Consider the following 230038-nt stretch of genomic DNA (forward strand, 5'->3'; position numbering starts at 1 on the left):
CGAGCAGTTGGGGTGGGGGCGCCTCATCATGCAGACGCACCGGCCAGCCATGCCCGGTGTCTTCGCGTCGTTTGACGCGAAGCTGCTCGGGCGAGGCCAGCCAGCGCTCCCACTGCTCGGCCAACAGATCGCCCAGCACAGGCGCCACCACCTCGTCCTCCTCGCCGTGCCACAGGTACACCCTTAGCTGGCTGAGCGCCTCCCGCGGGCCTACCTGCTGGGCCGACTCGTAGCGGCGGCGGCGATTTTCCAGCCTATCCAGTGACGGCTCGCCATCTGCTGTCGTCAGGCAATGATTGAGCGCCCGGCTTAGCGAGCCCTCCGCGCAGCCCCAGGGGCCGGCTGCCAGCACCCCCACCGCAGCAAAACGCTCGGGAAACGCCACCGCCAGCTGGGTGGCCATGTAGCCACCGGACGAAACGCCCACCACGCTGGCGCCATCCTTCCCAGCGTCCAGCGACGGCAGCGTCTCGGGAGCGCCCAGGGTTTGCGTCGCTGCCAACGTACTGCCCATGAGCAGCAGCCCACAGGCTAGATGACGCGGGGAGACGCCCATGCGTTACTCAACGTCCAGCAGGTCAACGCGGAAGGTCAGCACTTCGTTGGGGCCAATCGGCCCCTGACCGCTTTCGCCGTAAGCCAGGTCAGCGGGGATATACAGCATCCAGCTATCACCGACGCTCATTGCCTGCAAGGCTTCCTGCCAGCCTTCGATAACCTGGTTGACCTGAAAACTCACCGACTCGCCGCGCTCGAAGGAGCTGTCAAACACGGTGCCGTCCAGCAGCGTACCTTCGTAATTGACCTCGACCGTATCCTGGGGGCCGGGGGACTCACCGTCGCCCGCCTCGAGCACTTCGTACTGCAGGCCTGATTCCATGACCGTCACGTCGTCGCGCTCGGCATTGTCAGCGAGGAAAGCTTCGCCTGCCTGACGGTTGGCTTCAGCGGCCTCAGCGGCTTCCGCTTCCCGGGCCGCCATGGACTGCTCCTGGAAGGTCATCAGCGCTTCACTCATTTGCGCGTCATCCAGCGCCAGGTCATTGCCTTCAAACACGTCGCGCATGCCGTCGGTAAAGGTATCGATATCCAGGTTTTCGATATCGGCCTGCATGCTCTCACCCAGGGTGACACCGAGGCTATACGCCAGCCGCTCCTCTTCGGTTTCCGGGGCGGCGGCCGCCAAGGGAGCAACCAGCAGTAAACTCACCAGCGCCGTTGAGGAAATCGCTACTTTCATAAAACACCTTTTATTCAGGGTGCAACGCACCGTAATGAGAACCGTCAAAAGAGTAACACCCGCCGCCCCGGGCTGCATCTGCCAGGACGACGGGTGTGATTCACCCGCGACATTGGTTGAGCGGCGCGGCTTACACCACCAGCGTCGGGCAGTGCGCCGCGCCCGCCACCCGCTGGGAAACGCTGCCCAGCAGCAGGTTCTTGTCACCGTTAGTGCCCTGGGCACCGATCACGACCAGGTCACACTCGCGTTTGCGGGCAAAGCGAACGATGGTGCGCGAGGGCCTGCCGCCTTTGACAAAGGCCCGCACGCGCCCGCCATCGGCACCCATTTCAATGGCGCGAGACTTGGCATGCACGGCGATTTCCGTGGCGTACTCTTTCAGCGCATCGTCGGGGATATCCAGCCTGTTGGGCCGCACCATCGACAGCGACGCCTCCAGCAGACTGTGGTGCTTGAACACGCACAAAAGGTAAAGCTCGGAGCCGGTCAACATCTGCAGCCCCACTGCCTTTTCAAGCGCTTTCAAGGCCCCTTTGGAGCCATCCACCGGAACTAAAATGCGATTGAACATGGGCGTTCTCCTTGTGCCGAGTTAGCCGAAAGCTACGTCGCGCAGGAACAGGGCGATCTGCGGGAACATGATCAGCAGCACGGCCGCCAGGATCAGCATGAAGATAAACGGCGGGGTACCCTTGATGACGTCCCAGTAGGGGCGCTTGAAAATGGCAATGGCGGTGAAGATATCGCACCCGAAGGGTGGTGTCGCCGAGCCAATGGCCACCTGCAGGGTAATCAGGATCCCGACCAGCACCGGGTCAAGCCCGGTGGACGCAATCGCCGGCGCGAAGATAGGCGTCAGTACCAGAATGACCACGATCGGGTCGACAAACATGCAGGCCACGAAGAAGGCGATACAGATCGCAATCAGCACGCCGGTGGGGCCTGCTTCATTGACCCCTACCGCTTCCAGAATCGCCTGGGGAATCTGCGCGAACGAGATGATCCACGAGAAACTGTTGCCCACGGCCACCAGAATGAACACAACGGCGGTAATCAAGCCGGTGGACTTGGCGATGGCGTAAATATCGTTGACCTTGAGCGAGCGAAACACCAGAAACTCGAGAAAAACGGCGTAAAGCACGCAGGCCGCTGCCGCTTCCGTGGGGCTGAAGATACCGCCATAGATGCCACCGACGATAATCACCGGGAAGCCCAGCGGCCAGAGCGCCATGCGCACGGCCCTGCCCCGTTCCCCCCAAGTCGCTTTAGGCTCGGTCGGGACGTTTTTCACCGTTGCATAAATCATGCTGTAGGCGGCAAACATCATCAGTATCATCAAGCCAGGCCCGATACCGGCAATAAACAGCTCGCCGATAGACGTGCCTGAAATCACCCCGTAGATGATCATGCCGATACTGGGCGGGATCAAAAAGGCGATATCGCTGGAGTTGATAATCAACGCCAGGGTAAACGAGTCCGAGTACCCGGCTTTCAGCATGCGCGGACGCAGCGGCGAGCCAACCGCCACCACGGTGGCCTGAGTCGACCCGGATACGGCACCAAACAGCGTACATGACGCCGCCGTGCTGACGGCCAGGCCGCCTTTCACGTGGCCAATGAACGACATCACCATGTCGATCAGGCGGCTGGCCGATTGACCTCGCGTCATGATATCCGCCGCCAGGATAAACATGGGTACCGCGATCAGCGAGGCCGGACGGATACCCGCCATCATCTGCTGAATCAGCGTTTCCATCTGCCCAAACCCATTGAACATCATGAAAAAGCCAATGGCCGAGGCGGTAATCAACGGGATCATCATCGGAAAGCCCAGCAAAAGCAGGACAATCATTGTGGTGACCATTATTGTCGTCATAGCAGTTCCCCTGGGCAGCTGTGCCCTGCGTTAGACTTCCGTTTCAGTATCTTTATAGCCATCCACCACCCCGGTGGAGAGATACACATCCCGGGAGGTCATGTTCTTGATGGCGGTGAGCAGGTATTGAATGCCGGTAATCAAGAAGCCCATGGGTACCCACAGGTAGATCATCCAGATGGGTAACCCCATGGATGGCAGCACGCGCCCTTTGCTATACAAATCGATGATGTAGAATACCGAGTAGTAAAGCAAAAAGAACATCACCAGCGAGGTGAACAAGGCAATCACGATCATCAGCACCTTGCGACCGCCGGTGGGCAGCGCATCGTAGATCGCCGACATGCGGATGTGTCGCCCGTGGCGCGCCGCGTAGCCGATCCCGGCAAAGGTGATCATGATGATCAGAATGCGGTTGAGCTCACCTGAAAACATGATGCTGTTGCCGAACACAAAGCGCGACACCACGTTGGTGACCGTGTTCAGCGCCATCAACAAGACGCCAAGCGCCAGAATCACCGACTCGATCTTGCTGATAACGGTATCCACTACCCCGAGGATACCGGGCAAGCCTGAGCGGTAGCTTTTTTCGGACTCTTCTTCGGTCATGGCCGGACTCCTTTAATCACGGCAGCCTTGCGCTGCCGATTTCACGTTTCCACACCGATCCAAACGCAGGGTGCATGCACGTCACCATGGCTTGCATATTCAGCCTAACGGTAACCTAACGTTACTGGTTCAACGCTGGGTGAACGAATGCGTTCGCGTAAGCGCATTGATAGAGGCGATCTCTATATAAAAAGGGGCGGCCGCTGGCCGCCCCTGGGTGCTTCAACTGCAGCGCCTTTTAGTGGCGAGGGCTGCTAAGTCTTAGTCGTTGCTGACTTCTTCCAGGTCTTCCTTGAACTGGTTAAGTAGTTCTTCACCACGTTCACCGGTCATTTCCAGGAACTCTTCTTCAACCTGGGGGGCGCGATCGCGGAAGGCCTGAATCTGCTCTTCATTAAGACGCGTGACGGTGACTTCGTCAGAAGCTTCTTGAATCTTCGCGAGCGATTCTTCGGCCAGCCCCTGGATGTGCTCGATGGTGTGGTCGTAAGCTACTTCAGAAGCTTCCTGAACCAGCTCTTTATCATCGTCGGAAAGGCCTTCGTAAAAGTCCTGATTGGCCATCATCGCAGTGGTGAACCAGCCGTGACCGGTAAAGGTCAGGTGCGGAGACACTTCGTAAAGGCCGCCGGACTCGATCCAGAAAATCGGGTTTTCCTGACCATCGATAACGCCGGTCTGCAGACCACCGTATACCTCACCCCAGGGCAGCGGCGTGGGCGTTGCCCCGAATGCGTCGTAGGTCTCCGACAGCAGCGGGTTGGTCATGGTACGGATCTTCTTGTTATCCAGCCCCTCGGGAGAGGTGAACGGCTCGTTGGTCGTAATGACCATTTCGCCTTCCGGATACATTTTCAGCAGCTCAAGGCCCTGTTCGGCGTAGAGCTCCGGGAACATCTCATTGATCGCTTCGCTTTCGTCGAAGAACTCAAGCACGGTCTCTTCGTCGGTGGGAAGCAGGTAGGGAATGAAGAAGATCTGGGCTTCCGGGATCAGCGAACCAGTAAAGCCGGGCGACTGGTTGACGAACTGGAGAATGCCGTTCTGGGTCTGCTCCATGATATCGTCGGACTCGCCAAGCTCACCAAAGCGATAGACCTGAACGGTGTGGTCTGAGTTGTCTTCGATGTGTTCTTTGAACGCATAGGCGAAAACGTCCTGGACGTCACCCTCGTATTCTTCGTGCGCGTAACGCCAGTTGTCAGCCTGAGCGACGCCCGACATGCCAACCAGTAGTGCACTGACGCTCGCCGTCGTTACTAACTTGCTTGCCTTCATGCGGTGTTCCCCTTGCAGTGGTAAGCGCGCTGTACGAGTGCGCAGGAATCTGCTTTTTCGGCGCGTCATGCAACGCGCTGTGTTACTCGTAGTGGTGCCAGCGCCGAGAGGCACGGCACGCTACAAAGCCCGAATAACAACCAGTTATTCAAAAGCAGCTAATTTTCAGGCTAGCGCGCTCGCTGTAAGGGGTCAAGCTGGCGACCCAGCACATCAAAGGCATCTTGAAGAGCTTCCACGGTCACTTCATCGAATACCGAGCGCTGACCATCATGTGGCGATAAAAGGCGTTCTTGCAGCCAAATGCCGGTATCGTTCGACATCGTTGGCTTATTTTGCAAGCGCTGCCACGGCGGGTCAGCGTCCCACGCCCACGTCTGCCAACGTTGAAGGTTTTCACGCTCGGCGAGCAACTCGGCCTGCTTGATGCGTTCCCGAAGCGCCAGGAGCGTCTCGCTGGGGCGTTCGGCGCGCTTCAGGTCACGCCGCAGACCGCGCAGCACCTCGGTGACGCCGGCTTGCCATTCACCGCACGACTGGCGTTGCGCTGACAACGCCTCTGGCCGCGCCTCCAGCCCGTGGGTGAAAAGCCAGCCGTGAAACACCAGCTCGCACACATCCACCGCGGCGATATCCTGCAGCGCCAGGCACGCCTGCTCGACGCCGGGGCGGGCGTAGAACGCCAGCGCGAAATCCCACAGGGGTGCCTGCTGTAACGCCGCGAATCGGGTAGAATCAAGCGCAGTGGAATCCAGCATTGTATGACCCTTTCTTTTCGGGAGAACGCATGATCGCACTGCGCCAAGTCGCCCTGCAACGCGGCACGCAAACGCTACTCGACAACGCCGACCTGACCCTGCCCAGCGGGGTGAAAACCGGCATTATCGGGGCAAACGGTGCAGGCAAGTCGAGCCTCTTCAAGCTGTTGCTGGGCGAGCTCGGCCCCGATCAGGGTGACGTGGAGCTGAGCGGCGGACAACGCATCGCCCACATGGCCCAGGAAGTCGACACCCTGGATCGGCCGATTATCGACTATGTGCTGGACGGCGATATCGACCTGCGCCAGGCCCAGGCCGATCTCCAGGCGGCCCGCGACGCCGGCAACCCGCACCGTGAAGCGGAACTCCACGGCCTGATCGAAACCCTGGATGGCTACCGGGCCGAGTCCCGCGCCGCCCAGCTGCTGGTCGGGCTGGGATTTGGACAGGCGGATCTCACGCGCCCCCTGTCGTCGTTTTCCGGCGGCTGGCGAATGCGCGTCAATCTGGCCCGTACGCTGTTCATGCCCTCGGATCTGCTGCTCCTCGATGAGCCCACCAATCACCTCGACCTCGATGCGCTGCTGTGGCTGGAGCAGTGGCTTACCCGCTACCCCGGCACGCTGCTGCTGATTTCCCACGACCGTGATTTCCTGGATGCCGTGTGCGACCACATCGTGCACATGCACCATCAAACGCTGGAGCTTTACCGCGGCAACTACTCCCGCTTTGAGCGCACCCGCGCCGAGAAGCTCGCCCTCCAGCAGGCCGAAGCCGCCAAGCAGCAGGCGCGACGCGAGGAGATCGAGCGCTTTATCACGCGTTTCAAGGCCAAGGCAACCAAAGCCAAGCAGGCGCAAAGCCGCGTCAAGATGCTCGAGCGCATGGAAGACATCGCCGTTGCCCACGTCGATTCGCCGTTCCACTTTACCCTTCCAGCAGCGGACAAGACCTCACACCCGCTGCTTGTGCTCGACCAGGCGACGCTTGGCTACCGCAGCGAGGCAGGCGATGTCGCCCAGCTCGACAAGGTCAACCTCACGCTGCTGCCGGGCAGCCGTATCGGCCTGCTGGGCCCCAACGGCGCCGGTAAGTCGACGCTGATCAAATCGCTCACCGGCGAACTCGACCTGCTGGAAGGCAAGCGCGTACCGGGTGAACACCTGGCGATCGGCTACTTTGCCCAGCACCAACTGGAAGGCCTGGACGTCGCAACCACGCCGTTCGTACACGTGCAGCGGCTTTCGCCCACCGCCAGCGACCAGGATATCCGCAACTTCCTGGGCGGGTTCGGCTTCAGAGGTGACGATGCCTTCGGCCAGGTCGGCAGCTTTTCAGGCGGTGAGAAAGCCCGCCTGGCGCTGGCGCTGGTGGCCTGGCAAAAGCCCAACCTGTTGCTGCTGGACGAGCCCACCAACCACTTGGATCTGGAAATGCGCGAAGCGCTGACCCAGGCACTGGCCAGCTTCGAGGGCACCGTGATACTGGTGTCTCACGACCGCCACCTGCTGCGCGCCACGGTAGATGAGTTCTGGCGGGTCGCCGATCACCGGGTCGAGCCCTTCGACGGCGACCTCGACGATTATCGCGCCTGGTTGAAGGCACGCCTGGAAGAAAGCCGCCGGGATAGCCGCAACGAGAAGAGCGAGCGTCAAGGCCAGCAGGCCGGCGGCGATAACCGCGACGCCCGCAAGGCAGCGCGCAAAGCCGCCGCCGAACTGCGTGAAAAGCTGCGCCCACTGAAAAAGGAGCGTGACCAGGCAGAGAAGGCCATGGAACGCGAGCAGGCGGCGCTCGCCAAGCTGGAAGAAACCCTCGCCGACCCGGCGCTTTACACCGACGAGGCGCGCAAGACGGAACTTACCGACGCTCTGGCCCGTCAGGCGGATATCATGACGCGCCTCAACGATGCCGAAGCCCAGTGGCTGGCGGCCGAGGAAGCGCTGGAATCGATGGAAGCCGAGCTGCAGGCCAGCGAAAACGCCTAGGCGCCCCCCTAACTTTCCAGCAAGAAGGTCACCGGCCCGTCATTGACCAGCGAGACCTGCATGTTGGCGCCGAACTCACCGGTGGCCACGTGTTGCCAGGCGGCCTGTGCCTGGGTCACCAGGTAGTTGAACAGCCGCTCGCCTTCAGCGGGGGGCGCGGCGCTCGAGAAGCTGGGCCGCAGTCCTTTGCGCGTATCGGCAGCCAGGGTGAACTGCGACACCAGCAGCAGGCCGCCGTCGACCTGCTGGACGTTCTGGTTCATCTTGCCGTCGGCGTCGCTGAAGACACGGTAGTGAAGCAGCTTGTGGAGCAGTTTGTCGGCGTCGGCGTCACTATCGCCCTTCTCGATGCCCACCAGCGCCAGTAGCCCCTGGTCAATCGCGCCGACGCACTGCCCGTCGACGTCGACGCTTGCGCGACTAACCCGCTGAATAAGTGCTTTCACACCGCTTCCTCCCGCAAAAGCACCAGTATAACGCGCCTTCAGACCGTGTGATTACCTGCCCAGCAGCGCGTCGCGAAAGTCATCGCCCAGCGGTTCCTCGCCCAGCCAGATGCCGAACATGGCATTGGCAAACGCGGCATCGCCACCTTCGAACAGCGTCTCGCCGTTGAGAACGAGGCGCAGTTGATCTCCATCCCAGCTCAGCACGTAGCGATCCCCAGGCGCCACATCGCGGTAGCTGTCGTTGATCGCCTCAAGATCGCTTTCCAGGGCGCGGAAGTCACTGCTGCTCAGCGCCTCCTGGAGGGTTTCGGTGGTCGCTTCGGCGAACTCGTCGGCCTCGATATCGTGGAAGTAGGCCAGTTCAAGACGACGGGGGATATCGCGCTGCGGCTGGGGGTCGGTCTCGCCTTCCACCTGATAGTAGGCCCCGGCATAGGCGGTCCATATCATGTAGGTGAACACGCCGCTGCCGATCAGTTCGTAGCGCTGACCGTTCTCTTCAAGGCTGCGCTCGAAGCGTTCGCCCTCTTCGCTCACCGTTTGCGCCCAGAGCCCACTCGACCCGAGCAGAAGCAATGCGCCCGCGAGCCAGACGCCGACACTGCGTGACACGACAATCTTTGTAAGTGATGGCATAGCAAGGCCCCTCTTGTTTGTGCAAGACAGCACCTATACTACTCTTATTGCCAATAAAAGTTCCGTACAATCATACGCGACACAGCATGACATCGCAGTGCGGCTCGCTCAGTAGCATGGCCGTCAGCTCACTGGCGTGATGCGGTTGGTCGCGGCTACCGATCACCACGAGATCCGGCGTATGGCGTTTGATGTAGCCGCCAAGCACCTCGCACGGCGCGCCGTGCTCCAGCACCAGCTCAACGTCGGGCACCCCGGCAAGCTCGCTCATCAGGCTGTCGATTTCCCTGGAGAGCTGCTCACGCAGCCGCGCCACCTCGTGGTCGCGCCACTGGGCGTAATACGGATGCGAGCCCAGTTCCCGCTCCCCCGGCAGGCGCCAGGCATGCAAAAGCGTCAGCGAGGCGTCGGGAAAGCGCTGCAACGCCTCGCGCAGGCTATGCCGGGCCGTCAGCGAAAAGTCGATCGGCACGAGTATCGACTGCCAGGGCTGGGTGGGCGGCTGCGAGGCCACGACGACGGGGCAAGGGGCACTGCGGAGGATACGCATGGACGTAGCCCCCATCAGCAGGTCTTTCTGCCCGCGCTTGCGGTGCATGCCCACCACCACCAGACCTGCCTGACGCTCGTGGGCCTCGCGGATAATTTCCACGTAAGGCGCCCCGGCAACGGTCTGGATCAGGGTCTGGGGCGCTTCCAGGGCGTAATCTTCGCGAATATCGTTGAGAGTAGCGGCAATATCATCCACCACCGCCGCTTCCACATCGTGAAACACGCGGCGGGGCAGGTAAGGGTCGAGCACATGGATGATATCGAGCTGCGCGCCGTCGGCGTAAGCCAGGCGCAAGGCTCTGGCAAAGGCGGCGCGGTTTTCGGCGGAGAGGTCAGTGGCAAACAATACGGTACGGGTCATCGCAAACGCTCCTCGGCCGAGCAACTCAGCCTTGTTTAGCCAGCCTGCATGCGAACACCCTTTAGCATGGTGCGCAACGGGCTATTGCGCAAGCTAGCCAGAGCGCGATGGTGACACTTGCGCGCCAACCCGCTTACCACCAGGCGTGAAAATGATGCACCGGGCCACGTCCGCGCCCCACCTCCAGCCTTACGCTGGCCTCAAGGGCAGCATGCAACCATTGCTTGGCGTCGCTGATCGCCGCTACCGGCGCCCCTTGCGGGGCGTCAACGGGCAACTTGGCCAGGCAGGCAGTGATCGCCGACGATAGCGCGCAGCCGGTGCCGTGCAGGTTCTCGGTAGCAATGCGCGAGGCCGGCAGCCAGCGGTGCTCGCTGGGCGTGGCCAGCAGGTCGGGACAGGTTTCGCCGCGCAGATGCCCGCCCTTGAGCACCACGTAGGGCGCGCCCAGCTGGGTCAAGCCCGGCAGCAGCGCCTCCATGTCATCCAGCGTGGCCGGCGATGGTGCGTCGAGCAGCACGGCGGCCTCGGGCAGGTTGGGGGTGATAACGTCCGCCAGCGGCACCAGAATGTCGCGCACCGCCCGGATGCCTTCATTATCGACCAGGATATCACCGCTCTTGGCCACCATCACCGGGTCGAGCACGATCCAGCGCGGCCGCCGCCGACCCAGCGCCTCGGCGATCACCTCAGCCACGTCGCGGCTGCCGACCATGCCGATCTTGACCGCATCGATGGTGACGTCGCCCAGCAGATGGTCAAGCTGCTCGCGAATCGCCTGGGGGGATACGGGATACACCGAGGCCACGCCGCAGGTGTTCTGGGCAATGACCGCAGTAATCACATTGGTGCCGTACACGCCGAGCGCCGAGAAGGTTTTGAGATCGCCCTGAAGCCCGGCGCCGCCGGACGGGTCGGAGCCGGCAATGGTGAGCACGTTGCGAAGGCGGGAATCGGTAGACATGGGGTTCCTCAGCAGAATCGTCAGTAGTGACCCAGGATACTCAAGCTGGGACGTTTGCGCTGCCCCTGAACGCAAATGGCCGCCCTAAGGCGGCCATTTCATGCGGCGATGCGCAGATTACTCAGTGGTATCACCTTCCGGGTTACGGGCGTTGTAGTACGCCTGCTCGGAGATCGCGTGGTAATCCTCGACCTTATCCTGGAAAGCACTGTAGGACTCGTAGATACGCGTCGCCATCTCGCTGGATTCTGCCAGCTCAGCCACTACGTCTGCAGAGTGCTCGCGTGCCTGGGCCAGCACATCGTCGGGAATGCGGCGCAGCTCGACATCGTGCTCGTTGACCAGGGTTTCCAGCGCATCGTTGTTACGCGCGGTGTACTCGTCCAGCACGTTGGCGTTGACGTCACGAATGGCGGTGGTGAGGATGGCCTGCAGGTCGGCAGGCAGTTCGGCCATGGCCTCTTCGTTGACGATGGCCTCGAACATGACGGTCGGCTCGTGCCAGCCCGGATAGTAGTAGTAATCGGCCGCCTGGTGCAGACCAAAGGCCAGATCGTTGTACGGGCCGATCCACTCGGTGGCATCGATCGCGCCTGACTGCAGCGAGGTGAAAATCTCACCGCCCGGCATGTTGACGATCGCCACGCCCATGCGGCTCATCACTTCCCCGCCCAGACCCGGCATGCGCATCTTCAGGCCGTCCAGGTCGTCGACCGAATTGATCTCCTTGTTATACCAGCCGCCCATCTGGACGCCGGACGCCCCGGCCACCAGTACGTCGACACCGAAGTCGTCATAAAGCTCGTTCCAAAGCTCCATGCCGCCGCCGAAGTGCAGCCAGGCATTCATTTCCTGGGCGTTCATGCCAAACGGCACGGCAGCAAAGAACTGGGCGGCCGGCGCCTTGCCCTTCCAATAGTAAGAAGCGGAATGACCCAGCTCGGCGGTGCCATCGGACACGGCGTCGAATACTTCAAAGCCCGGCACCAGCTGCCCGGCACCGAACACTTCGATGGTCAGACGGCCGTCCGACATTTCATCGACCAGCTCGGCGAGGCGCTCAGGCCCCTGGCCGACGCCCGGGAAGTTCTTAGGCCAGGAGGTGACCATTTTCCAGCGGAACTCTTCTTCCTGCGCCTGGGCGTGATTATCGAGGCTCGACACCGCCAGCAGGCTGGCAGACATCGCGGTCGTCATGGCAATGGCGACGGGGAGTGTTTTAACTTTCATACATGAACCCTCTAGCTTTCTATTATTACTGTTATGAGTAGGAAAACACCGCTCGGCCGAGCACCTCGGGCATTGGACCAAGCGGCTTGCTGCAAATGGTTGATGCGTTATTTAACAGTGTCAGTATTAAGGTTGTCACGTCCTTGCGTTGATAGCAGCGGCGACTTTCAACTAATGGCTAGCCGCCGAACTGTGCGGGCAACCACGTCGCCAGCTGCGGGAAGAAGGTCAGCATCAACAGCATGCCCAGCTGCATCAGAATAAACGGAATCACCCCGCGATAGATGGCCGACGTGGGCACCGACGGCGGCGCCACCCCGCGCAGATAAAACAGCGCAAAGCCGAACGGCGGCGTCAGAAACGAGGTCTGCAGGTTGATGGCGATCATGATACCCAGCCAGATAGGGTCGAGGCCCATGGCTAGCAGAATCGGCCCGACGATCGGCACCACCACAAAGGTGATTTCGATAAAGTCGAGGATGAAGCCAAGCAGGAAGATCACCAGCATCACGATGATGGTCGCGCCCACCACGCCGCCGGGCATGCCTTCAAACAGCTCGGTGACCATATGTTCACCACCGTAGGCCCGGAACACCAGCGAAAACAGCGCCGCGCCGATCAGGATCAGAAACACCATGGTGGTGACGTTCGTTGTCGAACGCAGTACGTCCTTCAGGGTTGCCCAATCGAGTTGGCGATAGGCCAGCGCCAGCACCAGCGCACCGAAGGCGCCTACCGCAGACGCTTCGGTGGGCGTGGCAAAACCGCTGAGGATCGAGCCCAGCACCGCCACGATCAGCACCACCGGGGGTACCAGGCCCTTGAGCAGCAGCATGCCCAGGCCCTTGGTGTGGCCAAGCTCTTCCATCAGTTCCTGACGATCCGCCGCCGGTGCCATGCTGGGACGCAGCCACGCCACCAGCGCCACGTAGCTCATGTACATCACGACCAGGAGCAAGCCCGGCACCAGCGCGCCCATGAAGAGATCACCCACCGACACCGTTTTGGGGCTGAAAATGCCCATATCCAGCTGCGCCTGCTGGTACGCCGAGGACAGCACGTCACCGAGCAGTACCAGCGCGATGGACGGCGGAATGATCTGGCCCAGCGTACCGGTGGCGCAGATCGTCCCGGTCGCAAGCGACGTGCTGTAGCCACGCTTCAGCATGGTGGGCAGCGACATCAGGCCCATGGTAACCACGGTCGCGCCGACAATACCGGTGGACGCGGCCATCAGCATGCCCACCAGGGTGACCGAAATGCCCAGGCCACCGCGCATGGCACCGAACAGCAGCGCCATGGCGTCGAGCAGGGTCTCCGCGACCTTGGACTTTTCCAGCAGCACGCCCATGAGGACAAACAGGGGCACCGCCAGCAGCGTCTGGTTGGTCATGATGCCGTACAGGCGATTGGGCAGGGCGGCCAGGTAGCCGGCGTCGAAGTTGGCATCGATACCCATGGCTTGGAGACCCAGCCCCATACCGGCGAACAGCAGCGCCGTGCCCGCCAGCGAGAGCGCCACAGGGAAGCCGAACATCAGCACGATGCAGATAACGGCAAATAACACGATCGGCATGAATTCCAGCATCAAACCCGCTCCTCAAGATGGGTATCATCCGTGCCGGGCGGTACGCTTCGCCCGGTCAGCACATAGCCATTGCGCACCACCTCGATCACGCCCTGAACGATCATCAGCAGGGCAAACAGCGGGATCAGGGTTTTGAGCGCATACACTGCCGGAATACCGCCATAGTCGGGAGACGTTTCCAGAATGCGCCAGGCGTTGGCCACGTACCCCAGGCTTGAGGCGATGATGAAAATCATCACCGGTATCAACAGCATGATAATGCCCACGATATTGATCAGGGCTTGGCGGCGCGGCGTCATACCGCGATAGAAGATATCCACCCGCACGTGCCCGTCGTGGCGAAAGGTGTAGGCAGCGCCGAGCATGAAGACGCTGGCGTGCATGTACATCACCAGCTCTTGCATGAAAATGCTGTTCACGCTGAAGGCATAGCGCAGCAATACAATCGCGAACTGAATCAGCATCATGATGATGATCAGCCACGCAAGGGTGCGTCCGAACCACTCCGAAGCGCGGTCCAGCGCACCGATAAAGGCAGGTAGTTGTGTAGTGTCCGACATGAAAGTGTCTCGCGTCATACGGCTAGGGGAGTCAGCGCCCCAGACAATAGCGCATATACGCGGACATTGCAGCGCCTGTGGGCGCCACGCCATGGCGATTATTTAACGCTTGCGCGAATCGCCGCCAGACAAGCGTCGGGAAGTGGCAGGTCGACAGCGATTGGGAGGTGGTCAGAAAACAGGTGATCCAACACCTGAACGTCCACCGCCTCGAGGGATTGGGAAAGCAGAATGTGATCCAGCGCCCGACGCGGCTGCCAGGAGGGGTAGCTCAGCAGGGGTTTGACCGGGTGGAGCGGCAGCGACGCGTTGAAACGCTCGTGGGCATGCAGCTGATCCGGCGTGCAGTTCAGATCACCCATGACCACCACATGGCGCAGTGGCTGGATGATATCGCTGAGGTAGTTCAGCTGTCGCACGCGACCACGGTGACTCAGTGCCAGATGCGCCACAAAAATATGCAGCGCATCCGGTCCCTCACCAAAACGTGCGTGAATGGCCCCGCGCCCGGGCATGGCGCCCGGCAAACGGTGCTCTTCTATCTGGCTGGGTACCAGGCGCGACAGCAGCCCGTTACTGTGCTGGGCAATTCGCCCGAGGTTGCGGTTGAGCTGCTGAAAATGGTGAGGCATACCCGCTTGGGTGGCCAGGTATTCCACCTGGTTGATGCGGCTTGAGCGAAAGCTGCCCCCATCGACTTCCTGCAGGCCCACCACGTCAAACTTGCCCATTACCTCGCCCATCATGTCCAGGCGCTGCAGGCGGCGGGGGTGGGGCAGGAAGTGCTGCCAGCTGCGTGTCACGTAGTGATGATACGCCGAGGTTTGAATACCGACCTGGAGATTAAAGGTCAGCAGACGTAAATGGCCGCTGCTCAGCAGCGGCTTGCGAGCCTCCAGCTCATTCATGGTCAATCCCATACCCCGACCGTCAAACGGCGTTACTCATCGCGCGCTTCGCGCACCTGGTCGACCAGCGCATCGGCGATGTTCGGCATGTTTTCCAGACTGCCGGCGCTGCTCGGCGTTACCACGTAGCGGCCATCGACGACCAGGGCGGGGACGCCCATCAGGCGCATGTCACGCATGCGGCTGTTGGCCTTGTTGACGTTGCTGCGCACGTTGAAGGCTGTCAGGGCTTCCTGGGCTTCTTCTTCGCTGACGCCGTAGTGGGTGAAAAAGGCGGCGATCTCGTCGCTGTCGGTCATCGAACGCTTATCCTGATGGATGGCGTCGAAGAAATCCGCGTGCATCTCGTCGGCGATGCCCAGCTCTTTAGCGGCATAGAAGGCTGTGGCGTGGGTGTTCCAGTCGCCCCCCATGGTCGCGGGCATCTTGACCAGGGTGACGTCGTCATCGAGCGTGTCTTCCCATTGATTGACGAATGACTGCAGACGATAGCAGTGCGGGCAGCCGTACCAGAAAATATCCAGGACCTCGATCTGACCATCGTCCACCTGGGTATCGATCGGCTTCTCGAGCGCCCGGTAGTGCTGGCCTTCGACAAGCTCTTGGGCACTGACTGCCGCTGACAGGCTCAATCCGGCAACCGCAACCATCAACATTTTAAACATAGTGGCTATTTCTCCTCCGTGGGAAAGCCTGCGTGAGACCCCAGCGACGCACCAGGGTTCCGCACTCGACCGAAAAAGCGATAATAATCGTCAGCTTATTGAGGCGGGTCGTTTAATTCAAACCCAACAGATAGTTCGCCACCGCCTGCATATCGTCGTCGGTCATTTTCGCGGCGATATCACGCATGACCCCGTTGGGGTCGTTGGCCCTGTCGCCGGCGGCAAAGTCTTGCAGGGTCGAAACAGTGTAGTCGGGTTGCAGCCCCGACAGCGCCGGGTAAGCGGCACTGCCGATACCCGCCCCGGTTGGCGTATGGCAGGCACTGCAGGCGGGGATGCCCTTTTGCTGGTCGCCGGCCCGATAAAGCGCTTCGCCACGGGCCAGCAGCTCGGCGTCATCGTCGGCCTGGCCGAGGTGGGCATCCTGCTCGGCATAGAACGCCGCCACGTTCCAGGCATCCTGGTCGCTGTAGTCGTCTACCTGCCCGGCCATTTGCGGCACCTCGCGGCGGCCGTCGCGAATATCCATGATCTGTTTGGCGAGGTAGGACATCTGCTGACCCGCCAGATGCGGAAAGGTCTGCGTAGGACTGATGCCCGCTTGCCCATGGCACGCCGCACAGGGCGTCGCCAGGGATTCACCGGCGGCAGCGTCGGCCTCCGTCCTGGGGTCGGCAGAAGCGGTGCCCACGACACCCAGAGTCATCGCCAGGCTTGCCAGTAGCATTCTCATCGCTCGTCCATTGTTATTCGTCGTTAACGTTATCAGTCATTCACACGGTTGGTGAACGCACTCGGGTGATAAACCACCACCAGGAGAAACAACTGTCCACGTTGGTCGCTGCCCGGCAAAGCGCGGTGTTACACTAGCCTCGGTCACAGACGGCCCTAAGGGCAGTATAGCGAAGCCTCGGAATAGCGGAAATGCTATTGTCCCGCAGTACTCGTGGCAAGGCGTCATCCGGCCGTTCGCCTGTGTTGTCATCCATCGTGTTCGCCACTGTCGTCGCGCATTCATGGCCACCCTTTATTCATTGTTTTCATCTTTGTTCGTCAGGATCAATGCCATGCCTACCCACCAGGATAGTTCAGCTGTGCGACTCAATTACCCCACGGCGCAGTTCATGACCAGCGCCCCGACGCTTGCCCTCTGCCCGGACGATACCGGTGCCGAAGTGGCCTTTGCAGGGCGTTCCAACGCCGGCAAGTCCAGCGCCATCAACGCGCTGACCCAGCAGAAAGCGCTGGCGCGCACGTCACGCACCCCGGGCCGCACACAACTGATCAACTTTTTCAGCGTCATGAACGATGAGGCGCGTCGCCTGGTCGACCTGCCCGGCTACGGCTATGCCAAGGTGCCGGAAGCGGTCAAGCTCGAGTGGCAGCAGCACCTCTCCGACTACCTGAAAGGGCGTTTCAGCCTGCGCGGGCTGGTGCTGTTGATGGACGTGCGCCACCCGCTGACCGAGTTTGACCAGATGATGCTGGGCTTTGCCGACGAGCGTAATATGCCGGTGCATATTCTGCTCACCAAGGCCGACAAACTGAAAAAAGGCCCCGCCAGCGCGGCGCTGCAACAGGTACGTTCGCGCTTGAAGGAATGGGAAGACCTGGTCTCGGTGCAGCTGTTTTCGTCGCTCAAGCGAGACGGCGTCGATACCCTCGCCAAGCGTCTGGATGAATGGCTGAAAACGCCCCCTCAGTAGGGTACGTTCAACCTCGCCAGTACGCCTGGCAGCTCCTTGATGTGGGCAATCTGATGGACGCCCTCGGGCAGCGCGGTGCCGCGTGTCTCGCTGATCCACACCGCGTGCATGCCCAGCTGCTTGGCCGGCACGATGTCTTCTTCCCACGAATCCCCCACGTGCATGGCGTCTTGCGGTGCCACGTCAAGGCGCTCAAGCGCGGTGAGAAATGCCTTGGGGTCAGGCTTGGGGGTCAACAGCTCACCGGCGGCAATGGCCACCGGAAAATAGCCCGACAGCGGATGGCGTTTGAGGTGAATATTGCCGTTGGTAATCGCCCCCAGCCGATAGCGTCGCCCCAGGGCCGCCAGCAGATCGGCCGCCTCGGGATGCGGGGTCACCTGAACGCGCAGGCGATGGAACTCGTTCATGGCCGCTGCCGCCCACAGCCTCGCGGCACTGCGTGGCAGGCCTTGCGCTTCCAGCTGGGCCTCCAGGGCGCGCAGGCGCAGCCAGGTAAAGTCACCGCGCCGTTCGGGCACCTCGCGGGCCAGCTGCAGACGGCGCTCGAGGTAATCCTGCAGGCCGTCGTCATGACCCAGGGCAAGCGTTGGCCAGTCGCGTTCCGCAAGCCAGCCAGCCAGACCGTCCAGCAGCCAGCCGTAATGGCCGGCTTCCGTGCGCGCCATTACGCCGCTGTTGTCCCAGAGCGTATCGTCCAGGTCGAAGGTAATCGCCTTCAGAGAAGTCATGGTTCACTCCGTGTCGGGCGGCGTTTCGCCCGGGGATGCGCGGCATCATAGCTGGTCGCCAAATGCTGCCAGTCCAGCCGCGTGTAAACTTGGGTGGTCGAGAGGTTGGCGTGACCGAGCAGTTCCTGCACCGCCCGCAGATCCTGACTGGATTCGAGCAGGTGACTGGCGAAGGAATGGCGCAGCCGGTGAGGGTGCAGATGCTCCGGCAGCCCCCGCTCGATGGCCAACTGGGCCAAGCGTTTCTGGATCGCCCGGTGGCCCAGGCGGCTGCCTCGCTGGCCGACAAACAGCGCCGTTTCAGCGTCGGTCGCCAACTGGGGCCGAACGCTCAGCCAGGCGTCCAGCGCCTGCCGGGCGCGCTGCCCCACCGGCACCTGGCGGGGCTTGCCGCCTTTGCCCAGTACGCGGACACGTCGATCCTGCAAGGCATCAAGGTCGAGCGCCGCCAGCTCCGCCAGACGCAGGCCACTCGAATACAACAGCTCCAGCATGGCCTGGTCGCGACGCGCCAGCGGTGAATCGTCGTGGGGCGCATCCAGAAAGCGCGAGAGGGTGTCGACATCTACCGGGCGGGGCAAGTGTTTCGGTTGCTTGGGCGTGCGCACCAGATCCAGTGGGTTATCGGCGATCTCGCCCTGCTTGACCAGATGGTCGGCAAACCGCGATAACGCTGCCCGGCGGCGGGCCAGACTACGGGGTGACTGCCCTCGCCGCCGCTCGGCGCCCAGAAACGCGCGCATCAGGTGCTGATCGAACGCGCTGGCAGGCTCCCCCTGGCGATCAACAAAGCCGCATAGCGCCTCGATATCCTGGCGGTAGGCGGCCACGGTCGCCGGGCTGGCGTGGCGCCCGAGCGCGGCGAGAAACGCCTCGGCGTGCTGGCGAAGAATAGCGTCATTCATGCGGGGTCAGGCGTATCAGCAGCCGCGCGACGATGTCGCCCAGGTACTCGGTGAACAGCGTGTCCATGCTGGCGCGATACTGATCGGCATCGGGGCTGGCCAGCAGCAGGTAGCCCAGCGGCTCACCCGCCGACAGCCGCGAAATCGCGCACGAGCCAGCCTTGCGCGGCACTTTCACGTGGGGCAGCAGGCACTTCCAGTCGCTGACGCTGAGCTTGGCGCAGCGGCTGGTGCGGCCATCGAGCAGCGCTGCCAGCCGCGCGCTGGCGTGCTGATCCAGCACATGGCGCGGCGGCTGGGGAGGCGACGGCTCCGCATCGCTCAACGACGCGGGGCACCACAGCGCCATGGCGGGCGTGTTGAAGCGCTCGCTGAGCTGCGTGGCCAGTGCCTGGGCCAGGGCATCGCGGGTATCGGCCTCCACCAGCGCCAGCAGCGTTTCGCGCAGACGACGGTACTGGGCTTCGTTGTGGCGGGCGGTTTCCAACAGGTGCTCGAGGCGCCCCTCGGCGGTTTCGGCGCGCTGACGCAGGTCGATCACCAACCGCTCGAGCAGCGACACCGCCCCTTCGATATGCGGATGCGGCACCTGTAGCTGCTGCAAAAGGCCTTCCCGACCCACGAAAAAATCGGGATGCCGCGCCAGCCAAAACGCAACTTGATCGGGGTCGAGCGTCTTGCGCGGTTCCGGGGCTTGAGACATCGCCGTTCTCCTTGGGGTAGTCAAAGACTGTTCGCTTTAGAGCCCGCTAGCAAGCGCTGGGTTAATTGACCGCCACCCGGCCATCGAACACACGAATAGCCGGGCCCACCATGATCAACGGGGCGTCGGGAGACGGCCATTCGATGCTCAGTTCTCCGCCCGGCAGGTGAACGCGTACCGGGCTTTTCAGCAGTCCCTGGCGGATACCGCTGGCCACGGCGGCGCAAGCCCCCGTGCCACAGGCTAGCGTTTCGCCGCTGCCGCGTTCAAATACCCGCAGGCGGATTTCGCTTGCCGACAGCACCTGCATGAATCCCACGTTCACACGCTTGGGAAAGCGCGGGTGGGCTTCGAGCAGCGGGCCGAGACGCTCGACCGGCGCACGGTCGACGTCATCCACCTGCAGTACCGCGTGGGGGTTGCCCATTGATACCACACCCAGTTGCAGCGTTTCACCATCCACTTCGACATCGTGCAGCGGCTGGTCGCCCGGCGCGTCGAACGGCACGCTGGCCGGATTGAAGCGCGGCCGCCCCATGTCGACACGCACCATGCCGTCGTGCTGGACGTTCAATACCAGCGGGCCACCGGCGGTTTCCACGGTAATTTCGTGCTTGTGGGTCAGGCGCTGCTCGCGGACAAAGCGCGCAAAGCAGCGCGCGCCGTTGCCGCAGTTCTCGACTTCGCTACCGTCGGCGTTGTAAATCCGATAGCGGAAATCCATGTCGGGGTCGCGGGGCGGCTCGACGACCAACAGCTGATCAAAGCCAATCCCGAAGCGCCGGTCGGCCAGCTGGCGAATCTGCTCGTCGCGCAACCGAGCGCGCTGGGTGACCAGGTCGACCACCATGAAGTCGTTGCCCAGGCCGTGCATCTTGGTGAAGTGCAGCAGCATCAGCAGGCTCCTTCGGGCAGCAGCGCTTCACCGGCCCACAGGTTTTCCAGCGTTTCGCGGGCGCGCACCACGTAGCAGTGCTCGCCATCCACCATGACCTCGGCGGGTCGCGGGCGGCTGTTGTAGTTGGAGGCCATGACAAACCCATAGGCACCGGCGGAGCGCACGGCGAGCAGGTCGCCAGCGGCAATCGCCAGCTCGCGCCCCTGGCCGAGGAAATCACCGGTTTCGCATACCGGGCCGACGACGTCATAGGTCGCGGTGGCGCGCGCGAGACGGCTGTCCACCGGCACGATGGCCTGCCACGCCTGGTACAGCGCCGGTCGGATCAGGTCGTTCATGGCAGCGTCGACAATCGCAAAATTCTTGGTCTCGCCGGGCTTGAGAAACTCCACCCGGGTCAGCATGACCCCGGCGTTGGCGGCAATCGAACGGCCCGGCTCGAACAGCAGCGTGAGCTGCTCGCCGCCTTCCCAGCGCGCCAGCCTGTCCAGTAGCTGGCTGGCGTAGTCAAACGGGTGGGGCGGGGTTTCATCGCGGTAGGGCACGCCAAGACCGCCGCCCAGGTCCAGGTGGTCGATCTCGATGCCGCGTTCGCGCAGCCGCTCCATGAGCACCAGCAAGCGCTCCAGAGCATCCAGAAACGGCGCGGTTTCGGTCAGCTGCGAGCCGATGTGGCAATCCAGCCCCTTGACCTGCAGATGGGGCAGGCTCGCCGCCAGCTCGTAGACCTCCAGCGCATCGTCGACGGGGATGCCGAACTTGTTGTCCTTGAGGCCGGTGGAAATATACGGGTGGGTGCCGGCGTCCACGTCGGGATTGACCCTAAGCGATACCGGGGCCACCTGGCCCCGCTCGCCCGCGACGGCGTTGAGCCGTTCGAGTTCGGGGCGCGACTCGACGTTGAAGCACTTGATGCCTACTTCGAGCGCCCGGGCCATTTCCTGGGGCTGCTTGGCCACGCCGGAAAACACCACTTTGGACGGGTCGCCACCGGCCTTGAGCACCCGTTCCAGCTCGCCCACCGAGACAATGTCGAAGCCGGCGCCCAGCTTGGCGAGCAGCCCCAGCACGGCAATATTGGAGTTGGCCTTGACCGCGTAGCAGATCAAATGCGGATGGCTGCCCAGCGCGTCGGTATAGGCGCGGAAGTGACGCGTCAGAGTCGCCTTCGAATAGACATAGCACGGCGTGCCATGCGTCTCGGCGATCTGGTCAAGCGGCACATCCTCGGCAAACAGCAGGCCGTCACGATCGTTGAAATGGTCCACTTAGCCCTCCTGTTCGTCGGCGTTAGGGTCATCGGGCAGGTAGAGCGGCCCTTTTTGTCCGCAGCCGACCAGCAGCAGCGCGACCACGGCGAGCACGGCCATTTTTTTCATTGCGCCTCTCCTTTTACTGCGGTCAGCGCTTCGCGGGCACGCTGGGCAGCGGCGCGCACCTGATCCGGCGCGGTGCCGCCGATGTGATTGCGCGCCGCCACGGAACCTTCAAGCGTCAGCACCTCGAAGACGTCCTGCTCGATGGTGGCGGAGAACTGCTGGAGCTCGTCGAGGGTCATTTCCGACAGGTCTTTCTCGGTCTTCAGACCGTAAGCCACCGACTGGCCGACGATCTCGTGAGCGTCGCGGAAAGCCACGCCCTTGCGCACCAGGTAGTCGGCCAAGTCCGTCGCCGTGGAGAAGCCGCGCCGGGCCGCTTCGAACATGCTGGCTTTCTTGGGCTCGATGGCGGGCACCATGTCGGCAAAGGCTTTCAGGCAGTCGCGCACGGTATCCACCGCGTCAAACAGCGGTTCCTTGTCTTCCTGGTTGTCCTTGTTGTAAGCCAGCGGCTGGGACTTCATCAGTGTCAGCAGGCTCATCAGGTGGCCATAGATACGACCCGTCTTGCCGCGCACCAGCTCGGGCACATCGGGGTTTTTCTTTTGCGGCATGATCGACGACCCGGTGCAGAAGCGGTCGGGCAGGTCGATAAAATCGAACTGGGCGCTGGTCCACAGCACCAGCTCTTCGCTCATGCGCGACAGGTGCATCAGCAGGATGCTGGCAAAACTGGTGAATTCGATGGCGAAGTCGCGATCGGAGACCGCGTCCAACGAGTTTTCCGCCGGGCGCTCGAAGCCCAGCAGCTCGGCGGTCACGTGACGGTCGATCGGGTAGGTGGTGCCGGCCAGCGCCGCGGCGCCAAGGGGCATCACGTTGATCCGCTTGCGGCAGTCGAGCAGGCGCTCGTGGTCGCGGGCGACCATCTCCTGCCAGGCCAGCAGATGGTGGCCAAAGGTCACCGGCTGCGCCGTCTGCAGATGGGTAAAGCCCGGCATGATGGTATCGGCTTCACGGTCGGCAAGCTCGATCATGCCCTCGCGCAGGCGGACAAGCTCGGCGTCGATGACGTCGATTTCGTCACGCAGGAACAAGCGGATATCGGTGGCTACCTGGTCGTTGCGCGAGCGGCCGGTGTGCAGCTTTTTACCGGTGATACCAATCTTGTCGGTCAGCCGTGCCTCGATGTTCATGTGCACGTCTTCCAGGGGCACCGACCAGTCAAACTCGCCGCGCTCGATCTCGCCTTTGATTTCGCTCAGGCCGGTAATGATCGCGTCGCGCTCGTCGTCGGTGAGCACCCCCACCCGGGCCAGCATCGTCGCATGGGCAATGGAGCCCTGGATATCCTGGCGCGCCAGGCGCTGGTCAAAGGTGACGGACGCGGTGAAGCGCTCAACAAAGGCATCGGTGGGCTCGCTGAAGCGACCGCCCCAGGACTGGTTCGTAGCTTGGCTCATCGGAAGCGTATCCTGCTGACAAAACAATTAGAGTCGAATAGCGGAAAGTGTAACAGAGTCGCCCACGGGAGCGGCACGCCGTTTTCATGACGACGGCATCAATGCCTCCGGTGCCGCAATCGCAGGGGGCGACGCCAAAAAAGCACGCAGGTCGCTTAATGGCATGGGGCGAGCAAAATAGTAGCCTTGGAAGTAATCGCAGCGGCGCTGCGCAAGGTAGCCAAACTGTTCAGCGGTTTCCACGCCCTCGACCAGCACCTCGAGTCCCATTTTTCCGGCCATTGCCACAACCCCGTCGATGATAGCGGCATCGTGGCGGTCGGTAATGACATCACGCACAAAGGAGCGGTCAATTTTGATTCTGTTGATGGGGAGGCGCTTCAGGTAGCTCAGGCTGGAAAAACCGGTGCCGAAATCATCCAGCGCAACGTGCACGCCCAGCTGACGCAGCCCCTGGAGCGCCTGGATGGCCTGCTCGGCGCTGTCCATCAGTACGCCCTCGGTCAGTTCCAGCTCCAGCAAGTGCGGGGCCAGGCCGCTTTCCTCCAGCACCTGCTCAATCGCTTTCAGAAAGCCGGGACGCTGGAAGTGCATCGGCGACACGTTCACCGCCATGGTGATCGGGCCGTGGCCCAACGCATTGAGCTGCTTGGCAACGCGGCAGGCGGTGGCCAGTACCCAGTCGCTGACCGGGATGATCTGCCCGGTGTCTTCCGCCAGGCCGATAAAGTCCCCGGGGGGAATAAAGCCGCGCTCGGGGTGGTGCCAGCGGATCAGCGCTTCGACGCCAATCACCCGGCCGCTGAGGCCGTGCATCTGCGGCTGGAAGTACAGCTCGAACTGCTCCTGCTCGATCGCCTGCTGCAGCGCGTTGCGCAGGCTGACCCGTTCACTTACCTTGCGATTGAGATCCTCGGTGTACCACTGGCAGGTGTTGCGCCCCCGACGCTTGGCCTTGTACATCGCCAGGTCGGCCTGCTGAATCAACTGGACCGGGTCACTGATCGTCCCGTCGCTCATCGCCACGCCGATGCTCGCGGTAATGCGCAATTCGCTGCCGCGCTGCCAGTAGGGCGTGGCAAGACGATTGAGAATCCGCTCGACGACCTGAATCACGTCGTTTTCATGGGCCAGGTCGGGGAGCAGCACGACAAACTCATCGCCGCCGAAACGCGCGATGGTATCCCAGGGGCGCAGCTCCTCCTCCAGCCGCTTGGCCACCTCCACGAGAATGAAATCACCGACCTCATGGCCGAGGGTATCGTTGATCGGCTTGAAGTCGTCCAGATCGACAAACAGCACGGCCAGGTGACGCTGGTAGCGGCGGGCCAGCATACAGCCCTGCTCCAGGCGCTGGGTGAGCAGCATGCGGTTGGGCAGGCCGGTAAGCGCGTCGTGGCTGGCGTTGTAGGCCAATTGGGCCTGGTACTCGCGCTGTTCGGAAATATCGTTTTGCACGCCGATGAAGTGGGTCACCTGACCCGCTTCATCGCGTACCGGCGAAATATAGAGATCGTTCCAGAACGGCGCGCCACCGCGACGGTAGTTACGAATCACCACATGAACTTCGGACTCCGCCACAATCGCCTGGCGCAACTGCTTGACGGTTCGCGGGTCGGTGTCTTCACCCTGCAGGAAACGACAGTTGCGCCCCCTGACTTCTTGCCGGGTATAGCCAGTGATCCGCTCAAAGGCCGTGTTGACGTACACGATGGGCAGATCGGCATGCCCCGCCTCGACGATCAGCATGCCATTGGTGCTCGATTCAACGCTGCGTTCCAGAAGCTGGAGCTGGCGCTCGGTGGCCTTGCTGGCGGTGATGTCCTGGGTGGAGCCCTGCACCCGAATCACGTTGCCGTCGCCGTCGCGAACCGCCTTGCCGATCACGCGCACACAGAGGGTCTGATGATCGCGGGTGATGATTTCCAGGGCTTCATCGAAGTCGATGCCCTGTTCACAGCAGGCGACAAAACATGCCTTGATGCGCGGCTTTGACGCCGGCGCGTAAAACCCCACGGCATCTTCATAGGAAGGCTGGTACCCCGGCGTGACGCCGTGGATACGACAGACTTCGTCGGACCAGATGGGCCTGCCTTCGTCGAGATCCACATACCAGCCACCGATCAAGGCCGTTTCACCAACGATCTCGAACAGTTGCTGGGTGCGCCATAACTGCTCTTCCACGCGCTTGCGCTCGGTGACCACCCGGGCCACGACGTAGACCACCCCGTCGCCCCGGGAAGGGTCGACCTCGAGCCAGTGCAGCGACCGCGCCACCGAGCGCGCGCGCACTTCAAAGGTCGCGACCTCAAGCCCCGCGACGAGGCGAGCCAGCATCGCCTCGATCAAGGCGTGGTCGCGCTTGTCGATCACCTTCACGGCTTTTTTGCCCAGCAGTTCATCGGCGGTATAGCCCAACAGGTTTTCAAATGCCGGGTTCACCTGCAGCATCCGTCCGTCCAGGTCGATACAGCAGAACAGGTCATGGGAAAGCAGGAAAAATTGATCCAGCTGTCCATGCGGTGCGGCGGGCGTCATAGGGTATCCTGGTTAAGCAGCATGGTTTGCATTCGGGCCGCTTGCGGCATCGGTTGTTTTTACTGGGTAGCCGGGTGCTTTATGATGAGACTTATCATAATTCAAAGGGCCGTGTCAGCGGCAAAAGGAGCATAACGTGGCATCTATCACCAAACTACGCATCGCCACGCGGAAAAGCCAACTGGCGATGTGGCAAGCGGAGTATGTTCGCGACCGTCTGATGGCGGTGCACAGCGAGCTTGAGGTTGAACTTGTGCCACTCTCGACCAAGGGCGACAAGATCACCGATACCCCGCTTTCCAAAATTGGCGGCAAGGGATTATTTGTCAAGGAGCTGGAAGACGCCATGCTGGATGGCCGCGCCGATATCGCGGTGCATTCCATGAAAGACGTGCCCATGCATTTTCCCGAAGGCCTGGGGCTGTCGGTGATCCTGGAAGGCGCCGACCCCACCGATGCGTTTGTCTCGAACCATTACCGTAGCCTTGACGAGCTGCCCGAAGGTGCGCGCATCGGCACCGCCAGCCTGCGTCGCGGCCTGCAAATGCGCGAGGCACGGCCTGACCTGAGCATCCTGAACCTGCGCGGCAACGTCCAGACCCGCCTGGGCAAGCTGGATGACGGCGAATTCGATGCCATCATCCTCGCCACGTCGGGCCTCAGACGCCTCGGCCTGGATGACCGCATCACCCAGGCGATGCCCCCCGAAATCTGCCTGCCGGCCTGCGGCCAGGGCGCCCTGGGCATCGAGTGTCGCCTTCATGATCCTGAATTGATTGCACTTCTCGCGCCATTGGACGATGCTGATACGGCAACGCGTGTGCGTGCGGAGCGGGCGTTGAATACCCGACTGGAAGGCGGTTGCCAGGTGCCCATTGCCGGCCACGCGGTGCTTGACCTCGACAACGAGACCCTGTGGCTACGTGGGCTGGTGGGCAACCCGGAGGGCACCGAGGTGCTCCGTGCTGAAGGCCACGGCTCCATGCACGAGCCCGAGGCGCTGGGCATTCGCATCGCCGAAGACCTGCTGGATCAGGGAGCGGGCAAGATTCTCGCCGAGGTATACGGCAACGAGATATGACGCTGCCGGTACTCATCACTCGGCCAGGAGATCGCGGCCGCGTTCTCGCCGAGGCGCTACGCCAGGCGGGGTACCCGGTCGATACCCTGGACGTCATGCAGCTGCAGGCGCTGCCTGAAGACGCCGCCATGCGCCAGGCCTGGCTGGACATCGACCACTACCATAAGATAGTGGTCGTCAGTCCCTTTGCCGCCGGCTGCCTGAGCGAGGCGCTGGATCGCTACTGGCCGCAGCTGCCGGTGGGCATCGATTATTACTGCGTGGGGCAAGCCACCGCCGCCGCCCTTCACGACCGGCTCGGCGTGCGCGTGCATCTGCCGCCGGCAACGGCCGGCGAGGACACCAGCGAAGCGCTATTGCGATTGGCGTCGCTGCAGACGTTGGCCCACCAGCGCGTATTGATCGTGGCGGGAGAAGGCGGGCGCGCGCTGCTGGCGGATACCCTGGCCGCCCGCGGCGCCCAGGTGACTCGCCTGGCCGTGTACCGGCGCTGCCTGCTGACGCCGCCGAACACCATGCAGGCACATCTCGCCACGGGTGATTATCGGGCGTTGGTCGTTACCAGCGGCGAACTGTTAGAACATCTGGCAAAATGGTGCCAACCGGCAGCGTTGAACCAACCGCTAATCGTTTCCAGCCACCGTTTGGCTACACTGGCTGAAAGACTGGGGTTTCATAGCCCCATCGTGGCGTCAGGAGCCACACCACCGGCGTTAATCGCCGCGTTGGCTCGGGCCTAGACCCAGCGGGTGCCGATGTCGATCAAGGAACTTAATAAGGGCTAGCGACAGATGAGCAAACAAACAAGCGATCAGGACGACACCCAGAAGCATCCGGCGGATACCTCGCCTGAGGACAAGGCGACCGCGTCGTCGTCGTCGTCCTCGACGACCGGCACCCGATCCTCCGGAGGCAACGACCCCTCCTCCTCCGATACGTCGACCTCTTCGTCGTCGCAGCCGTCTACTTCCTCGTCCAGCGGACAGCGTTCGCGACGGCGCCAGAAAAACGCCAAGCAAGACACATCGTCACAAGGCGGGGCGGCCGAGCACTCCTCCAGTGGGGAAACAAAGGCAACGTCATCGTCGGACACCTCATCCAAGCCGTCCGCTGCTGCCCAAGAGACGACCACCCACACCGCCTCGACGTCTTCAACCGCGTCATCCGGTGGCGACAAGGCCGGCACGCCGTCTACCCCTCCTCCAAACAACGGGGGCGGCGGCAAGGGAAAAGGCGGCATGGCCGTCGTGCTGGTGCTGATACTGGCGATCATCGTGGGCGTGTTGGCCTGGCAGGGCTGGCTGCGTCTGGAAGCCCAGCAGCAGCGGCTGACTGAACTCAGCGACCGCGCCGAGGGCAGCGCCACACAGCAGTCGGTCGACGAGCTTGCCGCTCAGCTTGAAAGTAACCAGGCAGCCCGCCAAGAGCAGCTTGAGAGCACCGTCAGCGAACTGCGCAATGAGTTTGCTGACTATCGCAGCGACGTCGACGACACCCTGGACAACGTGCTGGATCAGCTGTCCCAGGAACAGGAAACCGACGAACGCGACTGGCTGCATGCTGAGGCCGCTTATCTGCTGCGCCTGGCCAACCAGCGTCTGCAACTGGAAGGCGACGTTGAAGGCGCCGCCGCCCTGCTGCGCACCGCCGACCGTCGCCTGGCGGATGCCGACAACCCAGCCCTGACCCCGGTTCGCCGCGAAATCGCCAGCGAACTGGCGGCACTGGACTCGGTGCCCCGCCTTGACCGCACCGGCGTTTATCTGACTCTCAATGCCCAGCAGGAGCGCGTGGCCGGCCTACGCCTTGCCCAGGACGTGGAAGAGCGCGCCGTGACCTCAAGCATTGAACAGCCCCCCACCGGCACCTTCCAGCGCCAGCTGGCCCGCTTTGGCGAAGAGCTGAAAGACCTGGTGATGATTCGCCATCACGACGAAGCCCTTGAAGCGCTGGTGACGCCTGAGCAGGAATCCTACCTGCGGCAAAGCCTGCGCCTGATCATCGAGCAGGCCCAGTTAGCCTTGCTCAAGGAAGAACAGGGACTCTATGAAGCGAGCCTCGGCAAGGCGCTCGATCTGCTTGACCGCTACTACGACACCTCACGTGAAGAAGCCCAGCGCGTCATCGAGCGTCTTGAAGAGCTCCAGCAGGTGACCGTCGAGCCCGAGCTGCCCGATATCAGCGGGTCGCAGCAAGCCATGACCGACTTTATCGACAACCGTCACGCGTCGCGCCAGCAAGAGGGAGGTGAGTCATGAGAAAGCTCATCCTGCTGATTGTTGCCGGGCTCGCCGTCGGAGCACTGTTTGGCCATCTGATGATGTCGGTGCCCGGCTACTGGCTGATACGCGTCGGTGATACCTCGGTTCAAACCTCCTTCTGGTTCGGTCTGGTGCTGCTACTGGCGGCTTTCCTGGTGGTGCATTTTGCGTTGCGTCTGCTCAGCGGCATGATTCGCCCGGTGGGACGCTTTCGCACCTGGAACAGCCGCGCCCGCAACCGCCGTGCCATGAAGCGTACCGTACGCGGCCTGGTGGCGATGACCGAAGGGCGCTGGAAGCGCGCCGAAAAAACCCTGGTGAAAGCCGCCGACGACTCCAGCACGCCGCTGGTCAACTACCTGTCGGCCGCCCTGGCGGCGCACTATCAGGGCCACTACACCCAGTCTCAGGAACATATCAACCAGGCCCAGTTGACGACCGAAGGCGCCGATACCGCGATTGGCCTGATGCAGGCGCAATTGCTGATCGACCGCCAGCAGCCCGAAGAAGCCCTGGCGATTCTCAACCGCCTGGACAAGCAGCTGTCGAACCATCCGCAGGTACTCAAGCTTCTCAAGCAGGTGTTCCTGAGCGTCAACGACTGGGAAGGACTACGCCGGCTGATTCCGCGACTGGCGGCGCAGCAGTTGATCTCTCAGCAGGAGCGCGAAGAGCTCGAGTTCAAGGCGTATCGCGAGTTGATCATCTTCGAAGCCCAGAACCCCAGCGATATCGAACGCGTGCGCAGCCTCTGGGCCGACATGCCCGACTACCTGCGCGGCAAGACCGAGCTCATCGTGCTTTACACCGAAGCGCTGCTGCAGGCCAACGAAGATACCATTGCCGAGCGGTTGCTGAACCACTCTCTCGACCACCACTGGGACGCTCGCCTCGTCAAGCGTTACGGACTGCTTAACGTGGATCCGGCGCGCCAGCTTGCCAAGGCCGAGAAGTGGCTGCAGGAGCGGCCCAACGACCCCGAGCTGTTGCTGGCCTGCGGGCGGCTGTCGCTGCGCACCGGCAAGTGGACCAAGGCTCAGGAATACTTTGAAGCCAGCCAGCGTCAACGCCCCAGCGGCGTGGTCTGCGCCGAGCTTGCCCGGCTTTACGCAAGCCTTGGCGAGCACAACAAAAGCCAGCTGTACTACCGCCACAGCGTGGAAATGCTGGCCAAATCGCTGCCTTCGCTGCCCCAGCCAAGCGATGCCAGCGATAGCCAACCGGGCAGCAAGAAAGCCGCCAAGCGCGCCTAGCGTCGCACGGCTGCCACTGAAAAAGGTGCCTGCGGGCACCTTTTTTTATGCGGTTAATAAAAAGCCATTACAGCGCCAGGCGACCAGGACTATTCGAGCGACTCGTAAGGCAGACCCACATAATTTTCCGCAATCGTGGTCAGTCCGGCTTGAGAACTGGTCACATAGTCCAGCTCGGCCAGCTGCATGCGGCTGTTGAAATCGTCTTCATCCGAAAAATTGTGCAGCATGGAGGTCATCCACCAGGAGAAGCGCTCAGCCTTCCAGATACGCTTCAGGCAGGTTTGCGAATAGCGCTCGATCAAATCCGTGCGGCCTTCCTGGTAGACTTTCACCATTAGCCGATAGAGCGTGTTCACATCGCTGGCGGCCAGATTCAGCCCTTTCGCGCCGGTGGGCGGCACAATATGCGCCGCATCACCGACCAGAAACAGCCGCCCGTGCTGCATGGGTTCGACCACGTAGCTACGCAGCGGCGCGATGCTCTTCTCGATCGAAGGCCCGGTGACCAGCTTGGCGGCCACCTCGTCAGGCAGCCGACGCTTGAGCTCTTCCCAAAAACGCTCGTCAGACCAATCTTCTACCTTTTCATCCAGCGGCACCTGAAGGTAGTAACGGCTGCGGGTGGCGGAGCGCATGCTGCACAGACTAAAACCACGCTCATGGCGTGCGTAAATCAGCTCATCCGACACTGGTGGCGTATCCGACAGCATACCCAGCCAGCCAAACGGGTAGACTTTTTCAAACGCTTTGATGCGCTCCTGAGGGATCGCCTGGCGGGAAACGCCGTGGTAGCCATCGCACCCGGCGATATAGTCGCACTCCAGCTTGACCGCCTCGCCGTTGTGCTCAAGGGTGAGATAGGGATGGTCGCTCTCCAGGTCGTGCGGCTGAACGTTGTCCGCCTCATAGAGTGTGGTTGCGCCAGCGGCTTCGCGGGCCTCCATTAAATCCCGCGTTACCTCCGTTTGGCCGTAAACCATGACTTTGCTGCCACCGGTCAGCTCATCCAGTGCGACCCGCACGCGGCGGTTGTCGAAAACAAGCTCAAAACCGTCGTGGGGTAAGCCCTCTTGATCCATGCGCTGATCAACACCCGCCTCGCGCAGCAATTCCACCATGCCCTGCTCAAGCACGCCGGCACGGATACGGCTCAACACATACTCACCGCTGCGCCGCTCAACAATCACATTATCAATGCCTTGGCGGTGGAGTAGCTGCCCGAGCAGCAGGCCAGAGGGGCCCGCACCAATGATCGCGACCTGTGTCTTCATAGCGAATACCTCGTCATTGTCATTATCTAAACTGATGACTTGTATTTTTCAATGAAACACGTCGCATAATAAGGCATGATCGAGGTCAATTATTGGACATTTTGCGCCTTGTTACTCAACCTTGGTCGTACAGGAGGTACAGATGATGCCTGCCTCGTCGGCAACGTCCGTGCCGGTATTCAAGCTCTATGGCGAGACACAGCATTGGCCCACGCCCGACTTGCTCCACTGCGAATCCATCGCCGAACGCAGCCAGCTCCATGACTGGCATATCCGCCCGCATCGACATGCCGATCTCGTGCATATTCTGTTTATTGCTCAAGGGAGTGTTGAGTTAGCGCTGGAGGGAACGAACCACCAGCTGCAGAGCGCCAGCGCTATCGTTGTTCCCGCCATGGCTATTCACGGCTTTATCTTTTCACCGGATGTGGAAGGACACATTATCACCCTGGCCAAGCCGCTGGCCGACCACTTACATGGACTCATGGGTGAGAGCAGTGCGCTAAAAAAAGCCGACTTTTACCCACTGCTACAGGCCAACCGGGCTGAGCGAATTGCCACCCTGGTCGCTCAGATCGACCAAGAGTACCGCCAACCGGCCCCCGGACGGCACAGCCTGCTCGAGGCACTTATTCAAGCCTTGGTGGTCGAGCTATCGCGCCTTGGGGCGTATACCGGCAGCACGACAAAACGCTATGGCCCCCGCCCGCGTGACAAAGGGCGGCAGCATCTGGAACAGTATCAGGCACTGATCGAAGCGCACTATCGCGAGCAGCCTAGCATTGAGCAGTTAGCCGAGCAGATCGGGGTGAGTAGTGCGCACCTGAACCTGCTCTGCCGCCAGCTCGCCGGACGCAGCGCCCTGCAGTTGCTGCATGAGCGTCTGCTGCTGGAGGCCAAGCGACAGCTCACCTACACCAATATGACCATTGGCCAGGTCTCTGACAGTTTAGGCTTTACTGAACCGGCTTACTTCACACGCTTTTTCAAACGCAATACCACGCTTTCACCGCGGGATTTCCGTCGGCGCCAGCAAGTGCCATCCTGAGTCTCCCACCTGTCCTGCCTGGAGGCTGACGTGTCGCTTCCTTGGGCAGGAAAGGCCGTCTCCAGATGGATGGTTCTGAAGCGTCATCAACATGGTTAATGATAATAGGAGGGGCAAGCCTGTCTGAAAAAGGCATGCATTGACTGGCCATTCTGGCAGGGATCGACAAATTATCTGCAAAGAAGCACAAGACCCCGTATCCAGACAAAGGTCACTGTTGTCCGTGAACCTGCTACAAGCGAACACTAATGAACAGGGTAGGCGCAATGACACATCACCCTACATTTCACCCCCTCATTAATGGAGAGCTGATCACTGGCACTCAGCAGATGCCCGTCATCAACCCCAGTAATGAAGAGGTTCTGACCTACTGCCCCCAGGCCACGCCTGCAGACGTCGAGCGGGCCATTGGCGCGGCAAGAGCGGCGTGGCCCGCCTGGCGGGACGCACCCATGGCGCAACGCCGCCAGACGTTGCACGCCATCGCCGACAGCATTGAGGACAATGCCGAGGAGCTGCAGCGGTGGATCACCCTGGAACAGGGCAAGCCGCTGGCAGGCGCCGCGGTCGAAACCAGCCAGGCCCCGGCCATCTTGCGCTACTTCGCTGAGTTGGATCTTTCACCCCGCACGCTGCAAGACGACGAGCACCAGCGCGCTGAACTCCACCGCCGCCCCCTGGGCGTTGTGGCCGCTATCGTGCCCTGGAATTTTCCGCTGGTGATGGCCTGCTACAAACTGGGGCCAGCGCTGATTGCGGGCAACACCTGCCTGATCAAGCCAAGCCCCACCACGCCGCTGGCGACCCTGCGCCTGGGCGAACTGATTGCCGATCTGATACCGCCAGGCGTGGTCAACATACTCCCGGACGGTGGTGATGTTGGCCCCTTGCTCACCGGTCATACCGGCATCAATAAGGTGTCCTTCACGGGTTCCACGACCACCGGCCGGGCAGTTATGCGCTCTGCAGCCGATAGCCTGCAGCGCCTTACCCTGGAGCTGGGTGGCAACGACGCCGCCATCGTGCTGGACGATGTGGACGTCGACGCCGTGGCACCACAGCTATTCGCGCTGGCCTTCGTCAACTCCGGCCAGGTGTGCATGTCGATCAAGCGCCTGTATATCCAGTCCGGCATCTACGACCGCATGTGCGACGCCCTCGCCGAGCTGGCCCGCGCCGCCAAGCTAGGCGATGGGTTAGACCCAGAGACTGAGTATGGCCCCGTGCAGAACCGTCAGCAGTTCGAGACAGTACAAACGCTGCTGGAGCAGGCCCCCCAGCACGGCCGCATCATTGCCGGTGGCCATACCTACGGCCCAGGCTACTTCGTCGAACCCACCCTGATTCGCGATATCGAGGAAGGCAACCCGCTGGTGGATGAAGAGATTTTTGGCCCGGTGCGCTCACTGCTGCGCTTTGATGACGTCGATGAGGCCATAGCGCGGGCCAACAACTCATCTTATGGCCTGGGTGGTTCGGTATGGACGCAAGACCTCACGCTGGGCAAGCAGATCGCCTGCCGACTGGAATCAGGCAGCGCCTGGGTCAACCAGCACTTCGCCATGGCGCCGCACATTCCCTTCGGCGGCCATAAGCAGTCCGGCATTGGGGTGGAGTTCGCCGAGGCAGGACTCCACGAATACACCGCGATTCAGTCGGTGGTGGTCGCCAAGTAACTCACTTGAACTTAACCGGAGCATGCCATGAATATCATCGCCGCCGTTGCCCGCTCGCCTCAGGCACCGTTTGCTATCGAAACGCTACAGCTTGAGGCGCCCCGTGCGGGCGAAATCCTGGTGCGTGTGGTCGCCACCGGCATTTGCCACACCGATATCGCCATGCGCGACCAGCAGCTACCTACGCCCCAGCCCGTGGTGCTCGGCCATGAAGGCGCCGGTATCGTTGAATCGGTCGGGGCCGGCGTGACCAAAGTGGACGTCGGTGACCCTGTGGTCATGACCTTCAACTCCTGCGGGCACTGCCCCAGTTGCTCGGGTGGCCAGGCCAGCTACTGTCATGATTTTTTTCCACGCAATTTTTTTGGCACCCGAGCCGATGGCTCCAGCGGCCTATCAAAAGACGCCGAGCCCGTTCACGCCAATATCTTCGGCCAGTCTTCCTTCGCCAGCCACGCCCTCTGCCATGAGCGCAATATCGTCAAGGTGCCCCCTTCAGCACCGCTGGACCTGCTCGGCCCGCTGGCCTGCGGCGTGCAAACCGGTGCCGGTGCGGTGCTGAACTCGCTTGCCGTGGCGCCGGGCGAATCGCTGCTCGTGTTGGGTACCGGCTCCGTAGGGCTTTCCGCGATCATGGCGGGGTTGGTCGCCGGTGCGACCACCATCATTGCGGTCGACCTCCACGAGCAGCGGCTGGCACTGGCACGCGAGCTTGGCGCCAGCCATGCCATCTCCGCCAACGCAGACGACCTGATGGCGCAGATCTTCGACGCCACGGGCGGCATCGGCGTTGATCATGCGCTCGATACCACGGGCCTGCCCGCCGTCATTCAACAAGCAGTGGATGCGCTGGCGCCGCGCGGCACCTGCGGGATTGTCGGCGCTTCCGACCCCACGACCACGGTGGAGCTGAACCTGACCCATATGATGTCAGCGGGGCGTAGCCTGCGGGGCATTGTGGAAGGCGACTCGCTGCCCGATGTCTTTATACCGGCGCTGATTCGGCTGTATGAGCAGGGCCGCTTCCCCTTTGACCGGCTGGTGACCTTTTACGAGTTCGATCAGATCAACCAGGCAATCGACGATGCCGAGCATGGCCGGGTCATCAAGCCCATCGTGCACGCCTCTACTGCCTGAAGCGCGCTCGTTGATTACATTGCCACCGGATCACCATCTATCCGCCATTGACGTCTGCCAAGCCCGGCCTTGTACCGGGCGATGGCCTCCGTCAACAACGGACGTTATGACCAGGCCTTGGCATCGCTTATTTCCATGCACTTAAAGCAAAAAGAAGGTCGAGAGTACCGGGAACAGAATCAAAAGTGTCAGGCGCAACAGATCAGACACCACAAAGGGGGCCACCCCTTTAAATATCTCCCCCAGCCCCACGTGCGGCGCCATCGCCTTGATCACGAACACGTTCATCCCCACGGGCGGAGTCATTAGCCCCAGTTCCACCGTCAGGACGGTGATGATGCCGAACCACACCGGGTCGATACCCATGGCCTGGATGATGGGGTATACCACCGGCACGGTGATCACCAGCATGGCGATGGAGTCCATGAACATGCCCAGCACAAAGTAGAGCGCCAGAATGCATAGCACGACGACCAAGGGCGTCAAATCCATGCCGTAAAGCACGTCGGTAATCGAGAACGAGATACGCGATACCGAAATGAAATAGCCAAGCGTTTCGGCCCCTACCAGCATAAAGAAGACCACGGCAGAAAGCGCCAGTGTCTCCTGAAGACTGCGCCACAAGCCACTCAGGCGCATGCCTTTGGCCAGGGCATATAACAAGGTCGCGAAAGCGCCGACGCTGGCCCCTTCGGTGGGCGTAAAGGCGCCGAAATAGATACCCAGGATCATGATCAGGAAAACGCCAAAGAACGGCAGCAACCCCGTCAGCGAAGCGAGCTTGGTTTTCCAGGCGGTCGGCTCACCGGCCACGGCAAGTGAGGGACGCAGCCGCATCAGTACCGTGATGGTCAGCGCATACATGACCAGCCCCAGCAGGCCGGGAATCAGCCCGGCCATGAACATATCGCCAACGGACTGCTCGGTCAGTATGGCGTAGATAAGCAGCGCGATACTCGGCGGAATCATGATGCCCAGCGTGCCGCCTGCGGCCAGAGCACCTGTCGCCAAGCCGCGGTTGTAGCCATAACGCTCCATTTCCGGCAGCGCCACTCGAGTCATGGTGCTTGCTGTTGCCAGCGAGGAGCCGGAAATCGCCGAGAAGATACCGCAGGAACCCACCGCCGCGATGGCCAGGCCACCTTTCCAGCCGCCGCAGATGGTTCGCGTCGAATCAAACAGCTTACCGGCCATCCCCGAATGCGCGGCCAGCACCCCCATCAAGACAAACATGGGCACAGCACTGAAGCTGTAGTTCGAGAGCACTTCCACAGGCACTGTCTTCAGCTGGGCGATAGCCGCATCCCAACTGATGATCTGGGCAAACCCCGCCACGCCGACGATCAGCATCGTCAAGGCAACGGGCACACGCAGAATCATCAGTACCAATAACAGCCCCAGCCCCATGGCACCGATTACTTCACTCCCCATGGGCTGCCTCCTCTTCAACGCCAAACAGCATGCCCAACAGCGCATGGATCGCGCTGCGTATACCCAGCAATATGCTCAAGAAGGCCGCCAGATAGTAAACCGGCCCCATCGGGATACGCAGGTCTTGCGTTACCTCCCCATGGCGGGCCGCCGAGGCGGCGGAGTCCAGCAGGCCGAAGAATAGCACCAGACCAAGGACGGCAAACCCCAATAGATAAACGCCATGCAGCCGCGTTTTCAGCGTTGTCGGGAGGCCATGGGAGAAAGCCTCCACCACCACCTGGCTTTTCTCGACATTGGCCGCCATGGCGGCCAATAAAGAAAACAGCATCAGGTAGCTAACCAGCTCAACGCTGCCGCTCACACGAAACGCGATGGCCCCTTCGGTAAGCTTTGATAAATAACGCGTGGAAACATCCGCGATGGTCACTGCCAACAGGCTGATAAGCGCAACACCTGCGACCAGACGGCAAAACAGGGCCAGCCAATGGCTGGCCCTTGACAGGATTGACTGCATGACGGACTACCCCTGTTGGGTGGCACAGGACTCGCTGGCGTCAAGCGCGGCGTCGTAAACCTCTCGGCCTGGCAGGCCCCGCTCTTCAAGCTCGGTGAGATAGCTTTCGATACCGTCCTTGAGCGGCTTTTGCCAATCGGGATGATCCAGCGGATTGTCGATTTCGCGGATGGTGTGACCCGCGTCGGCCGCTTCCTGCTTGCCTTCAACGTCCAGGCGGTCAAATACTTCGCCCGCGTTCTCTGCCCACTTCATGCCCGCGTTATTGTTGATGACGGCTTGTTGCTCAGGCGTCAGGCTGTCGTAAGCGCGCTGATTCATGGTGGCGACGAAAATCAACGTGTAGAACGGCACCTCGGTGTGGTAGTTGACCAGCTCATTGATGCGGAAGCCTTTAAGGCCCTCCCAGGGGAAGCTAAGTCCATCGATAACGCCACGCTGCATGGACGTGTAGATATCCGGTGCCGGCATGCCGACCGGTTCGGCCCCCATATTGTCCAGCATCTGGCCCGCCACAGCCGTTGGTCGACGGATGCGCAGGCCTTCAAGGTCTTCTGGGCGCTGCACATCCGTATCGATGGTATGGATACCGCCTGGCCCGGTGGTGAACATGAACAGCGGGCGCGTGTCCTCATACTCACTATCCAGGTGGCCGTCGTCGTAAAGCGTTTGCAGCACGCAGGCTCCCTGGGTCGCGGTCGTCGCGACGCCTGGCAGTTCGACGATCTGCGACAGCGGGAAGCGTCCAGCGGTGTACCCCTGCGCGGTTGCGCCGATGTCCGCGATGCCGTTTGCGACAGCCTCATAAATGGCGTCTGGCTTGGCCAGGGTGCCGGAAGGGAACATTTCAACGGTTAGATCGCCGCCAGACGCTTCTTCGATGGTCTCGGCCCAGGCTTCAAAAATAGCTTCATTGATACCCGAGGCTCCAGGCCAGAAATGCGCCATACGCAGGGTCGTTTCTGCTTGCGCCGAGGCGGCTGTCACACCGGCGACGGCAGCTGCAAGCAAGCAGCGGGTGAGCATCGTTTTCATAGGGGCTCCAGGCATTTATTATTGGATTCATATCAGTTCGCATAGCGAATATTAGTTCGCCATATAACACTACGTTAGTCCACTATGGAGCGCGGGGCTAATCGACATTGGTCTATAGTCCGTCGAGCGCCTTAACAACGCCTGCGCACCGGATCGGCCCAGGCGCCTCCCATAGCAGAAAACCGCCTTCGCAGGCGCGAAGGCGGTTCACGATGCCAGATGACAATAAAGGCTACTGTGTCTGCTCGGTATACGTCTCTACCAGTCGCGTCGCCTCATCATAAAGCCGTTGGCCATCGAAGCCACGGCTCTCCATGTCGTCAATCCACTGGGCGGTGGCCGTTTCAGCAGCCGCCTGCCAGGATTGCAGCGAATCCTCGGTGATGTAGACCATGTTCCCCTCACCGCTTGCTTCAATGGCGTCAATCGCCTTCTCTTCTGCTTGATCCATGACCTGACCGATGCGCTGTGCTTCCGCAAGTCCGGCATTGTCGTCAATCACCTGCTGCAGCGCCGGCGAAAGCGCATCATAGCTAGCCTGGTTCATGGCCAGCACCATCATGGCCGTATATAGCCCATGTTCGCCCTCGAAAAAGGTGTGGTTCTGGGCAACGTCCAGCACGCCCAGCGCCGCCGCACTTTCAAACGGCAGCGCCAAGCCGTCGATCACTCCCCGGGAGATGGCTTCCGGAATTTGCGGCATTGGCATGCCCACCGCTTGCGCGCCCAGCAGCCCCAGATAGCGATTCATGGTCTTCGAAGGGGCACGAAGGGCCAGGCCATCGAGATCATCAGCACTTTCGATAGATACGTCCCTGGTATGCAGTTTGCCCGGCGTATGGGCAAAGACGGCGATCGGGTAGACACCCTCGAAGTCATCTTGCATATGCGTTGTCGCAAACTCATGGGCCGCCATGCTGGTGGCTTCCCCGGTGGTGGGCAGGAAGGGCTGGTCGAATGCCTCCGACTCGGGAAAGCGATTCGGCGTATAGCTCAACAAGGTCCAGGCAATGTCGACGACCCCGTCCTTGGCCTGGTCGTAAAGGGAGGGGGCCGACCCGCCCAGCTGCATGGCAGGGAATATTTCGACGTTGATGGCCCCGTCGGACTGCGCTTCGATTCGCTGTGCCCAGGGTTCCAGATACTCGGTCTGCACGGGGGTGGAAGGGGCGGCAAAGTGGTGCAGACGCAGGGTCACGGTGTCTTGGGCGTGGCCACCCGCGCTGATGAGCATGCCGCTGATCAACGCGAGGCTGGCGAGTGTGGGTTTTATTGTCATTGTAATGGACTCCTTATTGACGTCGCTTGCTTGCAGGACATGGTGTCCTGCACTTAGCTAAATAGGGTAATGGCGCGGACCAAGCTGCATGGTCATCCAGCGCAAGTCGGTGAATTCCTCGATCCCGGCCTTGCCGCCAAAGCGTCCATAGCCGCTCGATTTGACGCCGCCAAAGGGCATCTGCGGCTCGTCGTGCACGGTGGGCGCATTGATATGGCAAATACCCGACTCAATGCGTTGGGCAAACTGCATCGCCCGGGCGGTGTCGCGACTGAAGACGGCGGCGGAAAGGCCGTATTCGCTATCGTTCGCCACGCGCAGCGCGTCTTCCTCATCCTTGACGCGCATCAGCGCCACCACCGGGCCAAACGACTCTTCGCCATACAGACGCATCGCCTGGGTGACCCCATCGACCACGGTCGGCTGCATGATGACGCCTTCGGCCTTGCCGCCGCAGGCGAGGCGCGCGCCGTGCTGCCGGGCGTCGTCGATCAGGGCATTAAGTTTCTCGCCCGATTCGCGATTGATCAGCGTCCCCAGCGCATTGCCTTCTTCTTTCGGGTCACCCGCGCGCAGTGTTTCCGCCTTGCGAGCCAGTTTTTCGACGAAGGCGTCGGCGACCGCATCCACCACAATCAGTCGCTCGGTGGACATACAGATCTGGCCCTGATTGAAGAAGGCGCCAAAGGCGGCGGCCTCTACGGCAGCGTCAAGGTCGGCATCTTCCAGTACCACGAACGGCGCCTTGCCACCCAGTTCCAGCAGGACCGGCTTGAGATGGCGCGCCGCCTTTTCGGCAATGATCCGCCCCACCTCGGTCGAGCCGGTGAAATTGATACGCCGCACGGCTTGATGCTCGATCAGCGCATCGACGACCTCGGCGGCCTGCGGGGGCGCATTGGTCACCACATTAACGATGCCATCGCCCAGGCCCGCCTCGACCAGCACTTCCCCGATCAGATGGTGGGTCGCAGGGCACTGTTCGGAGGCCTTGAGGACGACCGTATTGCCGCACGCCAGCGGGGTGGCGATGGCACGGGTACCCAGTATGATGGGCGCGTTCCAGGGTGCAATGCCCACCACCACGCCACAGGGCACGCGCACGCCCATCGCCAGGTTGTCGGGCACGTTGGACGGGATGACCTCGCCATTCACTTGCGTGGTCAGCGACGCGGCCTCGCGCAGGATGCTGGCGGCCACCATGACGTTAAAGCCTGCCCAGCCTGGCGTGGCGCCGGTTTCCTCCACCATCCGTTCGATGAAATCGGCTTGGCGTGCCTCCATGGCATCGGCCGCCTTGAGCAGCTTGGCGCGCCTTTCGCCGGGCCCCGTTCTTGACCAGGCAGGGAAGGCGTTCGCGGCGGCGTCTGCGGCCCGTGCCGCATCGGCGGCAGAGGCCGCCGCGGCCTGGGTGACGACATCACCGGTCAGCGGATTGGCCCGCGTAAAGTTCGCGCATTGTTCAGCGGCACACCGCTCACCGCCAATTAACAGTTCAAGATCCATGGCAACCTCTCGTTTACTTCATTGTCGGTTGTTGTCGGGATTAACGGTGATAACTCTCAAGCCCCGGCTTGATGCTCTTTTCGTCGAGGAACTGCTTCAGCCCTTGCTCACGCCCCTGTTCCGGATCGAGCTGCTGCGCCTGGTCAAGCTTGGCGTAGAGGTACTCTTCATTCTGCTCCCAGGTCAGTTCGCGGCACATCTTGAAGCCGATCTTGGCCGCACGCATCACCACCGGATTCTTGTCACGCAGCGTGGTCGCCAGCTCCCGGGTGGCGTCACGCAGCTCGGCCAGCGGCACACTTTTATTCACCAGCCCCATCTTGGCCGCCTCGGGCCCGGTAAACGTTTCCCCGGTCATGATGTAGTAGAGCGCTTCACGATGGCCCACGGTGTCAGCCATGGCTTTGCTGACCAGATTGCCTGGGGGAATACCCCAGTTGATTTCGGAAAGGCCGAACACCGACTCGTCGGCGGCAATCGCCAGGTCGCAGGCCACCAGGGGCGAGAAGGCCCCGCCAAAGCACCAGCCATTGACCATGGCGATAGTGGGCTTGGCGTAGTGGCGCAGCAGCTTCCACTGCCAGGTAGAGGCGTCACGGCGCACCTTGACCTGCACGATCTCGGGGCTGGCGTCGATCTCGCGGAAGTACTCCTTGAGATCCATGCCGGCAGAAAAGGATTCGCCCTCGCCACTCAGCACCAGTACGTGGGCCTCTTGATCCAGTTCGATGGTCTCCAGCACATCGATCATTTCACGGTTGAGCGTCGGGCTCATGGCGTTGCGCTTTTCAGGGCGATTCAACGTCACCCAGGCAATGCCCTCTTCGACGTTAACCTTCACGGTTTGCCAGCGATCTTGGTAATGACTCATCTCTTGCTCCTCGGGTTTATCGAACGACTTACAACGTTACTTATCAAAAACGATCGTTTAACAATTTGTTCAGCGCTGAACGTCTCGATTAGCTATCTCCTCGCCATCAAGTGGGCGTTAATCTTGGCTGGATCGCGACGTGGTTCATGTCTTACCTCTGGCTCAGTTGATCAAGTAGACGAAGCCAAGCGTGATGGCGGGGAAGAACACCAGCAGAATGATGCGGATCAGGTCAGCGACCAGGAAAGGCAGGATGCCTTTAAAGGTTTCCGTCAAGGGAATGCGCGGCGCCATGGAGTGGATGATGAAGATGTTCAGCCCCACCGGCGGCGTGATCATGCCAACCTCGACGACCACCAGCGCCAGGATACCGAACCAGATCGCCACATCCGTGGCGGGCAAGCCGAAGTCCATACCCATGATGATGGGCAGAAAGATGGGCACGGTGAGCAATATCATCGACAGGCTGTCCATGAAGCAGCCGAGCACCAGATAACATAACAAGATGCCGGCCAGCACCACCCAGGGACTGATCTCGAGGCCTACGATCCAGCCAGCCGTGATTTGCGGCAGCTGAGTCAGGGCAAGGAAGCTGTTGAAAACGCTGGCACCGAGCACGATGAAGAAGATCATTGCCGAGGTCACGGCAGTGTCGAGCACGCAGTCGCGAAGCCCGCTCCAGCGCAGCCCGCCGCGGGTCATCGCCAGAATCCCCGTGGCGACCGCGCCTACGGCTGCCGCTTCGGTGGGGGTAAAGACACCGGTATAGATGCCCCCGATGACCACGATAAAAATGGCGGCACCAGGCCATACTTCCAGTAGCGAGCGCCAGCGCGCTCCCCGGGATGATTTCGCCTTATTCGGCGCACTACTCGGGAAGAGCCGCACGTATAGCGAGATGGCCAGCATATAGCTGAATACCGCCAGCAGCCCCGGCACCAGCGCGGCGGCAAACATTTCGTTAATGTTCTGTTCAGCCAGAATCGCATAGATGACCAGCACCACAGAGGGGGGAATCAGGATCCCGAGCGTGCCACCCGCCGCTAGCGCACCGGTCGCCAGGCTACCGCGATATCCCTGGCGCTCCATTTCAGGCAGTGCCACCTGTGTCATGGTCGCCGCCGTGGCCAGCGAAGAGCCGCAAATGGCGCCAAAAGCGCCGCAGGCGCCAATCGTGGACATCGCCAGCCCACCGCGACGGTGTCCCAGCCAATCGTTGGCGGCCTGGAACATGGCCCGGGAAAGCCCGGCTCTCGCCGCAAACTGCCCCATGAGCAGGAAAAGCGGAATGATGGATAGCGTATGACTGGAAAAGTGTTCGTAAGGGAGCGTCTTCAAGCCATTCAAGATGCCCATCGGCCCGGTGATGAGCATCATGCCTAGCGCACCAACGACCAGCATGGCCAAGCCAATCGGAATACGTGAAGCCATCATGAACAGCAGGACAATAAAACCACCTGCGCCCAGGGTAAGCGGTGTCATCACAGGTCTCCTTGGTCGGCACTGTCTTGCGTCGGGGCCTGTGACCTGGGCTCGTACGCTAACGCATCGGTGGCGCGACACAGACAAACCGCCGTCAACAATGCCAGGCCCACGATGCCGCCGATGTACCCCCACCAGAGCGGTATATCCAGCAGCATGCTGGTTTCCATATAGCGACGTTTATCCAACAGGCCGTGGTAGAGGCGCCAGGTCATTACGCCCGAGACCACCAGAAAGAGGGTCTCGGCGACAACGGCGAGCCCGCGCTGAATAATGGTCGGCGCATGCATCACCACCAGGTCCACCGTGACGTGACCGCCGCGCAGATGGCAGTAGGGCAGGAACAGGAACACCGCGATGGCGGTCCCCATCTCCACCAACTCGTAATTCCCCGTGATGGGGCCCATCCAGTCCAGTAAAGACAGATCGCTAAGGACAGGCGCGCTTGCCAGCCACCGACCCAGGATGCTGACGACGGTGATGATCGCGAGCGCCGCCACTAGCAGGCCGCCGCTTATCGCGGCCACCCGACAGAGCGTCTCGAGGCTGCGGCGCATCAGTGCAGTGCCGGTTTTCGGTACCGTCGCTAAACTGCTCATTGTCTTGTCTCTTTGTTATATGAATTCGCCGTCTGGCGTAGCGCATGGCATCGTTTCTTGCTTGGTCAGGACGCCACCCTGGATACGGAAACTCCCATGACATGCACAACCGGGATCGCCGACACCAAACTAGTTATCAACTATAAGTAATTTTCTTTTAGACAGCATGCAAGCGGCGTTATTAAAAATACGACTAAAGCATTATTCGTCGGCGGTGTCCGGCGCATAGATTTTTACCAGCAGAGACAGCAATTGACGCCGCTCAATCTCACTAAGTGATTGAGTTGCCTGAATATCGCTTTGTTCAGCCAACGCTTTCAGCTGCTCGGTCAACGCCTCGCCCTTTTTGCTGAGGAAAATCCCGTGGGAGCGCTTATCACGCTTGCAGCGTACCCGCAACGCCAGCCCTCTTTCCTCCAGGTGATTGATAAGGCTAACGATTCTGGGCGGATCAATGTCCAGTATCTTGGCCAGGTTCGTTTGGGTTATCCCCGGATATCCTTCAATCACTACCAGCGAAGAGAACTGGGCCGGACGTATTTCATACGCCTGCATGGCTTCGTTGAAATGCTTGAAAACCGTCAGCTGGGCTCTTCTCAAGGCATAACCCAGGCGGTTTTCAAGCGCCAGTCCAGCAACAGACGTCGGCTCTTTATCATCGGGCTCGACCTGGTGAACAGATGCGCTCTTCTTGGATATGGTCATGAAAATAATTCCCGTCTCGAGTGAGTTAGATACAACCAAGGTCTTATACTGGCATCCTAGCCAACTATCTAGTTAACAACTATAACTATATGCGCCAGCATGACAGCACACAATAAAACCAAGAGTTTTCGCTATGGAGCCACGAATGTCACCCCCCTCCCCCGCGTCGCCCAGCCACTCGCAACACGCTCAAGACCATCGACTGCAGGGTGGCGACGTACCTGACTACCCCCGCGCCATGACCCAACGCCTCGTACACTGGGCCAGTGAAACACCGCAGCAAACGTTTCTGGCGGAGCGAGTGGATGGACCGCAGAAGTGGCGAACGCTGACGTTTGGCGATGCGATGGCCCGGGTGACCTGCCTGGCACAGGCATTGCTCGATCACGGCTTGTCAGCGGAACGTCCGCTGATGGTGCTGTCTGGCAATAGCATTGACCATGCCCTGCTCGCCTGTGCCGCCATGCATGTCGGCATTCCCTACGTGCCGGTCTCGCCTTCTTACGCGCTGCTGTCCGAAGACTTCGTCAAGCTGCGGCATGTGATGGCGCTGGTGACACCGGGCATGGTTTTTGTCGATAACGAGTCGCGCTTTAGCCAGGCGCTGGCGGCCGTTTGCGACGACAACATTACCTGCGTGGCCAGCGCGCCGGCTCAACGGTCCCTGGCGCTCGCGTCACTCGCCGCGACACCGGCAAGCGCCGCAGTTGACGCCGCCCACGTCTGCGTAACGCCTGACAGTGTCGCCAAGTTACTGTTTACCTCAGGATCGACGGGCATGCCCAAGGCGGTGATTAACACCCACCGCATGCTGTGCAGCAATCAAGCCATGCTGACGAAGCGACTGGGCTTTCTGGAGCAACGCAAACCCGTGCTGGTCGACTGGCTGCCCTGGCACCATACCTTCGGCGGCAATACCATTCTGGGAATGGCGATTCACAACGGCGGCACTTTATACATTGATGACGGCAACCCCACGGCCCAGGGAGTTCGTCGTACCGCCGAGAACCTGCGCGAGGTTTCACCCACGTTTTATTGCAACGTCCCCAAGGGGTTCGAGGCGCTGGTCGAACACTTACGCGACGACGACACGCTGCGCGCCGCCTTCTTCCGCCACCTGGAAATGATGCACTTCGGCGGCGCCGTGCTGCCCGGGCATGTGCGAACCGCCCTGGAAACCCTGGGACGACAGAGCCGTGGCGCCCCTGTGCCCATGTTAAGCGGCCTGGGCTCCACGGAAGCGTGCCTGGCCTTCTGCACCGACGACCCTGGCGACATACCGGGGCTGATAGGCGTGCCCGTTCCCGGCATGACGCTCAAGCTGGTGGCCACGGACGATAAATGGGAAGCGCGTCTCAAGGGCCTCAACGTCACGCCGGGCTACTGGCGGGATGCCCAGCGGACGCACGAGGCGTTTGACGACGAAGGGTTCTACTGCACCGGCGACGCCATGCGCCTGCTTGACCCCGACCACCCGGAGCGGGGGCTGCTGTTCGACGGTCGACTCAGCGAGAACTTCAAGCTGGTCACCGGCACCTGGGTCAATGTGGGCACGCTACGCCTCCACCTTGTCGAGCACTTTGCCCCTCTGGTACAGGACATCGTGGTGGTTGGCGAAGGGCGCGACTACCTAACCGGATTCGTCGTCTTGAATCTGCCAGCCTGCCAACAGCACCTTGGCCAGGCAAGCGCTTCCCTCGAGGCGCTCGCCACGAACCCCGAGCTGCACCAATGGTTCGCCGAACGCCTGGCCGCGCATGGTCACGGCCAGTCAAGCTCCATGCGGCTGGATCGCCTGCTCCTGCTGGATCAGCCGCTCTCCGCCGACCAGGGCGAAGTCACCGACAAAGGGTCGGTGAATCAGCGGCTGGTTCGCGAGCGCTACCCAAACCTCGTAGCCTGCCTCTACGCCGAGCCGCCTCGGGATGCACGCATTGTGCTGCCCGCCAGCTGAGCACCTAGACACCGACCCCCGGGTTACCCAGTGGAGCACAGGACCCGCTCGAGGCTGCTCCCGAGACCACGTTGGGAGCATACTCATGACACGCGGCCACTACGCGGCATTTGAAGACATCCACCTGGTTGCCGCCTTCCGCACGCCGTTTACCGACCTGAACGGTGCGTTAGGCGCCAATTCACCCACCGACCTTGGTATCAAGGTGGCCCGGGAGGTGCTGGCCGCATGCGGCACGTCTCCCGCAGATGTGGATTCCGTCATCGCAGGCTCAGTGGCACAAGCCAGTGTCGACGCCTACTTACTCCCCCGCCATATTGGGCTGTATGCGGGGGTGCCCCAGGAGGTACCTGCCCTGCATGCGCAACGCGTCTGCGGCACCGGGTTTGAACTGCTGAAACAGGCCGCGGAACAAATTGCCCTTGGCCAGGCCACACGCGTGCTGTGTGTCGGCACGGAATCCATGACCCGCAACCCGATTGTCGCTTATACCCACCGAGGAGGCTTCAAGTTGGGTGAACAGGTGGCCTTCAAGGACTTCCTGTGGGAAGCGCTCATGGATCCGGCGCCTGGTGTATCCATGATTCAGACCGCCGATAAGCTGGCGCAGCGCTATGCCATCACCCGTGAGCAGGTAGACGTCTATGCCGAGCGCAGCTTCGCCCGCGCGGTCGACGCCCAGGCGCAAGGGATTTTCTCTGCGGAGATCGTAGCGGTTGGCAACGAAACCTTCTCCCTGCCTGGCTATTATGACCGGGGCATACGCCTCCCCCGCAAGATCAACCGCGTGGACCAGGATACGCATATCCGGCCTTCGCCTCGGAGCGTATTGAACCCGTTACCGTCGGTATACGACGACGGCGTACAAACCGCAGGCAACAGCGCCGCCGTGGTCGATGGTGCCGCAGCGGCACTGGTGATGGCGGGCTCGCAAATGGGCACGCCATCTCTGGCACGCCTGTGCGCCACCGCCGTGGTCGGCGTAGCCCCCGAGCTCATGGGTATCGGGCCCGCCCCCGCCATTCGGCTGCTGCTGGAACGCAGCGGCCTCACGCTCGACGATATTGACTGCCTTGAGATCAATGAGGCTCAGGGTGCACAGGTGCTTGCCGTCGCCCGCGAGCTGGATCTCGACCTCACCAAGCTCAACGTCCATGGCGGCGCCATCGCCATTGGCCATCCGTTGGCCGCGACCGGCCTGCGTCTCGCAATGACGCTCGCTCGCCAGCTCAAACGCGATGGGATGCGCTATGGCATCGCCGCCGCCTGCATCGGGGGCGGACAAGGGATGGCCATACTGCTCGAGCACACGCCCGAATAAGCCTTGGGCTCACGGCGACCATCAAGCGACTGAGCGGCTGCGTAGCAAAGCCTTCCCGCTGGCCCTGCACACATGCACAAAAAAGGCTGGCAAAGCGCCAGCCCAAAACGTGATCAAAACAGCGGTACATCACTGACACCTTCACATCACTGCAAAGCGTAAATCGCTAGAACTGGAAGGTGGCACTTGCCTGCAGTCGGCTTGCATCATTGGCATCACCGTTCACCTGCTCGATATCGGCATGCTGGTATTCGAGACCGACCGCCATGCGTTCGGTGACGTCCCAAATGACGTTGGCAAACGCGTAGTCAAGGGTTTCGAAATGATCGCCATAGCCAGACGGCAGATCCTGCTCCAGGCGCGAAACGCCGGCGGAACTGAACCAGCTGTCCGTCCAGTAATGATTGAGCGACAGACCAAACGCCTGGGTTTCGATCGTTTCGATGTCAGTACCCTCCACATACACGTCCGGGGCATTACGGTGACCCACATTACCGGGATTCCCCATATAGTTACCGATGCCCTCGCCGAAGGTAGCGCTGCCCCGCAAGCTGGTCGTCGAGCTGAAGGGCATATTGAACTGCGCCTGAACCCCATAGCCAGTGGCGTCGTCATCGATGGTGTTGGTGATGTTATTGGTCGACAGTTGACGCGCGATCCCCGACAGGGCAAACAGGCGCTTGTATTCATAGCGCAGCGTCAAGTCGGGCAGTTGGCTCTCGCCATCGGCAACGTCGGCGTCATTGCGAGCAATGACGGTGGTGGGATTTTCCAGGGCAGCCGAAAACGTACCGTCGCCCACCGGCTGCGTATAGCGTAACTGCGCCTGCCGCTCGAAGGCGTAGCCCTTGGGGTCGCCTAACGCCAGCGTACGCGTACCGCCCACGAAGCTCATGAAGTTTGACCATGTCTGCCCGGCTAGAAAGCCATTGAGCTCCCCGTAGGCATGGCGCAGGCCAAATTTGCCGTCGGGGACAAAGTGCCCCTCGAAGTAAGTCGATAGACGCCCATAGTCGGTTTGGGTCTGCGTACGAAAATTCAGGCGTGACTCATAGGCCGTAAAGCTGGTGCGACCATCGGTCTTGTTGCCCGGGTTCATGACCGCGTAAGGGTTGGTCGATGTGCCCAGGTCGTAATCGAAGTCGTAAAAGGCATCAAGCTTGACGTACCCGCCGAAGGCGATATCTGTTTGCGTGCCGGGAATATTGATCGTCGACCGATGGTTCCAGGGCGGGCCTACGCGGCTTGGCTCACCGGTTACCACGGGTTGCCCTGCTTCCACTACGTCAAAGGCATGGGCCTGAGCAGCAAAAGCACAGGGTGTCAGAAGGGCGCATGCAACAAAACGGTTCATTTTCATTGTTGATCTCTGCTTTTAGTGTCGAGTCTAATTGTATTTGTTCTCAATGCGAACGCTGATCCGCATTACGTACTAAAGCTGCAAAAAAAACCTCCACCTGTCAATTAAGGCGGAGGTCTTATCTGATTGAGATAATCCAAACTATTGATTAAATAGAATTTTAAATATTTTATACTTTGGTTTAATTACACATTGAAACTAAATGACTCTTCGCTTCAGGGGTTATCAGCCAGCAGCTCGGGATAACGCAGCCCAATCAGCGCGTGCTCACGCATCAACATTTCCGCACGGGCACCCTCCCCTGACTTAAGCGACTGAAATATAAGCTCATGGTGAAACTGGGCCAGCTGCAGTTTCTTGAACTCTCGCGCCAAATCCTCGCTATCGATAATGATGGAGTCGGCGGCAGCAAAAGGAAGATGGTTATTTCGCGAAATGGCATCGGCCACCACACGGCTATCGGCAGCCCCCACAATGCTGCCATGGAAGTGTGAATTGATATCGCTCCATTGATTGATATCGGCTTCCAACAGGTACCCTTTATCCAGTAGCCGCCTGCCTTTTTGGATCCAAAAACCCAGTGACTCGGCCACATCTTGCGGCATGCCCCGCTCCGCCAGGCGTCGGGCGGCCAGCCCCTCCAACACCCCGCGAACCTCAACGGCGCAGTGAACATCGGCCTGAGTAAACTCACGCACCATAAATCCCCGCTTGCCCGCACGCTGGAGCAATCCCTCCTGCTCCAGCGTGCGAAACGCCAGGCGCACCGGCGTTCTTGAAACACCGAACTGCTCGGCTACCGCCTCTTCCCCAAGACGCTCTCCTGGGTGGTAGTGGCCCGCACCTATCAGCTTGCGGAGCCGACTGACCAGGCTTTTATCGTCGTCACTCATGTGGTTTTTCTCTCATATCAACAAGTTTTAGCGACCCGTTAGCGCACGCTACGAAAGTATAGGTTGACGGTAAAAACCCTTCTAGCCTTTACTTTGGATCCAATAACAATGATTCAAATACCCATCAACAATACCAAGAAGGAGTTGACCGTGACACAACAAGCCCCCTACCCAATGAACACATGGTACGTCGCCTGCACCCCTGATGAGCTTACCAACAAGCCGCTCGGGCGAACTATTTGCAATAAGCAACTAGTTTTCTTCCGCGGCGATGAAGGTCGCGTTGCTGCCGTGGAGGACTTCTGTCCTCATCGCGGCGCTCCACTCTCACTGGGCTTTGTCCGTGATGGCAAGCTGGTGTGCGGTTACCACGGCCTCGAGATGAACTGCAGCGGCAAATGCGACAGCATGCCCGGTCAGCGGGTTCGCGGCTTTCCAAGCAACCGCGCCTATCCCGTTGAAGAACGTCATGGCTTTATCTGGATCTGGCCGGGCGACCCCGAAAAGGCTGACGCTGATCTGATTCCCGAGCTGCACTGGGCCAATAATCCCGACTGGGCTTATGGCGGCGGCCTTTACCATATTCAGTGTGAATATCGCCTGATGATCGACAACCTCATGGACCTTACTCATGAGACCTATGTGCATGCCTCCAGCATTGGCCAACCCGAGATAGAAGAGGCGGCGCCGGACACAACGGTAAACGGCGATGAAGTGGTCACCAGCCGTGAAATGGAAAACATACCCGCGCCGCCTTTCTGGCAGGCCGCCCTCAAGGGGAACGGGCTGGCTGACGATGTGCCCGTAGACCGCTGGCAGATCTGCCGCTTTACCCCACCCAGCCATGTGTTAATCGACGTCGGCGTAGCCCACGCAGGCAATGGCGGGGCCAACGCACCGGCCAATGTCAAAGCCTCAAGTATCGTGGTCGACTTTATCACCCCGGAGACCGATACCTCTATCTGGTACTTCTGGGGCATGGCTCGCAACTTCAAGCCGGAAGACCAAGCGCTTACCGATAAGATTCGCGAGGGTCAGGGCAAGATCTTCGAAGAGGATCTTGAGATGCTCGAGGCACAGCAGCGCAACCTGCTGCTCTACCCCGACCGCCAACTGCTGAAACTCAATATTGACGGTGGGGGCGTACAAGCGCGCCGCATTATTGATCGCATCTTAAAAGAGGAGCAGGCCGAGCAACCCCAGGAGGCAACGGCATGAGCCACCCCTCTCTATCGCTTATTGTCGAGGTAAAAGCTCGCCATGAGGAGGCGCTGGGCATCGCCACCTTCGAGCTTGCCGACCCTCATGGCCGTCCGCTTCCGCCCTTTAGCGCAGGCGCTCATATCGACGTGCAGGTCAAGGAGGGCGTGATACGACAGTACTCGCTGTGCAATCACTCGGAGGAACGGGATCGCTACTTGATCGGCGTATTGCGAGACGAAGCCTCCCGAGGAGGCTCCGTCGCCATGCACGATGAGGTGAAAGAGGGCGACCTCCTGCTCATCAGCGCCCCTAAAAACCACTTCCCGCTCAAGCCAGCTAAGCGAACGTATCTGCTGGCGGGCGGGATTGGCATCACCCCGTTGCTGTGCATGGCAGAACGGCTGGCGCGCACCGAGACAGACTTCGCACTGCACTACTGTGCACGCTCCGCCGAGCGCATGGCCTTTCGCGAGCGTATCGAGGCATCAAGTTTTGCCGATAAAGCGCACTTCTACCTGGACGATGACACCGCGTCCCCAGCCCTCGACCTGGAAAAACTGCTCGGTGAGCCAGACGCTGATGCCCAGGTCTATGTCTGCGGCCCTGGCGGCTTTATCGACGCCGTCATCTCGACGGGTAAACGGTGTGGCTGGCCAGACGAGCAGCTGCACACCGAGTACTTTGCCGGTGCGGAGACCACCTCAGAAGACGACGGCAGCTTCGAGGTACGCATTGCCAGCAGCGGCGCGGCCTTTACCATCCCCGCCGATAAAACCGTCCACCAGGTGCTGGCTGAAAATGGCATCGAAATCATGGTGTCCTGCGAGCAGGGGGTCTGCGGCACCTGCCTGACCGGTGTGCTTGAAGGCGAACCCGACCACCGGGATCTATACCTGGAGGACGATGAACACGCGGCCAACGATCAGTTCACACCCTGTTGCTCCAGAGCCAAGAGCAAAACGCTTGTGCTGGATCTCTAAGCCACCATAAAAGCCGTCTCAAAAACCATCTCAAGAACAATCACAACAACGTACTCCCGTTGACTAGATATGAGGATAACGACAATGAAAAAACAGTCCCGCCCCCTGGCCAAGGCAACTCTGTTTGGCGTACTCGCCGCGTCACTTGCCGCCTCCACCGTGGAGGCCAGTACCACCCTCAGAGTGGCACACGTCTGGCCGGGCGGCTCCATGATCGACCGCGAGCTGTTTCAGGCCTGGGCGGAAAGCGTCGAAGAGGCTTCCGACGGTGAGTTGAGCGTGGAAATTTTCCCCAGCCAGACCCTCGCCAAATCTGACAAGACCTATGAAAGCGCCGTGATGGGCATCGCTGATATTGGCGCTTCCGCCCAAGGGTACACGGCAGGCCGCTTTCCTCTGACCCAGGTCGTTGAGCTGCCGGGGGTATCATCAAGTGCCCGCCAGGGTGCCTGTATCCTTCAATCACTTTACGACCAAGGCCACTTTGAGGAGGAGTACGCCGACACGCGCCCTCTGTTCCTGTTCACGACCGGCCCAGGTTATCTGCATACCAAGGATCAACGGATTGAAACACCGGCAGACCTTGAGGGGCTTCGCTTACGCCGCCCTACGCCGGTGGTGGGTGACATGTTCGAACGCCTGGGCGCCCAGGCGGTGGGTATGCCAGCGCCAGATGTGTTTACCGCCATGCAGCGTGGCGTCGTCGACGGCCTCAGCTTCAACTGGGAAGGCATGAAGACCTTCCGGCTGAACGAACTGGCGCAGTACCATACCGAAGTTCCTCTCTATGACCTTTCGCTGTTCGCCACCATGAGCCAGCGCAGCTACGACCGCCTGCCAGCTGATTTGCAGCAGGTGATCGATGACCACAGCGGGTTGGAGTGGTCGCTTCGCGCGGCGGAAGTTTACGACGAGATGATACGCCAAGGGCGCGAAGAAGCCGCCGAGGCAGGGCATGAGTTCGTCGTCATCGAAGACGCGCTGGAAGACCCTGAATGGGGCCCGGTGCTGCAGCAAACCATTGATGACTACCTGGAAGACATTGGCGGCGCTGCCAACGACATCTACAACGCCGCAATGGAGTTAAAGCAAAGCTGCTCTGCGTAACGTAACAATAGAGGGCGTCTTCCTTATTTCCAGACTGAAAAGGGCAGCCATTTGGCTGCCCTCATCGTTGCATGCACCTCAGGCATGTATCAAAAATCAAAAAATACCGTCTCGCCTTCGCCCTGCAGGCGGATATCAAAGCGATAACGCACCTTGCCGTCCACCTCTTCGCGCCTGGCGATCAGGGTCTGGCGGCGCGTCGGCGATTCGATACGCGTAAGCACCGGGCACTGGGCGTTCGCTTCAACCTCATCATCGAAGTAAAGCCGTGTTTGCAGGTGAATATTGATCCCCCGGGCAAAGACCGCCAGGTTAATGTGCGGCGCCATCAGTTGCCCGCTGGGGTGTTTCACCGCGCCGGGCTTGATGGTGGTCAGCGACCACTCGCTGCCGTGATCAAAGGTGGTAGCGGTCCGGCCGAAGCTGTTGAACGGCTTGCCGAGGTCGTAATCGGTCTGGTAGTTGCCGTTGGCATCGGCCTGCCAGGCTTCTAGAAACGCATCGCGCACCAGGTCACCATTGCCGTCGATCACGGTGCCCACGATCTCGATAGGCTCACCCTCGGCGTCGGGCTTGGCCATCTCGTTCCAGATCTCTTCATCCCGTACGGGGTTACCGGCTGCGGCGAGCGCCAGACCAATATGCACATAGGGGCCGGCGGTTTGCGACGCCGTTTCGCGCAGCATCAGCTCGCTGGCTGGCTGGGTGTTGGGTTGAATAGCGGGTTGTTGCATGATGATCCCCCTGGCCTTACTGGTTTTCGAAGTAAGTTTGCAGCTCGCCGCGCACCACGATGTCAAAGCGATAGGCAAGGCAGTCCATCGGTTTACTGTGCGCCATATCGAGTCGGCCGATCATGGTGTCCACTGCCTCAGGATCGCTGAGCGTATGCACAATGGGGCAAAGCGGAATCAGCGGATCACCTTCAAAATACATCTGCGTAATCAAACGAGTAGAGATTGAAGGCCCGGTCACCGAGACATGGATATGGGCCGGGCGCCAGCTATTCACATCGTTGGGCCAGGGATAGGGGCCGGGCTTGATGGTGCGGAAACGGTAAAAACCCTGATCGTCGGTCAAGCAGCGCCCGACACCGCCGAAATGGGGATCCAAAGGCGCCAGATAGGCGTCCTTTTTATGCCGATAGCGGCCGCCGGCATTGGCCTGCCACATCTCGACCAGGGTATGCGGCACGGGCTTGCCGAACTGATCGACGACGCGACCATGCATGATGATTCGCTCCCCCTGGGGCAGCCCCTCCCCCTGGGAAAAGTTCATCAGCAGGTCGTTATCGTGGGGCCCCATGCGCAGATGGCTGAAATCGGGGCCAGTCAGTTCAGACACGGTGGGTTGCTGCATGCTCACCAGCGCCTGCTGCGGCGAGCGTGGCACCGAGGTTTTATAGCCCGGGGCATAGGCAGGCGGATGCCAATCTCGGTCACGTGCTACAAAGCGTTTGTTGTCGTGGCTCATCACCCTTACCTCTCGTTCGTTAACATGTCTCGCCTATTCACCCCAACCCAACTCTTTAGCGAGGGCAAAGGCGTGATTGGCGGCTGGCACGCCGCCGTAAATCGCCACGTGCATCAGCACCTGGCGCAACTCCGCCTCCGTTAGGCCAATACGCTGGGCGGTTTTCAAGTGCAGTGTGAGCTCTTCGCGCCCTAGCGCGGCAAGAATCCCGGTGGTGATCATGCTGCGCTCACGGCGGGTTAAATCATCGTTGCTCCACAGCTCGCCCCAGGCCAGGCGGGTAATCATCTGATGGAAGGGGGCATCCAGGCTGTTCGCATTGGCGGTGGAACGCTCAACGTGTGCGTCGCCCAACACCTGCTTGCGGGTTTCCAGGCCGGTCGCGTACGCCACGCCATGGTTGGCCACGTCGCCCAGATCCGTGGCCAGCACCCCGAGGAGCTTTTGCGCGAACAGCGCCGGGGCTTCTACCGAGGGTACATGGCCGACACTGTCAAAAATCTCCAGCGGTGCGTCATCGAGCTCTGCCGCCAGGGCTTCCAGCGTCGCGGGCGGCGTGGCCAGATCTTCGCTTCCGCCAAACAGCTGTACTTTGACCTTATTAGGAACGACCTTATGAAGGGCGCTCTTACCCGAGAGCTTCCCAGTGAACGTATCGCGGCCAAGCATCTCACACAGCTGAGCGTAGGACTCATCGTCGCCACGGCCCATCTGGGTGCACCAGCCGGTTTTCAAAGCGGGGCTTGCCTCAAACGCCGTCGGGGCAAACCAGCGCGGCACGATTTCTTCAGACAGCGCCGCCAGGCCCTCCTGGCGCACGCGGCCTGCACGGGTGTTCCATAGTTCCGGGTTGCCGATCACCGCGCCGGTGTTGGTCAGCGTCGCGGAGAGCAGGCGGTCGCCATGCGCAGCAATCAACTGCTGGCCGACGACACCGCCAATGGAGGTACCGGCAAAGTGAAAGCGCTCAGCGCCCGCCAGCTCTGCCAATGCCAGCGCCTCAGCGGCTAAATCAGCGGGCGTGATCTGCTCGTCGCTGACCGCCTGGCTGGCACCGTGACCGGGCAGATCCCAGGTCAGCACCCGGTAGCGGGACAGCAGCGCGGGAATCACGTCGTCCCATACCGCCTGGCTCATGCCCAGCGGGTGTGCCAGCACAACCAGCGGGTTTACGTCTGCGCCGAGCAGCCGGTACGCGACGCTGCGGCCATTGATGCTATGAAATGCCATGACGGTCTCCGTTAAACGCGTTCAATCAACGTCGCGATACCCTGACCCACACCTACGCACATGGTGCACAGCGCATAGCGCTTGCCGCTGTTTTGCAGCTCATGGGCGGCGGTCAGCAATAGGCGGGCTCCGGACATGCCCAGCGGGTGCCCCAAGGCAATCGCGCCGCCGTTCGGGTTGACGCGAGGATCATCGTCGGCCAGCCCCAGGTCGCGCATACACGCCAGTGCCTGGGCGGCAAAAGCTTCGTTGAGTTCGATAATATCGATGTCATCGAGGCGTACACCGGTGCGTTCCAGCAGTCGGTTGACGGCCGGAACCGGCCCGTAGCCCATGATGCGCGGCTCGACGCCTGCCGTGGCCATGCCGATGATTCTGGCCATCGGGGCAAGGCCGTGCTGTTTGACCGCCGCGCCGCTGGCCACCAGCATGGCGGCGGCGCCGTCGTTGACGCCCGAGGCGTTACCCGCCGTGACACTGCCTCCATCGCGGAAGGGCGTGGGCAGGCCAGCGAGTTTCTCGAACGTGGTTTCCCGCAGATGCTCGTCCTGATCGAAGATCAGCGGTTCCTGCTTGCGGCGGGGGATCTCGATGGCAGTAATTTCCTGCGCGAAACGTCCGCCCTGTTGTGCCGCGGCGGCTTTCTGCTGGGAGCGCAGTGCAAAGGCGTCCTGGTCTTCCCGGGAAATGTCGAACTGCTCGGCGACGTTCTCGGCGGTCTCCGGCATGGACTCGACGCCGAAGGCGTTCTTCATCAGCGGGTTGATGAAGCGCCAGCCGATGGTGGTGTCTTCAATCTTCTGTCCTCGGGCAAAGGCGCTATCGGCCTTGCCCATGACGTAGGGCGCGCGGGACATGGACTCCACGCCGCCTGCCAGCGTCAGCCCCATCTCACCGGCTTTAATGGCGCGAAACGCGGTACCCACCGCGTCCATCCCCGAGCCGCACAGGCGGTTCATGGTGGTACCGGGCACCGAGGCAGGAATGCCCGCCAGCAGCGACGACATCCGCGCCACGTTGCGGTTATCTTCACCGGCCTGGTTGGCACAGCCCATGAAGACTTCTTCGATCGCTGCGGGATCGAGAGTCGGCGCTTCCGCCAGTACGGCCTTGAAAATCGTCGCGGCAAAATCATCCGGGCGCACGCTGGCAAGCGTACCGCCAAAGCGACCGACAGCCGTACGACGCGGGTGACAGAGATAGACGTCGTTCATTTCGACATTGCTCATGACAAGCTCCTTATTCGCCCCCGTGGGCCCGCTCGGTGCGTGCTTTGAGCTCACGCAAGATCTCAAGCTCGTTGTCGCTGGGTTCTGGCGTGCTTGCGAGCTGTTCGGCAAAGCGCACTTCCCAGCCGGTGGCGTCAATCACGTCTTCACGGCTGACGCCTGGGTGCAGTGACACCACGACCAGCTCGTTAGTGGCCGGGTCGGGTTTCATCACGCACAGGTCGGTGATAACGCGGGTGGGGCCTTTACCGATATTGGGCACGTTGTCGCGCCCCTTGCCGTCGCGGCCAAAGCCTAGGGTGGTGACAAAGTCGACATCTTTCACAAAGGCGCGCTTGGAGTGCTTCAGGGTGATAAAGACTTCACCGGCGTTGGTGGCGATTTCCGGCGCGCCGCCACCGCCCGGCAGGCGTACCTTGGGCGCTTTGTAATCGCCGATCAACGTCGTGTTGAGGTTTGCAAAGCGGTCGATCTGCGCGGTGCCCAGAAAGCCCACGTCGACTTTGCCGCCCTGCAGCCAGTAGCGGAACATCTCCGGTACCGCCACGGTAGTCAGCGCCGATTCACAGAGTTCGCCGTCGCCAATCGAGAGCGGCAATACGTCGGGCCTGGTTTGCAGCGTACCGGACTCGTAAATCAGCACCACATCGGGGGCATGGGTCAGTCGCGCCAAATTGGCGGCTTCCGACGGCAGGCCAATGCCCACAAAGCAGGTCATGCCATTTGTCAACGCTCGTGCGGCGGTGACCGACATCATTTCAGAAGAGGTGTATTCAAGGCTCATCAGGCTTTCTCCCCAGCAGTGTAGACGTGCTCATCGAGCCACTGAGTGAAGGTGTCACGGTCGCGGGCAATGGCATCCCACTCTTTATAAAAGCGGTTGCTGCGGTCGTAGTAGCCGTGAGTGTAAGATGGCAACGCGCCCTTTTCCGCAACGGCAACAGCGCTGACAGCCCAGCCGGGAATCACGCAGGCATTGGGGTGTGCATCAAGGTCATCGACGATCTCTTCCACCGTGACGATGCTGTGCGTGGCCGCCAGTACCGCCTCCTTCTGGACGCCGACAATGCCTTCCACCAGCACGTTGCCCTGCCGATCCGCCCGCTGGGCGTGGATGATCGACACATGCGGGCGCACCGACGGCACGGCGGCCAGGCGCTCCCCGGTAAACGGGCACTCGATGAACTTGATCTGGTCGTTGACGCTGGGCAGCTCGCTGCCGATGTAGCCGCGAAAAACCGCCAGCGGCAACCCCGCCGCGCCTGCCTCAAAGGCGCAGGCCATGGCGGCGTGGCTATGCTCCAGAATCTCGACCTTATGCGGCCAGCCTTTCTCGACCGCATCGCGCAGGCGGTGCAGCGAGCCCACGCCGGGGTTGCCGCCCCAGGAGAAAATCACTTTCTTGGCACAGCCCGCGCCAATCAGTTGATCGTAGATGATATCGGGGGTCATGCGGATCAACGTGAGGTCGCGTTTTTTCTGACGAATCACCTCGTGGCCCGCCGCAAACGGAATCAGGTGGGTAAAACCTTCCATGGCAACGGTAGCGCCGTCTTCGACGAAGCGCGCTACCGCGTCATGCAAGCTGAGAAACTCGGCCATGATGGGTGCCTCTTAGCTGGACATTACTGACTCATCGGTAATTGTTCGTTAGGCGAACATAGATTCTTCATACGAACAAGTTACTGCCGAATGCTCATTGGGTCAAACCCGGCGGCACCCACCAACCGCGCGCCCGGATCCATCGTCCCGTCCACAGCCGAACTTAACGCTTTGTTTTTCAATGCGCTGACGAGGACGCGAGCCATTTCCTGGTGCGCATGACCTGGGCGGCGCTGCTACCAAGGTATAAAGCGGGGTCGCAGGCTTCCCGCAGCGCATCGGGATTAACGGCCCCTTTCACATCAGGATGCTCGGCCAGTACCTCTGAATAGGGGCGTGCTTCCCGGCGTGAAGTTTCAGCTGCTTCCGCGCTGACCGCTTTGGCTTGCTCCATGCCCAGCGTGGGAGCCAGCAGCCGCGCCACCGGCTCGGCCATGATGCCGCCGCCGGCTGCCGCGAGGTTGCGGTGCATGTTGGCAGGGTTCACCTCCAACCCTTCAAGCAACACCGCCACTTGCTCCAGTGCGCCTTCGACCAGCAGCGCGCTCTCGGTAAGCGGCGCCCACTCCGCATGCCATTCGCCTAGTCCCCGCTCAAGGGGCTGGGCGGCGGCGTTTAGCAGCACGCTGGTATGGCCATGCACCTGCCGCGCCGCGCCGCGAATCAGCGCGCTGCGTACCGGGTTGCGCTTGTGGGGCATCGAGGATGACTCCCCCATTCCCGGCGCGGTAGGTTCCGCGACTTCGCCGACTTCAGTCTGGGTGAGCAGCGACACATCCAGGGCGATTTTCTCGGCGGCTCCGGCGACGGCATCCAGCGCCGTGCCAAGGGCATGGATCGGGTAGCGATCGGTATGCCAGGGCAGCACCGGCACCGCCAGGCCTAGCCGCCCGGCCAAGGCGTCCATCCACTCAAGCCCGAGGGTATCCCACCCCGAGTGAACGCCGACCGCCCCACCCAACTGCACGGGAAGCTCGACGGCGAATAAACGGCGGCGCGCCTGCTCCAGACCGATAGCCCAGTGAGCCACCTTCACCCCGAAGGTCATCGGCAGCGCCTGCTGCATCAGGGTGCGCCCCACCATGGGCGTGTCGATGTGCACCTCCATCAGCGCCAGCGCGGCCGAACGACAGCGCAAGAGCAACTCATCGAGTGCTGCCAGGCGTGGCTTGAGCAGCAGCATCAGCGCGGAGTCGACTACGTCCTGGCTGGTCGCCCCCTGATGCCAGTAGCGCTTGAGATCATCGGTGAGCAGCGCACGGCCCTGCTTGACGAAGGGAATCGCCGCGTTGCCGCCGCTGGCGATGCCTTGGGCAATCTCTGAGGCATCAAGGTCGGCACGCGCAAGCTGTTCTCGCATTTGCTGGCTCACGCCATGCGGGATGGCGCCACTGGCTTCCTGAACCTCGGCCAGGGCCAACTCAACGGTCAGCATGGCGCGAACCATGGCGTCGTCGTCACATTCAGCGACGGCGCGCTGGCTCATGAAGGGGTGCTTTAAAAATCCGGCCGGCATGGGCGTCAAGCCTCCTGTTAGCGTTGTTCAGAACCCGCAGCACCGTTCACAAAGTCACGACTCGGCAGGAACGAATTTGCACAGATGTTCGCGCTTCGAACTATACGCTAAATAGGCAGACGCTAACTTGCAATCACTGACGTGCCCGCCATCGTCATGATCGGTGACCTACGTCATCGATCAGGGCGCTTCCCGGTCGACCCTTACGTAGCGCAGCACCATATCGGTCACGTGGTCTTCCAGTTTCTGCTGGTTCTCTGGCGCCGTCTGCTGCCAGTCAAAAATACGCGAGAAGGTGTGCTGGTTTGAGACATTGAAGAATGACAGCGCGCTGATCAGCCAGTGCAGCTCCCTCGGGTCCAGACCCTCGCGAAAACAGCCCGTTGCAACCCCCCGCGAATAGACATTACCAAGCACATCAATCACCCCTGCGTTGAGCGACTGAATCAGCTCGGACTGCGCCAGAAACCGGCCGTGGTGAATATTTTCGATCATCACCAGGCGAATAAAGTCAGGGTTCTTGGCGTGATGGCAGAACGTGAACCTCACCAGTCGACAGAGCGCCTCGAGCGGGGCCAGGTGATCCAGGTCAAGCTCGGCTTCCTGCAGGCGCACCTTCTGGTAGGCGGCCTCCAGCGTGTGCAGGTAGAGCGTCTCTTTATCGCTGAAATAATAATAAATCATGCGCTTGGAGGCGCGGGTCTTCTCGGCGATCTCATCGATCCGCGCCCCCGAGAGCCCCTTTTCGGAAAATTCACGGGTGGCTACCGCGAGGATATCGGCGCGCACGGATTCGGGGTCATTCTTGCGCCGACGTCGCGTTCCTTTAGGGCTGGCCGTTGCCGAAGTCGCTGTCATGGAGCATGCCTTTTATTGTCATGGTCGTCTTTTGTCTAGTATGCCATAGCTTGACTGAACGTACCATTTCGTACATTGTTCAAAAGGACAGAATGAACTGGCCTGGCACGCCTTTGCTCAAGGCTTTTTCACCCCCATGACAACGGCCCGACAAGAGGACAACAACAATGTCTTTACCACTCGCTACCGCCAACGTGTCCCTTAAACGCACGCTGACCGCTGCCATCGCCACTGCCACGCTTATCGGCGCGGCGCATGCCTCCGCGCAGACGCTGCGCTTTGCTCACGTGGACCCGGATGACTGGACGACCTCGAAAAAAGGCGCCGCCGGGCAGGTATTCAAGAACCTGGTGGAAGCCGAAACCGACCTTACCGTGGAGCTTTACCCCGCAGGCTCGCTGGGCGGTGAGACCGAGCTGATCGAAGGTACTCAGGATGGCACCATCACCATCTCAATGGTTTCCGGCGCCTACGCCAATTTCTGCGAAGCCGTCGCCGTTACCGATATTCCTTATACCTTCCCGTCTGCGCCGGTGGCCTGGGAAGTGATGGACGGCGAATTCGGCACCGCCCTGGCCGAGCACTGCCTGGAAGAGACCGGCCTGCGTACGCTGGCCTACGGCGAGACGGGCTTTCGCCACTTCACCAACTCCGTGCGTCCGATCCACTCACCGGAAGACATGGAAGGCCTGAAATTCCGCGTGCAAACCATTCCGCTCTATCAGGAAATGGTAGAGGGACTGGGCGCTGAACCGCAGGGTATCGCCTGGGGTGAGGTGCCGACGGCGCTTGCCACCGGCGTGGTCGACGGCCAGGAGAATCCTATCTCGGTGATTTACGGCAACAATTTCTACGAGTTTCAGGATTACCTCACGCTGGATCGCCACGTCTACGGCGTGGATCACATCCTGATCAACGATGAGATCTTCCAGTCGCTTAGCGCAGAAGAACAGGCCGCCGTGAAGCGCGCCGCTGTGGTCGCCGGCACTACCGGCCGTGCCATTCAGCAGTTCAACTCGGCAGAGGGTATCGCCAAGCTGGAAGCCGAGGGCATGGAAATCACCCAGCCCACTGCCGAGCAGATGGAGGCCTTCCGCGAAGCGGCTCAGCCACCGGTTCAGGCATATCTGCGCGATGAGCTGGGCGATGATGCCGAGTGGATCGAACGTCTTTCTTCCGCCGTGGAAGATGCAGCCGCACGCTTCTAACCCCCGCTTGACCAAAGCGCTTTGCGGGTGGGCCCTTCAGGGCTCACCCGCGACCCTGCGTACCTGACTAACGATCGAAGGTGCTTTCATGTCTCATCTTCTTGCCCGGCTACATCGTGGCCTGATCCTGTTCAATGGCAGCCTGGCCGGGCTTGCCATGATCCTGATTTTTCTACTGGTCGCAGGCAATGCCTTTGCGCGCTATACCGTCGGTGCTTCCATCACCTGGGGAGAAGACACCGCCATCTACCTGATGATCTATGGCCTGATGTTTGGCATGTCCTGGGCCTACCTGCAGGACAGGCACATCGGCTTTGACCTGATTCGCCGCCTGCTGCCGCCGCGCTGGGTGCGCTGGCAGGCCGTCGCCGTCGACCTGGCGGTACTGGTGATCGGCATCGGCCTGATGATGTCGGCGGTTGAGTTCATCGCCTCCCGAGGTGGGCGTACATCGTCGAGCACCGGGATGCCGATGTGGCTCTTTCAAGCCTCCATGTTGGTTGGCGGCGGGCTGCTCAGCGTCTCTGCCCTGGTAATGGGCGCACGCCGCTTGACCAGGCACGCCGATGAGGAGGCAGCATCGTGATATTTATATTGCTCTTGGCGCTCATCCTGCTTGGGGTGCCGTTTGCCTTTGCCATCCTCGGCACGTTGACGGTGCTGATGGGTACCGGTGACTTGCCTTACCACATCCGTATCGTCGCGCAGCAGTTCTTCGGCGGTATGGACTCTTTCCCGCTGCTGGCGATACCGCTGTTCATTCTGGCCGGCGAGCTGATGAACGAAGCGGGCATTACACACCGCATTATCAACCTGGCCACTGCCATTGTCGGCCGTCTGAAAGCGGGGCTGGCGCACGTCAACATCTGGGCGTCGGTGATTTTTGCCGGCCTCTCGGGTTCTGCAATTGCCGACACCTCGGCGCTGGGGCGGGTCTTCGTCCCCGCGATGGAGAAAGAAGGCTACCCCCGCGATTTCTCCGCTGCACTCACAGCGGCCTCGTCGGTGATCGGCCCGATTATTCCGCCGAGCATTCCGGTCATCATCTATGCGCTTACGGTGTCGGGTGTCTCGGTACCGGGGCTGTTTTTGGCGGGTATCGTACCCGGGCTATTGCTGGCGCTGGGCCTTTCCATCTACGTCTACTTTTTCGCCGGCGACCTGGGCGCCACTCGTTCAGAACAGCCGTCACGCCGCCACGCCCTTCTCCACGGCCTGCTGCCCGCGTTGATGCCGGTGTTTGTGGTCGGGTCGATTCTCGCCGGTATCGTCACGCCCACCGAGGCGGCGGCCTTTGCCGTGGTGTACGCGCTGATGCTGGGCGTGGTGCTCTACCGCAATATCAAGCTGGTGGATCTGCCCGGCATCTTCGCCCGTGCCATGCGTGACAGCGCGGTGATCATGGTCATCATGGGCGCCGTCGCGGCGGCCAACTGGGTGCTCACCTTCGAACGCGTGCCCAACATGCTCACCGAGTGGGCGCTGATGAGCATCGATACCCAGTGGACCTTCCTGATCGCCGTCATTCTGCTGCTGCTGGTGGTGGGCCTGTTTCTGGAAGGCATCGCCGCCATTCTGGTACTGGTGCCGATTCTGCACCCCATCGCCATGGCGCTGGGTATCGACCCGCTGCACTTCGGCATCGTGGTGATCTTCAACCTGATGATGGGGCTGATCACACCGCCCATGGGGCTCTGCCTGTTTGTGGCCGACTCGGTTTCCGGTGTGGGGATGGGGGCCATTATCCGGCGCATTCTGCCCATGCTGGCCGTGCAGTTCCTGATCCTGCTGCTGATTACCTTCGTGCCCGAGCTGGTCACCTTCCTGCCGCGCCTGGCGGGCTACTGATGTTCATCAATCAAAGGAGCGTGATGCCATGTACTCATCCATCGCCACGGTTTGCCTGAGCGGCTCGCTGGAAGAGAAGGTCGACGCCATTGCCCAGGCCGGCTTCGAGGGGCTTGAGCTGTTTGAAAACGACCTCACAGCGTTTCCCGGCACGCCGCGAGAGGCGGGCGAGCTGATTCGTGCCCGCGGGCTCAAGCTGGTCACCCTGCAGCCGTTTCGCGACTTTGAAGGTCTCCGGGGGCGCGCGCGGGAACGGGCGTTTGACCGCGCCGAGCACAAGTTTGACCTGATGGAAGAACTCGGCACGGACCTGTTGATGGTATGCAGTACCGTTCATCCCGATTCGCTACCGGGCTTGAGCCGCGCCGCCGACGACTTCCATGCGCTGGGCGAGCGTGCTGCACAACGTAATCTGCGCGTGGCTTATGAAGCACTGGCCTGGGGCCGGCACATTCACGACTACCGCGACAGCTGGGAAGTGGTGCGCCGCGCCGCGCACCCCAATGTCGGCCTGGTGCTGGATACCTTCCATATCTTCTCCCGCCAGACCGAGCTTGGCACCGTCGGCCGTATTCCAGGGGATCGCATCTTCCTGGTGCAGACCGCCGATGCGCCACGTCTCTCCATGGATCACCTGTCCTGGAGCCGCCACTATCGCTGCTTCCCTGGGCAGGGTGAGCTGCACATGGATAGCTTCATGACCATGCTGCAGGAAACCCGTTACGACGGACCGCTCTCACACGAGATCTTCAACGATGTGTTCCGCATGGGTCACAGCGACCAGACGGCCCGGGACGGGCTGCGCTCGTATCATTTGCTGCGCAGCATGCAGGCCGACAGCGGCATTCCCGCACCGCAGCCGATCGAGTCGGTCGCTTTTCTGGAAATCGCCGTCGAGCCTGACGATCTAGCCTCGCTACGCGAACTGCTTACCGCGCTGGGCATGGCCTGCGTGGGCCGTCACCACTCGCTTAACGCCGAACGCTGGGCGGCGGGTGACGTCAACCTGGTGCTCAACACTGACGCGAGCTTCACCGGCCGCGCGCCCGGGCGCGATGCCACCGCCATCACCGCCATCGGCCTGCGCGTGGGCAACGCTTATGAGGCGTTCAAGCGGGCAGACAAGCTTGGCTACGCTATTGTCGAGCCTGAAGAGGTGGGTGCCAGCCACCGCATGAGCGCGCTGCGCAATGTGGATGGCAGCCTCTCCTATATCATCGACGACTCGCAGCTTAGCCGCACCTGGGACCGCGAGTTCCCTGTCGATGTACAGCCGGTTCCTCAGGGGTCGCTGGTGGATATCGACCATATCAGCGTGGCGCTCTCCTACCACGACTACCTCTCGCTGATGCTGCAGTACCGCGCTATTTTCCAGCTGGCGCCAACGCCCTCCTTCGATGTCACCGACCCCCGCGGCCTGATCCAGAGCCAGGTGCTGCAGAACCATAACGGCCGCTTTCGCCTGGCGCTTAACGCCAGCGCCTCGCCGGATACTGCCAGCAACCGCTTCGTCCGACAGTACGGCGGCTCGGGGATCCATCACGTCGCCCTGCGCACTAGCTCCATGCGCGATACCAGCGCAGCGCTCCAGCAGGCAGGCACGCCGGTACTGCCGATTCCGGGTAACTACTACCGTGACCTGGCCGCACGGTTCGACCTGCCGGCGCAAACTCTTGAGTGGATGAAGGATCATCATATCCTCTTTGACCAGGACAACGACGGCGACTTTCATCAGCTGTATACCCAGCCCGGCCGTCAGGCGTTCTTCTTCGAACTGGTGCAGCGTGAAGGCTACCAAGGGCTGGGCGCACCCAATGCCTTTGTGCGCGTCACCGCGCAGCAGCGCCTGGAAGCGGAAATTGACGGCATGGCGTCAGAAACACCAGACCACACGTCGGGAGACACCCAAGCATGATCAAACTCGGACTGGTAGGCGAGGGCATTGCCAAATCGCAATCCCCGGATTTGCATGAGCGCCTGGGTGCGTCACTGGGCGAGTCGGTACGCTACGACCTGGTCGATAGCCTGGGCGTCGAGGGTTTTGACTTTCCCGATGCCATACACACCTTGCGCGCTGAGGGCTACCGGGGCACCAACGTGACCTTCCCCTTCAAGGAAAAAGCCGCGCAATTGGCCGATATTCGCGGTGAGGGCGTACGCCGGGTCGGCACCGCCAATACGCTACTTTTCGATGAAGGCGGCCTGCGCGCTGAAAACACCGACTACACCGGCTTCATCAGCGCCTACCGCCACTCTTTCGGCGATCGGCCAGCGGGCGATGTGCTACTGATCGGCGCCGGGGGGGTAGGTCGTGCGGTGGCCTGCGCGCTGGGTGAACTCGCGGTCAGCTGTATCCACATTCTTGAGCATGACAGCGCCCGGGCAGAAAACCTCAGCCGTGACCTCAACGCCATGGGCATTCACGCGACGTGCATCACGTCAGCGCAGGTACCGCAAGCACTGCCCCATTGGCAGGGCGTGGTCAACTGCTCGCCCATTGGCCATATCAACCACCCCGGCTGCCCCATCGATACCGCCGGGCTGGGCGTGCAGCACTGGGTCTTTGATGCGGTGTACATCCCCGCCCACACCGAGCTGTTAAACGCCGCTTATCAGGCTGGCGCCAGAACGCTTTCCGGCGTTGATCTGTTCGTGTTTCAGGGCGTGGATGCCTTTCGTTTCTTCACTGCCGGGCGTATCCCCGCCAACCAGATCGATCAGCACGTGATACCGCTGCGTACCCATTACATAGAGCAGCTGGTCGCGCCTTCTATTCACTCCATGCCATGAAGCGACGGCGAAATAGCGTACACTTATTCGCCATTCGAACCTAATCCTCTGCCTTCATGCGTCAAGGGGCTGCCATGCTCGCGATTCTGGGAATCACCACCCCCATATTCCTGCTGATTGGCGTAGGCTACGCAGCGAGATGGAGCGGCATTATCCAGCGCGAGCAGTTGCAAGGGGTGGGCGTATTTGTACTCTACTGCGCGCTCCCGGCGCTCGTGATTCGCGCGTTAACCCAGCAGCCGCTGGAAGAGATACTGAGACTCGACTACCTGATCGCTTACGGCCTGGGCTCCATCGTCGTTTTCAGCGCAGGGTTGTGGCTTTGCTACCGGCTCCAGCGCCAACCGCTCAACGTCAGCGCCATGCAGGCACTGGGCATGGCCGCGGCCAATAGCGGTTTCGTTGGCTACCCGGTGGCCGCCATGGTCATCGGCTCCCCCGCCGCGGTGCTCTTGGCACTGAATATGCTGATTGAAAATCTGCTGATTATTCCGGCAGCACTGATCCTTGCTGAAATGGGCAATCAGCAAGGCGCCAGCCTGTGGCAAACCGTTCGTCAGACAGCACAAAACCTGGCCAGAAACCCGGTATTGATTGGCCTCTCGGTGGGCATACTGATTGCGCTGACCGGGCTCGTCATACCAGGCCCTGTTGATAAAGCGATCCACATGCTTGCCGACGCGGCAGGGCCTGCGGCACTGTTTGTGATTGGCGGGTCGCTGTTCGGGCTGCGCGGCAAGGGCATGGCGCGCGACGTGGGCCAGATCGTGATCGGCAAGCTGATCCTTCATCCCCTGGCGGTTCTCGTGGCGTTTCTGCTGATTCCCGATATAGAGCCGGTTTACGTTGCCGGCGCGCTACTGTTCGCCGCCGCGCCGATGATCAGCATTTATCCCCTGTTCGGCCAACGCTACGGCCTGGCGGGTGTCAGCGCCACCGCCATGCTGGTGGCGACGGTGGCCTCCTTCTTTACGCTCAGCCTGATGATCGCGGGTATGACGCTCAAGGGATGGCTGATCATGTAGCGACTGGCGGCTACTCGGTTGATGCCAGGATAGCGTCCAGCGCCGCTTGATAGCCCTGGGTGCCAAGGCCTGCAATGACCCCATCGGCACGCAGCGATACATAGGAATGATGCCGAAAGCTTTCACGCTTATGGACATTGGAAATGTGCACCTCGATCACCTTGCCTTCAAAGGCATTGAGCGCATCCAGGATAGCAACGGACGTATGGGTATAGGCAGCCGGGTTGATGATGATGGCCAGGGTTCCATCGAGGCGCGCCGCATGAATCGCGTCGATCAGTTCGCCTTCATGGTTGCTCTGAAAACAGTTGATTTCCCAGCCCGTAATGATCGCGGTGTTGCGCAAGGCGTTGTTCACATCGTCCAGCGTTTCATACCCGTACACATCGGGCTGGCGAACCCCTAGAAGGTTCAGGTTGGGGCCATGAAGTACCGTTACTTTTGGCTGACTCATTGATTGATATCCTTTCTCAGCACCACGTCGTCATCATGTATAAACTCGTATAGCCATTATAACGTGTTATTAATACGACGTTATCCGTCGGGAGGTGCAAACGTGCTCATTTGTTCGTTATTCGAACAGCGTGTTATATTGCGCGGTTAAATCCCTCTGAATGGCCTATCGACCCCATGGACGCAACGGCTCAGGAAGACAAACTCGATCCCGATGACCGCGATTTTGTCACCGCGCTTGCCAGCGGTCTGGACGTCATCCTGGCGTTTGACGATGCGCACCCGCGGATGACATTGAGCGAAGTGGCCTCGCGCACCGGCATGAATCGCGCCAAGGCGCGACGCTTCCTGCTGACGCTGCACGCATTGGGCTACGTACGCAAGCAGCAGCGCTACTTTGAGCTGGCGCCGCGCGTGCTGCAGCTTGGCTATGCCTTTTTGTCGGCCAATGACTACCGCAGCGTCATTCAGCAGTATCTGGAAGATATTACCCAAGAGAGCGGTGAGTCCTCTTCGCTTGCCGTCCTGGATGGCGACGATATCACCTACGTGGCCCGCTCTGCCGCCCCGCATCGCCTGATGGGCATTACCCTGTCGGTGGGCACACGGCTACCCGCCGCCCACACGTCGATGGGTCGGGTTTTACTCGCTCAGCTTCCCGACGCCGAACTCGACGCCTACCTCGAACGGCTGACGTTAACCCGCTACACCGACAAGACCATTACCCAAAAAGACGACCTCAAGCAGTGCATTGGCAAGGTGCGTGAGCAAGGCTACGCCGTTGCCGATCAGGAGCTCGATCCGGGCCTGCGGTCATTGGCCGTGCCCGCCTTCGATGCCAACGACAAGCTCCTGGGCGCCATCAACATCAGCACCAATGCCGCTCGGGTCGATCTTGAAACGCTGATGGAACGACACTTACCGCTGCTGCTGGAAAAAGCCCGGCTCATTCGCACCACCATTTCCAGCTAACTGCGCCAGCGCCTGCTCGAGCGATGCCTGCTGGCGCTTGGCGTAGAGGGCGACTTCATCGGTGACCGGCACGCCGAGCGCCTGCTCGAATTGCTGCTGGTTGGCATCCTGAGCGTAGCCGCTTTGGCCGTTGTCACCCAGGTTCGACTGGAAAATGCCCGCCGCGCTGACCGGCAGAAAGTCCTCGTAGGTCATCGGCGTGGCGGTCAGCGCGCCTTGCGCCATCAACCGCTCAACGTCACCTTCATCGACCGGCTCGGCCACTTGTGCACCAGGTACCGCGTGGTAGTGGAAAAACGCCAACCCTTCGCGCCGGAGCGTCGCTTCGTCATCCGGAAAGGCGTCAAACACCGCCGCTAAACGGGCCTGGTGCGCGGCGTTATCCGCCTCCGCAGCCTGTTTCGCCTCGCCAAGCAAGCGGTCGTACAGCGCACGGCCTGTGTGGGTGAGCGCGATGCCGCGCTGCTCGATTTCGCCAAAGCGCGCCGTGTGGTGGCCCTGGGCAGCATCGGCAAACGCAATCGGCTCTTCCAGCGCCTTGAAGCTGGTCTGGCGCAGCAGAATAGGGCACCGACGACGCGGCGGCCCTTCGATAATCGCCTTGGGATCGATGCCCACCTGGGGCATGCGCCGCTGTACCTCGTCGATATCCAGGGTGCGCGGGGTCAGGTGGTTGATATGCGGCCCCTTGAAGCACACTACATCGGCAATCAGGCGGTGCGCCTGCTGCAGACGCTGATAGGTTCCCAGATCGACCGTGGCCTGGTCGTGCCAGCGAAACGTTTTCAGCGCCTGATCGACAAACTGCGCCGCCTGCTCGGCGTCTAGCCCGCCCTGACGCTCGAAGGTTTCAATCAACGCCTCGGCCTGCGGGGTCACGATACGCCGTGCATCCAGAATCTCGCGAGCCCGCTGGCGCAGCTCGGGATCCTCGATCAGTTCCAGGCGCAGCAGCGACGTGAAGATCCGAAAAGGGTTGCGCGACAGCGCCGCATCGTCGACCGGGCGGAACGCCGTGGAGTGAACCGGCACGCCGGCAGGTGCCAGATCGTAGTAGCCGACGGGCAGCATGCCCATCACCGCGAACATGCGCCGCAGCAGCGTAAGCTCCTTGGGCGTGCCGACGCGAATCGCCCCGTGTCGCTCCACGTCGAGGCGGGCCAACTCGCCATGCGCGTCGAGCGTCTCACGCAGCGCCGGCGACGCGGCCAGCACCGCCTCGTTCACCGAGGCGACCAGCGACAGCAGGGCACTGTACTGCGGGACTTCCTGCTGGTACATGGCCGACATGGCCTTGGAAAATTGATCGCGAATGTCGTCGCTGCTGACGTGCGCTGCGCTCATGGTGCGCTCCTTGGAAGCAATGGGAACCGGGTAAGCAAGAGCTTGATACGATAGTAACGCGCCTGTTTTGCCGATAATTGTATATTTTCCGCCCATAGCTTCATCAAAATGCCATCAGAGCACCTTGCCCGCCGGACAAGCACTGGGACGTTAACCGCCCGGCTGCTACATTAAGCGGCCATCTTCCTTGAGGCAGGCTTCACACCATGACGTGCCCGCTCTATATCGGCTTGCCCATGTGGTCCAACCAGGACTGGCAGGGCACGCTTTATCCGCGCCACGCCAAGACCGAACTGCTCAGCGATTATGCGGCGGTGTTTACCAGCGTCGAAGGCAACACCACCTTCTACAGCGGTGCGCCCAAGCCGGAAACGGTGGCCGCCTGGGCACGCCAGGCACCCGCGCACTTTCGATTCTGCTTCAAGCTGCCGGCCAGCGTCACCCACGACCAGCGGCTGACGCGCCTCGAGGATGCCTGGGCGTTTTTAGCCGCCCTCGCGCCGCTTCACGATCGTCTGGGTCCCACCATGGTTCAATTACCGCGCGACTTTGGCCCGGATGAACTGCCCAAGTTGGAAGCCTTGCTGGCCGCCTGGCCCACCCATCTCGCCTGCGCGGTGGAGATCCGCCACCCTGAGTTTTTCCACAAGGGCGCGGCCGAGAAGGCCCTTAACCGATTGTTGATAACTTATCGGGCGAACCGCGTGATGCTCGATGTGCGCCCGCTGTTCTCGACCTCGGCAGATGGCTATCCAGGCCTTGCCCATGCCCAGCAGGAAAAGCCGAAAGTCCCATTACACGTGCTTTCAACAGCGAATCATCCTGTGATTCGTTTTATCGGGCATGTTGACAAAACGATCAACATTGATTATTTCAACGCCTGGAAATCGCAGCTCTCCCTGTGGATAAATCAGGGGAAAACCCCTTTTTTATTTGTGCATACTGCCGATAACCGAGAGTCCCCCAGCCTCGCCCGCCGGCTGTATAACGACCTCCGGGCGCACACCCCGCTGCCGCCCCTGGGTGACTTTGCGGATGAGAAGCAGAGCCAACTGTTTTGACCCGGCTTTTTGGAGCAGCTGACTGGCATGCACGCCACTGATCGGATAAATTGCGCGTACTTTCGAAACATCACGCGGGCAATCCTCTGCCCATGCTGCTTTCGAAACGCGGTGCAACGCGCCGACAACGACTCATTACAATCAATTAATTAACAGGTGATGTATGGCAAAACTTGCACATGCACAGTGGTCATCAAAAATGGCCTTTGTGCTCGCCGCCGCAGGCTCTGCGGTGGGCCTCGGGAATATATGGCGCTTCTCATATCTGGTCGGGGAAAGCGGCGGTGCAGCCTTCGTGCTGGTCTACCTTGCCTGCGTGGCATTGGTGGGCGTGCCGATTCTACTGTCTGAATGGATGATCGGTCGGCGCGGCCAGAAAAATCCCATCGACAGTATGCGCGAACTGGCCAGGAAAAGTGGAAAGTCCCAGGGGTGGGCGCTGGTCGGTATCAGCGGCGTTCTCGCCGGTTTTCTGATCCTGTCGTTCTACAGCGTGATTGGCGGCTGGTCGCTCAACTATACGCTGAGTTCAGTGATTGGCACCTTCAGCGGCCAGGATGCCGACAGCATTGGCGCGATCTTTAACGGCATGCTGGCCAGCCCCGGCACGCTGCTGCTCTGGCATAGCGCCTTCATGCTGCTGGTCATCGGCATTGTGGCCCGCGGCGTGACCAAGGGGCTGGAGAGCGCCGTGCGCTCGCTGATGCCCGCCCTGGTCATTTTAATGCTGATTCTGGTGGGTTATGGGATGACCACCGGCCACTTCGGCGAAACGCTGGCGTTCATGTTCAGCCCCGACTGGAGCGCGCTGGACGGCGGTGTGGTGCTGGCCGCCATGGGCCAGGCGTTCTTCACGCTCTCGCTGGGCATGGGCATCATGATGGCCTACGGCTCGTACCTGGGCGAAGACGTCAACCTGCTGAGCACGGCACGCACGGTCATCATTATTGACACCGCCATTGCGCTGCTGGCCGGTCTGGCGATTTTCCCCATCGTGTTTGCCAATGGCTTGAGCGCTGGCGAAGGCCCGGGGCTGATCTTCGTCACCCTGCCTATCGCGTTTGGCAATATGACCGGCGGTGTCGTACTCGGGCTGATGTTCTTCCTGCTGCTGACGTTTGCCGCGCTGACCTCGGCGATTTCGCTGCTGGAACCCACAGTGGAGATGCTTGAAGAGCGCACCTCGCTGTCACGGGTTCCCGCGACGCTGGTCAGCGGCATTGTGGTGTGGCTATTGGGTGTCGCAGCGCTGCTGTCGTTCAACCTATGGTCGGATGTCTTGTTCTTCGGACTGAACATCTTCGACTTGCTGGATACCTTCACCGCGAAAATTCTGCTGCCGCTTACCGGCCTCGGTGCCGTCGTGTTTGTCGCGTGGTGCCTGGATCGCAAGAGCGTCGAGCAGGAACTGGCGCTGTCCGCAACAGGGCTCAGCGTCTGGAATATCGTCGCGCGCTTTATCGCGCCGATTGGCGTGATTGCGGTCTTCCTGGCCGGCATTCTCTAACCACCGGCCACTCGTGCCCTGCTTGGCGCAGGGCGCTGCGCGCCTTGATGAGCGTTCCTGCAACGGCCCGGCCGGTCAAGCCGTCTGGCCGTTGGGGAGGTTGATCAGTTCAGTGCAGTTCGCTCTCTTGCCGTTCGTCTGCGTCCGGCAAGGGGGCGATATCCCGCGACAGCTGTTGAAACTCCCGGTGCAGCTCTATCCCCCGCCGTGCGCGCAGATTACGTTGTGCGGCGCTACGACGGCGCTCGGCGTGTTCGTCCACTTCCATGCTCATGAAAATATCGAGCAATTCGCTCTTGAACGAGGTGATCCGTTCGACGTTTCGCATGATCGACGTTCCTCCAGGTGAATATGCCTTCGTCCACCTGCATCGGTGACGACTGTTGGATGATGCAGTGCGGCACTTCATTTTTTACTATAGCCTACTTGACAAAATGATGACCAGCTCGAGAAACAACCGTCTGGCGCCGCTGCCGTCCACCCAGGCGCAATACAATGATTGCCCATTCAGTGCGTCACTCAGGCATACTGGGCGCACGCCTGGCACATAACGCTACGCCGCTTGATTAAAGGAGCCACACGTGAGTCGCGCCCTGTTTGATGAAATGAGACGCCGCATGGAGCACTTTCGACGCTCCGAGCAGAAAGTGGCACGGTTTGTCCTGCGCAATCCGGAAGAAGTCATCCACATGCGGATTGTCGATCTCGCCACCGAGGCGAAGGTCAGCGAGCCAACGGTGGTGCGATTCTGCCGCGCCCTGGGCTGCAACGGTTTCCAGGATTTTAAATTGCAGCTAGCGCAGATGCTGGCCACCGGCAGCCAGTTTGCCCAGTTCTCGATGAACGATAGCGACTCGGTCGCCGAGTTCTCCCACAGCATTTTTGACTCGACGGTGGGCACGCTGCTCTCGGTGCGCGACCGCCTGGACAACGATGCCCTGGGCCGCGCCGTCAATGCCCTGGCGATGGCCAACCGCGTCGAGTTTTACGGTTTCGGCGCGTCAGGGGCGGTGGCCTTTGACGCCCAGCACAAGTTTTTCCGCCTGCAGATTTCCACCTCCGCCTATGCCGACCCCCACATGCAGAACATGTCGGCGGTGACGCTCAAGGAAGGCGATGTGGTGGTGGCCATTTCGCAAACCGGGCGCACCAAGGCGCTGGTGGCCAGCGTTCGCCTGGCCAGGGAAGCGGGGGCGACGGTGATTGGCCTGTGCCCCAGCGACTCGCCGCTGGCCGAAGAAGTCACGCTGCCGCTGTATATCGATGTGCACGAAGACACCGAAATCTATACCCCAATGAGTTCGCGCATCGCGCATCTGGTTCTGGTCGACGTGCTGGCGGTGGGCGTCGCCAAGACCCGTGGCCCGAAACTCGCCGAGCAGCTCAAGTCGGTGAAGAAGAGCCTTAACTCGCTGCGTTTCCCGGAAGACTCCTAACCCATGTCCGAGGGCAGGTTGAAGCGAGGGTTTTTCGCCATGGCCGGAAAATATTCCCGACATTTCCGGCATTTCCGCCATCCATGGCGGTCAGATGGCGAAAGTAGCGCCCAGGGATGGGTTCACAGCGCCCTCGCGGAGACCTGCCCTCGGCACTGAGTCGTGCAAATGCCATGCCTGTATACACAGCCAGTTCATTGGCTGTGCTAAACTGACGGCCCATTTTTCGACCCGGCAGCGGCTTATATGGACGACGTCACGGCGATACTCGATCAGCTCAACTCCGACCAGCGCGAAGCGGTCAGCGCCCCTCAGGGCAACCTGTTGGTACTGGCAGGCGCGGGCTCTGGGAAAACGCGGGTGCTGGTGCACCGTATTGCCTGGCTGATGCAGGCGGAGGGGCTGTCGCCTTACGCGCTGCTGGCGGTAACCTTCACCAACAAGGCCGCGCGCGAGATGCGTACCCGGCTGGAAGCGCTGCTGGGTATCTCGTTGCGCCATGTCTGGGTGGGCACCTTCCACTCGATTTCCCACCGCCTGCTGCGTACCCACTGGCAGGATGCGCGGCTGCCGCAACACTTCCAGATCATCGACGCCGACGACCAGCTGCGGCTGGTCAAACGGCTGCTCAAAGACTACGCCATCGACGACGAACGCTTCCCGCCGCGCCAGGTGCAAGGGTTCATTTCCGGCTGCAAGGAAGAGGGCCTGCGCCCCCATCAGGTCAATGTCGACGGCGATGGCTACCTGGGCCAGATGGTCGAGCTCTATGAACGCTATCAGCTCACCTGCGAGCGCGGCGGGCTGGTCGACTTCGGCGAACTACTGCTCAGGAGCCTGGAACTGCTGCGCGACAACCCGGCGCTGCTGGCCCACTATCGCGAGCGCTTCGGTCACCTGCTGGTCGACGAGTTTCAGGACACCAACACGCTCCAGTACGCCTGGCTGAAGCTGCTCACCGGCATGCAAACGCCGATGACCGTGGTCGGCGACGACGACCAGTCGATCTACGGCTGGCGCGGGGCCAAGGTCGAGAACATCCGCCGCTTCGAGCAGGAATTTCCCCAGACCCACACCGTCCGCCTCGAGCAGAACTACCGCTCGACCAGCGCGATTCTCGATGCGGCCAACGCCTTGATCAGCCACAACAGCGAACGAATGGGCAAACAGCTATGGACCGACGGCGTCGAAGGCGAACCCATCTCGATCTACGCCGGCTTCAACGACCTTGAAGAAGCCCGCTTCATTGTCGACACCATCAAGGAAAAAGTCGACGAAGGGCTCAACCGGCGTGATATCGCGATTCTCTACCGCTCCAATGCCCAATCGCGGCTGCTGGAGGAAACGCTGATCCGCCAGGGCATGCCCTATCGCATCTACGGCGGCCACCGTTTCTACGAGCGGCTGGAAATCAAGAATGCGCTGGCCTACCTGCGCCTGCTGCTCAATCGCGACGACGATGCATCGCTGGAGCGGGTGATCAACGTGCCCACCCGGGGCATCGGCACTCGCACGGTAGAAATCGTTCGCCTGCGCGCCCGAGAACAGGGCATCCCGCTGTGGCAGGCGCTTCACGACGCAATTCACGACGGTACGCTGAAAGGCCGCGCAGGCAACGCCGTGCAGGCGTTTGCCAACCTGATCGAGCAGTTGGATAACGACGCCGCCGGGCTCGCCCTGCACGACATCATCGACCACGTGACCGTGCGTACCGGCCTGATCGAACATCACAAGAGCGAACGCGGCGAGAAAGGCCAGGCGCGGGTGGAAAACCTCGAGGAGCTGGTCAACGCCGCCCGGGCCTTCACCCACGGCGATGCCTTCGAAACCCCGGAAGCCGGTGAAGGCATGGCCGCGCTGGAGGCATTCCTGTCCGAAGCGGCGCTCAATGCCGGGGACCACGAGGCCGAGGAGTTTGAAGACAGCGTGCAGCTGATGACGCTGCACTCGGCCAAGGGGCTGGAGTTTCCCGTGGTGTTTATCGCCGGCGTCGAGGAAGGCCTGTTCCCCCACAAGATGTCCCTGGAGGAACCGGGCAGGCTCGAGGAAGAACGTCGCCTGTGTTACGTCGGCGTGACCCGGGCGATGCAGAAACTTTACCTCACCCACGCCGAAACCCGCCGCCTGCACGGCAAGGAAGTGTTTCCGCGCCCGTCGCGCTTTCTGCGCGAATTACCCCCGCACCTGCTCGAAGAAGTGCGCCTGCGCGGGCATGTGTCACGCCCGGTCACCGCCTCGCGCCCTTCGTACGCCCAGCAACGCGTCGAGAGCCATGACGATCTGCCCAGCCTGCACGTCGGCCAGGGAGTCGAGCACCCGGTGTTCGGCCAGGGCGTTATCCTTAACGCGGAAGGCGAGGGCCCCCGCGCCCGGGTGCAGGTCAGCTTTGAGGGCGAAGGCGTCAAATGGCTGGTGCTGGGATTTGCTAAGCTAACGCCGCTGTAAACCACTCACGACCCATCGCTCATGCGTCATTACTCACGCCCCCGGGCGCCGTTTAGAGGGCCTTATGAAACAACGCTTGAAACGCCTATTTCCTGAAGTGTGTAACGGCTGGTCAGAACTTAGCGGCTACCATCGTTTCGAACGCATTATCTCACTGGTACTGGCGCTGGCCATCGGCGGCGCTGTGCTGGTCGCCATGTACTACCTGGTGATTCACGTGGTGCAGCTGTTGTTTATCGAGAGTCGCGACCCCTTCGACTACCGCGTGTTTCAAGCCCTGTTCGACATGATTCTCACCGTGTTGATTGCCATGGAATTCAACAACTCCATCATCCGCACAATGACCAGCGGCAAAGGCTTTATCCACGTCGAAATCGTGGTGCTGATTGCCATCATGGCGCTGGTGCGCAAGTTCATGGTGCTGGACATGGAAACCATCGACCCCTGGCAAATTGCCTCACTGGCCGCTGCGGGGCTGGCCTTGGGGGGTACCTATTGGCTGGTTCGTCATGCCAACCGTATGAAAGACGCAAGCGATGACTGACGGTAGACTTGCTGGCAAAATTCGCTTTAACGCATACTGACAGGCGGACACCCCGCCGCGATAACAACAGCGTGATACTTTCTGGAGTCTTGCTCACTATGCAACGCCGTCACTTCCTCAAAACCGCAAGCCTTAGCGTCGCAGGGGCCGCTGCTGCCCCGTTCGTATCGTCGTCACGTGCGCGCGCTGACGAGACCTACACCTGGGACATGGTCACCTCCTGGCCAAAAAATTTTCCCGCGTTAGGCACCGGCGCCAATGACTTTGCCCGCCGCGTGGAACAGCTTTCCAACGGCCGCATGACGATCCGCGTTCACGGCGCCGGAGAACTGGTGCCTGCCCTCGAAGTCTTTGACGCGGTCGCCGCCGGCACGGCGGAAATGGGCCATTCAGCGTCTTACTACTGGCGCGGCAAGGTCGCCGCCTCGCAGTTTTTCACGGCCGTGCCCTTTGGCATGACCACCACCGAAATGAACGCCTGGCTTTACTACGGCGACGGTCAGACGCTGTGGGATGAGATCTACGCGGCGCACAATCTGAAACCCTTTGCGGTGGGCAACACCGGGCCGCAGATGGCGGGCTGGTTCAAGAAAGAAATCAACTCGCTGGACGATATGCAGGGTCTCAAGCTGCGCCTGCCGGGCCTCGCTGGTGAAGCCATGAACGGCATCGGCGTGAGCACCGTCAACATGCCGGGGTCGGAGATATTCACTTCGCTGCAAACCGGCGCCCTGGATGCCGCCGACTGGGTCGGACCCTACAACGACCTGGCCTTCGGTCTGCACCAGGTGGCTGACTACTACTACACCTCGGTGTGGAACGAGCCTTCGGCCGTGCTGGAAGGCACCATCAACCTGGACGCCTGGAACGCGCTGCCCGAGGATCTCCAGGCGGTGGTCACCGAAGCCGCCCGTGCCTCGAACCTGGCCATGTACAGCGAGTTTGCCTTCCGTAACGCCCAGGCCCTCGAGGCCCTGGTGAACGAGCACGACGTCAAGCTGCGAACCTTCCCCGACGACGTCATGGCAGCGCTTTACCAAAGCTCACAGGACGCCATTCAGCGTCAGGTAGACGACGACGAGGAATCACGTCGGGTATACGAGTCCTATGCGGCGTTCCAGAAAACCGTTCGCCCCTTCAGCGACGTAGGCGAATACGCCTACTTGAAGAGTCGTGACAACGTTCGCGATTAAGCGGGCAACGGCAGAAGTAGGCAGGCATCAAGGGCGCTCGACCAAGCGCCCTTTTGTTTTTCCGGTCTTGTTCTGGCTAGCCATGCACGGCGCGGATACGGCCGTTGTCGTCCAGCGCCACCATCACGAAACGCGCCTCGGTGACTTTTTGACGCTCGTCCACATGCCGCTCGTGGGGCGCGCGCACCCATACCTCGACGTCGATCGTCATCGAGCTGTGCCCCACTTCCTGGAGCTGGGTGTAGACGCTGATCACCGACCCTACTCGCACCGGGCTTAAAAAATCCATCGCCTCGATGGCGACGGTGGCGGTTCGACCGCCGGCCTCCCGGCCGGCCGCCAGCTCCGCCGCCTGGTCCATCTGGTTGACCAGCCAGCCACCGGAAATATCGCCGTAAACATTGGTATCCTGGCGCGAGGCCAGCAGCTTGAGGCTCAGTTGTCCCTGGGGAGCAGGCACATCGTCCAAATCGGTATCCAGCAGTGTCATGTGTCGGTCGCTTTGTCGGTTTATTATTGTGAAAATCAGGGCGTCATCAAAGGCGCACCTTGTTGCATCGCAATAGACGGCTAGTTAATCACAAGAGAGCGTTCGATTGAATAGTAACGGTTTCGCTGTACGCATGAAATATGCCGCCGCCCTGGGCCTGGCCTGGCTGTTGTTGAGCCTGCCGCCAGCCGGCTGGGCCCAGCCTCAGGGGCCTTCGGTGAGCGGCACCCTGGGGGCAGTGGGTTCGGATACCATGGCCGGGCTGATGCTGCGCTGGGGCGAGGCGCTGACCACCCGATACCCGGATATCAACGTTCAGTTCCAAGCCAGCGGCTCGGCCAGCGCGCCCCCGGCGCTGCTGGCCGGTACGACGCGCATCGGGCCCATGTCGCGCCCCATGACCGACGACGAACGCCACGCCTTTGTCGAGCGTTATGGTTATCCTCCGCTCGAGCTGCGCGTGGCCCGCGATGCACTCATCGTCATCGTCCATCGGCATAACCCGCTGCCTGACATCTCGCTCGACGAGGTGGATGCGGTTTTTTCGTCCACCCAGGCGTGTGGCCGTGCGCCGATAGCGCACTGGGAGACACTGGCCGAGGGCGACACGGGCCCCCGGGGTCCCATTGCCCTGCATGGGCGTAATATTACCTCGGGCACCTACGGGGTGTTTCGTCAGCGTGTGCTGTGCGACGGCGACTTCCGACCCAAGGTCAGCAAGCACATGGGGGCCTCGGCGGTCGTGGCCGCCGTTGGCGAGTCCTATGGAGCCATGGGCTACTCGGGCTATAACCATCTGACGCCTTCGGTAAGGCCACTGCCGCTATCCAACCGCCAGGGTCGCCCGGTGATGCCAAGCGACACGACCATTCAAAATGGCGACTACCCGCTATCGCGCTACCTGTATATCTACGTCAATTTACCGCCTGAAGCGCCGCTACCCCCGGCGGAGCGGGCGTTTCTGAACCTGGTCATGTCCGCCGAGGGCCAGCAGATTACCCGCGCTGCGGGTTTCGTTCCCTTGCCCATGGACACCCTGGAGGCGCAGCGGGCATGGTAACCCAGCACTGTCACTTATCTGTCATAAAGGTCACGTAACGTGAGGAATCTTCATGCTATCCCACACGCCGATCCCATCGCTGACTTGCCCATGATCGTCACATGACCCGCGCCCGGCTCTCATCCCAGCCGCTTCGCCACTTGCAAGACCGCATCGCCACGGCGCTCATCACCGCCGGGGGCATCGGCGTGCTGCTGGCGGTCTTGGGCATCGGGGTATTTCTGCTGTGGGAAGCGGCTCCCCTATTGCTGGACGAGGAGCTTGGCTCGCTGAGCATGCTGACCCCGCTGGCCTGGGGCACGCTGAAAGCCGCGCTGATGGCACTCCTGTTTGCGCTGCCGCTGGCGCTGGGGGCGGCCGCCTACTCGGCGTTTTTCATGTCGCCGCGGCTGCGCAGCCGCATCAAGCCGACGCTGGAAATGATGGAGGCCATCCCCGGGGTGGTCGTCGGCTTTATTGCCGGCATGGTGCTTGCCCCCTGGGTCGAGCGGCACCTGGCGAGCACGTTGGTGGTCATCGTCTGGCTGCCGCTCAGCGCAGGGCTCGCGGGCATGCTCTGGCATCTGGCAAGTCGCCATTGGCAGCGCCGCCTGCCCCTTTCATGGGCGGCGCTGTGGCTGATTCCCTGGCTTGTCGCCATGGGCATGCTCGCGCTGTGGTCAACCCCGCTGGTCGAGCAGGCCCTATGGGGCGGCGACCTTCGCCGCTACCTGTATGACGCCTTTGGACTCGACTACATGACCCGCAATGCGCTGATTGTCGGCCTGGCGATGGGTTTCGCGGTGATCCCCAGCGTTTATTCGCTGGCCGAAGACGCGCTCAACGAGGTGCCCCGCCCGCTGATGGAAGGCGCCCAGGCGTTGGGCGCCAGCCGCTGGCAGGCGGTGATCAAGGTGGCACTTGCCGCCGCGGGGCCGGGGCTGTTTTCCGCCGTCATGATCGGCGCGGGCAGAGCGGTGGGAGAAACCATGATCGTGCTGATGGCCAGCAGCAATACGGCGCTGCTGAGTGCCAGCCCCTTCGAAGGCATGCGCACCATGGCGGCCGCCATCGCCATTGAACTGCCCGAAGCCACCGTGGGCGGCGTCACCTATCGCATGCTGGTGCTGGCGGCGCTGGTGCTGTTTTTGTTCACCTTTTTCGTCAACACCCTGGCGGAAGTGGTGCGTCAACGGCTGCGGCGACGCTATCAGCGCATGGGGGGTGGCGCGTGACCTGGTTGAAAAACGCTCTGCAGCAGGGCGTATGGCCCTGGCTATGTGCCGGCAGCGTCGCGCTCTCGCTGCTCATGCTGGGCGCCCTGCTCGCGTTATTGCTGACCCGTGGCCTGGGGCATTTCTGGCCGGCGGCGTTGACCGAGGTGACGCTGAATAGCGGCGACGTGGTGGCCGGCGAGGCCGTGCGCGACATGCCGCTTCCCGACCAGTCCGGCAGCGAACGGCTCTACTTCACGGGCAATCGCGACCTCGACGACGCTCGCTGGCGCTGGGTCGCCACCGACGCCATTGCCCGGCAGGCCCAGCCTGAGAACCTGCTTCGCCTGGAGCGGCGCACCTGGGGCGACTTTATCGGCTACCTGGAAGCAGTGGAGGTCAATGGCGAGCGCTTTACCGGCGATGACGCCTGGCAGCAGGTTCAGCAGGCGCTGTCCCTGCCCACCGCGCAGCGCGCCCGCTATCAGCTTACCTTGCGCACGCCCCAGGGGCAGACGCTGCGCCAGTCGCTGGCCACCGTGATCAGCGCCGAAGCGCCCAACGCCATGCACCTGGGGGAAAAGCTTGGCGCCTGGGGAAGCGACGTCTGGCAGTTCTTGAGTCAGGGGCCACGGGCCGCCAATACCGGCGGCGGCGTATGGCCCGCCATTTTCGGTACCATGCTGATGGTCATCGTGATGTCGGTGATCGTCACCCCATTTGGCGTGCTGGCCGCCATCTATCTCAACGAGATTGCCCACCAGGGGCCGCTCACCCGGCTGGTGCGTGTCGGCGTACGCAACCTCGCGGGGGTGCCCTCGATCGTTTATGGCGTTTTCGGACTCGGGGTGTTCGTGTACGGCATTGGCGGTTCGCTGGACGAGTGGTTCTTCGCCGATGCACTGCCCTCACCGACTTTTGGTACCGGCGGCCTGCTATGGGCGTCGTTGACCCTGGCCCTGCTGACGCTGCCGGTGGTGATCGTGGCCACCGAGGAAGGGCTTGCCCGCATCCCCGACGCGCAGCGTGAAGGTGCGGTGGCGCTGGGCGCCACCCGGCTTGAGATGCTGACCCGTGTCGTGCTGCCCATGGCCACGCCGGCCATGTTGACCGGGGTGATTCTGGCGGTGGCGCGGGCGGCTGGCGAGGTGGCGCCCCTGATGCTGGTCGGCGTAGCCAAGCTGGCGCCGCAAATGCCCCTCGACGGGGAATTCCCTTACTTGCACCTGGAGCGCAAGTTCATGCACCTTGGCTATCATCTGTTCGACACCGCCTTCCACGGCGAGGATGTCCAGGCGGCTATCCCCCTGGTGTATGCCACCGCCCTGTTATTGGTGCTGATTGTGCTGGTGCTTAACCTAACTGCCATATTGTTGCGTCATCATCTACGTCGTCAGCGAGGAAGCGAATGCTAGCACCCCGACATGTCGATCACGCCACCCAGGCGCCGGTGACGCATTTTCCTGCGGATCAGCGCTGCCTGACCATTGACCGGTTCAGCCTCGCCTATGCGGGGAAACCGGCGTTGCAGCAGCTGACGCTGCAGGTGCCCCGGCATCGGGTAACGGCCTTCATCGGGCCTTCAGGGTGTGGCAAGTCGACCCTGTTAAGGGCCATCAACCGGCTGCACGACCTGAATGAGTCGGTCAGCCACAGCGGTGATATCACCCTGGAGGGGCAGAACATTCATGCCGCAGACATGAAGTTGACAGAGCTCAGGCGGCGGGTGGGCATGGTGTTTCAAACCCCCAATCCCTTTCCGATGTCGATCTACGAAAACGTGGCCTTTGGCCTGCGCCTGCAGAAGCGACTCGCCAAGCGCCAGCGGGACGACATCATCGAGTGGGCGCTCACTTCGGCGGCGCTGTGGGATGAAGTCAAGGATCGTCTGCATCATTCTGCCTGGCAGCTGTCCGGCGGGCAGCAGCAGCGCCTGGTGATCGCCCGTACCCTGGCGGTTCAGCCCGATGTCCTGCTGCTCGATGAACCTGCATCGGCGCTGGATCCCATTTCCACGCTCAAGATCGAAGAGTTGATCCGTAATCTGAAATCTCAGCTAACGTTAGTATTGGTGACTCACAATATGCAGCAGGCGGCCCGGGTGTCCGATTACACCGCCTTTTTGCAACAGGGTGAGCTTGTGGAGTACGGCCCCACCGACCACGTTTTCACTAATCCTCGTTTACAACGAACCGAAAACTACATAACCGGCCGCATGGCTTAGGTTGCCGCAACCCCGTTAGGAGGGCTCCATGGACATTACCAGCGATACCCACAGCACGCATATCTCGCGCCAGTTCAACCAGGAGCTGGAAGAGCTCAAGACCCACCTGATGGCCATGGGCGGGATGGTGGAAAAGCAGGTGCAGGATGCCGTTTTTGCCCTGCTGGAAAACGATTCGCGGCTGGCCGAAAAGGTCCGCGATAACGACCGCCAGGTCAACGACCTGCAAATGCAAATCGATGATGAATGCACCCGCGTGCTGGCACGCCGCCAGCCTGCCGCCTCGGATTTGCGCCTGGTGCTGGCAGTCATCCGCGCCACGTCCGATCTCGAACGGATTGGCGACGAGGCCAGCAAGATCGCCCGCAACGCCCTGACGCTGAGCGAAAACAGCAATACCGTGCGCGGGCTGGTCGAGGTTCGTCACATCAGCGAACACGTCCGCAAGATGCTGCGCGATTCGCTGACGGCGTTTGCCCGCTTCGATACCGAGCTTGCCATGCAGGTCGTTCGCGAGGATGAGTTTGTCGACGGCGAGTACGGCAGCGCCATGCGCTCGCTGATGACCTTCATGATGGAGGATTCGCGCTCGATCACCTCGGTACTCAGCATCATGTGGGTACTGCGTGCGCTGGAGCGCGTCGGTGACCACGCCAACAACCTGGCCGAACACGTCGTCTATCTCGTCAAGGGGCTGGATATCCGCCATACCGATCCCGACACCCTGGATCAGCAGGCGGCACCGAAAAAGTCTTGACCTGACGCTGGATTCCTCATGCAATACGCCCTGGCTGCGCGGCAGCCAGGGAATTGCGATCAACGAGGAGTCATCCGCTGCCATGCTAGACGCGGTCACTGCCATCAGCCGAGGTACACGCTGTGTGTACGGGCCTGGGCTGAGGCTTTATGTCTTTTTACCCATCCTGGTCAACCTGCTGGTCTATGTCGGCATGTTCAGCTTTGTGATTAGCCGCTTTGATGGCTGGCTGGCGCATTGGATGAGCATGGTACCTAACTGGCTTGATTGGCTGTCGTGGCTTATATGGCCTCTTTTCGTCATTAGCCTGTTAGTCGTGGTATTTTTTACGTTCACGCTGGTGACCAGTCTGATTGCAGCGCCCTTTTACGGTTTCTTGGCCGCTAAAGTTGAAGTTCAAGTCACCGGTCGCGAACCTAAGGATGACCGGGGGCTCGCCAAAACGACCGTTGATGCGCTGGGTCGCGAAATGGTCAAGCTGGGATATATCCTGCCCCGTGCGGCGCTGCTGTTTTTGATCGGCTGGATCCCGGGGCTCAACCTGCTGGCGCCGATTCTGTGGGCACTGTTTTCCGCCTGGGTAATGGCCATTACCTATCTGGACTATCCGATGGATAACAACAAGGTCTCGTTTCGCGACATGCGCGGACGCCTGTCGGCGCGCTGGTGGCAAAGCCTGAGCTACGGTGGGGTGGTGACGCTCTTGACCTGGATTCCGCTGGCCAACCTGTTCTTGATTCCCGGGGCCGTGGCCGGGGCCGTGCTGATGTGGGACGACCATTACCGTGATGGGCAGGCAATGAGCCGCTAGCAAAAACAAGACCCCGCCGTGGCGGGGTCTTCGACAGTGATCATTTTTAGGCGGTGATGCGTACCAGCTTCCAATCCTTTTGCGGGACTCCAACCGTGGACGTTACCCTGACTGGCAGTGTGACCGCCTTCTTGATTCATTCCATGAATCTTCAATCATCCCTGTTAACACAAGACATCCTTGCCCTGCATCGGTTCACTATCTAAGTGTAGTTACTTTTCCAATTTTCGTAAAGAAAAGTATCAACAGTTGTCTGCATCTTACAATGCGGAGTCACTGTCTTGAAGATTATAAAGCAGCTACTGTGCCAGTTGCCCGACATTCATTTTTTTAATCATCTTTACAGATACTTATAATTAAAACGCAAAGGCATTTTAGGGCCCCGAGCGTGACATTTGGATACCCTTGGCATGGGTCGTTATGACACATGTGGCGCGACTACCCAGCGGTGAGCCGGGCAAACAAGCCGAGCAAACTAGGTAACGGACGAGACGTTGTGCGTCGGCGCAGCGGGGGTCACGAGGCGGGTAGCCGGGAAGACACAGCGGAACAGGGCGCCTTCCCCCGGGTGTGAATCGATCTGTAGCTGGGCGTCATGACGCAGCAGCACGTGCTTGACGATGGCAAGCCCGAGACCGGTGCCCCCGGTCGCGGTGCTACGGCCCTTGTCGACGCGATAGAAGCGTTCGGTGAGACGGGGAATATGCACGGGGTCGATCCCCTCACCGTTATCGCTCACCTCGATACAGGCGCCTGAACCGAACGCTTTCCAGCGCAGCGTAATGGCACTGCCTGGCGGCGTATAGCGCACCGCATTGAACGCCAGGTTGGAAACGGTACTGCGGATTTCCTGTTCGCTACCCACCAGCTGTGCGACGTTGTCGATGTCGATATCAAGCGTATGCTGGTGGTCGGAAAGCGCCAGCGCATCGGCCCCCACGTTGTTCAACAGGGCCGCCACATCCAGGGGCTGGTGATCTTTCCCGCCCTGGTCAATTTCCAGCCGCGACAGCAGCAACAGGTCATTGACCAAGTTCTGCATACGCTGCGTCTGGGCCTGCATCTGCTCGATGCCACGCCCCAGGCGAGGGGGTAGCTGGTCGGATAGCTCGCCGTAGGTCTCGAGATAGCCGGACAGCACGGTCAACGGCGTACGCAGCTCATGGGAGACGTTAGCGACGAAATCGCGACGCATCTGCTCCAGCTGATGCAGCCGGGTGATATCACGGGCCATCACCAGACGTTCATCGTCACCGTAGAGGGTGATCTGGTACTGCAGGATACGTCGTTCATCGATCGGCGAGGTCAGGGTGAGCGGCTCGCTGTAGTCGCGGGCGTTGAAGTAACTGATAAACCGCGGATCACGCAACAGGTTGGTAATGTGCTGACCACGGTCGTGGGCCGTTTGCAGACCCAGCATGTTGGTGGCAGCGCTGTTCCACCACTCCAGGTCGCCATGGTGGTCGAGCATCACGATGCTGTCGCGCATGGCCTCGGAGGATTCCTGGATACGCGCAAGGGTCGTGCGCAGGCGGTTCTGGGTAATCCGCTGGCTTTTCTGGTAGCGATAGAGGCGGTCAAACAGCTCGCCCCACAGGCCGTTAGCGGCGGGCGGTTCATCCTGGGGGCGTTGCGTTAGCCAGCGATACGCAGCGCGCAGCTGCCGCAGGTGGTAGGTCAGACAGACCGCGAAGCCGCCGGCAAGGCCCAGGCCCGGCATGCCGACCAGCCACCCCAGGCAGATACCAAGCGCCGTCCAACCGATCAGGCGCCACAGCTCACGACTCCACAAACGCACGGTTAGGCTCGCGCGGAGAAGCGGTAACCGGTACCGCGTACCGTTTGAATCAGATTCTGATGCGCATCACCCAGCGCCTTGCGTAACCGGCGAATATGTACGTCAACGGTGCGCTCTTCCACGTAGACATTGCCTCCCCACACCTGATCGAGCAGCTGGCTGCGCGTGTAGGCCCTTTCCTGGTGGGTCATGAAAAACTGCAGCAGGCGGTATTCGGTGGGCCCCATATCCAGCGCTTTGCCGTAGGCGCTGACCCGGTGACTCACCGGATCGAGCAACAGGCCGTTAATTTCGATGGGATCCTCAACGCCGCGAGGGGTCGCACGGCGCAGCACGGCCTTGAGGCGCGCCACCAGCTCGCGGGGGGAAAACGGCTTGGTAATGTAATCGTCAGCGCCGGCTTCCAGGCCCTGAATCTTGTTATCCTCCTCACCCTTGGCGGTAAGCATGATAATCGGCAATTCAGCGGTGGCTTCTTCCCGCTTGAGCCGACGCGCCAGCTCGATGCCGCTGGTTCCTGGCATCATCCAATCGAGCAGCAGCAGGTCGGGCTGGTGGTCAACCACCATGGCATGGGCATCCTGGGCGTTTTCCGCTTCCAGTACGCGATAGTCAGCCATTTCCAGCGCCACCGCGATCATCTCGCGAATGGATGCCTCATCATCGACGATCAAGACGGTCTTGGCAGTCATTCCGGAGCCTCACGGTGTTCGATAGAAAGAAATCCAGTGACAGATCAATGACGATGACACCATGACTTGATGACAATTCTATGACATTGCCAGGGATTCGCCAGCCGCTGGCCACCAACTCAGCACAATCCCGGCAAACACCAGCAGACCCGACCAGTGATTATTCAAAAACGCCTGAAAACAGGCGTCGCGCTCACGGTGACGGATCAGCCGCTGCTGGTGGACGAAGGTTGCCGCCATTCCCGCCAGCCCCAGCCAGAAAAAGCCGCCCAGCCCCACGCGCGCCCCCGCCCAGGCCAGCAGCGCCAGGGTCATGAGCTGCAGCAGCCCGATCACCCAGCGGTCGGCGTGGCCCAGCAGCACGGCGGTGGATTTGATGCCAATCTTGATATCGTCGTCGCGATCGACCATGGCGTACTGGGTATCGTAGGCGACGGTCCACAGCACGTTGGCCAGGAACAACAGCCATGCTTCCACCGGCACATACCCGAGCACTGCGCCGAACGCCATGGGAATCGCCCAGGAGAACGCCGCCCCCAGCACCACCTGAGGAAAGTGGGTATAGCGCTTCATGAACGGGTAGATGAAGGCCAGCACCACGCCGCCTAGCGACAACAGTACGGTAAACCAGTTGGTCAACAGCACCAGCATGAACGCCGCGACCACCAGCCCGATAAACAGCAGCTGCGCCTCGGTCTCACTGATCCGCCCGGTGGCCAGGGGACGATGCTTGGTGCGTTTGACGTGACCATCGAGGTGGCGGTCGGCGTAATCGTTGACCACGCACCCGGCCGCGCGCATCACGTAGACGCCAGCGATGAAGACCAGCAGCACGCTGCGCCCCGGGACGCCCTCAGCGGCCACCCACAAGGCCCAGAGCGTGGGCCACATCAGCAACCAGGTACCGATGGGCCGATCCAGCCGCATCAGCCGAATAAAATCCATCAGGCGACCCATTCCTATCGGCCGCAGTAGAGAACGATCCATGCTTACCTCATCCATCCAAGAGACGCAGCGTTAGCCTAGCGCGAAGGCAGCGCAAGATCATCCGCCATGGTCGATAAAAAATATTCCTGCACCAGTAGCGATAGCCCACCGTGCTTACAGCCGTGCTTACAGCCGTGCTGGAAAACCGAGCGCCGCCCCCACTGGCTAGTGACGTCTTCATCGCCTGGGTAGGTAAATTCAGGCGCCTGTCGCGTGGCGTAAAGCGGCCCACGCACCAGATCCGGCTGGCGAAACAGCCAGCTGCCCAGCGACCGCTCGCCCAGACGCTCCAAACCCTGGCCGCGCAGGGTTTCAAGAGGTGCCACCGAGCGCGCCACGACCCAGGGGGCCTCGTCCACGCACAGGGCAACCTCGCGCTGCCAGGCATAGCGCCTGGCCGCCATGCCCAACGCCTGGGCCTCATGGGGCTGGGGGAGACCCACGCCCTGGCGCAACAGCCGCACGCGAAACGACCGTTCGCCGCCGGCGGCCACCAGGCGTGCCGTCAATGAATCCGTGGACGCCACCCACTGCCACCACGCGGCGCTCATGGCCGGGCGCAGCGCGCTAATCGGGCGCCAACGCGGCAAATCGGGAGCTGAACAAACAGAGCGACGCAACACCAGCGCCTCCAGGCAATTTAACGGTGCGTTAGTGTAACATGGGGCCACGTAAAGGCTTTTGTCCCACTGACCCTTGGACCACTGCATGCCCTCATCACACGCTGAACTCACGATTGTCGGCACCGGGATGGCGGGCGTTGGCCTTGCCCGCGCGCTGCGTCGCCAGGGCGATACACGCTCCCTCTGTCTGATCAGCGCCGACAGCGGCGACGACTACAGCAAGCCCCTGTTATCAACCGGCTTTGCCAAGCGCCTGCCGCCGGAGCGTCTCGCCCAACGCAGCGCCGACGAGCTCGCCGCCTCGCTGGACGCCCGCGTGATCACCCAGACGACCGTGAGCCGGCTGGACGCTACGCATCAATCGCTCCAGTTGGCAGACGGCCAGGCACTTGGCTACGACCGCCTGGTGCTGGCCACCGGCGCCGAACCCCGCGTGCCCATGGCCATTCCCGACCCGCTCAAACCGCGCTGCTTTACCGTCAACAACCTTGACGACTATCGGCGCTTTCACCGTGCGCTGGGGGCAACGCCTAGCCGCGTGGCGGTCATCGGCGCGGGCCTGGTGGGCTGCGAGTTTGCCAATGACCTGCACGCCGGCGGCCATGACGTCAGCGTTATCGCGCCCGACGCGGCGCCGCTTCCCCGCCTGCTGCCTGGCCCCCTGGGACATGCGCTGGGCGAGGCGTTTGCCGAGGCGGGCATCCATCTGGCGCTGGGCAGAACGCTCAAGACCATGGCGCTCGACGATGACGGTAACGTCACGCTGACGCTGGATAACGACGAGCTACTCACGGTGGACGTGCTGTTGATGGCGACCGGCCTGGTGCCGCGCACCGCCCTTGCGGAAGCCGCCGGACTCAGCGTGTCCGCAAACGGTATCCATGTCGATCGGCAGCTGCAAACCTCGCACCCGGCCATCCACGCGCTGGGCGACGCCGCCTGCGTCGACGGCGTCAACGCCATGTATGTCCAGCCCCTCCAGGCCAGTGCTCACGCCCTCGCCGCCACCTTAGCAGGCACGCCCACGCCGGTGCGCTTCGGCGCCTGGCCGGTGATCGTCAAGACGCCGCTGCTGCCGGTGGTGGCCTACCCGCCCCTCCAGCCGCCGGGACGCTGGCGGATCGAAGGCGAAGGCCGTGACATGACGGCAATCGCTGAAGATAAAGACGGACGTTTGATTGGTTTTGCATTGACAGGCAGCAACGTGAGAAGGAAAGTGGAGCTTTCCAGAGCAGCCCCCGCGCTGCTAGGCTAAATGCTGCGGCACTGACGGCCTGGTTGAACCCATGGCCAATCCGGCGGTGGCCTCACCAACAACACGACAGTGTATCTGCACCATCATTATCAAAGGGAGTTTCCTTATGCGTAAACCTGAACTTGCAGCCGCCATTGCTGAAAATGCCGACCTGTCCAAAGACAAAGCGGGCCAGGTCCTTAACGTGATTCTCGATGAAATCACCAACAGCGTTGCCAAGGGCGAAGACGTTGCGCTGATTGGCTTTGGCACCTTTACCGTTCGTGAGCGGGCTGCCCGTACCGGCAAAAACCCGCAAACCGGCGCCCCGCTGCAGATTCCGGCCAGCAAGAACGTGGCCTTCAAGCCGGGTAAAGCGCTCAAGGACGCTGTCTCGTAATGAAACTTAAGCTGACGCTGTGGCTACTGGGCCTTTTGCTCAAGCGGGCCCTGCGCCGCAAGCCGCGCTTTCGTGAACAGCTCGAACAGATGCGCGGCCTGAACTGGGGCATCGCCACAGAGGATCTGCGGATAGCCCGCCATTACCGCATGACGCCCCACCGCGTCACCTCGGATAAAGGGCTGCCGGTCGACCTGGATCTTGAGCTGCGTTTTCGCGATGAGTCAGCCGCGTTGGGCATTCTCAAGAAGCCCACGCAACAGGCGTTCCTCGACGGCATGATCAACGGCGAGGTTCGCCTGGTAGGCGACTCCGCCGATATGAACAAGCTGCAGAAACTGCTCAAGTATTTGTAGCTGACGGCCCCGACGGCAATCTTCACGCCCGAGGGGTCTTGTCTTCACATACCACGCCGTTGACACCCTGCCTTCTCCCTTGATGACCTGGCCCTGTTGCTCGCCAACCGCCCGCCGTGCAAGACAATCGCTACCCTAACCCTTTATACTAAGGGCACGACTAAAGTCTAATAATAGCGATGACGAAGAGCCCCCTATGCCCCTTGCCCTGCCGCTGCGCCGTCTTTGGACGCTGGATAAGTTCGCCTACAGCCTGCGCGTCTTCATCGCGTTCAGCGGCGCCCTGCTGATCAGCGCGGTGTCCGGCGACGTGGCGCTGGTCATCCCGCTGTTTCTGGGCATTATCGCCAGCGCCCTGTCGGAAACCGACGACAGCTGGGAGGGTCGCTTTCAGGCCCTGCTGGTAACCCTTGCCTGCTTTGCCTCGGCGTCGCTCATCGTCCAATGGCTGTTCCCCTGGCCCTGGCTGTTTGCCCTGGGGCTTGCGGTGTCGACCTTTACCCTGATCATGCTCGGCGCCATCGGCCAGCGCTACGCCACCATCGCCTCGGGGACGCTGATCCTGTCGATCTACTCGATGATCAATATCGAACAGCACGGCGGGGTGGACGACGACGTCGCCTACCGCCAGCTTCTATTGCTGGCAGGGGCCGCCTGGTACGGCGTCATTTCGGTGATCTGGTGCGCGCTGTTTTCGCGCCAACCGGTCAAGCAGAGCATGGCACGGGTCTACAAGGCGCTGGGCGAGTTCCTGATCCTCAAGTCGGCGCTGTTCGAGCCGGTTCGCGGCGTGGATGTCGAAGCCCGGCGGGTGGCCCTGGCACGCCAGAACGGCAAGGTAGTGAGCGCGCTGAACCAGGCCAAGGAGATGATCTTTCGCCGCCTGGAAGGCCAGCGGGGGAACCGCAAGCTCAACCGCTACCTGCGCATCTATTTTATCGCCCAGGATATCCACGAGCGGGCAAGCTCGACCCACTATCCGTATAGCAGCCTGACCGAGGCGTTTTTCCACCATGACGTGCTGTTCCGCTGCCAGCGGCTGCTGGATCAGCAGGGCCGTGCCTGCCGCCAACTCGCCAAGTCGCTGCTGCTCAACCGCCCCTTTGGCCACGAACAGAGCGAACAGGCGCTGGCCGACCTACGCGCCTCGATCGCTAACCTGCGCGACCAGGGAAGACCTGAATGGCAACCGCTGATGCACCCGCTCAACGCCCTGGCCGACAACCTGACCATCCTGGAAGCCCAGATTGCCAGCGCGCACAACCCGGACGCCAGGAGTGAGCGCCGCGACAGCGCCCTATTTGACCGTTCGCCCTCCAGTCTGCTGGAAGCGTGGAAGCGCGTGCGGCTCAATTTACACCTGGGATCCCCCACCTTTCGTCACGCCGTGCGGCTGAGTACCGCGCTGGTCATCGGGTACGGCTTGCTGCATTGGCTCAATCCCGAACAGGGCTTCTGGATACTGCTGACCACGCTGTTCGTGTGTCGGCCCAACTTTGCCACCACCCGGCGGTTTCTCTCCCAGCGCATCATGGGCACGATACTTGGCCTGGTGGTCGGCTGGGCGTCGATCAGCCTCTTTCCTCACCCGCTGGTACAGAGCATGATCGCCGTGGCCGCCGGGGTGTCGTTTTTCGCCAACCGTGAAAAGCGCTATGTGCTGGCCACCGCCTCAATTACCTTGCTGGTACTTTGCAGCTTCAACCAGGTGGGCGACGGGTTCGACCTTATCTGGCCTCGCCTGTTCGATACGCTGATCGGCGCCCTGATTGCCGGCCTGGCGGTGTTCTTCATCCTGCCCGACTGGCAGGGGCGACGGCTCAATCGCGAAGCCGCCAACGTACTGACCACCCATCGCCGCTATCTGGAAGAGATCATTCACCAGTACGAGGAAGGCAAGCAGGACGACCTGGCGTATCGCCTGGCTCGCCGTAACGCGCACAATGCCGATGCGGCGCTGTCCACGCTGCTGACCAACATGCTTCACGAACCGGGCCATTACCGTAAGCAGGATGCCGATGATGGGCTACGTTTTCTGGTGCTCTCCAACACCCTGCTGAGCCACCTGTCGGCGTTGGGCGCGCACCGCCACCGGCTGGCGGACGATGAAGACGACAGTGCGTCCGTGCCCGCCGCCAAGCGCATGTGCGAACTGCTCGACCAACTCGCCGAGCAGCTACAAAACCGCCAGCCCATCACCCCGCTGTCGGCCCAGGCCGAGGCGCTGATCGCGCAGCTCGATGAGCAAGGCCCGCCCAAAGAGGAAAACGCCGTCACGCTTTACCGGCCGATCCAGAGCCAACTACGCCTGATTGCGAACCAGTTGGCACCGCTGAGCGACGCGGCGAGCCGTCTTATCAGCACTAACGGAGCCGACGACCCTAGCTTGAGTTAAACCTGCCCATAACGTCCGGCGGCTTCGCCCAGCCAGCGGCGCACCAGCACGGTGGTGATGTCCTTGTTGCCCTGGAGCGCCTGAGCCAGGGCGGTGACCTGGTCCAGCAAATCAGCATCGCGCTCCAGGTCGGCGATTTTCATCTGCGCAAGGCCGGTCTGGCGGGTGCCGAGGACTTCGCCGGGGCCGCGAATCTCCAGGTCTTTCTCGGCGATGCGGAAACCGTCGGTGGTTTCGCGCATCACCGCCAAACGCTGCCGGGAGGTGTTGGAAAGCGGCGGGTGGTAGAGCAGTACGCAGAAGCTCTCGGTACTGCCGCGCCCCACGCGGCCACGCAGCTGGTGCAACTGGGAAAGCCCCAGGCGTTCGGGGTTTTCGATAATCATCAGGCTGGCGTTGGGGACGTCCACGCCCACCTCGATCACCGTGGTCGCGACCAGTAGGTCCAGCTCGCCTTCTTTAAACGCCGCCATCACCTCGGCTTTTTCGCCGGACTTCATACGCCCGTGCACCAGGCCAATGGCCAGCTCCGGTAGCGCGTCGGTCAGCTCGTCGCGAGTCACTTCCGCCGCCTGGCACTGCAGGGCTTCGGATTCTTCGATCAGCGTGCATACCCAGTAGGCCTGGCGGCCTTCGCTGCAGGCGCGCCGGATACGCTCGACCACTTCGGGGCGACGCTCGTCGGACACCACCACGGTTTTCACCGGCGTGCGCCCCGGGGGCAGTTCATCGATCACCGAGACATCCAGATCCGCGTAGGCACTCATGGCCAGCGTGCGGGGAATGGGCGTGGCGGTCATGATCAGCTGATGGGGTGTCAGCCCGCCCGCTTCGCCTTTTTCACGCAGCGCCAGGCGCTGGTGCACGCCGAAACGGTGCTGCTCGTCGATAATCGCCAGCCCCAGGCACTGGAAGTGAACGTCGTCCTGGAACAGCGCGTGGGTGCCGACCACCATGCGCGCGCGACCGTCGGCAATCGCCGCCTTGGCATCCAGCCGTGCCTTGCCCTTGAGCTTGCCGGACAGCCAGGCCACTTCGATGCCCAATGGCTCGAACCAGGCTTTAAACGAGCGGTAGTGCTGCTCGGCAAGGATTTCCGTGGGCGCCATGATGGCCGCCTGGCAGTTCCCCGCCAGCGCCGAGAGCGCCGCCATGGCCGCCACCACGGTTTTCCCCGAGCCGACGTCCCCCTGAACGAGACGCAGCATGGGGGCGGGGCGGGCAAGATCGAGGGCAATTTCGTCAAGCACCCGGCCCTGGGCGCCGGTCAGCGCAAAGGGCAGCTGCGCCAGAAAGCGCGCTTGCAGGTTACGCCCGGACGGTAGTTCGGGCGCGCCGTCGGCCTGGATGCGCAGCCGCACTTCACGCAGGCTAAGCTGATGGGCCAGCAGCTCTTCCACCGCCAACCGCCGCGTTGCCGGGTGATGGCCGTGGCTCAATTGCTCCATATCCGCCTCGGGCGGCGGCTGGTGGAGCAGCTGCAGGCTGGCGTGCAGCCCCAGTAGCTGAAAGCGCTGGCGCAGCGCCTCGGGAATCACCTCCGGCAGCGCGTCGGGGTCGCTTTCAAGCAGCCTCAGCGCCTGCTGGGTCAGGGCGCGCAGGCGGGTTTGGTGAAGCCCCTCGGTGGTGGGATAGATCGGCGTAAAGTACTCATCTACCGAGGTATCGCTGCCGCCGCTCAAGCGGTATTCGGGATGATAGATTTCCAGCCCCGTGGCCCCGGCGCGGGCTTCGCCGAAGGCACGCACCACGGCACCGGGGCGCAGCTGCTGCTGTTGGGCCGGCGAGAAGTGGAAAAACCGCAGGCTCAGAATGCCGCTTTTATCGCGCAGCCGCACCAGCAGGCTGCGCCGCCGTCCTTTGACCACGTCGCAGGCGGTGACTTCGCCTTCGATCACCGCCTCGCTGCCCGCGCGCAGTTCGCCAATCGGCGTCAGCCGGGTGCGATCCTGATAGCGCAGCGGCAAGTGGAACAGCAGATCGCTTACCTGCTCGATCCCCAGACGGGCAAGCTTCAGGGCCAGCGCTTCGCCGACGCCCTTGAGGGCCGTGACCGGTGCCGACAGCGTGGTCATGAAACAGCAGTCGCCGCCTGGGTGGGACGGTGGCACTGATTGATCGCATTGACCAGCACATCGATGGCTTTCGGACGTGGAAAGCTGGCTCGCCAGGCGATGGCGACCGTGCGCGATGGTGCAGGCGACACGAACGGACGGCTGATCAGCATGGCGTTTTCGTACTGGTCGGTGCCCAGCGCCGACTGGGGCAGCACGGTGATGCCCAGTTTCGAGGCTACCATATGGCGAATCGTCTCCAGCGAGCCGCCTTCGGCAATGAGGGTGTTATTGGGATTGTTGAGCTTTTGCGTGATCGCCGGGCAGGCTTCCAGCAGCTGGTCGCGGAAGCAATGTCCCTCGCCCAGCAGCAGCAATCGCTCTTCCAGTAGCTCTTCTTTATGGATGGCCTCGCGTGACTCCCAGCGGTGCTTGGCGGGCATCAGGACTTCGAAGGATTCATCGTAGATCGGCTTGGTGACGACGTCGGTTTCGGTGAACGGCAGGGCCACGATAATCACGTCCAACTCGCCGCTGCGCAGCTTGGTGCGCAGCGCGCCGGTCAACCCCTCCTCGATATACAGCGGCATCTGCGGTGCGGCCTTAGCCAGCTCAGGGATCAGGTGTGGAAACAGATAGGGGCCAATAGTGTAGATAGCACCGATGCGCAGCGGGTTGGCCAACTGGTCTTTCCCGGCGCTTGCCATGTCAAAGATCAGGCTGCTCTGCTCCAGCACGCGCTGGGCCTGGGCAATGATCTTCTCGCCTAGTGGCGTGACCTGAACCGTTGCCTTGGAACGCTCGAACAGCGGCGTTTCAAGCTCGTCCTCCAGCTTTTTGACGGCCACCGACAGCGTGGGCTGGGAAACGTGGCAGCGCTCAGCAGCGCGACCAAAGTGGCGTTCTTGGGCAAGGGTTACGATGTAGCGAAGTTCTGTTAAAGTCATGGTGGTGCCGGTGGCATCCTCTCGTAGCAGCTTGTGACTCACTCGCGTGACAATAAGCGGGAAGGAAAAGGACAGGCAAACCCTGCTGACGGTATCGTCTCTGCGATAGCTTCTCTATAAAGGAATTGTAGATCAGGGACTTTGTATCTAATAGGGATTATTTATCAACAGGAGTAAGCAAGGTGACGCTAACCGTACTGATTATCGGCTGCGGCGATATCGGCATGACGCTAGGCCGAGAACTGCTGGGCGAGGGGCATCGCGTAATTGGCGTTCGCCGCCACGTCGACGCGCTGCAGGACACCGGCATCGAGCCCCTGGCCCTGGATCTGGACGCGCTGGAGGGGGCTTGCGCAAGCGCGCTCCCCGAAGCGGACTACGTCATCTACACGGTCAGCGCGGACCACTTTGAGGAAAGCGCCTACCAAAGCGCCTATCCGGACGGCATGAAGCGGGTACTGGGCGTTCTGGAGCAGCACGCCACCCCGCCGCGCCGGGTTTTCTTTGTATCCTCGACCAGCGTTTACGGCCAGCAGGAAGGCGAAGTGGTCAACGAGGAAAGCCCCACGGAGCCGACCAGCTTCTCCGGCACGCTGATGTGCGAAGCCGAGCAGGCGCTGATCAACCATCCGATTCCCGGCACCGTGGTGCGTTTTTCGGGCATTTACGGCCCCGGCCGCGACCGGCTGATTCATCAGGTCGCCGAAGGACGGCTAGCCACGGTGACCCCGGTAATCTACTCCAACCGCATTCACCGCGATGACTGCACCGGCATTCTGGCCCACCTGATCCACTGCCAGGAAAACGGCCAGCCCCTGGACGACCTTTACCTGGGTAGCGATTGCGAGCCGGTCACCCTGCATAACGTGATGGCCTGGATCGCCCAGCAGTTAAAGGTCGAGTCCACCGAAACCATGCAGTCGCCACTGCGCCGGCGTACCAGCAAACGCTGCGATAATCGCCGCCTCCTCGGAACCGGCTACCAGTTCCGCTATCCCACCTTTCGTGAGGGCTACGCTCAGGTGTTGAAAGAAGGCGGCTTCTGGCAGGTGCAGAAAGCATAACCTATCCCCGCCATGAGCGAGCGTCCGGCTCGCCCATGGCGGTAGTGACGTCAGTCGCCAATCACCATGACGGCTTCGGCTTCCACCTGACTGCCCTTGGGCAGCGCTTTCACGCCTACTGCCGCGCGGGCCGGAAACGGCGATGAGAAGTACTCTTCCATGACCTTGTTCACGATCGCGAAGTTATCCAGGTCGACCAGGTAGAGGTTGAGCTTGACGATATCGCCAAGGCTGCCCGCGGCTTCTTCGCACACCGCCTGCAGGTTGGTGAATACCTGCCGGGCCTGAGCCTCGAAATCATCAGAGACGATCTCCATGGTCGCCGGGTCGAGAGGGATCTGGCCCGACAGGTAGACGGTATTGCCGGCCTTGACGGCCTGCGAATAAGGCCCGATGGCGGCCGGCGCCTTGTCGGTATTGATCACAGCTTTGTTGCTCATTGGCTTTCTTGCTCCTTGATGCACTCAACGTTGATTAGCTTGGCCGCTGCCATAGCTGACGCTGGCCAGCCAATGGCTGGCGTAACGCCATGGTGGGCGCTTAATTTGCCATGCGGGTTATTTTGCCGACGTTGGGCAGGTTGCGGATGCGTTTCATGATGCGGGCGAGGTGAACGCGGCCTTTTACCGACAGGGTAAGGTTCACCGTCGCCAGGCGTGCGTCGCGCTCTTCGATACCGATTCGCTCGATGTTGGCGTCAGCGTCGGTGACCAGTCCGGCGAGCTCGGCGACCAGACCGCGGCGGCTTTCGATTTCGATACGCAGCGCCACCGGGAAATCTTCGTCGATATGCGCCGACCACTCCAGGGCAAAGACCTTGTCGGGATCGTCTCTATCCACCAGATTCTTGCATTCCGCCCGATGCACCACCAGCCCTTTACCGACCGATAAATGTCCGACGACGGCATCGCCAGGCAACGGATGGCAGCAACGGGCAAAATTCGTCACCATGCCCTCGCTGCCGCTGATCACTACCGACTTCTGGCCTGCCTCCTCGCTGGCCCGTTCGCCTGGATGCCCGTCCGCCACATCCATCAGGCGTTGCGCCACCACGTGAGCCACGCGGGTACCAAGCCCCAGCGATTCTAGCAGTTCCTCTTCCGAGGACGCGTCGAGCGGCTCGAACGCACGGTTGAGCACCGCCGGATCCAGCTCCTCGAGGCTGGTATTGAACGGCGCCAGGGCCTTGTTCAACAGCCGCCGCCCGAGTATCACCGCCTCGGTGTGCTGCTGGTGCTTGAGCGCGTGGCGGATAGCCGAGCGCGCCTTGGCCGTGGTGACAAAATTCAGCCACGCCACGTTGGGGCGCGCGCCGGGGGCGGTGATGATTTCAAGGGTCTGGCCGCTTTCCAGGCGGGAGGAAAGCGGCGCCAGATGGCGATCGATCCGGCAAGCGATGCAGTTATTGCCGATATCGGTGTGCACGCTGTAGGCGAAATCAATCACGGTGGCCCCTTGGGGAAGCTCCATGATGTCGCCCTTGGGCGTGAACACGTAGATATCGTCGGGGAACAGGTCGTTCTTGACGTGTTCGATGAACTCGAGCGAATCGCCGGCATGGCGCTGCATCTCGAGCAGCCCCTTGACCCAGGCACGCGCCCGTGCATGGCTGCCTTCGGCAATAGGGTGGGAGGTTTGCCCGGCCTTGTAGAGCCAATGGGCGGCAATACCGTTGTTGGCCATGGCCTCCATTTCCCGAGTGCGAATCTGCACCTCGATGGGCATGCCCCGCGCGCCGAATAACGTGGTGTGCAGGCTCTGGTACCCGTTGGCCTTGGGTATGGCGATGTAGTCCTTGAAGCGTCCGGGTACCGGCTTATAAAGGTTGTGCACCACACCTAAAATGCGATAACAGCTGGCCACGTCCTCGGTGATGATCCGAAACCCGAACACGTCCATGATTTCAGCGAACGGTTTGCGCTGGTCGCGCATCTTGCGATAGATCGACAGTAGATGCTTCTGGCGTCCGACCACCGTGCCGCTCAGGGCCTCGTCATCGACGCTCTTCTGCAGCGTGGCCTGGACTTCGCGCATGGCGCTACGCCGATGCCCCCGAGCGTTGGAGACGGCGCGCTTGATGCGCTCGGAGCGCATTGGATGAATCGCCTGAAAGGAAAGGTCTTCGAGCTCGACGCGGATGGTGTTGATCCCCAGCCGTCCGGCAATGCGGGCATAGATTTCCAGGGTTTCGCGGGCGATGCGGCGCTTTTTGTCGGGGCGCAATGCGCCCAGGGTACGCATGTTGTGCAGCCGGTCGGCAAGCTTGACGATAATCACGCGGATATCCCGGGACATCGCCAGCACCATCTTCTGGAAATTTTCCGCCTGGGCGACGGCTTTATCCTCGAAGGTGATCTGGGTCAGCTTGGAAACCCCGTCGACCAGCTCGGCCACCGGCTCGCCGAACTGCGCGCCCAGGGCTTTTTTCGACACCCCCGTATCTTCGATCACGTCGTGCAGCATGGCGGCCATCAGGCTCTGATGATCCATGTGCATGTTGGCGAGGATGTTGGCCACCGCCAGCGGGTGGGTGACGTAAGGCTCGCCGGAGCGCCGCCGCTGACCATCATGGGCCTGTTCGGCGTAGTAAAAGGCGCGTTTGACCTGTTGAATCTCGTCGGGGGGTAAATAGCCGCCGAGTCGGTCGGCCAGGTCATCAATGGTAAACATTCACCGCGCCTCTAATCGGTCATGAATCCTAGTCGTCGATTTGTGCGCTGGGAGCCATCGCCGGACGCGTGCGAACGGGCGCTTCGACCGGTTCGTCCAGTATCGTGTGATCGACCAGACCCGCTGCAATTTCACGCAGCGCCAAGACCGTGGGCTTGTCATTTTCCCAGGCCAGCTGGGAATCACGGGTGCCCCGCGCCAGCTGACGGGCACGCTGGGTGGAGATCATCACGAGCTTGAAACGGTTTTCCACATTTTCAAGACAGTCTTCAACGGTGACGCGAGCCATGGGTGCCTTCCTGTAATAACGACGCTGGATCGCGTCCGTAAGGGGTCAAACGGGTCGATCCAGCTAAAGAGGGTAGTAGAACCGTGTAGATTACTCGACGCCGGGCGCCTGTGACAAGAGCGTTGCCAGCAAGGGCGCGTGGCGTTCGCTCATCAGCGGGCGCGTTAGGCGACGGCTGATGACCAGCGACTGAAGTTCGCGCAGCGCAGTGGTGAAGTCATCGTTGACCACCAGGTAGTCGTATTCGTCATAGTGCGACATTTCGCTGATCGCGTCGCGCATGCGCCGGGCAATGATGGCGTGCTCGTCGGTGCCGCGGCTGGCCAGGCGCCGCTCAAGCTCGCTGCGCGACGGCGGCAGGATGAAGATCGATACCGCCTCGGGCATCTGTTTGCGCACCTGGCGCGCGCCCTGCCAGTCAATCTCGAGGATCACGTCCTGGCCCGCATCCAGCACCGTTTGAGCCGCCTGCCGGGAGGTGCCATAGTAGTTGTCGAACACCTTGGCGTACTCAAAGAACTCGCCGCGTTCGATCATCGCCTCGAAGGTCGCCGTATCGGTGAAGTGGTAGTTCACGCCATCGACTTCACCATCGCGCCGGGCGCGGGTGGTGTGCGATACCGATACCTGAATACCGTCGAGGCTTTCGATCAGCTCGCGTACCAGGCTGGTTTTACCCGCCCCCGAGGGGGCAGAAACGATAAACAGTGTACCTTGGGACATACGCGCTTCCCTTGTTGGCGAAGTAGGCTCAAGCGTTGGCGACGACAACGCGTTCAATCAGAGCCGTGTAGAAAAGGCACGCAGTATCGCATACCCGCTGCTGTGACTGTAGCGTTTCGCAGAACAGGGCGTCACCATGCGCAGCACGCTATGGATAGTGGCGTTGATCGCGCTGGACACTGACCGCGACGCCTGTGATTTCGTCGGCAACACCCTGGGCCCCGACTACAACGCCGCGCACGCCGACCATTTTCACTTCGGCATGCGCGGTTTCAGCCTCTGCCGTTAATGCACAACCGCCACCCGGGTCGGCGGATAGCGTTTTTCCAGCCAGCGGCCAACGGCAAACAGCACCAGCCCGCACAGTGCCAGCCCGGTCCCCACCAGACCGGTGCTCGACCAGCTGAAACCCGCGCTGATCACAAGCCCGGCAAGCCATGCGCCCAATGCGTTGGCGCCGTTGAACGCCGCATGGTTAAGCGATGCCGCCATGGTCTGGGCGTCTTCGGCGACGTCCATCAGGCGGGTCTGCAGCGCGGGGGCAAGCGCCATGCTGGAGCCCACCAGCCCCACGAACAGCAGCCCGGTCCACACATTGTTGGCCGCAAAGTAGAAAAGCCCCTGAATCACCGCGCACCACACCAGGGTGGCAGGAATCGCCCGCATCAGGTTTTTATCCGCCGCGCGGCCGCCAACCAGGTTGCCGGCAATCGAGCCCAGCCCGAAAATCACCAGCACCAGCGGACCCAGCGCCTCGCTCATGCCCGCCTGATTCGTCAGGGTCGGCATCACGTAGCTGAAAATCGCGAACATGCCGCCGCAGCCGATGCACGCAATGGCCACCGTGACCAATACGCGCTGCTTGACCAGCGCGGAGAGTTCGCGAAGCGGGCTCGCATGGGCATCGAACGGCTGCACCGGCACCCACAGGCGAATCAACAACGCGGTGAACAGCGCAATACCCCCCACTGCCCCGAAAGCTACCTGCCAGCCGAACAGATTGCCCGCCCAGGTGCCCAGCGGCGCACCGATCAGGATCGCCACCGTCAGGCCCATCATTACGCGGGCAATGGCCCGCGCGCGCTGGTCGACCGGCACCGCCCCGGCGGCGACCAGCGCCGCCACGCCAAAGTAGGCACCGTGGGGCAGCCCGGCGATAAACCGCAGTCCCACAAACGACCAGAACCCGGGGGCCATGGCGCTGGCAATGTTGCCCAGCGCAAAGACCAGCATCAGTGCGATCAGCAGCGCGCGCTTGGGGACGCGGGCCGCCAGCGCTGAGATCAGCGGCGCACCGACCACCACGCCCAGCGCGTAGCTGCTGATGGCGTAGCCCACCTGGGGCACGCTGACCGCCAGGTCTCCCGCCACGCGGTTCATCAGCCCCATGATCACGAACTCGCTGGTGCCGATACCAAAGCCACCCAGCGCCAATAAAAATTCGGCCAGCCGCGGATTTCGCGCCAGCCCCGATGACGATGCCTGCATAACACTCCCCCGGGTACCTCGGCACCCGCTGACAAAACGGCCTTTAGAGTGGAATGATCGCAGGACTAGACGAAAGTATAAATATAACGCGGCAAAAAAATTAGCGCGCGAAGAAATGGCCTATGGTTAGTCAACCACCCGACCATGATTTGAGCTTTGACGACGAGTCTGTCCACAATACGGCACAATCAAGCCGCGCGAGGTTGCCATGACGCCCGACACCATCAAAGAGGCCATGCAGGTACTGGCCAGCGCCGACCCGGACATCGGCCGCGCTTACCCGCTGGTGGGCGCCCCGGCCCCACGCCAGCGCGACCAGGGCTTTGCAACCTTCTTCGCTACCATCGTCAGCCAGCAGATTTCCACCGAGGCCGCCCGCGCCATCATGGGCCGCGTCAACACGCTGCTGCCCGAACTGCACGCCCAGGCCGTGATGGACGTGGAGGGGCAGGCGCTGCGCGATGCCGGGCTCTCCTGGCGCAAGATCGAATACGCCAAGGGGCTGGCCGAGGCGGAACTGGCCGGGACGTTCAGCGCCGATGGTCTCGCCGCGCTCAGCGACGACGAGGCGATTGCCGCCATCACCCAGCTGCGCGGCTTCGGCCGCTGGAGCGCCGAGATCTACCTGATGTTTTCGCTTCAGCGCCCGGACATCTTCCCCGCCGACGACCTCGCCCTGCGCGTGGCGCTGGGTCGCTTGAAAGGCATGGACGACAAACCCACGCCCAAGCAGGCGCGCCAACTGGTCGAACACTGGTCGCCCTGGCGCAGCGTGGGCTCGCTGTTCCTGTGGCACTACTATCGTGGCGAACCGCTGTAGGGACGCCGCCGTTGAGCACCCGGTGCTCGCTTTATCGCCATTTCAAGGAGTCACTCACCATGGCCAACCCAGCCCCCGCCTACCGCGCCAAACCTGGCTCTCCCCTGAGCGTTGACCCGGCGTTCTACAACCGTATTGCCAACGCCACGGATCAGCGAAGGCTGGTAGAGACGCTGGAGGTGCCGATTCGCGACGCGCGCGCCTGGAAAGTGCCCGCCGGTCACGTGATGCGCATCTGTACCCGCCAGGGCCCTCAGGTGGGCGATTTCAACCTCTGGTCGCTGCACAACCCTCGCGAGCGCTTCTGGGCCTCGCGCACTCGCCAACTGCAGCGCGCCCACGTCAGCGTCCACGACCGCCTATGGTCGACCCTCCCCTATCTGCGCCCCATGGCCACCATCACCGCCGACACGCTCGAACACTACGGTATCGACGAGGACGGCGGGCGCGTTCACGATCTACTAGGGACGCGCTGCGACCCCTACGTGAACCATTTGCTGACCGGTGAGGATTTCGACTTCCACTGCCACTCCAACCTGACCCGGGCCGTGGCGCCGTTCGGTCTCACCGAATTCGATATCCACGACGTGCTCAACGTCTTCCAGTGCACCGGCCTGAACGAACAGGACCAGTACTTCATGAAAGCCTGCCCCGCACAAGCAGGCGACTATCTGGAGCTGTTTGCCGAAATCGACCTGCTCTGTGCGCTTTCCTGCTGCCCGGGCGGCGATCTTTCGGTGGATCTATGGGGCAGCGACGCCACCGACGACGACCTACTGGCCACCTGCCACCCTATCGGCATCGAGATTTACGCGCTCGATGACAAGCTTCTGGAGGGCTGGTCGCCGTCGACGCCGCCCGACTATCGCGGCCACCACGGCGTGCGTCCGCCCGAAGCGGATTGGAGCGCCAAACGTCGTTCAGGCTGCTGACGCGCCCGTCAGGCATCGAGGCCGCCAAATTTGCCGTTCTGGTAGTCCTCCACCGCCTGAACGATCTCTTCACGGCTCGACATCACAAAAGGCCCGTGGGACACCACCGGCTCATCGATCACCTCGCCGTGGCCAAACAGCAGGCGCGCGTCGCTGTCGGCGTCGATATCGAGGCTGTCACCATCGCGATCCACTTCGATCAGGTGGTGCGGCTTGATGGCGGAGCCGCCCACCGTGACCTCGCCGCTTACCACGTAGAGAAATACCTGCCGCCCCGGCGCCACGGGTAACTGTTCGTGGCCACCGGCCGGCAGCAGCAGCGTGGACATGAAAACGCCGGTCAGCGTGTCGATAGGGCCGGTGCTCTCCTGCCACTGCCCGGCAATCAGGTTCAGCTCGCCGCCGCCCGGCAACGCGATGGCCGGTATGTCCGGCTGCTGCAGGCCGACGTAGCGCGGCTCGCTCATCTTCAGGCGCGACGGCAGGTTGACCCACAGCTGGAGGATCTCCAACGGGCCGCCGTCGCGCAGAAACTCCTCCGGCGAAATTTCCGCATGCACGATGCCGCTGCCCGCCGTCATCCACTGCACGCCGCCCGCGTGGATCACGCTCTGATGCTTAGTGCTATCCGCGTGGGCCAATGAGCCTTCCAGAATAAAGGTAACCGTCTCGAAGCCCCGGTGCGGGTGTGGGCCGAACGGCAGGCCCTGGTTATGGGCCGGATACGTCTGGGGGCCGTGGTGGTTAAGAAACAGAAACGGATCGAGCTGCTCGAGCTGCGGCCCCGGCAAGGGCCGCCGGGTGACCAGATCGCCGATATCGTCGCGCCTGGCCGGGTGCTGGGCGATGACATGACGCGCTTGCTGGGTGCTATTCGAGGACATAACCATCTCCTTATTAATATCCCCCAGCGTAAAACCTCAACGCCCCCATGAGGAGCGAATAATTTGCCTCGTTTCATTGAAGGAAATTGCTAGGAACCGGCTACGGCGCGCGAACGTCCAGTCGTCCCACCACCTCCAGCCCATCCGCAGCCGGGCGCACCACCACCATCTCGCCCGAGCCCACGCCGCGCCCGGCCAGCGCCGAGATATTCACCTGATGGGTTACCAGCAGCATATTGCCTGACTTTTCCCAGGCGACTATCTGCTCGCGGGCGGCTTGGGTGATGACGTCCCGATCACCGCGTCCGCGAAAGAACGAGTCCAGCCACGGCGCAGGCTCGACGTCGCCCAGTTCCATGAGCTCGGCGGTATCCAGCGCCCGACACCAGCGCGACGCGTACACCGCCCCGATGGGGATATCCCGCTCGCGAAACGCCTCACCAATCGCCCGCGCCTGGGCACGCCCCTCCTCAGATAGGTTGCGCTGGGTTTCGCAGCGGCCACGTTCGAACCCGGGCGGGTCGCCGATGCCCGGCGCCAGCGCATGGCGCATCAGCATCACCAGGCCACCCTCCTCGAGCGCCTGCCAGATGGCCTCGTTGGCCTGAACACCGAGCGGCAGCGCGCCCAGTAGCACGAGGAGCAGGTTCACTATCATGTGACGAAGGGTGGGCATGGGGTGGCCTCTGTGACGGTACTCTGCAAAAGATAGACACCGACGAGCACCGTCGACACCGAAGTGGTCAACTCGCCCTAAACGCTATGGGCAGATCCCACGCCACCGAGCGACCCAGTCACCACCGGGGCGCTTGTTCCAGCACCCAGGAACGATCCGCGTCAAGCATCAGCCCCTCTTCGACGAGTCCCTCAATTGACGTGTTCAACGCCTCTCGATACGCCTGCGCCGTGGGATAGCGCTCGCGTACCGGTGTTCTGGGATCGCGGGGGGTGTCGTTGCCAAAGGCAATGAAGCTGCCCGCCAAGTTACATAGCTGGCCTTTGGCATATCCCTCATCACGCAGGTTCCACCCCAGATAGCTACCCAGCGGCGCCGCCACATAAGGCTGACGGATCCCCCCAAGGTCGATGCCATCTTCGTCGACGCGGGGAACGCTGAGGCTATATGCAGAACCACCCGACGACGGCGGCAGCACGTCATGGCGGCGGGCCAGCAGTGTATTGATCGGCGGTTCAGGCACCTCTTCGTAAAAGGCAGGCAGGTCTAGAGCGCCCGGGGCAACCAGGGTGTCGTCACCCGCCAACCCTGGATAGTGGCTTGCGGGAGGTGGCTGGTCATTCATCACCCATGCCTGCATCGCGCGGATCAGTGCCCGCATGCTGGGCGCGACGCTGAGAGGGTTAGTCGGGTACTGACATATGTCGTTGGTCGTTGACTGGGCGCCCCAGGCATTGAAATGAGGCGCGCCAGAGAAGAAGTAAAGCCTGACGTCATCCGGCATGCGTAACGGCTGCCCTTGCGGCGAGGTTGATACCAGGGAAGCCCGTGCCTGCCAGAATTCGGCGGAGGTGTCGGTATGCATCAGCCTGGGGCATGTCTCGGTTTGTCGACAGGCTGCCAGGATACTATCGCGGCGACCGCTGTAGGGATCCTCTGTCTCGACATAGCTGAAGGGGAATTGATCGCCAGGCGCATCGTGATCTTCGTGCTGCCGTGAGAACCTTCCGGGCTGGGCGAAACGATAGTTGGTGAAGGTCTTTCTTGACCCCGCGATGTGCACCATGGCGCCGTCAAAAACACGGTTGCCCGATGCATCCGCATTATAGCCCTGGTAAATCAAGTCGCGCAGAAAACGCCCCGACTGAGAAATCCCCAGCGCCATCGTGTGCGCGATATCGTCCAGCGGCGATGGCACATCATGCCCGGGCGACCCGCGCAGAAAAGAAACGAGGTCACTGGTCGCCAGCATGCCTAACCCGCTCGGCTCAGCGTCTCGAGCAGGGTAGATAAATTCATATATCGCGCCGCCATCCATGCTCTCAGGCCGCACAATCTCGATGTGCGTATCATCCAGGTATCGAAACGACAGACCTTCCAGCACCTGCCTTGGCGCATCGGGCGTGGGTCGCACCGTCAGGCTCGCCGCTTCCCTCTGCTGGTTGGCGGCCGGGTACGAGAGCGTCGCCACGCTGACCGGTTCATGGTTATCAAAGATAAATTCTTCCCGGGACATGCCCGCCACCCCGTCGGCCACTGGGAGCTTCAACGCTATTCGTTTATCGCCCAAATGCGTTTGCCATCCGCTCCACACCATGGTGTCGCCCTGGCGCATCAAGAAACCGTCACCCGGATCCTGAACGCTAAACGCCTCATCGGGCGCGGACAGGTTCATGAGCGGGAACATCAAGTTGCGGCCTCGATTGGGTATGTCATACATCAGCATTCCTGTGCCCTGAGCCTTCGGGCGGAGTATGACGACGTCGGTGCTGAAGACGACCTCACCTTGCTCATTGACCGGTACCCGATCGATATCCACTACCTTGCTGGCCCTTGGCGAATCCGGATTCACGGCAAAGTACGCCACCGCTTCAATCTTTTCGTAGCCGGCAACCCGGCTATCGCCGTGCTCTGGATAGGCCTCCGTGACTGCCTGCACGTCAAAGGCGGTAACGCTTGCCTGGGCGCTCACCGACCAGCCCAACACACCCGCCATCGCTGCGGATGCAAGACAACGCCTTGTGATAATGTTCATTGGCCTCAAGCCCTCTGACGAAGACGCGCCACGAGCCGGTCGAGCCGGGTCTCGTCTAAGGCCCCTGCGGTGAACGCCACCAGCGAGCGCAGCGGCATATAGCGCAGCATGGCAGCGATCATCTCATCGCCTTGTGCTTCATCCGCTGGCTCCTCGGCCAATGCCGTGAGTAGCGGGCTCTGGCTGGCAAGTGACGCCAGCTCATCGCGCAGGGTTTGCTTGAGGGCCGGAAAGCCCTCGAGGTCGCCTACCAGGGTATTGCGGTCCAGATGCGGCACGGTGGGGGCATCACCGCGCACCTGCAGCGACTGGCTAAGCCGGATATCCGCGGACGAGGCACCTATTCGCACCACGAACTGGCCGCTCGGCACCCGCCAAGCATTGCGTTCGACATCAAAATAGGCGAAGTCACGCCGGGAGAGTGTGAAACGCAGCGTGGTCGACGCGCCCGGCACGAGATACACCTTGGCGAAGTGGCGCAGCGCCTTGGGCGCGACCGGCAAGGTCCGGGAATGGTCGCTGATATAAAGCTGAACGATCTCTTTCCCTGCCCGCCGGCCCGTATTGGTTACCGCTACCTGCACCTCTAGCGTTTCATCGGCGCTCATGGCCCGGCTCGACAGCGTCAGGTCCTGGTACTCGAAGGTGGTATAACTCAGCCCGTGACCGAAGGGAAACAGCGGCGCCATCCGTTTCGCCTCAACATAACGGTAGCCGACAAAGATGCCCTCGCTGTAATTGACCACGTCCCCGGTGCCGGGAAAGTCCAGATGGCAAGGCGTGTCTTCCAGGCGCTGAGGGAAGGTCTCGGCGAGCTTGCCGCAGGGCGAAGAATCGCCAAACAACAGGTCGGTGACGGCCACCCCCATCGCCTGGCCACCCAGGTAGGCTTCCAGCACGGCGGACGCCTTGGCAAGCCAGGGCATCGTCACCGGCGAGCCGTTGGCCAGCACCACCACGATATTGGGCTGAACCGCGTGCACCGCCTCGATCAGCGCATGCTGGTTGGCGGGCATATCGAGGTGCTGACGGTCATAACCCTCTGACTCATAACGCTCAGGCAGGCCAAGAAACAGCACCGCGACCTCGGCGTTTTGCGCACATTTAACCGCCTCATCGAGCAGCGCCTGATCGATATCGTCCCGGTCGATGGCAACGCCCTGGGCATAATCCACCTGCTCGCCGCGGGCCTGCATGGCATCCAACGGCGTGTCGACCCGGTACGGGTTGACGTGGGAGCTGCCGCCGCCCTGAAAACGGGGCCGGGCGGCAAACTCGCCGATTACCGCCACGCGCTGACCGGCAGCCAACGGCAGCGCACCCTCATTCTTGAGCAGCACCATGGACTCACGGGCAATGCGCCGGGCAAGCTGGTGGTGGTCGTCGAGATCGACGCGGGACTCGGGACGGCGCCGTGTCGACGTTCGTTGAATCAGCCTCAGCAAACGCTCCACAGCTCGATCCAGCACCGCCTCGTCGAGACGCCCCTGTTCCACCGCCGCGACAATCTCCCGGGTGCGGGTGTCGCCGCTGCCCGGCATTTCCAGCTCCAAACCCGCCTCAAGTCCGGCCACGCGCTCGTTGACCGCGCCCCAGTCCGACACCACGACGCCGTCAAACCCCCACTCCTCGCGCAGTATCTCGCTCAATAGCCGCGCATGTTCACTGCAGTAGGGGCCGTTGACACGGTTATAGGCGCACATCACCGTCCAGGGTTCGGCCTGCTTGACGGCCTCTTCGAAGCTCGCCAGGTAAATTTCGCGCAGGGCGCGCTCATCGATACGCGCATCCACCGACATACGCCGGTGTTCCTGGTTGTTGGCCGCAAAGTGCTTGAGCGATGCGCCCACGCCCTTCGCCTGCACGCCCTGAATATGCGCGCTGGCAAGCCGGGAGGAAAGCAGCGGATCTTCCGAGAAGTACTCGAAGTTACGCCCGCACAGCGGTGAGCGCTTGATATTGGTGCCCGGCCCCAGCACCACATCCACGCCCTCGCTCTGTGCCTCGTCGCCCAGCGCTTCGCCCAGGGTGGTCAGTAGCGCCGTATCCCAGGAGCTTGCCAGACCCGCTGCGGTGGGAAAGCACGTCGCCGGTACACTATCCAGCAGCCCGGCATGGTCGGCGCCGGGGCCATCGGGCTGCTTGCGCAGGCCATGGGGGCCATCGGAGAGCATAAGGGCAGGAACATCGAGATGCTCGATGGCACGGGTTGTCCAGAAATCTTGACCCGAACAGAGGGCGGCTTTCTCTTCGAGGGTCATCGCGGCAAGCGTTTCATTGATCGGACGCATGGACGGCTCCTTTTCCTTGCAGTGGTGGGTCGCGCTGTTGCTCATTCAGGGTTGGCCGACGACGGCTCGGCCAAACGCGCTCAGTTGGTGGTCGGCTTTTGCCGCCTTACCTTGGCCATGACGGCGTCGCTCAGCGGATAGCGCAGCATCAGGCCAAACACGCCCAGCGCACCGACCGCCGGCAGCACGCTCATCATGGACTTCAGCAGCAGCAACACGGCGTCGCTCTGTTCAGCGTTGGCCACATAGCCAAAAACGCTGAACAGGGTGCCGGTCAACAGCCCGCCGACGCTCATGCCAAATTTATGGCTGAAGGTCACGGCGCTGGTCGAGGCGCCGGTTGCCCGACGCCCCGAGCGATACTCCACGTAGTCGGCAATATCGGCCACCATCGCCCACATGGTGGCGGCCACGATGCCGGAAAGCAGCTTGATCAGCATGAAAGCCCCAAAGTAGATCGGCGCCGCCATGTCGGCTGCAAAGAAAAAGCCCACCAGCGCCACCGCGTATCCCAAATTGGTCCAGAGCATGACGCTGCGCTTGCAGAAGCGATTCAAGACGAACTGGTTGATCAGTACACCGGCGATCAATGCCAGATAGCCACAGGCCAGAAAGAGCGAGACGCCCTCTTCATCACCCAGGTAATACTTGAAGAAGTAGACCGCCACCGAGTCGGGCATCAGCATCAGGGTAAAAATCAACGTGCAGGTCGCGAACATCAGCCAGAAGGGTTTGGTCTTTGCGACGTCTTTAAAGCTGGTCAGCGGGTTACCCGCGCTTTCACCCTCGGTGTGGTGCTCCTTGACACCCTTGAAGGTAAGCATCAACACCCCGAACGTGATCGTGCCGTACAGCGCGAACACCCGCGAAAACCCCAGGGCGTCGTCGCCGCCTCCCAACCAGTGGACCAGCGGCAGGGTGGCGTAGCTCAACCCGACGAAAGCGGCATACGAACAGATCATGCGCAGATTGCTGAGATCCCGTCGCTCCTGATTATCGGTCGTCATCGATACCGGCAGTGCCGAATAGGGAATATTGACCAGCGTGTAAAACCCCATCAGCAGCATGTAGGTCGCAAAGGCATACGCCACCTTGGCCGCTGGACTGAGCTCAGGCGTGGTAAAGGTCAGCCACAGTAACACCCCCAGCGGCAGCGAAAACCACAACAGATAGGGCCTCAGGCGGCCAAACCGGGTGCGCGTCCGGTCGCTAAGCACGCCCACTAGCGGATCGGTAATCGCATCCCAGAGCCGTGCGGCAAGAAATAGCGTCCCCACCAGCGCGGGGTTGATGCCGAACACATCGGTATAGAAATACATCAGATAAAGCGATATGGAGGCCCAGGTGAACGCGAAGGCAAAATCCCCGATGCCAAAGCTTAGTTTTTCTTGTCGTGTCAGCATAAATCACTCCCCACCATGTAACGCGTTACATAAGTAACTGGTTACATGCTAGTAGCAGCCCCCGTCGACAGGTATACACCTTTTGTCGATAGCGACTCATCTCGATGAGCGGCATACTTCGGCCTGGTGACAACAACAGGGAGCCTCATGGCAAACATTCGTGATGTGGCGAAAAAGGCAGGCGTATCGGTCGCCACCGTATCGCGGGTTATGACGGGCGATGCGCCGGTCAACGAACAGACCCGTCGGCGCGTCGAACGCGCCATGGCAACGCTCGACTACGCCCCCAACGCCTTCGCGCGCTCATTGGCCTTCAATCGATCTTTCAGCGTAGGGCTATTGATCTCCCACCTGGCAGGCCCCTTCATCGGGCGGCTACTCACCACGGTGGAAACGACGCTACGTGACAGGCAGATGTCGCTCATCGTCGCTTCCGGCCAGAGCGATGCGGAACAGGAGCAGGCCGCCATTCACTTCCTGCTCAGCAAGCGCTGCGACGGCCTGCTCGTCCACGCCGACGGCATGAGCGACGCCGCGCTGGGCAAGCTGGCCGACCGGGTACCGCTGGTGGTGCTCAACCGCCACGTCGACGCGCTGGCCGACCAGTGTGTCGTGGCGGACAACGTCCTTGGCGGCTATCTCGCCACACGGCATCTGATCGACCTGGGCCATCAGCGGATTGCGTGCTTGACCGGCTCGCTGTTCAAGCAGGACGCTCACCACCGCCTGGCCGGGTTTCAACGCGCCATGGACGAAGCCGGTCTGGACGTGCCGGAGGGGGCCGTTGTGGAAGGCAACTTCACCGAAGCCAGCGGTGCCGCTGGCGTCAGGACGCTCCATGAACGCGGCGTGGCCTTTACCGGCCTCGTTACCGGCAACGACGAGATGGCCATCAGCGCCATGGGCGCCCTGCGCGCGCAGGGCTATGCGCTACCCCACGATATATCGGTGGTGGGTTACGACGATGAGATGTACGCACGCCACATGGTGCCTAGCCTGACCACGATCCACGCCCCGGTGGAAGAGATGGCCAATTATGGGGTTCAACTGATCACCGCGCTTATCGACCAGCCCGAGCAGGCCATTGCCCACCAGAACTTCCCTCCCCGGCTGGTAGTACGCGGTTCCACCGCGCCGCCCGCTAAGGTAGGTTTGACTTGAATGACCGCTCGCCCCCGCCTCGTCGGCCAAGCGGTTCGAGTGCCAAACAAAGAGAGCCTCGCGTGGCCGAGGCCATGGATACTATCCTCACCCAGCACGCCTGGAACGCCAACCAGCGCAAGTGGCTGCAGCGTCTGGCCAAGTAGCTGGTCAAGGTGCTCAGCGAACAGCTGGATAACGTGCTGGAAGAACTCAACGAGGCGATGTGGCCGTCAGCAGGCTAATAGACGCTTGAACAAGACAAAATGAAAGCGCAGAATCAACGAAATTTCGTTGGTTATCGCTGAATATGATTAAAAATCTGATCTTCAAAAATTTCTATAGCTTTGCCGACGACACCGTCATCGACTTTGCCCTGGGCAAGAAGCCAACGCCTTCGGGGTACGATATCGACGTCGGCGGTGAACGCTACAACAAGGCCATCGCAGTGGTGGGCGCCAACGGCTCGGGTAAGACCCATTTTCTCAAGCCGCTGGCGTTCTTGCGCTGGTTTATCGCCAACTCCTTTTTGGGCAGCGACCCCGAGCGAGATATCCCTATCAGTGGGCATGCGCTCAATGGCAACGAGCCCAGCCGCTTTGAACTTGAATTCATGGTGGGGGGCACTGATTACCGCTACCAGCTCGAGCTCACCCCCAAGGAAGTGCTCTTCGAAGCGCTCTATGAGAAGACCAGCACCCAGTTCAGCTACCTTTTCAAGCGCGAGAGAAGCGAGCAGGGCTACCGCTTCAAGCACAAGGGTTTCCCCTTTCCCAAAGCGCAGGCGGAAAAGCTGCGGGGAAACACCTCGCTGATCAGCGCGGCGCATAGCTATGATGTCGAAGCGGCCAAGCCGTTTATCGACTTCTTTTCACGTATCGAAACCAACGTTGTCAGCGATGGGCGGCGTCACTTTCATCATGGTGCGCTGGTGGGTGCAGCGACGTCCTTTCAAAAAGCGCCGGAACTGCAAAAGCGCATGTCCAAGGCACTGAGCACCTTTGATCTGGGCTTGGACAGTGTCGAGATACGCAAGCTTCCCGTCCTCGACGAAACAGGCCAGGAGGAAGAGATCTACCTCCCCTTTGGCACTCACACCACCGAGGATGGCCGCTCCTTCGAGCTCTCGTTCTTTGAAGAGTCAAGCGGCACCCAGTCCGCCTTTGTGCTGCTCGAACCGATCCTGAACACGCTGCATAACGGCGGCGTCGCGGTGATCGACGAGATCGACAACGATCTGCACCCGCACCTGGTGCCGCATCTATTGGAATGGTTCGAGTTTGAACACACCAACCCTCATCAGGCGCAGCTTATCTTTACCTGCCACACGCCGGAAGTGCTGAACCTGCTGCAAAAGCATCAAATCTATCTGATCGAGAAGCGTAATCAGCAGAGTGACGCCTGGCGGTTGGACGATATGACGGGGCTGCGCGCCGACGATAATCTGTATGCCAAATACATGGCCGGAGGCCTTGGCGCCACCCCGGAGCTGTAACGCACCATGGCTAGAAAACACACCACCCGAAAACGACCGCGCCAGGTCAGCCAGACCACCCTCTTGATCGTGGGTGAAGGCGCCGACGACCAGGCCTTTATCAAGCACATGCACCAACAGCTTCGCTCACCGCAGAGCTGCATCAAGCCGAGAATCGAAAAGCAGTCCGGCGGTTCGCCGGGTAACATCATCGACAACGCCGCCAGAAAGTACGATAGCCAGGACTTCGACCGGCGCTTTATCGTGCTGGACGCCGATGTGCCGCTCACGCAGCAACAGCGCGATAAGGCGCGAAAGCAGGGTTTTCGCCTGATACTCTGGTCGCCGACCTGCCTGGAAGGCGCGCTCTTAGAGACGCTTGACGAGCGAGTGAACGATCACGAAACGGCTCAGCAGTTGAAAGATCGGTTGCATCCACGGCTGGCGGCACACCACACCGAACCCGCCGCCTACGCTGGCCTCTTCCCACGCCCAGTGCTTCAGGCGGCCACCAACGCCTCCGTGGTCGACGTGCGCAGCGCACTCGCCGAGCAACGTTCTTGACACCCTTGCCGTGCAGGCAAGGCCAATCGGTTGATTCACGACCCATAACGACATCGTTCAAAAGCTCTGGAGCCTCTGCGACGTTCTGCGCGACGACGGCATCAACGACTCGGACTACGTCACCGAGCGGGTGCTTTGTCGACCTGACCGCCCAGCAACAGGCATTCCAGAAAACCGCGCCTTCGTGGGCAGCGAACGGGGCCCGGCACCCACCGGCTGGCGCTGATGAATTGCCTGCTCCAAGGTATGGAAGGCGGCGACATGAGCCAGGCGGCCGGGGTGGTGCCGACTACGGATACAGCCGACCGACCAGCTCGGTGCGGTTGGTGACCTCGAACTTGCGGTACAGATTGTCGAGATGGGTCTTGATTGTGGAAGGGGCGATGCCGAGCGCACGCGCCATGGCCTTGTTGCTCAGGCCCTGGCGTAAAAGCGGCACCAACTGCGCCTCGCGTTCGGTCAAGGGCACGCGTGCGTCCTGGATCTGCGCCGGTGCCGGCTCGACGGCGCTGGCCGACACCGCCAGTTGAAGCATTTCCTGCAGCGACTGCAAGGTGTCGAGTTCCCGTGGGGTAAAGCGCCCGTAGCGGGACTTGCGCAGCAGCGACATGCCCATGACCGGGCGGTCGCGGGTGTAAAACAGCACCTCGGTGACGTCCACCACGTCGTGCTGGCTCAGAAACGTCTGATATCCTTCGTTGTGCCGTCTCGACTGCAGCGCCTGGGCGTCGCGCAGAGGGACGACCTGCCTGCCGAGGCGCTGACAGTAGCCCGGCTGAAGCGGGTCCAGGTGGCGATAGCGGCGCAGGTAGCTGTCGTGCATCTGGGTGGGATCGCCGTGAAGCTGGAAATCGACCGCGCTCAGGCCGTCGTCGATGCGATAGAACGCCGCCAGCGAGGCGGGCACGGCTCGGGTGAAGGCATTCAGGCAGTTGACGCCCAGTTCCTGGTGGGAGTACATGGCTGGCCGACTCCATGTTGATCGATACCTTCAACATAACGAGTCGGCCGGGTGCAAGCAACGGGAATCTGTCGCCTTGGCGGCTCAGTCGAGCGCGGTCACGCTTTCCGGCAGCAGGGCGCCGCCATCGACGATGATGGTCTGGCCGGTGATGTACCCGGCCAGGTTAGAGCCCAAGAACAGCATGGCGTTGGCGATGTCCTCCGGTGCCCCCAGGTGGCCCAGCGGAATGCCGCGCTCGAGGCGCTGGCTGTGCGCGTCGTCGCCAAGGTTGTCCATCGCCGGGGTGCGGATCATGCCCGGCTCGACGCCGTTTATGCGGATGTTTGAACCGCCCATTTCCAGCGCGGTGTTGCGGATGAAGCCGTTGACCGCCGCCTTGGACGCGGCGTAGTGGGTCAGCCCCGGATACGCGACCCGATTGCCGGTCACCGACGACGTACACAGGATCACGCCCTGCCCCTTCTGCTTGAAAGACGGCAGCAGGGCCTGCGTCATCCAGAACAGCGACTGCACGTTGACGGCGAAGGTGCGCTCGACCCGCTCGCGGGTGAGCTCCTCAAACGGCGTCAGCGGGAAGTAACCGGCGTTGTGCACCAGCACGTCGACCGGGTCGCTTTCCTCGATCATGGCGCGGGTGGCGGCCTCGTCGGAAAGATCGACGGCGTAGGCCTGCACCTGATGCCCCTCGGCCGTGAGTTTGTCAGCCACCCGCGTGGCCTGGTCGCCGTTGATGTCGGCCAGCGTGACGCGGGCACCGGCCTCGGCAAAACGGGTCACGATAGCCTCGCCGATGCCCTGGGCACCGCCGGTGATCAGTACGTGCTGGCCGCTGTAATCGATACGAATACTCATGAACGGACTCCATTGATCCGGGACAGGGCAACCGGGCCCGGCTGCCCTGTCGTCTTCTAGAGGGCCTCGAAAGCGAGGGTGGGGGTGTCGACGATATGCGAGCCGCCGTCGGCCATGATCATGCTGCCGGTAATGATGGCGGAAGCCGGACTGATCAGAAAATGACAGACCTCGGCGATTTCGTGGGCACTGGCTGGCCGCCGCAGGGGCACGTGCTGCGTCACGCGGGCGTAGGCGTCGTCGAGCGACTCATTATAATGAGTCATCAGCGGCTGCATTTCTTCATCGGCCATGGGCGTTCGAATCCACCCCGGGCAGACGCAGTTGACGCGGACGCCTCGCGGGCCGAAGTCGCGGGCCATGGAACGCGTCAGCCCCACGATGGCGTGCTTGGCGGTGGTGTAGCCGCAGACCTCGCCACCGGCCTGGAACGAGGCCAGTGACCCTAGCAGCACCATGGTGCCCTGCTGCTCGACCAGGTGCGGCAGACAGGCGCGGGCGCTGTAGAACGCCGTATCCAGATTGAGGCGCATCGATTGATGCCAGTCGTCGTCGGTCATGTCGGTGGCGGTGCCCAGGCCGTGGCCGCCCGCGCTGCAGATCAGGCTATCGATCCGGCCGAAGGTCTCGATAATGCGCTGGCAGAACCCGTCCCACTCGCTGGCGCTGGCGGCATCACCGGCGAGCACCAGTCCGCCGGTGTCCGCCGCCAGCGCTTCAAGGGGTGCCTTGCGGCGGCCGATCAGCACGACGTTATGGCCAAGCGCGGCCTGCTGGCGCGCACAGGCTTCACCCACGCCGGTACCGGCGCCGGTAATGACGATGGTTTTGGTATCAGAGGTCATCGGGATACTCCGTATCGGTCAGGCGCTGGCAGTAGGAGGCCATCGGGAAGTTGGCCAGCGGCGCGTCTTCGGTGTCGCCCACGCCGAAGATCTTGCCGTCGCTGCGGTGATTGCGCTCGTCGACCATGACGATACCCAGCGTCGGGACGATCTTCTCGCGCCAGATGAACAGGTACAGCGCATCGGTAATCTTGTAGTAGTGGCAGGCGTCGGTGTCGCAAAGGCCCTGCTCCACGCCTTTCAGGCAGTGCCAGGTGTAGAAGTGCGCGTTCAGGTAGACGTGCTCATACACCTCGGTGGGGCTGTAGTGGTAGAGATTGCGCACGCCGATCAGCTCGTCAGTCTGGGCATGCGGGCAGGCCCCGTCGCGGTAGGGTGTGTTCACCGCGCCGTGGCTGATGTCGACCTTGACGTCGGTCAGCGGACGGCCGCCCAGAGCACGCTCGTACAGACCGGTCTTGATGACGTCAAAGGTGGGCAGGGTGCCGATGACCTGGGTGTAGCTGTCGGTCAGCGTATCCAGCACTACGGTGTAGGACGTAGCGGGCTTGGTGCGTTCATCCAGCCAGTCGAGCAGATAGACGCCTTCACGTACCGAGGTAATGCGCACCTTGGCCGCCTCGCCGCCATCGATGGACAACTGCTCCTGGTCGAACTCGAGGCGGCGCACGGTGCCGTCGGCGGCGTGCAGTTCGACCTGCTTGCCGGTGAGGTCGGCCGAGTTATCCAGCGCATAAGAACCCGTCGCAAAGCCCTTTTCAAGGTCGGCAACCGAGATCCAGTCAGTGGGGGAAGAGGTTGTTGTCATGGGGTTGTCTCCTGGGACCGGGATTAGGTGTACGGCAGCAAATGGCCATGTACCCATGTATCGTCGGCGCTGTTTCGCCCCCGGGGTATCCCCCGGATGGGGGAGGTCGACCACGGGCCGGGGCGATCGAGACGGCGGCAGGCAGGCAGAGGAAAATTTCTGGCAGCACCAAACAAGAATGCGAGTCGGGTAAGGCGCAGATTGAGTGACAGGTTGTCCGTATCAACCGAACAAGAACTCAACCGGCCAGGAGATGACTCACCATGCTCGACACCTCGAAGGCGGGCCCAGCGCCCCAGGCAAGTGCCCCCGTGCGTCAGCACATCGGCTTCAGAACCATGATCGCCATCTGTGTGGGTACCGTGGTGGTGCAGGGCGCCATGGCCTCGGCGTTGATGGGCTTTGGCATCGGCGGCTTGAGCTTTCTGGCCGCCATGCTGGTCGCCACCCTGCTCGCCGTCTGCAACGCCATGTCTTTCTCGGAGCTTGCGCTGATGTACCCGCAGGCGGGCACGCTGGCCACCTACACACAGAAGGCCATCGGCCATTTTCCGGCCATCGTGTCGGTGTTTGCAGGTTATGTGGTAGTGGCCATCTTCGCGATTCCTGCCGAATTTCTGCTGGTGGATGCCCTGCTGCAGACGCTGTTCCCTGAAACGCTGCCCTCGCATCTGGTGCCGATCCTGCTGCTGGTGATCCTTGCCGTGCTCAATATCCTGGGCACCGACGTCTTTGCCAAGCTTCAGAACGTGTTCACCTTCGCCATGATCGTTGCCATCTTACTCGTGGGCGCCACCGCCCTGCTCCAGCCGCCGTCGCCGGAGGTCGCCCAGGCCGCGGCAGGTATCGACTGGGGCATCGGCGGGATTGTCGATGGCAGCTTTATCGGCCTGGTCGCCCTGGCCATGTGGATGTTCGTCGGCTGCGAGTTCGTCTGTCCGATGATCAACGACATTCGCCAGCCGGAAAAGCGGATTCCCCGTGCCATGTTCCTGTCGCTTGGCATCATCTTCGTGCTGTTCTCGATCTTCTGCCTCGGCGCCGGCCACTATCTTTCCGTTGAAACCCTGACCACCTCGCCCCTGCCGTATCTCGACCTGGTCGACGGCGTGTTTGGCCAGGCCGGCTTGATCATTGCCACCGTGATGGGGGTCACCGCGACCTGCAGCACGGTCAACACGGTGCTTGCCGCCGTCCCGCGCATGCTGTCGGGCATGGCCGATAACGGCCAGGCGTTTGCCATCATGGGCAAGCTGCATCCGCGCTATAACACCCCCTGGGTCGGCATCCTCTTTCTGGCGCTGGGCGTGATCGTGCCCTTTTTGCTGATCAAACCCGATCAGATCATCGCCCTGGTAATCGCGGCGGCGACCAGCTGGTTGCTGGCCTACATCGTCGCGCATATCGATGTGATGGTGCTGCGTCGCCGCCGCCCCGCGCACCGCCGCCCGTACCGCACGCCCTTTTATCCGCTGCCGCAGATACTGGGTATCGTTGGCATGGCCTACGTGGCCGCCAACGCGTCTCCCTCGCCGGACATGACCGCCCTGATCTATACGCTCCTGGCGGTGGTGCTGGGCATCGTCAGCCTGATCGCCATCCTCTGGGTCAAGTTCAAGATGAAAAAAGGCCTCTTCGAGCCGGACCTAACTGATTAGCGCCGTTCGAGGCAGACGACGGGGCGCTCCATGAGGGGCGCCCCGCTGCTTTTTCAGCCGGCGTTGATCAAGAGGTCAGCAGCCTTCTCCGCCACCGCGATGGTCGGGGCGTTGGTATTGCCGCCGGGCAGGGCAGGAAACACCGAGCAGTCGATGACCCGAAGGCCTGGCACGCCATGCACGTTAAGCGCGAGATCGACGACCGACTGGTCGGCGTCTGGCCCCATGCGGCAGGTCCCCACCGGGTGATAGGTCGTCTTGCAGTATTGACGCGTGAAGGCCTCGAGCGCCTGTTGGCTGTCGGCGCGGCTTTGCGCCATCAGGTGGCGCGCCTCGGGAGGTGAGAAGACATCGTCGATGACGCTTGATAGCGCCTGCGTATCCAGCAGTTCGAGCCCGGCACGCAGCGAGCGAACCTGATGTGCAAGGTCTTCCGGCGCGTCGAGGTAGTTGGCGTTGATAACCGCCCGATGGCCGTCGCTTGAGCCGCTCAGGCGCACTGTGCCCCGGGAAGCAGGCCGCAGGTGGCCGACCTTGAGGGTAATGCCATGGGTGCGACCACGGCCGATGCCGTTGGGGTCGTCCCAGGTGTCCAGCCCCGGCATGAAATGAATCTGGGTGTCCGGGCGGCCTTCATTGGCGGTGTCGAGAAAGGCGCCGCCCTCCAGGACGTTGGAGGTCATGAGGCCGCGCCGGTGGAGCAGCCATTCGGCGCCATGGCGCAGTGCCTTCACGCCGGCGTCTTCACCGTACAGGGAAGTCGGCTCCTTGAGGGTGGCGTTGATCGAGAGGTGCAGATGATCCTGAAGATTATCACCCACCGGCAGGTCCCGCAGACACTCGATGCCCTGCTCTTCCAGATGATCGCGGGGGCCGATGCCGGAACTCATCAGGATTCTGGGGCTGCCGATCGCCCCGGCACTGACGATGACCTCCCGGCGGGCGTGCAGGGTCAACGCGCCCTTTCTGACGTGACGGGCCTGGACGCCGGTGGCCTTGCCCTGCTCGATGATCACCCGCTCCACGTCGGTATCGGCCATGATGGTCAGGCGCGGGTTCTGGCGTACCTGGCTCAAGTAGGCCTTCGAGGTGCTGTAGCGCTCGCCTTCGAAGGTGGTGGTCTGGTAATAGCCGACCCCCTGGCGGCCGTTGTCGTTGAAGTCGTTGACGTAGGGCAGGCCGCACTCCTGGCCGGCGCGAACAAACGCCTGGGTCAGCGGGTGGCGGTAGCGGTTCTCGCTGACCTTGAGTGGGCCGTCATTGCCGTGGAGCGGGTCGGACAGAGACTCATTGCCCTCACTGCGAATGAAATAGGGCAGCAGGCTGTCGTAATCCCAGCCGGTACAGCCGTGGTCGTGCGCCCAGGCGTCGTAGTCGGTGCGATGCCCGCGGATGTAGATCATGCCGTTGACCGAGCTGCTGCCGCCGATCAGCCGCCCCTGGGCGATGGTCATGGCGCGGTTGTTGGTCGCGCCGTGGGGGGTGGTCATATAGGGCCAGGTGTGGGTCGGGATCACCTTGCCGACCGCGGCGGGCATTCGAATGAGCAGACTGGAATCGGATCCGCCGGCCTCGACCAGCAGCACCGAGACGTTCAGCGCCTGAATCAGGCGGTGGGCCATCACGCACCCGGCCGAACCGGCGCCGACGATGATGTAATCGTAATCTTGTTGCATGGTGTCTCCTTGAGGTTGTAGAGCGCCAGGGGCGCGTCAAGGAGCAGCGTAAGAAGCCCGGGGCGGGATCAATTGACCGAGCGTGCCGAGCCATTGTCACTGGCTGACACGCGGTTTAATTAGCATGCTTATCAATAAGTTAAAAAGATATACTTTCGTCGTACTCCGTTCGACAGGTAGTGATGAATCACTTGATCCCCATGCATAGGTACTTGATCTCGAGATAGTCCTCGATACCGTAGCGGGAGCCTTCCCGGCCGACGCCGGAGGCCTTGATCCCGCCGAAGGGCGCGACTTCTGTCGAGATGATGCCTTCGTTGATGCCGACCATGCCGTATTCGAGCGCCTCCCCCAGGCGCCAGCTGCGCCCCAGGTTCTGGGTGTAGACGTAGGCGGCCAGGCCGAAAGGCGTGTCGTTGGCCATGTCGATGGCCTGCTGCTCGGTACTGAAACGAAACAACGGGGCGAGCGGGCCGAAGGTTTCCTCACCGGCCACGTCCATCGCCTGGGTCACGTCGCCGAGCACGGTGGGCTCGAAGAAATTGCCGCCCAGCGCGTGGAGCTGGCCGCCGCAGAGCACGGTCGCACCATGCCCGACGGCGTTGTCGATGTGGGCGCGCACCTTGGCCACGGCCTTCGGATTGATCAACGGGCCCTGCTGGGCGCCTTCGTCGTCGGCGGAGGCGACCCTGAGCGCCTTCACGGCGGCAACCAGCTTGTCGCTGAAGGCGTCGTACACGGCGTCGTGCACCAGAATGCGGTTGGTACACACGCAGGTCTGGCCGCTATTGCGAAACTTCGAGGCGATCGCGCCCTCGACCGCCGCGTCCAGATCGGCGTCATCGAACACGATGAACGGCGCATTGCCGCCAAGCTCCATGCTGACCTTCTTGATGGTGCCGGCGCACGCTTCCATCAGCTGGCGACCGATGTCGGTGGAGCCGGTAAAGGAAAGCTTGCGGATGGCCACGTTGTGGGTTAGCTCCGTGCCGATCTCACCGGCACGCCCGGCTACCACGTTGAACACCCCAGCCGGCACGCCTGCCCGCTCGGCAAGCTCCGCCAGCGCCAGCGCCGACAGCGGCGTCTCGGAGGCGGGCTTGAGTACCATGGTGCAGCCGGCGGCCAGCGCAGGTCCAGCCTTGCGGGTAATCATGGCAATGGGGAAGTTCCACGGCGTGATCGCGGCCACCACGCCGACCGGCTGCTTGATTACCACCAGCCGCCGATCCGGCTTGTCGTTGGGAATCACATCGCCGTACACGCGCTTGCCTTCTTCGGCAAACCACTCGATGAAGCTGGCGCCGTAATCGACCTCGCCGCGGCTCTCGGTAAGCGGCTTGCCCTGTTCCGCGCTCAGCAGGCGCGCCAGGTCTTCCCGGTGTTCCTGCATCAGCGCGAACCAGCGTTTCAGAATGGCCGAGCGGGCCTTGGCGGTCATCTCGCGCCAGGCCGGAAGCGCCGTTGCGGCGGCACTGATGGCGCGCTGGGTCTCGGCGATGCCCACGCGGGCCACGGTCGCGACGGTATGGCCATTGGCCGGGTTGGTCACGTCAAAGGTGTCGCCGCTGTCGGCGTCCTGCCACTGGCCGTCGATGTAGGCCTGTTGGCGCAGAAGTTGCGGATCGGTGAGATGCATGTGTTTTCCTGGCGTTGGGGGCCTGAAGCAGGCCCGGGTAAAAGCGAAGGGGAGTCAGTAGACCGAGGGAGCCGATGGCGCATCGTCATCGCTGCCCTTGAACTCGCTGGAGAGCGCTTTCAGCGAATTCATCAGCAGGCTGGTGTCAACGCCCACGGCCACGAAGGTGGCGCCGAGTTCGAGATAGCGCCTGGCCAGCGTCTTGTTGGCCGAGAGAATGCCGGCGGCCTTGTGGGCTTTCTGAATGCGGGCGATGCCATCCTCAATGGCCCGCTGTACGTCTTCATGGCCGGGATTGCCTCGGTGGCCGAGCGAGGCGCTGAGGTCCGCCGGACCGATGAAGACGCCATCCACGCCCTCGACGGCGGCGATATCATCCAGATTCTCGAGGCCCTCCCGGGTCTCGATCTGTACCAGCAGACAGATTTGGCTGTCGGCGTGATCCAGGTAGTCGGGGATCGAATTCCAGCGCGAGGCGCGGGCCAGCGCACTGCCCACCCCGCGGATGCCATCGGGCGGGTAGCGCGTGGCACGTACCAGCGCTCGGGCCTGCTCGGCGGTGTCGACCATGGGCACTAGCAGGGTCTGCACGCCGAGATCCAGGTACTGCTTGAGCGTCGCGGCGTTGCCGACGGGAGGGCGCGCCACCGGCTGAGCCGGATAGGGCGCGATGGCCTGCAGCTGGGCGAGGATGCTGCGCAGGTCGTTGGGGGCGTGTTCGCCGTCGATCAGCAGCCAGTCGAAATCGGCGTTGGCGGCCAGTTCGGCGCAGTAGCCGTTGGCCAGCCCGAGCCAGAGACCGATCTGGGGGGCCTTGTTGCCAAGGGCCTGCTTGAAGGTATTGATGGGCATGTCCATTAGGAGGCTCCTCAAAGGTTGGCGTGTCGCATTACATCAGCCGATCTGGCCGTGCAGCAGCGTGCAAAACGTCGGCGAGAGTGGGCGGAGCAGCGCAACCTGAACCGCAGGTCGTCAATGCCATGGAGCAAGAGGCCCGTCGGTGGTTACCATAGGGGCTTGTCGGGCGGACGCCCCGCACGAGTTCAGGAGCGCAAGCATGGCGTTGGATCCCATTCCCAACATCACCATCGGTCAGGAATACGACCAGCGGTATGCCGATGCGACGGTGCATTACGATGCGCTGGGTCGCATGGCGGATTTTTACGGTCGCAACATGCCGGTTCATCATCACGACCGGTTCTTTCAGGTGCACTACGTCAAGCGCGGCATGGTGCGTGTCTATCTGGACGAGCGGCCTTTCCATCAGCAGGGGCCGATGTTCTTTCTGACCCCGCCGACCGTCCCCCACTCCTTCACTACCGAGGAAGGCAGCGACGGCCACGTGCTGACGGTGCGCCAGCAGTTGGTGTGGTCGCTGCTGGAGGAAAGCCCGGATCTGGGGGCCGCCCAGCGCGTTGCCCCGGTCTGCGTGGCGACGGGGCACGTCAGCGACGAGGCAAGGCTCGACGTGGCCCGCGTCGAACGCCTCTTCGACGAGCTTCGTCTTGAGTTCGAGGCCGACCGCCCGGGCAGGGAGCTGGCGCTCACCACGCTGACGCGGCTGATCTTCGTGAGCCTCTTTCGGCTCTCGGCCAACTCGCTGCCCGCCCAGAGCGTGCGCCGCGACGAGCTGGCGCTGTTTCACCGCTTCAATCTGGCAATCGAGGCCCATTACAAGGCGCACTGGACGCTGCTGGACTACGCGCGCACCCTGAATGTCACCGAGGCCCGCCTCAACAACGTCTGTCGGCGCATCGCCGGAGTGCCCAGCAAGCGGGTGGTTCACGACCGGCTGATGCAGGAAGCGCGCCGTCTGCTGACCTTTACCCGCATGAGCGTCAACGAGATCGGCTACCAGCTCGGGTTCAAGGATCCCGGTTACTTCTGTCGCTTCTTTGCACGTCATGCGGGCACCACTCCCTCGGGTTATCGCCGTGACCAGCCTGGCCATTGACGGCGGACAGGCCGCCTAGTCGAACGTCAGTGACACGGCCCCGAACGGTCCGTAATCGGCCTCGATCCGGCTGCCGGACGGGCACTCGATGGGGCCGATGAACGACCCCGAGAGAATCACCTGGCCGGCCTCGATGCGCTGACCGTAGGTCGCCATGCGGCGGGCCAGCCAGACAAGCCCGATGACCGGGTCATCCAGCACCCCGGCGCCGAGGCCGGTGGCCATCACCTCGCCGTTGCGCTTGACGATCGAACCGACCCAGCGCAGGTCCAGCGCCCGGGGATCGTGGCGCTCGGCGCCCAGCACGATGCCGGCGTTGGCGGCGTTGTCGGAGACCGTGTCGACAATCACGCGCGTCTGGCCGGTCTCTTCGTCCTTGCGCACGATGCGGGTATCCAGGATCTCGATGGCCGGCGCCACGTAGTCGGTGGCGGCCAGCACGTCGTCGCGGGTAACGTCGCCATCCAGCGGCGCCTTCATCACAAAGGCGATCTCGGCCTCGATGCGGGGCTGGATGAAGTGGCCCGGCGGGATCACCGCATCGGTGGCGTAGCGCATGTAGTCATAGAGCACGCCGCTGTCCGGCGTGTCGATGCCCAGTGCGTCCTGCATGACCTTCGAGGTCAGCCCGATCTTCCAGCCGATGATCTCGTGATCGGCTTTCTTGCGTGCCATCTGGGCGGTCTGAATTGCGTAGGCGTCGTCCAGGGTCATGTCCGGGTACGCTTTCGAGAGCAGGCCGACCTGCTCGCGCCGCGCCTCCGCCGTGAGCAGGGCGTCGGCCGCCGCCGCGATCTGAGAGTCAGTCAGTGCCATGCTGTTCGTCCTCCACGCCGTTGACGAGGGTGCCGATGCCGTCGGCCTCGACCTCGATCACATCCCCCGGCTTGAGCCAGACGGGCGGGTCAAAGCGGGCACCGGCGCCGGTGGGCGTACCGCAGACGATGACATCCCCCGGCGCCAGGGTGGTGAAGGTCGAGACGTAATTCACGATGTAGCGGAAGTCGAACATCATCCGCGAGGTGCGATCGTTCTGACGCACCTCGCCGTTGACCCGAGTGGTCAGTTCGATGTCATCCAGCTGCGCTGCGCGCTTGAACGGCACCAGCCAGGGGCCGATGGCGCCGGTGGCGTCGAAGTTCTTGCCCTGGGTGACGTTGAACTTGGCGTGACGCACCCAGTCGCGGATGGTGCCTTCGTTGCACAGCGTCAACGCGGCGATGTGTTCATAGGCCTTGTCGCGCGGGATACGGCGACCGCCCTTGCCAATCACGATGGTCACCTCGCCTTCGTAATCGAGCTGCTCGCTTTCCGGCGGGCGCACGAGGTTCGCGCGGTGACCGACGAAGCTGCGCGGAAAGCGAATGAACAGCGACGGCTTGCTCGGCGCGGCCTGACCGTCCTTGTACTCTTCGTTGCGCGACGGGAAGTTGACGCCGACGCAGATCAGCTTTTCCGGATTGGCGACTGGCAGCAGATAGGTGACGTCGGCTTCGCGGTAGCTCGGGCGGCGGCCTGCGGCGACGCTCAGCAGCTCGTCGATGGCGCCGGCCTCGATAACTTCCTTGAGCCCCTTGAAGCGGGCACCGAATTCCGGGGTCAGGTCGACGATACCGTCCTCGGTGACAACGCCGAAGCGGTCGGCACCGCTGGCGCGAAAGGCCGCGAGACGGGGAGGAAGGGGGTTACTCATGGACAGTCTCCAGACGGCCCGAGCGTTCCCGGGCCTGTTGAGTCATGGGCGATACGCACCCGCGTCCGTTTCAGGGCGCGATGATGGGCGTGGCATTGAGCTCGGCATCCACAGGCTCAAGGTTTTCAAAAAGCGAACCGTGCTCAAACCAGGAACGCGGTGCCGGGGCACCCCACAGCGTCTGGCGTTGCGGATCCTTCAGGTCCCACTTGATCGCCTCCAGATCCGGATCGACGGTCTGGTAGTCCGAGCAGTAGATCTCGATGCGGTGCCCGTCTGGGTCGAGGATGTACAGGAAGAAGGCGTTGGAGATGCCGTGACGGCCCGGGCCGCGCTCGATGTTGTCGACGTAGCCGGTGGTGGCCATCAGGTCGCACAGGTCGATGATGTTCAGGGGCGTGGGTACCCAGAATGCCGTGTGGTGCAGGCGCGGGCCGCGGCCGTTGGTGAAGGCCATGTCGTGTACACCGCCCTTGCGGTGGGTCCAGGCCGCCCACAGCTTGCCGCTTTCCTCGTCCTCGGTGTATTCGGTGACCCGGAACCCGAGGCGGTTGTAGAAGGCGACCGCCTCGTCGACGTTGGGCGAGAACAGGTTGAAATGGTCGATGCGCAACGGCTTGACGCCTCTGTAGAGGGCGTACTGCTGATGAATCGGGGCCAGCCGCTCCATCTTGAAGTACAGCTCGATGGGCACGTCGAAGCAGTCGGTGGTGCGCAGTGTGCGTCCCTGATAGGGCCGCTCGACCCATTCCACCGGATGCCCCTGCGCCTTGAACCAGTCGTGCGCCTTGTCGAGCTCCTGCTCGTCGAAGACCTTGAACGACAGCGACTGCACGGTGGCGCTGGCGCTTTGCTCCAGCACGATGCAGTGGTGGCCGCGCTCCTCCATGGCGCGCAGGTAAATGCGCTGATCGTCCTCATCGGTGACCTGCAGGCCCAGGGTGTCAACGTAGAAATGACGGCTCTTGGCAAGGTCGGACACGCCAAACACAACGTGGCTCAGTCGAATGATATTGAACGGAGGGTAAAGATTGGGCGTTGGAATAGGCATGAAACGTCTCCTTTGTTCGACAGGCAGGGCGGCGCATCCGCCCTGCGAAAATGGCATCAGCCGAGTTTCGGTACGGCGTGAGCCTTGCGCGGGAAAGAGACATTGACCGTCTCCATGTAGAAATCGAACGACCAGTCACCGCCGTCGCGGCCGATACCGGACGCCTTGACGCCGCCGAACGGCGACGGCAGATGGCGCACGTTCTCGGAGTTGACCCAGATCATGCCCGCTTCCAGCTCGTCGGTCAGCCGCATGGCGCGGTCGAGGTCGTTGGTCCACAGATAGGCGGCCAGGCCGTACTGGGTATCGTTGGCCAGGCGCAGGGCTTCTTCTTCATCCTTGAAGGGAATGGCGGTCAGCACCGGGCCGAAGATCTCTTCCTGGGCGATGGTCATGTCGTTGCGGGCGTTGGTGAACAGCGTCGGGCGCACGAAGCAGCCCGCGTCGCCAACCTTTTCACCGCCGGCGGCGACGGTGGCGCCTTCCTCGCGCGCCTTGTCGAAGTACGACAGCACCTTTTCTTCATGCTCGGGATGAATCAGCGGGCCGACCACGGTGTCGGGATCCAGCGGGTGGCCGACCTTCACCCCGTTGGCTACTTCCGCCACACGGCGGGTGAATTCTTCGTAGATGGTGTCCTGCACCAGCAGGCGGGAGGACGAGGTGCAGCGCTCACCGTTGAGGGAGTAGATCATGAAACTGGCCGCGTTGACCGCGCGATCGATGTCGGCGTCGTCAAAGACCACGACCGGGTTCTTGCCGCCGAGCTCGAAGTGAAAGCGCTTCAGGGTCGGGGCGGCTTGAGCCATGATCAGCTGGCCGGTGCGGCTTTCACCGACAAACGCGACCGCCTTGATGCCCGGATGCTCGGTCAGCGCCTTGCCGGCGTCCTCGCCGAAGCCGTTGACCAGGTTCAGCACCCCCTTGGGCAGCCCGGCTTCCTCGGCGATCTCGACCAGCAGCTTGGCGGTCATCGGCGAGAACTCGGCCGGCTTGTGGACCACGGTACAGCCGGAGGCCAGCGCCGGGGCAATTTTCCAGGTCGACAGCATGAACGGCGTGTTCCAGGGCGTGATGACGCCGATTGGCCCGAGCGGGCGCCGGGAGGTCACGTTCATCTGGGTGTCGTTGCGCAGTGCCTGACCGTCCTCGGCCTGGGGTGCCTTGTCGGCGAAGAAACGGAAGTTGGCCGCCCCGCGAATGGCTGCCTTGGACATGAAGCGCAGCGACTGGCCGGTATCCATGCACTCGGTGAAAGCAATTTCCTCGGCGCGGGCTTCGATGGCCTCGGCCACCTTGATCAGAATCGCGCGACGTTCCTTGCCCGGTGTCTTGCTCCAGGTCTTGAACGCTTTCTCTGCGGCCTGAACGGCGCGGTCAATATCGCTGGCACCGCCGCGGGCCACGTTGGCCAGCGGGGCAAGATCCACCGGCGAGAGTGTCTCGAAGGTCTTGCCGGAATCGGCCGCCAGCGACTCACCGTTGATGTGGTTCAAGACTCCGCGGTCGCGAAACCGTCTCATGTAGTCCTGCGCGCGGGCGATATTATCGTTCAATTGGCTCATCAAGAATCCTCCGGAAGGGGCATGGGGCTCACTGTTTGGATAGCCGGGCATGGATCGGGGTGTCTTTCCAGCTCAGCGCGGCATCGATTTCGCGGATTTCCAGCGACAGGGCGAAATGCGGGGTGGATAGCGGGCCGGCAAGCATCTGCTGCACGGCGGAGAAGAGTTGCTCACCGGCGGCCTGGAGATCGCTTTGGGACCGCCCGCTGCCCACGCTCAATGTCATGGCCAGAAAGTCGTTGTCGGGGTGGTCATCGGCCACGATGCAATGATCGGCGGCAAAGGCGCGTATACGGATCCCGGCCAGCGGGAAGAGCGCGGACGCCGTCATCACCCCATGGGCGGCCCGGCAGACCTCACGAACGTCGACACGCTGGGCGAGACCGGGTGAATATTCGATATGCAGATGGGGCACGTCGTTCTCCTTGAAAGCCTGCATGGGTGGCAAACGGCCGGGGCCAGCCCGATATTATTAATATATTAATGACTATCCGGTAATGCTGTGTCAAGCAACCATGCTCAATCATTTCGACAGATATCGCATGCGCAATCCAGCGACGGGAAATGCGTCTAAAAAGTGCCTTTAAGGACGCTTCCCGACTATCTCATTCATAGATTAACGAGCAATCGAGGCTATTTGGCGGCATACCGACCAAGGTAGGGGGCATATTTATGAAAAGTACAATCAAGGGGGCGTAAAACACATCCTCACCGCCTCGGCGAGTGTTCAGCATGAAAAGGGTCAGGGCACCCGGCTGCGCTGTCGAACGACCAGGCCGCTGCGCGATGCACGGCCAGCCGGGGCCGTCACGCTCAATGAGGAATAGACTATGCAATTTCACCATCACGGTTATGTGTCAGGCGACCCCCGCATTCAACCCCCGCGCGGCGAAGGGCTCGACCGACCCGAGACGCTGCCCGACGAGGTGGATGTGCTCATCGTCGGCACCGGCCCGGCCGGCATGATCATGGCGGCGCAGCTGTCACAGTTTCCCCACCTCCGGACCCGCATCATCGAGCGTCGCCCGGGGCGGCTCGAGATCGGCCACGCCGACGGTATCCAGGCGCGCAGCGTCGAAACCTTCCAGGCGTTCGGCTTTGCCGACCGCATCACGGCCGAGGCCTACCGCATTACCGAGATGGCGTTCTGGAAGCCGGATCCCGACCGGCCCGAGCACATAGTGCGCACCGCCCGAACGCCCGATGACCCCACAGGCATCAGCGAGTTTCCCCACCTGATCGTCAACCAGGCGCGGGTTCTCGACTATCTGGCCGAGTCCGCGTCCAACGGCCCGGCGCGGATTCGACCGGATTTCGGCATTGCGTTCGAGGACCTCGAGGTCGCAGACGACGGTGACTACCCGGTGAGCGTGTCGCTGCGCATGGAGGCCGGCCCCGAAAAAGGGCAACAGCGCAGGGTGCGCGCCAAGTACGTAGTGGGTTGTGACGGCGCACGCAGCGGCGTGCGCCGTGCCATCGGCTGTACCCTGGCCGGCGACCAGGCCAACCACGCCTGGGGGGTGATGGACGTACTCGCGCGCACCGACTTCCCCGACATCCGCACCAAGTGCGCCATCCAATCCCATGCCGGTGGCAGCATCCTGCTGATTCCCCGCGAGGGTGGGCACCTGTTCCGCATGTACGTCGACCTGGGCGAAGTGCCCGCCGACGGCAGCAACGCCGTGCGCAACACGCCTATCGAGCAGATCATCGCCAAGGCCAACGAGATTCTTGCGCCCTACACCCTCGACGTGCGCAACGTCGCCTGGCATAGCGTCTACGAGGTGGGCCACCGTCTGACCGATCGCTTTGACGACGTCGAGCACCCGGCGTCCGGCCAGCTACCACGGGTGTTCATCACCGGCGATGCCTGCCACACCCATAGCGCCAAGGCAGGCCAGGGCATGAACGTCTCGATGCAGGACGGCTTCAACCTGGGCTGGAAGCTGGGCTACGTGCTGTCCGGCTGCAGCACGGCCCGCCTGCTCTCAACCTACTCCGCCGAGCGCCAGGTGGTGGCCAGGAACCTGATCGCGTTCGACAAGGAGTGGTCGACGATGATGGCCAAACGCCCCGAAGAGTTCGAGGATCCCGGCGAGCTCGAGGCGTTCTACACGCGCACCATCGAGTTTCCGGCAGGCTTCATGACCGAATATGAGCCGTCCCTGATCACCCACGACACCGCGCACCAGGCGCGTGCCACCGGCTTTCCCGTCGGCAAGCGCTTCAAGTCGGCCATGGTTTCGCGGGTATGCGATGGCAACCCGCTGCACCTGGGCCATCAGGCCCAGGCCGACGGGCGCTGGCGCCTCTACGTGTTTGCCGACGCCGCCGCCCAGACGGGCGATTCAGCCACCCGGCGCCTTGCCGAGTGGCTGACCCAGTCGGCCGACTCGCCGCTCAACGCGAACCTGCCCGGCGGCGCCTGGGTTGACTGGTTCGACATCAAGGTGATTTACCAGCAGCGTCACGAAGACGTCGCGATCCAGGATGTGCCCGACGTGTTCATCCCGGAGGTAGGCCCCTTCGCGCTGATCGACCTTGAAAACGTCTACGGCGTGGCCCCTGACGAAGACATCTTCGAGACGCGTGGCATCGACCGCGAAGGCGCGGTCGTGGTGGTGCGCCCCGACCAGTACGTCGCCGACGTGCTGCCGCTCGCCGAGGTCGACCGGCTGGCGGCCTTCTTCCAGCGCCTAATGGCCTGAGGCGACCTCGCCTTTCGGGCACAGGCAATGTCTACCCATGGCCGTACGCCCAGGTGTGCGGCCATTTTCGTTGAGGCTCGGGAAAAGGTAGCCAGGACGATGAAAGATGCAATCTTAATGTTAAACCTCGAAGCGCACGGGTATGTCGGCTTGTGCATAAAGTCTAGTTGTTAATTTATTAACGATCATCTAGCGTAGATTATTAATCAAATAACGATAGGCGTCAGCGCCGACTTGATGGAGATCGTATGAACAAGCCAATCAACGCGCGCCCCGCCCCCGTGGCGGACTGGGTCGATCTCGAGACGCTCTATCAGGATCCTTTCCCGATCTACAAGCGGCTACGCCGCGAGGGTGGCGTGCACTGGGTGCCCTGCGTCAACCGCTACCTGATCACCAGCTACGACGCCGTGATCACCACCGAGCACGACCAGGCAACCTACTCTGCCAATGAAAAGGACTCGCTGCAGATCCGCGCCATGGGCCACTCGATGCTGCGCCGCGACGACCCGGAACACTACCGCGAGCGGCGCCAGTGGCAGACCGTGTTCAAGCCCAATGCGGTCAAAAACGTCTGGACGCAGACCTTCCATGACAAGGGCCGCGAGCAGCTGGCCCGCTTCATCGACAAGGGGCCGGGTGCGGACCTGATCTGGGATTTCGCGGCGCCCTTTGCGGCCGAATGTCTGAAATCGCTGCTCGGGCTGTATAACGCCTCGGCGGAAGATTTGCAGCGCTGGTCGCAGACGCTGATCGACGCCACCGGCAACTACGGCGACGACCCGGAGGTCTGGGCGGCGGGCAGGCGCTCCTTCGACGAGGTGGATGTCGCCCTCAACGAGATGCTCGCGTGGCACCTCCACCACCGCGATCATTCCCTGATTTCATCGCTGCTCTCCTCGCCCGAAGAACAGATGCCGCTGGAGAAGATTCGCGCCAACATCAAGATGAGCATCGGCGGCGGCTTGAACGAGCCACGCGACGCCCTGGGCGTGGCCGCCTGGGCGATGCTGACCCACCCCGACCAGCGCCGCGCGGTGGAACGCGACCCCAGCCTCTGGCCGACGGTGTTCGATGAAACCATTCGCTGGGTGGCGCCCATCGGGCTTTATTCGCGCCAGACCACGAAACGCACCGTGCTGGCAGGCGTCGAGCTGCCGGAAGGGGCGCGGCTGGGCATCTGCATTCTCTCGGCCAACCGCGATGAATCGATCTGGGATCGCCCGGACGCCTTCGATATCCATCGCGAGGTCAAGCCACACCTGGCCTTCAGCAAGGGCACCCATGTCTGCCTGGGTGCCCGGGCAGCGCGGGCGGAGATTGCCGATGTGGCGCTGCCGCTGCTGTTCAATCACCTGAATGGCCTTGAACTGCATCCTGACCGCGCCCCCACCATCGGCGGCTGGGTGTTTCGCGGCATGCTCTCGTTGCCGGTGACCTGGCACGACGTGCGTCCGCTCGAAGGCAGCGGTGTATCCATGTCGGTCCGTGGTCAGGTGGGATCTGCCGCCGAATCCGAGGCGACCCCGCATGTAGCCATTGTGGGGGCGGGGCCGGCGGGCTGTTTCACCGCCAAGGAAATCCAGCGCCGCATGCCCGGCGCCCACATCGACCTGTTTGACCGCCTTCCGGTGCCCTATGGGCTGCTGCGCTACGGCGTCGCCGGCGACCACCAGGGCACCAAGGCCGTGGCGCGCCAGTTCGACCGCCTGTTCGACTCCCCCAAGGTGCGCTTTATCGGCAACACCACCATCGGCCAGCATGTCACCGTCGATGACCTGCGGGCTAGCTACGACGCGGTGGTGCTCGCCTCCGGCGTACACGCGGATCGTCGGCTGGAGATCCCTGGTGATGCCCTGGCCCGGGTGTACGGCGCGGGCTGCATTACCCGGCGGCTGAATGGCCACCCGGACGAGACCGAAACGCCGAGGCTAGGCCGACGCGTGGCGATTATCGGGCAGGGTAATGTGGCCATCGACGTGCTGCGACTGCTGTCGATTCGCGCCGCCGACCTCGAGGGCAGCGACATCGACGATGCCGTGCACGGTGCCCTGACCCGTGAGATCGACACCCTTCATATCATCGGTCGCTCAAGCGCACAGCAGGCACGCTTCGATCCGGTGATGATCCGCGAGCTGAGCCGCTTTTCGGGCATCGAACATCGCCTCCACGGTGTCAACCCTGACAGCGCGCCGGAGGGCAAGGACGCCCGGCTGGACGCGCTGCGTACGCTGCCGGGCGTGGGCAGGGTCGAGGTCGAAGGAGCGCCACGCATGACGGTCGAGTGGTGGTTCGAGGCGGTACCCGAGCGCATCGACGGGCAGACCCGGGTCGAGGGTGTCGTGCTCTACCACCATGAAGAGACCGTCGCGCTGGCGGTGGACGCGGTGATTACCGCCATCGGCTTCGTGCCCGACCCGGCGGACGCTATATCAAGCGCGCTGTCCGAGCTGCCGGCAGCTTCCGAGACCGGGCGCGTCGAGGCCGGGCTCTATCTGGCCGGCTGGCGGCGGCGCGGCACCCGGGGCACGATCCCAGACCAGCGCACCGACGCCCGGGCGCTTGCCGGCGTGATCGGCGCCGATATCGCCGCCGGCGAGGTGCGCTGCCAGCGCGATGGGCTCGTCCCCCACTCGGGAGCAACCGACATCGACGGCTGGCGGCGGATCGATCATCTGGAGCGCATGCAACCCCCGCGGGGGCGGGTACGCACCAAACTGGCCACGCTCGAAGCGCTTTTGGCGGCGGCGCGGGATGAGTCGCTGGTGGTCGAATATGACGCGCAGCGCACCACTGACGGCGGCGACCGTCTGGGCGACCTCACGATCAGCATTCTGTTCGGTACCGAGTCCGGCAACGCCGAGTTGGTCGCCGAGGAACTCGAGTACTCCCTCGACGGGCGCTGCGCGGTAAGCGTGGCGGATCTCGCCGACACCGACCCGCCTTCGCTCGACCCGGAACGGTTCTACCTCATCGTCTGCTCGACCTACGGCGACGGCGAGGTGCCCAGCGGCGCACGCGGATTCTACGAAGCGCTGCGCGATGACGCGCCAGACCTCGCCGGGATTCGCTTTGCAAGCCTGGGGCTGGGCGACAGCAGCTACGCCAAGACCTATTCCCGGGGCAGCGAACGGCTCACCGAGGCCTTGATAGCCTGCGGTGCAACGCAAATCGGGGAGTACGGCCGCCACGATGCCAGCGGCGCGCTTGCCGCCTCGGACGTGGCGCTGGACTGGGCAGAGGGCGTGCTGGCCCTGGTGGCGAGCGAGGCAAAGCTGCCGGCCTGAGGACGCCGGTGTCGCGACTGGCACCCGCCCAGAGGTCCTATCAACGGAGTTAGGAGGCAATCCAATGACAATGAAAAACGCGGCAACCATGATGCACTGCTTGAAACGGGTGTGGGGGCTCTGTCTGGTACTCAGCTTGACCAGCCAGGCGGCGTCGGCGGCAACCACCCTGCGCATTGCGCATTTCCTGCCGGCGATGTCCAACGCCCAGCAGCACGTCATCGAGCCCTGGTGCGAGGTTCTCGAAACCCAGTCCGAGGGAGAGCTGCGCTGCCAGATATACCCGTCCATGCAACTGGGCGGCACCCCGGCGCAGCTCGCCGACATGGTGCGCAACGGGGTCGTCGATGTCGCCTGGACCGCACTGGGTTATTCAGCAGGTCGCTTCCCGCGCAGCGAGGCGCTGGAACTGCCCTTCATGCTGCCTGCCGGTGGCGTCGAGGCCAGCCGTATCGCCTGGGCATTCACCCAGGGGCCCGCCGCGGCGGACTTTGCCGATTACAAGGTGCTCGCCGTACATAGCGATGGCGGCAGCGTCTTCCATACCCGGGAAACCCCGGTCCACGACCGCGCCGATATGCAGGGGCTGCGACTGCGCGCGCCCACGCGCATGGCCTCGAACGTGATCGACATGCTCGGCGCCTCGGCGGTGAGCATGCCACCGGCCCAGATCGCCGACACACTGGCCAAGGGCGTTATTGATGGCGCATCGGCTGGCTGGGAAGTCGTGCCACCGACGAAACTCGACGAGGTTACCCGCTACCACATCGAGACGGCAGCCGATCAGGCGACGCCGACGGTGACGGTGCTGGCGCTGCTGATGAACCAGCAAAGCTATGACCGGCTACCCGAGAAGGCGCGTCAGGTACTCGATTCGCTGAGCGGAGAGACGCTGTCAGTTCGCTTCGGCCGCGCCTGGGACGAAGCGATCGACAAGGTCAAGACACGCCTGGAAGGCGACCCCGACCAGACGATGATAACGCTTGATGACGCCGCCTATGACGATATGCGCGACGCCACCCGTGGCATCGTCGAGGACTGGATCGCCGCCGGCGACAACGATACTGACCGTGGTGCACTGGTCGAGCAACTCGCGTCGGTCGTCGCCGAGCATGCCCCTGACCTGCGACGCGCGGAGTGACGCGATGACCGGATTGACCGAATGGCGTGCCGAAGGCGCACGGAGGCCTTTATGATGGGTGTCATATTGAAACGCTCGGCAATGGCGCTGGCCATGGTCGGTGGTGTGCTGTTGCTGACGGCGATCGGCATGTCGCTGGTCTCGATGCTCGGCCGCCGGCTCTTCTCCACGCCCATTACGGGGGACATCGAGCTGCTGCAGATGCTGGTCGCGGTCACCGTGGCCTGTTTCCTGCCGCTGTGCGAGGTCAACGACCGACACATCCGGGTCGATATCGTTGCCACGCTCTTCCCGGCCAGGCTCAATCGCGCCCTGCTGGCGATCTCGCACCTTATGCTGGCGCTGGTCAGCGCGTTGCTGGTATGGCGAACGGCGCTATTGGCCGTCGACAGCCTCGACTACGGCGCCCAGAGCGTGCAACTAGGCATTCCGCAATGGATCCCCCAGGTCGCCATGCTGCCGGGCCTCGCTCTGCTCGGGGTCTGCGCGCTCCATAAGAGCGTTCTCCAACTGACCGGGGACGCCAGGGAAGCGGCAACGGGAGGAGAGCGTCCATGATCGGTGGCCTGGAAGTGGGCGCCATCGCGCTCGGTGTCCTGCTGGTGATGCTGGGCTGTCGCTGGCATGTGGGGGTCGCCATGTTGCTGGCGGGGGCTCTCTGCTACTGGCTGGTCAATGACGGCGATACCCGGGCGTTGCTGTTCACCCTCAACAATCTCGTTTATGCCCGATTCTCGAGCTACGACCTGGCGGTCATTCCCATGTTCGTGCTGATGGGGCAGTTCGCGATCCACGGCGGGCTATCGAAGGCGCTGTTCCGCGCCAGTGCCAGTTGGATTGGCCACTGGCGGGGCGGGTTGGCGATGTCGGCGGCGGGGGCCTGCGCCGGTTTCGGCGCCATCTGTGGCTCCTCGCTGGCCACGGCGACCACCATGAGTCAGGTGGCCCTGCCGGAACTGGCGCGTTACCACTACGGCAAGCGACTGGCCACGGGCACCATCGCCGCGGCAGGGACCCTGGGGATTCTGATCCCGCCCTCGGTACCGCTGATCGTCTACGCCGTGCTGACCCAAGAGTCGATCGCCGCGCTCTTCATGGCGGCGATCCTGCCGGGATTGCTGGCAGTGGCGGGCTATCTGGTGGTGATCCGCATCGTGGCGACGCGGACAATGCGCGACGTCGAGCGGGCGCCACGCTACGGCTGGGGCGAGCGGCTGGCAAGCCTGGGCGATATCGCGCCGATACTGGTGATCTTCGCCGTGGTCATCTACGGGCTCTACGGCGGCTGGGCCAACCTCACCGAGGCCGCATCGATCGGCGCCGCTGCCTGCGGTCTCTATGCCGTCTGGCGCGGCGGCATGCGCTGGCAGGGCGTCTACCGCAGTCTGGCGGGCACCGCGGAGGCGACCGCCATGATCTACCTGGTGGTGGTCGGCGCCGACCTGCTGAACAGCGGCCTGGCGCTCGGCCAACTGCCCACGGCGCTGGCGGAGTGGATCATGGGCAGCGGCCTGGCGCCGCTGACGGTGCTGCTGATCATCCTGCTGATCTATCTGCTGCTGGGCTGTGTGATGGATTCGCTGTCGATGATTCTGCTCACCATTCCGATCTTCTATCCGATCATTCTCGAGCTCGACCTGTTCGGCCTCGACGACACCGCCAAGTCGATCTGGTTCGGCATCGTCGCGCTGATGGTGGTGGAAATCGGCCTGATCACGCCCCCCATGGGCATGAACCTGTTCATCGTGCAGAAGTACAGCCACGGCACCTCGCTTGCCACCGTCAGCCGCGGCATCCTGCCGTTCATCGGCGCGGACATGGTGCGTATCGCCATCGTGGTGTTGGTGCCGGCGCTTTCGCTGGTGTGGCTCGATTAGCCGCGCGGCGGCAGCGCGAGGCAGGTTTTCGTCAGGGGCAGACAAGCGCGGGTTCCAACAGCTCGCTAGCCTGGGATCAGCGGTCGCACGCCTTCGGTGCGGCGACCCTTGCATCAACACGCATCGCAACAACAACCGTGGACGACTGACCCATGATCACCTCACGCTACTGCCCCATACTGACAAGACTTGCCGTTGGCTCGATCATCACGCTTTCAATGTGCGGGAATGCCTCGGCTGTCGAGATCCATGACACGGCACAGACCCAGATCAACCTGAACGTCACGGGCGTGGCCGGGGCCTTTCACAGCCAGAAGGGCTACGCCCAATCCGAAACCGCCGAGGCCGGAAGCCGAGACTGGCAGGAGGGGTTCGTCAAGTACGGGCTCGATGTCACGCACGCGCTGGGCGGTGACAGCAGTTCGCTCTATGCCAACGTGGCCGGGGTCTCGGGAGGAACGTTCGGCCAGGGCGACGCCGCCGGCTTCACCACCGGCGATGAGCGGCGCACCCATCTCGAGAATCTCTACGCCGGCTGGAAGTCCGGCGGGTTGTTCCCGGCGCTGGGCCAGGATGGCGTCGACCTGTCCGTGGGACGTCAGCATGTCCAGGTCGGCGACGGCTTCCTGATCGCGGGGGATTCGCTCAATTTCGGCGAGGGGGTGCTGGGCGGCGACCTCGACCGTGGCGGCGCTTACTATCTGGCAGCGCGCCAGTCCTTCGAGAATACCGCGGTGCTGCGCCTCGGCGGCGATCAGGGGTGGCGGGGTGACCTGATGTGGCTGACGTCGGGCAACCCCGCCCAGGCCGAGCCGGAACTCAGCGTCGCCACGCTGGAGCACGTCTCCGACGCGGGAACACTGGGAGCGACCTACCTCGACGTCCTCGACATCGATGACGACTACGCCTTTCTCTACCCCGAGCGCGAGGATACCCGGGTCTACAGCCTGCGCGGCCAGGGCAACGCCGGCGTCGAGAACCTGTTTCTCGCCGGCCAGTACGCCTGGCAGGAAAACGGCAGCGACGACCACGAGAACGCCTGGTATCTGGAGGCGGGCTGGACCTTCGACAAGCTGCCCGGCTCGCCTGCCGTTAGCTACCGCTTCAGCCGCTTTTCCGAGCAGTACGATCCGCTGTTCTACGGTAACGGACGCGCGCTCGGTACCTGGTTCCAGGGTGAGGTCGCCGCCAACTACGCCGGCCCCTTCAATACCAATGCTCGGGTGCAGCAGATCAACCTGACGCTGACGCCGTCGGCGAGCGTGAGCCTCGGAGCGATGCTCTACGACTTCGATACCCTCTCCACGGAGGCGGGACCGAATCTCAGCGGCAACGAGATCGATCTGTATGCCGTGTGGTCGCCGAGCGAGCGCTGGTGGGTCATGCCGCTGCTGGGTCGCTACAGCCCCGACGTTTCCGCGAACGACGGCGGAAGCCAACTGGGCGACAGCGATACCAACTATTACAGCCAGTTGCTGGTTGGATTTAATTTCTAAACTTGGCAGATAGCGTCATGCAACCGGCAGACACGGACAAGTTGTCGGGGGAATGGCGCATTAGCCTGACGCTCAGCTAACCCTTTTGCGACATCGCGCGACATGCCGATGTCGCCTCATTTGAAGCCTTGCATGCGCAGGAGATCGCTCATGAATCAGCACACCGCATCACAGGTCGTACAGGATTTCTTCACGCGAGCGACGGGCTCGTTCATCGACGGTGCCTTTTTGGCCGACGGCCAGGCCCGCGACGTGCTCGACCCCTCCACCGGCCAGCCGCTGACCCGGGTGGCCGAGGGCGATACATCACTGGCAGACCGGGCAGTGGCACTGACACGGCAAAGCGTCGAGGACGGCCGATGGTCGGGGATGACACCCGCCGCCCGCGAGCGGATTCTGCTACGTTTTGCGGACCTTCTGGAGGAGCACGGCGAGGAACTTGCCCAGATCGAGACCCTCAACCAGGGCAAGTCGATCAATATCGCCCGCGGCGTCGATGTCGGCTTCTCGGTCGACTTCATTCGCTACATGGCCGGCTGGACCACCAAGCTTGAGGGCAGCACCCGTGAGGTGTCCATCGGCATGCCCGAGGGCGCTAAGTTCAATACCTACACCCTTCGCCAGCCCATCGGCGTGGTGGCAGCTATCGTGCCGTGGAACTTTCCGATGATGATCGCGCTCTGGAAGGTGGTGCCGGCGCTGGCGGCGGGGTGTTCGGTGGTGCTCAAGCCCGCCTCGGAAACGCCGTTGAGCGTGTTGCGTCTGGCTGAACTGGCGGTCGAGGCAGGGGTGCCAAAAGGCGTATTCAACGTAGTGCTGGGCTCTGGCGCCACAGTCGGGACGCGTATTGCCGAGCATCCCGACGTCGGCAAGGTCACCTTCACCGGCAGCACCGCGATCGGCAAGCAGGTCGGCCATGCCGCCGTCGAGCACATGGCGCACTTCTCGCTGGAGCTGGGCGGCAAGAATCCGATGCTGGTGCTGGAGGACGCCGATATCGACAAGGCCGTCAATGGCGCGCTGCTGGGTGGATTGTTCAACCAGGGACAGGTCTGCGCGGCCGCCTCGCGGTTCTACGTGCATCGTAGCCTCCACGACACCTTCTGTGAGCGACTGGCCCAGGCCGTCGATGGCATGCAGGCAGGGCCCGGGATGGATCCGCAGGCACAGGTCAATCCGCTGGTCTCGAAGCGTCAGCAGGCGAGCGTGCAGGGCTACATCGACCGTGCCCGCGATCAGGGCGCCAACGTCCATGTAGGCAACAAGGTGCCATCCGAGGGCTTCTATGTCTCGCCCACGGTGATCAGCGGCGCCGATCACGATATGGAAATCGCCCGGGAAGAGGTGTTTGGTCCGGTACTCACGGTGATTCCCTTCGACGATGACGAGCAGGCGCTGCGGATGGTCAACGACAGCGAGCTGGGGCTGGCGGCTAGCCTCTGGACCGAGAGCCTTTCCAAAGCCATGGCGTTGACGCCACGCATCGAGGCCGGCACCGTCTGGGTCAACACCCATGTCACCCTGGATCCGGCCATGCCGTTCGGCGGGCTCAAGATGTCCGGGCTGGGCAAGGAATTCGGCCCCGAAGCGGTCAACGCCTACACCGAGCTCAAGTCGGTCTGCATCGCCTACTAGATAGACACGTACAGCGGCCGGCCGCCGTGTGATTGGCAAGATGGCCGGTGCCGATCAGCGGGTGTGCAGTACGCCCGCAGGTCGGCACGCCGCGCATCATGCGGCCCGCGCCAGGTACGCGCGACGGTATTCACGGGGCGAGCTTGCAAACTCGCGCTTGAAAGCACGGCTGAAGTGCGCCGAATCGGTAAAGCCCCATTTGTAGGCAATCTGAGTGATCGAGCGCTTGATCAGCATCGGGCTTGCCAGTTCCTCCGCACAGCGCGCCAGGCGGCGACGCTGAACGTAGCGGCACACCGTTTCGCCGTGCTGTTCGAACAGCCGATAAAGCTGGCGAACCGACATGTGGAAGGCCAACGCCAGGCGTTCCGGCCCGAGTTCGTCCTCATGCAGGTGCTGGTCGATAAACTGCTGCACGCAATTGAACAGCGTGCCATCGGCCTGCTCCATGAACGACGGCGACAGCGCCTGATGTCGGTAGATCGTCGGCAGCAGCGCCACCAGCGAGTCCGAAACCCCCTCCTCTTCTTGTTCGGCCGATGCCAGCGGCTCGGTCACCATACGATTAACCACCAGTTGCAGAATCTGGCTGCTGGCGCAGTCTGCCGTGATCTTCATGAAGGGGATCGACGTCTCGCCGAAGCGCTGGGCGACTTCACGGCGCGACAGGTGAAGCGAATCGTGCTCGATCAGTCCGTGGGGGATAACGTCACAGGCCTCGATGGAATCCATCAGCGCCATCTCGCCCGGACGCAGCACAATCGCCGTATCGTTTTGCACCAGTGTGGCGCGCCCCTGCTTCTGCACGACCAGAAAACAGTAACGATCTTCGTCGCGACGCTGGGCACGGCTGCTGGTCACCTTCTCGGCGTTCGTGACGATGTTGGCAATGTCGATGCCACCGTTGGTACGCGTCGAAACGCTGCCCTGAAAACTGCGCCGATCTCTAGGGGTGCAGTCGAAGTGACCGCAGGTCTGGCGCAGCGCGCCCAGCCAGGCATCGAACGGCATGGATGTTGCAGAGGTTGCAGGAGTCGGTGTTGAAGTCGTGTGTAGCATTGGGTCACCATTTTTATTAACATTTTAATGGTTATACTCACTTTAGATAAAAAAGCGCCTTGGCACCACCCTTCATTGGTCAAGTTTCAGGTTACCTGGTTGCACCGTGCGCTCGCACTGCACGGGTCATTTGCAAAAAGCAATTTGCGTGCCACAAGCGCCACGGGCGGGAGGCTTTTCATGACCATTGCACTGCACCACTGTCTTGATGCGGCGGAGCATGCCCAGCGTCTGGAGGGCTGGCAGCAGGAATCCAGCCAGATCGAAGCCGGTGTTTTCTCGGGCGAGATCGTGGACATATCGAGCCAAGAAATACGGCTGTTTCGTGAAAGCGCCAATCTGGGGCTCTTTCAGCAGATGCACTTTCCCGACTCGCAGTGGCACCTGGTCACGCCCATTCGCTGGCCCGGGGAGGATCTGTACGGCGCCGATACCGTGACCGTCCTGCCGCGCTGCGATCAGTTCTGGAGCGTGGCGCCCTCGAACTACGATCTGCTGGTGGTCTCCATCAACCGCTGCCGTCATGCCTGGCTTGGCCGCGATGAACATCGCCTGCGACGGCTCGACGTGCCGGTGGTGCTGTTGAACCAGGTACGCGAGCAGTGGCAGTTGATGACCGATTACCTGCGCCAGCGCCCCCGCCATGAATTGATGACCCCGGCGCTGCAGGAGTCGCTGGTGCGCCAGCTCGACGACAGCATCGAATGGCTGCTCGGCGACTGCGTTCTCTCGAACGAGCCTGATACCACCAATTACCGGACTCGGCGCTACATTGTCGACCGCTGCCAGGCACGGGTACGCGAATGCCCGGACGAACCGCCTTCGCTGATGGCCCTGTGCCATCAGTTGAGGATTTCCAGACGCACGCTGCAATACAGTTTTCAGTCCGAGGTCGGACAATCCCCCGTGCATTACCTGCGTGCCCTTCGTCTCAACGCCGTGCGTCGCAGCCTGTTACACGACCCCAGCCAGCGCCTGGCCGACGCTGCCGCGAGCCAGGGTTTTTTCCACCAAAGCTACTTTTGCCGCGAATACCGCCGCCTGTTTCAGGAGCTGCCCTCAGCCACTCGGGCGCGGGCGCTCGACACCGACCAACAGGACGCGGCGTCAGAGGTCTAGAACCGTCCGAAGCGGTAGGGTTTTGGGTCGATGATCGGCGTCTTGTCCATGATCAGATCGGCGGCGAGCTGGCCGGCGGCTGGCGAAGTGCCAAAGCCATGCCCCGAGAAACCGGAGGCCAGGGTCAGCCCGGGCACGCCGGGTACCGCATCGATGACCGGGTTGGAGTCCGGCGTGATGTCGATCATGCCCGCCCAGGCTTCTTCGATGGTCGCCTTTTCGAACACCGGCCAGGCCGCCGACAGGTGGCGGTGGGCCTCGTCGTTCAGCCCCTGGTTGATCGGCGGGTCGATGGTGCGCTCGCGCTCGAAGGGCGAGGGGCCGGTTTTCCAGCGCCGCGGCAGCGCGAGCTCCCGCCAGAAATGCTTGCCCAGCGACATCCGCAAAAGCCCCCGCTGGGCGCGTAGTGCGCTCAGGTACTTGGCGCCGACCAGCAGATGATCCAGCGTCAGCGGCGCATCGAGCGCACCGCGCTGGGTCACGATGAAGCCGCCATCCTTGTGCTTGCGAAAGGAGAAATCCGGCCCGCCCACGGCACAGTCGGTGGGGCCCTCCATGGCGGCGGTTCTGAACACCGACAGGATCAGCGGCAGCGTCGGCAGGGAGATGCCGATATTGCCCAGAAAGCGCCGCGACCCCATGCCGCCGGCCAGCAGTACCTGGTCGCACCGGATCTCGCCGCGCTCGGTCACCACCCCGCTCACCCGGCCGCTGGCGCGAGTAATGGTGCGTACCGCGCAGTGCTCGACGATCACCGCGCCACGGGCGATGGCCGCCCGGGCAATGGCGCTTGCGGCAAGTGTGGGCTCGGCGTAGCCGTCGGAGGGGGTATGGATGGCCCCCGCCCAATCGCCGCGACCGCCCGGTACCTTGGCATCGATCTCCCGCGCACTCAGCATTCGTGAATCAAGCGACAGGTCCGAAACCGACTCGAGCCAGGCTTCGTGGACGGCGAGCTGGTCGGACGTACGCGACAGGAACATGATGCCCGACTGGCGATACCCCACGTCGCTGCCGGTGCGCTCGGCCATGGTGGCCCATAGCCGGTCGGAGGCCAGCGCCAGCGGCACGTCCTCGCCGTGGCGGCTGGTCTTGCGGATCCAGCCCAGGTTGCGGGAGGACTGCTCACCGGCAATACGGCCCTTTTCCAGTACCGTGACGGGCACGCCACGCTCGGCGAGCGTCAGGGCGGCGGTCAGGCCGATAATGCCGCCACCGATGATGACTACGGTGGTCGAAGCGGGAAAGTCGTGAGAGGTCTCGACGGGGGCGATAGTCGGTGCCATGAACGCGTCCTGATCGGTCGGTGATCGAACGGGCGCCAGCCGGTATGGCCGGTCACACCCGCCCGATCAGGTTAGAAGCCGAACGACGCCTCACTGAGCGGAGGTGTCGATCCGGATGGTCTCGGCGCTGCCGGCGCCACGGTAGGCGGTCACTTCCAGCTCGACCTTGTAGACCTCGGCGCCGAGCGGCGGGCAGGTCACGGTAATGACCGGGTCGACGCCGCGCATGGTCTCGCCGAACTGGGTCATGACCGTTTCGGTATCGGCCGGGGTCTGGATGAAGATCCTCGCCGACACAATGTCGGACAGGTCGCTTTCGACCGCGCCGAGAGCGCCTTCGATGTTGGCAAAAACCTGTGTCAGCTGTTCGCTGACGTCGTCTGGAATCTCCTTGGTCACCGGGTTGCGCCCGGCGGTGTTGGAGACAAGGATCCAGTTATCGACGGCCACCACGCGCGAATAGCTGGCGTGTTCCTCGAATTTGGAGCCGGTTTTGACCTTGGTGATCGTGCTCATTATGGAAGTCTCGCTATGCAGTCGATGGGCAGCGCGGGCGCTGGCCCGAGCCAGGCATCCGCGCTGGAACTTGTCGGTGCGTTATTTCAGCGCGGGCTGATCCCAAAGGTTCAGCTTGACGCCGATGCCCTGCTCTACGGCCTTGCGGTAGACGACTGTGGCCCAGGCAACGTCTTCCACCGGCATGCCGCCGACCGACATCATGATGATCTCGTCGTCGCTTTTTCGGCCCGGACTGTCGCCGGAGACGATGGCGCCAAGGTCCTCCAGCGCCTTGGCCTCGAGCTTGCCGGCGTGGAGCATGTCCATGAACTTGACGCCGACCAGCGGAATCACGCTATGGGCAGGCTTGGGCACTTCTTCGTACCAGGCTTCGTACAGGCCGGTGTCATCGAGCACCTTGCGGATGTCCGGCGCTTCCATGCCGGCATCGAAGTTGCACGGCGCCGGCATTGCCAGAAAGGCGCCGGGCTTGACCCACTCGCGCTTGACCATCGGGTAGAGGTCGGGATTACCGACTTCGCCGGAGGCGCAGTAGGTCACGATGTCCGAATCGCGTACCACGGCTTCCTCGGAGTCGACTACCTCAATGTTGGTGACCTGCGGATAGTGCGCCTTCACCCAGTCGATAAAGCCGTTGATGTTCTTCTCGCTGCGCCCCTTGATCTTGATGGTGTCGATCTCCGGGCAGACCGCCATGAACGCGGCCACGCTCGTGCGGCCCATCACCCCCGGACCCAGCAGGCCGATAACGCGGGAATCCTTGCGCGCCAGATGGCGAGCACCGACCCCCGGTACGGCGCCGGTGCGGTAGGCCGACAGCAGATTGGCCGACATGTACGCCAACGGTGCGGCGGTGTCCGGGTCGGTCAGCGTGAACATCAGGATGGAGCGGGGCAGATCCTTTTCCCGGTTGGCGATGTTGGAGCCATACCACTTCACGCCGGAGGTGCAGAAGCTGCCACCCAGGTAAGCGGGCATCGCCATCATCCGACGGTCCGCAGTCGGTTTCGGCATGGTGGGAAAGGGCGACTCCTCCGGAAACATGATCATCGCGCCGTGGGAGTCGTTGTTGGGCCCGGCCATGCGGTAATCGCCGATGTGCAGCAGGTGGAAGACCTCTTCCATGGTGTCCACGCAGGCGCCCATATCGGTCACGCCAGCCCGAATCATGTCCTGCTCAGAGAGGTAAATGAAATCGATCCTGGTGTTGTTGTTCATTTCGTGGCCCTCGACAAGTGCTTGTTGGAATGCGGTGCCATTCATCATGCGCATCGCAGGGCAAGGGCGTTAGCACAGATCGGCAACCCGCTCGGGGGCATCGACTAATGGCTAAAAGTACGGACGATATTCCGGGCAGGGGGTCGCTGCCGGGAATAGCGTTTGAGTTGATTATCGGCGGGCTGCCGATGCGCCGGAGAGATTGCAGTGGTTATTCCATGAGTCCAGGACCTAACAGCAAGTCTTGAGGCTGATTGAGCATTTCTTGTAGTACGGATGAGTTAAATCGCCGCTGAATGGTGATGGCATAAAACTCTTCCCATACGCCCGGCAGCGCGCCGTAATCGGTGAGCGTACCCTGCTGCAGTTCGTCACGCACGACGACAGGTGGCATCACGGCAATATGCTGGGTATCCCTGGCCAGCAGGCGCATCATGGCCATGTCGTCTACCTCGGCGGCAATATTGGGGATTAGCCGGTAGTGGCTGCAGAGTTGGTCGAAGGCGAGGCGGGTGGCGTTTTCGACGCCGGGCAGGATAAGGGCGTGCTCGCTCAGCCCATGAGGGAATACCGGTGACGGCGACAGATGGGGCGATGCAATCAAGCTCACCGATTGGCGTGCCAAGCGCTGTGAGTGCCAGGGATGTTCGCTATCGCCACGCACGGGCTGGTTCGAGAGCACGACGTCCAGCTTATGAGCAGCAAGCCGCCGCAGCAGGTCATCCATACCACCGCTTTGCAATATCAAATCCAGATCATCTCGGCCCAGCAGCGGCCGCACAAATCCCTCCTGAAAGTTACGCGAGAGCGTCGCTACCGCTCCCACTCGCACCACTTCTCGATGAGCGTGTCCGCCTTCAGCGAACAGCGCGCTAAGCTCTTCACCCTGGGTGAAAATGGCCTCTGCATAATCAAAGGCAAGCCTACCTGCTTCGGAAAGATGGAGCTGGCGTCCTTCGCGGATAAACAACGCTTGGCCCAAGCGCGCTTCCAACTGGCGAATTTGCTGGGAAAGTGACGACTGCGATACGTGCAGCGACTCGGCAGTGCGGGTCAGATGACCCGATTTGGCCACTTGCCAAAAATAGTAAAGATGGTGGTAATTGAGCTTCATGACATCGCGGCCTCGACAGTGGCTTGGCTTTTCGTTCTTTTTTAAAGAACGTTTTATGAAAAATAAACTATTTTTTATATGATGACGAGAGGGGCATAGTCGTTCGCATACACCTTATGGGGAAAGGCGATGCCAACGTTTGTCGACGTGATCGTACGATTACTACTGGCGCTATGGTTGTTGATTCCAATATCGCTGCTGGTGATGGCGGGTATAAGCGCACGGGCTAGCACCCCGGCATCTTTGCAGCGGGCTTGGAAAATCGGCCGTGGTCTAACCGCGAGCGCGTTGGTGGCCAGCTTGGCGGTCGGCATACTGTTTGTGCTGGATACGCTGGGCGTTTCCACCGGCCTGCCGGAAACCGCGCGGCCGTTGGGTCTCTATCCAGATGGCCTTGCCGTTTGGATGGCCATGCTGATCAGCTTGTTAGGGACGGTGCTGCTGCACTTTGCAGAAGGCTACCTGAAGGGTGACCGTGGCGAGCGTCGTTTCTTACCCTGGTGTCAGGTTGTGTTCGCTAGCGTGATGCTGCTGGTCTTTACCCATCACCTGGTCGTGATGCTGATTGCCTGGATCGGCGTGAGCGTCGCGCTGCATCATCTTCTGACGCTATACCCTGAGCGTGTCGAAGCCCAGCGTGCTGCGTGGCAGAAGTTCGTTGTCAGCCGCATCGGTGATGCCGCGCTAATCGCTGCGGTGGCGTTTTTGTACGCGCGTTTCGGTACCTTTGAGCTGCCCGAGCTGTTCGCCGCTGCGGCTGTCACTTCCGGCGGCTGGCAGGTAGAAGCGGCATCGGTGGCGCTGGCCATCGCGGCGCTGTGTAAATGTGCCCAGGTACCGATGCACGGCTGGTTGATTAAAGTGATGGAAGCGCCTACGCCGGTCTCCGCGTTGCTTCATGCCGGGGTGATTAACCTGGGGGGATTCGTGTGGCTGCGACTCTTCCCGGTGTTTGATGGCCTCACGTTGGGGCACTACCTGCTAATTACCGTGGGAGGCTTCACCGCCCTGGTGGCGGTGATGACGATGCTGACCCAAGCCTCTGTGAAGCATGCGTTGGCGTGGTCTACCTGTGCACAAATGGGCTTTATGCTGTTTGAAATTGGCGTGGGGGCTTACACCCTGGCGCTGGCCCACCTGCTCGCACACTCCCTCTACAAGGCACACTCCTTCTTGGCCTCTGGTCGTACCGTGAGGGCAGCGCGCTGCGAACGTTTGCCGCTTGCCCCGCTGCGGCAGCGTCTTTCCCTCGCGCTGCCTGCGGCAGCACTGGCCGCAGCGGCGCTGGTGGCATGGCCTTCACTCATCAGTCACAACCCACTATTAGGGGTATTGTTGAGCTTGGCGGTGGGCAGCACGCTGCTGGGGATGCCGGTCGGGATGACCAAACCAAGGCGCCTGGCGTTGTTCGTCATGGCGCTGGCCCTGGTGCCGCTTTATGCCTTGCTGCACAGCTTGCTGGCCCCTGCGCTTCCCAGTGCTTACGCTCCGTTAACCTTGACGGCGGGGCTGCTTGGCTCACTGATGCTGGCAAGCCTGATACTGGCCGCCGGCGTAGTCATGGTGTTTCCCCAGGCAGCCTGGGTGGCGCGCTGGCGCGTGCACTTTAGCCAGGGGCTCTACCTGGCAATGCCGTTTCAACGAGCTCTGGGTAGCGTTGCTCCCTCGCGACCACGGCGGCATTCGGCGGCATTTGTTCCCGGTTTCAAAGGAGAGGGGTCATGAGTCAACCGGCTGTGCCTGAAAACTTTATGTCATCTACCCCGCAATATCAGCCGTACCATGCGTCGCTAAAGCGGGCGACCAATGCCATTGCGCCGGTGTGGCCGCTGGATCAGTGGATTGCGGTAAACCCTTGGTGGGGTCTGAGACACCAGCCTATCGAGCAGGTGAGCGACGCGCTGAGCCGCCGAGCTGGGCAGCCGATGACCATGCCCGCCGCGTTTTATCGCAGCGCTTGGGAAGCGGGGCGCATTACCCCCCACGACGTGAAGCAGGCCCTTCGCCTGGGCGGCTACGCCTATAGCGAGCAGCGTCTAGTCGACTATCTATCATCGCCCCCGGACGCCGTGACGCCCTTACGCAGTGCCTGGGACACGCTAGAAAACGCGGCGGGATTTGATCCGCTTGCGGAGAGCTGTGCCAGCTACTTCGACCAGCATCAGCAGCGTTGGCCAAACCAATCGGAAGCGTCGCTTTACGGCTTCTGGAAGCGTACGGCGCAGCACGATTTACGCTGGCCCAAAGCGCTCCGCCAAGCACTGCTAGCACTGCCGAATGAAACCAGCGAGGCCATTGAGCATATAGCCGCCGATTGGGCATTAACACCGGAAGCGTTTGAAGTGCTTGCCCATACGCTGCTGCTGCGCGTGAACGGCTGGGCTTCCTGGTGTCAGGGCATTGGCTGGCACTCGGCCCACCAACAGACGGCGGCTGGCATTACCCAGCTTGCCACGATGGTGCTGGCCTGGGAGTGGTTAGGGGTTAAACAACTCCCGCGTATTCAGCAGAGCGAGTGGCTTGCCCAATGGCAAGCCGCCGATGCCACTTTGCCCGCTCAGCATGAAGCGCTATGGTGCTGGCAACACGCCTATGAGCTTGGCTACCAGCGGGCGCTGGCCGCTACGTTGACGGCACCGAGCGCCACCCACAGCACTGCGCCAGACGTTCAGGCCGCGTTTTGTATCGACGTGCGCTCTGAACGTTTTCGTCGCCATTTAGAACATGCTGCCCCCTCGGTGGCAACCCTCGGGGTGGCAGGGTTCTTTGCTATGCCGGTTACCGATGCTGCCACTGGACCAGAACGGGCCCAGCCCCGTGTGCCAGGCTTGATAAAGCCCACTTACCGGGTAGGCGTTGCGCAGCCCCAAAAGCGCGGCGTTCAGCGCTACCAGAAAGAGAGTCAGCGTCAAAGTGTACGCCATGCCAAGTACGCGCCGCTCTCGACCTTCACCCTCGTCGAAACGACCGGCCTTGCCTGGGGCTGGAAACTGATAAAAGACACTCTGCGCAAGCAGACATCGGTGCCACAGTGCGAGGCACCCGCCGGGCTTTTCCATACCTACGACGGCGAGCCCATTGCGCGCCATGAAAAAATAGCCCTGGCTAAAAATCTGCTGACGCTGCTGGGCAGTCCTACTGCCTCGCTGCTGGTGTTGGTAGGCCATGACTCGCAAAGCGACAATAATCCGCACCACGCAGGGCTAACCTGCGGCGCCTGCGGTGGGCAAGGCGGCAGCATGAATGCGCGGGTCGCCGCTGCACTCCTGAACGACCCGGACGTTCAGCACGCCTTGCAACACGTCGCCGTATCATTACCCAACCCGTTTTATGTGCTGGCGGCGACCCACTGCACCCTGACCGACCGTGTGCATGTTTATCGGGATGAGCAGATGCCCAGGGCGCTGGAACCCGCTTTAGCCGAATTCGAAAACGGCGCGCAACGCGCTGGCGACGCCACCCGGTCAGAGCGCGCACCCGCCCTGGGCGTGGATGAAACCAACCACCGTGAGCGCTTGAGTACTCTGGCCATGCGCGGTGCTGACTGGTCTCAACCTCGTCCTGAATGGGGACTGGTAAATAACGCGGCGTTGATTTTGGCGCCGAGAGCGCGTACCCAAGGTAAGGTACTGGAAGGGCGTACATTCTTGCATGACTATCATCCCGCTCAAGATCCCGATGGAAAGGTGTTGGAAGGGCTGATGACGGCGCCCATGCTCGTCGCGAGCTGGATCAATCTGCAGTACTACGCGTCCACCGTGATGCCCCCGCTATACGGCGCTGGCAACAAGCTCCTGCATTCGGTGGTGGGCGGGCACTTGGGTGTAATCGAAGGTAATTCGCCTCAACTGCGTATCGGCCTACCGGATCAGTCGATACGTGATGGCAACACGCTTTACCACGAACCGTTGCGTCTAACCGTGGTAATTGACGCACCCAAGGATCGCATCGAAGCAATCCTTGCACGCCATTCGATGCTTGCAGACTTGGTCAACCACCGTTGGCTTTGGTTGGCTCGGTTACACAACGATGACGTCGACGTTTATTCATCGGAGGGGTGGCAGACGATAACGGCAGACGTGACATCCGGGGTCTGTTGAACGTGTCGCTCACGGCCGGGCCAAGGATAAAGACGAGCACAGCCCTTCAGGTTGCCCCGCAAAGCGCGCCATACGACCTGCTTGCGGGGCTAGTTGAGATGCTGTGAGGAATCTAGGCTAATAACCATCTGATTTATAAAGGCTTAAAAACAACATCAAACACTCAAGCACATCACTCAATATTCTGAATCTGCTCGCGCATCTGCTCGATCAGCACCTTAAGTTCCACCGCGCAGCGGGTGGTGTCGGCGACCACGGATTTGGATGAGAGCGTGTTGGCTTCGCGGTTGAGTTCCTGCATCAGGAAGTCCAGGCGGCGGCCTTTGGGGCCTTTCTGGGCCAGCTGGCGGCGCACTTCTTCCACATGGGCCGTTAGGCGGTCGAGTTCTTCGTCCACATCGGCTTTTTGCGCGACCACTACCAGCTCGGCTTCCAGGCGTTGCGGGTCGAGTTCGGTCTTGGCGACCTCCAGCCGCTCCAGCAGCTGGGCGCGTTGGCGCTCCAGAATCTGCGGCAGCAGGCCGCGCACGGTGGCGACCTGCTCGCTCACGGCGTCCAGGCGAGAGGTGATCATCTCGGCGAGCTTTGCGCCTTCTCGTGCGCGGGCGTCAATCAGCTCGTCCAACGCTTGCTCAAACAGCGTGGCAGCAGCGGCTTTGATGGCCTCTTGGTCGAGATGCTGGGTCTCCATGACGCCGGGCTGATTTAACAGGTCGAGCGTAGTGGGCACGCCGGCGTGGGGAACCTGGTGGTGCACCACGCTCAGCGCTTCGGCGATTTCCGCCAGCCGGCGGGTATTGACGGCGGGTGCCTGACTGTCCTCGGCGGCGTCAAAACGCAGGCTGCATTCGACCTTGCCGCGCGCCAGGCGGTTACGCAGGGCGTCGCGCAGCAGCGGTTCCAGGTCGCGCAGGGCGTCGGGCAAGCGAAAGTGCGGCTCCAGGTAGCGCTGATTGACCGAGCGAATCTCCACCTGCAGGGTGCCGAACGGGGCGGCCTGCTCGGCGCGGGCAAAGGCGGTCATGCTGTGGACGTGACGGGGGCTGGCCATGGGGGATTCCTGTTAATCGCGCATTTACGCCAGTTTACCCGATCTGCTGCCGGTTGCGATGTCCGCCTTGAATAGGCGCATCGGCGGTGGCATTGACGTGTACAATAGGAGGCTTTCCTACTCCAAGATTTGATGTGAGGTGCTATGCGTCCTGATGTTGTTCGCCCCAGCGGTCGCGAAGCCGACCAGCTCCGCGACATTCGCTTGACCCGCGACTACACCCGCCACGCGGAAGGCTCCGTACTGGTGGCGTTTGGCGATACCAAGGTGCTGTGTAACGCGAGCGTGGAAGCGGGCGTACCGCGCTGGCTGCGTGGCAAGCATCAGGGCTGGATCACCGCCGAGTACGGCATGCTGCCCCGCGCCACTCACTCGCGCAGCGGCCGTGAAGCGACTCGCGGCAAGCAGGGCGGCCGTACGCTGGAAATTCAACGCTTGATCGGTCGCAGCCTGCGCGCCGCGGTGAATTTGAAAAAGCTCGGCGAATTCACCATCACCGTGGATTGCGACGTCATCCAGGCCGATGGCGGCACGCGTACCGCGGCGATCACTGGCGGCTGCGTCGCCCTGGTGGATGCGATCCGCTATCTGCAGCGTGAGAAGAAAATCAAGGGCGACCCGTTCAAGCAGCTGGTCAGCGCCATTTCGGTAGGCATCTATAAGGGCGTGCCGGTGCTGGATCTGGACTACCCGGAAGACAGCAAAGCCGACACGGACTTGAACGTGGTGATGACTGAAAGCGGCGAGCTGATCGAAGTGCAGGGCACGGCGGAAGCAGGGGCGTTCAACCGCGCCGAGCTGAATGCCATGCTCGATCTGGCCGAAAAGGCGGGCGGTGAGCTACGCGAACAGCAGCGCGAAGCGCTGGGGATTCGTGGCTAAACGCCCACCCACAGCCACAACGCAACACGCCGACTCAAGGGTCGGCGTGTTGCTGATTGCCCGTTACCAGGCGGCGACGCGGGAAAGTACGCTGTCGGGTGCTTAAAGCACCAGGTCGTACTCGACGATCAACGGGGCGAATTCGGAGAAGGTCGCCTCGTAATCGATCCACGCGTCGACCACGTGGCGGCGGAAGTTGGGGCCGACCAGCTGATAGTCGATCCGCCAGCCTTCCTGGCGCTCACGGGGCACGTCCTGGTCTAGCTTCGGCCACCAGGTATATTCGCCCGCGTCGCGGTTGATTTCCCGGAAGGTGTCGATAAACCCGGTTGGGCCAAGCACCTGATCCATCCAGGCGCGCTCTTCCGGGCGAAACCCCGGGGTGAGCTGGTTGTCCGACCAGTTGGCCAAGTCGACGGTCTTGTGGGCAATGTGCCAGGTTCCGCAAATGATGTATTCGCGACGTTTGCGCGACATCTTGGTCAGGTATTCCTGGTACTGCTCCATGAACGCCTGCTTGGCTTTCTGGTCGCTTCCATCAGGCATCAGGAAGGTGGCTATACTGAAGCGGTCATAGTCCGCCTGCAGAAAGCGCCCTTCGTGGTCGCACTGGGGGAACCCAAGGCCATACATGATCGCCTTGGGGATCTTGCGGCAATACAGTGCCACACCGGAGAAACCGTCTTCCTCGGCATCCAGGAAATAGCCTTCGTAGCCTTCCGGATAGAGAATATGGTCACCCAGTTCAAAACTTTTTGCCTTGATGTTCTGCACGCAGACCACGTCGGCGTCCTGCTGAGCCAGCCAGTCCAGGAAGCCACGATCAACGGCATCACGTATACCATTGACATTGATGCTGGCAATTTTCATAAATCGTCCCTTTTGCGTCGCTGCTGTATGATACCCGACGTTTAGACGTTTGGGTAAATAGACAAACCTAATCTTGCTATTTACCTAGCTTTTATTGTTGCCTTTGCCCTACATGCCGACTGACAAGAGAAGACCGCCGTGGCCAACACTCTACAACCCTACCAGCGCGATTTCATTGCCTTTGCCATCGAGCAGGGCGTGCTCAAGTTTGGGGAGTTCACGCTCAAGTCGGGGCGAGTGAGCCCTTACTTCTTCAACGCCGGGCTGTTTCAAACCGGCCGTGCTCTGGCCAAGCTGGGCCGCTTTTACGCCCAGGCGATCGCCGATAGCGGCCTGCAGGCCGACGTGCTGTTCGGCCCGGCGTACAAGGGGATTCCCCTGGCGGCGGTGACGGCTGCAGCACTCGCCGACCATCACGACCGCGATATGCCCTATGCCTTCAATCGTAAGGAAGCCAAGACCCACGGCGAAGGCGGCAATATCGTCGGCGCACCGCTTTCTGGCGATATTCTGATCATCGACGACGTGATTACCGCCGGCACCGCCATTCGTGAGGTCATGGACCTGATCGAACAAAGCGGCGCCCGGGCGGGCGGCGTGATCATTGCCCTCGACCGTCAGGAGCGCGGCCAGGGCGAGCAGAGCGCCATTCAGGACGTTCAGACCCAGTATGGTATGCCGGTGGTCAGTATCGTCACCCTTGAGCAGGTGCTTACGTATCTTGAAGAGCATGCCGGTGGCGAGATGCTCACCTACGCTGAAGCGGTACGCGCCTACCGCGACCGCTACGGCATCGCGGGCTAGATGTTAGGGTGAGGCGAGCCCGGCACCGGCATAGCCTTGCTGGCGCCACGCCTCATAGCTGACGATGGCCACGGCGTTGGAGAGATTGAGGCTGCGGTTATTGGGCTGCATGGGCAGGCGCAGCTTCTGCGCGTCGGGTAACGCAGCGTGTACCTCGGGGGAGAGCCCGGCGGTTTCCGAGCCGAACAGCAGCACATCGCCCGGGGCAAAGGCGGCGTCGCTATGGGTGCGGCGGCCTTGGGTAGTGATCGCCCAGATGGTGCGCCCCTGCATGGCGTCTTGAAAGGCCGTAAAATCCGCGTGACGGGTGACGTTGGCCAGATCACGATAATCCAGCCCGGCGCGGCGCAGCTTTTTCTCTTCGAGATCAAAGCCCAGCGGTTCAATCAGGTGTAAACGGCAGCCGTTGTTGGCCACCAGGCGCATGATGTTCCCTGTATTGGGGGCCATGCGCGGTTCAAATAGCGCTACTTCAAACATCACCACCTGCCTATTATTGACGCATTGTGCATTCGACCAGCGCCACCGATTGTAATGGATATCTTCCAGGAACACTTGTAGAGGTCACGCTTCGCCATGACGCCCCAACCGCCAAAAAGCATTCTTAGCCGCATTAACGGGCTGAACCCACGCCAACAGGAAGCGGTGCGTTATATCGATGGTCCCTGCCTGGTACTCGCGGGGGCCGGTTCCGGCAAAACCAGCGTGATCACCACCAAGATTGCCTACCTGGTGCAGGAATGCGGCATGAGCGCGCGCAAGATTGCCGCGGTGACCTTTACCAACAAGGCCGCCCGGGAAATGAAAGAGCGCGTGGGCCAGATGCTGAAGGGAAAGGAAGGCCACGGGCTGACGGTCTCGACCTTCCACACCCTGGGGCTGAACATCATCCGCGGCGAGCTTAAAACCCTGGGCTACAAGTCGGGCTTTTCGCTATTTGACCCAGAAGATGCCAAGGCGCTGCTACGCGATTTGATGAACAAGGACGCCCAGGTGGACGCCGAACAGATCAACGCGGTGCAGAGCAAGATTTCCACCTGGAAGAACGACCTTGTGCTGCCCAGCGATGCGCTCTCGTTTGCTGCGGATGACAACGAGCACTTCGCCGCCCGGGTCTACGAGGCTTACGTGCGCCACCTTAAAGCCTACAACGCGGTGGATTTCGACGACCTGATTCTGCTGCCGGTGGTACTGCTGCAGCGCGACCCCGACGCGCTTGAGCGCTGGCGGCGCAAGATTCACTACATGCTGGTGGATGAGTACCAGGACACCAACGTGTCCCAGTACCTGCTGGTCAAACTGCTGATGGCCGAGCGGGCGACGTTTACCGTGGTCGGCGACGACGATCAGTCGATTTATGCCTGGCGTGGTGCCAGGCCGGAAAACCTGATCACCCTGGGCGAGGATTTCCCGCGCCTGAAAGTCATCAAGCTGGAGCAGAACTACCGCTCCACCGGCACCATCCTGCGCGCCGCCAACACATTGATCGCCAACAATCCCCACGTCTATGCCAAAACCCTGTGGTCAGACATGGGCGACGGCGCGCCCATTCGGGTGGTGGTCAATCGCCACGAGGAAGCCGAAGCCGAACGGGTCGCCAGCGAAATGTTCACCCGGCGGATCAAGGAACACGCCGAATGGCGGGATTTTGCGGTGCTCTACCGGGGCAACTTTCAGGCGCGGCTGCTGGAGCTCAAGCTGCAGCACTACCAGATTCCCTACAAGCTGTCGGGCGGCACGTCGTTTTTCTCGCGCAACGAGATCAAGGACACCATGGCCTATCTGCGGCTGTTGATTAACCCCGCCGACGACAACGCCTTTTTACGCATCGTCAACGTGCCGCGTCGCGAAATCGGCCCCGGCACCGTCGAAAAGCTGGCCAATTATGCGACAGAGCGTTCCATTTCGCTGTTTGCTGCCTGCCATGAGCTCGGCCTGGAGCAGGTTCTTCCCACCCGGGCGGTGGAGCGCCTGTCGCGCTTTACCCACTTTATCGACGGCGTGCGCAAGCGCATGGATCAAGGCGATGCCATTGCCGCGATTCGCGACATGCTGCGCGATATGGATTACGAGGCATGGCTGTATCAAAACGCCAGCGCGCCGACCGTCGCCGAGCGGCGCATGGCTAACGTGTGGATACTGATTGATCAGTTGGAGAAATCGCTCAACCGCGACCCGGAAGACGATACGGCGTCTGAAAGCACCGAAACCGACGGCGTCGAGGCGGCGATATCCCGCTTGGTTCTGCGCGATATCCTCGAGCAGCAGGCCGAAGAGGATGACTCCGACCGCGTGCAGCTGCTGACCATGCACGCCTCCAAGGGGCTGGAATTCCCGCATGTCTATCTAATGGGCCTGGAGGAAGACCTGCTGCCCCACCGCAACGCCATTGAAATGGGCACGGTGGAAGAAGAACGGCGCCTGGCCTACGTGGGCATTACCCGGGCCCGCCGCTCGCTGACGCTGACCCTTGCCCGCCAGCGCAAGGCCTATGGGGAGCTGATGGATTGCCAGCCCAGCCGCTTTCTGGACGAGCTGCCTGCTGAAGACCTGGAGTGGGAAGGCCGCGCAGATAAAGAAAATCCCGAGAAAAAACAGGCCCGTGGCCAGGATGCCATTGCCGGGCTGCGTTCCTTGCTGGGCTGAGGGCGCTCTGTTGACACAAGCTTATCCACAGCCGGTTGTTGCGACACCCTGTGGATAGCTTATTCCGCCTCGGCCACCATGTAGTCGACGACCGCTTCGATCTCGTCATCGGAGGCGCTGCTGCCACCCCGCGCCGGCATTGCGCCCTTGCCGTTGAACACGCTTTGATAGAGCGCCTCGTTACCCTGCGCCAGCCGCGCCGACCACGCTTGGGTATCGCCGAGCTTGGGCGCGCCTGCCGCCCCGCTGTCGTGGCACGCCGCACAGCCGGTGCTGGCATAAAGCGCGGCACCATCCGAGCCACCGCCACTGCTCTGGTCGTTTGCTCCAGCCTGCGCTTCGGCGGCCGCCGTGCCGCAATCCTGGCCTTGCAGGCAAACGCTCCCCACGGGCGCCAGCCGCTCGGCAATGGCCTCATCCGACGTATCGGCCAGCAAGCCCGGGCCACCCGTCATGGCGACCCCCAGCACGAAAAGCCCCCTCACACTCCATTTATTATTCACGCGCACCACCTCATCGTTATTATTGTCGGCGTTTGGGCGGCTGAAATACCCTGGGCTGCCGAGACGCCTCGTCAACGAATATTAGCAGTATAGTGGCAATTGAAAGGGCGACAAAACCAACCGCGCCTGGTGGGTCAACGAGATAACGACGCCTAGAGCACCCAGTCAACCGCGCCAGGCCAGCACCTGCTGCCGGGCATATTCGCTGAAACCCGCGCGGGAATAGAGATCAAAGGCCGGCGTATTGTCGTGATCCACCGACAGCAGCAGCTCTTCGGCGCCTGCCTGCTCGGCGAGTGCCAGGGCGTGGTTGATAATATGCTGGCCCAGCCCCTGACGACGCCATTCGGGCACCACGCCCATGAGCATCAGTTCCCAACGGTTGATCTCGTGACGCGGCGCCAGCAGCAACACGCCCACCGGCGTCGGCGAGTCATCCACCCATAACGCATACCAGTGCGCCGGGGCGAGAGCATCCTGCTGATAAAAGCCTGCCAGCAAATCCTCCACCGACAGGATCTCGCGCAACACGCAGCAGTCCAGCGATTCATGTTCCACCGCTGCCAACAGGTCATGCTGTTGCGCGGGCGTCAGCGCTTCCCAGGGCGCCCAGCGCAGTGAGGCCGCCGGTGCCTTGCCGGGAAGACGATTGTCTGTGGCGCTCTTCAAGCAGTGCAGCGATACAAGCGGCTTCATCCCGTGGGCCAGTAATTGCGCCCTGGTGCGGGTGGCGTCAGGGGATATCTCGACATGGCAGAGCGTGCGTCGCTGATCCATGACCCAGGCGCGCGCCGCCTCGATGAGCGCGTTGCGATGTTCGCCCTGAGCGTCGGGCAGCCACAGCTGCGCCATGTTCAGGGGCAGGGCTTGCACCCAGATGGCGCCCACAAGCCGCGTCCCTGCACGGCCGATCAAAAGCCCGTCCCATTGGGCATTCGGCTGATCTGTCATGGCGTTGATCGCAGCGCCAAGAGCTGTTTGCTGTGCCGGATCGTGGGCGGCCGCCAGCTGCAGTAGCGCTTCACGGCGCTGTTCCGGCGGACAGGAAATGACGTTCAAGGCGTCGGCGGCATGCTGGGGCGATTGCATCAAGGGCGGGCTCCGAATACTTAACAAAGCGTGCTACGTTACTATTCATACGTTTATCCTGACCGTCTACGTCTTGGCATGCCAGCCTTTTTCATTAAGCTGGCACGTCCTGGATCGGCAAGAGACCTCCGCGCCATGCGCATTTTATTGGTAGAAGACGACGCAAGTTTAGCCTCGGGTATTCACCTCGCCCTGAAGCCCGAGCACTACACGGTCGATCATATAAGCGATGGCGCCACCGCGTTGCATGCCTTGACCGAAGGCGAGCCGTTTGACGCGGTGATTCTCGATCTTGGCCTGCCCCATCTGGACGGTCGAGAAGTGTTGAAGGCGGTTCGACACCACGGCAGCCAGGTGCCCATTCTGGTGCTGACGGCCCGCGATGCGGTGGACGACCTGATCGCCGGGCTGGATGCCGGTGCCGATGACTACTTGACCAAGCCGTTTGAAGTGGCCGAGCTGAAAGCCCGCCTGCGTGCCCTGCTACGTCGCAGCCAGGGTCAGATCAGCAGCGTCCTGAGCGGCTGGGGCATACGTCTGGATCCGCACACGCTGAGCGTCAGCTACCAGGGCACAGACGTGGCGCTATCGCGCCGGGAGCTCACCCTGCTACAGGAGTTCATGAGCCATCCTGGCCGAGTGTTTACTCGCGGCACGCTGACCCGCCTGGTCTACGGCTGGGATGAGGATGTCGAAAGCAACGCCATCGAGGTACATATCCACCATTTACGCCGCAAGCTGTTTCCCGGCGTCATTCGCACGGTGCGCGGCATCGGCTACGTGATGGATAAACCGCCCAAGGATGTTATATGACGTCGATCCGCCGACGTACGCTGGGGCTTTCGCTGCTGGTATTCGGGATCAGCATGCTGGTGATCGGGTTTACCAGCTACCGCTACGCCACCCACGAAGTCGAAACGCTTTACGATTCAAGCCTTGCCCAAACCGCCCGGCTGCTGGAAGGCGTATTGCAAGCCCCGCTGCCCGAAGCGACACAGGAGGAACTGCTTAGTAACCTGGAACAGGCCCTTGGCAAGGTGGCGAGCGGCGAACAAACCACGACCGCACGCCGCAAGGATAGCCAACTGGGCTTTCAGCTGTGGCAGGGCAAGCGTCGCCTGCTGCACTCCGCCCATGCCCCTGACGTGGCGCTTGCCGATGACCCCACCGGCTTCACCAGCGACCTCATCGGCGATCACGAGTGGCGTCTGTATATCCATGACGTCCGCGATACGAACCGGCGCATCGTGATCAGCGAGCGGGAGGATGTTCGAGGCGATATTATCCGCGCGGTGGCACTGCGCACCCTGATGCCCGACCTGATTGGCCTGCCGTTTCTCGCCGTTCTGCTGTGGTGGTCAATCGGGTGGGGGCTGGCGCCCTTATCGCGCATGGCCGCGCAGATCCGCCATCGCGACCCGCAGAACCTGCAGCCCCTGTCGTTTGGTGCGCTCCCTCAGGAACTCGGCACTATCGCCGGCGCCCTCAACCGGCTGTTGGCGCGCATCCGCATGATGCGCGAGCGTGAGACGCGCTTTATTGCCGATGCCGCCCATGAACTGCGCACCCCCCTGGCGGTGCTCGATCTGCACGCCCAGAATGCTCTGGCTGCGGATAACCATGCGGATCGTGAAGAAGCCCTCCACCTCCTGCGCGGCGGCGTTGCCCGGGCGACACGTCTGGTCACCCAGCTGTTGACCCTGGCGCGCCTGGCACCTGATGACGCATTACGCGTCGAGTACCGGACGGCCAACCTGCTCGTCGAGGTTCGCGAGACCCTGGCCAAGCTGTCGCCGCTGGCCGCCGAGCGCGAACAGGAACTGCGGCTCGACGCCGACGAACAGGCGGATTGGTCAATCGAAGAAGAGCTCGGCGCCATGGACACCCTGATACAAAACCTGGTGGGCAATGCCATCCAGCACTCCCCACCCCGGAGTGCCATCCGCATTACCCTGGCAACGGTGCCGCCGGGATTTGTGGTGTGGGTGGACGACCAAGGCCCTGGTATCCCGCCGGATGAACGTCAAACTGCCGTTGAGCGCTTTCAGCGTGCAGGGCCCGGCGCCGGTTCTGGGCTTGGGCTTTCCATTGTCGAGAGGCTGGTTGCCCGTCACGGCGGCACCCTGCAGCTTGATGAGGCCCCCGGTGGCGGGTTGCGGATACGTATTGATCTGCCACGCCGCACAACAGAATCACCCTGAACCCTCTGTTTATCCGTTGGATGGATCTCTTAAGGTTGCCATAAGAATTGCGTGCAACTGTGGAAGTGCATGGTAAGCCAGCCATCAGGGTTTACCCTTTTCTCCACACGGAGGTTCCAATGAATCAAGCCACCTTTTCGCCCAAACCATTGATCCAACTCGGCTCAACACCGCTACTGGCGATGCCGGCGGCACGACGCCTCGCACCTACTAGCCCGGCCATGGCCGTACTGACCGACTTTTCGCAGGTGGTACCTCAATCGGTCGATGCCGATACGCCCATCGACGAAGCGCACCTCAAGATGCGCTATGGCGGCGTGAGACTGCTCTTCGTGATGGACACGGCGGCGCACTGCATCGGCATCGTTACCTCGAAAGAAGTGATTGGCACTCGGCGTATCAATATCGCCATGCAGCAGCGCAACCTGTCTCGCGAAGACATCACTGCGGAAATGGTCATGACGCCCTGGCACAAGCTCAGTGCCATGCCGATCGCCCAGCTGGCCTCGCTGACCATTGAGGATCTGGTGCTGTCGATGGAAGCGGTCACCGACCAGCACCTGTTGATCACCGAGCAGAACGATGACCACGAACTGAGAATCCGCGGCCTCGTCTCCGCCACCGATATCCAGAATGCGATCGGCAAGGAGATCAGCCCGGTGCCCAGAGCGAAAAGCTTTGCCGACATTTGCCAGGTCATTACCGGTCACGACCTGTAAGCCGTCGTCACTGATGGCTCCCTGACGTACAACGCCCTTTACCGAACAGTCGGTAAAGGGCGTTTCAGGTAGGAACGACGCTGCGATCCCGCGTTAGAACAATCCGGCGTTGATCAGCATATGGACGCCGATACTGGCGATATAGCCCAGCAGGATGACCGGTGCCCAGCGCAGGTGCCGTGCGAAGGTATAAATCCCCCTCGCCTGTCCCATCAGGGCGACGCCTGCCGCAGAGCCCATCGACAGCAGGCTGCCGCCGACGCCCGCCGTCAGGGTAATCAGCAACCAGTTACCCGTGGACATGTCGGGCGCCATCGAGAGCACCGCGAACATCACCGGGATGTTGTCGACCACCGCTGACATCAGCCCCAACACCACATTGGCCCACACCGGATTCCAGCTGCCGTACAGGGTTTCCGACAGCAGGCCGAGGTAGCCAATGAACCCCAGGCCACCCACGCACATGACTACCCCGTAGAAAAACAGCAGCGTATCCCACTCGGAACGGGCAATCCGGCTGAAGATATCGAACGGCACCACACTGCCCAGCTGCTCGAGCTTTTTCCAGTCACCGCGGCGCGAGTACCGCTCGCGCTTGCGCTCCAGGGAACGCGGCAGGCTGCGACGCAGATAGTAGCCAAAGAACTGCAGCAGTCCGAGACCGAACATCATGCCCATGGCCGGCGGTAAATGCAGCACCGAATGGCTGAGCACCGAAATCGCCACGGTGATCAGGAACAGCACGATAATCCGCCGCGCGCCGCGCTTGAGCCACACGTTTTCCGACAGCGATTCGGGTTTTCGATTGTGGATAAAGCAGCTCATGATCACGGCCGGCACCATGAAATTGACGATCGACGGCACCAGCAGCTTGAAGAAATCGGTGAAAGCGACCTGGCCTGCCTGCCATACCATCAGGGTGGTGATGTCGCCAAAGGGACTGAAGGCGCCGCCGGCATTGGAGGCCACGACCACGTTGATACAGCATAGGCTTATAAATCGGTCGTCCCCCTCGGCCACTTTCAATACCACGGCACACATCAGCATGGCCGTGGTCATGTTGTTGGCGATGGCCGAGATACCAAACGCCAGCACGCCGGTGATCCAGAACAGGCTCCGGTAGCTGAAGCCCTTGCGCACCAGCCAGGCGCGCAAGGCATCAAATACCCGTCGCTCTTCCATGGCGTTGATATAGGTCATCGCCACCAGCAGGAACAGCAACAGCTCGGTGTACTCAAGCAGCGTCTCGCGAAACGCCATTTCTGCTTCGTCGGGCAAGCCGGCTTGAACATACACCCAGGCGACCAGCGCCCAGATCAAGCCGGCCGCAACCAGAACGGGCTTCGACTTGCGCATGTGCAACAGCTCTTCGGCCATGACCAGCGCATAAGCCAGAACAAAAATGAGAACGGAGAGAATGCCGGCCAAGGAACGGGTCAGGTCGAGCGACCCGGCAGCGGCAAAAGAAAGGGAAGGAACGGCAAGACAGCAAAACGCGAACAGCAAAACCATCACTTGGCGTTGCGAGCGCCCGGCGATGGCGTTATCGGGTGGTTTCATGGCGGATAAATCCCAGCGGTGGAACGAAGGAAGGATAAACCGCCATAATGATAAGCCGCCTAACAGAATGTGGCAATGCAACATTATCGTTCACTGCTGGCCACCGCCGGCGGGTACCCCACGGTGGCCATGAGGCCGTCTACTCGACTGTGACGCTTTTCGCCAGGTTGCGCGGCTGATCCACATCGGTGCCTTTCAACACCGCCACGTGGTAGCTCAGCAGCTGTAGCGGCAAGGTATACAGCAGCGGCGTAAGGGCTTCGTGGATATGCGGCAGGTGTAGCACCCGAATATCGTCGCGCTCTTCAATCCCCACCTGCTCGTCGGCAAACACGAAGAGCTGCCCGCCGCGCGCGCGCACTTCCTGAAGGTTGGACTTGAGTTTTTCCAGCAGCTCATCGTTAGGCGCCACGGAAATCACCGGCATGTTGGCATCCACCAGCGCCAGCGGGCCGTGCTTCAGCTCACCGGCGGGATAGGCTTCCGCATGGATATAGGAGATTTCCTTGAGCTTGAGCGCCCCTTCAAGGGCGACCGGAAAGTGAGCACCACGCCCCAGGAACAGCGCATGCTGTTTTTCGGCAAACGCCTCCGACAGTACTTCGATCGCCGGATCCAGTGCCAGCACCTGCTGGCAAAGGGCTGGTAGTGCCTTGAGCGCCGCGACGATCTCCGCGTGCTGATGATGGCCGCCCTGAACGCGGCTGATCGCCAGGGTCAGCAGCATCAGTCCAATCAGTTGGGTGGTAAAGGCCTTGGTCGACGCCACACCGATTTCGGGCCCCGCTCGGGTCATCAGGGTAATGTCCGATTCGCGCACCAGCGAACTGCCGGGCACGTTGCAGACCGCCAGCGTGCCGATGTAACCCAGCTGCTTGGCATAACGAAGCGCCGCCAGGGTATCGGCGGTTTCACCGGATTGGGAAAGCGTCACGAAGAGCGTGCCTTCAGGCACTATGGGATAGCGGTAACGGTACTCGGAGGCAACCTCTACCTGCACCGGTATGCCTGCGTAGCGCTCCAGCCAATAGCGTGCCACCAACCCGGCGTGATAGCTCGTGCCACAGGCGATGATGTGAATTTGCTTGACCGTCTGGAAAATATTCTGGGCATCGGGGCCAAAGCTTTCCACCAGCACATGGTCATCGCTCAGGCGACCTTCCAGCGCGGCACGGATCACCTCGGGCTGCTCGAAGATTTCCTTGAGCATGAAGTGACGGTAGTCGCCTTTATTCACGGCCCCATCGCCGTGTTCAAACGTCTGAACCGGCCGTTCGACGTCATTGCCCCGGCCATCGACGATTCGGATCGCGCCCTTGTCGCGCAGCTCGACCAGATCGCCTTCTTCCAGATAGATGAACCGATCGGTTACCTGGAGAAGCGCCAACGGGTCTGACGCCAGAAAGGCTTCATCAATGCCCACGCCCACCACCAGCGGGCTACCCTGGCGAGCGCCGACCACCACCCCCGGCGCTTTGGCACTCATGACACCCAATGCGTAAGCGCCGCCCAGACCATTCACGATCTGCCGGGTCGCCTCCAATAGGCTAAGACCGCTATCCAGCTTATCAGCCAGCAAGTGAGCAATAACTTCGGTATCGGTTTCCGAGCTAAATGGATAGCCGCTGGCTTGCAGTTGGTCTTTGATTGTCTCGTAGTTTTCGATAATGCCGTTATGCACAACGGCGACGTCCTCACCGCTGTGATGCGGATGAGCATTGGCCTCCGAGGGCCGTCCATGGGTCGCCCAGCGGGTGTGGGCGATACCCGATGTGCCGGGCAGTGCCGACGCCTCGAGCTTGCCGGCCAGCGCGGCGACCTTACCGACGGCTCGGTGGCGCGTCAGGCCCTGGCCATCAAAGACCGTCATGCCGGCGGAGTCGTAGCCACGGTATTCGAGGCGTTTCAGTCCTTCCAGCAGGATCTCTTGGACGTTGCGCAGGGCAACGGCGGCCACAATGCCACACATAACAGCTCTCCTGAGTTACTCATCCATGCGCGCAAACGGTAAACCGGCTGCAGTGGAATATGAATACGTCCTTTTAATGATTCTTAGCACTAGGGGGCTATACGTCCACGCGGACGTTGCCAATCACGTCTCTCTAATTGACGCCCTCGGGATACCGCCAGGGCATGATCGCTGACGTCTTTAGCAATAGTGGAACCAGCCCCTACCGTGGCACCTTCTCCGATCGTCACCGGGGCTACCAGAGCGGTATTGGAGCCGATAAACGCATGATCCCCCACGGTGGTATGATGCTTGTTTGCGCCGTCGTAGTTACAGGTGATCGTGCCCGCACCGACATTGACGCCACGGCCAAGGCTTGCATCACCCACGTAACTCAAATGATTGATCTTGCTACCTTCACCCACGTCGACATTTTTCGTCTCGACAAAGTTGCCAACTTTCGCCTTCACCGCTAACCGGGTGCCGGGGCGCAAACGCGCGAAGGGACCGATCTGGTTGAGCCCGGCAGCCACGGTGGTGTCCACCACGCTATGGGCGTCCACGATGCTTTCCGCACCGATGGTGCTGTTTTTAATCACGCAGTAGGGGCCAATGTGAACCCCCTCACCCAGTTCCACTTCACCCTCAAACACGCAGCCCACATCGATAAAGACGTCGTGCCCACAGGTGAGTTTACCGCGTACATCCAGCCGCGCGGGATCCGCCAACGCCACGCCCTCCTGCATGAGCTTTTCGGCGGTCTGACACTGGTAAGCTCGCTCCAGGCGGGCCATTTGCGCACGATCGTTGACCCCTTCCACCTCGATGACGGTTGAAGGCTGCACAGTGCTTACCTTGACCCCATCGCTTGCAGCCATGGCGATCACGTCGGTGAGATAATACTCACCCTGGGCATTGTCTGAGGAAAGCCGCGGCATCCAGCGTTTCAGCTGCTCGCTGGTCATCGCCATCATCCCGGTGTTGCACTCGGTGATCGCCCGTTGCTCATCGCTCGCATCTTTCTGTTCGACAATCGCTTCGGCCTCGCCTGCCGCATTCCGGACAATGCGGCCGTAGCCTGTGGGGTCTTGCATGGTCACCGTCAATAGCCCCATGTGCTGATCGTCTACTTCAGCCAACAAGGTCACAAGCGAATCGCGATGAATCAACGGCACGTCCCCATAAAGCACCAGCACCTTGCCATTGCCCAGCTGTGGTAGCGCCTGGGCGACCGCATGGCCGGTGCCTTTTTGCTCGGCCTGAACCGCAAACTGTACGGGGTAATCGATCAGCGACTGGCGCAACTGCTCAGCCCCGTGGCCGATAACCACATGGATACGTGTCGGGCATAGCCCGGTGGCAGTATCCAGCACGTGGTGAACCATCGGCTTGCCGGCCAGCGGATGCAGCACCTTGGGCGTCTGTGAACGCATTCGCGTGCCTTTACCGGCCGCCAGAATGACAATATCGAGTTCCTGCATGTTAATCACCTGTCGCGGTTTCGCGTTCGTCCGTGCGGGCAACCGCAATTTCTATTCCCAAGGAATCGACGAGCTCATCGCCAAAATAGCGGGCAAAGGCGGGACTGGCCACGCTTCGCCATTGGTCACCATCGCGCACCAGCATCAGGACATTCAGGTCATGTTCGCGGGCCATGGCCATGCCTTCCTCATCGCCTGCCACGTCCAGCGCCGTGGCCCAGCCGTCAGCCCAGGCATTGGAGGGATGAAAGACCGACACGGAGGCCAGATCGTGGGTAATCGGCCGACCGGTACGCGGATCGATGGTATGCGAGTAGCGCTGGCCGCCAGCTTCAAAGTAATGCCGATAATCCCCCGACGTCGCCACCGAGATCGACTCAAGAGGCAGTACATGCTGGGCGCGTTGCAGGCCGTTTTCGGGGACTTCGATACCGACGCGCCAGGCGGTCTGCTCGTCCACGTCACGGTAGCCTTGGGTAATCAAGTCCCCGCCCAGGTTGACCAGGTAATTCTCGATCCCCTGCTGATCCAGATACGCCGCCACGCGGTCGGTAGCATGGCCCTTGGCAATGGCCGAGAGGTCAACAAACACATCCCGTGTGCGCCGCGCCTCAAGTGCTTGCAGATCAAGGTCGATAGCATCATGGCCCACCCGCGCCAGGCGTTCGTTAAGTTCCTGATCCGAGGGCACTTCTTCGGGCCGCGCCTCAGGGCCAAAACTCCACAGGTTGACCAGGTCACCAACGGTGATGTCAAAGGCGCCGTTACTTGCCTCGGCAATCGACTGGCTGATCGCCAATACGTCGATGAGGCCATCGGACAACGGCTGCCACTCGCCCAACGGGGCCTGATTGAAAGCCATCAGCTCCGCGTCGTCACGGTATGTCGACATGGACTGATCCACGCTTTCCAGTTCCGTCTTGATCCCCGCTTCGAGCTCGTTGACCTGCCCCTGGGTCAGCCTGTCGACCATGGTCACCTGGTAGAAGGTGCCGAAGATATTACCTTCCAGTTTGACCGGTGATTCCAGCGGCCGATCCGTTTCCGAACAGCCTGCCAGCATGACCAGCAGCACCATGAGCAGCACGCCATCGTGCCGCCAAGTACGCTTTTCTCGCATCATCGTGACCCCACCCTAACCATGAAAGAACCATAGCAGCCAAATGCCAAAAAGCACGCGATATAGCACGAAGGGCTGCATCCCCATCCGCTTGATCAGCGCCAGAAAAAAGTGAATACAGGCGTAGGCGCTCACCCCGGAGAGCAGTGCGCCGGCCACCATTGCCCACGCGTCGACAGGATTGGGCTGGCCGATGAGTTCCAGCGCCTCCAGACCGCCGGCCAGCACAATCACCGGTATCGAGAGCAGGAAGGAAAAGCGCGCCGCACCCTCGCGACTCATTCCCAGCATCAGCGCTGCGGTCATGGTGACCCCGGAGCGCGACGTGCCGGGAATCAGCGCCAGCGCCTGGGCCCCGCCAATCAACAGCGCGTCGTTAAGTGTGAGTTGGTACTCGCTGCGCGTGCCGCGCTTGCGCCAGTCGGCATAGCCAAGCCACAGACCAAAGACGATCAGGCTCACGCCAATGATCAGCGGAGAACGCATGTAGTCCGCCACCACGTCGCGCAGAAGGAACCCCACGATGCAGACCGGCAGCGTGGCAATGACCACCCAGCCGGCCAGGCGCGCATCGTGATCGACCCGTTGCCCTTTTACCGCCGCCATGCAGCTTGTCATCATCTGCCACAGTTCGCGGCGAAAATAGATCACCACGGCCATCAGGCTCCCCAGATGCAGCGCCACGTCGAACGCCAGCCCCTGATCCTGCCACTCGGTGAGTACCGGCACCAGGATCAAATGGGCGGAGCTGGACACCGGCAGAAATTCGGAGACCCCCTGAACCAGGGCGAGTACCACAATCTGAAGCCAATCCATGGGGGATCCTCATTGATACCTTGATTGAGGGAGTGAATGGCGCCTAAGGATACACATCCCTGCGAAGCTTGTCCGCCATTGGCATGGCGGCCCGAGACGATCGATAAAGCGAAGGACTATAGGGCACGCGGGTGAGTGCGCTACAATGTCGGCCTATTAGCCAATGTGCGTTCCTTCAAGGTACCTCATGACTCAGAGCGTCGACTCCTCGATAAGCCAGGATCCGCAGTTGCAAAGCCGCGAGGCCAAGCGCGTTACGTACATCGGCGCCTGGCTGGATGGGCTGCTGGGCATCGTGAAATTCCTCGTCGGCTTCTGGGTAGGCTCAGCGGCGCTGGTCGCCGATGCGGTTCATTCATTTTCTGACCTGATCACCGACGGCTTTGTGCTGGCGGCGATTCACTACGGCCGCCAGGCACCCGATGAAGACCATCATTACGGCCACGGCCGCATCGAAACCCTTACCACGCTATTACTGGGGAGCGTGCTGATCTTTGTCGCCGGGGGTATCGCCTGGTCGAGCCTGGATCGGCTGTTCAGCGGTACGCATGTCTCCGCCCCGGGGCTTGTCGCCATCGTCATCACCATTGTCGCGCTGTTCGCCAAGGAATGGATCTACCGCTATACCATGCGCATCGCCAAGCGCTACGGCTCTAAACTGCTCGAGGCCAACGCCTGGCATTCACGCAGCGATGCACTGTCCACTGCCGTCGTGCTGATCGCGCTGCTAGGCGCCCAGTTCGGCCTGGGGTGGCTTGACGCCGTGGCCGCCATCATCGTCGGGCTGCTGGTCGGCAAGGTGGGCTGGGACCTGCTTTGGGAATCGGCTCGTGAGCTGGTGGATACCGCCCTGCCCGAAGATGCCCAGCAACAGATGCACGATGTTGCCTGTGGGGTGCCCGGCGTGGATAGCGTGCACGACCTGCGTACCCGCCAGTCCGCCGGCTGGGTGATGGTCGACCTGCACATTGTGGTCGGCCCCAAGATTACCGTATCCGAAGCCCACGAGATCGGTAACGAGGTCAGCCGCCGGCTGCGCCATCAGTTCCCGGCGTTGACCGACGTGATCTTCCATATCGACCCCGAGGACGACGCCGGTGAGGGTGACCCAAGCCGCCTGCCCGGCCTGCCACTTCGCCCGGAAGTCGAGGCAGCGCTGGACGCGCGCTGGTACAAACATCCGGTATGGCGCACGCTCAGCGAGCTGCAGCTGCATTATCTGAACGATAAAATATCGGTGTCGCTGATCATTGGCGATGCCGTCCATCAGCCCCCCCAATGCCTGGCCAGCCAGTTGAAAGCGCTGGCCAGTGATATCGAGTGGCTGGGCAATGTGGAAGTGTTGTTCATTACCCGCGCCGCCAGCTACAGCATGCGCTAGGCGTCTGTCAAAGCGGGCTGAGAATGGCGGTCGCAATGCTGAAGTAAATCAGTACCCCCGAGGCATCAATCAGCGTCGTCACCAGCGGCGCCGATGCCGTGGCCGGATCCACCTTGAAGCGCTCCAGCACGAACGGCAGACACATGCCAATGAGGCTGCCGAACAATACGATGGTCACCATGCTCAGCGCGACGATAACGGCCACCGCCTCGCCGCCGCGAATCACTCCGATGGGCGCCACGGCAATGGCCATGGTAATCCCGAGCGAGCCGGCCACCAGCAGTTCGCGGCCCAGCATCTTTCCCCAGTCCTTCACGCCAACGTCACCGGTCGCCATCCCGCGCACCATCAGGGTCGCCGCCTGGGCGCCGGCATTCCCGCCGCTGCCGATCAGTAGCGGCAGAAAGAACACCAGCGCCACCTGGGCGGCGATGGTGTCTTCAAAGTAGGCAATCCCCGCGCCGGAAAACAGGTTGGCAAACACCAGCAACACCAGCCAGAACACCCGCTTGCGGTACAGCGACCATAGCGGCACCCGGCTGACCCCGTCCTCCAACTGGCCGATGGACATCCCCTTGTGGATATCTTCTGTCGCTTCCGACTCGGCAACGTCCATGGCGTCGTCGTGGGTCACAATACCCACCATGCGCTCATCGGCATCGATTACCGGCACCGCCAGCAGGTCATAGCGGGCCACGATTCTGGCCACGTCTTCCTGCGCTTTATCCACCGGTGTACTGATCACGTCCTTGATCATGATGTCGTCGACCAGCGCGCCTGGCCGCGCGACCATCAGTTGACGCAACGACATAGTGCCTATCAGTTGGCCGTCGCTGTCCAGCACATAGAGCTGATAGACGGTCTCCGCGTCGGGGGCAGTCTGGCGCACGCGCATCATGGCCTGGGAAACCGTCATGCCGCTGGCAATGGCCACGTAGTCCGAGGTCATGATGGCCCCGGCGGTACCCTCTTCGTAGCTGGCCAACCGTTTGAGGTCTTCGCGTTCCTGGTGCGCCATGCGCCGGAGCAATGCCTCACGGCGGTCTTCGTCGAGCAGGTTAAACAGGTCGGCCCGTTCGTCCGAACCCATTTCCTCCAGCAGCTTCAGGACATGGGTATCCGAAAGTCCACCGACCACTTCCAACTGACTTTCGCCGGGCAGATAGCCCAGCACGTTGGCGGCACGCTCGGTCGACAGGCTATCGAGTAACGCCAGTGCGTCGCTCAACGCTTCATCGTCCTCGATGAGTTGTTCAAGCACCTCACCAATATCCGCCGAGCGAATTTCGGACAGGCGTTCTGACAGCATTGTCTTGTCGGGCGCTTCCTTTCTCAGCTCGTCAACAAGCTCCGTCTTCAATGCTTGCAAGGTTTCATCATTCAATGACATGGCATTTCCCCTTTACCCTGACGAGCGCTCCGCCGCCGATATTCCCATACGCCATACTACCAGACAAAAAAAAACGCCCCTTGAACCTGGCGACAGGATCAAGGGGCGTCGTCGTAATCGCCAGACGGGGCGGTTAGCCTTTCCCCGCCTTCTTGCGCAGCTGCTGGATCGTGCGCAGCTGGGCAACGGCTTCGGCAAGTTCCGCGGCAGCCCGGGTATAGTCGAGCTCGGACGACTTGTCGTTAAACGCTTTCAGCGCTTGCTGACGCGCTTCTTCGGCAGCCGCCTCGTTGAGGTCGCTGGCCCGCGAGGCGGCGTCAGCCAAAACGGTCACAATGTTGGGTTGGACTTCCATGAAGCCCCCCGTGACGAAGAAGTGTTCTTCTTCGCCGCCATCGTGAATCACCCGTACCGGTCCAGGCTTGAGTTCCGTCAACAGCGGGGCGTGTCCGGGTAAAATCCCCAGATCGCCCGTGATGCCAGACGCAACCACCATCTCGACCGTTCCCGAGTAGATGGACGCTTCAGCGCTGACGATATTGCAAGTGAAGCTATTCGCCATAGCGAATCCCCCTAATGGACGGGATTACTTCTTCATCTGGTTGGCTTTTTCGACCGCTTCGTCGATCGAGCCGACCATGTAGAAGGCCTGTTCCGGCATATCATCGTACTCACCCTCGAGGATGCCCTGGAAGCCACGGATAGTGTCTTTCAGCGACACGTATTTACCCGGGGCACCGGTGAATACCTCGGCCACGAAGAACGGCTGCGACAGGAAGCGCTGGATTTTACGCGCGCGGGCAACGGCCAGCTTGTCTTCGTCAGACAGCTCGTCCATCCCCAGGATCGCGATGATATCCTTGAGCTCCTTGTAACGCTGCAGCACGCCCTGAACGCCACGCGCCACGTTATAGTGCTCGTCACCGACGACCAGCGGATCCAACTGACGCGAGGTGGAGTCCAGCGGGTCGATCGCCGGATAGATACCCAGCTCGGCGATGGAGCGTGCCAGTACGACGGTGGCATCCAGGTGCGAGAAGGTGGTCGCCGGCGACGGATCGGTCAAGTCATCCGCAGGGACGTAAACGGCCTGTACGGAGGTGATCGAGCCGGTCTTGGTGGAAGTGATACGTTCCTGCAGAACCCCCATCTCCTCGGCAAGCGTCGGCTGATAACCCACCGCTGACGGCATACGACCCAGCAGGGCCGATACTTCGGTACCGGCCAGGGTGTAGCGGTAGATGTTATCGACAAACAGCAGAACGTCGCGGCCTTCGTCACGGAATTTTTCCGCAATGGTCAGGCCGGTCAACGCCACGCGCAGGCGGTTGCCCGGCGGCTCGTTCATCTGACCGTAGACCAGCGATACCTTGTCGATAACGTTGGATTCGGTCATTTCGTGATAGAAGTCGTTACCCTCACGTGTACGCTCACCGACACCGGCGAATACCGAGTAGCCGCTGTGTTCGGTGGCGATGTTGCGGATAAGCTCCATCATGTTGACGGTTTTACCGACACCGGCACCGCCGAACAGGCCAACCTTGCCGCCCTTGGCAAACGGGCACACCAGGTCGATAACCTTGATGCCGGTTTCCAGCAGCTCTTCAGAGGCTGCCTGGTCGGCATAGCCGGGGGCCTTGCGGTGAATTGGCATGCGCTCGTCTTCGCCGATCTCGCCCGCTTCATCGATGGGCTCGCCGAGCACGTTCATGATACGGCCCAGCGTGGCTTTACCCACGGGGACCGAAATTGCAGCACCTGTGCTGGTCACGTCCATGCCACGCTTCAGGCCCTCGGTGGAGCCCATGGCGATGGTGCGCACCACGCCGTCGCCCAGCTGCTGCTGGACTTCGAGGATGGTCTCTACATCAGAGACCTTCAGCGCGTCGTAGACCTTGGGCACAGAGTCCCGCGGAAACTCTACGTCAATCACCGCGCCGATGATTTGTACGATACGTCCGCTCATCTTGGTTCCTCTCAAAAACCTGCAAATGAAACCTGTCTGCCGGGAGCCTTCATCAATCGAGGCTCCCTAGGCGTTATACGGCAGCAGCGCCGCCGACGATCTCGGAAATTTCCTGGGTAATGGCGGCCTGGCGGGCCTTGTTGTAGACCATTTCCAGATCGTCAATCAGATTGCCTGCGTTATCGGTAGCGCTCTTCATGGCGATCATCCGGGCTGCCTGCTCGCAGGCCCCATTTTCCACGACCGCCTGATACACCTGCGATTCAATGAAACGAATCAACAGGCTATCCAACAACGCCTTGGCATCCGGCTCATACAGGTAGTCCCAGCTTCCGGGACGGGCGTTTTCGTCGTCCTGCTCTGCGTCTTCGCCAATATCCGACGTCAGCGGAAGAAGCTGACGTACCACCGGCTGTTGGGTCATGGTGTTGATAAACTCGTTATGCACCACGTACAGACGGTCAATACGGCCTTCATCGTACGCTTCGAGCATGACCTTGATGCTGCCAATCAGACCCTCGACCGTCGGCGACTCACCCAATCCGCTCTTGGCGGCCACCAGGTTGCCGCCATAGTTGCGGAAAAAGCCGCTGGCCTTTGAGCCCAGGGCGCAGAAGTCAAGCCCAGCGCCTTCCTGATGCCAGGCCTTGGCGTCTTTTACCACGGCCTTGAACAGGTTGTGGTTCAAACCGCCGCACAAACCACGGTCAGTGGATACCACAATGTAACCGACCCGCTTCACCTCGCTCCGCTCGAGCATATAGTCGTGGCGGTATTCAGGGTTGGCATCGGCCAAGTGGCTGACCACGTTGCGGATCTGCTTGGCGTAAGGCTGGCTAGCCTTCATCAGCTCTTGCGCTTTACGCATTTTCGATGCAGCCACCATTTCCATGGCGCTGGTGATCTTCTGCGTATTTTTAATGCTCCCGATCTGGGTGCGTATCTCTTTTGCAGCTGCCATAGCGATCTACCTTTCGTTCGTGGCTCTCAGAAAGCATGCAAGCCCGCCTGACAAGACGGGCTGGGGCATTACCAGCTCTGAGTCGCCTTGAACTTCTCGAGACCTGACTTCAAGCCGTCCTTGATCTCGTCGTTGTAGTCGCCGGTCTGGTTGATCTTGTCGAGCAAATCGCCGTGCTCGGACTTCATGTAATCGTGCAGGGCACGTTCGAAGTCCAGCACTTTATTCACGTCAACATCATCCAGGTGCCCTTCGTTGGCGGCGTACAGCGTAAGCGCCATCTCGGCGACCGACATCGGCGAGTACTGGTTCTGCTTCATCAGCTCGGTGACACGTTGACCGTGCTCGAGCTGCTTGCGCGTGGCTTCATCAAGGTCAGAAGCAAACTGCGAGAACGCCGCCAGTTCGCGGTACTGAGCCAGGGCCAGACGGACGCTGCCGCCGAGCTTCTTGATGATCTTGGTCTGTGCCGAGCCACCCACACGGGAAACCGACAGACCGGCGTTGATCGCCGGACGGATACCTGAGTTGAACAGGTTGGTTTCCAGGAAGATCTGACCGTCGGTGATTGAGATCACGTTGGTCGGAACGAACGCCGATACGTCACCACCCTGGGTTTCGATGATCGGCAGCGCGGTCAAGGAACCGGTCTTGCCTGTCACTTCGCCGCCGGTAAACTTCTCGACGTAGTCGACGTTCACGCGGGCGGCCCGTTCGAGCAGACGCGAGTGGAGATAGAAGACGTCACCCGGATAGGCTTCACGACCCGGCGGACGACGCAGCAGCAGCGATACCTGGCGGTAGGCCACAGCCTGCTTGGAAAGATCATCATAGACGATCAGCGCGTCTTCACCGCGGTCGCGGAAGTATTCGCCCATGGTGCAGCCGGAATACGCGGCCAGGAACTGCATCGGCGCCGGGTCGGCAGCGCCGGCCGCGACGATGATGGTGTGCTCCATGGCGCCGTGCTCTTCGAGCTTGCGTACCACGTTGGCGATGGTCGACTGCTTCTGACCGATCGCCACATACACACAGGTCACGCCCTTGCCTTTTTGGTTGATGATGGCATCAATGGCAATGGCGGATTTACCGATCTGACGGTCACCGATGATCAGCTCACGCTGACCACGGCCGATCGGCACCATGGAGTCGATGGACTTCAGGCCGGTTTGAATCGGCTCATCGACCGACTGGCGGGTGATAACACCCGGGGCGACCTTTTCCACCGCATCGGTCATCTTGGCGTTGATATCGCCCTTGCCGTCGATGGGATTACCCAGCGCATCGACCACGCGGCCAATCAACTCGGGGCCTACCGGCACTTCGAGGATGCGACCGGTACACTTGGCGGTCATGCCCTCTTCAAGTTTCAGGTAGTCACCCAGCACCACGGCACCCACGGAGTCACGCTCCAGGTTGAGTACCATGCCAAAGATGCTGTTGGGGAATTCGATCATTTCACCAAACATCGCGTCTTCGAGGCCGTGAACTTTCACGATACCGTCGGAAACGCTGACGATGGTGCCCTCGTTACGGGCTTCGGATGCGACGTCAAGCTTTTCGATTCGCTGCTTGATGATGTCGCTGATCTCGGAAGGATTCAGTTGCTGCATGCCATGTCCCTCAGACTCAAGCGGTTAGCGCGTCAGTTAGGCGGTTCAGTCGACCACGTACCGATCCGTCGATGACGGTATCGCCGGCACGCAGGATAACGCCGCCAATCAGCGTTTTATCCACCTGAGTGGTAATGGAGATTTCGCGATTCAGACGTTTCTTGAGCGCGTTCTTTAGCTTGGTCTTCTGCTTGCTATCAAGCTTGTAGGCCGATGTCACCAGCACCTCAACCCGCTGTTCATGTTCGGCGCGCAGGCGCTCGAACTGATCAGACATTGAGGGCAGGGCATGGAGTCGACCTTCGTCTGCCAGCGTATCCAAGAACCGGCGCAGGGCACTGTCGCCATCTTCGGGCAACATGCCCGCCAGCAACTCGGCCTTCTGCTCAGCCGCTAGTTTCGGACTGCTCAACAGACGATGCACGTCACTGTGGGTAACGGCTTGGCTCAATAGGTCAAGCGCTTTCGACCAGCTATCCAGCGCCTCATGATCACGCGCGTATTCAAACGCCGCCTTAGCGTAAGGACGAGCGACGGTCAGTAATTCCGCCATAGATCACCTCCTTACAGTTCGGCAGCAAGCTCATCGAGTAACTTGCGATGGGCTTGTTCATCGACCGACGCTTCCAAGACACGCTCGGCACCGATGATGGCAAGGTGCGAGACCTGGGAACGAAGATCCTCTTTAGCGCGATTCACTTCCTGCTCGATCTCGGAACGGGCGCTTGCCACCAGGCGCTCGCCTTCGGCGCGGGCCTGCTCGCGGGCTTCCTCAACGATCTGGGCAGAGCGCTTATTGGCCTGCTCGAGGATCTGGGATGCCTGTTCTTTACTTTCACGCAGCGTCTGCTCGGCTTGTTCTTGAGCGACCTCAAGGTCGCGCGAAGCACGGCTAGCGGCGTCCAGGCCATCAGCAATCTTTTTCTGACGCTCATGAAGCGCGTTGCTGATCGGCGGCCACACATACTTTATGCAAAACCAGACAAAGATCGCGAAGGCGATCGTCTGTCCGATTAGCGTCATGTTGATATTCACAGGGATGTACCTCTGACAAGTTCGTGGCGACCGGAGTGAAACAGAACCGAGCGGGATACCGCTCGGTCAAGCTGTCATTAACCGGCAACAACGAAGATCAGGTACATCGCGATACCAACACCGATCATCGGTACCGCATCCAGCAGACCCGCCATCAGGAAGGTTTTGGTTTGCAGCTGATCGCTCATTTCCGGCTGACGTGCAGTGGACTCGATCAGCTTGCCACCCAGGATGGCAAAGCCGATGCCGGTACCCAGGGCACCCAGGCCAATCATAATCGAAGCGGCAACGTAGATAAGTTCCATGGTATTGCTCCTAGTTTCTCAAGGTTAAGGTCAAGGTTGAGGGTTGAGGTTAAGGGTTAACGTGCAAGCATTGCTCTAGTCAGTGATGTTCGTGGGCCGAGCTCAAGTAGACCACGGACAGCACGGTAAAGATGAAAGCCTGAAGGGTAACGATCAGGATATGGAAGATGGCCCACGGCACATCCAGCAGCCAGATGGCCCAGAAGGGCAGCATGGCGATCAGGATGAAAATCACTTCCCCGGCAAACATGTTACCGAACAGACGCATTGCCAGGCTGAACGGCTTGACCAGCAACGCAATGATTTCCAGCAGCAGATTGAAAGGGATCAGCGCCCAATGGTTGAACGGCGTCAGCGACAATTCTTTGGCAAAGCCGCCTACGCCTTTCATTTTGATGCTGTAATAGAGAATCAGGCAGAACACGCCTAACGCCATGCCGAGGGTGGCATTGGGGTCGGTGGTCGGCACGATTTTCATGTAATCAACGCCCAGGCGAGCAAACAGCTCCGGGAAGTAATCCACCGGAATGATCTTGAGCGTGTTCATCAACAAAATCCACACGAACAGCGTCAAGGCAAGCGGCGCAATAAGCGGGTTGCGGCCATGGAAAGCGCCCTGAACCATACTTTCGACGAACTCGAACACCATTTCGACGGCGTTTTGCAGGTTGCCCGGAACCCCGGTGGTCGCTATTTTCCCGGCTTTGCGGAAAAGCCAGATGAACAGCAGCCCCATGGCAATGGACCAGCCCATGGTGTCCAAGTGAACCGCCCAGAAGCCCATTTCACGTGCTTCTTCAGCAGAACTGGCCAGCGACCAGCCATTCTCTGGATGGTTACCAAAGGTCAGATTCTGCAAGTGGTGCTGGATATAGTAAGTCGGCGAGACTTCGTTTCCTGCGGCCATAGACTTGTCACCTCGATCAGTTGCGCAATTCTCTAGGCATCAGCCAGGGGGCCAGCCAATGCGTTAGAACAACTGCGACATAAGCACTAAAAAAGAAAGTGGGGTTTGAGGGAGGTACTGTGCTCAGCACTATGGCAAACAATGCCACCGTCAAACCAAACTTCCCTGCTTCGGCACGAAACAACCTGAGCGCATTGCGCGATGCCGACGCACGTTGCTGGAAGATCGCCATCCGATATACAAAAAACGCCTGGGGGAGAAACGCCACCAGTGCCCCCAACGCTACCGATCCCGCGCTGCCCTTGTCGACTGCCGCCCATGCCAGCAGCGAACCGACCAATGCCACCAGCAGCTGGGCGATGGTCAACCGAATGACATAGGCCTGTCGTCGTAAGGTTTCCAATCGCTGCATGACATTCAGGCCCATTGAAATACGTTCACAGGCATGAACATCCTTGGGCAGCCTGCACAAATCTTGCGCGATTATAGGGAAGGGCTACCACACCTTCAACCGACGTTGCGCGTATTTCACGCGTTCGGGCAGTTTCCTGCGACCAAAGGGGAAGAAATCGTCGTTTTTTGTCGCTTTATTAATAAGCCTGCTAGTGATAAATACAAAGCCTGCTATTTAATATGCCCCAGGATACCATCCAGTTCTTCGAGGCTGGTGTAGCGAATCGTGACTTTTCCCTTGCCTCGCTGGCCATGATCAATGGACACCGGCGCACCGAGCAGTTCCCCCAGTTGGGTTTCCAGTCGCGCCACATCTGCGCTTTTGGTTTGGCGTTTCGATGACGGTGGCGCTATCGGCTGGCTTTGCATTTTTTTTACCAGCGCCTCAGTGGCACGCACGGTGAGATCGTTATTGACGACTTCATGTGCGACCTGACGCTGCTGGGCGCTGTTCAACGTCAGCAGGGCACGCGCATGCCCCATATCCAGGTCGCCGCGTTCAAGCAGCGTCTGAACCTCGCTATCCAGCGCCAGCAGGCGTAGCAGGTTGGCGACCTGGGTGCGCGACTTGCCCACCGCATCGGCCATCTGCTGCTGTGTCAGCTCGAACTCGTCGCCTAACCGTTTCAGCGCCAGCGCTTCTTCAATGGCATTGAGGTTTTCACGCTGAATGTTCTCGATCAGCGCCAGGGCGAGGGCGACTTCATCGCTGACATCGCGGATGACTGCGGGGATAACGTCCAGTTCGGCCAGCTGTGCGGCACGCCAGCGGCGTTCACCGGCCACGATCTCGTAGCGATCCTGGCCGATCGGGCGCACGACGATGGGCTGCATGACCCCTTGGGCACGAATCGAATCGGCCAGCTCTTCGAGCGCTTCGGGCTGAATATCCCGGCGTGGCTGATATTTACCCCGCGTAAGCTGGCCAAGCGGTAGACGTTCGAGGCGTTCCTCGCTCTGTGCAGGTGCCACTTCTGGGGTGCTCGCGCTTTCGACCGGCGTCGGAGACGCGCCCGTGGCAACGTCCAGGCTATCGCGGCGGCGGGCACCGGCACCAATCAGAGCATCCAGTCCACGTCCTAGCGCAGGTTTACGCGTCATGGGCATTCCCTCGTGATAAATAGGTCCGTCGTCGCTGATTATAGCGCGAGTCGTCGAATGAGTTCTTTTGCCAACACGCGGTAAGCTTGGCTACCGCGGGAAAAACGCGCGTACTGAGTGACCGGCAGGCCATGGCTGGGTGCTTCGGCCACCTTGACGTTACGCGGAATCGTGGTTTTCAACAGAGCATCGCCAAAATAGTCGCGCAGCTGCTTGTCGACTTCACGGGTCAGGCTCGTCCGTTTGTCGTACATGGTGCGCAGAATACCGGACACCGCCAGATCGGGATTGATACTTTGCTTGATTTGCTCAACCGTATCGAGCAGCGCTGACAGTCCTTCCAGCGCGTAGAATTCACACTGTAGCGGGATCAACACCCCGTGGGCGGCCGTCAGCGCATTGACGGTCAACATGTTGAGCGATGGTGGGCAGTCGATCAGCACCACGTCGTACTCGGCAAAGACACTGGTGAGCGCGGCGCTCAAGCCGCTTTCACGCTGATCGGCGTGCATCAACTCCACTTCCGCTGCGGTCAAGTCGCCGTTGCTCGGCAGTACGTCGTAGTTGACCGGTAATTGCCGGACGATGGTATCGGCGGCAGAGGCTTCCCCCAGAAGAACGTCGAGCACGCTTTTATCCAAGCTGTGCTTGTCGATACCACTGCCCATGCTGGCGTGGCCTTGCGGATCAAGATCCACCAGCAGTACCCGACGATCGAGTCCGGCGAGGCTCGCTGCCAGGTTCACGGCTGAAGTGGTCTTGCCCACGCCGCCTTTCTGGTTGGTCAGGGCAATGATCTGGCTCACTTACTCAACTCCTTGTGGGGTCAGGATCAACAGCTGTCGCTCGGCCGTCTCAAAGGGGACATTCAGCGTGTGACGGGCGCAAAGCTGAATACCGTCCGGCAGATCAAGCAATTCGTCATTGGCACCCGGGCCTTTCATCGCCAGCCACTGTCCCTGGGCGGCGGGCAGCTTGCGGGTCAGCGTAACAAAGTCCACCAGGCTTGCGAATGCGCGTGAAATCACCTGATCAAAGGCGCTTTCGGTAAACGCTTCTACACGGGCTTGAACCGGGGTGACGTTCGCTAACCCAAGCTCCATCACCGCCTGGCGTTGAAAGCGGACTTTCTTGCCGTTGCTGTCCAGCAGCGTCACGGCCAGTTCCGGCTTGAGGATCGCCAGAACGAGCCCTGGCAGCCCTGGCCCGGCCCCGACGTCGAGCAGCGTTACCCCCTTGATGAAGGGTAATACCGCGGCACTGTCGAGTACGTGGCGTGACACCATGTCGTTGACGTCGCGTACCGCTGTGAGGTTATAAGCCCGGTTCCACTTGTGCAACAGCGCCAGCAGGCCGAGCAGCTGATCCTGCTGCTCGGCGGTGACCGAGGTGCCCAAGGCATCAAGTCCTTGCGTCAGGCGCGGAGCCACTTGCCCAGGCAAGCTGTTCAACAGCGTCATCAAGTGACTCATCCGGTGGCGACCGCTGAGGTTGACACCAGACGGCGCTTCTTGAGATGAACCAGCAGGATCGACACGGCGGCGGGGGTAACCCCTGAAATTCGCGCGGCGTGGGCAAGGGTTTCTGGCCGCGCCTCGCTCAATTTCTGACGGATTTCGTGGGACAGGCCTTCCACCTGCTGGTAATCCAGGTCAGCGGGCAGCGGCATGGCTTCATGGCGCTTAAGCTTATCAATCTCATCCTGCTGCCGATCGATGTAGCCTTGATACTTGGCCTGGATCTGGACCTGTTCGGCCACTGCTTCGTCGGTAACCGGCGAGCCTTCCACCCCGGGAAGCGTCGTCAAGGCGGCATAATTCAACTCTGGCCGCTTGAGCAGGTCGCTCAACCGATACTCGCGGTTCAGCGGTTGGCCCGTGTACTCGGCAACGCTTGTCGCCGCTGCACTTTTCGGCTGAATCCAGATACTGGCGAGGCGGGCTGATTCGGTTTCGATGGCCTCACGTTTCTTGCTGAATGCCGACCAGCGTTCATCGTCCACCAATCCCAGCTCACGGCCCTTTTCAGTCAGCCGCAGGTCGGCATTGTCTTCGCGCAGCAACAGACGATATTCCGCACGTGACGTGAACATGCGGTAGGGCTCCTTGGTGCCCATGGTGATCAAGTCATCCACAAGCACGCCAAGATAGGCTTCATCGCGGCGAGGATGCCAGGCGTCGAGCTGCCTGGCGCGGCGCGCGGCATTCAACCCGGCGAGCAGCCCCTGGGCGCCGGCTTCTTCGTAACCGGTAGTGCCGTTGATCTGGCCGGCAAAAAACAGGTTGTGGATAAATTTGGTTTCCAGCGAGTGCTGCAGATCCCGCGGATCGAAAAAGTCATATTCGATCGCGTAGCCGGGCCGGGTGATATGCGCGTTTTCCAGGCCCTTTATCGAGCGCACGACCTGCAACTGGATATCGAACGGCAGCGACGTTGAAATGCCATTCGGGTACAGCTCGTTGGTGTCCAAGCCTTCGGGCTCGACGAATATCTGGTGGCTCGCTTTATCGGCAAAGCGATGCACCTTGTCTTCGATGGATGGGCAATAACGCGGCCCGATGCCTTCGATGACGCCTGAGTACATCGGCGAACGCTCAAGGTTCGCCATGATGATCTCGTGGGTATGCGGGTTGGTCTGCGCGATATGGCAGCTCATCTGCCGGGGATGCATATCCCGCGAGCCCAGATAAGACATCACCGGCGTGGGGGTATCACCGGGCTGCTCCTCCATTTGCGAGAAGTCCACCGTCTTGGCATCGATGCGCGGTGGCGTACCGGTTTTAAGCCGGTCAACCCGAAACGGTAATGCACGCAGTCGCTCTGCCAGGGCATTCGAAGGCGCATCGCCGGCCCGGCCACCGCGGCTTTGATCGAGGCCGATATGAATGATCCCGCCGAGGAAGGTGCCTGTCGAGAGAACGACCGTCTCGCTATGAAACCGGATGCCGGTTTCCGTGACCACGCCGCGTACGGTGTTGTTGTCCACCATCAGGTCGCCGGCGGCCTGCTGGAAAATCGTCAGGTTGGGCTGGTGTTCCAGCATGCCACGGATAGCCGCTTTGTAACGAACTCGGTCGGCCTGGGCACGAGTGGCGCGTACCGCCGGCCCCTTGCGGGCGTTCAACACACGAAACTGAATACCGCCCATGTCGGTGGCGAGCCCCATGGCACCGCCCAGGGCATCAATTTCCTTGACGAGATGGCTCTTGCCAATCCCGCCAATCGCCGGATTACACGACATTTGACCGAGGGTTTCGATGTTATGGGTCAGCAGCAGGGTTTGACAGCCCATGCGAGCAGAGGCCAGTGCGGCTTCGGTTCCCGCATGGCCACCGCCGATGACAATCACGTCAAAGCGGTCGGGGTAATTCAAGAGACACCTCGTCTTGTGCCCTGAGGCACGGATGAGTTGAGCCGGTGCACAGGCACCTTAATTCACTAGGTCGGCAAGTATAAACCCCCTGTGGGTAACCGTCAGGTTTTTCCACACCCCGATTTGTTCCTTGGCCTCTATTAATAACAACATAAATATAAAATAAGAGAAGTTCTGTTAATGCTGTAATTACTGGTGTGGACAAAATCTGTTGATAAGTCTATAAAGCACATATTTATCAGAAAATTGCATTGTTGATCTTTACGTGATTAAACGGCGTACTAGCTGCGTAGAAACGGTGCTGGGCCTGTGGATGAAATGCAAGTTTATCCACCGGTGAAATAAAACACGCCTTGTCCACCGCTGCATACCGGAGTTGTTACCGCGACTGTGAACAAGAGGCAAGCCACCTGGTGTATCGCGCCTAACGCCAGCGTGCCGCTGGATGGCAGCGGATTGGCATGGATCGTAAAAAAATACTATCCACAGGCAAAAAAAATGGCCTGTGAAGATCACAGGCCATGAAACGCGGTCTTTAGAGCGGGATAATTGGCTGAATCAGTGCTTGAGTACCCGCGCTAAAAACGATTGGGTGCGTTCGTGCTGAGGCGTATCGAAGAGCTGTTCAGGAGGGCCTTGTTCGGTAATTTCGCCTTGGTGAATGAATATCACCCGGTCAGCAACCTCGCGGGCAAAACCCATTTCGTGGGTAACGATCACCATGGTCATACCTTCTTTTGCCAGCTCGCGCATGGCATCCAGCACCTCACCGATCATTTCCGGATCAAGGGCCGAGGTAGGCTCGTCAAACAGCATCAGCCGGGGTTCCATGGCCAACGCGCGGGCCAGTGCCACGCGTTGCTGTTGGCCGCCTGACAGCTGGCTTGGGTACTTGTCCGCCTGATCCGAGATGCCGACCCGCTCGAGCAGTCGCTTGGCAGTCTCCAGGGCGTCGGACGCGCTCCAGCCGCGTACTTTCATCGGGGCCAGGGTAATGTTGTCGATAACGCTCAAGTGTGGAAACAGATTGAATTGCTGGAACACCATGCCGACTTCGGTGCGGATGGTCTGCAGCGCCTTGCCACTTTTGCCATGGGGTAGCAATTCGTTGCTATCGACCTCCAGCTTACCGGTCTGGAATTCTTCCAACCCGTTGATACAGCGGATCAAGGTGGACTTACCCGAGCCGCTGGCGCCAATCACCACGACGACTTCGCCGGGGGTGATCTCCATGTCGATATCCTTGAGTACGTGCAGGCTGCCAAAGTGTTTATTGAGCTGCTGCATACGCACAATTCGCTGGGGTGTGTCGTTCATTGTGCGTCTCCTTATTGGCCGACCAGGCCTTTGCTTTCAAGCTGGCGCAGGACAATCGATAGGGTCCAGGTAATGGCGAGGTACATGAGGGCCACCATCAGGTAAACCTCCATGGCCGTGAAGGTGCTGGCGATATATACCTGCCCTTGGCGAACCAGTTCACCCACGCCGATCACTGAAAATAGGGACGTATCCTTGATGCTGATAATGCCCTGATTACCCAGCGGCGGGATCATGCGGCGAAACGCCTGCGGCCAGATGACATAACGAAACGCCTGGGTACGCGACAGGCCAAGTGACAGGGAGGCCTCGCGCTGGCCGCGTTCAATGGACTGGACGCCGCCCCTTACAATTTCGGAGATATAGGCGCCGGAGTTGACCGCAATGGCGGCAATACCGGCCACCAGGGCATTGATAGGACTTCCGAGCAGCTGCGGCAGACCATAGAAGATAAACAGCACCTGGACCAGAATTGGCGTGCCGCGAAACACCTCAACGTAGACGATGGCAGGCCAGCGCAGCCAGCGAAGTGGGCTGATACGCAGCAGACCAAAAAAGATGCCGATAAAAAAGCCGATGGCGAGGCCGCCAAACGAAATCAGCAGGGTATAGGGAATCCCCGGCAACAGGTGGGGAATCGAGTTGATGGTCGCTTCCCAATTAAACTCAAAGCTAGGATCCACGCGCGTTCTCCTGAGAGATGAGAAGACAAACGAACAGGGCCGGGGGCTATGCCGCCCGGCCCTGATGAAATGGTTAAATCATGATCAGCGCTGATCAGTCGTCGCTGGGGGCTTCCCCAAACCATTTTTCATAGATTTCATCGTAGGTGCCGTCTTCGCGCATCTCGGCCAAGGCGTCGTTGGTGGGTTCTACCCATTCGCTGCCCTTGTTGAAGACGATGCCATACTGCTGACCTTCATAAAGCGGGCCTACGACCTTGGTGCGGCCTTCACCGCGGGTCTGGGAGAAGTACGCGACGTTAGGGGCATCGTAGAAGACGGCATCCACATTACGTCCCAACAGCGCCATGTACATGTCGGAGGTGCCCGGGTAGGGAGTAAAGTCAGCGTCGTCACCAAACTTGTCTTCCAGGAAGTCGTAGCTGGTTGAACCCGTCTTGGTGGCGATGGTCATGCCTTCCAGATCATCGATGTCTTCAACATCGCTATCGGCACGAACGATGATCCGCAGACCGGAATCGTAGTAGGGATCAGAGAAGTCAACGACTTCCGCCCGCTCTTCGGTAATGGTGATACCGGCAATGGCAATTTCCTGGTTGCCAGTTTGCACCGCAGGAATAATGCCCGAGAAGTCCATGGTGGTCAGGTTGACGTCGAACCCGGCACGGTCAGCCACTTCATTGATGATGTCGATATCGAAACCGACCATTTCACCGGTATCTTCGTCCATCATTTCGAAAGGTACGAAGCTTGGATCCGTCGCGACATTGACGCTGGGAGTTTCCTGGGCGTGGGCCGCGCCGCTTAATGCCAGCGCAAGCGCCGAGAGGGGAAGGGTGGTGCGTCGTAGTGATTTCATGAGTTTTCCCGTGATTTGTATGGCTCAGTACGTCTGGAGCAGCGAGGGCTGCCGCATAGCAGGCGTCTGAGTCTGTTATTGACACTATAACCTTGGCGAGAAACGCTCAGGGCGTCAAGTCACGGGAATGGCATGTGGTAAACGCTGGGCCGGTGCGGAACCACCGGAACAGCCGATGGAGAGGCTACACCATGAATGAGGCGCCGCACCCGCAAGTGGTGGTGGCATTGGGGTTCTGTACCCGAAAGCGGGCACCTGCCAGGCCTTCTTCGTAGTCGACGGTTGATCCCACCAGGTACTGGTAAGACAGCGGGTCGACCACCAGGGCGGCATCGCCGAATTCGATCACCGTGTCGTCATCGGCAACGGTATCGGCAAAGTCAAAGCCGTATTGAAATCCCGAACAGCCCCCTCCGGTAACGTAAACGCGTAATTTCAAGGTGGAATTTTTTTCTTCTGCCATCAAGGCGTTGATCCGTTTTTGTGCGCTATCGGACAACAATAATGGCGTAGGAACGAAGGATTCTGCGCTGCTCATGGCTACCTCCCGTGAGCGAGTGGGGCGGCTAATGCTTGGTGTAAAACACACGCCCCTTAACAATTAGTCTGAACTAGCAATGATTATGCGTAACACCCAGCAAAAGGGTCAACTATTACCCGACCTGATCGATGTCAGGGCATGACCGCCGGCGCGCTGAGTCCGGTGGTTTCGTCAAAGCCAAACATCAGGTTAAGGTTCTGGATGGCCTGTCCAGACGCGCCCTTGACCAGGTTATCAATCACCGAGAGTACAACGATCGTGTCGCTATTTTCAGGGCGGTGAATGGCGATGCGACACGTATTGATGCCTTTGACACTGCGCGTTTCTGGATGGCTGCCTGCAGGCATCACATCGACAAACGGCTCGTTTGCGTAACGTTGTTCAAAGCGCGCCTGAAGGTCGCCGGGGTCAACGGTGAGCTGGCTGTAAAGCGTGGCATGAATACCGCGAATCATCGGCGTCAGGTGGGGAACGAACGTCAGTCCTACCGGCGCTGAATGCATATCGCCCAGGCCTTGACGGATTTCGGGTAGATGGCGATGTCCTGAGGCGCCATAGGCCTTCATGGATTCGCCGGCTTCGGCGAGCAGCGAACCGACCTTGGCGCCGCGTCCCGCGCCGGTGACGCCGGATTTACAGTCGGCAATCAGCCGTCCGGTATCCACCAGGCCTGCTTCCAGCAGGGGAAGATAGCCCAGTTGAACGGCGGTGGGGTAACAGCCAGGCACGGCGACCAACCGCGCAGTCTTGATTCGTTCGCGATACAGCTCGGGCAGTCCGTAAACGGCTTCATCCAATAGTTCAGGGGCGCCATGGGGCTGGGCGTACCAGGCCGCCCACTCGTCGGCGTCGCGTAGTCGAAAATCCGCAGACAGGTCGATGACACGGGTGCCCTTGTTCAGCAGCTCCCCCGCCAGCGCATGGGCAACCCCGTGGGGAGTGGCGAAAAATACCGCGTCCAGGCTGCCCAACTGGTCGGCATCCGGCTCGCTGAACGCCAGCGTGTCGTAATGGCCGCGCAGATTGGGGTACATGTCGCTGACCTTTACGCCTGCTTCAGAGCGCGACGTGATCATGGCCACGCTAACCTGAGGGTGCTGGGCGAGTAGCCGCAGCAGTTCAACGCCGGTGTAGCCTGTGCCGCCAACAATACCTACCTTTATCACACCATACTCCTTGCGGATCTCTGAGCGGAAATCGAATCGCCAACGGCTTAAGCATAGGATACCAAGCTGTTTATGCGTATCCAGCTATGATACACAAGAGTGTATAGACACAAGAGCAAGGAAGGTTGCCTGTGGCGCGTTTTTCTCGATCCGATTTCACCCTGGACAGTTTCCGACGCCAGCTGGCAAACGTCGATGCGTTGCCGCAGCTATGCGTATTGGGTCTGGTCTCGGGTCTGATCACCGGCGCCTTGATGGTCATCTTCCGCCTGTTGCTGTCGGCGGGGGGATTGCTGTTGATGCCCGATGGCGACCCGGAAGCCTTTGAGGGGCTGGCGCCTTGGGTGCGCGCCGGACTGCCGTTTCTCGCCGTCACCTTGATCGGTGTATTGCTTTATCGACAAAAAGCGGCTGCCCGCAAGCTCGGTGTCGGCCATGTCATTGAGCGTCTGACGTATCATCAGGGCCGCTTTCCGTTGCGCAACTGGCTTAACCAGTGGTGGGTGGGGGTAATAGCGGTACTCGGTGGTCTCTCGGCAGGCCGGGAGGGGCCTGCCATTCATCTGGGCGCCGCCGCGTCGAGCGGCCTGGGCCTGCGGATGCGCCTGCCCCACAATAGCCTGCGGGTGCTGGTGGCGTGCGGCACGGCGGCGGCGATTTCAGCGTCGTTCAATACTCCGATTGCCGGGGTCATCTTCGCCATGGAAGTGGTCATGATGGAATACACCCTGATGAGCTTCATGCCCGTTATCCTGGCGTCGATGATGGGCGCGCTGGTGGCGCAGCTGGTGTATGGCAACCAGCCGGCGTTCGATATTCCCGACGTTGCGCTGGGTTCGCTGATGAACCTGCCGTGGGTGATCCTGCTGGGGTTGGTGATTGGTTTGCTGGCCGGCGGCTTCATTCATTTATCGCGGCTGCAGCGTTTCCAGCAATGGCCGCTGTGGTTCCGCTTGGGTACGGTGGCGGCGGTAACGGGCGTTGCCGCCTTCTGGTTTCCCGAGGTGCAGGGGATCGGCTATGACAGCGTGGCTGCTGCGCTCAATAACCAGCTGACGGTTCAGGTGCTGCTGGCGCTGATGGCGGTCAAGCTGGTGGTTACCGGGTTAACGGTGGCCGGCGGCGTGCCTATCGGGATTATCGGTCCAGTACTGGTGATGGGGGCCGCCACCGGCGCACTCAGTGGCTTGCTGGGCGCCTGGGTATGGGAGGCCAAGGCGGCCGATCCCGGTGTCTATGCCATGCTGGGCATGGCGGCGATGATGGGCGCGGTGCTCCAGGCACCGCTGGCGGCGTTGATGGCACTCCTGGAACTCACCCATACGCCGGGTATCATGTTGCCGGGCATGCTTGTCGTCGTGGTGGCGTGCCTGACCTCGCGTCAGCTCACCGGCTGTGAGGGGTTTTTCATCAGCAGCATACGCTATGGCCTGCACCCGCTTCAGCAACCGCTGATGCAGGCGTTATCGAGGGTATCGGTGCCGGCTGTGATGGAGCGCAACCTGGTGCGGACGACGCGAATGATAAGCCCTGACCAGGCGAGGCGCTTGCTTGAAACCAATCCGGTGTGGCTGGTGATCGAGCGTTCCAGTGGCGATAAACCGGTGCTCGGACTCAAGGCAGCTGAGCTGGCGCGCTGGCTGATCGAGCACGACGAAACTCACGGCATCAATGCCCCCGCGGATGACATGATCGATCTCCTGGAGATTCCCGGTCAACGGCTGGAAATGGCCCCGATTGCGCTGCAGGCAACCCTGTCGGAAGCTTTTCTGGCCTTGCAGAACAACACCCTCGATGCGCTTTACGTGGTGCATGGATATCGACCGAAACAACAGCGTATTTCGGGTATCATCACCCGGGGCGCTATCGAACGTTACTACCACTACCGCGATCCTCGCGACAGCGATTCGTCTCACAAAGAGTCCTCAGCCTAAGGAGTTACAATGTACTTATGGATCAAAGCGATTCACCTGATCGCCATGGTGACCTGGTTTGCCGCCCTGTTCTATTTACCCAGGCTGTTTGTCTATCACGCCCAGGCGCGGGATGCAGGTGACAGTCAGGCGATGGCCTACTTCACGACAATGGAACGCAAGCTTTATCGGGGCATCATGATGCCGTCGATGATTGCCGTGCTGATTTTTGGCGGTTGGCTGCTGTTTCTTGCGCCGGTCTGGTTAAGCCAGGGGTGGATGCACGCCAAGCTGCTGCTGATCGTGCTGCTGATTGCTTATCACCACGTGTGTCTGATTTACCTGAAGCAGTTCAGCCAGGCACGCTGCACCAAAAGCCATGTGTTTTTCCGCTGGTTCAATGAGGCACCGGTGATCGCGCTGATCGGCATCATCCTGTTGGCGGTGGTGAAACCGTTCTGATGCCCCAACCATTACCGCCTGTTGTACTCGTGCTGGCTGGCCATGATCCGACCGGCGGCGCCGGGCTGATCGCCGATAGCCAGTCGATCTCCGCGTGTGGCGGCTGGGCCGTTACCATTCCCACGGCGCTGACCGTGCAGAGCTGCCAGGACGTCGTTCGCGTGATGCCGACGGATGCCCAACTGATGGTCCAGATGGTGGATGAGATCGCTTCCATGCCGGTGGCGGCCATCAAGCTGGGCCTGATCAGCCATGAGGCGACGCTTGAAGCCGCCGTGGCGATCATTCGACGTTTTCCAGGCGTACCGGTGGTGGCCGACCCGGTATTGAAGGCCGGCGGCGGTGCCGAGCTCTCGACCCCTGAATTACGTCAGCAGTATCGCGAGCAGCTGCTTCCGATGGTGGATATATTGACGCCCAATCGCGCTGAGCTGGCCATGCTCACCCCTGAGTGTCCGCCAAGCGATGACGATACGGCGAGAGCCGTGGCGCTGCTGTCTCTTGGCTGCCAGGCCGTCCTGGTGTCGGCCACGGATGATCCGCTGCCCGGCAATGACGATCAGGTTGTGTTGACGCTGCATTCGCCGGATAACACCCGGCAGTGGCAGTGGCCCCGCTTACCCGAGACGTTCCATGGGTCAGGATGCACGCTGTCATCCGCCATTGCGGCGCGCCTGGCTGATGGTGAGCGCTTACTTATAGCCTGCGAGCAGGCACAGCACTTTACCTGGCATAGCTTGTCACAAGGCTATCAGCCGACAAGCGGGCAGTGTTTACCCAACCGTTCCCCGCATACTTCACGTTTTTGACTCTATGACGCCATGCGATTAATCAAGAGGACGCCATGACGACTTCCGCTGAACTGTTTGAACTTGCCAGCCGCCATATTCCGGGCGGCGTAAACTCGCCGGTGCGGGCTTTCAAAGGACTGCACCGCCCGCCTGTCTTCATGGAACGCGCCCAGGGCGCTCATTTGTTCGACGTGGAAGGCAATCGCTACGTCGACTACGTGGGCTCCTGGGGCCCCATGATTACCGGCCATGCGGATCAGGACGTCCTTGCCGCCGTGCGTGCGCGGCTGGACAACGGCCTGTCATTTGGCACGCCCACGGCGGTCGAGACCACTATGGCGGATCTGATCTGCGAGATGATTCCGTCGATGGAAATGGTACGCATGACCAGCTCCGGCACCGAGGCGACCATGTCGGCCATTCGGCTGGCACGCGGCGCGACGGGGCGCGACAAGATCGTCAAGTTCGAAGGCAATTACCACGGCCATTCTGACTCGCTGCTGGTCAAGGCGGGCTCCGGTGCGTTGACCCATGGTGAGCCCAGCTCGCCGGGCGTGCCTGCGTCGCTGGCGGCGCATACCATCACGCTGTCTTACAACGATCCCGAAGGCGTCGAAGCCTGTTTCGAAGAGATGGGCGATGAGATCGCCTGTATTATCGTCGAGCCGGTCTCCGGCAACATGAACTGTATTCCGCCGCAGCCGGGCTTTCTGGAAACCCTGCGTCGGGTGTGCAATGAGCACGATAGCGTGTTGATTTTCGATGAAGTGATGACCGGCTTCCGGGTAGCCCTTGGCGGTGCTCAGGCTTACTACGGCGTAACCCCCGACCTGACCTGTTTGGGCAAGATCGTCGGCGGCGGCATGCCGGTCGGTGCCTTTGGTGGCAAGCGTGAGATCATGCAGAACATCTCGCCGATGGGGCCGATCTATCAGGCGGGTACCCTCTCCGGTAACCCGCTGGCCATGGCCGCGGGGATTGCGCTGCTGACCAAGCTTCAAGTGCCCGGCTTCCACGATGCGTTGGCGCAGCGGGTCGAAACGCTGTGCAATGGCCTGCAGGAACGCGCGAATGCGGCCGACGTTCCGATGATGACCCAGTCGGCCGGCGGCATGTTCGGGGTGTTCTTTACCGGCCAGCGCCGTGTGGATAACTTTGCTCAGGCGACGGCCTGTGATCCGGAAGCGTTTCGCCGCTTCTTTGGCGCCATGCTCGACCACGGCGTCTATCTCGCACCATCGGCGTTCGAAGCCGGTTTCATGTCCAGCGCCCACACGCCGGAAGATATCCAGTTAACCCTGGACGCCGCAGAAAAAGCCTTTGCAAGCATGTAACAGTAAGTAACGAGTATCCCGCTATACTCTAAGAGCCGCTGACAACCAGCGGCTCTTTTTGTAAGGGGAGGGCCATTATGAAACATTGCTTTACGTGGCCAGGCGCCGCGCTATTGGCCATTGGGCTGACCTTTCATCCACCGATTACGGCACAGACGCCACAGGAGGCATCAATGTCTCAAATCCGCATCACCATGGAAGGCACTGAGGGCGCTGCGTTTTCCGCCCGTTGGAAAGTGACCCACGAGGGTGAAACCACCGAGCACGTTGAGGAAAACGGTCGCGTACCGGCTGAATTCAGCTATGAGGGCGAAGCACTTGAGGGCACGGTAACGCTGTTGAGCGACGGTGATCGTCTGGAAGTGGATATTCAAAAAGGCACTAACCGCTCGCGATCATCCACTCAGGGCAAGGGCGGCACGTTAACGGTATTGATCCGCTAACAAAAAAACCGCCCCTGAAAAGGGGCGGTAGTCTTAGGCAAGGCTTCTAATTAGTAGCCTTGATAAACACTGTTAGTATTACCGCTACCAGTGGTCAAAATTTGGCTAAAGTGTTGACCATTGCTTAGTCCACCAACACCTGACTGACTGACAATTTGACGATTGTCATTTCCGACGGTGCGCACAAACGAATCGTGGCCTTCTCCTGTTTGTGTGATTTTAGTAAAGTTACGATTTCCATCAGTCAGGATGTGACTATCCAGTTCATTACCGCCTTGATAAACACGGTCTATATTTCCATTTCCTACTGAGGAAATATAGCTATCATTACGGTTGCCATCTTGCTCGACTAAAGAGTCGTTATCGCTTCCATCCTGCTTGATCCATGAATCATTATACTCACCCAGTTGGTTGAGTTTAACTTTGTTATCGTTACCTTCTTGCCGAACAATTGACTCATTGAATCCAGGTGACACTTTCGCAACTCCAACTTCGTCATCCTGAACAACCGTTACTCGGTTACGGTCTCCGGTTTGTGTAATTCGTGAGTACTGAGTTCCCCATTGGGTCACGTTGTTTACGTTGTCATCGCTACCAGCTGTTTGTGTGATGTAGGAATCACTGCCAGCACCGCTGCCTTTTGTATATCCAGCCATGGTATCAATGGTATTGATACTACCGTTGAAGGTTGTGCTTGGCGTTGTTTGAGCAAAGCTTGCAGAACTTAAAGCGATGGCAACAGCGGCAGCGATAGTAGTTAATTGCAGTTTCATGGTGTTTCCCCTTTACGATATACTTGCTTTAGTTATTACTGAAACAACCCATGTTGCTCAGTAAGTTTCGACGGTGACCGAGCGTGCATTGCCTGAAAACGCTTGCTGTTCAATGCTAATGCCGTAGGAGCCACTCCCCGAATGCGAAATGCTGACGTTACTGTTTTGACCGTTCTGGATGATTTGCGAGTCAAGAGAGTTACCGATCTGCGTAATGTTGGCTTCGTGTCGATTACCATCTTGACGTATCAGGCCGGTGTTGTCCGAGCCTTTCTGATTAATCATGGCGTCGTTATAGTTGCCGTTCTGTACAATGGAAGCTAAATTAGCCTTATCTTGGCGGCTGCGACCCTGGTTGATGAGATTGGTATTTCCATCACCTATTTGCCGGATCACCGCTACATTGGCTCGGCTTTGAGCAAAAGCTTCTTCAAAACTGTCTAATTGAACGCTATTCTCAGTAATAAACATTTGAGCTTGCTCATTATTAACTTGGTTTTCTTTTGCCGAAACAGTAACGGAGAACGCCATGAGTACTGTCACCAGCCCAAAAAACAAGCTAGCTTGAGTATCCCTGAACGTAATACCACGTTGCGAAACGATAGAGCCGACCCATTTGATTTCCATGGTTACAATCCTGCCTTTTTGTGACTTTGTGTAATTGTTTGTTGAGTTAAGTATGGAGGGAATCGACGCGGTTACCATAGACACTTAAGTTGAATTGAAAGTTAAAAAACTCATGTTCATGAGCGAAGTAAAAGTGAATTTTTTCATACTGGTAGGATTTGCTATAGGCTTATAATGAGAAATAGAAAAAACCACTACTTTAACGAGGAGGTAATCTATCATCAGGCCTCTTACAGCTGGATATGAATTTTTATTCATAAAAAAAGGTCATGTATAAGCATGACCTTCAGCGTGAGCCTGGCTGGGCTTTTGTTGGGGTATTCGTCGTTATAACTGAGGTATGGGCGCGTTCAGGTAGTCCGCCAAAATGGTGTCATTGAAGTTGACATCGTTGGGCAGATTCCATAACCGGTTTTCTACCCCTTTTGCGATCAAATGGATAACTGAAGCATCGACAGCCGACATGACGGCCATTTGTACGGGTTCATTGGTGGTAACCCCCGCTTCAAGCTCAAGCAATCGGCTGAAGTCGATGAAACGGTAGACACCCGCCCGTAATTCTTTGGAGTAGATCGTTTTCGTCGTAGTGACATTCGCCAATACCTCGCCTGATGAAATCTCCACTGCCCTGAGGTTGACCGTCACCTGATCCACCTGGTACTGGCCTGAGGCCCCAATACCGAAATATTCCGCCCCGGCACCCCCGGTACGTATATTGGATTCATAGGCGATGATACCGCCTTCCAGCATAACGGAAGCGGCGCGTAACGATGGCAATGTGTCAGGTTGTCCAAAGCGTTCGAATTCCGCACGGATGATGCGCCTTTCTGTTAGCAGGTTCTGTAAGCCGACCCGCTCAAGGGGAATAAACCAGCCCGAGTCTGCCAGTGCCCCGGTCAGCATTGCTGCGGCACCCTGAGTTACCGCAGTGGAGAAGGTGCTGGCGGGGGCCGGTCGGTACTGGCCTGTCTGGTCTCTGAAATCATAGACTGAGACAAAGATGCGCCCAGCCGGTGGCGGTAGTGATACAAGATCCTGGTAAGTTGCGCCCCTTGGCGTGAGCGTTGCCGGTGCGCCTTCCAGGTTTTCTGACGTGGCCATAGTGCTGGCACATCCACTCAGCCACAGCGCCAGCATTGCAACGATAACAATTCTCATGACTGTCCCCTTGTTTTATAGTGTCTACTTTTTTGATTGGGTGTATCGGTGGAGTTCAAGGGTTGAATAAACCGCCAACATTGATATTTGTAACATCGCCGGTGATCTTATCTACGACTCGGACGGTCAGTTGGCCACCATCATCCCTGACGACCACACCAAACTCGTCGCTATCGAAACTGCCTTCTCCAACGTCACCATTTCCCACATCGCTGATAAGCTGTGAAATAAGTCGGCTTTCCAGGCTCTGAATTAAACGAGCCGTCGATGAAAGCGGTTCAGAGCGACGAGAGTTAGGGTCGGTATTAGTATCTTGGGCCTGTGCTTTGCCTAGTAGATAACTTCCTGTAAAAGGGTTCCCGCCAAATGACGGGTTGATGGGTTCGTAGACGAGGTCTCCCGCGTGAGCCTGCAGCGTTAACAGCCCAGCCAGCAGCGCTGTGCCTATACCTGCGGTGCGAATTGCCTTTGCTTTCATTATCGTAACTCCTCTCTTCCCAAGTCTTTGTCGGAAGATAGCGCTGAGCTCAGTTGTTGACGTAGTAGTGCTTCTTCCACGGTTTGTACGGCTTCCTCCGCGGCACGGTCAGCTTCGCTGATGCGCGGAGAGAGCTGTGTACGGAAATACATCTGGTTGCCTTGCATAATCCACAGCTGGCTTCCCCAACGGGCGTCGGGGCGTTCCTGAATGGTGATGGTGGCGTTGCCAATGATCATGTTACCCATGGCTCGCTGGCTGAAGGCGCGATAGAAGGTTTTACCTGCCATGGTGATGGTGCGGTCGACCAATACACCGGTGAGCTCGCTACTGGGGCTGCCGCGTTCTTGGATGGAGGGGCCATCAGGGCTTGATAGTTGGTTAATGGCGTCTACCGCCTCCTGCTCATCGACGGGCGCTGGTTCATTTGGGGGCGTAGGTTCATTGGCTAGCACCAGTGAAAGACTCATCCATATCAATAACCCTGTCAGGGCGTGTCGACAGTAACGTAGCGGTGCCATAGCCAGTTCACTCTTGTAAGACGTTATCAGTGGCGTTGCAGGCTTCGTGCAGTTTCGATGTTGGGCAGAATCGGGCCCAGATTCTGATGAATCCAGTTCAACGCTTGAATACGGTTATGTACGTTGATTTTGCGGAAAATGTTGTACAGGTGAGATTTGACGGTGTGCTCGCTGAGAAACAGTTTTTCGGCGATTTGATGGTTCGATGCGCCGGCACTCAGCAGCGAGATAATTTCCATTTCCCGGTTCGTGAGGCCGCAGGCGGGGCGAAAGGCGTTGTTCTGATACTTGCGATAGAACAGGATCAACCGGGTCATGAGTTCGCGGGACATCCACAATTCGCCTTCCAGCAACGCATGAATCCCCTTGCAAATGACATCCAGGCTCTCCTGGCGATAGAACACCCCTTTCAATTGCGCACACGACAGAGCTTCAAGGGCGTGATCCATATCGCGAATGTTAAACGCGGCCAATGGCGCGTTGCTGAGCGCCTCGGGTAACTGATGTTGCCAGTCCGGCAGGGTATCAACGCCAATATGATCGCTATCGATCAGCATCAAGGTGTCACCTACTGGCGGTGCAGTGACCTTTTCATGGGGTGACTGAATCTGCACATGGCACTCGGTATGAGCCGCCAGATATTCCGCAAATAGTTGTGACTGTGGGCTTTTTTCGGTAACGACAAATACCGTGTTGGTAGCCTTTTCCTGCGGCATTGGGGAGATCCTCGTAGAAAGAACGCATGAGCAGGTAGTCACTTGAGTGTATCTATTAGTTTTTAAATGTAAATGTATGTTACTTGATTTGTAGGATTAAAATTCGCCTAAGTAGTGTTTTTCTGATTTAAATATATGAATAATAACAAATATTATTTTTATAATACTTGAAAGATAGTTTTTATAGAAACATACCGTTACATTATGACTGCCTTTGTCATGGCAGTAGCATGTAAACTGATCATCCATTCCAGGAGGTCGCCGGATGACCAGCACGCAAACGCTCGTGCTTGCCAGCGGAAACGTTGGTAAGTTGAAAGAATTTAACGAATTACTATCGCCGCTTGGTTTTGACGTACGACCGCAGGCCGATTTTGGCGTGCATGACGTGGCCGAAACGGGTGTGACGTTCGTTGAGAACGCCCTGATCAAAGCGCGTGAGGCAAGCCGGCAAAGCGGATTGCCTGCCCTGGCCGATGACTCGGGTCTGGAAGTGGACGCATTGCATGGCGCGCCGGGGATCTATTCCGCACGCTATGCGGGCGAACCCAAGAGCGATCAGCGCAATAACGCCAAGTTACTCGAGGCGTTACAGGACTGCCCCGAAGGGCAGCGCACGGCGCGTTACTGGTGTGTGCTGGTGTATCTGCGCCACCCTCATGACCCGGTGCCGGTCATCGTGCAACGCAGCTGGGAGGGCGAGGTGCTGGCCCACCCGCGTGGAGAAGGCGGTTTCGGTTACGATCCGCTGTTCTGGCTGCCTGACCAGGGAATGAGCGTGGCGGAACTGCCAAGCGAGAGCAAAAACCGTCTCAGTCATCGTGGCCGGGCACTTGCCGGCCTGGTGGAGGTTTTAAGGTTGGCCCATGGGTGAGCCATTGCCACCGCTTTCGCTGTATATCCATACGCCGTGGTGTGTCCGCAAATGTCCTTACTGTGACTTCAACTCTCATGAACCTCATAGTCAGACACTGCCCGAAGCACGCTACCTTCAGGCGCTTCTGCAGGATCTGGATGCGGATCTTGCGCTGGCAGCGGGACGTACGCTTGAGACGGTTTTCATTGGCGGCGGTACGCCGAGCCTGCTGTCACCCGACTTTTATCGGCAGTTATTGAATGAAATTGGTGCGCGGCTGCCTTTAGCCAACGATATCGAGATTACCCTCGAGGCGAACCCCGGTACGACCGAACAGACGCGGTTTGTCGGCTATCGGGAAGCCGGTATCAATCGACTGTCGCTGGGTGTGCAGAGCTTTCATGCCGCACAGCTTGAAGCACTTGGCCGTATTCACAGTGGCGACGAGGCGGTTCATGCCGTTGAACAGGCGCGCGCCGCTGGTTTTCAGAATATCAACGTCGACCTGATGCACGGCCTGCCTCAACAAAGCGCGGATCAGGCGATGGCCGATATTGACCAGGCCCTGGCATTGGCACCGGAGCACCTCTCCTGGTATCAACTGACCCTGGAGCCCAATACGGCGTTTTATGCTCACCCACCGGTATTGCCTCAGGAGGAAACCCTTTGGGATATTCAGGATCTGGGCCACCAACGCCTTGAACAGGCGGGGTTTGCACGTTACGAGATTTCGGCCTACGCCAGGCCGCTTCGTCAGAGCCGACACAACATCAATTACTGGCAGTTCGGGGATTATCTGGGCATTGGCGCGGGTGCCCACGGCAAGCTGAGTCATATTGACCGTGAGGGACGTTGGCACATCGAACGGCGCTGGAAAACGCGCCAGCCCGATGCCTACCTGCGGCGCCTCAATGACCCGCGCGGCTTTGTTGCCGGCAAGCAGGCGATCGCCGAGTGCGAACTGCCGCTGGAGTTTGCCATGAATGCCCTGCGTCTGACCCGGGGGGTGCCGTTGTCGATTTGGTCTGCGCATACCGGGTTAGCCGATGAGGTGCTGTTGGCGCGCTTGCATGATGCTGAGAAAAAAGGACTTTTGATGGAAATGCCCAAAAGGCTTCAAGCTTCCCCTCAAGGTCTATTATTCTTGAATGAATTGCTGGCGTTGATCAGCGATGAGTAACCTCATAGACGCAAGACAAGCTAAGGAGTGAGCGATGCGTATTTATCGACTACTGACCCCGTTGGTGGCTGCCATGTTGGTGGCCGGCTGTGCAAGCTCAAGTCCCTACGGCGGTGGTGAAACTCAACGCTCCAGCACCGCCACCGGCACCGGTATTGGTGCTGCCGTTGGCGCCGTCGCCGGCGCGCTATCCGGGGACGGTAGCAGCAGCCGTCGTGACCGTGCCGTGATTGGCGCGGCTGTTGGTGCAGCCGCCGGCGCCGGCATCGGTGCCTACATGGATCGCCAGGAAAAGCAACTGCGCGAAAACCTGCAGGGCTCGCGTATTGAAGTGGATCGCCGCGGCGACGACATCGTCCTCAATATGCCCAGCAGCGTGACCTTTGGCTTTGATTCCGCCGAGTTGACCAGCGAAGCGCGCAGCGCGCTCAATGAAGTGGCCAACGTGGTAAGCCAATATACCGATACCCGGGTCAATATTGCCGGCCATACGGATAGTACTGGTGATGACGCCTATAACCAGCGTCTTTCGGAGCGCCGCGCTCAAGCAGTGGGCAGCTACCTGGGCCAGAATGGCGTGTCGCCAGCGCGGTTAAATACGCGGGGGTACGGCGAATCGCAGCCGGTGGCCAGTAACAATACCGAGGCCGGACGCAGCCAGAACCGCCGCGTCGAAATTACCCTGACACCCACTGGAGATGGCCAGCAACAAGGCTGAGCAGTGTGATTGCAATGCGCCACCCCAAGCCCGCTATGCTGACGTAGCGGGTTTTTTTATGAGCGACCTATCATCATGTTGTCATATCAACACGCCTACCACGCAGGCAATTTTGCCGACGTACATAAACATTTGACGTTGTTTGCGACCCTTGAGTATCTCCAGCGTAAACCCTCGCCGGTTACCTATATGGATACCCATGCGGGGCGCGGGCTGTATCCGCTATCGGGCAAAGAAACCCAGCGGCTTCAGGAGTATCGCGAAGGGGTATGGCCGCTCTGGCACGCAACTGATTCGCTTTCCAACCCGCTGCTCGTCGAGTGGCTGGCGACGTTATCCCGCGCTCAGCCTGCGCCAGGCAAGCTGACCCATTACCCCGGCTCTCCCTGGTGGATAAGCCAGGCGCTACGCGCCAAGGAGCGCCTCTACGGGTTCGAGCTGCACCCCGGAGAGCATCAGCATCTGGATGACCAGACGCTGGCAGATGGCGCCGAGCGCATACATGGAGATGGCCTGGCAGGGCTATGCCAACGACTGCCCGTGCCGACACCCCGCGTGTGTGCGCTGATTGACCCTAGTTACGAACGTAAAGACGAGTACCAGGAGGTAGCGGACGCGCTCCGCCAGGCACTCGCGAAAGCCCGTCACGCCGTGATCCTGGTCTGGTATCCCTTGCTGCCTGCCGGGCATCACCAGGTGCTGCTGGAGGCGCTAGCGCACAGCGGCATACGTAAAATATGGCGCAGCGAATTATGCTTGCGTCCGGCGGGCAGCCTTGAACGCGGCATGTTCGGCAGCGGTATGCTGGTGATCAATCCGCCCTGGGGGCTTGATGAACGCATGGCCGGCGCCATGGATCAGCTGACGCCGCTGTTGGGCGCGCAGAGCCGCTATCACGCGGATTGGTGGGTCCCCGAATAACTCGTCACCGTCATCCCCGAGGCTCATTTACCGATGCAGAAGCTGCCGAAGATTTCGCCCAGCAAGTCGTCGGCGCTGAATTCGCCGGTGATTTCGCCGAGTGCCTGTTGAGCGTCGCGCAGGTCTTCCGCCAGCAGCTCGCCTGCACCGTTACCTTCGAGCTGAACACGGCCGGTTTCCAGGGCGCGCATTGCCCGGTCAAGGGCGTCCAGGTGGCGACGGCGTGCTGAGAAGCGCCCTTCGGTATTGGCGGAAAAGCCCATGATGTCTTTAAGATGGGCTTTCAAGTTATCCACACCCCGTCCGGTTTTCGCCGATAGCCGCAACGTGGGCGGGGCTGTGGATAAATCAATGCCCGGTTGCTCAGCGCTGGTATCGATCTTGTTGCGGATCAGCGTTAGACGCGTTTGATCGGGCAGGCGAGCGACGAATTCAGGCCAGATGGCCATCGGGTCGGTGGCCTCAGTAGTAGACGCATCGACGAGTAGCAGCACACGATCAGCGCGTTCAATTTCTGCCCAGGCCCGGGCAACACCGATCTTTTCCACGGCGTCAGGCGTGTCACGCAGGCCTGCGGTATCAATGACGTGCAGGGGCATGCCGTCGATGTGGATATGTTCGCGCAACACGTCCCGGGTGGTGCCCGCGATGTCCGTCACGATAGCGGTATCCTGCTCGGTGAGCGCATTGAGCAGGCTCGACTTGCCTGCATTGGGGCGCCCGGCGATCACCACGCTCATGCCTTCGCGCATGAGCGCCCCCTGGCCGGCCGCGGCCCGCACGTCGATCAGTTCCTGGTGGACGTTGTCGAGCAGGCTCGCCACGTGGCCGTCGGCAAGAAAGTCGATTTCTTCCTCGGGGAAATCAATCGCTGCCTCGACGTAGACGCGTAGCTCGATGAGTCGCTGTACCAGCGCTGACACCCGGTTGGAAAACTCGCCTTGAAGCGAGCGCACTGCGTTTTCAGCCGCCGAGCGCGAGGTGGCATCGATCAGGTCAGCAATTGCCTCGGCCTGGGCTAGGTCCAGCTTGTCGTTCAGGAAGGCGCGTTCGGAAAATTCGCCAGGCCGTGCCAGCCGAGCGCCGAGCTGGACGCAGCGCTCGAGTAGCATATCCATGATGACCGGCCCGCCGTGGCCGTGAAGTTCGAGGACATCTTCGCCGGTGAAGGAGTGCGGGTCGGGGAAGAGCAGCGCGATCCCCTCGTCAATGCTGTTGTCGGCCCCCTTGAACTCGCCATGGTAAGCATGACGGGGCGCGGGGCAGTGTCCCAGCATGGCAGTGGCGATATCGCGGCTGGCCGGCCCGGAAACACGAATAATACCGACACCACCGCGACCGGGAGGGGTTGCCAGGGCGGCGATGGTGTCTGGGGTATAGAGTCGGTCAGCCATGAGGTCTCTCGCTGCAAAAATAGCTAGTTTGAATTTTTCAGGCCTAAAACGCCAGACCCCCGCAAGGGCGGGGGTCTGGACGTCTTCGCTAGCGGCTTACTTCTTGGTTTTCATGCCTTTCCCAATACTGGGATCCTGCTCGACTTTGCGCGTGATGAAATACTGCTGCGCCACCGAGATGATGTTGTTGACCACCCAGTAGATAACCAGACCCGCCGGGAACCACAGGAAGAAGAACGTAAAGATGATAGGGAGCATCTTCATGATCTTCGCCTGCATGGGATCGGGCGGTGTGGGGTTCAGCAGCTGCTGCACGTACATCGAGATACCCATCAGGATCGGCAGGATGAAGTACGGGTCTTTCACCGACAGATCCTGAATCCAGAACATGAAGGGCGCGTGGCGCAGCTCTACCGATTCCAGCAGCATCCAGTAGAGGGCGATGAACACCGGCATTTGTACCAGAATGGGCAAACAGCCGCCGAGCGGGTTGATTTTCTCTTTCTGGTAGAACTTCATCATCTCTTGAGACATTTTCTGGCGGTCATCGCCATACATCTCTTTGAGACGCTGCATCTCAGGGCCGAGCTTGCGCATCCGCGCCATCGACTTATAGGCCTTGGCAGAAAGCGGGAACAGCACGGTCTTGACCAGTACGGTCAATAGAACGATCGACCAGCCCCAGTTGCCAACGATGTCGTGGATCTTGTCCAGCAGCCAGAAAAGCGGGTTGGCCAGGAACCACAGCCAGCCATAATCAACGGTCAGGCGAAGATTGGGGGCTACGTCTTCAAGATGGTCCTGTATTTTGGGGCCCATGTAGAGCGTGGCACCCAGAGTGGCGTCTTCTTCCGGTGACAGCTCGCTGGTGGGGCCAGCAAAGGCCACGACGTTGCGATCACGGGAATCCGTTGAAACGTAGTAGAGGTTTTGCTGATCCTGCGAGGGCGCCCAGGCCGACACAAAGTAGTGCTGGATAATTGCTATCCAGCCGCCTTGTGCTTCGCGATTATTGAAGTTGCCGGCCTGAATATCGTCAAAATCGATTTTTGCGTAGCGTTCTTCTTGGGTCGAATAGGCAGCACCGAGATAGGAATTCATGCCCATACTGACGCCACTAGACGGATCCGGGCTGTTATCCCTGGCGAGCTGCCCGATAAAGCGCGCGCTGACCGGCTCGTCGGTGTTGTTGGCCAGGTAATAATTCACATCGACGGCATAGTTACCGCGTTCGAACGTCAGCCGCTTGATAACCTCGATACCGTTCACTTCAGCACTGAGGTTCACTTCAAGCTGGTCTTCGTCATCGCCCAGCAGGTACTCGTCGCTATCCGGCGTGAACGCAATGCGGCGCGCTTCGCCGTCAAGCTGCAAGCCCGAGCGCGCTACGTAGCTGCGCGTCTGGTTATCGGAAAGCAGGATGTAGTTGCGGCTTGAGTCGAGCGTCTGCTTATGCTGGGGCAACGCGGCATACACAATATCGCCCCCGTGCGGGTCGATACGCACATCCAGCACGTCGGTGGTGACTGCGATGAAGTCACGGCTGTCGCTATCGCTTGCGTCGCTGTCGAGCGTCTCTTGAGGTGAGGCGTCGCCGTCGCTGGGAACAGAGAGATCATTCGCGTCGTCGCCACGAGATGCATCGCCGCCGCCAGACCCTGCATTATTGCTGCTGGTTTGGCTTTGCGATATCTCCGACGACGATTGATAAGACGTCTGTCCGTAATCCTGATTCCACTGGACAACCAGCAGATAGGCCAGAATGGCTAGCGGAATCAGTAATATAAGTCGTTTTACGTCCATGAGGGTTCTGCCCGCTGGGTGGTGAACATGCTAATGGCGCAGTGTCAATTACTCGACCCTTGACACACGAAAGCCTGCCAGGCGGCAGGCCGAGGTCGAGTGGTGAGGTGCCCATCAAGCGTTGCGTATTGAGCCTTCAGGCGGCGCACTGGCCGACTGGGCATCGCGCCGAAGCCGTTTCCACATGCCATGAAGCTGACGGTAGACAACATCATTTTCCATGTCTTGGACGCCACGTCGAGCAAGCACCACGATATCCACAGCGGGAAGCTGGTCTTGACGTAGGCGGGCTGACTCGCGAACGAGCCTTTTGAAGCAGTTACGATCAACGGCGAGCTTCACATTTTTTTTGCTGACTATCAGGCCCAGGCGCGGATGCCCGAGGGTATTCCAGCGCGCAAGCGCCATCATCCCTTTACCATGAACCTTGAAGTCTGCCTGCTCAAAAACGAAGCGGTAATCCCCAGCGTTCAATAACCGACAACACCGGGGAAAACCTTGATGTGGCACACGCAAGCCGAAATCAGGCGCTCAGACGCTTACGGCCCTTGGCGCGGCGACGGGCGATGATGGCGCGGCCATTTTTGGTTGCCATACGAGCACGGAAACCATGCGCGCGCTTGCGCTTGAGAACGCTAGGTTGAAAAGTGCGTTTCATAACTCGTTATTCCCACGTGGTTTAGGACGGAAAATGAATTCCAAAAGGCCCGGTCCAGTGAGGAACTAGCCGGGAGATTCAATTCAAGACCCGAAATTGTAGAGGCTTCCCGCGTTGCGTGCAATTTTTCCTTGCAAAAAATGCCTTCTGCAGAGGCGCTTGCCTGTCGCATCGACATCGCCAAGCGGGCAATATATCGTCTAGTGATGCACAGGCGATGATACCGCCTTGCTGTGGCTAATAGTGGGGATACTTTTTGTTAGTAACCCACTATTATTGTTTTTATTCAAATGCTTACTGTTGGTTCAGTGTTGTGGACAAGTGTCCTTAAAGTGGATGATAAGCAGTTGATTAGCTGTGAATTAAAGCGTCGTCAGGGTTGACTTTCGGGATGCTCCCGTCAGTTCGGGAGGCGACTTAAACGGCGAGGGTTAAAGTTTTCCACAGCTTGTTGAATCGCTTCTTGCCTGTGTGGATAACCACGCCGTTGGGCGCTACAATGGTCGGCCTTTTTCAATCGATGGTGAGATGAGTGTCACTCGCGCTTTGGCAACAGTGCCTGGATTACCTGCAGGACGAGCTGAGTTCCCAACAGTTCAATACATGGATACGTCCATTGCAGGCCGAAGATAGTGAGTCCAATGAGCTTCGCTTGTTGGCGCCCAACCGGTTTGTGCGTGATTGGGTGAGTGACAAGTATGCCAAGCGAATTAGCGAACTGGTGCGTGAGCTATCTCCTTCGAAGCCTCCCAAGGTCAGTCTTACGGTCGGCAGCCGGCGGCCGGCCACACCAGCCCCCCAACCTCGTGATTTGGGCAATCCGGTATCTGCCGCACCGGCGCCGCGTTCATCACCGGCGGTTCATACGCCGCCGCGTGGTGACATTGCCGATGAGCGTGAGATAGACCAGCTACGTGAAGAGAACGAAGAAAATAACGGCCGTCGCAATAATGATCGCCAGGTTCAGGTTGAAGGCAGTCTCAAGCATACCAGCGGGCTGAACCCCAATTTCACCTTCGACACCTTCGTTGAGGGTAAATCTAACCAGCTTGCCCGCGCGGCCTCGCGGCAGGTCTCGGAAAACCCCGGTGGCGCCTATAACCCGCTTTTCCTGTATGGCGGCGTTGGCCTGGGTAAAACCCACTTGATGCATGCGGTCGGGAATGGGCTGGCCGTTCGCCGCGAAAATGCGCGCGTCGTGTACCTTCACTCTGAGCGTTTCGTTGCCGACATGGTGAAGGCACTTCAGCTCAACGCGATCAACGATTTCAAGCGTTTCTACCGTAGCGTAGACGCGCTGCTCATAGATGACATTCAGTTTTTTGCTGGTAAAGAACGGTCGCAGGAAGAGTTCTTCCATACGTTCAATGCCTTGTTGGAAGGCGGGCAGCAAATGATCCTGACATCCGACCGTTACCCCAAGGAAATCAGCGGTGTAGAAGAGCGTCTGAAATCCCGCTTCGGGTGGGGGCTTACTGTCGCCATCGAGCCACCCGAACTGGAAACCCGCGTTGCGATCCTGATGAAGAAAGCCGATCAGGCCAAGGTCGACCTGCCCCATGACGCGGCGTTCTTCATCGCCCAGAAGATTCGCTCGAACGTGCGTGAACTCGAGGGCGCGCTCAAGAAGGTGATTGCCGATTCGCATTTCATGGGCAAGACCATCACCCAGGATTTTATCCGGGAGTCGCTCAAGGATCTGCTGGCATTGCAGGACAAGCAGGTGGGGGTCGACAACATCCAGCGCACCGTGGCGGAGTATTACAAGATCAAGGTGGCCGACCTGCTCTCCAAACGACGCTCGCGGTCAGTGGCCCGGCCACGCCAGGTGGCCATGGCGCTGGCCAAGGAGCTGACGAACCATAGTCTGCCCGAGATCGGCGATGCGTTTGGTGGCCGTGACCATACCACCGTGCTGCACGCCTGCCGCAAGGTTAAATCGCTGCAGGAAGAGAGCGCGGATATCCGCGAAGACTACAAGAACTTGTTACGCCTACTGACCAGTTAATCCCTCAGGACGGACCTGTCTCTAGCAGGTCTTTCAGGATATAGAACGGAGTATTGATGAAATTTTCGATTTCCCGAGAGGCGCTGCTACGTCCGCTAACCCTGGTAGCCGGGGTCGTAGAGCGCCGTCAGACATTGCCTGTCCTGTCTAACGTATTGATTCAGGTGGACGGCGACCAGGTGTCTCTGACAGGCACAGACCTTGAAGTGGAGCTGGTCGGTCGTACCGTTGCCAGTCAGGTCGACGCCCAAGGCTCGGCTACCGTGCCGGCGCGTAAATTGATGGACATATGCAAATCACTGCCTGATCAATCCGATATTCAGCTAGCGGTAGAAGAAGGACGCGCCGTGCTGCGTAGCGGTCGCTCGCGGTTTACGCTGTCCACTTTGCCGGCTGCCGAGTTCCCATCCATTGAAGATGGGGAGGGGAATCAGGCGCTGAGCGTGCCCCGGGGGACGCTCAAACGCCTGATCGAATCGACATCGTTTGCCATGGCCCAGCAGGATGTACGCTATTACCTCAACGGCATGCTGCTGGAAATCCAGAGTAATCTGCTGCGTACCGTGGCGACTGACGGTCACCGTCTGGCAATGTGTTCGCGGCCTGTCGATGTCGTGGTCGACCAGTCTCAAAAACTGATCGTGCCTCGCAAAGGCATCCTTGAACTGTCTCGCTTATTAGATGACAGTGATGAACCCGTCAGCTTGACATTGGGTGCGACGCACGTGCGCGTGCATACCGGGGATTTTACGTTCACGTCCAAGTTGATAGACGGCAAGTTTCCCGATTATGAACGCGTCGTTCCGCGCAACGGCGATAAAGTATTGATTGCCGAACGTGCGGAACTCCGCCAGGTGCTTTCACGAACCGCTATCTTGTCCAATGAAAAGTATCGTGGCGTGCGCCTTTATCTGGAGGAAAACAACCTCAAGGTAATGGCCAACAATCCCGAACAGGAAGAAGCCGAGGAGAACATTGCGGTCGAGTATGCCGGATCTGCCATGGAGGTTGGTTTCAATGTTGGTTACCTGGTCGATGTGATGAGCGTGCTGGACGAAGATCGTGTCCAGATCACCCTTGCTGACCCTAACAGCAGTGCGCTTCTGGAAGAGCCGGGCGGCGGTGACGCGCTTTACGTTGTTATGCCCATGCGGCTGTAAGCACCCTCTTCATGATCCTGCTCCTCACGGCGGCGCTTCTGTACAGGGATGCGCCGCCTCTTTTTTATAGCGCACAGCATAAGTGATGGCTAATGAGTCTTCTCCAGCTCAATCTTGACGGCGTACGCAATTTGCAGTCTGTCGATATGGCGCCCTCACCGCGCATCAATCTCATTAATGGTGTCAACGGCAGCGGCAAGACGAGCCTGCTCGAAGGCATTCATATTCTGGGGATGGGAAGATCCTTCAGGGCACGTCAGCTTAAAAACGTGATACAGGCTGATACTCCTTATATGACCCTTTACGGGCGGCTGGAAGGTGATCCTCAGGTCTCGCTAGGGGTGCGTCGATTGCGAGGCTCCAGCGAGCTGGAATTGCGCGTCAAGGGGGACAAGAATGCCAGGCTGGCAGACCTGGTCGAGGTGATGCCATTACAGCTCATCAACCCCGATGCCTTTCGTTTGCTTGAAGGCCCCCCGGCCGGCCGTCGCGAGTTTCTGGACTGGGGGGTGTTTCACGTGAAACATCGTTTTCTCGAAATATGGAAGCGCACCCGGCGAGCGTTGAAACATCGGAATGCGATGTTGAGGCATGGTAGAATAGACCCAAGAGAACTCGGCGTCTGGGAGCAGGAGCTTGCAACATGGGGTGAACAAATGGACACGCTGAGACGTGCCTGGTTTGCTGACTTTCTTCCCGTATTTGAAGAGACGCTGGAGCGTTTGCTTCCGTTGCCGGGCCTGACACTTCATTATGCCAGAGGGTGGGATAAAAAAAGATCGCTGGCCGATGTGTTGGAAGCTAGCCGGGCGACCGATCAACAAATGGGCTTTACCCAGCAGGGCCCCCAGCGCGCTGACTTGCGTATCAAGCTCAACAAGCAACCCGCTATTGAAGTACTTTCCAGAGGGCAGCAGAAACTGGTAGTCAGTGCGTTAAAATTAGCGCAGGGCCGGCTTCTGGAAAGTGCATCACAGCGACACTGCATCTACCTGATTGACGATCTACCCGCCGAGCTAGATGCTCATCATCGGTCGCAGTTTTGTCAGTTACTCGAAGACATGCAGTGCCAAGTATTTATTACCAGCGTCGAACCCGAAGCCTTACGGCAGGCATGGCAGGCTCAGACAACAATTAGCATGTTTCACATGAAACATCGTAGCGATGGATTGAGCCAGCTAGTGCCGGAAGGCTAGGCGACACGGATAGAGACAGACTTCACGACGGAGTGGTCAATGAGCGAGCAGGCTTACGATTCATCAAGCATCAAGGTGCTCAAGGGGCTGGACGCGGTGCGCAAGCGTCCAGGCATGTACATCGGCGATACCGACGACGGCACCGGACTGCACCACATGGTCTTCGAGTTGGTGGACAATTCCATCGATGAAGCCCTGGCTGGCCACTGCAGTGAAATCCGCGTGGTGATCCACCCTGATGAATCCGTTACGGTGAGTGATAACGGGCGAGGGGTGCCGACCGAGATCCACGAAGGCGAAGGCGTGTCGGCGGCCGAGGTCATCATGACCGTGTTGCACGCAGGCGGCAAGTTTGACGATAATTCGTACAAGGTATCTGGCGGTCTCCACGGCGTCGGCGTGTCCGTGGTCAACGCACTTTCCGAAGAGCTGCGGCTGACGATCTGGCGGCAGGGTGACGTGTTTGAGCAAGTATACCGGCATGGCGTGCCTCAAGCGCCTCTCGGCGTCGTGGGTACAACGGAAAAAAGCGGCACGCGCGTACACTTTCGGCCGTCACCGGATACGTTTGGCAATATCGAGTTCCACTACGATATTCTAGCCAAGCGCTTAAGAGAGTTATCTTTCCTGAATTCCGGCGTTGCCATCCGTCTAATGGATGAACGCAGCGGCAAGGAAGAGCTGTTCCACTATGAAGGCGGTCTTAAAGCCTTTGTTGATCACCTCAACAAAAACAAGTCGGTTCTCAACCCGGTCTTCCATTTCAATGCCGTCCGCGAAGATGGCGTCGAAGTAGAAGTGGCCATGCAGTGGAGCGACACGTTTACCGAAAACATCTTCTGCTATACCAATAATATTCCACAGCGAGATGGCGGAACGCACCTGGCGGGTTTCCGCACGGCGCTAACGCGTACCCTGAACAACTATATCGAAGCCGAAGGCTTGCTCAAGAAGGCCAAGGTGAGTACGGCGGGCGACGATGCCCGTGAAGGACTGACGGCGATCATTTCCGTCAAAGTACCGGATCCCAAATTTTCGTCGCAAACCAAGGAAAAGCTTGTTTCGTCTGAGGTGAAAACCGCGGTTGAACAGGAAATGGGTCGCTTGTTTGCGGACTATCTGATCGAGAAGCCCAACGAAGCCAAGGCGATCGTCAACAAGATGCTGGACGCGGCAAGGGCGCGGGAAGCGGCACGCAAAGCGCGCGACATGACGCGCCGTAAGGGCGCGCTGGATATCGCCGGGCTACCCGGCAAACTGGCCGACTGCCAGGAGAAAGATCCAAGCCAATCCGAGCTTTACCTGGTGGAGGGCGATTCGGCGGGTGGCAGCGCTAAACAGGGCCGTGACCGTCGCACTCAGGCGATTCTGCCGCTCAAGGGTAAGATCCTCAACGTCGAGAAAGCACGCTTCGATAAAATGCTTTCGTCGGCAGAGGTGGGTACGCTGATCACGGCGCTTGGCTGCGGCATTGGTCGTGAGGAATTCAATCCCGACAAGCTCCGCTATCATTCGATCATCATCATGACCGACGCGGATGTTGACGGCTCGCATATCCGAACGTTGCTGCTTACCTTCTTCTTCCGTCAAATGCCCGAGCTTATCGAGCGCGGGCATGTCTTTATTGCCCAGCCGCCGCTTTACAAGATCAAACGCGGCAAGCAAGAGCTGTACCTTAAAGACGAGCAGGCCATGGTCGACTACCTGACCACCACGGCACTCGACGGAGCCGGTTTATACGTCAATCCGGATGCACCAGGGATAACGGGCTCGCAGCTGGAAACCCTGGTGAACCAGTACCGCAACGTGATGAAGCGGATTGACCGCCTGGCGCGAGTGTACCCGATCGAGGTGCTCAAGCAGGCCGTTCATGCGACCGGGCTTCAGGGCGAAGCAAGCCTTAAAGACCGTGTCACCATGGAAAACTGGATTGGTGAGCTGCAGAAAGCCATGGACGATAGAGTGGCCTATGAAGGCGGGCCGCGGTACCAGTTCTACCTTCATGAAGATGCGGAGCGTGGTCTGTACCTGCCATCCGTGTCGTTAATTGCCCATGGGGTGACAAACGACTACGTCTGGGGACTGGATTTCTTTGAAAGCGCCGACTATCGTGCGATTGCCGCTTTGGGTGAGACCATCAACGGGCTTCTCGAAGAGGGAGCCTATATCGCCCGCGGCGAACGGCAGAAGCCGGTTTCTCACTTCTCTGAAGTGCTTGCCTGGCTAATGCAGGAAGGCCAGCGTGGCCTGTCCGTACAACGCTATAAAGGCCTGGGTGAGATGAACCCGGATCAGCTGTGGGAAACTACCATGGATCCAGACGGTCGTCGTATGCTGCGCGTCACGATAGAGGATGCCGTCGCGGCTGACATGATGTTCAACACCTTGATGGGCGATGAAGTTGAGCCGCGCCGAGACTTCATCGAATCGAACGCACTGGTCGCGAATCTGGATATCTAAGCCTACTGGCGTGTTTCACGTGAAACATGCCAAGCAAGGCGGAAATCAAAAACGCCGCTCCAGTTTATGCTGAAGCGGCGTTTTTATGTTCTGTTGGTAAGGGTTAAGGTTGGCACAGCCAATTGGTAAACTCAGCAAGGTCATGGAAGACAGCCGACTTTTCCAGCCCGATATGGTTGAGCAGCGTTTTTTCGCCTTTGCCGGTTCTCACCAGGGCCGTACGACAGCCGACGGCTTCGCCGGCCTGAATATCTCTTAAGCTATCACCGACCATCCAACTGCCGTTCAGGCTCTCTAACCCAAGCGCGTTCTGAATTTGAATAAGCAAGCCGGGTAAGGGCTTGCGACACTCACATTGGTCATCAGGCCCGTGTGGGCAATACGCAATATGCGCAATCTGACCGCCTTGCGCGCTTACCAACGCCTCTAGATGGTCGTGCATTGCCTGCAGCGCGGCTTCGCTATAATAGCCCCGTGCAATACCCGATTGATTGGTAGCCACCGCCACCTTGAAGCCCGCTTGAGATAGCCTGGCGATCGCTTTGATGGCATTTGGATAAGCTATCCATTCCGCCAGGGATTTGATGTAGGCATCCGAATCATGGTTGATCACACCGTCGCGATCGAGAATGACGAGTTGGCTTGCGTTTAACATGGGTGTCCTCGGGCCGTTGAACCGGTCATATGCGCCTCAGATTACTATGAGGCGTGCAAGAGTCGAATGTTTCACGTGGAACATTGAGCAGATCGTCACAAAGAAGCCCGGCGCTTTGCAGAGCCGGGCTTCGACGAACCGTGAAAGCTACCGAGATGCCGATGGCAACCGGTAGCGTTTTACCTATTGGGGCAGCTGAGCAATATCGGCCACGGCAAGGAACAACGCTTGAAGGCTTGCCAGCAGCGCAAGCCGATTGCGACGAATGGCATCATCGTCGGCCATGACCATTACCTGATCAAAGAACGTGTCCACGGGGTCACGTAATGTGGCCAGGACATCCAGCGCCTGCTGGTAGTTGCCTGCCGCAAATAGCGGTGACACTTTGCTTTCGCAGGTCGTGACGGCGTCGAACAATGTCTGCTCGGCCCGCTCCTGGAGCAGCGCTGGATCGACCTGGGTGCGGCCATCATGCGACTGCTTGCTGAGAATGTTGGATACGCGCTTGTTGGCAGCTGCCAGGGCGGTGGCTTCCTCGCGCTGAGCAAACGCCTTGACGGCACGCAGACGGCGGGCAAAATCCAGTGGCTTGGTGACTGGGCGGGCGCGTACGGCCAGGTACATTTCGGCGCTGATGCCTTCTTCCTGCCCCCAGGCGCGAAAGCGATCCAGCATGTAGGTAAGAACGTCCTCGACGAGGCCATCGGCCTCAGGCAGGCCCTGATGCTGCTCAGCAGCGACGCTCAGCAGTTCGCGAAGGTCAAGATCAAGCTCGCCCTTCACAAGAATGTTCAGCACGCCGATGGAGGCACGACGCAGGGCGAAAGGGTCCTTTGCGCCAGTGGGGCGCTGGCCAATACCGAAAATGCCCACTAGAGTGTCAAGGCGATCTGCCAGAGCGAGGGCCTTGCCCGTCGCGCTCTGGGGAATGGCATCGCTGGCGAAGCGAGGCAGATACTGCTCTTCCAGCGCTTGGGCCACGTCCTCTGGCTCGCCATCCTGTTCGGCGTAATAACGTCCCATGATGCCCTGGAGTTCAGGGAATTCGAGCACCATCTCGGTGACCAGGTCGCACTTGGCAAGGGCGACGGCGCGCTGGGCGTGGGATACGTCACCCTGAATCTGCTCGGCGATGTACGAGGCGATCACGCGACTGCGGCGTGCCTTATCCGCAAGTGTGCCCAGCTGTTGCTGAAACACGACGCTGTCGAGCTGTGGTATACGCGAGGCAAGCGTGTGCTTGCGGTCGGTCTCATAGAAGAAAGCAGCGTCAGCCAGGCGTGGGCGAATGACTTTTTCATTGCCGGAAATCACCTGCTGCGGGTCGGCGCTGTCGATGTTCGAGATGGTAATGAACAGCGGCTTGAGCTTGCCTTGTGCATCCAGCAGGTGGAAGTACTTCTGGTTGGCCTTCATGGAGGAAATCAGGCACTCCGCCGGCACGTCCAGAAAGCGTTCGTCAAAGCTGCCGGTCAATGCCACGGGCCATTCCACTAGGCCGCTGACTTCTACCAGCAGGTCTTCGTCGATGACGGCATGGGCATCCTGTACTTCAGCCTCGGCCAGTACCTGCTCGCGAATACGTTCACGACGCTGGTTCCGGTCAGCCAGCACATAGGCGTTTTCAAGTGCTTCAAGGTACTCGTCAGCATGCTCAAGCTGAATGGCATCCGGCGCGTGAAAACGGTGGCCATAGGTGGTGCGACTGGCTTCTAGCCCCAACGCCTCTGCGGCAATCACATCGCGGCCGTAAAGCGCCACCAGCCAATGTACCGGGCGAGAGAATTCGATGCGGGAGCTGCCCCAGCGCATGTTTTTGGGGACGGGCAGCGCGGCAATCGCCTTATGAAGGATGTCCGGCAGCAATGCCTGGACGCTCTCACCCGGCTGCTGTTCGCGGTAACCAAGCCAGGTGCCTTTATCGGTTTCAAGGTGAATCAGCTCATCCACGCTGACGCCACAGGAGCGGGCAAACCCTTCCGCTGCCTTGGTGGGGGCGCCGTCTTTAAAGGCGGCCGCCAGCGCCGGTCCACGACGTTCCACCTCGCGGTCAGGCTGTTTATCGGCAAGTGCTGTGACCTGAACCGCCAAGCGTCGCGGCGTTGCGAACGCATTAACGCTTTGGAAGGGAATCTCGGCGTCCTGCAGGCCTTTCTGGATGCCCGCCGCAAAAGCATCGGACAGTACATCCAATGCAGTGGGTGGAAGCTCTTCCGCGCCCAGTTCCAATAAGAGCGTATCAACAGCCATTATGCGTCTCCCTCGTCAGCTAATAGTTCGCGGCGCAGTGATTCATCGGCCATGGGGAAACCTTCTGCCTTGCGCGACGCAAAGTAGGCAGCGGCCACGTCCCGTGCCATGGTACGAACGCGTAGAATGTAGCGTTGGCGTTCGGTGACCGAAATGGCATGGCGGGCATCTAACAGGTTGAAGGTGTGCGATGCTTTCAAGACTTTTTCGTAGGCGGGCAGCGGTAGGCTGGCCGCCAACAGTTTGCTGCACTCTTTTTCCTGATGGTCGAAGTCAGCAAACAGCTGGTCGACATCGGCGTGTTCAAAATTGTAGGCAGACTGCTCGCGCTCATTTTGCAGATAGACATCGCCATAGCTGACTTCACTGCCGTCGGGCGCGATGGCCCAGACAAGGTCGTAGACGCTATCGACGTTCTGCAGGTACATGGCGATACGCTCGAGCCCGTAAGTCAGCTCGCCGGTGACCGGGTAACATTCGATACCACCGGCCTGCTGGAAGTAGGTAAACTGGGTAACTTCCATGCCGTTGAGCCATACTTCCCAGCCAAGCCCCCAGGCCCCAAGCGTAGGGGATTCCCAATTGTCTTCGACAAAGCGCACGTCATGGATCAGCGGATCAAGCCCGAGGCGCTTGAGTGAGCCAAGGTACAGATCCTGAAAATGGCTGGGCGACGGCTTCATCACAACCTGGAACTGGTAGTAATGTTGAAGGCGATTGGGGTTCTCACCATAACGGCCATCCGTCGGGCGGCGAGAGGGCTGAACGTAGGCGGCATTCCAGCTCTCCGGGCCGATGGCGCGCAGGAAGGTCGCGGGATGAAAGGTCCCCGCACCCACTTCCATATCGAGCGGCTGGAGGATAACGCAGCCCTGTTCTGCCCAATACTGTTGCAGCGCAAGGATCAAGCCTTGAAAGGTCGACACATCAGGCGTCGATTGGTTTGTCGAGACACTCATCGCGGAAAGCACCGTTGGCCATGAATTCATTAGCCGTCAAGTATACAATCCCAGGCAGATAGGTTATAGGCGCGCAAGCCAACAGAACCGCTTTTGGTAAGGAGAATGAAATGATTGTTGTAACCGGCGGCGCTGGTTTTATCGGTGCCAATATCGTCAAGGCGCTGAATGCGCGGGGACGAAACGATGTGATGGTGGTCGACGACCTGCGCGATGGCACCAAGTTTGTCAATCTGGCGGACTGTACCCTGGCGGATTATCTGGATAAGGATGATTTTCTAGCGCGGGTAAGGCAAGCGCTGCACGGCGAGTCGGTTGATTTGCCGCCCATCGAAGCGATTTTCCATGAGGGTGCCTGTTCCGATACCACGGAATGGGACGGTCACTACATGATGGACAACAACTTCGAGTACTCAAAGGTGCTGCTGAACTACTGTGAAAAACGGGGTATTCCGTTTATTTACGCGTCGTCGGCAGCTACCTACGGCGGCAGCGAGGTATTCAAGGAAATCCCCGAGTGCGAAAAGCCGCTCAATGTCTACGGCTACTCTAAACTGCTGTTTGATCAGCATGTGCGCGCTCGCTGGAATGAACTGACGACCCAAGTGGTCGGTTTCCGCTATTTCAATGTGTACGGGCCCCGGGAACAGCACAAGGGCAAGATGGCGAGCGTGGCCTATCATAATCACCTGCAAATCCGTAATGACGAAACCCTGAAACTGTTTGGCGCCTATGCGGGGTACGAGGCGGGTATGCAGAGCCGCGACTTTGTCTATGTGGGGGATGTCGTCGATGTGAACCTGTGGTTTCTGGATAACCCGAAGGCATCGGGTATCTTCAACCTGGGTACCGGCCGTGCAGAGCCGTTCAAAGCCATCGGTGAGGCGGTGATCGATTACTACGGTAAAGGCCAGATCGACTACATTGCCTTCCCTGAGGAGCTGAAGGGGCGCTATCAGAGCTATACGCGTGCCGATATCAGCCACCTACGTGATGCTGGCTGCGACGTGGAATTCAAAACCGTGGCGCAAGGGGTAAAAGCGTATATGGAGTGGCTTAATGGCTAACACCGCGATGCGGCTATTGGTCATTGGGCCATCCTGGGTGGGCGATATGGTCATGGCACAAAGCCTGTTCATGACGCTGAAAGCACGCTATCCACATGCCACGATCGGTGTGGTAGCGCCGGCATGGTCGCAGCCTATCCTTGAACGCATGCCCGAGGTGGATGAAGTGCTCCCGCTGGCGGTGGGCCACGGTGAGTTCGGGCTTGCCAGTCGACGGGATCTCGCCAATCGCCTGAAAGGGCGCTTTGATCGCGCTATCGTGTTGCCGCGCTCGTGGAAAGCGGCCCTGGTGCCTTTCATGGCACGGATTCCCGAGCGGGTCGGCTTTTTGGGGGAGCACCGCTATGGGCTTCTGAAAGAGCGTCGCAAACTCGACAAGCAGGTGCTGGATCAAACCGTCAAGCGGTTTGTATCGCTTGGGTTGCCGCTGGAGGAGGTGGTGGGAGGCGACTTCTCTATCCCCAAGCCGCGGCTGACCATCGATCGGGACAATCTCGTCAATTTACGCCTGGCTCACGCGCTTTCCTCGCGTCCGGCCATCGGTATGATGCCCGGGGCAGAATATGGGCCAGCCAAGCAATGGCCGCCTGCCTACTTTCATCAGCTCGCCAAGAAGCTTATTGCCGACGGCTATGAAGTCCGTGTGCTCGGCGGCCCCAAGGATCACGACGTTGCTGAGACCATCGTGAAAGACCTGCCCCAAGCGTACAACCTGTGTGGCAAGACGGCGCTGGCAGATGCCGTGGATCTGCTGGCCGACTGTCGCCAGGTCGTGACCAACGACTCAGGTTTGATGCACGTAGCCGCAGCGGTGGGCGTGCGTATTCATGCGCTTTATGGCTCATCGTCACCTGCCTATACACCGCCGCTCACCGATAACGCGACGATCCATTATCTCGCGCTGTCCTGCTCGCCATGCTTTGAGCGTACCTGCCCGCTGGGTCATACCAACTGTTTGAATGAGCTCCACGTGGACTCGGTCTATCAAGCGATTCTGGCGGATCGTCAGCGTGAGAACGTGATCGTCAACGCATGATATCGACTTCGTCCGTCCGGTCAGCCGGGGTTTCAATCACCTGTTCCTGTGGCGTCGTGCTGTCCGTATCGCGTCGCTGAGGCGCGAGGCCTTCCCACAGGCGATGTTGCAAGGCGGTTTCCTCGCGTAGGCGCTCGTTCAAGGTGTCAAGGCCATGGCGCTCGACCAGGGTTTCCTTGTCGCCAAGCAACGACACACCGAGCCCTGCACGGTGATCGTCCAGGGTGAAGCCGAGAGATTCCAGAAGCGTGGGAAAAACATCGAGCATGGTCGCATCACGCTGGACGCGCCGTGGCGATAAGTGATCGCCCAGCAGCATAAAGGTGTTCTGCCGATCCAGCCTCGTCAGCTCATCCCATACCGAAACGCGCATGGTGAGGTGATCGCTCATGATCGCGACGAGCGTATTATCGAGTAACCCTTGGCTATCCAGACGATTGATCAGATTGCGGGCCAGCCAGGCAGAGCATTCGACCGAGTAAAGGATGTCCTGCCCGTCGAAGGGCCCCTGACGTTCAATACAGGACTGGGCGGGAAACCCATTGGGCGCATGGCCGGCAATGCTCAACGCCACCACCCCCCAGGGGCCGTCATCCGCTTCGTCTAGGCGGCGAATTTCGTCAACCGTCATATCATATAGACTGTCGTCAAAAAGCCCCCAATCATTGACGTACGCAGGGTTATCAAGCTGTCGGGTTAACTCGTCTTTCCCTTGCACGCTTTGAAACTGGTGACCACGATAAAATAACCCTTTTCCGGCAAATTCCTTACTGGCGCCACCCAGGTAGCTTAACCGATAGCCCTGAGCCGCCAGGATATCGCCCAGGCAATCAATGCCAGGGACAACGCTTTTCAAGGGTTCGAACTGGCTGTCATGCAGAAGACCGGCCGGCATCAGCGGCACGCCGCACTGGCTGGCAATCATGCCGGCCATGGTCCAACCGGTATCTTCCATTTGGCGAACGCCCTCAAACACGACACCGCGTTCGCCCAAGCGGTGAAGGTCGTCGTAGGCGTTGCCAAACTGCTCATCGCTGTAGGTACGCTCGATACTTTCCAGATAAAGTATCAGCAGGTTGGGAGCATCATTCTGATCGGACGCAGTCGGCTCGACATAGCGATGGTCAAGCCAGTCGGCATCGTCGGCGACCACGGCTGCACTGCGCTGGCCTAATCCGTAAAGCATAGGGTTGCTGGCCAACAAGCCAAGCGCCAGAAAACGTTCCATTAACCGCCATCGCTGATCATTTCGCGATAGCCAGGTGACGGAAATCAGTACGCCAAGCATACTCAACGTATAGACAACGGCGGTGATCATTTTTCCTGCGCCGCCGTGATCGGCCATACCGGCCTGTAGGTGAAAAAAAACCGCACCCAGGTCGACATTACCGAAACTGTCCGCCAGGTAAACATAGACGCCCCACAGGCTCAGTGGCACCAATGACCACGGCCATACCTTACGGTAGCGCGCATTGAGCGGTCGTCCCCAGCGTAATTTGATGCCGACGCCTACCCAGACGAGCGTAAAGAAGAACAGCGCCCACCAAGGCAGACGAGTCAGTACCGTGATGGCATAACCAAGGCTCAGGCCTGTTATTGTTAACGCTGTCAGCTCTCGCTTCGCGGCACCTAATGCGGTAAAAGAGAATATACGTATGATGACACCCACCTAAATATGAATAGTTAAAGCACGCAATAGAAGATTAATCGCCATGGTGATAGCGATCTCCGGGTACCAGGCGATGAACCGCATTTAGTGTATAAAGTTTTAGCTTGCTAAGGTTTTTATAAAATTTTTCAGGAGCAAAAAACACATTCACTAACTCACGATTGCTTGGTAAAGCTGATTGTATGAATCAGCCATTGATCGGGGGTCGTATCGATCTAGATGCTTAGTGGCTCCTTGGACTAAGTGCTGTCGAAGAGCTGAATTTTCCTTTAAATATATAATACCTTTTGCAAGAGCGGAAGCATCATTGGCTGGTATAAGTAAGCCTGTCTTTTGATGTTTTACAATATCAGGTATGCCCCCCACATCGCTAGCAATAATAGGCACTTTTGCATTCATGACGTCAAGTAAAATAGAGCCTAAACCCTCATTGCGAGAAGGAAATGCAAATAGGTCAAATGCACTAATATAGTCCAGTATATTTGTCTTGAAACCCATCCAATTAACATTGGTTGACTGCTCACTTTCTTTCCTTAGTGAGGCCTCATCGTCACCTTGCCCAAAGAGTAAGAAAACTATATCTGGGTAATCTTTTTCCATTAACTTTGCAGCTTCTAATAGCACACGTTGTCCTTTGTGCTTATCTACTAAAGCGCCTATATGCCCTACAATGAATCTTTTTGCATACTGACTGCGAAGCGATGCCGCAGTGTCAGCGCTCGGTGCTGAAGGCGTCAGGGCACTGGGTATTACGGGAATGGGCACGCGAGTTAAAGCAGATAGTTCAGTTGCTATGACATTGGAAATGGCAACACAGCAATCTGCTTTCCCATAGAACATGAGATTAGTGCGTTTTCGCTTGATCGGCGTGTCGACACGTCGAGTGATTATGTATGGAGTTTTGTACAGTGTTCGATGCAGCCAAGCCCAGTGTACGGCTTTTGCCTCATGAGCATGGACAATATCGGCATTGCCTGTAACATGGTGGCCCCATAACTGGTGTTTAGCCGAGACAATGCGCACACTGGCCACCTTTGCAAGCTCCTCGCGCATCGGCGAGTCAGGCCGACAAACGAGGGTCTGGGAAACCGTTGGGTACAGTTCTCCAAGCGCTTCAATGAGCAGTACGGTTTGCCGTTCTCCTCCGCGAAAACCCTTCGCCAGATTAGCGTGTATAATATGCAAGAAAGGCTCCATCGCGTTCAACGTTATAACGCTATCATATCATTGTCTCCCTTCCAGAAAAGGATTTACCGATGATGCCCATAGGGATGAGTGTTGTTATTATTACCCGCAATGCGGCGTCGACCCTGGTATCGACGTTAGACGCGCTCAGCGAGTTCGGCGAGGTCGTTATCTATGACAACGGCTCGATTGACGAAACGCCAAGTATCGCCGCTCGTTATCCTAATGTTTCTTTGCATCAAGGTGAGTTTTTCGGTTTTGGCTTAACCAAACGCCATGCGGTCTCACTGGCGAAGAACGACTGGATATTATCGCTTGACGCCGATGAGGTGCCAAGTAAACGGTTAACTACCGAATTACGGCAATGGATCGCTAGTGCTCGTTCCTGTGATATCGGTAATGTCCTGCGAGAAAACAGCATGTTGGGACGACCTGTACGCCATAGCGGATGGGGAAATGACTGGTTGGTGAGGCTGTTCAACAGGCGTGATTATAATTTTAACGACGCCATGGTTCACGAGTCGGTGGAAATTGACCATAAGGCAAATATTATACAGCTCCCAGGCTGTATCGAGCATGCGGCGGTTACAGACTTATCTCAATTTCTAGAAAAAATAAATCGCTATTCCACGTTACGTTCGAATTCCGGTAAGTTAAAGAAATATTCTCCTGGGGTGATTTTTCTTAAGTCAATTTTTGCGTTTATACGCACCTATTTTTTTCAGCTCGGTGTATTGGATGGCTGGAGGGGGCTGGTGATTGCCGTTGCAAATGCAAACGGCGTATTTTGGAAGTATATTAAGTTCTATAACGTAAAGTGATTAGCTAGTAATTCTGTGGCATGTTTTTCAGTATGTTATAGATTATAATTTTGAGGTGTTTCTTGAGCTTTCAAACAAAAGTTAAATGCATAGCGGTTTTTTTGCATAATAGGCCTTTTTTCGGTGCCCATGTTGTACATGCTCCGTTTTTATCTCTTTTAAAAGAGAGGTATCCTCATGCTATGGTAGTTGGGATATCAAGGAGTAGTGGTGCTGATTTTCTGGTTGATGCTGGCTTTTTAGATGCAGTTGAAGTGTTAGAAAAAAGCGGTTTTTTATACTTGAATAAGAAATATAAGTTTGACATGGGTTTTAATCTTCGGCCATCAAGTGTAAGTACCGCACTTTTAATGCTAGCGCTTCGTATACCTCGTAGGGTTGGTTTTAAAGGTAAAGCTAGCATTGCATATACTAAATCATATCCGTTGAATACTTCTTTGTATAGAGCTGATTTATTTTTGTCGTTGTTAAATGTTTCTTCTTCCTTGGAAGCATGTCCCTACGTAAGAAAGATGTTTTTACATGAAAAAAACGATAACTGTAAATTTTTAATAGCCCCCGGAGCCGGAGGGGAAGAAAAGAAGTGGCCTCTTGAATATTATATCGAGCTAGCTGATATGCTCTCGGATTATCAAGATAAATCTGTGTGCTTTATTACCGGGCCCCAAGAAGAAGCAGAGAAAAAAATCCTTGAAAAAAAGGGGTTTAACGTTGTCCATAATGCCAGCATAGTATCGCTGTTTAGTTTGATCAGAAATTGTGAAATTTTCATTAGTAATGACTGTGGTCCATCACATGTTGCGCATATAATGGGCGTTAAACAAGTGGTTATTTTTAAAAAATATTTGCCTGAGTGGTTTCTTGAGAGAGGGAATAGTAGTTATTTGGCTTCTGAAAATAATTTAGCCTTTATCAAACCTTCACAAGTGATGGAGAAGTTTCTTAAACTTTATAGCCACTCATAGTGTTTATTTTTCCAGGGTTTTAATATTATGAAGCTTTGGAACGATATTTTGAGAACATTCTTGAAGTGGTCTATGTAAAAAGTCGTCGATATTTTAAATTTTTAAATGGCTTGTGTGTATCGTTGAACATGCTTGCTATTATCTTGTCTCAAAACTCTGAAAAGTCTAGGCATGCAAACGGAATAATAATGTTACGAAAATCACGAACACCATTCAACCCAGATTCAGGTTTTTCTTCAATCGTTGACACTAGGATGTATTGGCCTACTCAGCGTGCCCGTTTTCAGGTTGTTATTCGTGAGGGGGTTCAAAAGATATTAAGTGCTCCAATCGAAAATGCAATTTTCCGCTTTTGGGAGTATCGCCTTCTTGGAAGTACTTTATCTGAAAACTGGTGCCTTCCAAGACGGCTCGTTGAGCGAAACCTGAACGACAGCCTAACAATCTACGTTAACCCTCGGGAACTGATTCGCATCAGAGATTGGCGTGACTTGCCAAAGCGTCGACGCCCTTCATCCTCAGCGTTCATTTGGGACGGGGATTGGGATATGCGACGCGGAGATTTACGTTATGGTTCGCGCTATCGTTTCATTAGTGACTTGATGCATAGTCGCGAAGATCTGACACAGAGCTATGCGTTTTACCGCTTCAAAACGTATATTGACGAAGGCCGCCCTTGGTCTTCCTACCATTTGGGTATTTTGCTGGACTCGGAGGAGCGAATCCATGATTACCTTAGCATTTACCTAGGCTTCATTGACGATATGGCACTCAATGGCTTTGATCAACGTAAAGGAAAAGACGACATCGGCGTGGCCGTCAGTCGTGATGGAACCCTGATTAAAATCAACCGTGGTCTGCATCGGCTGGCTATGGCGCAATATTTGGGCTTGCCGCTTGTACCCGTGAAAGTAAAAGCCATCCATCGACAATGGTGGGAAGAGGTGACGCAACACACACGGGGGACTGATGCGCTCGAACGTGTGGTGCAAGCTCTCCAACACTGCACACCAGAGCAACAACCCGGCCCGTTAGACCCTCATGAAACCCCTGAACACTTTTCGTGGCCAGCAAAGCGCGTATAGATCAGCTTGCTGAGTGATAGCCCTGGCTAATCGGTGAGAAAGCGGTAGCGGGGCTGAATTTACGTATAGACCGCGCCAATCTGTCTAGATTTACTTTTTGCCAACGGCCGCTCTGGCGCAGGCGGCAGCGGTCCAGGTCGATTAACCAAGGTGTTTCGTGGGCATCAATCAGGATATTGCGAGCGTTAAGATCCACATGGTCGAGGCCAGCCTGATGAAAGCGTTTGACCATGGCGCCGATGCTCATCAGTAGTGCCTTGTGGGCTCCGCCTTCTTCCAGCACTGAGGCGAACGCCCGCGCAGCAGGTACCCTGACGGTTAATAGTCCAGCCTCATAGGTCAAACCGTGGCGGGTAACACAGCAGGCGACTGGCCGTGGGACGGGCAAGCCTTGATCGTACAACGAGGCTGTCAGTCTCAGTTCCCGAAAGGCCCGTGTGCGCTCAACGCCGGTCCACAGGTATTTTTTTCCGCTGAGCTTGGCGATGAGCCCCCCTCGCCGATAGGGCCGCAAGACCCACTGTTCGTTGTCGGTAGCCTGTATAAACAGACTGCTACCGCGGCCGGGGGCTTCACCGACGATCAGTCCCCGCTCACGCCAGTAGTCGGCCTGGAACCATGCGGTCTGCGGTTGGTGTGTCGAGGCCTCGTCACATAAACTGTCTGCTTCATGTAAAATCAGACTATTTCCTTGCTGGAGTGCCGCTAAGCGCATGAAGCCCTCTCTGCCTGCTCAACCTAACCATATTGCGATTCTGCGCCTCTCTGCGTTGGGAGACGTGTGTAACCTCGTCCCCACGGTGCGAGCGTTGCAGCGCCAGTGGCCGCAAGCACGCATTACCTGGATCATCGGCAAAGGGGAATACAGTCTACTGGCCGGCCTGTCCGGGGTCGAGTTTGTTGTATACGACAAGTCGAGCGGGTTTAAAGGAATGCGCGCCCTATGGCGTGAGCTTGAGAACACGCGTTTTGATGTACTTTTGCACATGCAGCAAGCGATCCGCGCGAGTGTGTTATCGCTTGGGTTGAAGGCTGATGTGCGTGTGGGCTATGACAAAGCGCGCGCCAAGGATGCTCAGCACCGATTTACCCAGCGCCATATTGCACCCAGAAGCAATCCCCATGTGCTGGAGTCGTTCATGGATTTTGCGCGTTTACTGGGCGCTGAAGGGGGGCCGCTTGACTGGGAGATGCCGGTGCCGCCTGACGCTTATGATGAAGCGCGGATGATTAGCGGTGAAGCGCCTTATTTAGTGATCAATCCATGCAGTAACGTACGGCTACGCAATTTTCGTAACTGGTCGGTAGAAGGGTATGCCAGCGTCATTGAGTATGCGTGGGTTCAGCACGGCCTGAAAAGCGTGTTGACCGGTGGCGGTAGCTCCCAGGAGCGCGAGATCGGTGAACAAATTGAAGGGCTCTGTCAGCCGGTCAGTGTGATCAATGCCATTGGCCAAACGTCATTAAAGGGCCTTCTGGCGCTGATCGATGGGGCCCACGCGGTGATTGCACCGGATACGGGTCCCGCCCATATGGCAAATGCGATGGGCACGCCGACACTAGGGCTTTACGCCACGACCAACCCCCAGCGCGCAGCCCCTTACCTGTGGCGCGATTTTGCTGTCAATGCTTACCCTGAGGCTGTACGCACGTTCTTGCACAAATCCGTGGAAGACGTTAGCTGGGGGCAACGGGTACGCCATGCCGATGCCATGGATCTGATCAAGGTCGATGATGTAATCGCCAAGCTTGAGGCGCTATTAGCCTATAGCGCCGAGCACCCAACCACAGGAACCACGGATGAAAGTTGATTTAACCGCTCTGGAGCATGGTCGCGTTCTCGTTGTGGGCGACGTGATGCTGGATCGCTATTGGCATGGTGGCACCTCGCGCATATCGCCAGAAGCACCGGTTCCGGTGGTGCGCGTTGAAAATGCCGACGACCGCCCCGGCGGTGCTGCCAACGTGGCGCTGAATATTGCCGCCCTGGGGGCGCAGGTATCGCTCGCTGGGGTAGTCGGCAACGATGACAATGCCGAGCTGCTTACCAGGCGATTATTGGACTCAAAAGTTAGTACTTACTTTCAATGCAGCGATGATATTACCACGATTACCAAGCTCAGGGTCATGAGTCGCAACCAACAGCTTCTGCGCTTGGACTTTGAGCAGCGCCTGGACGGAGTCGACACCACTGACCTGCTTGCCCAGGTCGAGCAGGCGCTCCCCGACTGCGACGTGATGATTCTGTCCGACTACGGGAAGGGCACCCTGAACCAGGTTGAAAAGCTGATTGCGTTGGCCCGCAGTCAGGGTAAGCGCGTATTGATTGATCCCAAGGGTGGCGATTTCAGCAAGTATCGTGGCGCGAGCCTGATCACCCCCAATTTGACAGAGTTTGAAGCAATCGTCGGTTCGTGCAGCAGCGATGAAGAACTCTCGCGTCGCGGCGAAGCGCTGCGCGCCGAGCTTGAGTTGGAAGCGCTGCTGATTACCCGCAGCGAAAAGGGCATGACGCTGATTGGCGACGGCCAGGCGCCGTTACATTTACCGACCCGGGCTCAGGAAGTTTTCGACGTGACGGGCGCGGGCGATACCGTGATTGGCCTGATGGGGCTCGCCCTGGCATCCGGCCATGGGCTTGCGGAGGCCATGATGCTGGCGAATCTCGGCGCTGGGTTGGTGGTCGCCAAACCGGGTACCGCTACGCTGTCGATTGCTGAGCTTTACACCGCCCTGCACGGCGATAGGCTTGCCGAGTATGGCGTGATCGAGCCAACCTCCCTGGTAGAGGCCGTGCGAGCAGCCCAGCGCCGTGGCGAGCGCGTGGTGATGACCAACGGCTGTTTCGATATTCTGCATGCGGGCCATGTGGCCTATCTCGAACAGGCCAAACGTCTGGGCGATCGCTTGATCGTAGCGGTCAACGATGATGCCTCTATTGGTCGTTTGAAAGGCCCGACACGCCCGATCAATCCTCTCAATCGGCGGATGCAGGTACTGGCCGGCCTGGGCGCGGTCGACTGGGTTGTTCCCTTTGGCGAGGATACGCCGCAGGCGCTTATCGAGGCCGTACTGCCGGATATACTGGTCAAAGGCGGCGATTACCTTCCTGAGGACATTGCCGGAGGAGAAGCGGTGATAGCCAATGGCGGCGAAGTCAGAGTGCTGGGCTTTGAAGACGGCGTTTCAACCACGGCGATGATCAGCTCGATTCTGGATCGCGAGCGCTGATGGGCTGGCCCCGCTTTGCCTATTCAGCGGCGCTATACACCCTGTCACCGCTGATTACGTGGCGCATCTGGCGTGAGCAAGTACCCACTTACTCGCGGCTGCAGCGCCTCGGTATGCGCCTCGACCCGCTGCCATCCGGGCCAACGATCTGGCTGCACTGCGCATCGGTGGGCGAGGTGCGTGCGGCGCGCCCGCTCATCGAAGGACTGTTGCAACGCTACCCCGCTCATGGGCTGCTGATGACGACGCTCACCGCTACCGGGGCCAAGCAGGCCCTTACCTTGATCAATGATCAGCCCGACCAAGACCGTGCCCGGATAGTCCACCGGTTCTTGCCGCTGGACTATCCAGGCGCGGCGAAGCGCTTTATGGCGCGGGTAAAACCGGCGCTGGCCCTGCTGTTCGAAACCGAGCTATGGCCCAATTTGCTGCACGCCTGTCGTCGGCATAAAGTGCCCGTCGCGGTTGTTAACGGGCGCTTGTCACCTCGCGCGTTTGCGCGTTACCAGCGCTTGCGACCGTTGATGGCCAGCGCCCTGGCGAACGTCAGTTGGCTGGCCGCCAAGTCCTCGGCCGATGCCGAGCGTTTCAACCGCTTGGGATGCTGCGTTGACGCCACCAGCGTCGTTGGCTCGTTAAAGTTTGAGATGCCCAGTCACGACAGGGAACTGGAAGAGGGTGAGCGCTTACATCATGAATGGGGTGGGCGGCCCGTGTGGGTGGCGGGCTCCACCCGAGACGGTGAAGAAACGTTGCTGCTGGAAGCCCATCGCCAGCTGGTCACGCGCTATCCTGAAGCGTTATTGGTCGTGGTGCCGCGCCATCCCAAACGGTTTGACGAGGTGGCCCGCCTTTGCCGTGACGAGGGCTGGTCGTTAAGCCGTCGCCGTCAACAGCAGCCCGTCACGCCCCATACCGACGTCTACCTGGCCGATACGCTAGGCGAGTTGTCGGTGCTGTATGCCGCAGGTAGCGTGGCCTACGTGGGTGGAAGTCTGGTGCCCTTGGGCGGCCACAATGTGCTGGAACCCGCTGCGCTGGGAAGGCCAGTCATTACGGGGCCTTTCCTTGACAACTTTGCCGATGTGGCCGAGCCGCTTTTAGCGGCGGGTGCGCTCACCCAGGTGGATAGCCCGACGGCGCTTGCCGAGGCGCTAGTTTGTCACTTTGACGATCCAGCAGCGGCGCAGCGACAAGGCCAGGCGGGATATGAGGTTATCAAGGCACAAGCGGGCGCGCTGACCCGCACGCTGGACGGCTTGACCAGACTGCTGCCCCAGCCGCGTTCAGTGGTATAGACTCATCCCCTGTAGGGTTGCAGCATGAACGTCTGATAGGTCAGCTGTTCGAACTCATGGTCGAGCACGGCGAGGCCGACAAGTGTCGTGAACAGCAGCGACAGCGCATAGCCGTAACCGTAAAACACTGGGC

Annotated in this window: 212 protein-coding genes and 2 pseudogenes (2 of these 214 only partly in view); 85 read left to right on the forward strand and 129 right to left on the reverse strand. The window is 60.4% G+C overall.

Annotated features, from left to right (window positions below):
* The 7 genes from QC815_RS04635 to QC815_RS04665 form a co-directional block, all read right to left on the reverse strand.
* Positions 1–556 carry the 5' portion of an alpha/beta fold hydrolase gene (locus tag QC815_RS04635; protein ID WP_309767214.1) on the reverse strand. It extends 494 nt beyond the left edge of the window, so only the first 556 of its 1050 coding nucleotides appear in the window; the start codon lies at positions 554–556; its stop codon lies beyond the left edge, outside the window.
* 3 nt (positions 557–559) lie between these two features.
* On the reverse strand, positions 560–1240 hold the full coding sequence (locus tag QC815_RS04640; protein WP_309767216.1) for a BamJ family beta-barrel-assembly machinery protein: 681 nt from the start codon (positions 1238–1240) through the stop codon (positions 560–562).
* 130 nt (positions 1241–1370) lie between these two features.
* Positions 1371–1814 carry a universal stress protein gene (locus QC815_RS04645; protein ID WP_230445577.1) on the reverse strand — a complete coding sequence of 148 codons (444 nt, stop codon included), beginning with the start codon at positions 1812–1814 and terminating at the stop codon, positions 1371–1373.
* 21 nt (positions 1815–1835) lie between these two features.
* Positions 1836–3119, reverse strand: coding sequence for a TRAP transporter large permease (locus tag QC815_RS04650; RefSeq protein ID WP_230445576.1), 1284 nt, complete (start codon positions 3117–3119; stop codon positions 1836–1838).
* A 30-nt stretch (positions 3120–3149) separates the two neighbouring features.
* Complete coding sequence (locus QC815_RS04655) at positions 3150–3728, reverse strand: TRAP transporter small permease (protein ID WP_309767218.1); 579 nt, start codon at positions 3726–3728, stop codon at positions 3150–3152.
* Between the two features lie 261 nt (positions 3729–3989).
* Positions 3990–5006 carry a TRAP transporter substrate-binding protein gene (locus tag QC815_RS04660; protein ID WP_230445574.1) on the reverse strand — a complete coding sequence of 339 codons (1017 nt, stop codon included), beginning with the start codon at positions 5004–5006 and terminating at the stop codon, positions 3990–3992.
* A gap of 170 nt (positions 5007–5176) precedes the next feature.
* Positions 5177–5764, reverse strand: a complete 588-nt coding sequence (locus QC815_RS04665; RefSeq protein WP_230445573.1) for a TIGR02444 family protein — start codon at positions 5762–5764, stop codon at positions 5177–5179.
* Between the two features lie 29 nt (positions 5765–5793).
* Between QC815_RS04665 and QC815_RS04670 the strand changes: the two genes are divergently transcribed.
* Positions 5794–7752 (forward strand): ATP-binding cassette domain-containing protein, encoded by a 1959-nt coding sequence (locus QC815_RS04670; protein WP_230445572.1) that lies wholly within the window; start codon positions 5794–5796, stop codon positions 7750–7752.
* Between the two features lie 8 nt (positions 7753–7760).
* On the opposite strand, the gene dtd is transcribed toward QC815_RS04670, so the two are convergent.
* The 10 genes from dtd to QC815_RS04720 form a co-directional block, all read right to left on the reverse strand.
* Positions 7761–8198, reverse strand: coding sequence for a D-aminoacyl-tRNA deacylase (gene dtd / locus QC815_RS04675; protein ID WP_309767221.1), 438 nt, complete (start codon positions 8196–8198; stop codon positions 7761–7763).
* A 51-nt stretch (positions 8199–8249) separates the two neighbouring features.
* A complete protein-coding gene (locus QC815_RS04680) occupies positions 8250–8837 on the reverse strand; it encodes a chalcone isomerase family protein (protein WP_309767223.1) in 588 nt (195 codons plus the stop codon).
* Positions 8838–8907: 70 nt separating this feature from the next.
* Complete coding sequence (locus QC815_RS04685) at positions 8908–9750, reverse strand: universal stress protein (protein WP_230445569.1); 843 nt, start codon at positions 9748–9750, stop codon at positions 8908–8910.
* Between the two features lie 133 nt (positions 9751–9883).
* Positions 9884–10714: a bifunctional hydroxymethylpyrimidine kinase/phosphomethylpyrimidine kinase gene (gene thiD / locus QC815_RS04690; RefSeq protein WP_230445568.1), complete on the reverse strand. Its 831-nt coding sequence runs from the start codon at positions 10712–10714 to the stop codon at positions 9884–9886.
* 117 nt (positions 10715–10831) lie between these two features.
* A complete protein-coding gene (locus tag QC815_RS04695; protein ID WP_230445567.1) occupies positions 10832–11944 on the reverse strand; it encodes a TRAP transporter substrate-binding protein in 1113 nt (370 codons plus the stop codon).
* Positions 11945–12122: 178 nt separating this feature from the next.
* Positions 12123–13532: a TRAP transporter large permease gene (locus tag QC815_RS04700; RefSeq protein ID WP_230445566.1), complete on the reverse strand. Its 1410-nt coding sequence runs from the start codon at positions 13530–13532 to the stop codon at positions 12123–12125.
* The gene (locus QC815_RS04705) at positions 13532–14092 is read right to left on the reverse strand and encodes a TRAP transporter small permease subunit (protein ID WP_230445565.1); all 561 of its coding nucleotides are present in this window, start codon (positions 14090–14092) and stop codon (positions 13532–13534) included. The genes QC815_RS04700 and QC815_RS04705 overlap by 1 nt, the downstream gene beginning before the upstream one ends.
* 98 nt (positions 14093–14190) lie before the next feature.
* A complete protein-coding gene (locus QC815_RS04710; RefSeq protein WP_309767226.1) occupies positions 14191–15000 on the reverse strand; it encodes an endonuclease/exonuclease/phosphatase family protein in 810 nt (269 codons plus the stop codon).
* A 32-nt stretch (positions 15001–15032) separates the two neighbouring features.
* Entirely contained in the window at positions 15033–15665 is a 633-nt protein-coding gene (locus QC815_RS04715) for a thiol:disulfide interchange protein DsbA/DsbL (protein ID WP_230445563.1), read from the reverse strand.
* A 112-nt stretch (positions 15666–15777) separates the two neighbouring features.
* A complete protein-coding gene (locus QC815_RS04720; RefSeq protein ID WP_230445562.1) occupies positions 15778–16398 on the reverse strand; it encodes a c-type cytochrome in 621 nt (206 codons plus the stop codon).
* A gap of 334 nt (positions 16399–16732) precedes the next feature.
* On the opposite strand from QC815_RS04720, the gene yihA reads away from it, so the two are divergent.
* Positions 16733–17371 (forward strand): ribosome biogenesis GTP-binding protein YihA/YsxC, encoded by a 639-nt coding sequence (yihA, locus tag QC815_RS04725; RefSeq protein ID WP_230445561.1) that lies wholly within the window; start codon positions 16733–16735, stop codon positions 17369–17371.
* On the opposite strand, the gene QC815_RS04730 is transcribed toward yihA, so the two are convergent.
* The 8 genes from QC815_RS04730 to QC815_RS04765 all read right to left on the reverse strand — a co-directional run bounded on the left by QC815_RS04730 (position 17365) and on the right by QC815_RS04765 (position 25928).
* Positions 17365–18102, reverse strand: coding sequence for an HAD family hydrolase (locus tag QC815_RS04730; protein ID WP_230445560.1), 738 nt, complete (start codon positions 18100–18102; stop codon positions 17365–17367). The two genes, yihA and QC815_RS04730, sit on opposite strands and share 7 nt — an antisense overlap.
* Entirely contained in the window at positions 18099–19007 is a 909-nt protein-coding gene (locus tag QC815_RS04735) for a tyrosine recombinase XerC (RefSeq protein WP_230445559.1), read from the reverse strand. Before QC815_RS04735 ends, QC815_RS04730 begins: the two co-directional genes overlap by 4 nt.
* Positions 19000–19710: a DUF484 family protein gene (locus QC815_RS04740; RefSeq protein WP_230445558.1), complete on the reverse strand. Its 711-nt coding sequence runs from the start codon at positions 19708–19710 to the stop codon at positions 19000–19002. The genes QC815_RS04735 and QC815_RS04740 overlap by 8 nt, the downstream gene beginning before the upstream one ends.
* A gap of 61 nt (positions 19711–19771) precedes the next feature.
* Positions 19772–20605, reverse strand: a complete 834-nt coding sequence (gene dapF / locus QC815_RS04745) for a diaminopimelate epimerase (protein WP_230445557.1) — start codon at positions 20603–20605, stop codon at positions 19772–19774.
* Positions 20605–21876 (reverse strand): diaminopimelate decarboxylase, encoded by a 1272-nt coding sequence (gene lysA / locus QC815_RS04750; protein WP_309767229.1) that lies wholly within the window; start codon positions 21874–21876, stop codon positions 20605–20607. Before lysA ends, dapF begins: the two co-directional genes overlap by 1 nt.
* Positions 21877–21987, reverse strand: a complete 111-nt coding sequence (gene lptM / locus QC815_RS04755) for an LPS translocon maturation chaperone LptM (RefSeq protein ID WP_230445555.1) — start codon at positions 21985–21987, stop codon at positions 21877–21879.
* On the reverse strand, positions 21984–23390 hold the full coding sequence (gene argH / locus QC815_RS04760; RefSeq protein WP_230445554.1) for an argininosuccinate lyase: 1407 nt from the start codon (positions 23388–23390) through the stop codon (positions 21984–21986). The genes lptM and argH overlap by 4 nt, the downstream gene beginning before the upstream one ends.
* A gap of 84 nt (positions 23391–23474) precedes the next feature.
* Positions 23475–25928 carry a sensor domain-containing protein gene (locus tag QC815_RS04765; RefSeq protein ID WP_230445553.1) on the reverse strand — a complete coding sequence of 818 codons (2454 nt, stop codon included), beginning with the start codon at positions 25926–25928 and terminating at the stop codon, positions 23475–23477.
* A gap of 136 nt (positions 25929–26064) precedes the next feature.
* Here QC815_RS04765 and hemC point away from each other — a divergent pair, with 136 nt between their 5' ends.
* Together hemC and QC815_RS04775 are read left to right on the forward strand one after the other, a co-directional pair.
* Positions 26065–27009 (forward strand): hydroxymethylbilane synthase, encoded by a 945-nt coding sequence (hemC, locus tag QC815_RS04770; RefSeq protein ID WP_230445552.1) that lies wholly within the window; start codon positions 26065–26067, stop codon positions 27007–27009.
* A pseudogene (locus QC815_RS04775) lies at positions 27006–27784 on the forward strand (uroporphyrinogen-III synthase). Before hemC ends, QC815_RS04775 begins: the two are co-directional and overlap by 4 nt.
* A gap of 36 nt (positions 27785–27820) precedes the next feature.
* On the opposite strand, the gene QC815_RS04780 reads toward QC815_RS04775, so the two are convergent.
* On the reverse strand, positions 27821–28249 hold the full coding sequence (locus tag QC815_RS04780; RefSeq protein WP_309767234.1) for a hypothetical protein: 429 nt from the start codon (positions 28247–28249) through the stop codon (positions 27821–27823).
* Between QC815_RS04780 and QC815_RS04785 the strand changes: the two genes are divergently transcribed.
* The gene (locus QC815_RS04785; protein WP_230445549.1) at positions 28248–29267 is read left to right on the forward strand and encodes a uroporphyrinogen-III C-methyltransferase; all 1020 of its coding nucleotides are present in this window, start codon (positions 28248–28250) and stop codon (positions 29265–29267) included. The two genes, QC815_RS04780 and QC815_RS04785, sit on opposite strands and share 2 nt — an antisense overlap.
* Positions 29264–30523 carry a heme biosynthesis HemY N-terminal domain-containing protein gene (locus tag QC815_RS04790; RefSeq protein ID WP_230445548.1) on the forward strand — a complete coding sequence of 420 codons (1260 nt, stop codon included), beginning with the start codon at positions 29264–29266 and terminating at the stop codon, positions 30521–30523. The genes QC815_RS04785 and QC815_RS04790 overlap by 4 nt, the downstream gene beginning before the upstream one ends.
* An 89-nt stretch (positions 30524–30612) precedes the next feature.
* Here QC815_RS04790 and pobA read toward each other — a convergent pair whose 3' ends face one another.
* Positions 30613–31797, reverse strand: coding sequence for a 4-hydroxybenzoate 3-monooxygenase (pobA, locus tag QC815_RS04795; protein ID WP_230445547.1), 1185 nt, complete (start codon positions 31795–31797; stop codon positions 30613–30615).
* Positions 31798–31939: 142 nt separating this feature from the next.
* On the opposite strand from pobA, the gene QC815_RS04800 reads away from it, so the two are divergent.
* The 3 genes from QC815_RS04800 (at position 31940) to QC815_RS04810 (ending at position 35658) form a co-directional block, all read left to right on the forward strand.
* On the forward strand, positions 31940–32845 hold the full coding sequence (locus QC815_RS04800; protein ID WP_309767237.1) for a helix-turn-helix domain-containing protein: 906 nt from the start codon (positions 31940–31942) through the stop codon (positions 32843–32845).
* 266 nt (positions 32846–33111) lie between these two features.
* Positions 33112–34521, forward strand: coding sequence for an aldehyde dehydrogenase family protein (locus QC815_RS04805; protein WP_309767239.1), 1410 nt, complete (start codon positions 33112–33114; stop codon positions 34519–34521).
* Between the two features lie 27 nt (positions 34522–34548).
* Complete coding sequence (locus QC815_RS04810) at positions 34549–35658, forward strand: NAD(P)-dependent alcohol dehydrogenase (protein WP_230445545.1); 1110 nt, start codon at positions 34549–34551, stop codon at positions 35656–35658.
* 141 nt (positions 35659–35799) lie between these two features.
* Here QC815_RS04810 and QC815_RS04815 read toward each other — a convergent pair whose 3' ends face one another.
* From QC815_RS04815 to QC815_RS04855, 9 genes are all read right to left on the reverse strand, one after another.
* Positions 35800–37089 carry a TRAP transporter large permease gene (locus QC815_RS04815; protein WP_230445544.1) on the reverse strand — a complete coding sequence of 430 codons (1290 nt, stop codon included), beginning with the start codon at positions 37087–37089 and terminating at the stop codon, positions 35800–35802.
* Positions 37079–37606, reverse strand: a complete 528-nt coding sequence (locus QC815_RS04820; protein ID WP_309767242.1) for a TRAP transporter small permease — start codon at positions 37604–37606, stop codon at positions 37079–37081. Before QC815_RS04820 ends, QC815_RS04815 begins: the two co-directional genes overlap by 11 nt.
* A gap of 6 nt (positions 37607–37612) precedes the next feature.
* A complete protein-coding gene (locus QC815_RS04825) occupies positions 37613–38641 on the reverse strand; it encodes a TRAP transporter substrate-binding protein (RefSeq protein WP_230445542.1) in 1029 nt (342 codons plus the stop codon).
* 232 nt (positions 38642–38873) lie between these two features.
* On the reverse strand, positions 38874–39920 hold the full coding sequence (locus tag QC815_RS04830; RefSeq protein ID WP_309767245.1) for a TRAP transporter substrate-binding protein: 1047 nt from the start codon (positions 39918–39920) through the stop codon (positions 38874–38876).
* A gap of 57 nt (positions 39921–39977) precedes the next feature.
* Positions 39978–41426: an aldehyde dehydrogenase gene (locus QC815_RS04835; RefSeq protein ID WP_309767247.1), complete on the reverse strand. Its 1449-nt coding sequence runs from the start codon at positions 41424–41426 to the stop codon at positions 39978–39980.
* A 40-nt stretch (positions 41427–41466) separates the two neighbouring features.
* The gene (locus tag QC815_RS04840; protein WP_066316404.1) at positions 41467–42297 is read right to left on the reverse strand and encodes a p-hydroxycinnamoyl CoA hydratase/lyase; all 831 of its coding nucleotides are present in this window, start codon (positions 42295–42297) and stop codon (positions 41467–41469) included.
* Between the two features lie 162 nt (positions 42298–42459).
* Positions 42460–43779 (reverse strand): TRAP transporter large permease, encoded by a 1320-nt coding sequence (locus tag QC815_RS04845; protein ID WP_309767249.1) that lies wholly within the window; start codon positions 43777–43779, stop codon positions 42460–42462.
* Complete coding sequence (locus QC815_RS04850) at positions 43779–44378, reverse strand: TRAP transporter small permease (RefSeq protein ID WP_230445538.1); 600 nt, start codon at positions 44376–44378, stop codon at positions 43779–43781. Before QC815_RS04850 ends, QC815_RS04845 begins: the two co-directional genes overlap by 1 nt.
* A 201-nt stretch (positions 44379–44579) precedes the next feature.
* The gene (locus QC815_RS04855; RefSeq protein ID WP_230445537.1) at positions 44580–45083 is read right to left on the reverse strand and encodes a MarR family winged helix-turn-helix transcriptional regulator; all 504 of its coding nucleotides are present in this window, start codon (positions 45081–45083) and stop codon (positions 44580–44582) included.
* Positions 45084–45228: 145 nt separating this feature from the next.
* Between QC815_RS04855 and QC815_RS04860 the strand changes: the two genes are divergently transcribed.
* Positions 45229–47037 carry a feruloyl-CoA synthase gene (locus QC815_RS04860; protein WP_309767252.1) on the forward strand — a complete coding sequence of 603 codons (1809 nt, stop codon included), beginning with the start codon at positions 45229–45231 and terminating at the stop codon, positions 47035–47037.
* Between the two features lie 85 nt (positions 47038–47122).
* A complete protein-coding gene (locus QC815_RS04865; RefSeq protein WP_309767254.1) occupies positions 47123–48358 on the forward strand; it encodes a thiolase family protein in 1236 nt (411 codons plus the stop codon).
* 166 nt (positions 48359–48524) lie between these two features.
* Here QC815_RS04865 and QC815_RS04870 read toward each other — a convergent pair whose 3' ends face one another.
* Together QC815_RS04870 and QC815_RS04875 are read right to left on the reverse strand one after the other, a co-directional pair.
* Entirely contained in the window at positions 48525–49718 is a 1194-nt protein-coding gene (locus tag QC815_RS04870; protein WP_309767255.1) for a DcaP family trimeric outer membrane transporter, read from the reverse strand.
* Between the two features lie 215 nt (positions 49719–49933).
* On the reverse strand, positions 49934–50611 hold the full coding sequence (locus QC815_RS04875) for a GntR family transcriptional regulator (protein ID WP_230445533.1): 678 nt from the start codon (positions 50609–50611) through the stop codon (positions 49934–49936).
* A gap of 174 nt (positions 50612–50785) precedes the next feature.
* On the opposite strand from QC815_RS04875, the gene QC815_RS04880 reads away from it, so the two are divergent.
* The 3 genes from QC815_RS04880 (at position 50786) to QC815_RS04890 (ending at position 53901) form a co-directional block, all read left to right on the forward strand.
* On the forward strand, positions 50786–51829 hold the full coding sequence (locus QC815_RS04880; protein WP_309767425.1) for an aromatic ring-hydroxylating dioxygenase subunit alpha: 1044 nt from the start codon (positions 50786–50788) through the stop codon (positions 51827–51829).
* Positions 51826–52794, forward strand: coding sequence for a PDR/VanB family oxidoreductase (locus QC815_RS04885; RefSeq protein ID WP_309767257.1), 969 nt, complete (start codon positions 51826–51828; stop codon positions 52792–52794). The genes QC815_RS04880 and QC815_RS04885 overlap by 4 nt, the downstream gene beginning before the upstream one ends.
* Positions 52795–52878: 84 nt before the next feature.
* Positions 52879–53901: a TRAP transporter substrate-binding protein gene (locus QC815_RS04890; RefSeq protein WP_309767258.1), complete on the forward strand. Its 1023-nt coding sequence runs from the start codon at positions 52879–52881 to the stop codon at positions 53899–53901.
* An 89-nt stretch (positions 53902–53990) separates the two neighbouring features.
* Here the strand turns inward: QC815_RS04890 and pcaG are convergent, their stop codons facing one another.
* The 8 genes from pcaG to QC815_RS04930 form a co-directional block, all read right to left on the reverse strand.
* Positions 53991–54635 carry a protocatechuate 3,4-dioxygenase subunit alpha gene (gene pcaG, locus QC815_RS04895; RefSeq protein ID WP_309767260.1) on the reverse strand — a complete coding sequence of 215 codons (645 nt, stop codon included), beginning with the start codon at positions 54633–54635 and terminating at the stop codon, positions 53991–53993.
* 16 nt (positions 54636–54651) lie between these two features.
* Complete coding sequence (pcaH, locus tag QC815_RS04900) at positions 54652–55374, reverse strand: protocatechuate 3,4-dioxygenase subunit beta (protein WP_230445529.1); 723 nt, start codon at positions 55372–55374, stop codon at positions 54652–54654.
* Between the two features lie 33 nt (positions 55375–55407).
* Positions 55408–56604 carry an alpha/beta fold hydrolase gene (locus tag QC815_RS04905; protein ID WP_309767264.1) on the reverse strand — a complete coding sequence of 399 codons (1197 nt, stop codon included), beginning with the start codon at positions 56602–56604 and terminating at the stop codon, positions 55408–55410.
* Positions 56605–56615: 11 nt separating this feature from the next.
* Positions 56616–57818 (reverse strand): 3-oxoadipyl-CoA thiolase, encoded by a 1203-nt coding sequence (gene pcaF, locus QC815_RS04910; protein WP_309767427.1) that lies wholly within the window; start codon positions 57816–57818, stop codon positions 56616–56618.
* 25 nt (positions 57819–57843) lie between these two features.
* Positions 57844–58617, reverse strand: coding sequence for a CoA-transferase subunit beta (locus QC815_RS04915; protein WP_309767266.1), 774 nt, complete (start codon positions 58615–58617; stop codon positions 57844–57846).
* The gene (locus tag QC815_RS04920) at positions 58617–59435 is read right to left on the reverse strand and encodes a CoA transferase subunit A (RefSeq protein ID WP_309767268.1); all 819 of its coding nucleotides are present in this window, start codon (positions 59433–59435) and stop codon (positions 58617–58619) included. Before QC815_RS04920 ends, QC815_RS04915 begins: the two co-directional genes overlap by 1 nt.
* Before the next feature lie 178 nt (positions 59436–59613).
* Entirely contained in the window at positions 59614–60951 is a 1338-nt protein-coding gene (locus tag QC815_RS04925; protein ID WP_309767270.1) for a class-II fumarase/aspartase family protein, read from the reverse strand.
* Between the two features lie 180 nt (positions 60952–61131).
* Positions 61132–61809, reverse strand: coding sequence for a TetR/AcrR family transcriptional regulator (locus QC815_RS04930; protein WP_230445525.1), 678 nt, complete (start codon positions 61807–61809; stop codon positions 61132–61134).
* 167 nt (positions 61810–61976) lie between these two features.
* On the opposite strand from QC815_RS04930, the gene QC815_RS04935 reads away from it, so the two are divergent.
* The 6 genes from QC815_RS04935 to QC815_RS04960 all read left to right on the forward strand — a co-directional run bounded on the left by QC815_RS04935 (position 61977) and on the right by QC815_RS04960 (position 68680).
* On the forward strand, positions 61977–63017 hold the full coding sequence (locus QC815_RS04935; RefSeq protein WP_230445524.1) for a DctP family TRAP transporter solute-binding subunit: 1041 nt from the start codon (positions 61977–61979) through the stop codon (positions 63015–63017).
* A gap of 88 nt (positions 63018–63105) precedes the next feature.
* Positions 63106–63603, forward strand: coding sequence for a TRAP transporter small permease (locus tag QC815_RS04940; protein WP_066316440.1), 498 nt, complete (start codon positions 63106–63108; stop codon positions 63601–63603).
* A complete protein-coding gene (locus tag QC815_RS04945) occupies positions 63600–64865 on the forward strand; it encodes a TRAP transporter large permease (RefSeq protein WP_230445523.1) in 1266 nt (421 codons plus the stop codon). The genes QC815_RS04940 and QC815_RS04945 overlap by 4 nt, the downstream gene beginning before the upstream one ends.
* 28 nt (positions 64866–64893) lie before the next feature.
* Positions 64894–66780 (forward strand): bifunctional sugar phosphate isomerase/epimerase/4-hydroxyphenylpyruvate dioxygenase family protein, encoded by a 1887-nt coding sequence (locus QC815_RS04950; RefSeq protein WP_230445522.1) that lies wholly within the window; start codon positions 64894–64896, stop codon positions 66778–66780.
* A complete protein-coding gene (locus QC815_RS04955) occupies positions 66777–67655 on the forward strand; it encodes a shikimate dehydrogenase family protein (RefSeq protein WP_230445521.1) in 879 nt (292 codons plus the stop codon). Before QC815_RS04950 ends, QC815_RS04955 begins: the two co-directional genes overlap by 4 nt.
* Positions 67656–67729: 74 nt before the next feature.
* Complete coding sequence (locus tag QC815_RS04960) at positions 67730–68680, forward strand: AEC family transporter (protein ID WP_230445520.1); 951 nt, start codon at positions 67730–67732, stop codon at positions 68678–68680.
* Positions 68681–68690: 10 nt separating this feature from the next.
* Here QC815_RS04960 and aroQ read toward each other — a convergent pair whose 3' ends face one another.
* Positions 68691–69134, reverse strand: coding sequence for a type II 3-dehydroquinate dehydratase (gene aroQ, locus QC815_RS04965; protein WP_309767276.1), 444 nt, complete (start codon positions 69132–69134; stop codon positions 68691–68693).
* 176 nt (positions 69135–69310) lie between these two features.
* Between aroQ and QC815_RS04970 the strand changes: the two genes are divergently transcribed.
* Positions 69311–70105, forward strand: a complete 795-nt coding sequence (locus QC815_RS04970; protein ID WP_230445518.1) for an IclR family transcriptional regulator domain-containing protein — start codon at positions 69311–69313, stop codon at positions 70103–70105.
* Here the strand turns inward: QC815_RS04970 and hglS are convergent.
* Positions 70052–71449 (reverse strand): 2-oxoadipate dioxygenase/decarboxylase HglS, encoded by a 1398-nt coding sequence (hglS, locus tag QC815_RS04975; RefSeq protein ID WP_230445517.1) that lies wholly within the window; start codon positions 71447–71449, stop codon positions 70052–70054. The two genes, QC815_RS04970 and hglS, sit on opposite strands and share 54 nt — an antisense overlap.
* Positions 71450–71655: 206 nt before the next feature.
* On the opposite strand from hglS, the gene QC815_RS04980 reads away from it, so the two are divergent.
* Together QC815_RS04980 and QC815_RS04985 are read left to right on the forward strand one after the other, a co-directional pair.
* Positions 71656–72510: a DUF72 domain-containing protein gene (locus QC815_RS04980; protein ID WP_230445516.1), complete on the forward strand. Its 855-nt coding sequence runs from the start codon at positions 71656–71658 to the stop codon at positions 72508–72510.
* A gap of 163 nt (positions 72511–72673) precedes the next feature.
* The gene (locus QC815_RS04985) at positions 72674–74017 is read left to right on the forward strand and encodes a sodium-dependent transporter (protein ID WP_230445515.1); all 1344 of its coding nucleotides are present in this window, start codon (positions 72674–72676) and stop codon (positions 74015–74017) included.
* Between the two features lie 109 nt (positions 74018–74126).
* Here the strand turns inward: QC815_RS04985 and QC815_RS04990 are convergent, their stop codons facing one another.
* A complete protein-coding gene (locus tag QC815_RS04990; RefSeq protein ID WP_230445514.1) occupies positions 74127–74345 on the reverse strand; it encodes a PA3496 family putative envelope integrity protein in 219 nt (72 codons plus the stop codon).
* A gap of 253 nt (positions 74346–74598) precedes the next feature.
* Between QC815_RS04990 and hexR the strand changes: the two genes are divergently transcribed.
* From hexR to QC815_RS05010, 4 genes are all read left to right on the forward strand, one after another.
* Entirely contained in the window at positions 74599–75453 is an 855-nt protein-coding gene (hexR, locus tag QC815_RS04995) for a transcriptional regulator HexR (protein WP_066316464.1), read from the forward strand.
* Between the two features lie 246 nt (positions 75454–75699).
* Positions 75700–77898, forward strand: a complete 2199-nt coding sequence (uvrD, locus tag QC815_RS05000; RefSeq protein WP_309767280.1) for a DNA helicase II — start codon at positions 75700–75702, stop codon at positions 77896–77898.
* A 64-nt stretch (positions 77899–77962) separates the two neighbouring features.
* Entirely contained in the window at positions 77963–78442 is a 480-nt protein-coding gene (locus QC815_RS05005) for a phosphate-starvation-inducible PsiE family protein (RefSeq protein WP_089701450.1), read from the forward strand.
* A gap of 98 nt (positions 78443–78540) precedes the next feature.
* Entirely contained in the window at positions 78541–79635 is a 1095-nt protein-coding gene (locus QC815_RS05010; protein ID WP_230445512.1) for a TRAP transporter substrate-binding protein, read from the forward strand.
* Between the two features lie 76 nt (positions 79636–79711).
* Here QC815_RS05010 and QC815_RS05015 read toward each other — a convergent pair whose 3' ends face one another.
* Entirely contained in the window at positions 79712–80125 is a 414-nt protein-coding gene (locus tag QC815_RS05015; RefSeq protein ID WP_230445511.1) for an acyl-CoA thioesterase, read from the reverse strand.
* Between the two features lie 133 nt (positions 80126–80258).
* On the opposite strand from QC815_RS05015, the gene QC815_RS05020 reads away from it, so the two are divergent.
* The 6 genes from QC815_RS05020 to cysZ all read left to right on the forward strand — a co-directional run bounded on the left by QC815_RS05020 (position 80259) and on the right by cysZ (position 86170).
* Entirely contained in the window at positions 80259–81185 is a 927-nt protein-coding gene (locus QC815_RS05020; protein ID WP_230445510.1) for a PstS family phosphate ABC transporter substrate-binding protein, read from the forward strand.
* Between the two features lie 101 nt (positions 81186–81286).
* On the forward strand, positions 81287–82399 hold the full coding sequence (locus QC815_RS05025; protein WP_230445509.1) for an ABC transporter permease subunit: 1113 nt from the start codon (positions 81287–81289) through the stop codon (positions 82397–82399).
* Positions 82396–83793, forward strand: a complete 1398-nt coding sequence (gene pstA, locus QC815_RS05030) for a phosphate ABC transporter permease PstA (RefSeq protein WP_230445508.1) — start codon at positions 82396–82398, stop codon at positions 83791–83793. Before QC815_RS05025 ends, pstA begins: the two co-directional genes overlap by 4 nt.
* Positions 83787–84602, forward strand: a complete 816-nt coding sequence (pstB, locus tag QC815_RS05035) for a phosphate ABC transporter ATP-binding protein PstB (RefSeq protein WP_230445507.1) — start codon at positions 83787–83789, stop codon at positions 84600–84602. The genes pstA and pstB overlap by 7 nt, the downstream gene beginning before the upstream one ends.
* 28 nt (positions 84603–84630) lie before the next feature.
* Positions 84631–85359 carry a phosphate signaling complex protein PhoU gene (gene phoU, locus QC815_RS05040; RefSeq protein WP_230445506.1) on the forward strand — a complete coding sequence of 243 codons (729 nt, stop codon included), beginning with the start codon at positions 84631–84633 and terminating at the stop codon, positions 85357–85359.
* A gap of 82 nt (positions 85360–85441) precedes the next feature.
* Positions 85442–86170: a sulfate transporter CysZ gene (gene cysZ, locus QC815_RS05045; RefSeq protein WP_309767286.1), complete on the forward strand. Its 729-nt coding sequence runs from the start codon at positions 85442–85444 to the stop codon at positions 86168–86170.
* 475 nt (positions 86171–86645) lie between these two features.
* Here the strand turns inward: cysZ and phoR are convergent, their stop codons facing one another.
* From phoR to QC815_RS05065, 4 genes are all read right to left on the reverse strand, one after another.
* Complete coding sequence (gene phoR / locus QC815_RS05050; protein WP_230445504.1) at positions 86646–87968, reverse strand: phosphate regulon sensor histidine kinase PhoR; 1323 nt, start codon at positions 87966–87968, stop codon at positions 86646–86648.
* A 2-nt stretch (positions 87969–87970) separates the two neighbouring features.
* Positions 87971–88660, reverse strand: coding sequence for a phosphate regulon transcriptional regulator PhoB (phoB, locus tag QC815_RS05055; protein ID WP_230445503.1), 690 nt, complete (start codon positions 88658–88660; stop codon positions 87971–87973).
* Positions 88661–88738: 78 nt separating this feature from the next.
* On the reverse strand, positions 88739–89647 hold the full coding sequence (gene ubiA / locus QC815_RS05060) for a 4-hydroxybenzoate octaprenyltransferase (RefSeq protein WP_230445502.1): 909 nt from the start codon (positions 89645–89647) through the stop codon (positions 88739–88741).
* Positions 89648–89682: 35 nt separating this feature from the next.
* A complete protein-coding gene (locus tag QC815_RS05065; RefSeq protein WP_230445501.1) occupies positions 89683–90198 on the reverse strand; it encodes a chorismate--pyruvate lyase family protein in 516 nt (171 codons plus the stop codon).
* A 157-nt stretch (positions 90199–90355) separates the two neighbouring features.
* Between QC815_RS05065 and QC815_RS05070 the strand changes: the two genes are divergently transcribed.
* The 4 genes from QC815_RS05070 (at position 90356) to yccS (ending at position 94655) form a co-directional block, all read left to right on the forward strand.
* Positions 90356–91525, forward strand: coding sequence for an NAD(P)/FAD-dependent oxidoreductase (locus QC815_RS05070; protein WP_230445500.1), 1170 nt, complete (start codon positions 90356–90358; stop codon positions 91523–91525).
* A 106-nt stretch (positions 91526–91631) separates the two neighbouring features.
* Positions 91632–91904: an HU family DNA-binding protein gene (locus QC815_RS05075; protein WP_027337270.1), complete on the forward strand. Its 273-nt coding sequence runs from the start codon at positions 91632–91634 to the stop codon at positions 91902–91904.
* A complete protein-coding gene (locus QC815_RS05080) occupies positions 91904–92260 on the forward strand; it encodes a hypothetical protein (RefSeq protein WP_230445499.1) in 357 nt (118 codons plus the stop codon). Before QC815_RS05075 ends, QC815_RS05080 begins: the two co-directional genes overlap by 1 nt.
* Before the next feature lie 196 nt (positions 92261–92456).
* Positions 92457–94655: a YccS family putative transporter gene (gene yccS, locus QC815_RS05085; RefSeq protein ID WP_309767289.1), complete on the forward strand. Its 2199-nt coding sequence runs from the start codon at positions 92457–92459 to the stop codon at positions 94653–94655.
* Here yccS and recG read toward each other — a convergent pair.
* Positions 94652–96730 (reverse strand): ATP-dependent DNA helicase RecG, encoded by a 2079-nt coding sequence (gene recG, locus QC815_RS05090; protein ID WP_230445497.1) that lies wholly within the window; start codon positions 96728–96730, stop codon positions 94652–94654. The genes yccS and recG overlap by 4 nt on opposite strands.
* A complete protein-coding gene (locus tag QC815_RS05095) occupies positions 96727–97656 on the reverse strand; it encodes a hydrogen peroxide-inducible genes activator (protein ID WP_230445496.1) in 930 nt (309 codons plus the stop codon). The genes recG and QC815_RS05095 overlap by 4 nt, the downstream gene beginning before the upstream one ends.
* Before the next feature lie 182 nt (positions 97657–97838).
* On the opposite strand from QC815_RS05095, the gene QC815_RS05100 reads away from it, so the two are divergent.
* Positions 97839–98720 carry an SDR family oxidoreductase gene (locus tag QC815_RS05100; RefSeq protein WP_230445495.1) on the forward strand — a complete coding sequence of 294 codons (882 nt, stop codon included), beginning with the start codon at positions 97839–97841 and terminating at the stop codon, positions 98718–98720.
* A 50-nt stretch (positions 98721–98770) separates the two neighbouring features.
* Here the strand turns inward: QC815_RS05100 and QC815_RS05105 are convergent, their stop codons facing one another.
* The 4 genes from QC815_RS05105 to gmk form a co-directional block, all read right to left on the reverse strand.
* Positions 98771–99160 carry a RidA family protein gene (locus tag QC815_RS05105; RefSeq protein WP_230445494.1) on the reverse strand — a complete coding sequence of 130 codons (390 nt, stop codon included), beginning with the start codon at positions 99158–99160 and terminating at the stop codon, positions 98771–98773.
* A 100-nt stretch (positions 99161–99260) separates the two neighbouring features.
* Entirely contained in the window at positions 99261–101390 is a 2130-nt protein-coding gene (locus QC815_RS05110; protein WP_230445493.1) for a RelA/SpoT family protein, read from the reverse strand.
* A 28-nt stretch (positions 101391–101418) separates the two neighbouring features.
* Positions 101419–101679, reverse strand: coding sequence for a DNA-directed RNA polymerase subunit omega (rpoZ, locus tag QC815_RS05115; RefSeq protein ID WP_230445492.1), 261 nt, complete (start codon positions 101677–101679; stop codon positions 101419–101421).
* A 90-nt stretch (positions 101680–101769) separates the two neighbouring features.
* On the reverse strand, positions 101770–102402 hold the full coding sequence (gene gmk / locus QC815_RS05120; protein WP_230445491.1) for a guanylate kinase: 633 nt from the start codon (positions 102400–102402) through the stop codon (positions 101770–101772).
* 190 nt (positions 102403–102592) lie between these two features.
* Here gmk and QC815_RS05125 point away from each other — a divergent pair.
* A pseudogene (locus QC815_RS05125) lies at positions 102593–102691 on the forward strand (extensin family protein); the annotation flags it as partial.
* Here QC815_RS05125 and QC815_RS05130 read toward each other — a convergent pair.
* Positions 102688–103890, reverse strand: a complete 1203-nt coding sequence (locus QC815_RS05130) for an MFS transporter (protein WP_309767293.1) — start codon at positions 103888–103890, stop codon at positions 102688–102690. The pseudogene QC815_RS05125 and the gene QC815_RS05130 overlap by 4 nt on opposite strands.
* A 208-nt stretch (positions 103891–104098) precedes the next feature.
* Here QC815_RS05130 and QC815_RS05135 point away from each other — a divergent pair, with 208 nt between their 5' ends.
* Positions 104099–104710: a DNA-3-methyladenine glycosylase family protein gene (locus tag QC815_RS05135; protein ID WP_309767295.1), complete on the forward strand. Its 612-nt coding sequence runs from the start codon at positions 104099–104101 to the stop codon at positions 104708–104710.
* Between the two features lie 59 nt (positions 104711–104769).
* Positions 104770–105642, forward strand: coding sequence for an urea carboxylase-associated family protein (locus QC815_RS05140; RefSeq protein WP_309767297.1), 873 nt, complete (start codon positions 104770–104772; stop codon positions 105640–105642).
* Positions 105643–105650: 8 nt separating this feature from the next.
* Here QC815_RS05140 and QC815_RS05145 read toward each other — a convergent pair whose 3' ends face one another.
* The 5 genes from QC815_RS05145 to QC815_RS05165 all read right to left on the reverse strand — a co-directional run bounded on the left by QC815_RS05145 (position 105651) and on the right by QC815_RS05165 (position 112931).
* A complete protein-coding gene (locus tag QC815_RS05145) occupies positions 105651–106526 on the reverse strand; it encodes a pirin family protein (RefSeq protein ID WP_309767299.1) in 876 nt (291 codons plus the stop codon).
* A 100-nt stretch (positions 106527–106626) separates the two neighbouring features.
* A complete protein-coding gene (locus tag QC815_RS05150; protein ID WP_309767301.1) occupies positions 106627–107202 on the reverse strand; it encodes a histidine phosphatase family protein in 576 nt (191 codons plus the stop codon).
* Positions 107203–107320: 118 nt separating this feature from the next.
* Positions 107321–109237, reverse strand: a complete 1917-nt coding sequence (locus QC815_RS05155; protein WP_309767303.1) for an alpha/beta hydrolase domain-containing protein — start codon at positions 109235–109237, stop codon at positions 107321–107323.
* Positions 109238–109242: 5 nt separating this feature from the next.
* Entirely contained in the window at positions 109243–111528 is a 2286-nt protein-coding gene (locus tag QC815_RS05160; protein ID WP_309767305.1) for a glycoside hydrolase family 3 C-terminal domain-containing protein, read from the reverse strand.
* An 80-nt stretch (positions 111529–111608) separates the two neighbouring features.
* Positions 111609–112931: an MFS transporter gene (locus tag QC815_RS05165; protein ID WP_230445483.1), complete on the reverse strand. Its 1323-nt coding sequence runs from the start codon at positions 112929–112931 to the stop codon at positions 111609–111611.
* A 147-nt stretch (positions 112932–113078) separates the two neighbouring features.
* Here QC815_RS05165 and QC815_RS05170 point away from each other — a divergent pair, with 147 nt between their 5' ends.
* The 4 genes from QC815_RS05170 to QC815_RS05185 all read left to right on the forward strand — a co-directional run bounded on the left by QC815_RS05170 (position 113079) and on the right by QC815_RS05185 (position 116109).
* On the forward strand, positions 113079–114092 hold the full coding sequence (locus QC815_RS05170) for a LacI family DNA-binding transcriptional regulator (protein WP_230445482.1): 1014 nt from the start codon (positions 113079–113081) through the stop codon (positions 114090–114092).
* Complete coding sequence (locus tag QC815_RS05175; RefSeq protein ID WP_230445481.1) at positions 114089–114238, forward strand: type I restriction-modification enzyme R subunit C-terminal domain-containing protein; 150 nt, start codon at positions 114089–114091, stop codon at positions 114236–114238. The genes QC815_RS05170 and QC815_RS05175 overlap by 4 nt, the downstream gene beginning before the upstream one ends.
* Positions 114239–114381: 143 nt before the next feature.
* The gene (locus tag QC815_RS05180; protein ID WP_309767309.1) at positions 114382–115566 is read left to right on the forward strand and encodes an AAA family ATPase; all 1185 of its coding nucleotides are present in this window, start codon (positions 114382–114384) and stop codon (positions 115564–115566) included.
* Positions 115567–115572: 6 nt separating this feature from the next.
* Positions 115573–116109, forward strand: a complete 537-nt coding sequence (locus tag QC815_RS05185) for a hypothetical protein (RefSeq protein WP_309767311.1) — start codon at positions 115573–115575, stop codon at positions 116107–116109.
* A 289-nt stretch (positions 116110–116398) separates the two neighbouring features.
* Here the strand turns inward: QC815_RS05185 and QC815_RS05190 are convergent, their stop codons facing one another.
* The 4 genes from QC815_RS05190 to QC815_RS05205 form a co-directional block, all read right to left on the reverse strand.
* Positions 116399–117070 carry a helix-turn-helix transcriptional regulator gene (locus QC815_RS05190; protein WP_230445478.1) on the reverse strand — a complete coding sequence of 224 codons (672 nt, stop codon included), beginning with the start codon at positions 117068–117070 and terminating at the stop codon, positions 116399–116401.
* Between the two features lie 84 nt (positions 117071–117154).
* Positions 117155–117925, reverse strand: coding sequence for an SDR family oxidoreductase (locus QC815_RS05195; protein ID WP_230445477.1), 771 nt, complete (start codon positions 117923–117925; stop codon positions 117155–117157).
* A gap of 56 nt (positions 117926–117981) precedes the next feature.
* Positions 117982–118770, reverse strand: coding sequence for an SDR family NAD(P)-dependent oxidoreductase (locus tag QC815_RS05200; RefSeq protein ID WP_230445476.1), 789 nt, complete (start codon positions 118768–118770; stop codon positions 117982–117984).
* A complete protein-coding gene (locus QC815_RS05205; protein WP_230445475.1) occupies positions 118760–119578 on the reverse strand; it encodes a MoaF C-terminal domain-containing protein in 819 nt (272 codons plus the stop codon). The genes QC815_RS05200 and QC815_RS05205 overlap by 11 nt, the downstream gene beginning before the upstream one ends.
* Positions 119579–119841: 263 nt before the next feature.
* Between QC815_RS05205 and QC815_RS05210 the strand changes: the two genes are divergently transcribed.
* A complete protein-coding gene (locus QC815_RS05210; protein ID WP_309767314.1) occupies positions 119842–121236 on the forward strand; it encodes an APC family permease in 1395 nt (464 codons plus the stop codon).
* A 53-nt stretch (positions 121237–121289) separates the two neighbouring features.
* On the opposite strand, the gene QC815_RS05215 is transcribed toward QC815_RS05210, so the two are convergent.
* The 3 genes from QC815_RS05215 to hpaI form a co-directional block, all read right to left on the reverse strand.
* Positions 121290–122912, reverse strand: a complete 1623-nt coding sequence (locus tag QC815_RS05215; RefSeq protein ID WP_309767316.1) for a GMC family oxidoreductase — start codon at positions 122910–122912, stop codon at positions 121290–121292.
* A gap of 187 nt (positions 122913–123099) precedes the next feature.
* Positions 123100–124551, reverse strand: coding sequence for an NADP-dependent succinate-semialdehyde dehydrogenase (gabD, locus tag QC815_RS05220; RefSeq protein WP_309767318.1), 1452 nt, complete (start codon positions 124549–124551; stop codon positions 123100–123102).
* A 54-nt stretch (positions 124552–124605) separates the two neighbouring features.
* Entirely contained in the window at positions 124606–125409 is an 804-nt protein-coding gene (gene hpaI, locus QC815_RS05225; protein ID WP_309767320.1) for a 4-hydroxy-2-oxoheptanedioate aldolase, read from the reverse strand.
* 199 nt (positions 125410–125608) lie between these two features.
* Between hpaI and hpaA the strand changes: the two genes are divergently transcribed.
* Positions 125609–126505: a 4-hydroxyphenylacetate catabolism regulatory protein HpaA gene (gene hpaA, locus QC815_RS05230; RefSeq protein WP_309767322.1), complete on the forward strand. Its 897-nt coding sequence runs from the start codon at positions 125609–125611 to the stop codon at positions 126503–126505.
* A 15-nt stretch (positions 126506–126520) separates the two neighbouring features.
* On the opposite strand, the gene QC815_RS05235 is transcribed toward hpaA, so the two are convergent.
* The 5 genes from QC815_RS05235 to QC815_RS05255 form a co-directional block, all read right to left on the reverse strand.
* Positions 126521–127321 (reverse strand): FAA hydrolase family protein, encoded by an 801-nt coding sequence (locus QC815_RS05235; RefSeq protein ID WP_309767324.1) that lies wholly within the window; start codon positions 127319–127321, stop codon positions 126521–126523.
* Positions 127308–128198 (reverse strand): fumarylacetoacetate hydrolase family protein, encoded by an 891-nt coding sequence (locus tag QC815_RS05240; RefSeq protein WP_309767326.1) that lies wholly within the window; start codon positions 128196–128198, stop codon positions 127308–127310. The genes QC815_RS05235 and QC815_RS05240 overlap by 14 nt, the downstream gene beginning before the upstream one ends.
* Before the next feature lie 70 nt (positions 128199–128268).
* Positions 128269–129249, reverse strand: coding sequence for a 3,4-dihydroxyphenylacetate 2,3-dioxygenase (gene hpaD / locus QC815_RS05245; RefSeq protein WP_230445467.1), 981 nt, complete (start codon positions 129247–129249; stop codon positions 128269–128271).
* A gap of 56 nt (positions 129250–129305) precedes the next feature.
* Positions 129306–130814 (reverse strand): 5-carboxymethyl-2-hydroxymuconate semialdehyde dehydrogenase, encoded by a 1509-nt coding sequence (hpaE, locus tag QC815_RS05250; RefSeq protein ID WP_309767328.1) that lies wholly within the window; start codon positions 130812–130814, stop codon positions 129306–129308.
* A gap of 28 nt (positions 130815–130842) precedes the next feature.
* Positions 130843–131229 carry a 5-carboxymethyl-2-hydroxymuconate Delta-isomerase gene (locus QC815_RS05255; protein WP_309767329.1) on the reverse strand — a complete coding sequence of 129 codons (387 nt, stop codon included), beginning with the start codon at positions 131227–131229 and terminating at the stop codon, positions 130843–130845.
* A gap of 415 nt (positions 131230–131644) precedes the next feature.
* Here QC815_RS05255 and QC815_RS05260 point away from each other — a divergent pair, with 415 nt between their 5' ends.
* The 7 genes from QC815_RS05260 to QC815_RS05290 all read left to right on the forward strand — a co-directional run bounded on the left by QC815_RS05260 (position 131645) and on the right by QC815_RS05290 (position 142958).
* Positions 131645–133522 (forward strand): FAD-binding monooxygenase, encoded by a 1878-nt coding sequence (locus QC815_RS05260; RefSeq protein ID WP_309767331.1) that lies wholly within the window; start codon positions 131645–131647, stop codon positions 133520–133522.
* Positions 133523–133770: 248 nt separating this feature from the next.
* Positions 133771–136809: a cytochrome P450 gene (locus tag QC815_RS05265; protein WP_309767333.1), complete on the forward strand. Its 3039-nt coding sequence runs from the start codon at positions 133771–133773 to the stop codon at positions 136807–136809.
* Positions 136810–136873: 64 nt separating this feature from the next.
* Entirely contained in the window at positions 136874–137950 is a 1077-nt protein-coding gene (locus QC815_RS05270) for a TRAP transporter substrate-binding protein (protein WP_309767335.1), read from the forward strand.
* A 51-nt stretch (positions 137951–138001) separates the two neighbouring features.
* The gene (locus QC815_RS05275) at positions 138002–138508 is read left to right on the forward strand and encodes a TRAP transporter small permease (RefSeq protein ID WP_309767337.1); all 507 of its coding nucleotides are present in this window, start codon (positions 138002–138004) and stop codon (positions 138506–138508) included.
* Complete coding sequence (locus QC815_RS05280; RefSeq protein WP_230445460.1) at positions 138505–139827, forward strand: TRAP transporter large permease; 1323 nt, start codon at positions 138505–138507, stop codon at positions 139825–139827. Before QC815_RS05275 ends, QC815_RS05280 begins: the two co-directional genes overlap by 4 nt.
* Positions 139828–139979: 152 nt before the next feature.
* Positions 139980–141323, forward strand: a complete 1344-nt coding sequence (locus QC815_RS05285; protein ID WP_230445459.1) for an alginate export family protein — start codon at positions 139980–139982, stop codon at positions 141321–141323.
* 150 nt (positions 141324–141473) lie between these two features.
* A complete protein-coding gene (locus QC815_RS05290; protein ID WP_268901849.1) occupies positions 141474–142958 on the forward strand; it encodes an aldehyde dehydrogenase family protein in 1485 nt (494 codons plus the stop codon).
* Positions 142959–143054: 96 nt separating this feature from the next.
* On the opposite strand, the gene feaR is transcribed toward QC815_RS05290, so the two are convergent.
* On the reverse strand, positions 143055–144017 hold the full coding sequence (feaR, locus tag QC815_RS05295; RefSeq protein ID WP_230445457.1) for a transcriptional regulator FeaR: 963 nt from the start codon (positions 144015–144017) through the stop codon (positions 143055–143057).
* 180 nt (positions 144018–144197) lie between these two features.
* Between feaR and QC815_RS05300 the strand changes: the two genes are divergently transcribed.
* The gene (locus QC815_RS05300) at positions 144198–145136 is read left to right on the forward strand and encodes a helix-turn-helix domain-containing protein (protein ID WP_309767340.1); all 939 of its coding nucleotides are present in this window, start codon (positions 144198–144200) and stop codon (positions 145134–145136) included.
* On the opposite strand, the gene QC815_RS05305 is transcribed toward QC815_RS05300, so the two are convergent.
* The 4 genes from QC815_RS05305 to QC815_RS05320 all read right to left on the reverse strand — a co-directional run bounded on the left by QC815_RS05305 (position 145133) and on the right by QC815_RS05320 (position 149273).
* A complete protein-coding gene (locus QC815_RS05305) occupies positions 145133–146422 on the reverse strand; it encodes an NAD(P)/FAD-dependent oxidoreductase (protein ID WP_309767342.1) in 1290 nt (429 codons plus the stop codon). The genes QC815_RS05300 and QC815_RS05305 overlap by 4 nt on opposite strands.
* 90 nt (positions 146423–146512) lie before the next feature.
* Complete coding sequence (locus tag QC815_RS05310) at positions 146513–146938, reverse strand: Rid family hydrolase (RefSeq protein ID WP_309767345.1); 426 nt, start codon at positions 146936–146938, stop codon at positions 146513–146515.
* An 81-nt stretch (positions 146939–147019) separates the two neighbouring features.
* Entirely contained in the window at positions 147020–148159 is a 1140-nt protein-coding gene (locus QC815_RS05315) for an ornithine cyclodeaminase family protein (RefSeq protein WP_309767347.1), read from the reverse strand.
* A 211-nt stretch (positions 148160–148370) separates the two neighbouring features.
* On the reverse strand, positions 148371–149273 hold the full coding sequence (locus tag QC815_RS05320) for a LysR family transcriptional regulator (protein WP_230445452.1): 903 nt from the start codon (positions 149271–149273) through the stop codon (positions 148371–148373).
* Positions 149274–149402: 129 nt separating this feature from the next.
* On the opposite strand from QC815_RS05320, the gene QC815_RS05325 reads away from it, so the two are divergent.
* Positions 149403–150998, forward strand: coding sequence for an NADH-quinone oxidoreductase subunit L (locus tag QC815_RS05325; RefSeq protein ID WP_309767350.1), 1596 nt, complete (start codon positions 149403–149405; stop codon positions 150996–150998).
* Positions 150995–153373 (forward strand): putative inorganic carbon transporter subunit DabA, encoded by a 2379-nt coding sequence (locus QC815_RS05330; RefSeq protein ID WP_309767352.1) that lies wholly within the window; start codon positions 150995–150997, stop codon positions 153371–153373. Before QC815_RS05325 ends, QC815_RS05330 begins: the two co-directional genes overlap by 4 nt.
* Positions 153374–153545: 172 nt before the next feature.
* Here the strand turns inward: QC815_RS05330 and QC815_RS05335 are convergent, their stop codons facing one another.
* Entirely contained in the window at positions 153546–154424 is an 879-nt protein-coding gene (locus QC815_RS05335; RefSeq protein WP_230445449.1) for a YicC/YloC family endoribonuclease, read from the reverse strand.
* Positions 154425–154568: 144 nt separating this feature from the next.
* On the opposite strand from QC815_RS05335, the gene rph reads away from it, so the two are divergent.
* Complete coding sequence (gene rph, locus QC815_RS05340; RefSeq protein ID WP_230445448.1) at positions 154569–155306, forward strand: ribonuclease PH; 738 nt, start codon at positions 154569–154571, stop codon at positions 155304–155306.
* Positions 155307–155408: 102 nt separating this feature from the next.
* On the opposite strand, the gene QC815_RS05345 is transcribed toward rph, so the two are convergent.
* Positions 155409–156176 carry an exodeoxyribonuclease III gene (locus QC815_RS05345; RefSeq protein WP_230445447.1) on the reverse strand — a complete coding sequence of 256 codons (768 nt, stop codon included), beginning with the start codon at positions 156174–156176 and terminating at the stop codon, positions 155409–155411.
* Between the two features lie 138 nt (positions 156177–156314).
* Here QC815_RS05345 and pyrE point away from each other — a divergent pair, with 138 nt between their 5' ends.
* Positions 156315–156980, forward strand: coding sequence for an orotate phosphoribosyltransferase (gene pyrE, locus QC815_RS05350; protein WP_309767355.1), 666 nt, complete (start codon positions 156315–156317; stop codon positions 156978–156980).
* Positions 156981–156983: 3 nt separating this feature from the next.
* Here the strand turns inward: pyrE and QC815_RS05355 are convergent, their stop codons facing one another.
* On the reverse strand, positions 156984–157460 hold the full coding sequence (locus QC815_RS05355) for a tRNA (cytidine(34)-2'-O)-methyltransferase (RefSeq protein ID WP_230445445.1): 477 nt from the start codon (positions 157458–157460) through the stop codon (positions 156984–156986).
* A gap of 96 nt (positions 157461–157556) precedes the next feature.
* Here QC815_RS05355 and rep point away from each other — a divergent pair, with 96 nt between their 5' ends.
* On the forward strand, positions 157557–159626 hold the full coding sequence (gene rep / locus QC815_RS05360) for a DNA helicase Rep (protein ID WP_230445444.1): 2070 nt from the start codon (positions 157557–157559) through the stop codon (positions 159624–159626).
* 59 nt (positions 159627–159685) lie between these two features.
* On the opposite strand, the gene QC815_RS05365 is transcribed toward rep, so the two are convergent.
* Positions 159686–160129 carry a c-type cytochrome gene (locus tag QC815_RS05365; protein WP_230445443.1) on the reverse strand — a complete coding sequence of 148 codons (444 nt, stop codon included), beginning with the start codon at positions 160127–160129 and terminating at the stop codon, positions 159686–159688.
* A 165-nt stretch (positions 160130–160294) separates the two neighbouring features.
* Positions 160295–161218: a GNAT family N-acetyltransferase gene (locus tag QC815_RS05370; protein ID WP_309767359.1), complete on the reverse strand. Its 924-nt coding sequence runs from the start codon at positions 161216–161218 to the stop codon at positions 160295–160297.
* A gap of 135 nt (positions 161219–161353) precedes the next feature.
* Here QC815_RS05370 and QC815_RS05375 point away from each other — a divergent pair, with 135 nt between their 5' ends.
* The 3 genes from QC815_RS05375 to QC815_RS05385 all read left to right on the forward strand — a co-directional run bounded on the left by QC815_RS05375 (position 161354) and on the right by QC815_RS05385 (position 164138).
* A complete protein-coding gene (locus tag QC815_RS05375) occupies positions 161354–162031 on the forward strand; it encodes a response regulator transcription factor (protein ID WP_230445441.1) in 678 nt (225 codons plus the stop codon).
* Complete coding sequence (locus QC815_RS05380; RefSeq protein ID WP_309767361.1) at positions 162028–163419, forward strand: ATP-binding protein; 1392 nt, start codon at positions 162028–162030, stop codon at positions 163417–163419. The genes QC815_RS05375 and QC815_RS05380 overlap by 4 nt, the downstream gene beginning before the upstream one ends.
* A gap of 119 nt (positions 163420–163538) precedes the next feature.
* Positions 163539–164138, forward strand: coding sequence for a CBS domain-containing protein (locus QC815_RS05385; protein ID WP_230445439.1), 600 nt, complete (start codon positions 163539–163541; stop codon positions 164136–164138).
* Between the two features lie 93 nt (positions 164139–164231).
* Here the strand turns inward: QC815_RS05385 and nhaD are convergent, their stop codons facing one another.
* The 5 genes from nhaD to QC815_RS05410 form a co-directional block, all read right to left on the reverse strand.
* Entirely contained in the window at positions 164232–165698 is a 1467-nt protein-coding gene (gene nhaD / locus QC815_RS05390; protein ID WP_309767363.1) for a sodium:proton antiporter NhaD, read from the reverse strand.
* 139 nt (positions 165699–165837) lie between these two features.
* A complete protein-coding gene (gene glmS / locus QC815_RS05395) occupies positions 165838–167667 on the reverse strand; it encodes a glutamine--fructose-6-phosphate transaminase (isomerizing) (protein ID WP_309767365.1) in 1830 nt (609 codons plus the stop codon).
* An 89-nt stretch (positions 167668–167756) separates the two neighbouring features.
* Positions 167757–169127, reverse strand: coding sequence for a bifunctional UDP-N-acetylglucosamine diphosphorylase/glucosamine-1-phosphate N-acetyltransferase GlmU (glmU, locus tag QC815_RS05400; RefSeq protein ID WP_309767367.1), 1371 nt, complete (start codon positions 169125–169127; stop codon positions 167757–167759).
* 1 nt (position 169128) lies between these two features.
* The gene (locus tag QC815_RS05405) at positions 169129–170247 is read right to left on the reverse strand and encodes an FAD:protein FMN transferase (protein WP_230445960.1); all 1119 of its coding nucleotides are present in this window, start codon (positions 170245–170247) and stop codon (positions 169129–169131) included.
* Positions 170248–170262: 15 nt separating this feature from the next.
* Positions 170263–171063, reverse strand: coding sequence for an undecaprenyl-diphosphate phosphatase (locus QC815_RS05410; protein ID WP_230445435.1), 801 nt, complete (start codon positions 171061–171063; stop codon positions 170263–170265).
* 187 nt (positions 171064–171250) lie between these two features.
* Between QC815_RS05410 and QC815_RS05415 the strand changes: the two genes are divergently transcribed.
* A complete protein-coding gene (locus tag QC815_RS05415) occupies positions 171251–172444 on the forward strand; it encodes a cation diffusion facilitator family transporter (protein ID WP_230445434.1) in 1194 nt (397 codons plus the stop codon).
* Positions 172445–172451: 7 nt separating this feature from the next.
* On the opposite strand, the gene mgtE is transcribed toward QC815_RS05415, so the two are convergent.
* The 19 genes from mgtE to argC all read right to left on the reverse strand — a co-directional run bounded on the left by mgtE (position 172452) and on the right by argC (position 190114).
* Positions 172452–173834 (reverse strand): magnesium transporter, encoded by a 1383-nt coding sequence (gene mgtE / locus QC815_RS05420; RefSeq protein WP_230445433.1) that lies wholly within the window; start codon positions 173832–173834, stop codon positions 172452–172454.
* 133 nt (positions 173835–173967) lie between these two features.
* Positions 173968–174396 carry a F0F1 ATP synthase subunit epsilon gene (locus tag QC815_RS05425; protein ID WP_027337313.1) on the reverse strand — a complete coding sequence of 143 codons (429 nt, stop codon included), beginning with the start codon at positions 174394–174396 and terminating at the stop codon, positions 173968–173970.
* Between the two features lie 24 nt (positions 174397–174420).
* On the reverse strand, positions 174421–175800 hold the full coding sequence (gene atpD / locus QC815_RS05430; RefSeq protein ID WP_230445432.1) for a F0F1 ATP synthase subunit beta: 1380 nt from the start codon (positions 175798–175800) through the stop codon (positions 174421–174423).
* Between the two features lie 73 nt (positions 175801–175873).
* On the reverse strand, positions 175874–176761 hold the full coding sequence (gene atpG / locus QC815_RS05435) for a F0F1 ATP synthase subunit gamma (protein ID WP_230445431.1): 888 nt from the start codon (positions 176759–176761) through the stop codon (positions 175874–175876).
* 68 nt (positions 176762–176829) lie between these two features.
* Positions 176830–178374, reverse strand: a complete 1545-nt coding sequence (gene atpA / locus QC815_RS05440) for a F0F1 ATP synthase subunit alpha (protein ID WP_230445430.1) — start codon at positions 178372–178374, stop codon at positions 176830–176832.
* Positions 178375–178390: 16 nt separating this feature from the next.
* The gene (locus QC815_RS05445) at positions 178391–178927 is read right to left on the reverse strand and encodes a F0F1 ATP synthase subunit delta (RefSeq protein ID WP_230445429.1); all 537 of its coding nucleotides are present in this window, start codon (positions 178925–178927) and stop codon (positions 178391–178393) included.
* An 11-nt stretch (positions 178928–178938) separates the two neighbouring features.
* Positions 178939–179409 carry a F0F1 ATP synthase subunit B gene (locus tag QC815_RS05450; protein WP_230445428.1) on the reverse strand — a complete coding sequence of 157 codons (471 nt, stop codon included), beginning with the start codon at positions 179407–179409 and terminating at the stop codon, positions 178939–178941.
* 77 nt (positions 179410–179486) lie between these two features.
* On the reverse strand, positions 179487–179714 hold the full coding sequence (gene atpE, locus QC815_RS05455; protein WP_027337319.1) for a F0F1 ATP synthase subunit C: 228 nt from the start codon (positions 179712–179714) through the stop codon (positions 179487–179489).
* Between the two features lie 79 nt (positions 179715–179793).
* Positions 179794–180621 carry a F0F1 ATP synthase subunit A gene (gene atpB / locus QC815_RS05460; RefSeq protein WP_230445427.1) on the reverse strand — a complete coding sequence of 276 codons (828 nt, stop codon included), beginning with the start codon at positions 180619–180621 and terminating at the stop codon, positions 179794–179796.
* Positions 180622–180637: 16 nt separating this feature from the next.
* Complete coding sequence (locus tag QC815_RS05465; RefSeq protein WP_230445426.1) at positions 180638–181048, reverse strand: ATP synthase subunit I; 411 nt, start codon at positions 181046–181048, stop codon at positions 180638–180640.
* Positions 181049–181245: 197 nt separating this feature from the next.
* Positions 181246–182175 carry a ParB/RepB/Spo0J family partition protein gene (locus tag QC815_RS05470; RefSeq protein ID WP_309767371.1) on the reverse strand — a complete coding sequence of 310 codons (930 nt, stop codon included), beginning with the start codon at positions 182173–182175 and terminating at the stop codon, positions 181246–181248.
* A 38-nt stretch (positions 182176–182213) separates the two neighbouring features.
* Entirely contained in the window at positions 182214–182981 is a 768-nt protein-coding gene (locus QC815_RS05475) for a ParA family protein (protein WP_230445424.1), read from the reverse strand.
* A complete protein-coding gene (gene rsmG, locus QC815_RS05480) occupies positions 182982–183647 on the reverse strand; it encodes a 16S rRNA (guanine(527)-N(7))-methyltransferase RsmG (RefSeq protein WP_309767373.1) in 666 nt (221 codons plus the stop codon).
* Positions 183644–185548 (reverse strand): tRNA uridine-5-carboxymethylaminomethyl(34) synthesis enzyme MnmG, encoded by a 1905-nt coding sequence (gene mnmG / locus QC815_RS05485; RefSeq protein ID WP_230445422.1) that lies wholly within the window; start codon positions 185546–185548, stop codon positions 183644–183646. The genes rsmG and mnmG overlap by 4 nt, the downstream gene beginning before the upstream one ends.
* A 558-nt stretch (positions 185549–186106) precedes the next feature.
* Positions 186107–186865 carry an amino acid ABC transporter ATP-binding protein gene (locus QC815_RS05490; protein ID WP_268902627.1) on the reverse strand — a complete coding sequence of 253 codons (759 nt, stop codon included), beginning with the start codon at positions 186863–186865 and terminating at the stop codon, positions 186107–186109.
* An 11-nt stretch (positions 186866–186876) separates the two neighbouring features.
* Entirely contained in the window at positions 186877–187548 is a 672-nt protein-coding gene (locus tag QC815_RS05495) for an amino acid ABC transporter permease (protein WP_230445421.1), read from the reverse strand.
* A gap of 94 nt (positions 187549–187642) precedes the next feature.
* Complete coding sequence (locus QC815_RS05500; RefSeq protein WP_230445420.1) at positions 187643–188407, reverse strand: transporter substrate-binding domain-containing protein; 765 nt, start codon at positions 188405–188407, stop codon at positions 187643–187645.
* 184 nt (positions 188408–188591) lie between these two features.
* Positions 188592–188945, reverse strand: a complete 354-nt coding sequence (gene erpA / locus QC815_RS05505; protein WP_027337329.1) for an iron-sulfur cluster insertion protein ErpA — start codon at positions 188943–188945, stop codon at positions 188592–188594.
* 134 nt (positions 188946–189079) lie between these two features.
* Positions 189080–190114 (reverse strand): N-acetyl-gamma-glutamyl-phosphate reductase, encoded by a 1035-nt coding sequence (gene argC, locus QC815_RS05510; protein ID WP_230445419.1) that lies wholly within the window; start codon positions 190112–190114, stop codon positions 189080–189082.
* 131 nt (positions 190115–190245) lie between these two features.
* On the opposite strand from argC, the gene QC815_RS05515 reads away from it, so the two are divergent.
* The 5 genes from QC815_RS05515 to QC815_RS05535 all read left to right on the forward strand — a co-directional run bounded on the left by QC815_RS05515 (position 190246) and on the right by QC815_RS05535 (position 195057).
* The gene (locus tag QC815_RS05515) at positions 190246–192048 is read left to right on the forward strand and encodes a chloride channel protein (RefSeq protein ID WP_230445418.1); all 1803 of its coding nucleotides are present in this window, start codon (positions 190246–190248) and stop codon (positions 192046–192048) included.
* A gap of 9 nt (positions 192049–192057) precedes the next feature.
* Complete coding sequence (gene hemJ / locus QC815_RS05520) at positions 192058–192489, forward strand: protoporphyrinogen oxidase HemJ (protein ID WP_230445417.1); 432 nt, start codon at positions 192058–192060, stop codon at positions 192487–192489.
* Complete coding sequence (thiD, locus tag QC815_RS05525; RefSeq protein ID WP_309767380.1) at positions 192489–193298, forward strand: bifunctional hydroxymethylpyrimidine kinase/phosphomethylpyrimidine kinase; 810 nt, start codon at positions 192489–192491, stop codon at positions 193296–193298. Before hemJ ends, thiD (QC815_RS05525) begins: the two co-directional genes overlap by 1 nt.
* A 35-nt stretch (positions 193299–193333) precedes the next feature.
* The gene (gene hemL / locus QC815_RS05530) at positions 193334–194614 is read left to right on the forward strand and encodes a glutamate-1-semialdehyde 2,1-aminomutase (RefSeq protein WP_230445415.1); all 1281 of its coding nucleotides are present in this window, start codon (positions 193334–193336) and stop codon (positions 194612–194614) included.
* A gap of 173 nt (positions 194615–194787) precedes the next feature.
* The gene (locus QC815_RS05535) at positions 194788–195057 is read left to right on the forward strand and encodes a hypothetical protein (RefSeq protein ID WP_230445414.1); all 270 of its coding nucleotides are present in this window, start codon (positions 194788–194790) and stop codon (positions 195055–195057) included.
* Positions 195058–195107: 50 nt separating this feature from the next.
* Here QC815_RS05535 and QC815_RS05540 read toward each other — a convergent pair whose 3' ends face one another.
* From QC815_RS05540 to QC815_RS05565, 6 genes are all read right to left on the reverse strand, one after another.
* Positions 195108–195830, reverse strand: a complete 723-nt coding sequence (locus QC815_RS05540) for a hypothetical protein (protein ID WP_230445413.1) — start codon at positions 195828–195830, stop codon at positions 195108–195110.
* A 57-nt stretch (positions 195831–195887) separates the two neighbouring features.
* Positions 195888–196457 carry a hypothetical protein gene (locus tag QC815_RS05545; protein WP_309767384.1) on the reverse strand — a complete coding sequence of 190 codons (570 nt, stop codon included), beginning with the start codon at positions 196455–196457 and terminating at the stop codon, positions 195888–195890.
* 327 nt (positions 196458–196784) lie between these two features.
* Positions 196785–197615, reverse strand: coding sequence for a CsgG/HfaB family protein (locus QC815_RS05550; protein ID WP_230445411.1), 831 nt, complete (start codon positions 197613–197615; stop codon positions 196785–196787).
* Between the two features lie 55 nt (positions 197616–197670).
* Positions 197671–198093 (reverse strand): curli assembly protein CsgF, encoded by a 423-nt coding sequence (locus tag QC815_RS05555; protein ID WP_230445410.1) that lies wholly within the window; start codon positions 198091–198093, stop codon positions 197671–197673.
* Positions 198093–198563, reverse strand: a complete 471-nt coding sequence (locus QC815_RS05560; RefSeq protein WP_230445409.1) for a CsgE family curli-type amyloid fiber assembly protein — start codon at positions 198561–198563, stop codon at positions 198093–198095. The genes QC815_RS05555 and QC815_RS05560 overlap by 1 nt, the downstream gene beginning before the upstream one ends.
* 77 nt (positions 198564–198640) lie before the next feature.
* Positions 198641–199330, reverse strand: coding sequence for a LuxR C-terminal-related transcriptional regulator (locus QC815_RS05565; protein WP_230445408.1), 690 nt, complete (start codon positions 199328–199330; stop codon positions 198641–198643).
* A gap of 265 nt (positions 199331–199595) precedes the next feature.
* On the opposite strand from QC815_RS05565, the gene rdgB reads away from it, so the two are divergent.
* The 4 genes from rdgB (at position 199596) to QC815_RS05585 (ending at position 203005) form a co-directional block, all read left to right on the forward strand.
* Positions 199596–200204, forward strand: a complete 609-nt coding sequence (gene rdgB / locus QC815_RS05570; RefSeq protein ID WP_230445407.1) for an RdgB/HAM1 family non-canonical purine NTP pyrophosphatase — start codon at positions 199596–199598, stop codon at positions 200202–200204.
* Positions 200197–201366, forward strand: coding sequence for a radical SAM family heme chaperone HemW (gene hemW / locus QC815_RS05575; RefSeq protein ID WP_230445406.1), 1170 nt, complete (start codon positions 200197–200199; stop codon positions 201364–201366). The genes rdgB and hemW overlap by 8 nt, the downstream gene beginning before the upstream one ends.
* Before the next feature lie 34 nt (positions 201367–201400).
* On the forward strand, positions 201401–202084 hold the full coding sequence (locus tag QC815_RS05580) for a YiaD family glycine zipper/OmpA-like lipoprotein (protein WP_230445405.1): 684 nt from the start codon (positions 201401–201403) through the stop codon (positions 202082–202084).
* 75 nt (positions 202085–202159) lie between these two features.
* Positions 202160–203005 (forward strand): 23S rRNA (adenine(2030)-N(6))-methyltransferase RlmJ, encoded by an 846-nt coding sequence (locus QC815_RS05585; protein WP_230445404.1) that lies wholly within the window; start codon positions 202160–202162, stop codon positions 203003–203005.
* Between the two features lie 23 nt (positions 203006–203028).
* Here the strand turns inward: QC815_RS05585 and mnmE are convergent, their stop codons facing one another.
* The 4 genes from mnmE to rpmH form a co-directional block, all read right to left on the reverse strand.
* A complete protein-coding gene (mnmE, locus tag QC815_RS05590; protein ID WP_230445403.1) occupies positions 203029–204399 on the reverse strand; it encodes a tRNA uridine-5-carboxymethylaminomethyl(34) synthesis GTPase MnmE in 1371 nt (456 codons plus the stop codon).
* Positions 204400–204495: 96 nt separating this feature from the next.
* Positions 204496–206202 (reverse strand): membrane protein insertase YidC, encoded by a 1707-nt coding sequence (gene yidC, locus QC815_RS05595; protein WP_230445402.1) that lies wholly within the window; start codon positions 206200–206202, stop codon positions 204496–204498.
* 114 nt (positions 206203–206316) lie between these two features.
* Entirely contained in the window at positions 206317–206712 is a 396-nt protein-coding gene (rnpA, locus tag QC815_RS05600) for a ribonuclease P protein component (RefSeq protein ID WP_230445401.1), read from the reverse strand.
* Positions 206713–206725: 13 nt separating this feature from the next.
* Positions 206726–206860, reverse strand: a complete 135-nt coding sequence (rpmH, locus tag QC815_RS05605; RefSeq protein WP_074398078.1) for a 50S ribosomal protein L34 — start codon at positions 206858–206860, stop codon at positions 206726–206728.
* Between the two features lie 532 nt (positions 206861–207392).
* Between rpmH and dnaA the strand changes: the two genes are divergently transcribed.
* The 4 genes from dnaA (at position 207393) to gyrB (ending at position 213684) form a co-directional block, all read left to right on the forward strand.
* Positions 207393–208868 (forward strand): chromosomal replication initiator protein DnaA, encoded by a 1476-nt coding sequence (gene dnaA / locus QC815_RS05610; protein WP_230445400.1) that lies wholly within the window; start codon positions 207393–207395, stop codon positions 208866–208868.
* Positions 208869–208924: 56 nt separating this feature from the next.
* Positions 208925–210028 (forward strand): DNA polymerase III subunit beta, encoded by a 1104-nt coding sequence (gene dnaN / locus QC815_RS05615; protein ID WP_230445399.1) that lies wholly within the window; start codon positions 208925–208927, stop codon positions 210026–210028.
* Positions 210029–210120: 92 nt separating this feature from the next.
* Positions 210121–211224, forward strand: coding sequence for a DNA replication/repair protein RecF (gene recF, locus QC815_RS05620; RefSeq protein WP_230445398.1), 1104 nt, complete (start codon positions 210121–210123; stop codon positions 211222–211224).
* A 39-nt stretch (positions 211225–211263) separates the two neighbouring features.
* Positions 211264–213684, forward strand: coding sequence for a DNA topoisomerase (ATP-hydrolyzing) subunit B (gyrB, locus tag QC815_RS05625; RefSeq protein ID WP_230445397.1), 2421 nt, complete (start codon positions 211264–211266; stop codon positions 213682–213684).
* A 103-nt stretch (positions 213685–213787) separates the two neighbouring features.
* Here the strand turns inward: gyrB and gmhB are convergent, their stop codons facing one another.
* The 3 genes from gmhB to glyQ all read right to left on the reverse strand — a co-directional run bounded on the left by gmhB (position 213788) and on the right by glyQ (position 217548).
* Positions 213788–214339, reverse strand: coding sequence for a D-glycero-beta-D-manno-heptose 1,7-bisphosphate 7-phosphatase (gene gmhB, locus QC815_RS05630; protein WP_230445396.1), 552 nt, complete (start codon positions 214337–214339; stop codon positions 213788–213790).
* 183 nt (positions 214340–214522) lie between these two features.
* A complete protein-coding gene (gene glyS / locus QC815_RS05635) occupies positions 214523–216589 on the reverse strand; it encodes a glycine--tRNA ligase subunit beta (RefSeq protein ID WP_230445395.1) in 2067 nt (688 codons plus the stop codon).
* Positions 216589–217548, reverse strand: a complete 960-nt coding sequence (gene glyQ / locus QC815_RS05640) for a glycine--tRNA ligase subunit alpha (RefSeq protein ID WP_230445394.1) — start codon at positions 217546–217548, stop codon at positions 216589–216591. Before glyQ ends, glyS begins: the two co-directional genes overlap by 1 nt.
* A 110-nt stretch (positions 217549–217658) precedes the next feature.
* Here glyQ and rfaD point away from each other — a divergent pair, with 110 nt between their 5' ends.
* Both rfaD and waaF read left to right on the forward strand, forming a co-directional pair.
* Positions 217659–218615, forward strand: coding sequence for an ADP-glyceromanno-heptose 6-epimerase (rfaD, locus tag QC815_RS05645; protein ID WP_230445393.1), 957 nt, complete (start codon positions 217659–217661; stop codon positions 218613–218615).
* A complete protein-coding gene (gene waaF / locus QC815_RS05650; protein ID WP_230445392.1) occupies positions 218608–219651 on the forward strand; it encodes a lipopolysaccharide heptosyltransferase II in 1044 nt (347 codons plus the stop codon). The genes rfaD and waaF overlap by 8 nt, the downstream gene beginning before the upstream one ends.
* On the opposite strand, the gene QC815_RS05655 is transcribed toward waaF, so the two are convergent.
* The gene (locus tag QC815_RS05655; RefSeq protein ID WP_230445958.1) at positions 219641–221263 is read right to left on the reverse strand and encodes a sulfatase-like hydrolase/transferase; all 1623 of its coding nucleotides are present in this window, start codon (positions 221261–221263) and stop codon (positions 219641–219643) included. The genes waaF and QC815_RS05655 overlap by 11 nt on opposite strands.
* Positions 221264–221470: 207 nt before the next feature.
* Complete coding sequence (locus QC815_RS05660; protein ID WP_230445391.1) at positions 221471–222505, reverse strand: glycosyltransferase family 4 protein; 1035 nt, start codon at positions 222503–222505, stop codon at positions 221471–221473.
* Positions 222506–222576: 71 nt separating this feature from the next.
* Between QC815_RS05660 and QC815_RS05665 the strand changes: the two genes are divergently transcribed.
* From QC815_RS05665 to QC815_RS05675, 3 genes are all read left to right on the forward strand, one after another.
* Positions 222577–223326, forward strand: coding sequence for a glycosyltransferase family 2 protein (locus QC815_RS05665; protein ID WP_230445390.1), 750 nt, complete (start codon positions 222577–222579; stop codon positions 223324–223326).
* Between the two features lie 62 nt (positions 223327–223388).
* Positions 223389–224291: a glycosyltransferase family 9 protein gene (locus QC815_RS05670; RefSeq protein ID WP_230445389.1), complete on the forward strand. Its 903-nt coding sequence runs from the start codon at positions 223389–223391 to the stop codon at positions 224289–224291.
* Positions 224292–224479: 188 nt separating this feature from the next.
* Complete coding sequence (locus QC815_RS05675) at positions 224480–225376, forward strand: hypothetical protein (protein ID WP_230445388.1); 897 nt, start codon at positions 224480–224482, stop codon at positions 225374–225376.
* Position 225377: 1 nt separating this feature from the next.
* Here QC815_RS05675 and QC815_RS05680 read toward each other — a convergent pair whose 3' ends face one another.
* Positions 225378–226091 carry a 3-deoxy-D-manno-octulosonic acid kinase gene (locus QC815_RS05680; protein WP_230445387.1) on the reverse strand — a complete coding sequence of 238 codons (714 nt, stop codon included), beginning with the start codon at positions 226089–226091 and terminating at the stop codon, positions 225378–225380.
* Here QC815_RS05680 and QC815_RS05685 point away from each other — a divergent pair.
* Genes QC815_RS05685 through waaA form a run of 3 tightly spaced genes read left to right on the forward strand, consistent with a single transcriptional unit; the run spans position 226090 to position 229905 of the window.
* On the forward strand, positions 226090–227187 hold the full coding sequence (locus QC815_RS05685) for a glycosyltransferase family 9 protein (RefSeq protein WP_230445386.1): 1098 nt from the start codon (positions 226090–226092) through the stop codon (positions 227185–227187). The two genes, QC815_RS05680 and QC815_RS05685, sit on opposite strands and share 2 nt — an antisense overlap.
* Positions 227177–228607 carry a bifunctional D-glycero-beta-D-manno-heptose-7-phosphate kinase/D-glycero-beta-D-manno-heptose 1-phosphate adenylyltransferase HldE gene (gene hldE, locus QC815_RS05690; RefSeq protein ID WP_230445385.1) on the forward strand — a complete coding sequence of 477 codons (1431 nt, stop codon included), beginning with the start codon at positions 227177–227179 and terminating at the stop codon, positions 228605–228607. Before QC815_RS05685 ends, hldE begins: the two co-directional genes overlap by 11 nt.
* Complete coding sequence (waaA, locus tag QC815_RS05695; RefSeq protein WP_309767393.1) at positions 228607–229905, forward strand: lipid IV(A) 3-deoxy-D-manno-octulosonic acid transferase; 1299 nt, start codon at positions 228607–228609, stop codon at positions 229903–229905. The genes hldE and waaA overlap by 1 nt, the downstream gene beginning before the upstream one ends.
* Before the next feature lie 2 nt (positions 229906–229907).
* Here the strand turns inward: waaA and pelG are convergent, their stop codons facing one another.
* On the reverse strand, positions 229908–230038 hold the final stretch of the coding sequence (pelG, locus tag QC815_RS05700; protein WP_230445383.1) for an exopolysaccharide Pel transporter PelG. 1255 nt of this gene lie beyond the right edge of the window; only the last 131 of its 1386 coding nucleotides appear in the window; the start codon falls outside the window, past its right edge; the stop codon is at positions 229908–229910.

The sequence above is a fragment of the Vreelandella gomseomensis genome (assembly GCF_031451645.1).
Taxonomy (GTDB): Bacteria; Pseudomonadota; Gammaproteobacteria; order Pseudomonadales; family Halomonadaceae; genus Vreelandella; species Vreelandella gomseomensis.

Excerpts from the sequence above, each read along its gene's own strand:
- QC815_RS05215 (WP_309767316.1), bottom strand. The coding sequence starts at position 122,912 with ATGCAACAAGATTACGATTACATCATCGTCGGCGCCGGTTCGGCCGGG.
- lptM (WP_230445555.1), bottom strand. The coding sequence starts at position 21,987 with ATGAAAAAAATGGCCGTGCTCGCCGTGGTCGCGCTGCTGCTGGTCGGC.
- QC815_RS05275 (WP_309767337.1), top strand. The coding sequence starts at position 138,002 with ATGATGGGTGTCATATTGAAACGCTCGGCAATGGCGCTGGCCATGGTC.
- thiD (WP_230445568.1), bottom strand. The coding sequence starts at position 10,714 with ATGTCTACCGATTCCCGCCTTCGCAACGTGCTCACCATTGCCGGCTCC.
- QC815_RS04880 (WP_309767425.1), top strand. The coding sequence starts at position 50,786 with ATGAACACATGGTACGTCGCCTGCACCCCTGATGAGCTTACCAACAAG.
- hpaI (WP_309767320.1), bottom strand. The coding sequence starts at position 125,409 with ATGGACATGCCCATCAATACCTTCAAGCAGGCCCTTGGCAACAAGGCC.
- QC815_RS05200 (WP_230445476.1), bottom strand. The coding sequence starts at position 118,770 with ATGACCTCTGATACCAAAACCATCGTCATTACCGGCGCCGGTACCGGC.
- QC815_RS04685 (WP_230445569.1), bottom strand. The coding sequence starts at position 9,750 with ATGACCCGTACCGTATTGTTTGCCACTGACCTCTCCGCCGAAAACCGC.
- QC815_RS05145 (WP_309767299.1), bottom strand. The coding sequence starts at position 106,526 with ATGTCCTCGAATAGCACCCAGCAAGCGCGTCATGTCATCGCCCAGCAC.
- QC815_RS05195 (WP_230445477.1), bottom strand. The coding sequence starts at position 117,925 with ATGAGTATTCGTATCGATTACAGCGGCCAGCACGTACTGATCACCGGC.
- QC815_RS05410 (WP_230445435.1), bottom strand. The coding sequence starts at position 171,063 with ATGGATTGGCTTCAGATTGTGGTACTCGCCCTGGTTCAGGGGGTCTCC.
- QC815_RS05445 (WP_230445429.1), bottom strand. The coding sequence starts at position 178,927 with ATGGCGGAATTACTGACCGTCGCTCGTCCTTACGCTAAGGCGGCGTTT.
- QC815_RS04990 (WP_230445514.1), bottom strand. The coding sequence starts at position 74,345 with ATGCGAAACGTCGAACGGATCACCTCGTTCAAGAGCGAATTGCTCGAT.
- QC815_RS05380 (WP_309767361.1), top strand. The coding sequence starts at position 162,028 with ATGACGTCGATCCGCCGACGTACGCTGGGGCTTTCGCTGCTGGTATTC.
- QC815_RS05180 (WP_309767309.1), top strand. The coding sequence starts at position 114,382 with ATGATTAAAAATCTGATCTTCAAAAATTTCTATAGCTTTGCCGACGAC.
- QC815_RS05170 (WP_230445482.1), top strand. The coding sequence starts at position 113,079 with ATGGCAAACATTCGTGATGTGGCGAAAAAGGCAGGCGTATCGGTCGCC.
- pcaG (WP_309767260.1), bottom strand. The coding sequence starts at position 54,635 with ATGCAACAACCCGCTATTCAACCCAACACCCAGCCAGCCAGCGAGCTG.
- waaF (WP_230445392.1), top strand. The coding sequence starts at position 218,608 with ATGGCTAACACCGCGATGCGGCTATTGGTCATTGGGCCATCCTGGGTG.
- QC815_RS04875 (WP_230445533.1), bottom strand. The coding sequence starts at position 50,611 with ATGAGTGACGACGATAAAAGCCTGGTCAGTCGGCTCCGCAAGCTGATA.
- QC815_RS04715 (WP_230445563.1), bottom strand. The coding sequence starts at position 15,665 with ATGTTTAAAATGTTGATGGTTGCGGTTGCCGGATTGAGCCTGTCAGCG.
- QC815_RS05070 (WP_230445500.1), top strand. The coding sequence starts at position 90,356 with ATGCCCTCATCACACGCTGAACTCACGATTGTCGGCACCGGGATGGCG.
- thiD (WP_309767380.1), top strand. The coding sequence starts at position 192,489 with ATGCCCCAACCATTACCGCCTGTTGTACTCGTGCTGGCTGGCCATGAT.
- QC815_RS04855 (WP_230445537.1), bottom strand. The coding sequence starts at position 45,083 with ATGACCATATCCAAGAAGAGCGCATCTGTTCACCAGGTCGAGCCCGAT.
- gabD (WP_309767318.1), bottom strand. The coding sequence starts at position 124,551 with ATGCATCTCACCGATCCGCAACTTCTGCGCCAACAGGCCTACATCGAC.
- QC815_RS04935 (WP_230445524.1), top strand. The coding sequence starts at position 61,977 with ATGTCTTTACCACTCGCTACCGCCAACGTGTCCCTTAAACGCACGCTG.
- QC815_RS05320 (WP_230445452.1), bottom strand. The coding sequence starts at position 149,273 with ATGAAGCTCAATTACCACCATCTTTACTATTTTTGGCAAGTGGCCAAA.
- rpoZ (WP_230445492.1), bottom strand. The coding sequence starts at position 101,679 with ATGGCTCGCGTCACCGTTGAAGACTGTCTTGAAAATGTGGAAAACCGT.
- glmS (WP_309767365.1), bottom strand. The coding sequence starts at position 167,667 with ATGTGTGGCATTGTGGCCGCCGTTGCCCTGCGCAACGTCCAAGAGATC.
- QC815_RS04930 (WP_230445525.1), bottom strand. The coding sequence starts at position 61,809 with ATGACAGCGACTTCGGCAACGGCCAGCCCTAAAGGAACGCGACGTCGG.
- QC815_RS05105 (WP_230445494.1), bottom strand. The coding sequence starts at position 99,160 with ATGAGCAACAAAGCTGTGATCAATACCGACAAGGCGCCGGCCGCCATC.
- QC815_RS05545 (WP_309767384.1), bottom strand. The coding sequence starts at position 196,457 with ATGGAAATCAAATGGGTCGGCTCTATCGTTTCGCAACGTGGTATTACG.
- QC815_RS04985 (WP_230445515.1), top strand. The coding sequence starts at position 72,674 with ATGGCAAAACTTGCACATGCACAGTGGTCATCAAAAATGGCCTTTGTG.
- hemW (WP_230445406.1), top strand. The coding sequence starts at position 200,197 with ATGGGTGAGCCATTGCCACCGCTTTCGCTGTATATCCATACGCCGTGG.
- QC815_RS04645 (WP_230445577.1), bottom strand. The coding sequence starts at position 1,814 with ATGTTCAATCGCATTTTAGTTCCGGTGGATGGCTCCAAAGGGGCCTTG.
- QC815_RS05680 (WP_230445387.1), bottom strand. The coding sequence starts at position 226,091 with ATGCGCTTAGCGGCACTCCAGCAAGGAAATAGTCTGATTTTACATGAA.
- QC815_RS05210 (WP_309767314.1), top strand. The coding sequence starts at position 119,842 with ATGCTCGACACCTCGAAGGCGGGCCCAGCGCCCCAGGCAAGTGCCCCC.
- QC815_RS05065 (WP_230445501.1), bottom strand. The coding sequence starts at position 90,198 with ATGAGCGCCGCGTGGTGGCAGTGGGTGGCGTCCACGGATTCATTGACG.
- rfaD (WP_230445393.1), top strand. The coding sequence starts at position 217,659 with ATGATTGTTGTAACCGGCGGCGCTGGTTTTATCGGTGCCAATATCGTC.
- QC815_RS05405 (WP_230445960.1), bottom strand. The coding sequence starts at position 170,247 with ATGCGAGAAAAGCGTACTTGGCGGCACGATGGCGTGCTGCTCATGGTG.
- hemJ (WP_230445417.1), top strand. The coding sequence starts at position 192,058 with ATGTACTTATGGATCAAAGCGATTCACCTGATCGCCATGGTGACCTGG.
- QC815_RS05500 (WP_230445420.1), bottom strand. The coding sequence starts at position 188,407 with ATGAAATCACTACGACGCACCACCCTTCCCCTCTCGGCGCTTGCGCTG.
- QC815_RS04700 (WP_230445566.1), bottom strand. The coding sequence starts at position 13,532 with ATGCTGGAATTCATGCCGATCGTGTTATTTGCCGTTATCTGCATCGTG.
- QC815_RS05540 (WP_230445413.1), bottom strand. The coding sequence starts at position 195,830 with ATGAAACTGCAATTAACTACTATCGCTGCCGCTGTTGCCATCGCTTTA.
- QC815_RS05190 (WP_230445478.1), bottom strand. The coding sequence starts at position 117,070 with ATGTACTCCCACCAGGAACTGGGCGTCAACTGCCTGAATGCCTTCACC.
- uvrD (WP_309767280.1), top strand. The coding sequence starts at position 75,700 with ATGGACGACGTCACGGCGATACTCGATCAGCTCAACTCCGACCAGCGC.
- QC815_RS04810 (WP_230445545.1), top strand. The coding sequence starts at position 34,549 with ATGAATATCATCGCCGCCGTTGCCCGCTCGCCTCAGGCACCGTTTGCT.
- recF (WP_230445398.1), top strand. The coding sequence starts at position 210,121 with ATGAGTCTTCTCCAGCTCAATCTTGACGGCGTACGCAATTTGCAGTCT.
- QC815_RS05160 (WP_309767305.1), bottom strand. The coding sequence starts at position 111,528 with ATGCGTCCGATCAATGAAACGCTTGCCGCGATGACCCTCGAAGAGAAA.
- QC815_RS04840 (WP_066316404.1), bottom strand. The coding sequence starts at position 42,297 with ATGAGTCATTACCAAGATCGCTGGCAAACCGTGAAGGTTAACGTCGAA.
- erpA (WP_027337329.1), bottom strand. The coding sequence starts at position 188,945 with ATGAGCAGCGCAGAATCCTTCGTTCCTACGCCATTATTGTTGTCCGAT.
- hglS (WP_230445517.1), bottom strand. The coding sequence starts at position 71,449 with ATGAGCGCAGCGCACGTCAGCAGCGACGACATTCGCGATCAATTTTCC.
- QC815_RS05555 (WP_230445410.1), bottom strand. The coding sequence starts at position 198,093 with ATGAAAGCAAAGGCAATTCGCACCGCAGGTATAGGCACAGCGCTGCTG.
- QC815_RS05150 (WP_309767301.1), bottom strand. The coding sequence starts at position 107,202 with ATGCCCACCCTTCGTCACATGATAGTGAACCTGCTCCTCGTGCTACTG.
- argH (WP_230445554.1), bottom strand. The coding sequence starts at position 23,390 with ATGAGCCAAGCTACGAACCAGTCCTGGGGCGGTCGCTTCAGCGAGCCC.
- mnmE (WP_230445403.1), bottom strand. The coding sequence starts at position 204,399 with ATGGCTGACCGACTCTATACCCCAGACACCATCGCCGCCCTGGCAACC.
- QC815_RS05290 (WP_268901849.1), top strand. The coding sequence starts at position 141,474 with ATGAATCAGCACACCGCATCACAGGTCGTACAGGATTTCTTCACGCGA.
- QC815_RS04915 (WP_309767266.1), bottom strand. The coding sequence starts at position 58,617 with ATGAGCCTTGAATACACCTCTTCTGAAATGATGTCGGTCACCGCCGCA.
- QC815_RS05300 (WP_309767340.1), top strand. The coding sequence starts at position 144,198 with ATGACCATTGCACTGCACCACTGTCTTGATGCGGCGGAGCATGCCCAG.
- QC815_RS04710 (WP_309767226.1), bottom strand. The coding sequence starts at position 15,000 with ATGAATGAGCTGGAGGCTCGCAAGCCGCTGCTGAGCAGCGGCCATTTA.
- QC815_RS05375 (WP_230445441.1), top strand. The coding sequence starts at position 161,354 with ATGCGCATTTTATTGGTAGAAGACGACGCAAGTTTAGCCTCGGGTATT.
- QC815_RS05465 (WP_230445426.1), bottom strand. The coding sequence starts at position 181,048 with ATGGGCCTGAATGTCATGCAGCGATTGGAAACCTTACGACGACAGGCC.
- atpA (WP_230445430.1), bottom strand. The coding sequence starts at position 178,374 with ATGCAGCAACTGAATCCTTCCGAGATCAGCGACATCATCAAGCAGCGA.
- hpaE (WP_309767328.1), bottom strand. The coding sequence starts at position 130,814 with ATGAGCCAATTGAACGATAATATCGCCCGCGCGCAGGACTACATGAGA.
- QC815_RS04790 (WP_230445548.1), top strand. The coding sequence starts at position 29,264 with ATGAGAAAGCTCATCCTGCTGATTGTTGCCGGGCTCGCCGTCGGAGCA.
- QC815_RS05075 (WP_027337270.1), top strand. The coding sequence starts at position 91,632 with ATGCGTAAACCTGAACTTGCAGCCGCCATTGCTGAAAATGCCGACCTG.
- QC815_RS05370 (WP_309767359.1), bottom strand. The coding sequence starts at position 161,218 with ATGCAATCGCCCCAGCATGCCGCCGACGCCTTGAACGTCATTTCCTGT.
- QC815_RS04905 (WP_309767264.1), bottom strand. The coding sequence starts at position 56,604 with ATGGCATTTCATAGCATCAATGGCCGCAGCGTCGCGTACCGGCTGCTC.
- glyS (WP_230445395.1), bottom strand. The coding sequence starts at position 216,589 with ATGGCTGTTGATACGCTCTTATTGGAACTGGGCGCGGAAGAGCTTCCA.
- nhaD (WP_309767363.1), bottom strand. The coding sequence starts at position 165,698 with ATGAAACCACCCGATAACGCCATCGCCGGGCGCTCGCAACGCCAAGTG.
- phoB (WP_230445503.1), bottom strand. The coding sequence starts at position 88,660 with ATGACTGCCAAGACCGTCTTGATCGTCGATGATGAGGCATCCATTCGC.
- QC815_RS05010 (WP_230445512.1), top strand. The coding sequence starts at position 78,541 with ATGCAACGCCGTCACTTCCTCAAAACCGCAAGCCTTAGCGTCGCAGGG.
- QC815_RS05580 (WP_230445405.1), top strand. The coding sequence starts at position 201,401 with ATGCGTATTTATCGACTACTGACCCCGTTGGTGGCTGCCATGTTGGTG.
- gyrB (WP_230445397.1), top strand. The coding sequence starts at position 211,264 with ATGAGCGAGCAGGCTTACGATTCATCAAGCATCAAGGTGCTCAAGGGG.
- QC815_RS04660 (WP_230445574.1), bottom strand. The coding sequence starts at position 5,006 with ATGAAGGCAAGCAAGTTAGTAACGACGGCGAGCGTCAGTGCACTACTG.
- QC815_RS04830 (WP_309767245.1), bottom strand. The coding sequence starts at position 39,920 with ATGACAATAAAACCCACACTCGCCAGCCTCGCGTTGATCAGCGGCATG.
- gmk (WP_230445491.1), bottom strand. The coding sequence starts at position 102,402 with ATGTCCCAAGGTACACTGTTTATCGTTTCTGCCCCCTCGGGGGCGGGT.
- QC815_RS05305 (WP_309767342.1), bottom strand. The coding sequence starts at position 146,422 with ATGGCACCGACTATCGCCCCCGTCGAGACCTCTCACGACTTTCCCGCT.
- QC815_RS04845 (WP_309767249.1), bottom strand. The coding sequence starts at position 43,779 with ATGACACCGCTTACCCTGGGCGCAGGTGGTTTTATTGTCCTGCTGTTC.
- QC815_RS04740 (WP_230445558.1), bottom strand. The coding sequence starts at position 19,710 with ATGTCTCAAGCCCCGGAACCGCGCAAGACGCTCGACCCCGATCAAGTT.
- aroQ (WP_309767276.1), bottom strand. The coding sequence starts at position 69,134 with ATGAGTCAGCCAAAAGTAACGGTACTTCATGGCCCCAACCTGAACCTT.
- pstB (WP_230445507.1), top strand. The coding sequence starts at position 83,787 with ATGCTAGCACCCCGACATGTCGATCACGCCACCCAGGCGCCGGTGACG.
- QC815_RS04850 (WP_230445538.1), bottom strand. The coding sequence starts at position 44,378 with ATGAGCAGTTTAGCGACGGTACCGAAAACCGGCACTGCACTGATGCGC.
- rsmG (WP_309767373.1), bottom strand. The coding sequence starts at position 183,647 with ATGAGTCACTTGATGACGCTGTTGAACAGCTTGCCTGGGCAAGTGGCT.
- QC815_RS04780 (WP_309767234.1), bottom strand. The coding sequence starts at position 28,249 with ATGCCGCCTTTTCCCTTGCCGCCGCCCCCGTTGTTTGGAGGAGGGGTA.
- QC815_RS05425 (WP_027337313.1), bottom strand. The coding sequence starts at position 174,396 with ATGGCGAATAGCTTCACTTGCAATATCGTCAGCGCTGAAGCGTCCATC.
- QC815_RS05110 (WP_230445493.1), bottom strand. The coding sequence starts at position 101,390 with ATGTTTACCATTGATGACCTGGCCGACCGACTCGGCGGCTATTTACCC.
- waaA (WP_309767393.1), top strand. The coding sequence starts at position 228,607 with ATGGGCTGGCCCCGCTTTGCCTATTCAGCGGCGCTATACACCCTGTCA.
- QC815_RS05185 (WP_309767311.1), top strand. The coding sequence starts at position 115,573 with ATGGCTAGAAAACACACCACCCGAAAACGACCGCGCCAGGTCAGCCAG.
- QC815_RS04680 (WP_309767223.1), bottom strand. The coding sequence starts at position 8,837 with ATGCCATCACTTACAAAGATTGTCGTGTCACGCAGTGTCGGCGTCTGG.
- QC815_RS04650 (WP_230445576.1), bottom strand. The coding sequence starts at position 3,119 with ATGACGACAATAATGGTCACCACAATGATTGTCCTGCTTTTGCTGGGC.
- QC815_RS04825 (WP_230445542.1), bottom strand. The coding sequence starts at position 38,641 with ATGAAAACGATGCTCACCCGCTGCTTGCTTGCAGCTGCCGTCGCCGGT.
- QC815_RS05205 (WP_230445475.1), bottom strand. The coding sequence starts at position 119,578 with ATGACAACAACCTCTTCCCCCACTGACTGGATCTCGGTTGCCGACCTT.
- QC815_RS04785 (WP_230445549.1), top strand. The coding sequence starts at position 28,248 with ATGGCCGTCGTGCTGGTGCTGATACTGGCGATCATCGTGGGCGTGTTG.
- pobA (WP_230445547.1), bottom strand. The coding sequence starts at position 31,797 with ATGAAGACACAGGTCGCGATCATTGGTGCGGGCCCCTCTGGCCTGCTG.
- QC815_RS05280 (WP_230445460.1), top strand. The coding sequence starts at position 138,505 with ATGATCGGTGGCCTGGAAGTGGGCGCCATCGCGCTCGGTGTCCTGCTG.
- QC815_RS05315 (WP_309767347.1), bottom strand. The coding sequence starts at position 148,159 with ATGAACAACAACACCAGGATCGATTTCATTTACCTCTCTGAGCAGGAC.
- hldE (WP_230445385.1), top strand. The coding sequence starts at position 227,177 with ATGAAAGTTGATTTAACCGCTCTGGAGCATGGTCGCGTTCTCGTTGTG.
- QC815_RS05140 (WP_309767297.1), top strand. The coding sequence starts at position 104,770 with ATGGCCAACCCAGCCCCCGCCTACCGCGCCAAACCTGGCTCTCCCCTG.
- QC815_RS05135 (WP_309767295.1), top strand. The coding sequence starts at position 104,099 with ATGACGCCCGACACCATCAAAGAGGCCATGCAGGTACTGGCCAGCGCC.
- gmhB (WP_230445396.1), bottom strand. The coding sequence starts at position 214,339 with ATGTTAAACGCAAGCCAACTCGTCATTCTCGATCGCGACGGTGTGATC.
- yidC (WP_230445402.1), bottom strand. The coding sequence starts at position 206,202 with ATGGACGTAAAACGACTTATATTACTGATTCCGCTAGCCATTCTGGCC.
- dnaN (WP_230445399.1), top strand. The coding sequence starts at position 208,925 with ATGAAATTTTCGATTTCCCGAGAGGCGCTGCTACGTCCGCTAACCCTG.
- QC815_RS05490 (WP_268902627.1), bottom strand. The coding sequence starts at position 186,865 with ATGAACGACACACCCCAGCGAATTGTGCGTATGCAGCAGCTCAATAAA.
- QC815_RS05260 (WP_309767331.1), top strand. The coding sequence starts at position 131,645 with ATGCAATTTCACCATCACGGTTATGTGTCAGGCGACCCCCGCATTCAA.
- QC815_RS05285 (WP_230445459.1), top strand. The coding sequence starts at position 139,980 with ATGATCACCTCACGCTACTGCCCCATACTGACAAGACTTGCCGTTGGC.
- QC815_RS04950 (WP_230445522.1), top strand. The coding sequence starts at position 64,894 with ATGTACTCATCCATCGCCACGGTTTGCCTGAGCGGCTCGCTGGAAGAG.
- QC815_RS04720 (WP_230445562.1), bottom strand. The coding sequence starts at position 16,398 with ATGAGAATGCTACTGGCAAGCCTGGCGATGACTCTGGGTGTCGTGGGC.
- hpaA (WP_309767322.1), top strand. The coding sequence starts at position 125,609 with ATGGCGTTGGATCCCATTCCCAACATCACCATCGGTCAGGAATACGAC.
- QC815_RS04960 (WP_230445520.1), top strand. The coding sequence starts at position 67,730 with ATGCTCGCGATTCTGGGAATCACCACCCCCATATTCCTGCTGATTGGC.
- QC815_RS04870 (WP_309767255.1), bottom strand. The coding sequence starts at position 49,718 with ATGAAAATGAACCGTTTTGTTGCATGCGCCCTTCTGACACCCTGTGCT.
- rdgB (WP_230445407.1), top strand. The coding sequence starts at position 199,596 with ATGACCAGCACGCAAACGCTCGTGCTTGCCAGCGGAAACGTTGGTAAG.
- atpB (WP_230445427.1), bottom strand. The coding sequence starts at position 180,621 with ATGGCCGCAGGAAACGAAGTCTCGCCGACTTACTATATCCAGCACCAC.
- QC815_RS05560 (WP_230445409.1), bottom strand. The coding sequence starts at position 198,563 with ATGAGTCTTTCACTGGTGCTAGCCAATGAACCTACGCCCCCAAATGAA.
- QC815_RS04655 (WP_309767218.1), bottom strand. The coding sequence starts at position 3,728 with ATGACCGAAGAAGAGTCCGAAAAAAGCTACCGCTCAGGCTTGCCCGGT.
- atpE (WP_027337319.1), bottom strand. The coding sequence starts at position 179,714 with ATGGAACTTATCTACGTTGCCGCTTCGATTATGATTGGCCTGGGTGCC.
- QC815_RS04920 (WP_309767268.1), bottom strand. The coding sequence starts at position 59,435 with ATGGCCGAGTTTCTCAGCTTGCATGACGCGGTAGCGCGCTTCGTCGAA.
- QC815_RS05385 (WP_230445439.1), top strand. The coding sequence starts at position 163,539 with ATGAATCAAGCCACCTTTTCGCCCAAACCATTGATCCAACTCGGCTCA.
- QC815_RS05015 (WP_230445511.1), bottom strand. The coding sequence starts at position 80,125 with ATGACACTGCTGGATACCGATTTGGACGATGTGCCTGCTCCCCAGGGA.
- QC815_RS04820 (WP_309767242.1), bottom strand. The coding sequence starts at position 37,606 with ATGCAGTCAATCCTGTCAAGGGCCAGCCATTGGCTGGCCCTGTTTTGC.
- QC815_RS04815 (WP_230445544.1), bottom strand. The coding sequence starts at position 37,089 with ATGGGGAGTGAAGTAATCGGTGCCATGGGGCTGGGGCTGTTATTGGTA.
- glmU (WP_309767367.1), bottom strand. The coding sequence starts at position 169,127 with ATGCAGGAACTCGATATTGTCATTCTGGCGGCCGGTAAAGGCACGCGA.
- pcaH (WP_230445529.1), bottom strand. The coding sequence starts at position 55,374 with ATGAGCCACGACAACAAACGCTTTGTAGCACGTGACCGAGATTGGCAT.
- atpD (WP_230445432.1), bottom strand. The coding sequence starts at position 175,800 with ATGAGCGGACGTATCGTACAAATCATCGGCGCGGTGATTGACGTAGAG.
- QC815_RS05155 (WP_309767303.1), bottom strand. The coding sequence starts at position 109,237 with ATGAACATTATCACAAGGCGTTGTCTTGCATCCGCAGCGATGGCGGGT.
- QC815_RS04925 (WP_309767270.1), bottom strand. The coding sequence starts at position 60,951 with ATGCCGGCCGGATTTTTAAAGCACCCCTTCATGAGCCAGCGCGCCGTC.
- QC815_RS05335 (WP_230445449.1), bottom strand. The coding sequence starts at position 154,424 with ATGGCCAGCCCCCGTCACGTCCACAGCATGACCGCCTTTGCCCGCGCC.
- QC815_RS05665 (WP_230445390.1), top strand. The coding sequence starts at position 222,577 with ATGATGCCCATAGGGATGAGTGTTGTTATTATTACCCGCAATGCGGCG.
- QC815_RS05330 (WP_309767352.1), top strand. The coding sequence starts at position 150,995 with ATGAGTCAACCGGCTGTGCCTGAAAACTTTATGTCATCTACCCCGCAA.
- QC815_RS04665 (WP_230445573.1), bottom strand. The coding sequence starts at position 5,764 with ATGCTGGATTCCACTGCGCTTGATTCTACCCGATTCGCGGCGTTACAG.
- QC815_RS04955 (WP_230445521.1), top strand. The coding sequence starts at position 66,777 with ATGATCAAACTCGGACTGGTAGGCGAGGGCATTGCCAAATCGCAATCC.
- yccS (WP_309767289.1), top strand. The coding sequence starts at position 92,457 with ATGCCCCTTGCCCTGCCGCTGCGCCGTCTTTGGACGCTGGATAAGTTC.
- QC815_RS04735 (WP_230445559.1), bottom strand. The coding sequence starts at position 19,007 with ATGAATGACGCTATTCTTCGCCAGCACGCCGAGGCGTTTCTCGCCGCG.
- QC815_RS05345 (WP_230445447.1), bottom strand. The coding sequence starts at position 156,176 with ATGAAAATTGCCAGCATCAATGTCAATGGTATACGTGATGCCGTTGAT.
- QC815_RS05130 (WP_309767293.1), bottom strand. The coding sequence starts at position 103,890 with ATGCAGGCATCGTCATCGGGGCTGGCGCGAAATCCGCGGCTGGCCGAA.
- QC815_RS04865 (WP_309767254.1), top strand. The coding sequence starts at position 47,123 with ATGACACGCGGCCACTACGCGGCATTTGAAGACATCCACCTGGTTGCC.
- QC815_RS05325 (WP_309767350.1), top strand. The coding sequence starts at position 149,403 with ATGCCAACGTTTGTCGACGTGATCGTACGATTACTACTGGCGCTATGG.
- QC815_RS05025 (WP_230445509.1), top strand. The coding sequence starts at position 81,287 with ATGACCCGCGCCCGGCTCTCATCCCAGCCGCTTCGCCACTTGCAAGAC.
- QC815_RS04970 (WP_230445518.1), top strand. The coding sequence starts at position 69,311 with ATGGACGCAACGGCTCAGGAAGACAAACTCGATCCCGATGACCGCGAT.
- QC815_RS05265 (WP_309767333.1), top strand. The coding sequence starts at position 133,771 with ATGAACAAGCCAATCAACGCGCGCCCCGCCCCCGTGGCGGACTGGGTC.
- QC815_RS04860 (WP_309767252.1), top strand. The coding sequence starts at position 45,229 with ATGTCACCCCCCTCCCCCGCGTCGCCCAGCCACTCGCAACACGCTCAA.
- QC815_RS04800 (WP_309767237.1), top strand. The coding sequence starts at position 31,940 with ATGATGCCTGCCTCGTCGGCAACGTCCGTGCCGGTATTCAAGCTCTAT.
- QC815_RS05685 (WP_230445386.1), top strand. The coding sequence starts at position 226,090 with ATGAAGCCCTCTCTGCCTGCTCAACCTAACCATATTGCGATTCTGCGC.
- QC815_RS05310 (WP_309767345.1), bottom strand. The coding sequence starts at position 146,938 with ATGAGCACGATCACCAAGGTCAAAACCGGCTCCAAATTCGAGGAACAC.
- QC815_RS05470 (WP_309767371.1), bottom strand. The coding sequence starts at position 182,175 with ATGACGCGTAAACCTGCGCTAGGACGTGGACTGGATGCTCTGATTGGT.
- QC815_RS05020 (WP_230445510.1), top strand. The coding sequence starts at position 80,259 with ATGAAATATGCCGCCGCCCTGGGCCTGGCCTGGCTGTTGTTGAGCCTG.
- QC815_RS05675 (WP_230445388.1), top strand. The coding sequence starts at position 224,480 with ATGTTACGAAAATCACGAACACCATTCAACCCAGATTCAGGTTTTTCT.
- rep (WP_230445444.1), top strand. The coding sequence starts at position 157,557 with ATGACGCCCCAACCGCCAAAAAGCATTCTTAGCCGCATTAACGGGCTG.
- QC815_RS04940 (WP_066316440.1), top strand. The coding sequence starts at position 63,106 with ATGTCTCATCTTCTTGCCCGGCTACATCGTGGCCTGATCCTGTTCAAT.
- ubiA (WP_230445502.1), bottom strand. The coding sequence starts at position 89,647 with ATGGATCGTTCTCTACTGCGGCCGATAGGAATGGGTCGCCTGATGGAT.
- atpG (WP_230445431.1), bottom strand. The coding sequence starts at position 176,761 with ATGGCAGCTGCAAAAGAGATACGCACCCAGATCGGGAGCATTAAAAAT.
- QC815_RS04980 (WP_230445516.1), top strand. The coding sequence starts at position 71,656 with ATGACGTGCCCGCTCTATATCGGCTTGCCCATGTGGTCCAACCAGGAC.
- QC815_RS05165 (WP_230445483.1), bottom strand. The coding sequence starts at position 112,931 with ATGCTGACACGACAAGAAAAACTAAGCTTTGGCATCGGGGATTTTGCC.
- QC815_RS04805 (WP_309767239.1), top strand. The coding sequence starts at position 33,112 with ATGACACATCACCCTACATTTCACCCCCTCATTAATGGAGAGCTGATC.
- yihA (WP_230445561.1), top strand. The coding sequence starts at position 16,733 with ATGCCTACCCACCAGGATAGTTCAGCTGTGCGACTCAATTACCCCACG.
- QC815_RS04670 (WP_230445572.1), top strand. The coding sequence starts at position 5,794 with ATGATCGCACTGCGCCAAGTCGCCCTGCAACGCGGCACGCAAACGCTA.
- rph (WP_230445448.1), top strand. The coding sequence starts at position 154,569 with ATGCGTCCTGATGTTGTTCGCCCCAGCGGTCGCGAAGCCGACCAGCTC.
- QC815_RS04835 (WP_309767247.1), bottom strand. The coding sequence starts at position 41,426 with ATGGATCTTGAACTGTTAATTGGCGGTGAGCGGTGTGCCGCTGAACAA.
- QC815_RS05270 (WP_309767335.1), top strand. The coding sequence starts at position 136,874 with ATGACAATGAAAAACGCGGCAACCATGATGCACTGCTTGAAACGGGTG.
- QC815_RS05535 (WP_230445414.1), top strand. The coding sequence starts at position 194,788 with ATGTCTCAAATCCGCATCACCATGGAAGGCACTGAGGGCGCTGCGTTT.
- hpaD (WP_230445467.1), bottom strand. The coding sequence starts at position 129,249 with ATGCCTATTCCAACGCCCAATCTTTACCCTCCGTTCAATATCATTCGA.
- phoU (WP_230445506.1), top strand. The coding sequence starts at position 84,631 with ATGGACATTACCAGCGATACCCACAGCACGCATATCTCGCGCCAGTTC.
- QC815_RS05095 (WP_230445496.1), bottom strand. The coding sequence starts at position 97,656 with ATGACTTTAACAGAACTTCGCTACATCGTAACCCTTGCCCAAGAACGC.
- QC815_RS04885 (WP_309767257.1), top strand. The coding sequence starts at position 51,826 with ATGAGCCACCCCTCTCTATCGCTTATTGTCGAGGTAAAAGCTCGCCAT.
- QC815_RS05240 (WP_309767326.1), bottom strand. The coding sequence starts at position 128,198 with ATGAGTAACCCCCTTCCTCCCCGTCTCGCGGCCTTTCGCGCCAGCGGT.
- QC815_RS05080 (WP_230445499.1), top strand. The coding sequence starts at position 91,904 with ATGAAACTTAAGCTGACGCTGTGGCTACTGGGCCTTTTGCTCAAGCGG.
- dapF (WP_230445557.1), bottom strand. The coding sequence starts at position 20,605 with ATGCTGCTGCACTTCACCAAGATGCACGGCCTGGGCAACGACTTCATG.
- QC815_RS04705 (WP_230445565.1), bottom strand. The coding sequence starts at position 14,092 with ATGTCGGACACTACACAACTACCTGCCTTTATCGGTGCGCTGGACCGC.
- QC815_RS04890 (WP_309767258.1), top strand. The coding sequence starts at position 52,879 with ATGAAAAAACAGTCCCGCCCCCTGGCCAAGGCAACTCTGTTTGGCGTA.
- QC815_RS05565 (WP_230445408.1), bottom strand. The coding sequence starts at position 199,330 with ATGCCGCAGGAAAAGGCTACCAACACGGTATTTGTCGTTACCGAAAAA.
- QC815_RS04640 (WP_309767216.1), bottom strand. The coding sequence starts at position 1,240 with ATGAAAGTAGCGATTTCCTCAACGGCGCTGGTGAGTTTACTGCTGGTT.
- QC815_RS05005 (WP_089701450.1), top strand. The coding sequence starts at position 77,963 with ATGAAACAACGCTTGAAACGCCTATTTCCTGAAGTGTGTAACGGCTGG.
- QC815_RS04695 (WP_230445567.1), bottom strand. The coding sequence starts at position 11,944 with ATGAAAGTTAAAACACTCCCCGTCGCCATTGCCATGACGACCGCGATG.
- cysZ (WP_309767286.1), top strand. The coding sequence starts at position 85,442 with ATGCTAGACGCGGTCACTGCCATCAGCCGAGGTACACGCTGTGTGTAC.
- QC815_RS05415 (WP_230445434.1), top strand. The coding sequence starts at position 171,251 with ATGACTCAGAGCGTCGACTCCTCGATAAGCCAGGATCCGCAGTTGCAA.
- hemL (WP_230445415.1), top strand. The coding sequence starts at position 193,334 with ATGACGACTTCCGCTGAACTGTTTGAACTTGCCAGCCGCCATATTCCG.
- pcaF (WP_309767427.1), bottom strand. The coding sequence starts at position 57,818 with ATGAACGACGTCTATCTCTGTCACCCGCGTCGTACGGCTGTCGGTCGC.
- feaR (WP_230445457.1), bottom strand. The coding sequence starts at position 144,017 with ATGCTACACACGACTTCAACACCGACTCCTGCAACCTCTGCAACATCC.
- mgtE (WP_230445433.1), bottom strand. The coding sequence starts at position 173,834 with ATGTCATTGAATGATGAAACCTTGCAAGCATTGAAGACGGAGCTTGTT.
- QC815_RS04730 (WP_230445560.1), bottom strand. The coding sequence starts at position 18,102 with ATGACTTCTCTGAAGGCGATTACCTTCGACCTGGACGATACGCTCTGG.
- QC815_RS05585 (WP_230445404.1), top strand. The coding sequence starts at position 202,160 with ATGTTGTCATATCAACACGCCTACCACGCAGGCAATTTTGCCGACGTA.
- glyQ (WP_230445394.1), bottom strand. The coding sequence starts at position 217,548 with ATGAGTGTCTCGACAAACCAATCGACGCCTGATGTGTCGACCTTTCAA.
- rpmH (WP_074398078.1), bottom strand. The coding sequence starts at position 206,860 with ATGAAACGCACTTTTCAACCTAGCGTTCTCAAGCGCAAGCGCGCGCAT.
- QC815_RS05355 (WP_230445445.1), bottom strand. The coding sequence starts at position 157,460 with ATGTTTGAAGTAGCGCTATTTGAACCGCGCATGGCCCCCAATACAGGG.
- QC815_RS05235 (WP_309767324.1), bottom strand. The coding sequence starts at position 127,321 with ATGGCACTGACTGACTCTCAGATCGCGGCGGCGGCCGACGCCCTGCTC.
- QC815_RS04765 (WP_230445553.1), bottom strand. The coding sequence starts at position 25,928 with ATGACGCCCGCCGCACCGCATGGACAGCTGGATCAATTTTTCCTGCTT.
- QC815_RS05550 (WP_230445411.1), bottom strand. The coding sequence starts at position 197,615 with ATGAGAATTGTTATCGTTGCAATGCTGGCGCTGTGGCTGAGTGGATGT.
- recG (WP_230445497.1), bottom strand. The coding sequence starts at position 96,730 with ATGACCACGCTGTCGGCACCGGTCACGGCCCTCAAGGGCGTCGGCGAA.